The sequence below is a fragment of the Yersinia enterocolitica genome, from assembly GCA_002082245.2.
Lineage (GTDB): Bacteria > Pseudomonadota > Gammaproteobacteria > Enterobacterales > Enterobacteriaceae > Yersinia > Yersinia enterocolitica_E.
The window spans coordinates 3,690,970-3,921,655 of sequence record NBTC02000002.1 but is presented as its reverse complement, the minus strand read 5'-3'; the positions used below and the strand labels follow the sequence as shown (position 1 = coordinate 3,921,655).

Here is a 230,686-nt window from a genome sequence, read left to right as displayed (position 1 = left end):
TCATTAGAAAGTGCTATTGATGAAGAAAGTGACCTGTTGGAGCCTCTGCGCTCACGGGCTGATCTGATCATTGATACCTCTGAAATGTCAGTGCATGAATTGGCTGAGATGCTGCGTACCCGCCTGTTGGGTAAACGTGAACGCGAATTGACGATGGTGTTTGAGTCTTTTGGCTTTAAACACGGTATCCCCATCGATGCCGATTATGTTTTCGATGTGCGTTTCTTGCCAAACCCGCACTGGGACCCTAAATTACGCCCAATGACAGGTTTGGATAAGCCAGTAATCTCTTTCCTGGATCGCCATACCGAAGTACATAACTTTGTGTATCAGACCCGCAGCTATCTGGAACAGTGGCTGCCGATGCTGGAAACCAATAACCGCAGTTATTTGACGGTTGCCATTGGTTGTACTGGTGGTAAACACCGCTCGGTTTATGTCGCTGAACAGTTGGCCGATTATTTCCGCGCTCGCGGCAAAAATGTCCAATCACGCCACCGTACTCTGGAAAAGCGTAAATAATGACAATCAAGCAGACCGTTGAGATCAAAAACAAGTTGGGGATGCACGCCAGACCCGCAATGAAATTGTTCGAACTGGTTCAGAGTTTTGATGCTGAAGTAATGTTACGCAACGATAGCGGTACCGAAGCTGAGGCCAGCAGTGTTATTGCACTGCTGATGCTGGATTCAGCCAAAGGCCGTCAGATTGAGGTTGAAGCGACCGGCCCTGATGAAATTCAGGCGCTGGCGGCAGTGATTGAGTTATTTAATTCCGGCTTTGATGAAGATTGATTTTCACCGCTCAGGTGAGCGGTGCCCAAACAATCACTAATGGCTGAAGCACACCACCTTTGCTATTCAACATTTTCACACCTATCCCCCTTAACCATCGTTCACGCTGACCGATTCACGTGATTATCGCCTTTTGGTGCTATCCCGGTCCTTTCAATTAAATACAGCGCCCACCCCTTTTCACTGCCAGAAAACCCATGATGCTAACTGATGGCCACCACCAACAGCATGACGCCCATACCAGCACAGATACTCCTCCCTTTCAGCGGCATCGATAAATCGTGGTGTTCTTGTCTGTTGGCCGATACAACCGAGTTTCCTGTTACATCAGTGCCGGTCACACCTGTTACCCTCTATTCCCTATTGTTCCTCCATTTATAACTCGCTCTAGCTGGATTGATGTTTATTTTTGTGAAAATTTGAATTTTAAATCCACTTTAAATCAAAGCATTACATTACCTCCTTTACCTATTGTTAACAATTGTGAGTTTAATCGCATTTACTTGCTGAAAAAACCCTTACTTTTAACTTTATTAAACATTAAATAACTAAAATTAACATCCTCTATTTCTGTACAACGCCAGCGCGATAACCAAACGGATTTTCGCTGAACCTTGTTCCCCTGCAAATAACTAAAATAAGAGGCTCCATCATGTCTGAATCACCCACTGAACAATTAGTGATACCTAACGTGGTCCCCGCAGAGAACCATGCCTATCGCAAGGCTGCGTGGCATATTTTACCCTTACTGATGCTGTGCTATGTCGTCGCTTATTTAGATCGGGTTAACGTTGGCTTCGCCAAATTGCAGATGGCGGATGACTTACAATTTTCAGAGGCGGTGTATGGATTCGGCGCCGGGATCTTTTTTATTGCCTACTTCTTTCTGGAAATCCCCAGTAACCTGATGCTGCACCGCGTAGGGGCACGGTTGTGGATTGCGCGTATTATGATCACCTGGGGCATCATCTCGGCAGGGATGGCTTTTGTCACCACACCGATGTCATTTTACGTAATGCGTTGCTTGCTGGGAATTGCAGAGGCTGGATTCTATCCCGGCGTCATTCTTTATCTTTCTTATTGGTTCCCAACTAACCGCCGTGGCCGCATGTACGCCTTATTCGCCACCGCCGTTCCATTATCCGGCGTGATAGGCGCACCGTTATCGGGTTGGATCATGGGCGCATTTAATGGATTCCATGGCTTTGCAGGTTGGCAATGGATGTTTATCCTGGAAGGTATCCCATCCGTTTTAATCGGTATTTTGGTGATTTTTAAACTGACTGACCGTATCAGTCATGCCAAATGGCTAACCGACGAAGAGAAAAAGATCTTACAGACCAACATTGATAACGACACACAACATCATGTCCACAGCAGCCTGAAAGAGATTTTCCTGCAACCCCGAGTCTGGTTGCTCACGCTTATCTATTTCTGCCTGATTGCAGGTTTCTACACTATCGGCTTCTGGTTACCGACACTGATCAAAGAGAGTGGGGTAAAAGACGTACTGAGCATTGGTTTGTTAAGTGCCATTCCTTACGGTGCCGCCGCTCTGACCATGATCGTAGTATCACGTAGTGCTGACCGTTTGCGCGAACGGCGCTGGCATCTGGCTTTAACCGCGACATTGGGCGGGATCGGGATGATTATTTCCGCCAGTTTCAGTGACAACATCGTTATTGCCATGATGGGCTTAACTCTGGGTGCCATGGGGGCATTGAGTACCTTGCCACTATTTTGGAGCCTGCCAACTGCGTTCCTCGGTGGAACCGCAGCCGCAGCCGGCATCGCTCTGATTAACTCCTGGGGCAACCTGGCAGGCTTTGTCGCACCTTATATGATGGGCTACCTGAAAGACCTGACCCAAAGCACCACTACCGGAATGCTGATTATTTCCACCATGCTATTTATTGGTGCGGCGCTCGTATTTTTAGTCCCGGCCAAGACAGTAAACCGCTAACAATGCAGATAAAGGATAAGACGATGAACATAATGGTAACAGGAGCTGCGGGCTTTCTTGGTCGTCGGTTGATTGAACATTTACTGACACAGGATTATCTAACCGACCAGCAAGGTCAGCAGCGTCGGATCAGTAAAATTATAGCCTGTGATGTGGTGCCTCTGGAGGCGATTACAGATGAACGGGTACAGGTTTTTTGCGGTGATATCGCTGATCCGCACTGGCTTGCCAGCGTTTTTAATCAACACGTTGACACCGTTTTCCACCTGGCAGCGATTGTCTCCAGTCAGGCAGAAGAAGATTTTGATTTGGGTATGCGGATCAATTTTGATGCTACCCGCAGTTTACTCGAGCGCGCTCGTCAGCTTGGACACTGCCCTAAAGTGATTATCACCAGTTCAGTAGCGGTATTTGGCGGTGAGTTACCGGCTGTCGTGCCGGATGAACAGGTATGGTCGCCTCAGAGTTCCTATGGTACGCAAAAAGCATTAAACGATTTATTGTTAGCAGACTATAGCCGCCGGGGATTTGTTGATGGTCGTAGCCTGCGTATGCCAACCATTGTGGTACGCCCAGGAAAACCAAACCGCGCGGCCTCCAGTTTTGCCAGCGGCATTATCCGTGAGCCGTTGCAAGGTATTGACGTGGTTTGCCCTGTTAGCCTGCAAACACCGTTATGGCTGCTATCGCCGAAGATGGCAATTAATAATCTTATCCATGGTCACCAATTGGATACCAGTCAACTTAAGGGTGGGCGGGTGATTAATTTGCCTGGGCTATCTATTACCGTACAGCAAATGATTGATGCATTGCGGCGTATTGCAGGTGACGCTGTCGCTGATCACATTAAGATTCAGCAAGATCCCTTAATTGAGAAAATCGTAAGCTCTTGGCCTGGGGATTTCGCAGCACATTATGCCAAAGCATTAGGCTTTAAGAGCGATAAGGATTTTGACAGTATCATCAATGATTTCATCCTCGGTAATTTACCTGGCAAGCTAGTCAAATCACTTGAATAGCGGGCGACAAAATCAGGTTGTATTCCCTCCGGTGATAATGCCATCCAGAGGGCGGCCATTGGCGTTAATCATCAGATAATTGAAACCAATCCTGATGAGTAATCGTTTGCTAATCGCAAAAATGCGGCTTTTACCCCTTGCAGAGAAACCACACGCGAGTATAATTCGCCACAATTTGCCGGGAGATATGATGGAAAGCCAAGTGCGTTTTGTTGAAAATGACCCTCTCGATGGTCGACAAAATTGCCTGCCAACAGGCAGCCAACTGCCGTTCTTTCTCCCGTTGCTAAACCGATCCCGTAAGGCCCCTCGTTGAGGGGCTTTTTTTTGTCTGCTGATCGGTGCCGAATTAAGCATTATCACCAATTAAAATATATACCCTAAATAATTCGAGTTGCAGGAAGGCGGCAATTGAGTAAATCCCCAGGAGCTTATTTATTTTAAGGTCAACGACAAGTAAGTCACCGGGGTGAGCGAAAGCAGCCAACACACATGCAGCTGGAAGTATAACGGGTCATAGAGGAGAGCGAAAAATGGCCAACACGTTGTATCACAAACATATCATCTCAATTAACGATTTATGTCGCGACGAACTGGAGTTGGTGCTGCGTACCGCCGCCAGCCTGAAAAGTAGTCCGCAACCTGAGTTGCTAAAACACAAAGTGATCGCCAGTTGCTTTTTCGAAGCCTCGACCCGCACTCGTTTGTCATTTGAAACCTCCATACACCGTTTAGGTGCCTCAGTGGTCGGTTTTTCTGATAGCAGTAATACCTCCCTTGGCAAAAAAGGCGAGACACTGGCAGATACTATGTCAGTCATCAGTACCTATGTGGATGCCATTGTCATGCGTCACCCACAAGAAGGGGCCGCCCGTCTGGCCGCTCAGTTCTCGGGGAATGTACCGGTAGTTAATGCCGGTGACGGTGCAAACCAGCACCCGACGCAAACGCTGCTCGATCTGTTCACCATCCAGGAAACCCAAGGCCGGCTGGATAACATCAATATCGCTATGGTCGGCGACCTGAAATATGGCCGTACCGTGCACTCACTCACGCAGGCGCTAGCCAAATTCACCGGCAACCGCTTCTTCTTTATCGCCCCGGATGCTCTGGCAATGCCTGCTTATATTCTGCAAATGCTGGCAGAAAAAGGTATCGAATACAGCCTGCACGAAAGCATTGAAGAAGTGGTGCCAGAACTGGATATTCTCTACATGACCCGGGTGCAAAAAGAGCGCCTTGACCCGTCAGAGTATGCCAATGTCAAAGCACAGTTTATCTTGCGGGCGGCTGATTTGAATGGCGCGAAAGAGAATCTCAAAGTGCTACACCCGCTGCCAAGAATTGATGAAATAACCACCGATGTCGATAAGACCCCTTATGCCTACTATTTCCAACAGGCAGGTAACGGGATTTTCGCACGTCAGGCACTGCTGGCACTGGTTTTAAACGCAGAATTGGCTCTTTAAGGGGGATTGAACATGACTCAGGATTACAAACTACAGGTTGAAGCGATTAAATGTGGCACTGTGATTGACCATATTCCGGCACAAATCGGCTTTAAATTGTTGTCGCTGTTCAAACTGACCGCCACTGATCAACGTATTACTATTGGATTGAATCTACCGTCTAAACGGTCAGGTCGTAAGGATTTGATTAAAATAGAAAATACCTTCCTGACAGAGCAACAAGCCAACCAACTGGCGATGTATGCACCGGATGCTACCGTTAACCGCATCGATAACTACGAAGTGGTGAAGAAACTGACCCTAAGCCTGCCAGAGCAGATCGATGGCGTTCTCACTTGCCCAAACAGTAACTGCATCAGCCACAATGAGCCAGTCGACTCCAGCTTTAAAGTAAAAGCACAACAAGGTGAAATCCACCTTAAATGTAAATATTGCGAGAAAGAGTTTGATCACCAGGTAGTGCTGCAAGCGGATTAAGTGCTGCAAGCGGATTAATGCTCGGCTTAAGCGAATATTGCTGCCCGTTAATATTTACAATAGTGGCAATATTCGCAGCAATGCAACATCGCAAATTTGATTCGCGTGGGTTGCCGTAACCCACCCCATCTTTATAATATAGAAATAATTAAACCCAATAGATTTCATGGTGCAGGAAAGCGGCAAACGCTGGCCCGTAGGATGAGGCTTATAGTCCCGATGAGCGCAGCCAATATACCAGCAACATGAAAGATGACGGGTTCCTTCCGCATTACGTAACCAGGAGTCAACATGTCACGCAATATCAGCACTGAGCTCGCCCCTGCCGCCATCGGCCCTTATGTTCAAGGTGTCGATCTGGGTAGTATGATCCTCACGTCAGGCCAGATCCCTGTTGATCCAAAAACAGGTTTGGTCGCCGATGATGTATCAGCACAGACGCGTCAGTCACTGGAGAATGTAAAAGCTATCGTTGAAGCAGCGGGTTTGAAAGTTGCCGATATCGTGAAAACCACTGTATTTGTGAAAGATCTGAATGACTTCACCACAGTTAATGCCACTTACGAAGCTTTCTTTACTGAACACAATGCGCCATTCCCTGCGCGTTCATGTGTTGAAGTTGCGCGTCTGCCAAAAGATGTGAAGATCGAAATCGAAGCTATCGCGGTACGTCGTTAATTCTGATGTCATTGCGTCTACGGCTGGTGATTACCAGCCGTTTTTTATTGTTATCCTGCTAATATTTTCTCTGTGCCTTTCACAATGCGCTATTGCAGATCATCATGATCATGATGTGGCAACTTTCTGCTCGGTAATAATGCACTACACTCACTAATTGCACCCTAATAGGGCTGAAATCGCTCTAATCCCCTTTATTTTGCCTGTTTTACGAGCTGGCACAGTTTATGCGTGATCACCAATACAGCCTGTTCTGTTAGCGAGGTGATAATGCTGAACATCGACCTTTCCGTATCACGATTTTTCGATGAAATGTTACTGGCTGAGGGCCAACACCGAGGCCATTACGATGCCTATTGGCAATGGTTACAACAGGCCGATCAGCTAACCATTGCGCGTAAGCGTGAAGAAGCTGCACTGCTATTTCACCGGGTAGGCATTACCTTTAATGTGTATGGTGACGATGATGGCGCAGAGCGATTAATACCGTTCGATAGCGTGCCACGCATTATTCCCGCCAGCGAATGGCAAATGCTGGATCGCGGCATTCGCCAGCGCGTACAAGCGTTGAATGCGTTCTTACATGATATTTACCATGAACAACATATCCTGAAAGCGGGCATTATTCCGGCCGAACAAGTGCTGGCGAATGACCAATATCAGCCCTGTATGCAAGGGGTTAACCTGCACCGTGATACTTATGCACATATCATCGGTGTGGATATGGTCCGCAACAACGATGGTCTCTATTACGTGCTGGAAGATAACCTGCGTACCCCGTCCGGCGTCTCGTATATGCTGGAAAACCGTAAAATGATGATGCGGCTCTACCCGGAGTTGTTTGCACAACAACGCATCGCACCTGTTGAGCGCTACCCTTCTCACCTGTTACAAACGCTGCGCGAAAGCACACCGGTCAACGACCCCACCGTCGTGGTGCTAACCCCGGGGCGCTTTAACAGTGCCTATTTTGAACACAGTTTTTTGGCTCAACAGATGGGGGTTGAACTGGTTGAAAGTGCTGACTTATTTGTCAAAAAAGGGGCAGTATTTATGCGAACTACCGCAGGCCCCTGCAAAGTCGATGTTGTCTACCGGCGGGTGGATGATGCCTTCCTCGATCCGCTGGCTTTCCGCCCTGACTCCATGCTCGGTGTCCCCGGACTACTGTCGGTATATCGCGCAGGTGGGGTGGTATTGGCTAATGCGATTGGTACTGGCGTCGCCGATGATAAATCCATCTATCCTTATGTCCCTGAAATGATTCGTTTTTATCTTTCCGAAGAACCTATTCTGGCGAATGTTCCCACCTGGCAATGCCGTCAACCCACTGATCTTTCATATGTATTAGCTAATCTGGATCAGATGGTAGTGAAAGAAGTTCATGGCGCCGGGGGATATGGCATGTTGATTGGCCCTGCGGCGACACAAGCTGAAATAGCCCAATTCCGCCAATTACTCTTGGCGCGACCACAAAATTACATCGCACAAGAAACCCTCGCCCTTTCTACCTGCCCGACCTTTGTGAATAGCGGACTTGCACCGCGCCATATTGATTTACGTCCTTTTGCCCTGTGTGGTGCAGAAATTCGTTTAGTGCCTGGGGGCTTAACCCGAGTCGCACTGGCAGAAGGGTCGTTGGTCGTTAACTCTTCGCAAGGTGGCGGAACCAAGGATACCTGGGTATTGGAGGACGATGCATGCTAAGCCGAACAGCCAGTGAGCTTTATTGGATGGCCCGCTATCTGGAGCGGGCAGAAAACATCACCAGGGTGCTGGATGTCACCAACCGGTTATCGATGATGCCAACCAGCAATCGGGTGAATTTTGATCTACTGGTGCCACTCAGCCTGAGCAACACCCAGACACTGTTTATCGAGCACTATCCGCAGGTCTCGATGACCCACCTGTTGAATTTCTTCGTGCTCGACAGCAACAACCCCAGCAGTATTTTTAGTTGTTTGCAGATGGCGTGGAACAATGCCCATGCAGTACGCGGCAGCTTATCGTCCGAGGTTTGGGAAAGTATCAATGCCACCTGGATTGAGATGAAACAGCTACGCCGCCAAGGTATCAGCGCTACCGGAATTGATGCCTTTTTTGATTGGGTTAAGGAGCGCTCACATCTATTTCGCGGTGCGGTATATGGCACCTTGCTGCGCAGTGATGCACTGTATTTTATTCGATTGGGTACCTTGATTGAACGGGCTGACAGCACCGCGCGCCTATTGGATGTGAAAAACCAATTACTGGATAGCGACGATGACCCGGTACGCGAATACTACCGGATGGACACCTTATTACGCGCCGTCAGTGCTCGGGAGGCATACCACAGTTTATATAAGCAGCAACTGAGTCGGGAGGCGATTGCTGAGTTACTGATTTTACGCAATGAGATCCCGCGTTCGCTGCTGGCTTGCATTAACGATATGGAACAGCAGTTGGCGTTGATTGGTGGCAATCGTAGCAACCAACCTCGGCGGCTGGTCAATATTTTGCTTGCTGAGCTGCGATTTAGCAGCATTACGGATGTGATGGCCGACGGATTACACAGCTATCTGATGGATTTTTTAGGCAAGATCAACGCTATCGCTGACAGCATCCGCCAAACCTATCTGGAGGTCCAATGAGACTGAATGTCGATCACAGTACCCATTACACCTATGCACAACAGGTGCAACACAGCACCCAGTATCTGCGCCTGACCCCACAGGATTCGGCCCACCAGCGCATTTTATCCTGGCAACTGACCTTACCGGAAGAGGCCATTTGTACCACGGATGCCTTTGGTAATGTGCTACATGTACTCACATTGGATAAACCTCATCAGGCCATCACCATTCAAGCTCAGGGCGTGGTAGAAATTGCGGACAATGTAGAAGATGACAGCGGCGACCACCTCTCTCCACTGGTCTTTCTTCGCCACAGCCCATTGACTCAGCCGGATGCCGCCATTCGCCAGTTTGCTTCAAGTTATTGTCAGGGGGTTACCCATGCCGATGCACAATTAGACTGCCTGACGCAAATGATGGGAGAATTGCTGGCAAAAATGCCCTATAGCCCCGGCACCACCACGGTGCAGGACAGTGCAGCACAAGCTTTTGCCGCCGAACAAGGGGTGTGTCAGGATCACACCCACGTCTTTCTCGCCTGTTGCCGGAGTTTAAATATTCCGGCACGCTATGTGAGCGGCTATCTTTATACAGAATCCTCCAGTCATGTCGCGACCCATGCATGGGCAGAAGTGTGGCTGAATGGGTATTGGCAGAGTTTTGATGTCACCAATAATACCTGCCAACCGAACCAGCATTTGAAACTGGCGGTAGGCATTGATTATCTGGATGCCTGCCCAGTGCGGGGTATTCGCCGTGGTGGTGGTTATGAAGATATGCAGACCATCGCAGCCGTGCATATGTTATCTAATCCGCACCGCGATATGTCGCAATAACCCGCGTTTCTGACAAATAAAATAGCCCTAATGAGATAAGGCTCTAAGGATACTGTGTTATGACCTACTGTGTGGCCATGCGGCTGTCATCCGGGTTAGTGTTTGCCTCTGACTCCCGTACCAATGCCGGGGTGGATCATATTTCCACTTTTCGCAAATTACACCTGTTTCAGCAAGAGGGTGAACGAACGCTGGTGGTGCAAAGTGCGGGGAATCTGGCAACCACACAGAGTATTGTCAGTTTGCTGCAACGCCGCTGTCTGGACCCGGAACAAACTAACCTGCTGAATGTGCGCTCGATGTATGAGGCCGCAACACTTCTGGGCGAGACGGTGCGCGAGGTGATTAACCGAGACAGCGGTGCGCAGCAAAACAGCGGCGGAACCGATTTTAACTGTAACCTGTTGTTAGGCGGGCAAATTAAAGGTGAAGGACTGCGGCTGTTTCATATTTATCCGCAGGGTAACTTTATTGAAGCCACGCAGGACACGCCCTATTTTCAAATTGGCGAAAGTAAGTACGGCAAACCGATTATTGATCGGGTGTTGAATTACCACACCACGTTGGATCAGGCCATGCAGTGCGCGTTGATCTCGATGGACTCAACCTTGCGCAGTAATTTATCCGTCGGTTTACCGCTAGATGTGATGATCTATTCACTCGATAGTTTCAGTACCGAACAGCAATATCGCATCACCGAAGATCACCCCTACTTTATGATGATCCGTAAGGGCTGGGGCGAGGGGCTAGTGAGTATTTTTGCGCAGTTACCCGCGCTAAAGCTGGGAGAGTGATTTAGTTTTGGTGATGGATAGGCTCTGGTTTCGGTTGATATGCATTCAGTGTTCACCTAACCATTGCGGCCTCCATCCTCGTCGGCAATATTCCTGATTACGCTCAACGTCAAAAGAGATTCAGAATCAAAACCATAGCGTTTTGTTTTGAATTGGCCTTTGAAGTTAAAAGCACATTTGAGCTGCCGAGCAAGGAGAGAAGCCACTGATCTGAACTAAATCATTCCCTCACCCAATAAATCCCCTCATATGCCCGCAACACCATCTCCTGCGGCTGGAAAGCACTTTCGCCGTAGCTGCTCATCAACAATTGCCAGTTACCGTCCAGCGCAATCTCCTCTGGCTGCCACTGTTGCGGTTCACCGCTCAGGTTAGCCACCACCAACAACTGTTTACCCTGCCAGTGGCGCAAGTAGCACCACAACTCTGGATGTTGCGGGCAGAGATCACGATAGTCACCAAAAGTGAACACATCATGTTGTTTACGCAGGGCTATCAAATATTGATAGGCATAAAACACCGAGTCAGCATCAGCCAGCGCGCTATCAACATTAATTTCAGCATAGTTACTGCAGGGTTCGATCCATGGGGTTCCCTGACTGAAACCGGCATTACGGCTGCGATCCCATTGCATCGGGGTACGACTATTATCACGAGATTTGGCTGCCAGAATCGCTAATAACTCGTCAGGATCGCGATCTTGTGCACTCAGCTCAGCAAACATATTCAGACTTTCGACATCACGGTATTGATTAATCGAGGTAAAATTAGGATTGGTCATGCCAATCTCTTCGCCTTGGTAGATATATGGCGTACCTTGCATACCATGCAGCACCATTGCCAGCATCTTGGCCGCTGGCACGCGCAGTGCACCTTCGTCACCAAAGCGCGATACAATGCGCGGCTGGTCGTGATTACACCAGAACAACGCGTTCCACGCACGGTTATGCATCCCCTGCTGCCACTGGTTAAATATCTGTTTGAGTTCCACCCGATCCGGCGGCATTAGCGACCATTTGGCCCCATTAAGATAATCCACTTTTAGATGATGGAAATTAAAGGTCATCGACAGCTCATCCCCGCCCAATGCGGCATAACGCTGGCAATGCTCAAGGCGGGTGGACGACATCTCGCCAACTGTCATCAGGCCGCGCGGTTGAAACACATCACGGCTCATTTCTTGTAAAAATTCGTGGATACGGGGGCCATCGGTATAGAAACGGCGGCCATCACCCGCAAAATCATCCGGGAAGTCTTGCTGTTTGGATACCAGATTAATTACATCCAGGCGCAAACCATCCACACCAATATCAGCCCAAAACTCGCACACTTTCTTCAGTTCATCACGTACCGGCTGGTGCTCCCAATTAAGATCCGCCTGCTCGGTAGCGAACAGGTGCAGATAATATTGGCCGCTTTCAGCATGCCATTGCCAGGCATTACCACCAAATTTCGAGCGCCAGTTATTCGGTAAATTATCACCCTCACCATCACGCCAAATATAGAACTGACGGTACGGGCTGTTGCGCTCCGCTGATGCTTTAAACCAGGCATGTTCAGTCGAGGTATGATTGAACACCATATCCATTACGATACGAATACCCCGCTGATGAGCAGCCGCAACCAAAGTTTTGAAATCATCTAAGCTGCCGTAAGCAGGGTCAATGGCACAGTAGTCGGCAACGTCATAGCCGTTATCCACTTGTGGCGAGACATAAACCGGTGTCAACCAGAGGGCATCAACGCCGAGTTTGTGCAGATAATCCAACCGTTGCGTCACGCCAGCCAGGTCACCATAGCCATTACCGGTGCTATCCTGAAAACTCTTCGGGTAAATCTGATAAATGACGCCGTTTTGCCACCAAGGGATAGGATTATTCATAGCAGACTCTTATTCGTAGTAAAAACAGAGAAAATTAAAGAAACAGCTCCGCCACAGGATAACCTTTGGCGGAGAAATACGATTTAGACCGGTAATTCGCCACGACTCTCTTTACGTTTGTAAACCAGTATAGTCAGCACCAATGGCACCACGATCGCCACTAACATTGCCACAGCATAAATCGCCCAGAACTGTGGTTTGATGGATAAAATACCAGGCAGGCCACCGACACCAATACCGTTCGCCATCACCCCAGTCAGACCACAAATGAGGCCCGCCAACGCAGAACCAATCATGGCGCACAACATCGGGAAGCGATATTTGAGGTTGATACCGTACATTGCCGGTTCTGTGACACCCAGATAGGCTGAAATTGCCGCAGGTACCGATATTTCGCGCTCATTGATCTTGCGGCTAATGATAATAATGCCCAATACCGCAGATGCCTGTGCGATGTTAGACAGCGCAATCAGCGGCCATACCGGTGTACCGCCCATGCTCTGAATCATCTGCATATCAATGGCTAACGTGGTCTGATGCACACCGGTAATGACTAGCGGCGCATACAAGAAGCCAAACAGTGCGGCACCAATCGGCGCGAAGCTGCCTGTCATAACAGCTTTCACTCCCCAGGCCACACCATCACCAATCATGCGACCAAATGGCCCGATAAGCGTATGGGCGAGGAATACCGCCAGCAACAGGGAAACTACCGGCACCACCACCAAATAAAGATAGGCTGGAATGATTTTCTTCAGATTAGTTTCAATCCAACCCAGCGCCAAACCCGCCAAAATTGATGGAATGACCTGTGCCTGATAACCTACTTTCTCAATGGTAAACCAGCCAAAGTTCCAAACTTCGGGGATCTGTTGCCCCAGCAGGTAGGAATTCATCAGTTGTGGTGATACCAAGGTGATACCCAACACAATCCCCAATACCGGGGTGCCCCCCATTTTCTTCACTGTCGACCAGCAGATAGCCACCGGTAGGTAGAAGAAGATGGCTTCGCCCAGCAACCAGAGAAAGTCGTAAATGGTTTTCCATGCCGGATACATCTGTGCCAGCGTTTTGCCATCAGACATCGGAATATCGCCAATCACATTACGGAAGCCAAGAATCAAGCCTCCGCTGATCAGCGCTGGCAGCAACGGGAAGAAAATCTCGGCAAAGTGAGAAATACCACGTTCAAACCAAGTCATGTTCTGCCGTGCAGCCAGTTTGGTCTGCTCTTTATCCACTTCATTCAGGCCAATTTTAGCAATCAGCGCTTGATAGTAATCGTCAACTTCAGGCCCGATAACCACTTGAAATTGCCCGGCATTAGTAAAGCAACCTTTAACCATCGACAGATTTTCAATTTCTTTAGGTGAAGCTTTAGAGGGGTCATTCAACACAAAGCGTAGCCGGGTAATGCAGTGGCTGACGGTGGCAATATTATCTCTGCCTCCCACCAGTACGATCAATTGATCGATATCTTGTTGTTTTACTTTGCTCATTTCAACGTACCTTTCGTAAAGGTGAGATAACGTGCGACTTATTCGTTTTTCTTAATAAAAGCAGTAGGGTCAGTCTTAAAGAAAAAATACATCGATAGCCTGTTAAATATACAGCTCATTAAAGATTAGCTATGTATTGATTTTTATGGAATGGGAACGTTCCCAACTTGCGTTAGAGATCACAATTTGACAACTTTTTATGATGTTATTGGCCGTAAACCATGGGTTCGCCCATCACGCACTCCCACCACACAGGGTGGGATTTCAGATAGCATCACGTCGAGAAAAGAAGAATCAGGCCAGTTGACCAGGAATGATAATTTGTTGAATTGATTGACTATGATTAAGTTGATCAAGTAATTGTTGGGCGGCTTTCACTCCTGCGGTGCCATAACCCAGCTCGACTGACAGGGTATTTGGGAACAAAAAGTGCAACAGCGGTGTATTACCAATGCCGCAGACCTGAATGTGTTGCAGGCTCTGCTGTTGTAAATACTTACTCACCCCCATAGCGATAGTGTCAGAGGCACACACCAGCGCCGAGGTATCGGGTTTTATCACCTGAGGTGCGAGCTGGAAGCCACTTTGATAACTCAGTTCACCCAGTGCAACTGTCGGTAGCAGGCCATGTTGTTGGCTGTAATCAAGATAAGATTGATGACGACGCATACCGGTAGTGGCATCCGACGGCTGCACGCCAATATAGCTAATATGCCGATGCCCCGCGTGACGTAATTTATCCATTAACAAGCGCACTGCCCCGTCGTCGTCGTAGCATACGGAAGAAAAACCCGCATACTCGCGCGCCAGCACCACCATTCGTTCCTGCCATGGCGAGAGCATTTCTGCGGTTAACCCAGTGAAACCAAACAAAATGACGCCATCTACATGGCGCTGTTGCAACACATGTAAATGTTCACTGACTAATTCAGGATCAAACTGGCTCTCCATCAGGATAGGGTCATAACCTTGCTGATAGAACAGTGGCAGCATCGTGCGCACCGCCTGATTTTCAGATGGCGAATCCAGACGCGAGACAATAATACCCACAACTTTATCACTCTGACCCCGCATGGCTCGGGCTGATTTGGACGGGGTAAATCCCTGCTGACGGATGACAGCTTCCACTCGTTCACGAGTTTGTGGACTGACGCTACCTTCGTTATTCAATACCCGTGAAACCGTGGATTTTCCAACTCCACTCATGCGGGCAATGTCCTTTATGGTCAAACGGTTTTGCATGGTTTACCTAATGTTTAGGTTTGGAAACATATAATAAACTGATTATTTATATTACCGAAGTTGTGGGAAGTCTAGCATGCGCAGAATCAGACTCAGCGCATGATATCCCAATGACTCGCAGCATATTACTGCCCTAACGGCATATCTTACCGTCGGGGTGGTCTTTGGCGTGGCGAGAACAGTGATGCGGTTTAATGTCTGTTTAGCTGTTAGACAGCCGCTAACAATCTTTAAATAAAACCGGAGGTTAATTACCCAGTGGACCCTGTTCCCTCGACCTACACCTTTTGGTGTGTCCGGTAAGGTAATTCCCCATTCAGGGTGGCTGCTTTATCGGATAACAATCTGATAAGCGGTCACTACGCACGTCCTTGCGTTAGTTTCTGCTGATGATGTTTTTGCTCTCTCTACGGCAGATTTGCCGTGGGCGCAACATAAAGACCGTCCGACAAACGGCTTTGTGACATGACAGTAAGGCTCAAACCATGCAAGTTAAAAATTTCACCCGGCAGTTGCTCAATGTGTTGAGCCGTAACCTGCCTCGCCGCCTAATTCGCCGGGAAACCATGTTAGATGGCTTGCCGCAGGGAAGTGCGACAAAAGATTTGCCCGCAGCGCTGACTCAACAACGTTTGCAGTGCGCGAATGAAACGCCACCACAACTTTATCTGCGTTTTCAGAGCCACCCCGAAGGGTTAACGGAACAAGAAGCAGCAGCCATTCGCCTGCAAAATGGCAGTAATCTCATTGAAAATCAGCAAGCTACCAGTTGGTGGGTCCACTTATGGCACTGCTATCGCAACCCGTTTAACTTGCTGCTCACCATTCTGGCTCTGATTTCCTACGCCACCGAAGACCTGACCGCCGCATTGGTGATTGGTGCCATGGTGTTAATTTCCACCCTGATGCATTTTATCCAGGAAGCACGTTCTAACCGCGCTGCGGATGCTTTAAAAGCCATGGTCAGCAATACCGCAACCGTGGTGCGCAGTGATGCCCATACGGGCAAGAGCGAGCATCGTGAGCTACCGATCTCTCAGTTAGTGCCTGGCGATATCATCAAACTATCTGCGGGCGATATGATCCCGGCGGATTTACGTATTCTGGTGGCCAAAGATCTGTTTATCAGTCAGGCCGCCTTAACCGGTGAGTCACTGCCGGTTGAGAAAGTGGCGCAATGCCGTGAGTGTGAGGAACAAAATCCACTCGAACGAGACACGCTGTGCTTTATGGGCACCAATGTCGTTAGCGGTTCGGCACTGGCTATCGTGGTGGGCACCGGTAACCAAACCTATTTCGGTCTGCTGGCAGAGCGTGTAACGCATCAGGATGAGCAACCTAATGCCTTCCAGAGTGGCATCAGTAAAGTCAGTTGGTTGCTGATTCGCTTTATGTTAGTCATGACACCTATCGTGTTGTTGATAAACGGCTTTACCAAAGGTGACTGGTGGGAAGCCGCGCTGTTCGCGCTCTCGGTTGCTGTGGGTTTAACCCCGGAAATGCTGCCGATGATCGTCACGTCGACGTTGGCAAAAGGGGCGGTGAAACTGTCCAGGCAGAAAGTGATCGTCAAGCGCTTAGATGCTATTCAGAACTTTGGCGCGATGGATATTCTGTGTACCGATAAGACCGGCACCCTGACGCAAGATAAAATTGTGTTGGAAAGCCACACCGATGTGTTTGGGGCCAATTGTGAGCGGGTGCTGCACTACGCCTGGCTCAACAGTTATTACCAAACGGGATTGAAAAATCTGCTGGATGTCGCGGTGTTATCTTCCATGGTTGAGTCAAAAGACTCAGAATCTCGGGCAGCCGATACGCTGGCGGGTTACCGCAAAATCGATGAAATCCCATTCGATTTTGAACGCCGTCGCATGTCAGTGGTGGTCAGCGATAAAGCAGATTATCACGAACTTATCTGTAAAGGCGCGCTGGAAGAGATGTTGTCCATTTGCCGTCATGTCCGCCAAGGGAGTGAAATTATCCCATTGACCGACGCGCTGTTGGCAAGCATCCGCCGCATTACCGATGAACAGAACCAGCAAGGACTGCGAGTGGTGGCGGTTGCCACCCGTATCATGCCAGCTTATCAGCAGGATTATGCTGTTATTGATGAATATGACCTGATCTTGGAAGGGTATATCGCCTTTCTCGATCCGCCGAAAGAGAGCACAGCGCCGGCGCTGCTGGCACTAAAACGCAATGGCGTTAACGTTAAAATTCTTACCGGTGACAACGAGTTAGTTGCGCGTAAGGTATGTAAAGATGTTGGATTATCTGTCGAGCATGTCTTGCGTGGCAGTGATATCGAACAGATGACGGAGACACAACTGACGGAGGCCACCCGCACCACCACGGTGTTCGCCAAGCTGACACCAATACACAAAGAACGTATCGTACAGAACCTGCGTAATGCCGGTCATGTGGTCGGTTTTATGGGGGATGGCATCAATGATGCACCGGCACTGCGTGCTGCTGATATTGGGATCTCGGTGGATTCAGCAGTAGATATTGCTAAAGAAGCCGCCGATATCATCTTGTTGGAAAAGAGCCTGATGGTGCTGGAGCAAGGGGTAATTGAAGGCCGCCGCACATTTGCCAACATGCTGAAATACATCAAGATGACTGCCAGCTCTAACTTTGGTAACGTCTTCAGCGTCCTGATTGCTAGCGCATTTTTGCCCTTCCTACCCATGCTGCCACTCCATCTGTTAATCCAGAATCTGCTGTACGATATTTCGCAGATTGCTATTCCATTCGATAACGTTGATGAAGAGCAACTGGCAAAGCCACAACGCTGGAACGCCGGCGATTTGGGGCGATTTATGGTGTTTTTTGGTCCGATAAGTTCTATTTTTGACGTACTGACTTTTTGCCTGATGTGGTGGGTATTTAAAGCCAATACGCCAGAAATGCAGACATTATTCCAATCCGGTTGGTTTGTTGAAGGACTGCTGTCCCAGACCTTAATTGTGCATATGATCCGTACCCGTAAAATTCCCTTCATCCAGAGCCGTGCCTCTTGGCCGCTGTGTCTAATGACACTGGCGGTGGTGGTTATTGGTATCGGGCTAACCTTCTCTCCACTGGCTGGGTTCCTGCAATTACAAGCGCTGCCACTTTCTTACTTCCCATGGCTGATAGTGATCCTAACCGGCTATATGGTGACAACGCAGTTGGTTAAAGGGTGGTTTGTGAGGAGATATGGCTGGCAGTGATTTGATTATTAACCGCGTGAGTGTTGCGCCATCCACGGTGCAGCGGCTTGTCTCCTGTCACTCCGCGCTTTCACCGGAAATGGCTGTGAAACTGACGGCAGTTCTGGGAAGCACTCCGGCAATGTGGCTCCGCCTCCAGGCGGCTTACGATCTAGGGAAAGCAGAAGAGAGCATCGATATTTCAAATCTGACTAAATTGTACAAACCAGAACCCGTATCACTACATAGCTGATACGCCCCAACGCCCCTCGGTTTTTCAACGGCTGTCTACCACTCACGGATAGCCTTTTCTATTCCATCGCTAGAAATTTGCTTTGGCATAACTCAAATTCGACTCAAACAATCAATCGCTATCGCCTTGAAGCTATCAAAATGCTGACTGCTCAATAAACGGCTCATTGAACGCTCTCGCACAAAAGTAACGAACAAGTCGTAAATCGCCATCGCTTCTTCATAGTCAGTTTTACTGATAGCTAACAGGAAAATGACATGGGCTACCTCACCATCACCCCAGGCAATGCCATTGGGAGCCAACAGGGTAACCACCACGGTCTTTTTGGCTAACAGGCCGAGTGAGTGTGGCAGTGCAATCCCCTCCCCCAGCATAGTGGAGACAATCGCCTCACGCTCCACCACCGATGGGTAAAAGTCCGCATCAACGAACCCTTCCTCTTCCAACTGACTGCACACTTTTTTAAATAACTGCTCTTGTGTCATCGGCTGGTCGATAATCATAAAATGATTACTGTCGAAAAACTTTTCCAACATATAAGGGCGAGTGCGATCCACTAGCACCAACTTACCCAGTTGTTCTAACTGATATTCAGTCGGAAACGGTGACATTACTACCACCGGCTTATTCTTTTCCGCCAGACGTGAATTAGAAATAATAAAATCTTCGTCGATATGGTCGAGATTTTCGTAATCACGCAGGGAAATGGTTTGTGTCATCACGATCTGCGGATACTTACGAACAATCTGTGCCTGAATCATTCGGGTAGTGGAGTTACCGGTATCACACACCAACATCACCTGTGGGTGACGTTGATAACCAATATTGTAATGGCGTTCCAACCCAACACCAATGTGCAGTACCAGATAGCCTATCTCATTCTCACTCAAGCTATAAGGCGTATATTTGCCCCAACTGGATACCGCCGCCAGTGTTACGTCATAAGCCATCGGATAGTGCTGTTTTATATTGGATAACAATGGATTAGGGATAGTTATCTGATACTTCACCCGCGTAATCATGGTCTTGATATGGGTGAGTAAATCAATTCGTAACTGCTTATCGCCCTGCAAATTGTAGTTATAGTGGGCGTTGATATAAGAGAGGATGTAATCCACCAATGTCTCTTCATCATCGGCGTTGATTTCACTGGGGCGACTGGTACCAGGCTGACTGACTTGCACTCGGCGGGCGGCAATATTGACCCGCAAATACGCTTCTTCTGCTGCCGAAATGTCTTTGCCCGATAATAGTTTCAACTCATTTGCCAAACGGCCGGAGGCGAGTTTGACCGCCTCATCCACATCTTCGGCATCAAAATCTGATAACGGATAACCGTCGGCGATGCGTTTTATCGCCACAGCACAGTAGAAAATAAGGTAGTGCTCACCCTCATCAGTTAGCCGTACCGCATATTGCGCCAATAGCTCATGCAGCAATCCCGTTAATTCGGGGATAGTCTGAATGTTAAGAAACTCATTTTTTAATAATGGGTTATCAGCATCTTGCAGATGTAGCTGAAACAAAAGGTCGGTCAAACACGTGCGGACAGCCAACTCGGCACCAAACAATTTCATGCCGTAGCGTGGCTTGGTTTCAATCGTCAGATGGTATCGGTTTAGCCTTTCTCTCACCTCAGCCATATCATTTTGCAATGTGCCACGGCTAACGAACCATTCATCAGCTAAATCTTCCAGCTTCAATGAAAAAGCAGAGGTCAGAAAACGGATTAACAGGTAATGCACTCGCTCATTGGCAGTTCGCGGGGTTAGGTGCATTTTGCGGTTTTGCTGCTGTAGAGCACGAAAGCGTTCAGCATCATCGATCATCAATCGGTAGCCAAAGCCACGGTTATGGATAAAGTGCGCACCATAATGTTCAAGGATCTCATTCAACGCCGTAATATCTGCCCGCACGGTACGTGTCGAAACCGCAAAACGTTTCGCCAGCTCATCCTGAGGCAGCGTTTCCGATTGCAATGCATCGAACATGTAGGCCAGACGTTGATAGGGAAATCTCACTGCTCCACTCCGTTATTCAGGGTGTATGGGCATCCCCCCGCCACCATGGCCAGAGGGGGAGCGTTATCTCACACGGCAACACAGGCCTTCACCGCTAGTGATTTTATATAAGGTAAATCAAATAATTACGGTACTATTTTTTTCACGATAGCTAATAAGGTTCGCACATCTTCTGGGCGAGTATTGCCCGTTTTGCTGTCGATTATCGAACTGTAGATATGCGGGATAATTTTCGTTACCCCAGCATCCAGTGCAATTTGTACGATTTGTTCAAAATTATCCAGACTGATGCCGCCGGTGGGTTCCAACCAGAAGCCGGTAGCAGCACAAGCCTCAGCCACAAAACGGTATTCATCGATAGAGTCCAGCCCGTTCATTGGGAAAAACTTTAGCGAACTGCCGCCCATATCTTTCAACATAGCAATGGCGGTGGTCACTGGAACAATCGCTTCCTTTTGCTGTGAACTGAGTGGCCCGGTGGAGATATTTACGTAACCCACTTTGCCGGTCGGTGAAATCAAGCCATTCACCACAGTATCATGCTGCCCCAATAAAGCACGACTTGGGCCAACACCAGTAAATACCTGATTCACATGTTGCGGTTGCACCTGCTGTGAAATCTGGCTGACCATTGTTGATTGCTTCGGATCCCCCGCGCCCAACCCTACCGACAGGGCATTATCGATAACAGCCGCGTATTCGCGCATATCTTTGACTGCGCTGTCGACATCAGAATAGTTCTTCGATAGCACCCCCACCAGGACATGGCCTTCAGCGGCTTGATAAATCTCGCGTGCATTCTCTTTTGAACCGGCTAACACATTCAGGCACACCCGGTCACGGTAATAATTCGGGGTCAGTTTCATTGGTCAGGCTCCCTTAGCCAGGCGGTTAATGCAGGTATAAATTATCTCGAGTTGTGATGGCGTGACACTGCGCACATCCACTTCAATTTTGCCTTCATTAGCTTTATAGGCGCGGAAGTAGATAGCAATATCGCCATTTTTCAGCGCATCCACCAGATCCGGTGTCGAGCGCCCCATTTTAGCTTCATCAAAACTGATTTCAGTACGGGCAATATCACGCCCGGCAGCATCCCAAACCACTTTCGCAGACACGCCGTCAATGGTATTTAACTGACTGATAAATGGTGTCATTTTTTCTACCATTTGCTGGCCGGTCTCTTTTTCCAGCGTCATATAGCTTTCAATAGCACGGGTCAGGCCGAGAATACCCTCTTTACCCACTTTCATCGCCCGGCCAATACCACTTGATTGCAACTTCACCCAATCAATATAGGTTTTCTTGCCTAACACCAGCCCGCTGGTTGGCCCTTCAATAGCTTTGGCACCGCTGTAAATCACCAAATCTGCACCCATCTGGTAATAACATTGCAAGTCTTCTTCTGCGGCCGCATCAACAATTAATGGCAATTGATGCTTGCGCGCAATCACTACCGCTTGCTCAACGGATAGAATGCTTTTTTGCACACAATGGTGGGATTTTATATACAAGATCGCCGCAGTATTTGGCGTGATCGCCGCTTCCAACTGTTCCGGTAAACATTCGTTGGCATAACCGGCTTCCACCACTTTGCCTCCCCCCAGCGTCACCATGGTATCGACCGGCGCACCGAAATTAACGTTATGGCCCTTCGGCAGAACAATTTCGTGTGGCACTGCGCGCGGGGCAGCATGTAGATTAACCAGTAAATTGGCATCATCTTTCACGATCACCGCAGCGACCGACTGAGCAATACCGGCAGAAGCACAGGAGACAACCACCGCGCTCTCAACATTCAGCAAATCAGCAATGTAAGCACCGGTCTTATTGACCAAATCTTTCATTTCGAAGTAATGGTTTAGGCCCAAATCTACCGCCTCAACCACATCCTGCCGTGGCGTTGAAACGCCCAACATCGTCATGCGACCAGAAGCATTAATTACATGTTTTAACTGGTATTTTTCATAGACTGAAGACATCTTTTGACTTCCCTTCGTCAGTTAATACTACGTCACCAGCAACGACCGCCGCCAGTGGCACCAGATATGTCTCACCGGTAAGCGATTTACCTTCTGAATCACTGAATAGCTGAGGTTGCTGTTTCAGCTCAAAAATCGTCAGGTCAGCGTCATAGCCCGTTGCCAGCATCCCTTTGTGAGTCAAATTCAGGGCTTGCGCGGCATTTTCTGTCACACAAGCAATAACCTGTTTAAGGCTCAAACCGAGGGTGAAAAATTTGGACATCACCGTCGCCAGGCTGTGCACTGGCCCATTAATACGGTTGCGACAATAGATGTCGGAGCTGATGGTGTGCGGGTAAATACCTTGCTTGATGGCCAGTTCGGCAACATCAAAGCTGAAACTGGCACTGCCATGCCCAACATCCAGTAATACACCGCGTTTCAATGCGCGTTGAATAGAATCACGCAAGGTCCCGGCAGGGGTCAGAATACGATTGGGCTTACCGTTATAGCAGTGAGTAATAATATCGCCTTGCGTTAACAAGTCGGCAATCTCATCCAAGTCCGGCGGGTTATTGCCAATATGTACCATCAAGGGTAGCTGATTATTTTCTTGTTGAATCTCTTTGGCTCGCACCAACGGTTTAATGCCGTTTTTACCGACCACGCTGCTGCTCATGCGGGCTTTAATACCGATAATAAAACCAGGATTACGGGCAATAGCCTGACTGACACTTTGCTTATCAATCTGCGCCATATCCGCTAATTCGTTTTGCGTCACGATGCCGGTTTTCGCAATATTCAGAAAAGCATAAACATGGGTTTTGGCGGTACGGGTTAGGCGGTAAAAATCATCCACATCATTGGCACCAGTGCTGCCGGCATCCACCACCGTCGTCACGCCACTGGCGACTCCGACCAAATCAGCTTCGTCATGATAAATAGGAGATGCGGGGTAACAATGCACATGGGAATCAATCCAGCCAGCACTGATGTAATATTTCCCGGCCAAATCCAACATTTTTTTAGCGCAAGAAACTGAAGGCTCGGCTTGATTATTATCTTCAGTGGTAATAGCCGCATCGACGGCCACAATTTTTCCATCATTAATTACGATATTAACCTGACGGCCGTCAACTAATAGTGCGCGTGTGATAATAAAGTCATACATTATCTTTATTCTCCATTATGTCCTTCTTACTTGACGTTGCAGCAGTGTTAGCAGGGTAAATATCCGGTAATTTGAATATTTACCCCTGACATCATGAAATAGCGACTGGGAAAATAGACCCTAAAATCATGGCACCCAAAATCGCCCCGCCGGTAATTGGTTTATTCCACAGATAAAACAGTAAAGCGCCACCTAAAGAACCAATCCCAATTGGAATTGATGCTGTTATGGCTGACAGGATAATCAATGGCCCGAGGAAACGGCCAGAGGAGTTACCGGCCCCCATCATAACGTCGGCACCATAAGTAGAATTACTTTGGTTAATCGTAAATTTACGCGCCAAAATAATCAGATAGCCGATAGCTAAACCAATAATCAGGCCGGTTACCAGTGAGGCGGCAAAATTAGCCACCGGGAAGACAAATCCGGCGCCCAGTAATAATGCTGGCACACCCAGACCAACACCGGTTTGAATCGCGCCACCAATATCTAAAATACCGACAAGCGAACCTTCAATAATACGGGCGAATAAGAAGCTGGCACCAAATGCCGCCACCGCACCATAAACACCGGTATCCATACCAGCACGTAGCATTGAAACAAATGCCACTTCGTTAAATGCACCGATACCATATAAATAATACATATGAGTACCCGCAAATACGCCGGAGGATAATAATCCTACAAAGATCGGAAATGACCAGTCGGCATACCAGAAATTATTCTTGGTTTGTTCATCCATCATCAAGCTCCTCTCGTTGTATTATTTTCCGCTCAATGCGTTATGAATGGTATCGAGCCAAACCGGCGCGCTCAGGCTAAATGACTCCAGGAATTTCAGATCGAATCCGCGGAAGAAACCACTGAGCACAAATAACAGAACAATCACTGTCATCATGATCTTAGTCACTTTATTCCAGCCGCTTTCCTCAACACCTTTACCAATTAAAATACCCAACACTAGACCAGGTACAGCGTTACCCATAATTAGCTGAGCCAACCCGCCAAAAATAGTGGCCCAGAAACCAGAGCGACGCCCGGCATCAATAGCCGCCAGCCAGAAAATAACCGGCATCACGGTGTTAACCAGAATATTTGCTGCTGGTACCAATACTTTAATGGCCGTAACCTGTAATGCTGCTGGTACCGCAGAAGCAGTGGTGTTTAGGAAACTGACAACAATAACCCCGATAATCCCGCAGGCAATTGCCATCTTTTTCGGGTTATGCATGGTTTCCGCTACATTACGATTTTTAATCATTAATGCGGCGGCACCCCAGTTAGGAATGATGCGGTGGTCGACGTCCTGAGTAAAGGCACCTGCTGCCACCGAAGAGGCCCAGGCGTTGAAGAAGAAACCTAATCCAAAGGAGAAGTGCGATGCAGGATCTCCCTCGCATGAGTTCAGTTCGCCCAGGGTACGAAATGCCCCCATCCCCTGTATTGTCGGTGCATGAAACATACGGGCGGCCCCAACACCTACCCCCACACCGACCAGTCCGCCGATAATAATCGACTTAAAAAGAATGATTAGAAACATCAGTATATCCTTTTCATTTAGATATGAAGACGACCTTATCCGTATTAATAATTGTCACGTTCACGGTAATATCTAATTCAACGCTATATGTCTTTCTTTCACGCGGCAGGAAAAAGAATAAAAACTTCTCATTTTTAACTGATAATTCTGCGTTTAATACTTTTACGTCTTGTGGCTCAATCCGTAACAGAATATTTTGTGTCGATTTCAACACCGTATTCTGGACATTACCGAGTGCATTAGCGAAAGCTTTTTCCTTAGTATCGCCTTTACCTTTCACTTGCACCTGAGTGGTATATTGCTCTTTCATTACGGTTGACCGTATTTCTTGATATAAGCGTCGACTAATCTCTGGCCTAATTCTTCTTTATCCATAAATCCGAAGCCCAGCACTTTGCAGCCTTCATTTATTGCCGTCACGCCTTCTTCAACAGAACGCATGCCGTATTTTGCTTTGTAACCATATTTATTTTGCGCCGTAATAGCGCCCGCACCGCCACTGCCGCAGAATGAAATGCCAAAGTCAGCTTTTTCACTGTTCATCACATCACCCAATTTCATGTCTGCGGCAACACCGGGAATAACCACTACGCGGCCACCAGCCAATTCAACACCCTGGCCCACTTTTTGGCCTTTACCTAAACGGTCGCCAATCACAACGGTAATTTGACTCATAGTCACTTCTCCAGATCACTGTTTTATGGGTTATTGTCTTTCGCTACTTCAAAATGCACCGACAACAAATAGGCTTCTTCAATGGGCAAATTGGCAAATTTATCGACCACTTGCTGGGCCATTTGCATCGAATGTGCTGAAATCTCATCAAATAATGATTTATCCACTTCAGGTAATGGCTCACCAGTTATGGAACGCAATACCATGGCACGGATATGTGATGTCAACATTTGTTGCTGAACTTTATTGGTAAAAATATTTTCACTATTTAACATTGCGGTAATTTCAGCTAATACCCGCTCAGTAATAATCATTACCTCTTCTTTTCCAGGTTCCTCGGCGGCATTTAATGCGGCTACATCATTCACGCTGGCAATCCCCTATTTTTGCTATATCCGTCATACTTCAGGTTGTAGGGCCGTTGGCTACGTTTTCTCGCCCTAGTGATTTACTTCAGGGACTCACTCCTTTGCCGCCTACCCACAACTCGAATTATTTAAGGTCTGTAACAACTTTCTGATGATAAAGATAAGTTCAGTTATCTTCTCTCTGCGCTGTAACATCACCCTACCTGCAAGCGGAATAGCTGTGTAGCGGCTTTTTTTCCAGTTCAAAGTGGAAATGTAATGTACCGGTGGGATCACTTTCGCAAAAAACGCCTGTTAGATAGTTAACTTAATCATTAACAACAAAATAACTTTTATATAAATACGTCAGTGCGGTTTGTAGTGGAAAAAAGTTCGTGATCCTGATCTCTTTCTTTTCTAGTCAGAAGCGCCTAATATCAGATCAATATTAAGCTATTTTCTAACACCCCCTCTCCTATGGCGTGGGGGTGTTGTTTTTATGTTTTGCTGAAATTGAATTGGAGAGTGGTATGACCAAGCCAACCATCACGATTAACGAGCTGGATGCTGAACGTTTGGATGCGTTACTGGCGCAACCGGCTTTTGCCGGTACAGTGGTCGCTCAAGCGCTCAATGAAGAACTGGATCGTGCAGAAATTCTGCCACCAAACGCCATTCCGGCAGATGTGGTGACCATGAATAGCCGTGTGCGTTTTCGCGATCTGAATAACCAGGAAGAGCATATCCGCACGCTGGTGTATCCGGCATCGCTACAAGACAGTAACGAACAACTTTCCGTGATGGCTCCGCTGGGCGCGGCATTGCTGGGGCTGCACGTCAATGATGAAATTAGTTGGAAGCTACCAGGTGGGGATGAAGCCCGCATTACTGTGTTAGAACTGCTGTACCAGCCAGAAGCAGCCGGTGAATATCACCGCTAACACTATTACCAAAGCCATTGGCGTTACCGCCAGGCGGTAAATGGACAAGCCCCGAATCACTGACTCAAGTCAGTGATTCGGGTGAAAGGGATTATTAACGATACTTTTTATGGTAGGTATCGCGGGTCGGTTTAAAGTCTTGCGCTGCTTTTTTAGCTTCATCGAGCTTGCCTTGATTCGCTAATGCCAGCGCACCATCAATCTGCCCGATAAATAAGTCCAAACCATGACGGAAATCCTTCACCTCCGCGCTACCCTCGCCTTTACTCTTCAACTTGGTAGGTATGCCCTTTTGTGCATCCTGCGCCGCTGCACGCATCGCCTGCAAGCCTTGCTTCATCACATCAGTAGAGTCAGCCTTCAACACTTTGCCGTAATTATCAGCAATGGTTTCCATGTTATCAGCCACGCTGGCAGCCATCGCTAAAGTGCTGGCGCTGAGTAACACCGCCGCCATTAACGCCATCATTTTCTTACCCATGCTCACATTCCTTCTATACCCTTCTAACGTGGTGTTGCAGCAGGGTTTCGCAGCAAGACCAAATTGGGGATGGGATTATTGTTATTGAAATACTGATCATTAGTACATTGCTCACACTTAACATAGGCAATAGACACTGAAACTGACAATGATTTCTTGTAATCAATTAAGAAATGAGATGAGGGCTGAATAAAAATCAAAAAAAAAGCCAGCAACCAATGCCAGCTTTAGGTGTGAAGCTACACGATGTTATTCGCCCGCAATCTTCATCGCAGGTAATAAAACAGAGCCACACTGAATGTTACTGCGGGTTTCGATATCACTGCCTACGCTGACAATATTACGCAGCATATCTTTCAGATTACCGGCAATCGTTATCTCACTGACTGGATACTGAATCTCACCGTTTTCAACCCAAAAACCTGCCGCGCCGCGGGAATAGTCACCGGTTACGGTACTGACTCCCTGGCCCATCAGTTCAGTTACCACCAAACCTTTGTCCAATTGCTTCAGCATCCCGGCGAAATCCTGCCCCTGACCGGCAATACGCCAGTTATGGATACCACCAGCATGACCGGTACTTTGCAGCCCCAGTTTACGGGCTGAATAGCTGGTCAACAGATAGGTTTGCAGTACCCCATCTTTAACGATTTCCCGTTGTAAAGTACGCACACCTTCACTATCGAACGGGGTCGAAGCCAGACCACGCAGTAAATGTGGGTGCTCTTCAATAGTTAACCACTCAGGTAAAATCTGTTTACCCAAATGATCGAGCAAGAAGGTCGATTTACGGTAGATATTGCCGCCGCTGATCGCCGAAACCAAGTGACCAAACAAGCCGGTCGCCACTTCAGCGGCAAACAGCACCGGTGATTGCATGGTCGGCAGTTTACGTGGCGATAAGCGGGATAAAGTACGACGAGCGCACTCCTCACCAACCCATTCCGGGCTGGCTAAATCTTCCATCCGTCGGCCAATGGTATAAGCGTAATCTCGCTCCATATCACCATTATGTTCAGCGATAACGCTGCTGGAAAGCGAATGGCGACTTGAGCAATAGCTCTGTAACATGCCGTGGCTGTTACCAAACACCTTGATGCCATAATGGCTGTTAAAACTGCCACCTTCGGTATTGGTAATCCGCTTATCGGCCTGCAATGCAGCCTGCTCCGCCCGGGCGGCCAGCAAGATACCTTGTTCTGCATCCAAATCGCTCGGATGGAACAGGTCCAAATCAGGCGCCTCAAAAGCCAGCAGCGATTTATCTGCCGCGCCAGCGTAGGGATCAGGTGAAGTGTAACGAGCAATATCCAGCGCAGCCTGCACCGTGCGGGCGACTGCATCTGGATTTAAATCGGTGGTAGACGCGCTACCTTTACGCTGCTGGTGATAAACAGTAATTCCCAGCGCACCATCGCTGTTGAACTCCACATTTTCCACTTCACCAAAGCGAGTGCTGACACTAATTCCGGTGGTTTTACTTACAGCGACTTCGGCCGCATCAGAACCCACACGGGCCAATTCCAAAGCCTGTGCAACCGCTTGTTCCAGCGTTTTACGCTGTTCTGCAACTTGAGTGACTACTTTCATCAGTCTGCCATAATTAATGAGATAATCGTTCAGGAAAGAGTCGTAACACGACGACTTACACGGATACAATATAGAACGCCATGGTTCTGAGTCTATCAGAGATCTTTGTACTATTTCGCAGAAAGCCAACAACCTGCTACGATTAGCCTCTTTTTAAGGAATTTGACCATGAACAAACAGCCCGAAGATTGGCTAGATGAAGTCCCAGAAGATAAAGACGAAGATGACGATGAAATTATCTGGGTCAGTAAAAGTGAAATTAAACGTGATGCCGAAGCGCTGAAAGAACTCGGCACCGAGCTGGTTGAGCTGGGTAAAAATGCGCTGGAGAAAATCCAACTGGATGAAGATCTGCTGGCAGCCGTTGAACTGGCACAGAAAATCAAGAAAGAAGGCCGCCGCCGCCAGATCCAGTTAATTGGTAAAATGCTACGTGCCCGTGATGTAGAACCTATCCAAACCGCATTGGATAAGCTGAAAAATCGCCATAACCAACAAATCTCGCTGTTCCACAAGCTGGAAATGCTGCGTGACCGTTTGGTTGAAGAAGGTGATGTCGCGATCCCTACGGTGTTGGATCTATATCCAGATGCGGATCGCCAACAACTGCGTAGCCTGATACGTAATGCCCAGAAAGAGAAAGCCACTAACAAGCCACCGAAATCATTCCGTCAGATCTTCCAATATCTGCGTGAACTGTCTGAAAAGCAGCAATAATCGGGCGGGGCCGGGTCTGACTCGGCTCCCGACTCAAGAAGGCTAATTCACACTATATTGAAACGCAGGCTGCCTGCTAACTCCTCTTCCGCTTCCTCAAGCAGCAGCACAATCGCACCGAAGCGGCGTTTGTGGCGGTGATTGAAATGAATAAATTCAATCTCTACCGGTAAGGCTATCTCACCTGTGACCACATCCCACAGAGCATCCAGATTGGCGCCAAAATCTTCGCTCAGCGCAAATTTTTGGCAAAATGCGCGGTAAAATGCAGGAAGATCGGATATATGGTCAAAATCAAATACCACTTTTACCATCTTCTCACTCCATCCGAATGAAACGCTTGTAGTGATCCTGAGTTAGATAAATCAGGCCATCATTGGAGTACAGCAAACGATCGCTACCGCGATGCCCACAACGATAATTAACATCGGCTTCACGCCAGTTACGGCCTTTCGCCTCAGGCAGTTGGCGTTCACGGTTAGAAAAACGATCGCCGCCAATCGCTCTGCCTGGCAATACTTTACACAGATTGCCGTCTTTGGGATCCCAGCCCTGCGCACGCGCCTGCTGCTTGGTAAGGTAAAAATCCGGCAGGCGATGATGCACTTGTAGGTATTTAGCCACCTGCTGGTGCTGGGTCAATTGTTCAATCGATGCAGATGCCGATAAAGGTGGGCGTTCCAGATCCGCCGATTGACCGATATCACGCGCCGTGACACCGCCAATCCCCTGCAATGCCGCCACTGCCAGCAACAGTATTGCGCCCAGAATGGCCATAAGTCGTTTATTCATGGTTCTCCTTAACCCTCAGGCTGCCAATAGCTGTTGTGCTGCTCATTGCGATAACCCATGCCCACGTTTTATTCACCAATCCAATTTATAAATTACCCAAATGCAGGGTTTTGACTTCCATAAACTCATCTAACCCCAGCACTGACCCTTCACGGCCAAGGCCAGACTCTTTAACACCACCGAAAGGTGCCAGCTCAGTAGAAACTGAACTTTCATTGACACCAATCATACCGCTTTCCAACGCATCTGAAACCCGGAATACACGTTGCAGATTCTGAGTATAGAAGTAAGCTGCCAGCCCGAACGGCGTGTCATTAGCTCGTTTGATAACTTCCTCTTCGGTTTTGAAGCGGAAGCAGGCAGCCAGTGGGCCAAATGTCTCTTCAGAGGCGACTTTCATCTGCTCATTAGCATCGGCAATAACTGTAGGCTGGAAGAAATTTCCCCCCAGTTGATGACGACTGCCCCCCGCCAGCAGGCGACCGCCCTTTTCAAGCGCATCTTTGACGTGATCCTCAACTTTCTCCAGCCCGGCGAGATTAATCAATGGCCCCATATTGACGTCTTTATCCATACCATTACCAACATTCAGTTTTTTAACCTCAGTGGCTAAACGGCTGACAAACTCGTCATACACACCATCCTGAATGTAAAAACGATTGACGCACACGCACACCTGCCCGGCATTGCGGAATTTACACGCCATCGCACCAGCAACTGCGGCATCCAAATCAGCATCATCAAACACGATATACGGCGCGTTACCGCCCAGTTCCATGGAAATTTTCTTCATGGTGGCTGCGGCATTACGCATTAAGGTTTTGCCAACTTCGGTTGAGCCGGTAAAGGAGATTTTACGCACTTCCGGGCTGGCCATGATGGCATCACTGATGGCATGCGTATCGCCCGCAACACCATTGAGCACGCCAGCAGGCACACCGGCTTGCTCTGCCAATGCCAGTAAAGCAAAAGCGGATAACGGCGTGTTATTGGCCGGTTTAATCAATCCGGTACAACCGGCAGCCAATGCTGGCCCCAGTTTGCGGGTTAACATTGCCAGCGGGAAATTCCACGGCGTGATGGCCGCCACCACACCAACCGGTTCGCGAGTAGCCAGAATGCGTGCCCCCTCTTTGGCTGGCGGAATAATCTCACCATTGGCACGTTTGGCCTGCTCACTAAACCATTGAATAAAGCTGGCGGCATAGGCGACCTCGCCTAAGGCTTCTTTCAATGGTTTACCTTGCTCAGAAACCATTATCTCAGCCAATGATTGCTGATGTTCCATAATCAACAAATACCAACGCTGAAGAATTTCCGCCCGCTGCTTGGCGGGTGTTTTTCGCCAAGCGGGGAAAGCCGCACTGGCGGCCTTAATCGCGGCTTCAGTTTCTTGGGTACCCGATTTAGCCACTTTCGCCACCAACTGGCCGGTAGCAGGGTTATGTACGTCGAAAGTGTCCTGCGCCTGATGCCATTTACCACCAACAAAATAGCCGATATGGTACACACCGTCGCTGTGTCGTTGGTTTTGTAATGGATTGTGCAATGGATCGCGTAATAGATTTTGTGCTGACATCTTGTCGACCTCCTGAGGGAAAGGATGCCCCCATCAATGGAGGGCGAGGAAGGTTGCTTCACTATGAAGTATATACCCAAAGAACTTGGAGTTGCAGGTAGGCTGCCAGTGAACGCATCCCGATGAGCTGACTCAGGTCAGTGATTCGGGTCAGTGAGCGCCGCTAACAACCCTGTGGTTTCACTCTAAAGGGGATACTCAAAGTCATTGGAATCACAGGTAGGCTGCCAGTGAATGCATCCCGATGAGCTGGCTCAAGTCAGTGATTCGGGTAAGTGAGCGCCGCTAACAACCCTGTGGTTTCACTCTAAAGGGGATACTCAAAGTCATTGGAATCACAGGTAGGCTGCCAGTGAATGCATCCCGATGAGCTGACTCAGGTCAGTGATTCGGGTAAGTGAGCGCCGCTAACAACCCTGTGGTTTCACTCTAAAGGGGATACTCAAAGTCATTGGAATCACAGGTAGGCTGCCAGTGAATGCATCCCGATGAGCTGACTCAGGTCAGTGATTCGGGTAAGTGAGCGCCGCTAACAACCCTGTGGTTTCACTCTAAAGGGGATACTCAAAGTCATTGGAATCACAGGTAGGCTGCCAGTGAATGCATCCCGATGAGCTGACTCAGGTCAGTGATTCGGGTAAGTGAGCGCCGCTAACAACCCTGTGGTTTCAAGGACGAAGAGTATCGCTAGATAAGCGCACTCTGATAACGATGCAACATATCCGCCAACCGCTTTACCGGGCGGATAACAGAATCAGGCGATTGATAATCGACTAATTTTTGCTGATATTGATCTAATTCCTGTAGTAAACGGGCGAAGTAATAGCGCCGCTTCTGGTCATTTTTGGCATTAATAACCCGATCGGCGGTATAGCGGATCTGTTTGTGAAAAGCACTCAATTCAGCATTAACTGGGATCTCGGTGTTATTGAGCCGCTGATGGGCGATGATCAGCGTCAATGCCAGTCGATACTTATCAATATCACCGGGGAACATCATCAATAATTGATTCAGTTGTTGATACAACGCCGGTAGATGGTTTTCGCTGCGGCGGACTTTATTGGTGGTCAATGCCGATACCGCACTGTAAACAAAGCGGTTTAGCAAGGTTCTGCCGGTTCGGTCCTTGGCATTATCGCGGATCAACAACAGCACAATCAGAGAAACGAAACAGCCGACAATCTGCCCCAACGCACTGTCGAGGAACATACTGACATTAAACTCCATCGGGTTGCTCAACACCATGATATTGATAGTACTGGCCAATGTTCCCAGCGAGCCAAGACGGCGCTTTTGCACTTCGATACCAATAATAAATGCCAGTAATCCCAGACTGATGCACAGCAACAGCATACTTTGCTGGGTCGCAGGGATAATAAACATGAAATAGAGCGCCCCAATAGGCAGCGCCATAATCACCCCTAGCAGGAAGTCGATCGCCACCATCCGTGGATTGGGGGTGCGCATTGCCAGTGAGGTCACCACCGCAATCATGACCATACAGCCCGCCCCAGATGTCCAGCCAGTCCACAGCCAGAATAGGCCGCCGATCGCCGTAGCAATACCGGTACGCAAGCCATTGATCATCGCATGATGACCTTCGGCTGAAACATGTTTGATTGGCTCATCGCCGTCCAGAATACCCTCTTCCACCCGGCTGATACTGCTGTTGGTATGAATCCCTTTTGATAGCAATAAATAACGTGTCGCCGCCCCCACCCAACTGCTGATGGTCGCAGGGATCGCCGCACTGTGACTGCCGCCAATATATTGACGCAATTTCTTCATCTGCTGATGAATTTCAGCCGGCGTCTCTGCCGGTTCACTCAGCATCGCCTTCAGCTCGGCACTGAGTAAGTCGGGATGATTGATCAATACCAGATAGGTTTCGCAGGCTTGAGTGATCAGGGCTAATGACGCCGTGTGCAATACCCGTAAGCGGCGGTTACAGCGCTGCCAGCGGGAAGATTCCATCATCAGATAACTACGCATCCCATTCAGTGCCGTGGTATTTTTAACCAGATCATTCCAGGCCCGATCGATATCGTTTTTTTCTGCCGGACGAATACATAACTGCAATAATTTATATTGATCTACCAGCACCTTATCGACCAGACGATCAATATCCTGCTTGATCGATCGTGGTGAAAACAGCAGATCCGCCATCACCGCGCAGACGATCCCCAGCACAATCTCGCTACAGCGCTCGACAGCAAACTGCGGTGTCAGTAATGGCGTTTCACCGGTGGTGACAATGATAATCAGCGCAGTGTAACCCGCCAGCCCGAATGCGTAAGAGTTCTCAACCCGAACCAGTGAGGAGATCCAAGTACAAACGCCAGCCCACAAACAGCAAAGCATCAGGGTTAATACTGGTGCTCTGATAGTCAGAACGATGATAACCAAACCACCAATACAGCCGATGAATGTCCCGATAATACGTAACCAGCCTCGATGACGAATCGCACCAGAGAATGGCTCACCGCCCGCAGCAAATGCCGGGCCAGCAGCAACAATGGCCGCCGTCAGCACCGACCAACGTGGTGTTTCCAATTGCAGATGAAAGCCCAGAAACAGCGCGGCCACAATGGCAAAACTGAGTTTGAACGCAAAGCGCAGGCGAATAAATGTCGGGCTGTTCATCTTAACCAAACTCACGCAGGCGATGCATCAACTTAACAATCGGTGAAGCCTGATTAGGATTGCGATCAGTCGCCCCGGTTATCACCACGGTAGCCGTCGTCCCTGCGGGATAGGGATGCTGTTGATCTTCACTGTCCAAACGGATCTTCACCGGTACTCGTTGCGCCAACCGCACCCATTCCAGATTATTGTCAATCGTCGCCAACCCTTTGCTATCGACACTGCTGCTGCTGTTGGTGACACCGGCGGAGACACTGTCGACAGTACCGTGCAAAATACGGTTGCTGCCCAGTGGGGTGATTTCCGCCCGATACCCGGCTTTAACCCCCTCCAGCTTGGTCTCTTCCAAATAGGCCAAAATATAGAAAGTATCTTTTTTCACCAGTGCAACAGCGGTAGCGCCACGGTTAATAAACTCCCCGGCATGAACATTCAGATTCGTCACCCAGCCTTGTGCAGGCGCGCGCACGGTGGTGCGTTCCAGATCAAGTTTGGCTAAATCTCGTACCGCGATAGCTTTTGCCAACTGATGCCTGGCGGTTTGTAATCCGTTGTTGGACTGGTCAATTTCTTCTTGTGACATCGCCTGAATCCCCAAACGTTGCCGCCGGCCGGATTCACGTTGTTTCTCCGCCGCCAGTGTTTGGTAATAGGCCACATCGGCCTCGGCTTCAGCCAACGCCTGCTGGTAGCGCGGTTGGTCAATAACAAACAAAATCTGCCCTTTCTGCACCAGTTGATTGTCTTTTACCGGCACATCGGTGATCAAGCCACTGACATCCGGTGCGATAGCCACCACATCGGCAGTAAATTTAGCATCACGGGTCCAGGGTGATTCAGTATAAAAAGCCCAAACTTTGAAAATAGCGATAACCGCCAGTAAAACCACCAATAAGGTGATGCCGATACGGATTATTTTTAATGAAAAAGTACTCACGGCGACCTCAGGAAAAAAGACGGGATATTAAATAGAAAAGGCAACAATACAGCGCGGTATTAAAGAGTGCCGGATGCCAGACAAACTCATAAATACCAGTAGGTTGCAGTACGCGGCGCAAAACAAAAAACAGCGCCAGCGAAAGGAGCAACTCAAAAAATATTGGCGGAAAAGAGAGGCCAAATATCACCATCACCGGAAGCAACGTCATTCTGTAGATCCTTTCTATTATAGGGTGCCGGTGAACCAGCCATAAGACTAACTTATAGGTTAAACTTAACTAAGCAACATGACTGTAACCTTAGCGAGGCGAGATAACACTTCAACTGCGTGGCTTGCAAACCTAAAACGATTCTCCCGACAGCAGTATATTAGCCTGCTTATTATCACCTTATCTACGATGTGTGATCTAAATCACTTTTAAGCTACAGTTAACAATCAAGCGTTAGCAATCAACTCAGGGTGAACCATGGAAAGACTAAAACGGATGTCAGTATTTGCCAAGGTGGTTGAGTGTGGGTCTTTTACTGGCGCCGCACGGCAGTTAGAAATGAGTGTGTCGTCGATTAGCCAAACAGTGTCAAAACTGGAAACCGAGCTGAATGTTAAGCTGCTTAACCGCAGTACTCGCCGCATTGGTTTAACTGAGGCAGGCCGAATTTACTATCAGGGTTGTCGGCGCATGTTGCAGGAAGTACAGGAAGTCCATGAACAACTCTATGCCTTTAACAACACCCCAACCGGAACCTTACGCATCGGCTGCTCATCGACGATGGCACAAAATGTACTGGCAACGATGACAGCAGAGATGTTGAAAGAGTATCCCGGCCTATCCGTTAATCTGGTCACCGGCATTCCGGCACCGGATTTAATTGCTGATGGTTTAGATGTGGTGGTCCGCGTTGGTGCATTACAGGATTCGGGGCTATTTTCACGCCGCCTTGGTTCCATGCCGATGGTGGTCTGCGCCGCCAAAAGTTATTTAGCACAACATGGTACACCAGAAAAACCCAGTGATATGACCAATTTCTCCTGGCTGGAATATAGCGTGCGACCAGACAGTAACTTTGAGCTAATCGCGCCAGAAGGTATTACCACGCAAATATCGCCACAGGGCCGCTTTGTCACCAATGACTCACAAACCATGATCCGTTGGCTTAAAGCGGGGGCGGGTATTGCTTACGCACCGTTAATGTGGGTAATAGAGGAAATTAAACGCGGCGAGGTGGAAATACTGTTTAAAAAATACCATTCAGATCCGCGCCCAGTATATGCGCTCTATACCGAGAAAGATAAAATGCCACTTAAAGTTCAGGTCTGTATCGACTATTTGACCGAGTACTTTAAACGAGTGGCTGAGGTATATCAGGGATATCGCTGAATATACTATAGCTATTGGATGCCCAGTTGAGAACTAAACTGAGCATCCAACTATCAACCCCTACGCCGTGCCACCCACCGTCAGATTGTCTAACTTCAAAGTAGGTTGGCCGACGCCAACTGGCAGGCTTTGCCCCTCTTTGCCGCAAACGCCGACACCTTTATCCAGCGCCAGATCGTTGCCGACCATCGAAATCTGCTGCATGGCTTCGATGCCAGAACCAATCAAAGTGGCCCCTTTCACCGCACGGGTGATTTTACCTTTTTCGATTAAGTAAGCTTCGGAGGTTGAGAACACAAACTTGCCGGATGTAATATCCACCTGACCGCCGCCAAAGTTAGGCGCGTACAGGCCATATTCCACACTGGCGATAATCTCTTCCGGTGTCGATTTACCGGCCAGCATATAGGTATTGGTCATCCGTGGCATTGGCAAGTGCGCGTAGGATTCACGGCGGCCATTACCGGTCGGTGCAACGCCCATCAGGCGCGCGTTCAACTTATCCTGCATGTAACCTTTCAAAATACCGTTCTCAATCAGCACGTTGTATTGGCCCGGCACCCCTTCATCGTCGATGGCCAAAGAGCCACGGCGACCTTGCATGGTGCCATCGTCCACCACGGTACACAGTTCTGAAGCCACCAACTTACCCATTTGGCCGCTGAAGACTGAGCTGCCACGGCGGTTGAAATCACCTTCCAAACCATGACCGACCGCTTCGTGCAACAATACACCCGGCCAACCTGCACCTAAGACTACTGGCATAGCGCCAGCAGGGGCGGCAACAGCCGACAGATTTACCAGTGCCATTCTGACCGCTTCATTGGCAAAGTTATCAGCTCGCACTTCGCCATCCACAGTTTCGAGGAAGTAGTCATAACCAAAACGACCACCACCACCACTGGCACCGCGTTCGCGTTTGCCGTTGTCTTCCACCAATACGCTGACCGACAGCCGCACTAATGGGCGCACATCTGCCGCCAGCGTGCCGTCGGTGGCCGCGACCAGGATTTGCTCATAGACACCGGTCAAACTGGCACTGACTTCCTGCACCCGCTTATCAGCAGCACGGGCCACTTTATCGACCCGATGGAGCAGCGCAATTTTATCTTCGCGCGACAAGCTTTGTAGCGGGTCTAGCAAGGGATAAAGCGCCTGATAGTGAATCTCACCCAAGGTATGCACTTTACCGTTACCGTTATCACGCACAATACTGCGTGCGGCATGAGCACTTTGTTGTAAAGCATTCAGGGTGATTTGGTCGGCATAAGCAAAACCAGTCTTTTCACCGCTGACCGCGCGCACCCCCACACCCTGATCAATATTGTACGAGCCATCTTTGATGATGCTGTCTTCCAACACCCAGGCCTCGTGGTAGCTGGACTGGAAATACAGGTCAGCATAATCGAGGCGGCGTTCAGACAACTGCCCCAACACTGAGAACAAGTCCTGATGGTTCAGCTTGTTAGCAGCGAGTAACTGCTCACTGACAAACGAGAGGCTCATAGTTTTCACTCTTTAATTAGATGATGGTTTATGCGATGACGGCAACGGAGACGGCAGGAAGCGATTGTGCTGCAATACCGGCATCTGATTACGGATAATGTTCAAACCTGTGGTTTCAATTTTTACTTTTAAGGCAGCCACCGCATCTGGGTTCTGCCCTAATATTTTACCCCAGGCATCAACCGCCATAGTGTGGCCCCAGGTGCGGCGGGTGGCGCCATGACGCCCTACCTGTGCTGCGGCCAGTATCACGCACTGGTTTTCAATCGCCCGTGCGCGCAATAAAATCTCCCAGTGAGCTTCACCGGTCATTTTGGTAAAGGCCGCCGGCACCGAAATAATCTCAGCCCCCTGCGCCCGCAAAGCTTGGAATAAGCCTGGAAAACGTAAATCATAACAAACCGTCATGCCCAAGCGGCCTACCGGTGTATCAACCACCGTCAGTTGTTCACCCGGCTGATAAGTATCAGATTCACGATAGCGGCCATGAATATCGTTAATATCCACATCAAACATGTGAATTTTGTCGTAACGAGCTTTAAGTTCGCCCTGGTCATCAAACAGCAAGCTACTGGTAGTGATAAGCTCCGGTGACTCGCGGCTTATCATCGGCATGGAGCCCACTTGAATCCACACTCCGTAATGGCGTGCCATCTCGCGAATTTGCTGTTGCAGCGGCCCGTCATTATGTTGCTCGGCATGGTGTCGATAAGAGGCAGCATTGGCAAATAACAGTGCATTTTCCGGCGTCATAACCAGTTTAATACCAGAGTTTAACTGTTTGATCTGCTGCTCAATTTGAGCCAGATTGTCACGGGTATTTTCACCGCTGCATAACTGCAATAATGCAACATTGGCATTTTTCATGGCGCCTTACTCTCCTTTAGCTGGCGTAATACTTCATGGATGGTTGGTTGATCCAAGCTACCGGTAATCTGGTAACGAATCAGCGAAACCTTGCTCCATAATGGCCCTAATATCTTCGAGGCAGCAAATACCGCAGCCCCAACCACTGGGTTGATCGCAAAGGCTGTTGCGACGCCGACAGTGGCAGAAATCTCTGGTGTAATAACCGCTTCCATGGCTATCTGGCGTTTAACCAAGTCCACATTACCACTCATGGCAATATCGGCCGCCAATCCATCCACCACTAAATCATTGGTGTGCATTACACCATTTTTAATATTGGCCGTGCCCCGAATAGAATCAAACGCAAAGTCACGACTAAACGTATCACTAAAATCAAGCTGGAGCTTACGTAATAGTGCGTCAAAGCTGACCAAACGCAGTAACTGACCGGCGCGCCCACCACCGAGATCGCTCAGTTGGCCTCTGCCCAATCTACTCTTTAATGTCCCATTCAGGGTATTAATCTGTGGCTGCCACGGAACTCCACGCCAGTTAACATCGGCATTGATATCAAAAGAGGCATCTTTTATCGGTGTTGTCAGGCCGAAGAATGAAATGGTTTCATCGATCTTCGGCCCGCTCAGCGCGATATTAAGCGCGGTTTTATCGCCATTGCTGTCTTGCTGCCATTGGCCGGAAACTTTAGCCCGCCCATTGCCAGCCTCAATCAAGCCGTTAGTTAACGTCAGCACCGAGCCTTTCGGCGTCAGATCTGCGTTAATACGCCCAACATTTTGCCCCAGAATCCAACAAGATTTGCAGCGTAATTGCAGCGCAGGCCAATCACGGAACGAAATTTTACTGGCAGTTTGTGGCTCCTGCAACGCAGCTTGCGCCAGGGGATCTTGTGCTTCGTGCGTGGTCCATTGCGGGTTGTAATAAAGATAATCGATATCAGCATGCCATGGCCCATGTTCGGCCATCAGCAGGCTACCATCCACTTCCTGACCTTTTGCCGTGACGTGAGTACCGGTTAATAATGGCTCAACCAGCACTGTCAGTTGGTGCCAAGCCTGCCCACCAACCAAAAGCTGTGGCGTCTGTAAAGTCAGCCGGGTAGGAAGTATCACATTGGATTTATTGCCTTTTATTTTTGCTGGTACTGATGCGCTAAAAGGTGTGCTGACACTGGTAAACTGCGGTGCCAGCAACGCCAACCAACTCTCACCATCCAGTGCCGGTAGTTTAAGGATCAAACCTTTATCCTCCGGCAGTGACGGGACTTTTTTGCTGTCGGATTGCCAGATAGCCCGCGCCAGCTCTACTTGTTCTTTTTGCAACAACCATTGGCTGTTGAATGTATTGTTGCTGCCAGCACTGCCGGAGAGGGTAAACGCCTCCAGCCCCCCCACCACCTGTACATGCATGGGTAATGCCTGACCAATTGTTTTATCTAGTGGAGCAGGTAAGTGACTGCTTACTTTCTTCAGGTCAGCCGTCAGATCAATTTTATAGTCTGGCTTGCCATTTTTCGGTAATTGTACGGCGACTTTGCCTTGCCAATTGGCGCTACCACTGAGCAATTTCGCGACATCAGCGGGAACGCCGGGCAACTTGGCCGGTAACCAGTCACCACGCAACCCAACATTCACCAAAAAGTTTTTTGGCTGCTCTTGCGTAGTGAAATCAACCGTCAATGGCTGCCCAAACCAGTTAGCGGATAAGGTATCGCTATCAAGATTGCCATCGTTGAAGCGGAACTTGCCACTGATGTTTTCCAGTTGGCTTTGCAATGGCTTCACCAACAAGCTGTTGTTATTGAGCGTCACTTCGCCGCTGGCGTGGGTAATACGGTCTTCTTCCAACGGAATATCCAAATGTAAGCGCCCACTAACTTTACCGCCGACTTGCAGCTCTTCCAGAGTTTCCGCCACAGAATCATGCAGTGGTGTCTCCGTAAAGTAGTCATGAATATCACGCCCTTCGCCAACCACTTCGGCGTCGACATACAGCTTTTCTTTCAGATAGTCAGGGATAATCGCGCTGATATTACTGCCAGTGACCTTACCCAACATCGCGTGAGGGGCATCCATCCACAAACCTTTGTTGAGGAAATTGAGGTCGATTGCCAAATTCTCTAACGCAGGCCAATCTGGTTGGAATTGGAAGGTGGCGTTACGCAGTGGCACATAAACCTGGAACTGGCCTTCTTTATGTTTATAAGGAAAATCATGAGGATTGCCGTTATAAATAAGTGTTGCGTTGTCTACCTGCCCACCCTGTAACGCCTCGGTCAGATAATCTGCCAACTTCTTACCCATCAGCGGTTCAGGGAAATAGCGCCATGCATCGGCCGCATCATACAGGCGGATGCCGGCCAGGATTTTCAGCCATGGCTGCCCAATATCGGGTTGCTGATAGTGGAAGCTGCCGTTGCCCCACAGCGATTTAGCTCGGACATCGAGCTGGTCACTCCACAGTTCCCAGCCTTTATCATCAATCTGCCAATTGACTGCACCACTGGCCTGACTAACTTCCAGCGGCGCGCGGAACATATCACCATAAGGTAATAGGCTGTCTTTGAGATTGATATCCAACCGCCCACGCGCTGCGGAACCACTCAGCGCACCGGCAAAATTATTAACCCCCGGCAACAAATCCCATTGTTGCCAACTGATATTGTGCCATTTAGCCTGAAAACGGGTTTTTTCTGGTTGGCTGATAGGAATGTCCAATGCCAGTGCATCAATATTCCCTTGTGGCCGCAAATCCGCCCAACGATTCATCAGCTCAGGGGTAAAAAGTGACAAGGTCGGTAACAGTGGCCCCACCCGCTCCAACTGAATATTGGCGGCGCGAATGCGTAACTCCTGGGATTGGTCTGGGCCAATAAACTGCGTGTTCTCCGGTAACCACAGGGCAGATAAATGCCCTTTAGGCCATGCCTGACCATCGGTTTTCAGTCTTAGCTCCGGCGCATCAACCTGCCAGCCATTACCCTGACGGCGACCTTCCAACACAAAATTATCTACCGCCAACTGATGTGATTTGCCCGCGACAGTCCAATTGGCCTGCCCCTCACTGAGTAACACATTGCCACTGTAAATAGTGCCACTCTTGATACTCAGCCAGGCCGCCAGACTAAATTCCGCATTGTCCAGCCCGGTATTGGTGTGCAGCCAGCGGCTGATCCACGGTTTCAGGTCGATCTTGTCGGCCTGCATATAGACCATGCCATTATTTAGGATGCCCTGATTATCGTGTAGATCCATCCGCACCTGCACCACACCGTGCTGACCATTAATGGTCGACAGGCTGATCTGCCCCTCGGCGCGATGCCGGTTCCGGGAGTTAAGCCAAGTGAGTTGTGGAATCTCTAATTCAGCGCGCGGGCCAGATGGGGTGAGGAATGAGACACGACTGTTACGCAGATCAAAGTGATCTAATTGACGCAGGAAGATATCAGTCAGATTACTCGCTTCAAGATTGCGGCTGCTGTTTTGCTGCATATCCAGTGTGGTGTTCAAATCTAACTGTAACTGATAGAAGGTCATATCGCGGAACTGCCAGCGCCAGTGCAACAGTGACTGCCACACATCAAGCGCAAGGGTCACCCGCTGCACCTGCCAATCGGCTTTCGGCAATTTAGCGCGAATATCGCGCAATTCCAACGTTGGGCCGAACGGTTCCCACGATCCCTGCATGAACCCCACTTCCAGTGGAATACCGCTGATGGACTGAACCTTGGCCACGATTTGCAGACGATAGTCGTTGATGAGAGGCAGCATCATGCGTAGCCCACTGACCAACAGTGCCACCACAACAATCATTGTGGCGCCTGTCGCAAATATTATCCTGGGCAGTCGCCTCACACATCTCTCCTTGCTATCCGCTGCAAGTGTGGCAGCGGGAAATCTTACATCATCACCACATCAAACTGTTCTTGGTTATACAGTGGTTCAATCTGCACTTTGACCTGCTTGCCGACGAAGATCTCCACTTCAGCCAGAGCATGCGACTCCTCACCTTTCAGTGCTTCTCCTACCGCTGGAGACGCATAGACCAGGAAGCGATCAGAATCGTAAGCGTGGTGCACTCGGACAATTTCACGCAATATCTCATAGCACACGGTTTCTACCGATTTAACGGTGCCACGGCCACGGCAGGTTGGACATTCGTTGCATAAAACATGCTCGATGCTCTCCCGCGTGCGTTTGCGGGTCATTTCGACTAAGCCTAGCTGAGAGAAACCATTAATACTGGTTTTTACCCGATCTTTACTCAATGCCTGTTCTAATGAATGCAATACACGACGACGATGCTCTTCATTACTCATATCAATGAAATCAATAATGATAATCCCCCCCAAATTACGCATGCGTAGCTGGCGGGCAATGGCCTGAGTGGCTTCAATATTGGTATTGAAAATAGTCTCGTCGAGATTACGATGCCCCACAAAAGCACCGGTGTTGATATCCACGGTGGTCATGGCTTCAGTTTGATCAATAATCAGGTAACCACCTGATTTTAGCTCAACTTTACGTTCCAATGAGCGCTGGATTTCATTTTCAACATCGTAAAGATCGAAAATTGGCTGTTTGCCCGAGTACAAATCCAGCTTTGCAGTCATTTCAGGAATGTATTCGCTGGTAAATTCCACCAGCAGGTCATAAGTCAGCTTGGAGTCGATTCGGATTTTATCCAGTGCCGCACCGGCAAAATCACGCAGTACACGTTGCGCCAGTGCCATCTCGCCATACAACTTATATTTGGTGATATTGCGTTTCTTCCGCTCCTGGACTTTAGTCCACAGGCGCTTGAGGAAGGCAGCATCGGCTGATAGCTCTTCTTCGCCAATTCCTTCAGCGGCAGTACGGATAATAAAACCGCCCTGTTCATCGCAGTAAGCCGCCACGGTTTTTTTCAGACGTTCGCGTTCGACTTCACTTTCAATTCGCTGCGACACCCCAACATGGGCCGCTCCTGGCATGAGTACCAGATAACGAGAGGGTAGAGTGATATCCGTGGTCAAACGTGCGCCTTTGGTGCCGAGGGGGTCTTTCACCACCTGCACCATTAAATCCTGTCCCTGGCGCACCAGTTCAGCGATATCGCGCACATTGAAATTTTTCTGTTCATCCCCGGCCACGCATTCGGTGTGGGGCATGATATCGGAGGCATGGAGGAAGGCGGCCTTATCCAGACCAATATCGACAAACGCCGCTTGCATGCCCGGTAAAACCCGGCTGACACGACCTTTGTAGATATTACCGACGATCCCTCTTTTCGCTTCTCGCTCAATGTGTATTTCTTGCAAGATGCCACCATCAATGTAGGCAACTCGCGTTTCAGACGGTGTGATATTGACCAGTAATTCAGCTGTCATGTATTCCTCTCACATTACGTAGCGCAATGAAATTACTTAGTAATTCATGGGTTTCTACCAACGGCAGCCCCACTACGGCATGGTAACTGCCGGTAATGGTTCTGACGAAACAACCACCTTTCCCCTGAATACCGTAAGCGCCCGCTTTGTCCATGGGTTCACCGGTAGCAATATAGTCACTGATTTCCAACTGGGATAACACACGAAATGTCACATCTGTCACCACCATGGCAGATAATACATCTTGCCGATCAGCCAGAGACACCGCAGTAATCACCTGATGTTGCTGACCGGACAGCGCATTCAATATTCGCTGCGCATCGGTTTTATCCCGTGGTTTTTCTAAAACTTGCCCATTTAACACCACGATGGTATCGGCCCCTAATACCGGCAGATCCTGTGGTGCGACCTTCACCCCAGCCTGAGCTTTCTCCAACGCTAAGCGCCGGACATACTCTTGCGCACTCTCCTCTGGATGGCGTTGCTCTTCGACCTCGGTTTTCAGTACCTCAAAAGGGACATCAAGCAGGGCCAGTAATTCACGGCGACGCGGAGAGCCAGAGGCAAGATACAGGGCAGTCATGGGTCTTAAGTCCTTATTGCACCGCAAATTGGCGGCGAATTTTACGCATTAACAAGAATAGCCAAGGCCACAAAATACCGTTAATTACACTACTCCAGAATACTTCTGGGCGGAATGAGACATTAATCACTAAAAACTCAGACCAGAACACCACGACATCCATGGTGAGTGAAAGCAGCATCACGATGAGTGCCTGCTGCCACAGTGCCATATTGCGGAATAGTTGAAACTTAAAAGCGACCAGATAAGCAATAATACTGAGTGCCAGCGCTCGAACCCCAAGTGTTGAACCCAAAATAAGATCCATAATCAGCCCGAGAACAAAGCCGGTGCCAACATTCACACGGTGGGGTAATGCCATCACCCAATAAATTAATACCAATGCCAGCCATGACGGTCGGAACATATAAATCTGTTCCGGCCACGGCATAATTTGCAGCACCATGGCAATCAGGAAGGATAACCAGATAACCCAACGGCCATTGCTGCTGTAACGGTTCATGGCGATACTCCCGGCGCAGTCACTGCTGTTGGTGTGGCGGTTGTAGCGGCCGATGGTGCCGGTGGCCCCATAGCATCTGCGGCAGGCAGCACTTGTGACATCATCGGAGCCAGTCGTTCATTGGCTACGCGGCGAACTTCAGTTGGCGGCAATGGCATCTCGCCATTACGGTCGGCCCCCCACAATAACAACAAGTAGCGTAGGCGCTGTAAATCAGCGGTTGGTCGAGCCTGAATCACGGTATAAGCCCGCTGATTATCAACTTTGACAGAAGAGACCACCGCGACCGGATAACCTTCAGGGAAACGTCCACCTAACCCGGATGTCACTAATACATCACCAACGCGAATATCTGTATTACTGGGTAAGTGCTCTAGTAATAAATCATCGGTACAGCCACTCCCTGCGGCAATCACACGAATATCATTACGCAGCACCTGAATCGGTAGCGCATGGGAGGCATCACAAATTAATAATACACGGCTGGTTAGTTTACTCACCGCGACAACCTGGCCGACGACACCACGGTCACTGATAACCGGCTGGCCTTCGTATACCCCGTTGTTAGAACCTTTATCGATAACCACCTGATCACTGTAAGGATCTGTCCCGCTGGACATCACCTGCGTGACCATTTTTTGTTCATCCTGACGCAAAGGAGAACCCAGCAATTCACGTAAGCGGTTATTTTCCTGCTTAAATTGCCCGAGCAACTGAAGATCAGTATTTTTAAGCAACAACTCTTGGCGTAATGCACGGTTTTCCAACTCTAGCTGTTCACGGGTAGCCAGAGTTTCAGAAACGTTGTCGAGAACTTTGCGTGGCCCATTGGCCAGAAAATAGAAAGGGCTAACGGCAGTGTCCATATAGGTACGTATTTTGACAAACGTGCCCAATCGGCTATCAGCGATAACCAAAACAATGGCTGCAAGAACGGCAAAGAACAGTCGCAATTGCAGGGATGGACCCCGGCTAAAAATCGGCTTCATAAATTATGCGTATTCCTCGACGACAAAAGGAGGCGCTAAATCGGACGAATTTATCCTTCTTACGTTGAGTAAGCTGGATATCGATTCATCTGATCTAGTTCTCCTCCTTTTTGGCTGACTATTATTCTTCGCTGAACAAATCGCCGCCATGCATGTCGATCATTTCCAACGCTTTGCCACCGCCGCGAGCGACGCAGGTCAATGGATCTTCTGCCACCACTACCGGAATACCGGTCTCTTCCATCAGCAGGCGGTCCAGGTTACGCAGCAATGCACCACCACCGGTCAGCACCATACCGCGTTCAGAGATGTCAGAGGCCAATTCTGGCGGACACTGTTCCAGCGCAACCATTACCGCGCTAACGATACCCGTTAGCGGCTCTTGCAGCGCTTCAAGGATCTCATTGGAGTTCAGTGTAAAGCCACGAGGTACACCTTCAGCAAGGTTACGACCGCGCACTTCAATTTCCAGAACTTCATCACCCGGGTAAGCAGAACCGATGCTGTGCTTGATACGTTCGGCAGTCGCTTCACCAATCAATGAACCGTAGTTACGGCGCACATAATTAATGATCGCTTCATCAAAGCGGTCGCCACCGATACGGACAGAAGAAGAGTAAACTACGCCGTTCAGAGAGATAACGGCCACTTCTGTGGTACCGCCACCAATATCCACAACCATCGAACCGGTTGCTTCAGAAACCGGCAGCCCGGCACCAATAGCCGCAGCCATAGGCTCTTCAATCAAAAACACTTCACGAGCGCCAGCGCCCTGAGCGGATTCACGGATCGCACGGCGCTCAACCTGAGTAGCCCCGACCGGTACGCACACCAATACACGCGGACTTGGGCGCATAAAGCTGTTGCTGTGAACCTGCTTGATAAAGTGTTGCAGCATTTTCTCGGTAACAAAGAAATCGGCAATAACGCCGTCTTTCATTGGGCGAATAGCTGCGATATTGCCGGGGGTACGCCCAAGCATCTGTTTGGCATCATGGCCCACAGCCGCAACGCTCTTCGGTGAACCGGCACGATCCTGGCGAATAGCAACCACTGAAGGTTCATTCAGTACAATGCCTTGTCCTTTAACATAAATAAGGGTATTGGCGGTACCCAAGTCGATGGACAAGTCGTTGGAAAACATGCCACGAAATTTCTTAAACATAACGAAAGGATAATCCTGCAAGCTGGGGGCGGAAAATAAAATCCGCCTACTTTACCAACCACACGAAGCAGCGACAAGGCGCAAAAACGTCCTGATTCGGTGAAAAAGTAGCTGCGTTGTTGACATCTCGTTCCATCACGAACCCATATCGCTTGAAAAGGTTGAATAAACCCTCGGCACAACACAGATTCTGCGTAACGACCGGCGTAACACAGCACATAAAATCTAACATTTAACCTGATTCTCGTCGGAAGTAAGCGCCCACCAACGATTTACGGAAATGACTGGCACATTCTACGTTAATTTTTGCTCAACGATCAGGCTAAACATAGCCCTAATACGAATATTTTTTCTTTCCGGGGTTCAAAAGTGTTGGCGGAGCAAAAAAATTGCCCTGTCCACCATAAATCCCCTTATCCTTCAGCGTTTGCCATTCTTCACGGGTAAGCACTCCTGCGGCAAAAACTTTTGTATCCGTCCCCGCACAGGCACCGGTCAGACTTTCCACAAACAACTGATTTTCATAACGTAAATTAATGCTTCTTACTAACCCAGGATGAAGTTTAATCATTTCAACCCGCAGTGATTTGATGTAAGAGGTGCTAACAACCGTTAATCCGGCCTGCGACACCATCACCTTGCAGCCCACGCCAAGCAATAAACGCATCATCGGACGGATTTGGTCGATATGTTGACACACATCTGCCTCTGCAAGTTCAAAGATAATTCGCTTTCTATCAGACTTTCTGCATTGTAAGAGCGTATCACGCAGCCAACGCTGGAAAGAACGCTGCAATAATGAATCAACGCAGATAGAAAATGCCAGAGTTTCGTCCGGCCATAAAGCTAATAAAGGAATTATCCGATCAATTTTTTGACGGTCATAACGCTCAGCCAGACCGAGCAACTGCACTAATGGTGTAAATTCAGCAGCCAACAACTCTTGCTCACCATCATATATACGGCTGATTATTTCACGGTGATGAATTTTACCGTCAACAGTAATCACCGGCTTCTGATAAAGCCTTGGCCCGCCGTTAGCCAGCGTCTGCTCCAGTAAAGTGCGCCATTTGACACTACCACGCCCTTTTTCTGACACTTGAGTATCGAATACATACCAGCCATTCCCCCCATACATCGCCGCATTTTTAGTCGCTTGTCCAGCATTATCCATAATCTGTTCAACGGACTCACCACTGCGATACGCCACAATCCCCATATGCAGCAATGATTCGCGGTCAATAACATGGGGTTCAGGTAACGCCCCGACCGCATGAACCAATTGGGCAGCCATAACATCGGCATCTTTCAGCGTCTTATGGGGCAGCAAAATCGCGATATCACTCTGATGGTAACGCGCTAATAGTGCAGAGGGATGACGAGCAACAAAAGAAGAAAGCAAGTTAATCAACGAATGCATCAGTTCTTGTACCTGCTGATGGTCATCCGTATCATTTAAACTATCAAAATCAGGCAACTGCACCATGATTACTACCCCATGGGCGCCCTCTTCCTCCAATTGGGTAGTCAGTTGATTATCAAAAAACTGGCGATTACTGAGACCGGTTTTGGCATCTCGGGCGGCAAAAGCGCGAATCAGTGTATCAACACGGTTACGCTCCTCCCTCACCTCTATCAATTCGGCCAATAGCCGATCAATGGCACGACTGGCGCAAGGCGGCCATTCATGTCCGTCGCTACTGATAGCATATTCACGTTCGCCGTTAAGAATACGCCTCGCTCGGCGCTCCAGTTTTTCCTGGCCTGCGGTCTGATCACGCAACCAACGAAAACTTAGCAGTAGCATCATGGCAATCACCACAACCACCAGCGATAAAACAGCCGCAGCGTACAGAGAGCGGGCGTAGCTGCTCAAAGGGTCAATATAGGTGAAATGCATCGAAGCCCCGGGTTGATGCAGCATCGGTACCACCAGGTTGCGGTGCCTGCTTTCGCTATTCCAGGGTGTATAAATTGCAGGGAGCTTGAGATGATATAGCGTGTTGGCTTGATCCTGAATGCTAAGCTCCACCACACCAACTGTTCGCATCATAATAGGCAGCCACTCTCGCGCTTTATCCGCCGGTTGCAGCAGAAGCGACTGATCATAAGCTGTCACGATACTTTGGAGACGATGCTCCATTTTTTTCTGGCACAAATAGAAGAAACTTACCGTGCTACCCAGTAGCACTAAGCACATAGCCGAGACGACCAGTAGCGTCATAAACGCAGAAAGTTTGGTTGTAAATCGCATCCCTTAGCCTTGCGAAGCGCAATTAAGTGAAGAAAAGTCCTCATTTCCCTTGAGGAGCACACTATATGACAAAAATAGGCTATAAAACTGACTTTTTACTTCATAATGCGACAATAACACAATATTTTCGCCCCTTTCCCTGATGTTCGATTAATCCCTCTTCAAAGGATAGCCATGATAAAAATCAATGAATTGATTTTTGTTCTTGATCAGGCTCGAAGGTTGCTGTTACCGCTATATTAGCTCACTCTTAACCCATCCCTTTTTTGAATTATCCACACTATTTATAACCAACGTTATTGGCGTTGCAGAAAAATATATCGGGAGAGTGATACATGCGAGCACTTGTACTTGAGCAAATTGAAGGCCGTACTGTCGCCGAAGTGCGTGAAATATCGCCCTCGCAATTGCCAGCCGGTAATGTCACGGTTGATGTCAATTGGTCCAGTCTGAATTATAAAGACGCGCTAGCCATCACCGGTAAAGGGAAGATTATCCGCGAATTCCCTATGGTTCCAGGCATTGATTTTGCTGGCACTGTTCACAGCAGTGAAGACCCACGTTTTCATATCGGTCAGTCAGTGTTACTGACCGGCTGGGGGGTGGGCGAAAATCATTGGGGCGGTTTAGCCGAGCAAGCGCGTGTTAATGGCGACTGGCTGGTCCCCATGCCTGAAGGATTGGAACCCCGAAAAGCCATGATTATCGGTACCGCAGGGTTCACCGCCATGTTGTGCGTCATGGCTTTGGAAGACGGTGGTGTCATCCCTGAAAGTGGCGAAGTGGTGGTCACTGGGGCCAGTGGTGGCGTAGGTAGCACTGCAATTGCCTTACTGTCGGCGCTCGGTTACCAGATTGCGGCGATCTCGGGTCGTGACAGCAACAGTGACTACCTGAAAAGTCTCGGTGCGCATCGGGTGCTCTCCCGCAATGATTATCTTGATGCGTCGCGCCCACTGGAAAAACAGTTGTGGGCTGGTGCAATCGATACTGTCGGCGACAAATTGCTGGCCAAAGTGCTGGCACAGATGAATTACAACAGCACCGTTGCCGCCTGTGGCTTGGCGGGTGGCTATACTCTGCCCACCACCGTGATGCCATTTATTCTGCGCAACGTGCGCTTGCAGGGCGTGGATTCGGTGATGACACCTCAACCGCGCCGCCAGCAAGCCTGGCAGCGGCTGCTGAAAATCTTACCTGACAGCTTCTATCAGCAGGCATCACAGTCCATCACGCTGGCAGATGCGCCAACTATCGCCGCACGCCTGCTGGCGAATGAAGTCACTGGCCGGACGTTGGTTAAAGTTCGCTAATTATTGATTTTACAAAAGTCACCGGGTGGATATTGCTACCACCCGGCCCTATCACTCCGCTCTCAGAAATTTCATATTTTTCCCAGCAGCCTCGCACTTGTGTCCATAAGCCGCCATGATTAATACCATAATGGTCAGTATGACTCCCCTGCCCGATGGAGTAGGTCTATGCACAACTTGTTCTCTCATTCAAAAAATAGTCTCCGTGGTAGCAGTACCAAACCACGCAAGCTGACCGAAGCTGACGTCACGCCGGAAAGTATTTTCTATCAGCGCCGCAAGGTGTTGCAGGCGTTGGGGATCACGGCGGCGTCACTGGCCTTGCCCACCGCGGCACAGGCCGACTTGTTGGCATGGTTTAAAGGCAATGATCGCCCTAAAGCGCCCTCAGGTAAGCCACTGGAGTTTACCAAATCAACGGTGTACCACCCGGATCTGGCGATGACGCCGGAAGAGAAAGTGACTGGTTACAATAACTTCTACGAATTTGGTCTGGATAAAGCTGATCCCGCCGCCAATGCTGGCACGCTAAAAACTGAGGGTTGGCAGATACGTATCGACGGTGATGTGGCTAAACCAATGACACTGGATATCGATGACCTGATAAAACGCTTCCCGCTGGAAGAACGCATTTATCGTATGCGCTGCGTCGAGGCCTGGTCCATGGTGGTGCCATGGATTGGTTTTGAGTTAGGGAAACTGCTCAAGCTGGTTGAACCGACCAGTAATGCCCGCTATGTCGCATTTCAAACGCTGTATGCACCGGATCAGATGCCGGGACAGGAAGACCGTTTTATTGGTGGCGGGCTAAAATATCCGTATGTCGAAGGCTTACGACTGGATGAAGCTATGCATCCACTCGCCTTTATGACTCTGGGGGTGTATGGCAAAGCCCTGCCACCGCAAAATGGTGCCCCGCTGCGGCTTATCACACCGTGGAAATATGGTTTTAAAGGGATAAAATCTATCGTTCATATTCGCCTGACCCATGATCAGCCGCCCACCACTTGGAACCTCAGTGCGCCTAACGAATATGGTTTTTATGCCAATGTGAATCCCCATGTCGATCATCCGCGTTGGTCGCAAGCTACTGAGCGTTTTATCGGCGCCGGCGGTATCCTTGATGTGCAGCGCCAACCTACTCTGCTGTTCAACGGTTATGCGGACCAAGTTGCATCCCTCTACCGTGGCTTGGATCTGCGGGAGAATTTCTGATGCGCCTGAGTCTACGGCAGATTAAAGGGTTAAAAGTGGCTATCTGGCTGGCAGCAGCGCTGCCTTTGCTGTGGCTTATTTTATCGGTTAATCAGGGTTGGCTCAGTGCCGACCCCGCCAAAGATATTCAGCATTTTACCGGCCGCATGACACTGAAACTATTGCTAGCTACTTTAGTGGTCACGCCGCTGGCGCGTTATGGTAAACAGCCCCTGTTGATCCGCTGCCGCCGGTTATTAGGCTTATGGTGTTTTGCCTGGGGAACCCTGCATTTAGTCAGCTACTCTTTGCTGGAACTGGGCCTGAGTAATATTGGCCTGCTGGGGCGCGAGCTGGTCACCCGCCCCTATCTGACATTGGGAATTATCAGTTGGTTATTGTTACTGTCACTGGCAGTCACCTCCACCTTGTGGGCGCAACGAAAAATGGGACCCAACTGGCAAAAACTGCATAATTTGGTGTATGTTGTCGCCATCCTTGCGCCAATTCATTATCTTTGGTCGGTGAAAACGCTTTCGCCACTGCCGATTATCTACGCCGTGGCGGCGGTTATATTGCTGGCACTACGCTATAAAAAATTTCGGCAATGGTGCCGTTAGTGGCCGGAACTTATCATGATTCTCCCCGTCATAAATAATGCTGAACGCACAGTTCGCACTCTTTTCTATTGAATATCTTCGCTGATAAGACCAGTATTTAGCTGCTAATTGCTACGATATCATTATAATGCCCGACCTTAGTGCCGATCGCAGTGTCAAATTCGTCGTAAAAAGGTGACAAATCGGTGACATCAGGTTATTTTTTACGATGATGGACTAATTGCCGGAGATACCAGCACAATGTCGGATAAGTTGCACATTTTGCTTCTGAATGGCCCTAACCTGAATCTGCTTGGAACGCGTGAACCGGAAAAGTACGGTTACACTACATTGGCTGAGATTGTCAGTCAGTTAGAGGCTCAAGCTCAGGGATTGGATGTGGCGCTGTCTCATTTGCAGTCAAATGCAGAACACGCGCTGATCGATAGAATTCATCAGGCACGGGGTAATACCGATTTTATCCTGATCAACCCAGCAGCGTTTACGCATACCAGCGTGGCACTGCGTGATGCATTGTTAGGTGTACAGATCCCGTTTATCGAGATCCATTTATCTAACGTGCATGCCCGGGAGCCTTTCCGTCATCATTCATATCTCTCTGATATTGCAGTTGGCGTAATCTGTGGACTTGGCGCAGATGGCTACAACTTTGCTTTACAGGCAGCGGTAAATCGCTTGTCAAAATCCAACTAATGCAACACACAAAGAGTACGGAATCACACTCATGGATATTCGTAAGATTAAGAAACTGATCGAACTGGTTGAAGAGTCCGGCATTTCAGAGCTGGAAATCTCAGAAGGCGAAGAGTCAGTACGTATCAGTCGTGCTCCCGCCGCACCAAACTACCCAATGATGCAACAGCCATATGCTTTTGCTGCACCACAGCAACAGCCCGCACTGGCTGCCGCCGTTGCACCAGCACCTGCTGAAGCGGCTGCACCAGCAGCAATCAGTGGCCATATCGTGCGCTCCCCAATGGTCGGTACTTTCTACCGCACCCCGAGCCCGGATGCTAAAGCCTTCATTGAAGTAGGTCAGAAAGTTTCTGCTGGTGACACTCTTTGCATCGTTGAAGCGATGAAAATGATGAACCAAATCGAAGCAGATAAATCCGGTACTGTAAAAGCCATTCTGGTTGAAAACGGTCAGCCGGTTGAATTCGACGAGCCTCTTGTCGTCATCGAGTAACGAGGCGTTCCATGCTTGATAAAATCGTAATCGCTAACCGTGGTGAGATTGCGCTGCGTATCCTGCGAGCTTGTAAAGAGCTGGGGATCAAAACTGTGGCAGTTCACTCTACTGCGGATCGTGATCTTAAACATGTGTTATTGGCTGACGAGACTGTTTGTATTGGTCCCGCGCCTTCTGTTAAAAGCTATCTGAACATCCCGGCAATCATTTCTGCGGCTGAGATCACCGGCGCGGTGGCTATTCACCCCGGCTATGGCTTCCTGTCTGAAAATGCTGATTTTGCCGAACAGGTAGAACGTTCAGGTTTCATCTTTATCGGCCCACGTGCCGAAACTATTCGCCTGATGGGTGATAAAGTTTCAGCAATAAGCGCGATGAAGAAAGCTGGTGTACCTTGCGTACCTGGCTCTGACGGCCCATTGACTGACGACACTACCAAGAATAAAGCCTTTGCCAAACGTATCGGTTACCCGGTCATTATCAAGGCATCAGGTGGTGGTGGTGGTCGTGGCATGCGTGTGGTTCGTCATGATAAAGATCTCGAGCAGTCCATCAACATGACCCGTGCGGAAGCCAAAGCGGCTTTCAATAACGACATGGTTTATATGGAAAAATACCTTGAGAACCCACGCCATATCGAAGTTCAGATTTTGGCTGACGGTCAGGGTAATGCTATCTATCTGGCTGAGCGTGACTGTTCTATGCAGCGCCGCCACCAGAAAGTGGTTGAAGAGGCACCAGCACCGGGCATCACCAGCGAATTGCGCCGTTATATCGGTGAGCGCTGCGCGAAAGCCTGTGTAGAGATCGGCTATCGTGGTGCGGGGACTTTCGAGTTCCTGTATGAAAACGGCGAGTTCTATTTCATTGAAATGAACACCCGTATTCAGGTTGAACATCCGGTTACCGAAATGATCACCGGTGTGGATTTGATCAAAGAACAACTGCGTATCGCTGCGGGCCAACCTCTCTCCATCAAACAAGATGAAGTGAAGGTACACGGCCACGCCGTGGAATGCCGTATCAACGCCGAAGACCCGAATACCTTCCTGCCAAGTCCGGGTAAAATTACCCGTTTCCATGCGCCGGGCGGTTTTGGTGTGCGTTGGGAGTCTCATATTTACGCCGGTTATACTGTGCCACCATATTATGACTCCATGATCGGCAAGCTGATCACTTACGGTGAAAACCGTGACGTGGCGATTGCTCGCATGAAAAATGCGCTGGCGGAACTCATTATCGACGGTATCAAAACCAACGTTGAGTTACAGCTGCGCATCATGAACGACGAAAACTTCCAGCACGGTGGCACCAATATCCACTATCTGGAGAAGAAACTCGGGTTACAAGAAACCTGATATTTCGCCCTCCATGCTGTTAGTCTTTTATATCAAGGCCGGTTAATCACCGGTCTTTTTTCTTTTGAGACTTTATTTCGACTTATCTATCTGAAGTTATTGGTGTTGTAGTCAAGCGGCAATCTAATGAAATCCGATAAGTAAATTCGGGTGGGTGAGAGCGGCTAACAATGCTGTCGCGCCAAGTACAAAGATATTATTACCCACAGTAATGGGCGTGGCAGCCAGGCAGCAAACGAACACATCCCGATGAGCTGACTCACGTCAGTGATTCGGGTGGGTGAGAGCGGCTAACAACGCTGTCGCGCCAAGTACAAAGATATTATTACCCACAGTAATTGGTGTGACAGCCAGGCAGCAAACGAACACATCCCGATGAGCTGACTCACGTCAGTGATTCGGGTGGGTGAGAGCGGCTAACAACGCTGTCGCGCCAAGTACAAAGGGTATGGGGAGAACAATGGAAACAAGATTCATACAAGCCCACAAAGAAGCGCGCTGGGCCTTTGGTTTAACATTGGCTTATCTGGCTGGCTGGATATTGACTGCGTATTTACCCGGTAATATCCCCGGCATGACTGGCCTCCCGGCTTGGTTTGAAGCCGCCTGTATTGCGCTGCCACTGGTGTTTATTGTGTTGTGCGCTCTGATGGTGCGTTTCGTCTTCCGCGATATTCCGTTGGAGGATGAGAATGCAAACTGATGTTGTCCTGCCATTAGTGGGCTATCTGGCAATGGTATTTGGCTTATCAATTTATGCCTATACCCGCCAAAAAACCGGAAGTTTTCTAAACGAATACTTTATCGGCAATCGCTCGATGGGAGGATTCGTACTGGCAATGACCCTGACCGCCACTTATATCAGTGCCAGTTCATTTATTGGCGGGCCGGGTGCTGCCTATAAGTATGGCCTTGGCTGGGTGTTATTGGCGATGATCCAGTTACCTGCGGTCTGGCTGTCGCTGGGTGTTCTGGGCAAGAAGTTTGCCATTCTGGCGCGCCGCTATAACGCTGTAACCCTCAACGATATGCTGTATGCCCGCTATCAGAGCCGATTGCTGGTGTGGCTGGCCAGTATCAGTTTGTTGGTGGCGTTTGTCGGTGCCATGACCGTGCAATTTATTGGTGGTGCACGTTTACTGGAAACTGCGGCAGGCATTCCTTACGATACCGGCTTATTAATATTTGGTATCAGTATCGCGTTATATACCTCTTTTGGTGGTTTCCGCGCCAGTGTATTGAACGATGCCTTGCAAGGGCTGGTGATGTTGATCGGCACTATTTTGCTATTGGTTGCAGTGATCCATGCCGCAGGCGGGTTGCATAAAGCCGTCGATACACTACAACATATTGATCCAGCGCTAGTTTCACCGCAAGGTGGTGACAAGATCCTTGATTTGCCGTTTATGGTCTCGTTCTGGATCCTGGTGTGCTTTGGCGTGATTGGCCTGCCACATACTGCCGTGCGCTGTATTTCGTATCGTGATAGCAAAGCGGTACATCGTGGCATTATCATCGGCACCATTGTGGTCGCCATCCTGATGTTCGGCATGCATTTGGCTGGCGCATTGGGCCGGGCTATCCTGCCGGACCTGAAGATCCCCGATCAGGTGATCCCGACACTGATGATCACCGTGTTGCCGCCCTTTGCTGCCGGGATCTTTCTGGCGGCACCCATGGCGGCGATTATGTCGACCATCAATGCCCAGTTGCTGCAATCTTCTGCAACCATCGTGAAAGATTTATATCTCAATCTGTGGCCAGAAGAGTTGAAGAATGAACGCAAGTTGGCGCGTATTTCCAGCTTATCGACGCTTATTCTGGGACTGTTACTGTTACTTGCTGCCTGGCGGCCGCCAGAAATGATTATCTGGCTGAATCTGTTGGCCTTTGGTGGTCTGGAAGCGGTATTCCTCTGGCCATTGGTGCTGGGGCTGTACTGGGAGCGCGCCAATGCTCACGGAGCCCTTAGCTCTATGATTGTCGGTGCGGTATGCTATACGGTATTGGCCAGTTTCAATATTAAGATAGCCGGCCTACACCCGATAGTGCCGTCACTGGTGCTTAATCTGCTGGCGTTTTATATCGGTAATCAGTTTGGCGACAGGGCTAGAGCGCGGCAGCCCGTGGTAGTTAGCGCTGATTAGAAACGATTAATTTATATCAGCTCAATTATATACCCAATAGATTTCAAGATGCAGGAAGGCGGCAAGCGAGGGCATCCCGATGAGCTTACACAGTCAAGTGATTCGGGTGGCGTGAGCACAGCCAACACCCCTGCGACTTGAAAGATGAAGGGGATTGAGCTTTTGAGAGAAAAGTCATGCCTTGGATTCAACTAAAATTAAACACCACCGGCAATCAGGCCGAATCCCTTGGGGACGCATTGATTGAAAGTGGCGCGGTGTCAGTTACGTTTCAGGATACCCACGATAATCCGGTGTTTGAGCCGCTACCAGGCGAAACTCGACTGTGGGGCGATACTGATGTGATTGGCCTGTATGATGCTGAAACGGAGATGGCCGCAGTGATCGCCATGCTGGAATACAACCCGCAACTCGGTAAAGGCTTTATCCATAAGATTGAGCAGTTGGAAGATAAGGATTGGGAACGTGAATGGATGGATAATTTCCATCCGATGCGTTTCGGTGAGCGCCTGTGGATCTGCCCGAGCTGGCGTGATGTGCCGGACCCAACCGCGGTCAACGTGATGCTGGACCCCGGTTTGGCATTTGGTACCGGTACCCATCCAACCACCGCATTGTGTCTGCAATGGCTCGATGGCCTCAGCCTGGACGGTAAAACTGTTATCGACTTCGGTTGTGGCTCTGGCATCCTGGCAATTGCAGCGCTAAAACTCGGTGCAACGCGCGCTATTGGCATCGATATCGATCCGCAGGCCATTCAGGCCAGTCGTGATAACGCACAGCGTAACGGCGTTTCAGAGCGTCTGGAGCTGTATCTCGCCAAAGACCAGCCAGCAGACTTATCTGCTGATGTGGTGGTCGCCAATATTCTGGCAGGCCCCTTGCGCGAACTGGCGCCACTGATTAGTGTACTACCGGTAACCGGCGGTCATTTGGGTCTGTCTGGGGTACTGGCGACCCAGGCTGTGGGCGTCGCACAGGCTTACGAGGATAAGTTCACCCTCGACCCAGTGGCAGAGAAAGAAGAGTGGTGCCGTATTACCGGTATCAAGCAGTAAACGCGCAAAAACCGACTCCCCTGCCAGGGCTGTTAAACCTTAGCAGGGGCCATCACATCCCTTGCTGAGTTAGCATTTCTGGCAATCCACCACACTCTCTTTTTAATCAAAATGGGAGGTCTGACTCATTTCCATCTGTGCTTTATCATTGATTTGATGAATAAATCAGCACTTTCGACCAGACAGATGTAGCATAACTAGTCGATAATTGTGATGTTTAGGAGAAAATCCTGAAGCGCACAAATTAATCAATTTTAGTTAACACCATGTTATATATGAATAAATAATTAATTAGCACAGCTTGGCGGGTATTTTATCGCTCTTTTTTCATCAATTGGTCAAAGTTTGGCCTTTCATCTGGGCGCAAAAATGCGTAATATACGCGCCCTTACGGACACAGTGTGGTCATTCTTTGTCTATGCGTATTGGACACTTCCAGCTTACAAATTGCCTGATTGCCGCCCCGATGGCTGGTATAACAGACCGCCCCTTCAGAGCGCTATGTCATGGCATGGGGGCTGGGATGACGGTATCTGAAATGCTCTCCTCGAATCCCGAGGTCTGGCGGACGGATAAGTCACGTTTGCGTATGGTTCATAGCGATGAGCCTGGGATTCGTACCGTGCAAATTGCCGGTAACGACCCGGATGAGATGGCAGCAGCAGCCAGAATCAATGTGGCTAATGGTGCACAAATCATCGATATCAATATGGGATGTCCGGCCAAGAAAGTGAATCGCAAGCTGGCAGGTTCTGCATTATTGCAACATCCTGATTTGGTTAAACAAATCCTCTCCGCGGTGGTTAATGCGGTAGATGCGCCAGTAACGCTGAAGATCAGGACGGGTTGGTCGACCGAACACCGTAATTGTATAGAAATTGCCCAACTGGCCGAAAATTGTGGTATACAAGCCCTGACGATTCATGGCCGAACCCGTTCTTGCCTGTTTAATGGTGAGGCGGAATACGACAGCATTCGGGCAGTTAAGCAGATTGTTTCCATTCCCGTTATCGCGAATGGCGACATCACTGACCCGCATAAAGCCAGAGCGGTGCTCGACTACACTGGGGCTGATGCTCTGATGATAGGACGTGCCGCTCAGGGAAGACCTTGGATCTTCCGGGAAATCCAGCATTATCTGGACACTGGGGAGCTGCTGCCACCGATGCCACTTGGCGAAGTGCAGCGCTTGTTAAACGGGCATATACGGGAATTGCACGACTTTTATGGTCCAGGCAAGGGATTTCGTATTGCACGTAAGCACGTCTCTTGGTATCTCCAGGAGCACGCCCCTAACGACCAGTTTCGGCGCACATTCAACGCCATTGAGGATGCCAGCGAACAGCTGGAGGCGTTGGAGGCATATTTCGAAAATCTTGCGTAAACAGAAAAAAGAGCTGACAGAACTATGTTCGAACAACGCGTAAATTCTGACGTACTGACCGTTGCAACCGTAAATTCACAAGATCAGGTGACTCAAAAGCCTTTGCGTGACTCGGTTAAACAAGCACTGAAGAACTATTTTGCTCAACTGAATGGTCAGGATGTGAGTGACCTGTATGAGTTGGTACTGGCTGAAGTTGAACAGCCATTGTTGGACATGGTGATGCAATACACCCGTGGCAACCAAACCCGCGCTGCCCTGATGATGGGCATCAACCGTGGCACGCTACGTAAGAAATTGAAAAAATACGGCATGAACTGATACTAGTCAGTTAAGTTGTTGTTTAAAAAGGCGTACTCCACACGGAGCGCGCCTTTTTTATTACGCAATCTCTACCCGATTGCGCCCTTGCTGTTTCGCTCGATATAGGGCTTCATCCGCCAGTTTGAGCGAATCTTCCAGCATACCCTCGCCATTCCAGTACGCCACGCCTAGCGAAATCGTAATAGGATGAATGTCCGATATCACCATCCTTTCTACATTTTGACGCAGCCGGTTGGCGACCTGTGTGGCCACATCCAACGTAGTACCCGGCAGCAACATCAGGAACTCCTCCCCTCCGCTACGACACAAGATATCCGTGTCACGGGAGCTATCGCGGATTTGGACTGCCAATTGCTTAATAACCTCATCACCAACGTCGTGGCCGTAAGCGTCATTAATCGACTTAAAGTGGTCAATATCCAGTGCAATAACCGAAAAATGCTGCCCAAGCTGTGAGATAGGCTCGAGGGTGATGGCCAATCCACGCCGGTTAAACAGGCCAGTCATGGGATCAGTTTGTGCCTCAAACTTCAATTTACCGATTTTCTTTTGCAACAAACTGATGCCAATCAATAGCGCCCGTTTGAGTTGGGTCGATTCGAAATACCAGGAAGGAATTTCCTTGATGCTGCTGGCAATATCGGGCTTATCCATATGGTTGGCACTGCCGGCGAGCAACCACAGCGGGCGGGCAATTAACCGGGATAACAGCCAAACACCCAGCAAAGTGAGTAGCGCCAATGGCGTGATATGACCAAGCCCTTTTAGCATTAAACCTTCCAGTGGCTTCAACGTTGACGCTTCGGGCCGCAAGGTAATGATTTCCCAACCGGAGGGTTCGACAATGGCATAGCCCGCTAGCATTGATTCGCCGCTAGTACTGGTAACCATCAAGCTGCCGTTAGTGGAGGTTTTTATCGCTTCCGTGATGGGTTTAGGTTCAAGTATTTCCCCGATACGGCTGGTATCTTGGTGATAAAGGATGCGCCGATCGCTGTCGAGCACCACGATATAGGAGCCATCACGATAATAATGCTCACCCAATAGCTCATTTAAAATACTTTGCTTGCGCAGGTAAATAGTACCGCCGATATAACCGCGATAACGTCCATCCGGCGTAAAGATGGGGGTCGAGATATTGATAACCAGATTATTTGCTGCCGATACATAAGGCTTACTAATTACCGGGCGACGTAGTTTTAACGCCTCCACTGACCCTGGTGATGTCAATACGTGACCTAATAACTGGAGATTGTCCGGGGATGTTGCGCGGATAACACCATGCGCATCCGTTATTACCACCGAGTTAAAACTATCGGTTTGGTATTTTAGCCGTGCGGTTTCCGCTTGCAGCGCCTCATGATCATCAAAATTCTTGGCGACAATCATACTGCTGTAATGCAGTTGCTTTTGCGCGCTTCTCAGGAAAATATCCGTACTGGATGCCAGTTTAGTCGCATAGACACGATTGGCTTCGAGTGTGTTATCAATCAGTAGCTGCCGCTGTACCCGATAACTGGCATAGAAACTGTTCGCTAGCGTCACAAAAGCGCTCATTACAGCTAGAATAAGGATTAGTCGACCTAAGTCGAGGCGGAAAATTTTGGCGGCAAGAATAGAGCGTAGCAAGACAGCCTTCCTGAGTCGATAAATGACTATGTTTAGCATGACGGTAACATGAAAATAAGGCGAGAATCCGCCTATATGTACACTGCTATCATATTTATCTCCTCAGATTAAGAGTTCTCACGCTATAGTCATTGTTAACAATTATCTATACTCAAAGTAATTGCCGTTACAGTAAGGTAACAAGCGAATCTCGTTGAGCTGACCAAGGTTCAGAGTGAAAACAGCTAACACTGCTGCAACGTCAAGTAGGAAGGGTATTGCTGACGAAGTCTGATTTGTACCGATAATAGGGGTTTGATTATGAATAAGCTGGTCATTGCCGTAGCACTTACAGCGACAGTATTAAGTGGATGTGCCAACAACAGAACTGCGTCTGGTGATACTTTCACCGCCTCTCAGGCACGACAAGTACAGACCGTAACCTACGGCACCGTTATCTCTGCACGGCCAGTCACCATTCAGGGCGGCAGTGAAAATAATGTGGCCGGTGCCATTGGCGGTGCTGTAGTCGGGGGCTTCTTGGGTAACACTATAGGTGGTGGCCGTGGTAATAGCCTGGCAACGGCAGGTGGTGCGGTAGCCGGTGGTATGGCAGGTCAAGGCGTGCAAAGCGCCATGAACCGTAGTGAAGGTGTACAACTGGAAATTCGCCGAGATGATGGCAGCAGTATCGTCGTCGTACAGGCACAAGGGCCAACGCGTTTCAGTGCAGGTCAACGCGTCATGATTGCCAGTGACCGTAGCGGCACAGTAACAGTTTCTCCCCGCTAAATTAACCAGCCGGGGGGATCCCCCTCCGGCTATGAGCGCATTAACACAAAATATTACCCCACAATTTAGCAACAACTTTTATCGGTGTAATAGGCTGTTTAGTAACATAAAAGGCATTACGTCGCACCCCATTCCAGATGAAAAAACCATTGATACTGATTATGATAGTCAAATATTGTGTTGCCACGAGGAATGTGTTGTGGTTAAATAGCCTCATCGGTTTGGAACACAGACCTTATGAAAGCAGTTTTAGTAAAGCAGTCCTCAGTTCAAGCGTTATCCATAGATATCCCTTCTCCGTGAGTCTCCTCCTAAGTGCCCAAATAAGTAATCCGCTGAAAAACAGACCACGTTCGCCGCACTATTGTGGCAAAAAATAATTGAAGGAAGTATCCCTATGTCTAATAAAATGACTGGTTTAGTAAAATGGTTTGACGCTGGTAAAGGTTTTGGTTTCATCACCCCTGCTGATGGTAGCAAAGATGTGTTCGTACACTTCTCTGCCATCCAGAGCAATGATTTCAAAACGTTAGATGAAGGTCAAAAAGTTGAGTTCTCTATTGAGAACGGCGCTAAAGGCCCATCAGCGGTAAACGTAGTCGCTCTGTAATACAGCGTGATTAGGGGAGCAGGTTGCCGATAGCGATGACGGCCAGACCCGAGCAGTGTAACCCGCTCTCCAAATAAAGTAATAAGCAGTACCCGGTTGACAGTAACATTTATGCAAGCAGTTTTAGTAAAGCAGTTCTCCGTATTAGCGTTATCAGACAGATACCTCTTCTTCGCGAAATTCCTTCTAAGTGCCCCATAAGTTGTACCCAAGCCTATCCGTTCGCCTATGGCGGCAATCAAAAATAATTGAAGGAAGTATCTCTATGTCTAATAAAATGACTGGTTTAGTAAAATGGTTTAACGCTGATAAAGGTTTTGGTTTTATCTCTCCTGCTGATGGTAGCAAAGATGTGTTCGTTCACTTCTCTGCCATCCAGAGTAATGATTTTAAAACCTTAGATGAAGGCCAAAACGTGGAGTTCTCTATTGAGAACGGCGCTAAAGGCCCAGCAGCGGTAAATGTTATTGCGCTGTAACAGCCAATAATAGATACCAAAACTATTGGAATAACGTACGATAGATGAAGGTGATAGCTCTGAGCAGTTACGTTATTCTGAATAAAAAGAACCCGCCTTGGTGCGGGTTTTTTTGTTGCCAAAAATAGAGCTACACTCAGAATAATATTCAATTGTCAGTAGGCAAAAAGTAATAAATCCAATAAGCAACGTTTATGTATTAATCTTTACCAATAGATTTAATCTGTCCGACGTTCCTCTACTCAGATTTACCCTGGCTTTACCTTCTCGTCTATTAATGCAAAATCACGTTGTTTTAACAGATAAAATCCCGCATAGAATAATTAATAAAGTAGAGTAACCGCTAAATTTCGTCTGAATTGTTCTCGCCAGGATAATATATATCTCCCGCTACGCATCCCCACCACTAACAATATAAGAATGACTTTGATCAAAATGACTACGTTATTTTGTCTATACAGTTATTTCATATAACCATCACCTTAATCATCTCATTATTACCGTTTTTTTCACTGGCGATGATTAACACTGCACATAAAATAGCATCAGGGTAAATAATCATGTCGATATTCAAAACACGTATAGGAAGGATGTTACTTATCCTATTTATTGGGATAGGTATCTGGTTTAGCCCCGTCCCGGAATCGGTAGACCCGCGCGCCTGGCACCTCATGGCGGTTTTTGCAGCGACGGTTATCGGCCTGATCTTGTCGCCATATCCGTTAGGCGCAATGGCGATATTCAGCCTGACAGTCGTTGCGGCTACAGGCTTGCTGAGTATCAAAGAAGTGTTAGCCGGTTTTGCTGACCCGACAATCTGGATGATCGCTTGCGCCTTCTTTATCTCACGCGGCTTTATTAAAACAGGTTTTGGCCGCCGGGTCGGTTATCTGTTTATCAGTAAGTTGGGCCACAGCTCGCTAGGTCTGGCTTATGGTTTGGTGCTGACCGATTTGCTATTCGCACCGGCGATGCCGTCTACCTCCGCCCGATGTGGTGGCATCATTACGCCGCTGTTTCGCTCAATTTCTGAAGCCTATGAATCGACACCAGAACGCGGTACCGAACGCAAAATCGGGGCATTTCTGGTGCAATGTATCTTCCAGTGTAATGCCATTACCTGTGCGATGTTCCTGACCTCAATGGCCGGCAACCCAATGATTGGCAAACTGGCCGGTGAAATGGGGATTACCATTACCTGGACCAGTTGGGCATTGGCCGCCATCGTCCCTGGTTTAATCTCTTTGGCAGTAATCCCGTTGTTGCTGTATCGCTTCTACCCGCCAGAAATAAAGAAAACCCCGGAAATGCGCGCCTTGGCAATGGTGAAATTGAAAGAAATGGGGCCAATGAGCCGCAACGAATGGATTGTATTATCTGTCTTCGTCGGGCTGGTGACGCTGTGGGTATGTGGCGCAGCACTGAATATTGATGCCACCATGACCGCCTTTATTGGACTGGCAATTCTATTACTGAGTGGCGCGCTGACCTGGGATGATGTGATTGCCGAGAAAGAAGCCTGGCATACGGTGATTTGGTTTGCGGTACTGCTAACACTCGCCAGCCAACTGAATAAGCTGGGTTTTATTACCTGGTTTGGCTCATCAATTGCCGGTTCAGTGCAGGGGATGAACTGGGTGCCAATGATGGGAATCCTGCTGCTGGCGTACTATTACAGCCACTATATGATGGCCAGTGCCATCGCCCATATCAGTGCCATGTATGCCATTTTTGTCTCCATTGCTATTGCAGCAGGTGCTCCGCCAATGCTGACAGTATTGGTATTTGGTATGTTCAGTAACCTGTATATGGCAACTACCCACTACTCTGGCGGCCCGGCCCCTATCCTGTTTGGTTGTAACTTTATCCCACTGGCGACCTGGTGGAAGATTGGTTTCCTGATCAGTCTGGTGGTTATCCCTATCTGGCTGATCATCGGTAGCGCCTGGTGGAAAGTGCTGGGTTTCTGGTAATACATTGAAATATTGAGAATAAAAAACACCGCGCGATGACACTGGCGCAGTGTTTTTTATCGGTTAATTACTGCTGTTTACGTAATTCGATACCCACATCTCCACCAGGGTGCACCGCCAGTAGGGCCTGTTTAGTAAAACCTCTGCGTGCCATCAGGCAGGCACAGATAGCATCGAACAGGGCTAATACCAGAACAATAGATGTGGTTGCTAACATATTCAGCGGGTCTATCTCTTGCTTCACATGTGTTTTCAGCACCAAGGCAGATACCTGCGCGATAGCCGACTGCTCGTTTTCCGTTACACTGATAATCTGCACTTGCTTGCGTTGCAGCGTTGGCAGCAACCGGGTCAGCTCATCGGAATTCCCGCCACGAGAGATCAAAATGATGATGTCCTGTGACCCGAGGAAACCCAAATCGCCGTGCGCTGCATCAGTGGCATTCAGGTAAATCGCCGGTTGCTCTACGCAAGCCAGCATATGAGCAACCTTTCGTGCGGCAATACCTGATGTGCCCACCCCAGTTACCGCGATTTTGCCACGGCACCCAGCCAACATCTCCAGCACCTGCAACCACACCTGCGGATCGACATTATCCTTTAACGCCGCCAACTCGCGGCTATAAGTCATCCATGCGTCACTGGCTATTTGCCATTCATCACTCTGGCTCATCCTTCCTCCTGCATCAGTTCCTGATAACGCATATGGTCGTGATACATCTGGTGGAACACGCGGTATTTACGGTCGTAATAGGCTTTGATTTTGTTAGTTTGCGGTGTGACCGTTTTACCAATGCGGCTCATGGCAGCCATCGCCTCCGGCAGCGACTCAAACACACCTGCTGCGACCGTGCCCATCATGGCGCTGCCGAGCAACATGGCTTCACTCTCTTCCGGCAGTAGCATGGCACAACCCGTCGCATTAGCGTGTTCTTGTACAAAGATCGGGTTTTTAGTTCCGCCGCCGCTGGCCATCATAGTGTCAATGCAATAGCCGTTCTTATTCATGGTTTCGATGATATGCCGCGTTCCCAGCGCCAGCGCCTGAATGGTCGCCAAATAGCGTAACGCCATATCTTCAAAGGTGGTAGACAGCTTCAAGCCGGTAATAATGCCCGTCAGATTCGGATTCGCGCGCGGTGAACGATTACCGTGGAAGTACGGCAAAATGTGAATATCTTTGGTGAGGAAGGCGATATTCTCCGGTTCACCGGCAAGCTGGCGCAGAATATGATTTAGCGCCTCGTAAATAGTCTCACCTTTGCTTTTGGCCTGTGCCAACAGCTCTGGGTAACACGGATGTGTTTGAATAATATGGTCAATTAATGCTCCCGTCGCCGACTGTCCGCCCTCATTTAGCCAGTACTCCGGTAGAATAGCCGAATAATAGGGTCCCCAGATGCCGCCAATAAAATGCGCGGAACGTGACATCGCCATATGTGCCGTTGAGGTACCACCAATCAGCGCAATGCGCCGATCAAAATTGGCATTTTCGCCAGTCACACCACTGGCACCGAGGATGCCAATAGTGCCAGCATGGGCATCAATAATAGAAACACTGACCGCAGTACCAGGGATCAATCCCATTTCTGATGCCGCCCGTTGGCTAAGTCCACGGCCCAACGGCTCGCCCATCGGTTTAACGCTAGCACCGATTTTCGCCGCATTGTTGTCCAGCAAATCAGCCAGCCCGACCAATTTAAAATAGGACGGATCCCAGCGATCCTCATGGCCCAGATAAGTCCATTTACACACCGTAGAACAAAGCGAACGGGTTTCGTCTTTGGTCGCTCGCCAGGTGAGAAAATCCGGTAAATCAAACAGATGACCGACATTGCTCCACGTGGTTGGCATATGCTGTTTCAACCACAGCAGTTTTGGAGTTTGCATTTCAGGTGAAATCACGCCGCCAACAAACTCCAATACCGGATGTTTGGTGGCATTAATTCTTTCAGCCTGGGTAATGGCACGATGATCCATCCAGACAATTACATTCTGTTCGCTGCGCCCCGACGGGCTAACGGTCAACGGGTTGCCTTCTTTATCCAGCACCACCAGCGAACAGGTGGCATCGAACCCCAGCCCTTTCACTTGGATCGGGTTGATATCAGCCTGATTCACCGCATCTCGTACCGCATTACACACCGCCTGCCAGATATTATCGGAAGACTGCTCAACAAAATCCGCCTTGGGCTTAAACATGGTAATTTCACGGCTGGCCTGCCCGACCATGCGGCCCTGCAAATCGAATACTCCGGCCCTTGCGCTGCCGGTCCCTACATCTACGCCGATAAAGTAACTTGCCATTGTTGTATCCCTCAATTCTTAAGCCTTACGATTCTGTAATGCGATAAAGAGGATCAGCACCCCACCCCATAACGCCATGGTCAGGTAGCTACTCACCCCCAGCAAATTCAGGCCACTTTCCAATAGTTGCAGTACCACCAGCGCCAGGATCAAGCCGATGATGCGACCAAAGCCGCCATCCGGGTTAATGCCACCCAATACCGATGCCAGAATGGTGACTAATAGATAGGATTCGCCGTAACCGGCTTTGGCCGAGTTAAATTTCGCCATCATCAGGATAGCCGCCCCCCATCCTAATATGGCTGACAGGATATAGACCGCGACCTGTACCCGATGGGTATTCACGCCACTAAAACGGGTGGCCTGCTCATTGGAGCCGACCAGATAGATGCTACGCCCCAAGGTCGTGTGTTCCAAAAGCACCCACAGCCCAGTGGAGACCAGTAAAAACAAGATCATCGCGACTGGAATACCGGCGATATCACCACTGCCAATGTATTGAATCACCGGTGGGAAATCAGAGATCACGTCACCGTTGGACAATAAAATATTCAGGCCGGTAATCAATGTCATGGTGCCCAACGTCGCCAGAATTGGCGACACCCCGACCACTGAAATCAGTAAGCCATTCAACGCACCAATCACCACCGCCACCAGCAAGCCAGCAACTAATGCCAGTAACAGGAACAGCGGCTGATCAGGGTGGCTGACAATGATGGCAGCCATGACTAATGAGCAAGCGTTCGCTCCGGCAATAATGGATAAGTTAATACCGCCGGTCAGCATGGTCAGCCCCATCCCCAGCGCCAGCATGCCTAAAATCGGCAACTGCGAGGAAATAGACTGGAAGTTACCCAAGCTGAAGAAGCGTTGGCCCAAGGTCAATGAGAAGGCCAACATCACTGCCACCAGAATCAATAATTGCAGGCGGATAATGCGGTCGTTAGGAATAATTCGGTTTAGCCAGGTCATATCAGTGCTCCCTCAGCAATTTGCGTTTTTCATTCCATGCGGTGGTACTGATACTCACCAAAATGATTGCGCCGCTGAAAACCGTATGCCAGTAAGAGGAGACACTCAGCAGCGTCAGACCGTTTTGCAAAAATGCCAGCAACATCACGCCGAGCACGGTGCCACTGAGGGATCCACGGCCCCCCGTCATACTGGTGCCACCCAAGACCACGGCGGCCAGCACGGTCAGCTCAAACCCCATCAATGAGTTAGGTGCCACTGACTGGGAAATCTGCGCCTGTACCACCGCCGCCACCCCTGCCAGCATGCCCATGTAGCCATAGACGTAGAGATGCAAACGCAGAATATTAATGCCCAGGCGGGAAGCCGCATCCTTATTGCTGCCCATGGCAAAGATCTGCCGCCCAAGACGGGTGTAGTTCATCAATACACCTGTGAAAATGATGGTCGCCGCCAGGCAGAACAGCGGTAGTGTCAAGCCATAGTCATAGCCGTCACTGCCGGTAAACGAGAACCAGTTAATCCCGGTCATAAACCAGTCAGGGAAACCGTACAACCAGGTACCGTTGGTGAAATAAACCAGCAGGCCATAGAACAGATTCAGTGTGGCAATGGTGATAATTATCGCTGGGACTTTCAACCAATACACCAGCAACCCATTGATCAGCCCCAGCACTAAACCAACTGACATGGCCAGAACAAACGCTAGCGCGAAGCTGCCGCCATGGGTAATCACCCACGACGCCATGACATATTGCGCAATAGCCGTTACCGCCGGAAAGGAGATATCAATACCACCGGCAATCAGCACCACAAACAGGCCACAGGCCAGAATACCCAAAATGGCATAACTGGTGGCGACATCGGTCAGATTCCCTAAGGTCAGGAACTCCGGGCTTTTTACACTCAGTCCGATGACTAACAGTAATACCAATAGCCCAAGATAAAACTCATGTCGCCCCGTCAGTTGCCGCAGTTTTAGCTTATCCATTGACCACCTCGGCTACCTGTTGTTCGGTGCACTGATGCGGGTAAAACTCGGCCACCAGTTCACCTTTGCGCATCACTAATATCCGGTGACTGTTGTAGTAAGCCTCCGGGATCTCGTCACAAATCATCAATACCGCCATCCCCTGCTCTGCCAAGGCTTTGGCAATATGGTAAATCCCTTCTTTGTTGGCGATATCTACGCCGACGGTCGGAGAATCGAGGATCAAAATACGCGGTTGCGTCGCTACCCATTTAGCAATAGCGATGCGCTGTGCATTACCGCCCGATAACGTTTTGACCGGCAGGGCGGTATCGGACACTTTGATGTTCAGATCTTGCACCAGTTTTTTCACCAGCGCTGCGGCTTTGGCATGATCCAACAACCCACTGCGGGTATGTAATTTGTCAAAAACGGACACGATGGTGTTGTCATAGATCGATTGCTCCATGATCAATCCCTGTGTCAGGCGATCTTCAGAGACATAACCGATCCCGTGGCGGATCGCATCACGGTTGTTACGGAAATGCACTTGTTCACCGGCGACCCACACCTCGCCACTATCGGGTTGGGTCATGCCAAACAGGCTCAGACACAGTTCAGTACGCCCCGCCCCCAGTAACCCGGTGATCGACACAATTTCGCCCTGATGTAGGGTCAAATCGATGTTACGAAACTGCTCGCCACGACTCAGTTTTTTGATTTCCAGCAACGGCGTGGCTTCTGCCGCCAGTGGCGGTAACTGGCTGTAGGTAAAGCGCTGGCCGGTCATTAGGAACGCCAGCTCATGGCTGTCCAGTTCGCTGGCCGGCCAGGTACCAATTAGTTGGCCATCGCGCATGACACTGATTCTGTCGGCCACTTCCATCACTTCATCCAGCCGGTGGCTAACAAACACCACGCAGATACCTTGTGATTTGAGATCACGTACCACGTCCAGCAAGCCTTTCACTTCCTGACTGGTTAGCGAGGCAGTAGGTTCATCCATAATCACCAAGCGGGCATCGGCAGCGATAGCGCGGCAAATCGCCACTAACTGGCGGTCAGCAATAGAGAGCTGTTCAACTTTTTTATCAGGATCAAGGGTGACACCCACTCGCTGCATGGCGGCTAACGCACGCTCACGCATACTTTTACGCTTCACCCAAAAATCACCACCTGGTAGATAACGGTGGACGGCAATATTTTCCGAAACGGTGAGATTAGGAAATAGCGACAAGTCTTGATATATCACCTGCACGCCATAGAAGAATGAGAGTTGCGGCGTAAACTGATGGAACAGCTTGCCGTCTATCAGGATACTTGCGCCTTTCTCTGGCTGATAAACTCCTGAAATCACTTTGATAATGGTGCTCTTGCCGCAGCCGTTCTGGCCTGCCAGACAGTGCACTTCTCCTTTATTCAGTGTGAGATTCACCTGATCCAGCGCCAGCACGCCGGGGAATCGCTTACTGATATTTTCAAGAGTGATAAATGCGTTGGCCTGAGTCATGACAATACCTTCCCTAACGCCATAAGCATGGCGCTATTTTTACAGCAATTCGGTGATGATGGTGAGGGCAACGGGGATGCTCTCCCGCTGCCTGATTTACTGCCAAGCACGGCTCGTTAGCCGGTAATTCCCTGGTGTGGCGTCTGAAAATCAGAAACCTAATGTTTTCGCATTATCTTTAGTGACTTCAAGGATCTTGTTGAAACGGATCACGCCTTTCTCGCTATCCACATCGGCTTTACCCAAGCCTTCGATGGTCAAGTCTGGCGTGATTTTTTGGCCTTTCAGTAATTGATCTGCAATCTGCACCACAGCAAAACCGGCGTCTTTTGGATCCCACAACAGGGCTTTTTTGATATCACCACGCATCAGGTATGGCGCTGCCTGTGCAGGCATAGCGATACCCACTACCGCGATTTGATCTTTCGCGCGTTTCTTAGCCACTGCTTGACCGGCACCAATTGGCCCCAGTGAACCAAAACCAATGATCCCTTTCATTTTCGGATAGGTTTTCATCAGATCCAGAGTGGTGGAGTAAGATTTATCAATGTTCTCAGCCACTGGCAGGCGTGGAGTGACTTCGAACATATCGGGGTATTTTTCTTTCTGGTATTTGATAGCATAATCCGCCCAAGCGTTATGCAATGGCACAGTCAGGGAACCCACATAAATCGCATAACCCCCTTTGCCCCCCATGGCTTTCGCCAGTTCGTCCATGTTGGCCTGAGCATATTTTTCACTATCGATGGTCTCAACATCCCACTGCCCGATACGTTGATCAGGAGATTCGTGAGTTAACACCACAATGCCTTTCTCTTGCGCTTTTTTCAGTACTGGTTCCAGCACTTTGGCATCGTTCGGCACCACAATGATGGCATCTACATTTTTGGCAATAAGGTCTTCAATGACTTTAACTTGTTGCGCCGGGTCTGGCGTGGCAGGCCCAACCTGATAAGCATTAACATCCAGTTTTTTTGCTGCTTCATTTACGCCAACTTCCATACGGGTAAACCAAGGAATACCGGTAACCTTCGCGACAACAGCAATTTCATATTTTTTCTCTGCCATCGTTTGCGTAGTGAACAGCATGCATGCGGAAACGACACATGCATTCAGTAATGCGAGATTAAGTTTCATAGCAATACCTTCTTGTTTTCTTTCAGATAACGGGTTGGTTGCGAGGTGAGAAGCCCGTAGTGTGACACCGTGACTGTTTTATTTTCATGTGACTGCTTTTCACACACATGAGATTAACAAAGGAACACAATAGGCTGCGCGACGAGTCAGAGTGAATTGTGATGAAAGCCCAAAAAAGTAAAATTTAATGATTTATTATGTTAATAATTGGTTAATTAAATATAAGAAAGAATAAATGTGATCAAATACAAAGATAATAAACACAAATAAACATCAAATTAATAACATTAAAAACACAAATTGAATTTATAACTCCCTCTGTGGCACGTCAATAACCCAAAAATAGAACAACGGTAACAATAATTAATCGAAATTGAGATGAGTCTCCCATTTTCCAGCCAGTTGACTTATTTTTCCTCGATTCTAAGGCACCATTTTCTGCGATATGCCGAACAGTAACGCAGTTTATATCGCGATAATTCCGCCAGCACATCTAGCGTTGATCTTTTTCTTTCATTTATCGCGAATATGGTATAATCCTCTGAAAGCCCCCATCGCTTATAGATAGCCTGCCTTCATGACCATCCCCTACGCGACCCCGCTTTTAATGTAAAAATTATGTCAATTGTCGTATTCACCAAAACGATAGTTGACCACCGGTGTCTGAAGAAATGTATCGCTATCGAGTTACATCCATATGCGTTACAAACCCGCACTTAACGCATAACGATAGAGTTCATATGATAAAGCCGCAGAAATTCCATATCTCACTGCTCCACCCGCGCTACTGGCTGACCTGGTTTGGCCTGGGGGTATTATTTCTGTTAGTCCAACTCCCCTACCCGCTGTTAAACAAGTTAGGAATTTGGTTGGGGCGTACCTCAATGCGCTTCCTGAAACGGCGGGTATCTATCGCCCGGCGCAATCTGGAACTTTGTTTCCCTGATATGGATAAGCAGACTCTTGAACGGACTATCGTCGGTAATTTTGAATCCTTAGGCATGGGGTTGCTGGAAACCGGCATGGCCTGGTTTTGGCCCGATGCGCGCATTAAGCGCTGGTTTACCGTGACGGGTCTGGATAACCTGAAAAAAGCGCAGCAAGGACAGCGCGGCGTACTGGTGATTGGCGTCCATTTTATGTCGCTGGAACTTGGCGGCCGCGTAATGGGGCAATGTCAGCCAATGATGGCGATGTACCGCCCGCATAACAATAAAGTGATGGAATTGGTGCAGACCTGGGGCCGTATGCGCTCGAATAAGGCCATGCTGGACCGTAAAGATCTTCGTGGCATGGTGCAGGCATTGAAAAAAGGTGAGGCTGTGTGGTTTGCACCGGATCAGGATTACGGCCCACGTGGCAGTGTGTTTGCACCACTGTTCGCCGTCAATCAGGCCGCGACCACCAGTGGCACTTTTATGTTGGCCCGGCTAGCCAAACCGGCACTGTTGCCATTGGTTTTACTGCGTAAAACAGATGGTAGCGGCTATGACTTGCTGATCCAGCCAGCATTAGAAGACTATCCGCTTGATGATGAGATAGCGGCCGCCAGCTATATGAACAAAGTTATCGAAAAAGAGATCATGCGCGCACCTGAGCAATATCTGTGGCTACACCGCCGCTTTAAAACCCGCCCAGCCGGTGCGCCATCGCTGTATTAAGCATCAACAAGATCTGTCATAAAAACCCGGCCTATGTCGGGTTTTTTATTAGCTAAAATCCACTCAATATCGCGGAGCTATAACTGCGCTTCAGCTTCATCGGGATCATCTATCGCATCGTCTGGTGTGATAAGCGCACGCCCTGGCAACGTTTTGCATGCAGGCCCACCGGTAGGAGGGGCTGTAGTGGGATAACTCTCCTGCGGCGAGACATAAACTGGCGTGGTTGCCACGAAGCCATCATTGAATGTGGCCTCGATAAAGGTCGCCTGCCAACCGGTAGCTGGCGTGCTAAGTGCAACTTCAAGGGTATTACCCGGGGCCACAGCCAACGGAAATGCGCTATATCTTACATCGCACGCATAGCGGAAATCGCGAGCATCGGTGTGGCTTGCCGTAAACGGTTAACAAAGGTGATCAACGACTGTTCGCTAAATGCTTTAATACCGGAGTGACTAGAGTTAGGTGCCACCCGCAACGTTTTATCACCGGGTAATTTGTCATAATAAAAATGCGTATTATCAGGCACGTAGAAATCATCACCACTGGCATTAATAATGTATTTCGCAATACTGAGCCGGGGTTGATACTCGCTCGTCAGGTACTGTAGGGGATCCATAATCTGCATCAGTTTGGCGAAGCCGGGGGTACTCAGTTTCTTATCAATCTCTTCCTGATAGTAGGGGGTGAAGGCTATAGGCCAGTTGCCACCATAAGATTGATACATATGTTCCAATGCGGCGCGGGTATCCAGCAGATCAATCACAAAAGGCACAATAGCCTCCACACGTGAATCCGCAATTGCCGTCAGCCAACTAGTCCAGCCACGCTTGGATAAACCAGTGACAATAAAACTGTCTAAGGCTTTTTCCGGCAAGGCTTGTTGCGCCATGGTCATCGCCTGAGAAATCGCCGCCACCATCGGGACATGTAGCGGTAATATTGAACGGGCTTCTGGGGCATCTATAAATAAAGTCCAACTACGTGCAACACTATAATCTTCCTTACGCGGATTCCCATCTTGTTGATATTCAAGGTACTGATTGGGAATGGTGCTAATGGCAATCACCACCGTGTCAGTCGAGCGGGCAATATTTTGCAAGGTCTCGATAGCAAAATCGCTAGGACCGGAGGGAGGAATGGTTTCAGTACCATAGTTGGTACCATTATTGATGACCACCAGCGCCTTGGTGGACGTGCTATTTTCGGGAATAAAGATCTCCACTTCATGCTGCCATGCAGCAGGGGAGACCAAGCTCTCCGGCGACCAATTCTGCGAGGTCAGTTGGTAACGGCGCCACTCCAACCCCGGCAGGTTTTCCTGACTGAGCAAGTTATAGATAAGTGGCTCTGCGGCCAGCTTTTCTCTGTAACAAGACAGAACCTGAGTAAAATCGGTATCACTGCATTTTGCAGTTTCAATATTCACCTGTGCCAGACAACTGGCGGTAAACAGCAATGGCAGCCCGCACATCAGGGCGGTTAAATAACGAGGCATAATCCTTATCCTTCTCTCTAATGTGTTTACGTTAAAACACTCCCAAGAGGATTAGATAACGGATCAGAGATTTAAAAAATCCGAATTTCACCTGTCTATGCCGCTTTTTATGTTATTACATTGACGAAATGTATACCTCAGTCTGGTTCAATTACTCTTACCTCTCGTTCATCGCTGTATATAAGAATTTTCTGCACTAAAAAGTATCAATCCGCCGTTAAATGCGCCATTTAAGTGCATCCTACCCGGTCAGAAATTACCTACAAAGAGTTAACGCTAAGTAATTACTCATATCATCAATGAAATGCAACTCTGGCATCCCATTTGCTAATACCAAACTGGCTACACGCCAACAGACAGCGACGGTGCATCACTGGTGCGCTACAAAATTAAAATAGGCTCGACTTTGCCTCACAGGACGCTTTCATGAAGAAAATAATGATTTCAACACTGGTTGCCGCCGCCTCATTAGTGGCATTAGCAGGTCAGGCCCACGCGGGCACTACTTTGGATGCGGTGAAGAAAAAAGGTTTTGTACAATGTGGTATCAGTGATGGATTGCCCGGCTTCTCCTATGCAGATGCCAGCGGCAAGTTCTCTGGTCTGGATGTCGATGTCTGCCGTGGCGTAGCTGCTGCCATCTTTGGTGATGCAGAAAAAGTAAAATACACCCCGCTGACCGCAAAAGAGCGTTTTACCGCCCTGCAATCGGGTGAAGTTGATATTTTGTCACGTAACACCACCTGGACTTCATCCCGTGATGCTGGCATGGGGATGTTATTTACCGGAGTGAACTATTACGACGGTATCGGCTTTCTGACCCACAATAAAGCGGGGCTGAAAAGCGCCAAAGAGCTGGACGGGGCGACGGTGTGTATTCAAGCCGGTACAGATACTGAGTTGAACGTCGCTGATTACTTTAAAGCCAATAAAATGCAATACACTCCAGTTACCTTCGACCGTTCTGACGAAAGTGCCAAGGCATTGGATTCCGGCCGCTGTGACACATTGGCCTCTGACCAATCACAACTGTACGCACTGCGTATCAAGTTAGGTAAACCAGACGAATTTATCGTATTACCGGAAGTTATCTCTAAAGAACCACTGGGGCCGGTTGTGCGCCGGGGTGATGAGGACTGGTTCGCCATCGTGCGCTGGACACTGTTTGCCATGTTAAATGCTGAAGAGATGGGTGTGACGTCGAAAAACGTCGAAGCACTGGCAGCAAAACCAACCACACCGGATATGGCACATCTGTTAGGTCAGGAAGGCAACTATGGTAAAGATCTGAAAGTGCCTAACGATTGGGTGGTTAAAATCGTGAAACAAGTGGGTAACTACGGCGAAAGCTTCGACCGTAACGTCGGTTTGGGCAGTGAGCTGAAAATAAAACGCGGCCAGAATGCGCTGTGGAACAATGGCGGTCTCCAGTACGCGCCTCCGGTTCGCTGATTACTGATTACCTCTCCGGCAGGCCCGCCCTGCCGGATGTATTATCCAGACCGAGGCCCACACTATGTCACAACGCCCAACCGTCAAAGGTGTCTTTTCGCTGACCAATCCAGCGGTACGCGCCTGGTTGTATCAAATTATCGCGCTATTGATACTGATCGGATGCGGTGCGTATCTTTTCCATAACACCATTACCAACCTGTCGACCCGGGGCATCACCTCCGGCTTTGCTTTCCTGAATAACAGCGCCGGTTTTGGTATTGTTCAGCATCTTATCGATTATGAGCAAGGTGATACCTACGGCCGGGTGTTTTTGGTCGGGTTATTCAATACCTTGCTGGTATCAGTATTATGTATTTTCTTTGCGTCGATCCTCGGGTTCTTCCTTGGGCTGGCGCGTTTATCTGATAACTGGCTGTTACGCAAACTGTCCACTATCTATATCGAGACATTCCGTAATATCCCGCCCTTGCTGCAAATCTTCTTCTGGTATTTCGCGGTATTACGCAATCTACCAGGGCCACGACAGAGTCTGGATGCCTTCGGTGTGGCTTTTCTCAGCAACCGTGGCTTGTATCTACCATCACCGGAGTTTGCTGCCGGTTTTATACCCGCCATACTCGCTGTGCTGCTGGCCGTTGTTATCACCGTGGCGCTGTATCGCTATAACCATTTCCGTCAGTTACATACCGGTCAGTTTCACCGCACCTGGCCGATTGCCTTACTACTGTTGATAGCCCTACCAGCAGCGGCCCATTTTCTGTATGGCTCGGCACTGCATTGGGATCTACCGCAGTTACGCGGCTTTAACTTTAAAGGTGGCCTGGTTCTTATCCCTGAATTGGCGGCCTTGACCTTGGCACTGTCGGTTTATACCTCGACCTTTATTGCTGAGGTGATTCGTTCAGGCATTCAGTCCGTGCCCTATGGTCAGCATGAAGCAGCCCGTTCACTGGCGCTGCCCAACACCGTCACCTTGCGCCAAGTTATTCTGCCACAGGCGTTACGAGTCATCATTCCGCCACTCACCAGTCAATACCTGAACATCGTCAAAAACTCCTCACTGGCAGCCGCTATCGGCTATCCAGATATGGTGTCGTTGTTTGCCGGCACAGTGCTGAACCAGACTGGTCAGGCGATAGAAACTATCGCCATTACCATGTCAGTCTATTTGGTTATCAGCCTATCCATTTCATTTTTAATGAATCTCTACAACCGGCGGATCGCGCTGGTAGAGCGCTAAGGGAAGCGAATGACGATGACACTAACCCGTGAACCACCCAGCACAGTACGGCCGGGCAACCCGTTAAGCCGGATGGTGTTTTGGGCGAGAAAGAATTTGTTTTCCAGTTGGACTAATAGTCTGCTGACGCTGCTGTGCCTGTGGCTGATGTGGCAATTGATCCCGCCATTACTGAATTGGACTATTTTTAACGCCAACTGGCTAGGTACATCGCGCACTGATTGTACCCGTGAGGGTGCCTGCTGGGTGTTTATTCATGCGCGCTTTGGCCAATTTATGTATGGCCTTTATCCTATTGAGCAGCGTTGGCGCATCAACACCACCTTGATCATCGGATTGCTGACGCTCATTCCATTGTTCTGGCGCGCTATGCCACATCGAGGCCGCTATTTGGCGGTGTGGATGGTAGCGTACCCACTGCTGGTATGGTTGATGTTATATGGCGGTTTCCTCGGGTTAACCCGGGTTGAAACCCGCCAGTGGGGCGGCCTGACACTGACGCTGATCATCGCCGCAGTAGGTATTGCCGGTGCGCTACCGCTGGGGATTTTATTGGCCTTGGCCCGCCGTTCGAGTATGCCAGTGGTGCGTATTCTGTCAGTGGTATTTATTGAGTTCTGGCGCGGGGTGCCGCTAATCACCGTGCTGTTTATGTCCTCGGTGATGTTGCCACTGTTTATGACCGAAGGCACCAGCATCGACAAACTGATCCGTGCCTTGGTCGGGGTGGTGTTGTTCCAATCAGCCTATGTGGCAGAAGTGGTGCGTGGCGGGTTACAGGCCTTGCCCAGAGGACAGACCGAAGCCGCCGAGTCACTGGGGCTGGGCTATTGGAAAACCCAAGGGCTGGTTATTTTGCCACAAGCCCTGAAGATGGTGATCCCCGGGTTGGTAAACACCATTATCGCCCTGTTTAAAGATACCAGTCTGGTTATCATCATTGGTCTGTTTGATTTGTTCAGCAGCGTGCAGCAAGCCACCGTCGACCCTGCCTGGTTGGGGATGTCGACCGAAGGCTATGTCTTTGCCGCCGCTGTCTATTGGGTTTTCTGTTTCAGCATGTCGCGCTACAGCCAGCATCTGGAAAAGCGCTTTCACACCGGACGTTCCACACATTGAGGCATAACATGAGCGACAATCAGCCAACTCCAGGCGATAAAATGATGATTACGCTGGAAAACGTCAATAAGTGGTACGGGCAGTTCCACGTATTGAAAGATATCAATTTACATGTGCGCCCTGGCGAACGCATCGTACTTTGCGGTCCTTCTGGCTCAGGTAAATCTACCACTATCCGCTGCATCAACCATCTGGAAGAGCATCAGCAGGGGAAAATCATGGTGGATGGCATCGAACTTAACGATGACCTGCGCAATATTGAACGGGTACGTACCGAGGTCGGCATGGTGTTCCAACACTTCAATCTGTTCCCGCACTTAACGGTGATGCAAAACTGCACGCTGGCACCAAGCTGGGTACGTAAGATGCCCAAGAAAGAGGCCGACGAATTGGCAATGCATTATTTAGAACGGGTGCGGATTGCAGAGCACGCCCATAAGTTCCCCGGCCAACTTTCCGGTGGCCAGCAGCAGCGGGTGGCAATCGCCCGTTCGCTGTGTATGAAACCCAAAATCATGCTATTTGATGAACCAACCTCGGCGCTGGACCCTGAGATGGTGAAAGAAGTGCTGGATACCATGATCAGTCTGGCAAATGAAGGCATGACCATGTTGTGTGTAACCCACGAGATGGGTTTTGCCCGTACCGTTGCCGATCGGGTTATTTTTATGGACCGTGGGGAGATAGTGGAACAAGCACCACCCGCCGAATTTTTCTCTAACCCGAAATCAGAGCGCACCCAGGCGTTTCTGGCGCAGGTTATTCATTAACTAATTCATTACGTTGGGTTTTCCATTGAGTACTTGCGGGTGAGGGTATCCTCACCCTTTTTTTGCCTTACTCTGCCACAATATCGTCAAACAGGATTCGGTCACGAGTGATATGCGATTGCGGACACAAGAATATGAACTCGACGTCGGTTTTCGCTGCCAGTTGATGCGCGGTATTAGGGTAGATGCAAAATACAGAACCTTTAGCAAAAACATCTACACGCTTATTTTTTAATTCTCCATCAATGACATCCGCAGTCCAGATAGCACCTTCACCCGAGAGAATAATATACCACTCCTCATCTTGAGCATGACTATGGCAACTCACGCGCTTGCCTTGCTCAACGCGAGTTCCATAAGCCTGCAAACCTTCTTTCTTAAACATTTCTGCAATTGAGATCCCAACGACGGGATCTTCTATAGCATTATCATAATTAAAACCGGATATATTGATCATGTAACACTTCCTTGTGGAAAATAGAGTAAATAATAAACTAGACTGCAAAGGGTAATCGTTATTTAATAACTTAACAACCCCCATTAATACTAAAACATTACCAATCATTAAATAGTAAATTAATTAAATGGTGAAATAATGAAAACTAACTTATTAGAGTCACTTAACGTTTTAATTCGCTTTTGGGCACAGAGTTCAGAGCCTTGGGGAGCGAAAGATAATAATTCAATATTTATTTATGCAAATAAAAAATACCATGAATTATTATCCTTACCGGATAAATTCAACGTAGAAGGACGACTCGATGGCGAACTCCCGGCATCAACATCGGAGTTTCAAAATGAATTTCAACAACATGACCGTAAGGTAGAGTTATCGCAAGATCGTATAACGTCAGTTGAAATACATGCATTTGAGGGGCACCCCTATTTTCAACCTTGGTTTTTTGATAAATATCCATTAATTGATGAAAATGGCGTATCTGTAGGAACTATTTTTCATGGTCGAGCGGTAGATAATATGATATTAACTCATTTAAATAAAATAAAAACACCCACATCTCTTGTATTCACACCACCATCTGACTTATTTTCCAGAAGAGAGTGGGAAGTGTTATTTTATCTTCTACATTCATTTTCCCATGTGGATATCGCCAGAAAAATTCATCTATCACCCAGAACCATCAGTAATACCATCCAAAGTCTCTATAGAAAAACAGGGGTTTCCAGCAAACGACAAATCATAGAATACTGCCATGAGAAAAATATCAATAATTATATTCCTCAGAGTTTCTTTGAATACACAGGTTCCTTCCCATTAACATAAAACCAATATCGAGTGACTCGTCCTTAAGGGTTGCTATTACCATAATAGAATATTCTATTGATTAGTGCGGGCCGCAAAGTTGATTCCGTTAGATAAACCGGCCACCGAACGGCAGCCGGATTTAAGAAGCATTAACCCTCTTTTTCGATCAGTAACGCTTCCAGCAAATCCAAATCGTGCAGCAGTTTTTGCAGCGTTTCATTGCTGATTTTCTGCGTCGCACGCAGGTGATACAGTTCCCCACGCTCGGCTCGTAATGCGGTTAAACGAAAACGCCGCTCCAGATTCTCAACCAGCAAGGTGTTCTCAATTTCATCCTTACTGCCGGTACGCCGTCGCAATGTTCCGATAACTCGTGAACTGATCTCTTTTAGCAACTCCGGGTCAATATTCTCCTCGCTGCTGGCTGCCAGCCGCTCTTCCATTTTATTCAGGCTAACAATTGCCACCTCGGCAGTCGCCGCCCGAGCGAAACGCACTTCTTCACGGCTGGCACTTTTATCTGCTACCACCACACCACGCAGCAATGGCGGCAAAGCAATCACCCCGATAATAACCGACAGCAGAATCACGCCGGTGGCGATAAATACCAACTGGTAACGGGATGGGAAGGCTGAACCATCGCTGAGGAATAACGGAATAGAGAGGACACCGGCAAGAGTAATCGCTCCCCGTACCCCTGCAAACGATGCCACCCACAGTTCACGTGTGGTGTAATTGCCAAACTCCAGTGGCCGTTTGGTCAGGATGCGTTTACTGATTTTCTTCATCGACCATAGCCAGCTAAAGCGCAGTACCAACAACGCACCATAAATAATGGCAACATCCGCGAAGAGGTTCCAGGTTTGAATGGTTGGGTCCAGTTCAGCCTGTATGATTGATGTTTCCAAAATCCCCGGTAATTGCAGCCCCAACAGGATGAACACCATGCCGTTAAACACAAACTCCAGCATCGACCACACGCTGTCGGCACGTAACCGCATCGTCAATGGTGCGTTTCGGATAACCCCGGACTGACTGATGGTCATCCCTGCCGCCACTGCGGCCAGAATGCCGGAGACGCCAATATGCTCAGCAATCAGATAAGAAGCGAATGGCAACAGCAGCAGTAAGACAATTTGTGTTGCCGGATCATCACCACTCCAGCGGCTCATCAGGCGCAGTGACTTACTGTATAGCCAGGTTACCGCCACACCAGCCAGCAGGCCACCAATCGCCACTTTTAGGAACTCAAGTGTGGCACCAGACACGGTAAAGACCATCGTCCCCATTGCCACCGCAATGGCAAACTTTAGCGCAACCAGACCAGAGGCATCATTCATCAACGCCTCCCCTTCTAATACGCCCATAATCGATTTAGGTATGCGCCCTTTCCCCACAATGCCGGATAATGCCACAGCATCGGTTGGCGACAATACCGCCGCCAGTGCAAACGCGGCTACCAGCGGAATACCCGGCACCATCCAGTAAATCAGATAGCCGATACCCACCACGGTGACCAGCACCAATGCCAGCGCCAGACCAAATATCTCCCGCCCATGGTGAATAAACTCTCGTGTCGGTGTTTTCCAGCCGTCGGCAAAGAGCAGCGGTGGAATAAACAGCACCAGGAATAATTCCGGGTCAAAATCGACATGCAAACCAAAGTGGGGAAAGGCCAACAAGGCACCACAGACAATCTGCATCAGAGGAAGGGGGATTTGAAACGGCAACATCCGAGTGACAACGCCGGAAAGCGACACCACCAGAATCAGGATGAGGATTGTAAAAAAAATTTCCATGCTTTCCTTAGACTCAACTCAACACAACTCAATATAAGATTTAACCTCACCCGCCCGTAGACAGGGCCGGAGTTTAGCTTTTGATAGTAGATCACTTTTTTGTTAAACGGGGAAAAAACCTGTAACTGATGGCAGGAAAAAACAAAGAAAATAGGGTTATTAAAAACCGCTGTGGCATCGGGACAGCGTCACCCCGATGCCAGCAAAAACTCATCGCTTAGATTGCCCAGCCACCCGCATAGAATGCCACTAACGCGATAGCGATAATCACGGTACCGATATTCAGTTTACGCCATTCACCGGAACAGATACGGCCAATAACCAGCGAGCTGAAGCCCAACATAATACCGGTGACGATATTACAAGTCAGCACGATAAACACGGCACAAAGCAGGCCAGACATCGCATCAACAAAGTCTTCGAAATCCAGTTTGGAGACGTTGCTCAACATCAGCAACCCTACATACATCAGAGCCGGTGCCGTCGCATAAGCCGGAACCAAATAGGATAGTGGCGACAGGAACAGCATCAGCAGGAACAAAATACCTACCACGGTGGCGGTCAAACCGGTTTTACCACCAGCGGCAGTACCGGCGGCAGATTCGATATAAACCGCAGCAGGCGCAGCGCCCACCAAACCAGCAAAAATGCTGCTAACGGAGTCAGATGTCAGAGCTTTACCGCCGCTAATGATCTGGCCGTCTTTATCCAACAAATTAGCCTGACCCGCTACCGCGCGGATAGTCCCGGTGGCATCAAATACAGCAGTCATCACTAATGCCAATACACTTGGCAGCACCACAGGTTTCAATGCACCCATGATATCAAGGCTGAAAATCAATGAATTACCGTTAGCATCCGCCAGGCTAGGCATCGCAAACAGCCCTTGATAGGTCACACTCGGATCAAAAATCAGGCCGATAACCGAGATGGCGATGATCACCAGCAGAATGCCACCCGGCACTCGCAGTTTTTCCAGACCGAAAATCACCGCCAGCCCTAGCAAAGTCATTATGACCGGGAAAGAGGTAAATGCACCCAGTGCAACCGGTAAACCTTCAATCGGGTTTTTGATAACCAGGCCGACACCGTTTGCTGCAATCAGCAACAGGAACAAGCCGATACCGATACCGGTACCATGTGCCACGCCCATCGGCAAATTACGCAATATCCATGAACGGATACCGGTCACAGAGATAATAGTGAACAGCACCCCCATCAGGAATACTGCCCCCAATGCCACAGGAATACTGATGTGTTGCCCCAGCACCAAGCTGAATGCCGTAAACGCTGTCAGTGATATGGCGCAACCAATCGCCATCGGCAAGTTGGCCCACAACCCCATCAACAAAGAACCAAGACCGGCAACCAGACAGGTTGCCACAAACACCGCTGTTGGTGGGAAACCCGCTTTGCCAAGCATACTTGGTACAACAATGACCGAGTAGACCATGGCGAGAAAGGTTGTCAGGCCAGCCAGCACTTCCTGGCGTACATTACTGCCGCGTTCACTAAGCTTGAAAAATGCATCAAGCGAACCTTTTGGCGTTACTGCCCGGTTCACTTGAGGGTTGGTGCTAGACATGGTTATGTCCCCTGTGTGTCATTTTAAAGTAGTCAGCAAGTCAGGCGCCCTTCCCTACGTAATCGTTTCCGTTTTTGCCGATTAACTCGACAACGCCTCCAACATCTTCATGGTGGAGAAAATAGCAAACGATTAGCTGGAAGCACGCATGACTGAAAAAAATCGAAGAAAAACTACAATAAGCGTCATTGTTGCAGGCAGTTTGGACGCGGCCAGCGCGCAAAAACCGGAGCGTACACTCGGTACGTGAGGATTTTTAGCACTGCCCAAGTTCAAAATGGCAAATAAAATAGCCTTATTGTAAGGCAAACGATTATCTAGCTATTCGTAGCGACTAATCAACACCAGATAGCGACATTTATTGCATTTTTTTACATTAATTTGTCGGGGGAGCATTAATTTGACGGGAAACAAAAGTGTGAGTAGCCTCACACTCATTTACTTTGCGTGGCAATGATGCCGAATCATCGGTTATCAGCCTTCCAGTTTGTAGGCTCCGCCCTTCTCAATCGCCTGTTGGTAGGCTGGGCGCTGATGAATGCGCACTAAGAAATCTTGCAGTTTCGGGAACCCCTCAAGACCACCACGGGTGTTGATTGCCTCGATAGGAAAACTCATCTGAATATCCGCCGCGCTGAAATCACTGCCAGCAAACCACTGATTATTCGTCAAATGCTGTTCCAGATAATCGCGGTGAGTAGCAATTTGCTTATTCAGATAACTTTTCTGTACGCCATCACCCAGAGCCTTGGCAACCGGGCGAATAATCCACGGCACAGGCGGCCCACCCAATCGGCTAAAGATAAGTTTCATCACCAGCAATGGCATCAATGAACCTTCGGCATAATGCATCCAGTAACGGAACTGTTGACGATCATAGTGACCGGTGGGTTTAAATAGCCCCTGTGCATCATAGGTTTCCTGTAAATACTCAATAATGGCACCAGACTCCGCCAAGGTGAGATCACCGTCAGTAATCACTGGTGATTTTCCCAATGGATGGATTTTTTTCAATTCTGGTGGTGCCAGTAAGCTGCCGGGGTCGCGCTGATAGCGCTTCAACTCATAAGGAACTTGCAGTTCCTCCAGCATCCACAAGATACGTTGTGAACGTGAATTATTCAGATGGTGAACCGTGACCATGACCAAGCTCCATATGATGAACATAAGAGTATTGATTATAGTGATAAAAGAATTTTTTGGTTTGCAAAGCTGCCAATACCAATTTTAAGAAAGCAAAACAGATATATCGAGGTATAAAAATCTCATCCCTCAGGCGCGGCTTAAAACCAACAAAAAGCCCCGCCAAGGCAGGGCTTTATTTTCCTAATCAGCACTGTTGTGCTTAAAAAACAGCGCAATCAGAACGGGATATCATCATCGAAATCCATTGGTGGCTCATTGCCGCCTTGTGGTTGTGCTGCTGGTGCAGACTGGGCCGGACGTGAAGTCTGACCGCCGCTGAACTGGTTACCACCTTGTGGCTGCTGAGGTTGACCCCAACCACCTTGCGCCCCGCCGTCTTGTGGTGCACCACCACCTGCCGGAGCAGCGCCGCCCTGACGGCCACCCAGCATTTGCATGGTGCCGCCCACATTAACCACAACTTCTGTGGTGTATTTCTCAACACCAGCCTGATCTGTCCATTTACGAGTTTGCAGTGCGCCTTCAATATAAACCTGAGAGCCTTTACGCAGATATTCACCCGCCACTTCTGCCAGTTTGCCGAACAACACCACACGGTGCCATTCAGTTTTTTCTTTCTGCTCGCCGGTGGCTTTATCACGCCAGCTTTCGGAAGTGGCCAGGGTGATATTGGCAACAGCTCCGCCGTTTGGCATGTAGCGGACTTCCGGGTCTTGGCCCAAATTCCCGACCAAAATCACTTTGTTTACGCCTCTGCTGGCCATGTGAACTCTCCTGATGAAGTAAATTTTGTACAGTATAAACGAGTAAGTTTAACACGCTAACTGCTAAACGGCACAGTAGATCATAACTGCGAAATGTGTTGCAGTTTTATCATGACATCTGCCTTAATTGCACTCGAATACTGGATATCCATTCAGGTTTTTTTGTGTCATAATTATCCGTTTCGTACTGGCTGTGTCCTTTTTTGACGTTGCAAAATGCGTCTATACATTACTCAAAGTAATTGGAGTTGCAGGTAGGCGGCAAGCGAGCGAGTCCCTATGAGCTTACAGCCAGTAAGTGATTAGGGTGAGTGAACGCAGCCAACAACCCTACGGCTTCAAGTACGAAGAGTAAAAAAGGGCGCGGGAGAGGCTCAGTTTACATCCGGGAAGTGTTTGAATGGATAATATAGAAGTTCGGGGCGCTCGCACCCATAATCTTAAGAATATCAACCTGATTATCCCGCGCGACAAACTGATCGTGGTCACCGGTCTATCGGGTTCAGGCAAATCCTCACTGGCTTTTGATACCTTGTATGCCGAGGGGCAACGCCGTTATGTTGAGTCTCTTTCCGCCTATGCGCGCCAATTTCTATCGCTGATGGAAAAACCGGATGTCGACCATATTGAAGGTCTGTCACCGGCAATCTCCATTGAGCAAAAATCAACTTCGCATAACCCACGCTCGACTGTGGGTACCATCACTGAAATCCATGATTATCTGCGTTTGCTGTTCGCCCGTGTCGGTGAACCACGCTGCCCAGATCACGATGTTACGCTAGCCGCGCAAACCGTCAGTCAGATGGTGGATAACGTCATCAGTCAGCCGGAAGGCCGCCGCTTGATGTTACTGGCTCCGGTGGTAAAAGATCGCAAAGGCGAACATACCAAAACGCTGGAAGGTCTGGCTATGCAGGGCTATATCCGGGCGCGGATCGATGGCGAGGTGTGTGATCTGTCTGATCCACCGAAATTAGAACTGCAAAAAAAACATACCATTGAAGTGGTGGTCGATCGCTTCAAAGTGCGTGAAGATCTGGCTCAGCGTCTGGCTGAATCATTTGAAACGGCACTGGAGCTTTCTGGTGGTACTGCCGTCGTTGCCGATATGGACGACCCTCACGCCGAAGAGTTGCTGTTCTCCGCCAACTTTGCCTGCCCGATTTGCGGCTACAGTATGAGTGAGTTGGAACCACGCCTGTTCTCCTTTAACAACCCGGCGGGGGCCTGCCCAACTTGTGACGGCTTAGGGGTACAGCAGTTCTTTGATCCAGACCGTGTATTACAGAATCCAGAGCTGTCGCTGGCGGGTGGTGCCATCCGTGGTTGGGATCGCCGCAACTTCTATTACTTCCAGATGCTGCGTTCACTGGCAGATCATTATAAGTTTGATATCGAAACGCCATTTAACTCGCTCGATAGCGCGATACAGCACGCCGTTTTATACGGTTCTGGCAAAGATACCATTGAATTCAAATACATTAACGATCGGGGTGATACCACCGTTCGCCGCCACCCATTTGAAGGGGTGTTGCACAATATGGAACGTCGCTATAAAGAGACGGAGTCCAGTGCAGTACGTGAGGAACTGGCCAAATATATTAGCAATCGCTCCTGTGCTTCATGCCACGGTACTCGCTTGCGCCGCGAAGCGCGTTATGTGTTTGTCGAAAACACCACTCTGCCCGAGATTTCTGAACTGAGCATCGGCCACGCACTGACCTTCTTCCAAAACATGAAACTAAGTGGTCAGCGGGCGCAAATTGCTGAGAAAGTGCTGAAAGAGATTGGCGATCGGCTGAAGTTCTTGGTTAACGTCGGGCTGAATTATCTGTCGTTGTCCCGTTCGGCGGAAACACTGTCTGGTGGTGAAGCGCAACGTATCCGTTTGGCCAGTCAAATTGGCGCCGGCTTGGTGGGTGTCATGTATGTACTGGATGAACCGTCCATCGGTTTGCACCAACGTGATAATGAACGGTTGCTGGAAACATTGATTCATCTGCGCAATCTGGGTAACACCGTGATTGTAGTGGAACATGATGAAGACGCTATCCGCGCAGCCGACCATGTGATTGATATTGGCCCGGGTGCGGGTGTGCATGGTGGTGAGGTGGTGGCCGAAGGGACCGTTGAGGCCATCATGGCTGAACCTAAGTCACTGACCGGTCAGTTCCTTAGCGGCAAACGAGAAATCGCCATACCTGCGCAACGCGTGCCGGGGGACCCAACCAAAGTGTTAAAACTGATTGGCGCCAGCGGCAATAACCTGAAAGATGTCACGCTGACACTGCCGGTCGGGCTGTTTAGTTGTATTACCGGGGTTTCTGGCTCAGGTAAGTCAACGCTGATCAACGACACCTTATATTGTATCGCCCAGCGCCAGTTGAACGGCGCGACCAGCAACGAACCGGCGCCATTCCGTGAAATTCAAGGCTTGGAGCATTTCGATAAAGTCATCGATATTGACCAAAGCCCGATTGGCCGGACGCCGCGCTCTAACCCGGCGACTTATACCGGTATCTTTACCCCCATTCGTGAGCTGTTTGCCGGTGTTCCTGAATCACGTACCCGTGGTTATACGCCAGGCCGCTTCAGCTTTAACGTCAAAGGGGGCCGTTGTGAGGCCTGCCAGGGCGACGGGGTGATTAAAGTCGAAATGCACTTCCTGCCCGATATCTATGTGCCATGCGACCAGTGTAAAGGTAAGCGTTATAACCGTGAAACGCTGGAAGTAAAATACAAAGGTAAAAGTATCCACGAAGTGCTGGCGATGACTATCGAAGAGGCTCGCGAGTTCTTTGATGCGGTTCCGGCACTGGCGCGTAAGCTGCAAACACTGATGGATGTGGGCCTGTCCTATATCTGTCTGGGGCAATCTGCGACTACGCTGTCGGGTGGTGAAGCGCAACGGGTGAAACTGTCGCGTGAATTATCAAAACGCGGCACCGGTCAGACGCTCTATATTCTGGACGAGCCGACTACCGGCCTGCATTTTGCTGATATTCAGCAACTGCTGGCGGTGTTGCATCAGCTGCGCGATCAGGGCAATACCATTGTGGTCATTGAGCACAATCTGGATGTGATTAAGACTGCTGATTGGATTGTCGATCTGGGGCCAGAAGGCGGTAGTGGCGGTGGCGAGATTCTGGTCGCCGGTACACCAGAGACTGTTGCAGAATGCGCCGCGTCACATACTGCACGCTTCCTCAAGCCAATGCTGCAACGTAAGTAGAGCATCAATTAATCTATCAGCATCCAAAATCATTGGAGCTGCAGGTTGGCAACCCGTGAACAACAAATCAGCCAGGCCCAAGGATGGGCCAAATAATGAACCAGGCTAACAACCCTGCAACTCCAAGTACCAAGGGGGTATCAAACAGCCAGCTCCTGTCGCCTATGTTCCGGTAACCCCTGCAATACCAATTGATAAGAGCGGTCAATTAACGAGTAAAATTGTGAGTTCGGTAATTGTCCATCCAGAAACACCGTGTTCCAGTGCGCTTTATTCAAGTGTTCACTCGGCACGATCTCCGGATGTTGCTCTCGCAAACTCTCCGCCAACTCAGGGCTGGTTTTTACCGAAATAGAGGGCCGCCCACCAATTTCACCCACCATCGCAAACATCACATCGGCTACTTTAATCTGATTGGTCTGCCATTCCTCATGATCACTCTGCTCTGCCCCCGGTTTAGACATGCAGTATTCCAATAATGCTGAATTATTCATTGGGTTATCTCCTGTAATGGGCCAGTGCCGTCTAGCGAAAGGGCCTCATAGCGTATTCATTCCATCGGATACAGCAACATGCTGAAGTATTAGCTTGCACTTATAACAGAAGATTTACTGTGAGCGATGAATGATCATTGGGCATGGGTCTGCCACCTTATTTAGTATATTCTTTAATCGATTTACAGCCATTGGCGAAGAGCTAACCAGACAGGTTATGTAGATAAGTGACGGAAAGATGGTGGAAAAAATAAAGCAAAAAGGCGATATTTCTATCGCCTTAAACAGTTCGTCGTGTTAGATAACGCGATAACTAATTACTGTACTGCCGCAAACGCAGCCGCTACTCGCTGAACATTACTGTGGTTGACACCTGCCATACACATCCTGCCGCTGGCAATCAGATACACGCCAAACTCGTCACGCAGACGATCCACTTGCGCAGCACTAAAACCGGTATAGCTGAACATGCCACGCTGTTGCATTAAGTAATCAAAATTGCGATTGGGTAGTGCCGCCTTCAAGGCTTCCACCAACGTGCTGCGCATTTCAATAATACGCCGACGCATCTGCTCCACTTCAGCCTGCCATTGCGCCCGTAACTCGCTGTCATGCAGTACTTTTGAAACAACCTGTGCACCAAAGTTTGGCGGGCTGGAATAGTTACGCCGCACCGTGGCTTTCAGTTGCCCCAATACCCGACCAGCAGCTTCTTCACTTTCACATACCACGGAAAGGCCACCGACCCGTTCGTTATACAGAGAGAAGATTTTAGAGAAGGAGTTACTGACCAGACAGGGTAATTCCGCTGCCGCCATGGCTCGAATCGCATAAGCATCTTCATTCAGCCCAGCACCAAAACCCTGATAGGCAATATCCAGGAACGGGATCAGATCCCGGTCTTTAGCCACGCCAATAACCTGATCCCACTGTGCATTCGTCAGATCAGATCCAGTTGGGTTATGGCAGCAAGGATGGAGCAAAACAATGCTTCTGGCCGGTAACTGCTGCAACGTTGCCAGCATTTGATCGAATTTTACGCCCAGCTTGTCATTATCAAAGTACGGGTAGGTATTCACCTTAAACCCTGCGCCACTGAAAATAGCGACATGGTTTTCCCACGTAGGGTCACTGACCCACACCTGAGAATCTGGGAAATAGGAATGAAGGAAATCAGCACCCACTTTCAATGCACCGGAGCCACCAACAGTTTGGATAGTCGCTACTCGTTGCTGAGCCAGCATAGGGTGATCGCTGCCGAATAGTAGCTGCTGAATAGCAGTACGATAAGATTGCAGACCTTCCATCGGCAAGTAAACCGGTGTCCCATGTGGCTGAGCATTCAATTGGGTTTCAGCGGTATCCACTGCCTGCATTTGCGGGATCTCACCCTGCTCATTGTAATAAAGCCCGATACTCAGATTCACTTTATGTGCTCGGCTATCGGCTTTAAAACTCTCCATCAATGACAGGATCGGGTCACCTGCATAGGCATCAACATTTTGGAACACGGCGCTGCTCTCCTAGATTGATAATAATTGTCTATACCTTGATTAGTCAGCTTACCTTATTCCCCTAAATATTCCATCGCTACACGGGAGGTCAGCTTGGTGATCAATTCATAGGCACTGATACCGGTGTAAGCTGCGATCTTCTCAACCGGTAAATCCGCCCCCCACAACAGCACTTCATCACCGACTTTGTCGCTGCTATCTGGCCCAAGATCAACTGAAATCATGTCCATCGATACCCGCCCCACAATGTGCACTTCGCGGCCATTGACCCACATCGGCGTACCCGATGGTGCGCTGCGCGGATAACCGTCACCGTAGCCAATCGCCACCACACCCAGGCGCGTATCACGTTCACTGACCCAAGTTCCGCCGTAGCCCACGGGCTCACCGGCTTTATGTTCACGTACAGCAATCAGGCTGGATTTTAATGCCATCGCTGGCAGTAGACCAAAATGGCTGGCATAAGGTTCATCCAGCGGCGAAACGCCATACAGTATGATACCGGGACGAACCCAATCACGATGCGCTTGCGGCCACAGCAAAATACCGCCAGATGCAGCAATAGACTGTTTACCCGGTTTGCCAATAGCAAAGGCGTCAAAACACGCCAGTTGCTGGCGGGTAGTATCCACTTCAGGTTCGTCGGCACGACTGAAGTGGCTCATAATATTAACTGGCTGACTAACGTTGCCACAAGCACATAGCCGCTGGTAGAAGGCTTCGGCCTGCTCAGGACGGACGCCTAAACGATGCATACCGGTATCGAGCTTCATCCAGACATTGATCGGAGCAGGGAGATTGGCCGCTTCCAGCGCTTCTAATTGTTCAATACTGTGTACTGCGGTTTCAATCCGGTTAGCCACCAGAATAGGCAAGTCCTCTGCGGTAAAAAACCCTTCCAGCAGTAGAATAGGTTTTACAATTCCGCCAGAACGTAGCATCAGAGCTTCGCCGATGCGCGCGACGCCATAGCAATCGGCATCCTGCAAAGTATGTGCTGTTTCTAATAACCCGTGGCCATAAGCGTTTGCTTTCACAACAGCAATCAGGCGGCTTTGTGGCGCCATGCGCCGTACCTGATGCAAGTTATGTCGCAGAGCGCGGCGGTCGATTACTGCTGTTGCCGCTTTCATTTCTTATCCTTAATAATTGATGTTATACCCAAAGAACCTGGTGTTGCAGGTCGCCGGCCAGCGAGGGTTCCGCGTGAGTCATCGCCGCTAACAACCCTGCAGCGTCAAGGACTAAGGGGAAACTATTCGTCGTCGTACTGTGGACCGGCATAGTTATCAAAGCGCGACCATTGACCGTTAAATTTCAGCCGGACAGATCCGATCGGACCGTTACGCTGTTTACCCAAAATAATCTGCGCGATCCCTTTCTCATCACTGTTCTCGTGATACACCTCGTCACGATAGATAAACATGATTAAGTCCGCATCTTGTTCGATAGAGCCGGATTCACGTAAGTCGGAGTTAACGGGCCGTTTATCAGCACGTTGCTCCAAACTACGGTTAAGCTGTGATAACGCCACTACCGGGACTTGCAACTCTTTCGCCAGAGCTTTGAGTGAGCGCGAAATCTCGGCGATTTCCAACGTTCGGTTATCAGAAAGAGACGGCACCCGCATCAATTGCAGGTAGTCGATCATAATCAGACTCAAACCACCATGTTCGCGGAAAATACGCCGCGCGCGGGAGCGCACTTCTGTCGGTGTCAGACCGGATGAGTCATCGATGTACATATTGCGTTTTTCCATCAATATGCCCATGGTGCTGGAAATACGCGCCCAATCCTCATCATCGAGTTGGCCGGTTCGGATACGGGTCTGGTCAACATGTGACAGCGACGCCAGCATACGCATCATGATCTGATCGCCGGGCATCTCCAAACTGAAGATCAATACCGGTTTTTCCTGCATCATCGCGGCGTTTTCACACAAGTTCATCGCAAACGTGGTTTTACCCATTGATGGACGCGCGGCGACAATGATCAAATCTGATTTCTGTAAACCGGCGGTTTTTTTATCAAGGTCGGTAAAGCCGGTTGAAACACCGGTCACCCCATCATGGGGCCGCTGATAAAGTTGCTCAATTCGCGCGACCGTGGCTTCGAGGATTTGATCGACACTTTTCGGCCCTTCATCTTTACTGGCGCGGCTTTCAGCTATCTGAAACACTTTGGATTCAGCCAAATCCAGCAGATCTTCACTGCTACGCCCTTGGGGATCATAACCGGCGTCAGCTATCTCATTGGCGACCGAGATCATTTCACGAACTACCGCACGTTCGCGCACAATATCAGCATAGGCACCAATATTCGCTGCACTTGGGGTGTTTTTCGATAACTCTGCCAGATAGGCAAATCCCCCCACCGAATCCAGATCGCCTTTTTGCTCTAGCGACTCAGACAAGGTGATCAAATCGATAGGTTTGCTGTTTTCCAGCAAACGCTGCATTTCAGTAAAGATTCGGCGATGCGGGCGGCTGAAGAAGTCATTGCTGGCAACGCGTTCTGACACATTATCCCAGCGTTCATTATCCAGCATCAAACCGCCCAACACGGACTGCTCTGCCTCCAGCGAATGAGGCGGGAGTTTCAGCCCTTCCATCTGGCGGTCTCGTGGCTCTGTCATATTGTTGGTTGGTTTTTTTGCGGCCATGAAGAGTGTTCTTTACCTTTGTTGCGATAGGAAAATATCGAATAGAAAATATAACGGCCTAGTATATACACAAAGTAATTGGAGTTGCAGGTAGACCGCAAATGAATGGAGCTGATGAGTTCAGAAAGTTCGCTGATGAGGAAAAAAAAAACCGCCCACATTGCCGCACCGTCTTATTCGCAGAGGTAATAATATTCCCTATTACATATCGGTATTAGCCAGATCTTGGCACTCCGTGCAGAACCCTGTAGGGTGAAAATACACCTATCTATAGGAGCTACCATGGCAAAGCATATCCAATTCAGTACCACTGGCGGGCCGGAAGTGTTGCAATACCTTGACTTTACCCCTTCTGACCCTGCAGCACATGAAGTTCAGGTAGAAAACAAAGCGATCGGTATTAACTATATCGATACTTATGTTCGCAGTGGGCTTTATTCACCATCACAGTTTCCCAGTGGGTTGGGAACAGAGGCGGCGGGAATTGTCACTAAAGTTGGTTCGTCGGTTAACACAATCAATGTCGGTGACCGGGTGGTATATGCCCAATCAGCTCTCGGGGCTTACAGCGAAGTGCATAATGTTGCGGCAGAGAAGATTGCCATACTTCCTGACAACATCTCTTTCGAGCAGGCCGCAGCATCATTCCTCAAAGGGCTGACCGTCCACTATCTGTTGCGCCAAACCCACGAGATAAAACCGGGTGAGGTATTCCTATTCCATGCGGCGGCGGGTGGTGTCGGACTAATTGCTTGCCAGTGGGCGAAAGCGCTTGGTGCTAAGCTTATCGGCAGTGTTGGCTCTGATGAAAAGGCCGAATTGGCAAAAGCCTCTGGCGCCTGGGCCACGATTAACTATCGTACAGAAAATATCGCCGAGCGGGTGGCAGAGCTGACTAATGGCGAGAAAGTGGGTGTGGTGTATGACTCGGTTGGGAAAAGTACCTGGCTGGATTCGCTTAATAGCCTTAAGCGCAGAGGCTTGATGGTGAGTTTCGGTAATGCCTCCGGCCCAGTGACAGGAGTAGATCTTGCCATCCTGAACCAAAAAGGCGGGCTATATGTTACTCGCCCCTCCCTCAACACTTATGTCACCAATCGGCAAGAGTTAGCAAGTGCCAGCCACGAACTGTTTTCACTGATTGCTGGCGGAGCCATTAATGTCGATGTGGCAAAAGCACAGCAATTCCCGTTGCGTGATGCTCACCGTGCCCATCAAATCCTAGAAAGCCGCCAGACCACAGGATCCAGCTTGCTGATACCCTGAGTTGTTTGGCCATTCCTAAGGTAATATTGTTGAAAAAACAAAGGGCTCCGATTAGGGAGCCCTTCTTTACAACGCTTTCTTTGATGCACATGTAGGGGTACAGCAGCGTATTCTGTCAGAGCTAACTGCCGTTTATACGGCTATTTTTACCTCTGGCAGGGATGAAAATGCGATACCAAATCGTATCGGTTAGCATCCTAGCAAGCACGCCCGAGAAAAAATACGTTTTCCCTCTGATTCGCCCCACTAATCTTTCAGGCTGTGATCGCTACCGCAAGAAAGGGAAATTTTAGTAACGCCGGACTATCGGTTTCTGCATCGAACGCCATATCCAGACGGCCACAACCGCCAGAATCAACCAAGGTAGCAGCTTAATCATCATGACGAATAAGCCCCCTACCATCATAAAAGCAGCAGCCACCAGTAATGCAGCGAAGATCCCTAACAGGGAAATACCGGTTACCATCAGCATGATAAAAAAGCCGATAACAAAGAGAATTTCAAACATGGCTGGCTCCTTAATAATTGTGTATGTCCCACAACCACATCATTAAATATAACGAACAAATCGGGGATTTTATAAGAAGTATTACAAGAAGCATGCCAACTTTAACATATCAGCTAATTCATTGAATTTAATGATTAAGTAATATTAATACCTACCAGAAAAATGGATAGGCATGGTCAATTTGACTAACTTATAGCTAATTTACTATTCTATTATACTCAAAGTAATTGGCGTCGCAGGTAGGCAGCAAGTGAACGCATCCCGATGAGCTTACACAGTCAAGTGATTTGGGTGACAAATCTGCCGGGAGCAGATTTGAACGCTGCAAGCAGCGGCCTCGCCTTGCGAGGCCCACCGGATGGGCCGAGTAACTAGCGTAGCTAACAACCCTGCGACTTCAAGGACGAAGGGTATAAGGCCGAGTGACCAGCGCTAAGGCTTGCTCTACTACAACAACGCCAGCACCAGGCTTATGGGCATTTTCGCTTAGATGGCGACGCCATTGACGCGCACCAGGAATTCCCTGAAAAATCCCAAGAATATGCCGGGTGATGTGGCCCAAATAAGCGCCGCGAGACAACTCCTGTTCGATATAAGGATAAAGCGCTTCAATCGCCTTAATGCTATCGACCACTGGGGCATTTACATCAAATAGTTCGCGATCCACTTGGGTCAAAATGCTTGGATTTTGGTAGGCTTCACGGCCCATCATTACCCCATCAAGATGTTTAAGATGCTCTTTGGCTTCAGCCAGCGTTTTCACACCACCATTAATGGCAATAGTCAGTGTTGGGAAATCACGCTTGAGCTGATAAACCCGCTCATAATCCAGCGGTGGCACTTCACGGTTCTCTTTCGGGCTAAGCCCTGAGAGCCAGGCTTTGCGAGCATGAATGGTAAAGATATCGCATTCGCCACGGTCCGCCACCGTTTGCACAAACTCGCATAAGAACTCATAGCTATCCAGTTGGTCAATGCCGATACGAGTTTTAACGGTGACAGGAATAGAAACCACATCGCGCATAGCTTTAATGCAGTCAGCGACCAGTTCAGCCTCATCCATCAGGCAAGCGCCAAAACGACCATTTTGTACCCGATCAGACGGGCAACCCACATTTAGGTTTATTTCATTGTAGCCGCGTTGTTCAGCCAATTTGGCACAATGGGCCAGCGCCTGCGGGTCACTGCCTCCAAGTTGCAGTGCCACCGGATGATCCTGTTCGCTATAAGCCAGATAGTCAGCTTTACCATGAATAATGGCACCGGTGGTGACCATTTCGGTATATAACAAGGTCTGCTTGGTTAACAAACGATGAAAATAACGGCAATGACGATCGGTCCAATCGAGCATCGGCGCGACGGAAAAACGTTGTAGAGGGTAGTGTGGCTTATTGGCCGGGGTGCTGGAAAAAGTCTGGGCTGCGTGCATTTACGGTGATTTCATCGGTTATTATTTCATCAAATACCCTTTAAAGTTGCCCGCCGAGCGAACCCTACAAAGGGATGGAATGAGTAATTATACCATAGAAGCTGACCATAGCTGCCTGTGTGATAATTGAACTCTACGACTGATCGTTCTGTCATCGAATCCTGTGAATTAACAAAAGTGTGATACCCACCTTCCCCTCGTTTTTTCACCTATCGGCGATTAACGCTAAATATGGTAAAATCATTTCAATTCAAATGCTGCGGGATGGATATCATGAAACCTATCGATGAGGAAAAGCTGCTGGCTCAGGCTGAAAGTCTGTGTCAACAACGTAACGTCCGGCTGACACCGCAACGTCTTGAAGTACTACGCTTAATGGCACAACAACCTGGCGCAATCAGTGCCTATGACCTGTTGGATTTGTTGCGTGTGTCTGAGCCACAAGCCAAGCCTCCAACTGTTTATCGCGCATTGGATTTTTTGCTGGAGCAAGGGTTTATTCACCGCGTCGAGTCAGCTAATAGTTATGTGCTATGTCATCATTTTGAAGAGCCAACCCATACTTCAGCGCTATTTATCTGTGATCGGTGCAAAATAGTCACTGAACGCACCACCGTGGGCATTGAAGAGGCATTGTCACAGTTAGCAAAACAATCAGGTTTTGTGCTGCGTCACAGTGTGGTTGAAGCGCACGGTTTATGTGCTGAATGCGGGGAAGTTGAAGCATGCGAAAGCCATGAGCATTGTGACCATGACCACTCTATTGTTACTAAAAAGAAATAGCTGCGTACCTAATTGAAGTTGTAGCAATGTTAGCTGCTCTCCAATTACTTTTGCCTTATACCCGTCATACTTCAAGCTGCATGTGTGTTGGCTGCTCTCAATAACCCGAATCACTTACTCATGTAAGCTCATCGGGATTAATGAGCCTCATCCTTGAGGCTCACCCAGCGGGCTAGCATAAATGCTGTACAAATCGGTTACCGCCTTCCTGCAACTCGAATTATTTAGGGTATAGATAGAGATCCCTGGTGGGTATATATCGGTTAGCAAAAAGTAGACTGCCGCGAGCAATGCGACAGGGTAATAATTAATAATAAGGCACGTCCTTGTGCAGATGTAGATATAAATACAGGTGAGCTAGAATAGCTTTTATTAAAATAACCTCACCGCTTCAATATAATTGGAGTTGATACACCAATAACTAGACGGGGTTGATTAACAATGCATATTCTATGAAACGAGAGACCCGATTAATTTATATCAATATCAGTTTAATTCCATTTAATGCTGTTACCAGCGATATTTGCTGTGGTCTTCCCAGGCTTTGACTTCTTTCTCGGCTTGCTCTTTCTGATAGCCGTATTTCTCCTGGATTTTACCCACTAGCTGGTCACGCTTACCTTCGATTACCGTTAAGTCATCGTCAGTCAGCTTGCCCCATTTTTCTTTCACTTTACCTTTAAACTGCTTCCAGTTACCGTCGGCTTGATCTTTATTCATAATATCTCCGTTACCTTGGGATTAGTCAGTTTATTTAATTCAATACGATAAACGTTCTCTATTGATAAAAACAACCACATTTAAATTAGTCACTCACAGTCATAATTTAAAATTAAACTTCGTTGTTTCGCTTACCGTACGAATAATTATAGCAGAGGATACTAGCAATTAAAGTCAGGATAATATTAATCACTGAGATTATAGCTATAAAGTAAAAATAAGCACTGATATTATTCAGTTAAAACAGTAGGTAATAACTTATTGTCGGAATCGTCTCAATCTAAATAACTTTTCCATACTTGGAGCTGTAGCAGGCTAGCTGTACTTGTTACTTGGCCCCTTCCCAGACATCACCTCTGAGAGGCCGCAGCAAGCAGCATTCAAATTTTCTCCCCGCAGATTTGTCATCCAAATCATCAACTTGTCGTTAGCATTGATCGGAATTAGCGAGCTTCTTTGCGGCTGCCTGCCTGCAACGTCAATTAATTTGGGCGTCTGAATCGTTTAATGGGGTCATTAATAATAAAAAGCCGCTCCTGAGCAGGAACGGCTTATCAGTTCAATATAAAACGCTAATGTTAGATCCAGTCACCATTACGGATAACACCGACGGCCAATCCTTCAATGGTGAAGCTTTGTTCGCGCAGATCGACAATAATCGGTTGGAACTCACTATTTTCTGGCAAAAGCTGTACGATATTACCTTGTTTTTTCAAGCGTTTTACCGTCACTTCATCATCAATTCGTGCCACTACAACTTGCCCGTTACGCACATCTTGCGTTTTATGCACCGCTAATAGGTCGCCATCCAGAATACCGATATCTCTCATCGACATCCCATTAACCCGCAACAGAAAATCTGCACTCGGTTTAAACATTGATGGGTCTACTTTGTAGTGCCCTTCGATATGCTGCTGTGCCAGCAAAGGTTCACCTGCGGCAACCCGACCAATCAGTGGCAGGCCATCTTCTTCTTCCATCAGCAAACGAATGCCACGGGAAGCGCCAGAAACAATCTCAATGACGCCTTTACGGGCCAGTGCTTTTAAATGCTCTTCAGCGGCGTTAGGAGAGCGAAACCCCAGACGCTGCGCAATTTCGGCACGGGTCGGTGGCATGCCGGTTTGCGCTAAGTGATCGCGAACCAGGTCATAAACCTCTTGCTGTCTGGTAGTAAGTGCTTTCATTCCGCCCCCTGTTTGTTTATACAGTCTTGCTGTGAGTATATACAGGTAAGCGGGTGTTGGGAACCAAAGAGTGAATAAAAACAGGGATTAATCACAGCTTATTTCTGCGGCATTGTTCGTCATAACATTAACCGGCATGCTGCCAAAGTACGGTTATCCAAACAAATAACGCTAACAAGATAGCGAGGAATACCGCCGCGGACCCCATATCTTTGGCGCGGCCCGATAGCTCATGGAACTCACTGCCAATCCTGTCCACTACCGCCTCAATCGCACTGTTAATGACTTCGATAATTATCACTAAAACCACGCTACCAATTAATAAAAGGCGTGCGATAGCATCTACATCCAGCCAGAAGGCCAGTATGATAGCGATTATGGCAGCAACAGCTTCCTGACGAAATGCCGCTTCGTTTTTCCAGGCAGCCGTTAAGCCTTTCACAGAATAACCGGCCGCTTTATAGACTCGGGCCAGCCCTGTTGATTGATTCGCCATGTTTTATTGCCTTTATCTTAAGTTAATGATGATTTTTGCCGCTTTCTGTTGTCTTATCACCACAGATCTCAAAACCAGTTTCTGGTATCCTTGCGACGAATTGCTAACAAGAGGCTTCATGTAGTTATGTCAGGTTGGCGTAAAATATATTATAAGTTATTGAATTTACCACTTAAAATGTTGGTAAAAAGCAAGGTTATTCCGGCAGACCCTGTGACTGAGTTAGGGCTAGACCCCTCTCGTCCTATTCTGTACGTTTTGCCTTACAATTCTAAGGCTGATTTGCTGACTTTGCGAGCGCAGTGTCAAGCACAAGACCTGCCCGACCCATTGATTCCATTGGAAATCGATGGAGTGCAACTGCCCAGCCATGTGTTTATCGATAATGGCCCGCGGGTCTTTCGCTACTACGCGCCTAAACAGGAATCGGTAAAGCTGTTCCACGACTATCTGGATTTGCACCGCAATAATCCCGAGTTAGATATCCAGATGTTACCGGTTTCCGTGATGTTTGGTCGTTCGCCGGGGCGTGAAGGCCACGGAACACCCCATCTGCGCGTGCTTAACGGAGTGCAAAAATTCTTCGCGGTATTGTGGCTGGGTCGCGATAGTTTTGTGCGTTTCTCTACCACAGTTTCACTGCGCAGGATGGCCAGCGAGCACGGTACCGATAAAACTATCGCCCACAAACTGGCTCGCGTAGCGCGGATGCACTTCTCCCGTCAACGCCTGGCAGCGGTTGGCCCTAGTCTGCCTGCCCGGCAGGATCTGTTCAAAAAGTTGCTGACATCAAAGGCGATTGAAAAGGCCGTCGTCGATGAAGCGCGGACCAAGAAAATCTCCCATGAGAAAGCACAGCAAAATGCCATTACGCTGATGGAAGAGATCGCAGCCGACTTCTCATATGAAGCCGTGCGCCTGTCTGACAGAGTATTGAGCTGGACGTGGAACCGTTTGTATCAAGGTATTAACGTCCATAATGCAGAACGGGTGCGGCAGTTGGCGCAAGATGGCCATGAAATCGTCTATGTGCCTTGTCATCGCAGCCATATGGATTATCTGCTGCTCTCCTACGTGCTTTATCATCAAGGGCTGGTGCCGCCGCATATTGCCGCTGGGATTAACCTTAACTTCTGGCCTGCCGGGCCTATCTTCCGCCGTTTGGGCGCGTTCTTTATTCGTCGCACCTTTAAAGGCAACAAACTCTATTCAACGGTTTTCCGCGAGTATTTAGGTGAACTGTTCACCCGTGGTTATTCAGTTGAATACTTTGTTGAAGGAGGCCGCTCACGTACCGGCCGCCTGCTGGAGCCAAAAACTGGCACACTGTCGATGACCATTCAGGCGATGTTGCGTGGTGGCTCACGTCCAATCACTTTGGTGCCGATTTATATCGGTTACGAACATGTGATGGAAGTGGGTACCTATGCCAAAGAGCTGCGTGGTGCGACCAAAGAGAAAGAGAGCCTGTTGCAGATGCTGCGGGGCTTGCGTAAGTTGCGTAACCTCGGTCAGGGCTATGTCAACTTTGGTGAACCGATCCCGTTGACCACCTATCTGAACACCAATGTACCGCAATGGCGTGATGCCATTGATCCGATTGAAGCTCAGCGCCCAAGCTGGCTGACACCGGCGGTAAATGATTTGGCCGGTAAGATCATGGTGAGAATAAATAATGCGGCAGCAGCGAATGCCATGAACTTGTGTTCTACCGCATTGTTAGCCTCACGTCAGCGTTCACTCACCCGCGAGCAGTTGCTTGAGCAACTTGATTGCTATCTGCAACTGATGCGTAATGTGCCTTATGCGAAAGATGTCACTGTGCCGGATAAAACACCGGAAGAGTTACTTAATCACGCCTTGAATATGAATAAGTTTGAGGTGGAGAAAGACAACATTGGTGACATTATCATCCTGCCACGGGAACAAGCCGTGCTGATGACCTATTATCGCAATAATATCCAGCACTTACTGATGCTACCGTCACTGATAGCCAGCATGGTGATGTACCACCGCCGCATTACCCGTGACGAATTGTTGCGCCAAATCAGTATGATTTATCCGATGTTGAAAGCTGAACTGTTCCTGCATTACAGCAAAGAGCAGTTACCACAGACGCTGGACACGCTGATAGATGAACTGGCCCGCCAGCAGTTGATTTGTGACAAAGGGACCGAACTAGTGCTTAATCCGGCCCGAATTCGCCCACTGCAATTACTGGCCGCCGGTGTGCGGGAAACCCTGCAACGATACGCGATTACCCTGTCGCTGCTCAGTGCCAATCCGAGTATTAACCGTGGAGCGCTGGAGAAAGAGAGCCGTATCATGGCGCAGCGATTGTCTGTTCTGCACGGGATTAACGCACCAGAATTCTTCGATAAAGCGGTATTTTCAACACTGGTCGGTACCTTGCGTGAAGAGGGATATATCAGTGACAGTGGTGACGCGGTTCAGGAACATACGTTGGAAGTTTACAATATGCTGAGTGCGTTGATGACGCCGGAAGTGAAACTGACTATCGAGAGTGTCAGTATGCCAGCCGAAACCAGCAATCAACGGCCAGAATCCGAGGCAGAGGATAAATCGGAAGATTGATTCCTCAAGCCGCTAAACAAAAATGGCCGGATTCATCATCTGGCCATTTTTTTGACTGTTTTCCAGAAACGTATTTACTGCCAATAACTAATCAGAATCCCTAAAAACAACACCAGCCCTACGTAATTATTATTCAAAAACGCACGGAAGCAGGCGTCGCGGTCACGCTGCACAATCATCTTTTGTTGGTGGATAAACAAGGCACCCGCCAGCAGGATTGACCAATAGAATGCGCCGCCCAACCCCATCAGCCAGCCGATAGCAACCATCAACACCAGTGTAGCCAGTTGCAGTAAACCTATAATCAGCTTGTCATGTTGACCAAATAAAATCGCCGTGGACTTAACTCCAATTTTCAGGTCATCGTCGCGATCAACCATTGCGTATTGCGTGTCATAAGCGACGGTCCAGCAGATGTTCGCCAGCAATAACAGCCAACAAACCAAGGGTAAGCTCTCACTCACCGCAGCGAATCCCATCGGAATTGACCAACCAAAAGCTGCGCCTAATACCACTTGGGGTAGATGAGTGACCCGCTTCATAAACGGATAAATCCAGGCTAACGCCAGTGCTGCCAATGATAACCAAATGGTCATGCTATTAAGGGTTAACACCAGACCAAACGAGAGCAGTACCAAAACGACAAACAGGATTTTGCTCTCTCGTTCACTGATAATGCCACTGGGTAACGGGCGGGATGCGGTGCGTTTTACAAAGCCATCAATATTTCGGTCAGCATAATCATTGACGACACAACCAGCCGCACGCATAAAAAACACACCCAACACAAACACAATCAGTATTTTGGTTTCTGGGATACCCTGCCCTGCCAGCCATAATGCCCACAGCGTCGGCCACAATAGCAATAACGAGCCAATAGGCTTATCAATCCGCATTAAACGGCAATAAGCCTGCCATTTGGTCTGAACAGTACTTCCCTTCAATTTATCCATCTCCAAAATCTTACTACGGCTTAAACCGAATACAGTGGCGAGGCCGGTAAAAAAACTTCCGTCAGTAACAGGGGTTTGCCTGACAGACGCAGCAACGAGCGGCGCGCCCAAAGTTCATTCTGCCGCCCTACTTGAATATAATCACGGCTTAAATTGTCCCCACCAAATAAATAGCGCCCGAGTGGGAGGGTGCCCAAATCCACCAGCGCCCTATCCGGCCCAGACAGTGTCTGCTCGGGGATAACCGTGCGACCAAGCAGCCAAGGCTCATTATCACCACACAAAATGATTTCCCGCAGCCAATAGCGTTCGCTTACAGGTAAGTGCTCCGCATCTTCCCCTAACTCATTACGCGTAATAAAGCATTCTCGCTGGGGTTCGACATGAACCCGTTGGCAATGCTGCTCAAAACGCCGGGTCATCGACCCCAACTCCATCAACCAATCAGCGATAGCAGTTGGTAAATTCGGCTGCTCAATGGCACACCATTGGATAGGTTTTATAATTGATGCATCGCCGGTAGACATGCAGTTTGCTCCCTGCTGGGAAGAAAATATCGCCCCCCGCTAATTCGTAGATAAGGGGGCATTGTAGCGCAGATTAGCTCCCCAGCGACATCAGGTTGCTTTTTTTAATACGGCTAACAAACTAAACTCTTCAATATGTTCAAAGATAAATCCAGCCCGCATTTTTATACCCCGATCTGGCTTGCCACTGTTCGGTTCACTTAGTGAATAATACCCATCCTCAGCATCACCGAAATCGATAGGGTAGAAAGTGTTGGTTTTTTCATCATATAAAACATTATTAAAATTCAAGTCATTATGGATGATATTGCAATAGCCTAAATTGTCCAGCATACGTAAAAAGCTTTCCTTCGCACCTGGCGGGAAAACTTTAGTATTAATCTCTGCCAACGTTTTGCCTGGCACTCGGTACATTCTTATATAATGTATATCACCCTTGCTAATTAACTCCGCAGCGCCTTCGCCGTAGTATCGATTAAAAAACTCAACTTCTTTCTTGAATACCTTATCTATAAGGTATGGATCTTTCGTACCTATTTTCTTGAGAAGAAAACCGGGGTTATTGGCATCAAGATAGATTTCAGCTGTCAATCCGCTGCCAATTTTCTTGCCTAATTTAATGGCAGGATTAAATTCAGGATTAGTCGCTTTTGATAGCGTTGGCCCGCCCCCTGGTAACCTGCCCTGCCGGCTAAATTCAGGGCCTTGTTTCAAGACAACACCCACGTCCTTACCGGTGGTTAAGTCGACTTCCCAATAGGTCGCGCCGCCCCCCTGTCTGACCCAAGCTTCACGCATTCCACCAGAGACGAGTGGATCTTTTAGCTCAACCCATTGCACTTCAACTGGCTTTCCAGGCGGGCTTGGTATCGTCTGACGCGTTGGTATCACTTCGCCTTCCGCAACCGGCAAACGGGAAGGTATAACAGGCCGTGACGGAGGAGCCAAAGGACCCGATGGCTTTACGCCCAGTGGCGAATTTTCAATCAATTTCACCCCGCGTTCCATTCCCCTGAGCTGACCCGCCTCCATCACCATAGCCACCATACCCGCTGCCATATTTTCATTTTCGTTACGGGAACGCGGACCTTCGACTCTGGCGATAGTACACATCGGGTTAGGTAGTGGGAGTTTACACACCCAACTCTCTTCTAACGATGTCCAGGCCGTGCGCCAAAAACGCGAATTTTCAGTTTCTGGCCGATAGTCCTTGGCAAGGGCATTGATTTTATCTTGTAGCGCACCACTCTCTGGCCGCTGACCTTTCTCAATTAATGTTTTGATTGCCTGAGAGCGAACTGCCGGATGCGATTTTATCCACTCATGATATTCAGTTTTTTTCGCATCTAGCGTCTTATAAACATCAATCGACCTACCGTTCTTACCAGGCATCGACATATTGGCGACAAAGCGATTGCTTGCATCCCGACGCCGTTTAAATTCATTAACAGGTGAATCATTTTGCTTATGCGGGTCGCTATAACGGTAATAATAAGCTCTGGAATCATCGACTTTTTCCACCCCAGCCTCTGTCAGGATCTCTCTTATCGCCTGATCGTCATCAAAAGCGGCGGGAAGATGGCGATAGGCTAGACGCATATCGAGATAAGCGAGTTGTCGCTCTATTTTTTCTTGCGCTGTTTTATAAAGTCGATAATGCGCCAAAATATATAAGGGGTGGCTTTGCTCAGTAAGTTGAGCCAGCGATTTAAGGTCCGATACAAATCTTTCATGTTCCACGTCAATGGCTGTACCGGCAACGACGTTGTCTACCATTAGATTTATTCTATTAAAGGTGACTTGAGCTGACTCAGACAAATGGGACACATCGATTGATCCGGCTATTCTTTTGATGACACCAGCCGTTTGCTCTACGGTCAGAGGCTCGACTTCATTAGATTGGCTGAAGTGAGATAAGAAGATTGCCGTCGGACTGTAGCGCGCTCCACCGCTCTTATGTAATTGCTCTTCTTCCTGAAGTAATAATGTATACAGTTGCTCGGTATTCTTATCTACCAACTCATCAAAAGCCCTACCTTGCAATTGATAATGTAACTTAAGTGTAGTTTTGAGCGAAAACGCCAAACTGCCTACTGCGTGTTCGAAATCGATAAATTGAGTGAAATCCTGTTGGCTACAGGCATCAAATCCAATCTGTCCGCATCCGGTTAAAATCATTTCCCCCAATTCCAGCGACTCCTTTTTCAGATAGCTGCCCTGGGCATTTTTCGGTGCAAATCCATTAGCAAGATAGGCCTCTGGTGCTTGCAATATCGTAGGCTGAGCATCCATCCCTTCATGGATAACCCTTAACACCCTGGCCGCTCTGGAAACCGCTAGTTCCGGCGAATCTAGATGCTCCAGCCCCCAATCGTTTAAATCCGCAGTGGAAATTCCTGCTGTTTCACCATAGCGATTGCCATAATGGGAATGGTTATAAAGTATCGCCGCCTGAAGCTTGGTCTCTTTATTTTCAGGCCGATAAACTGCCATGGATAATTCAGCCAGCGTGGGCTGATACTCTTGATTCAACCACCAGGCAAGACTCAGGGCGGCGAGTGGCGTCAGTTTTTCTGCTGTGGATAGTGTCAGGCTCTTTTGGCATAACTTAAACAGGATATCCCGCTCCAGGCTGATAACACGAGCTTTTTCATACCCTTGAGCCGCGGTTAACCCAGGCCTTAAATGTGATAAATCATCTAAACTATTTGCAGACTCCAATCCCTCTACAGCATGGAGTTGTAGATAAAAATCCACAATTCGCCCGACTCGGGCGTCACTGATTGCTGGAAATTGTTGCGTCCACGTTTTCTGATCCAGGACTCTGGTACTATCAATTAACTGCATCGCCTGACTGAAAACAGGATCCGACGTCGAACTTACATTGGGCAGCTCTTGTGCCATCTTTTCTAATAACTCATGGTCTCTTGCCGTCACCTTTAATGGCAATATCTTCTCTTCCTGAAGGGATGTAAACTGAGCCATGATAGAACTCATAGTTAACAATGAAAGATTATCTTCTGTGATCGGCGGGGCCCACGGTTGCGCCATAAATGGAATCGGCCACGACTGTAGCGTGGCCGATAGGCAGAGTTGGTTTTCCTTCGGCATCAATAGCACCTTAATTTGAATGGATAAACAATAAACCGTCATTCAATTTATGATATCGGCGCAAGCTCAATCGCATGCCTTTTAAATTCTCATTTAATCTTTTTCTTTCTAGCAAAAAACTAAATAAGTGAGTTTGAGATTTAAAGCAGAATTAACCAAAACAAGGTGTCGCGAAGATAACCAATAGCAAAACGAGGCGTTGCGAGCGGCAGTAGCTGTATATAAGACCCAACGAAAAAAGGTGCGCCAAAGCGCACCAACCATCTAGCCATATTCGGCAGTGCCGGGATTTAACCCTTGCCTTTTACACTACCAATAAAGGTTTTTCGGGCTGAAGTTGAGCCCAAATGTTCCGCCTCGTTCAACAATTTCAGCGCCTTATCGACATCACCGGCTTTCACCGCATCTTTAATCGCCTGGTTGAAGTAGTTTTCAGTGTCGCTCAGCATTGGCTCCGCAGGTTTTATCGGTGCGGGTACTGCGGCTGGCGTAGGTTGAACCGCACTGCCGACCACGACTGGAGCCGAAGCCGGTGCTGACTGTATTAAGCCAATCATAACGTTGCCCATCCCCTGCTCAGCAGTTGCCTTGATTTTCAGGTTGCCTGTCGGGGTGTGTTTCGCAATAGGATCTGGGATATCCGGTACCGCATTGCCGACACCCATGGCATAAGCTTTAGCCGGATCAAGTAACTTGGTGGTTTTTGCTAAATCGTCACGGGTGGTATAAACCAGCAGATAAATTTGTTTCTGGCCCAGTGCCGGGGTCAGTTTCATCACCCCTTGCAGACGATCACTGGTCATAATGCCCGCTTTTTCATAAGTGAAATAGCTGGATGGATAGTAAGCCGCTGGGCGCATTTGCTCGTCCAGCACTAAAACGCTAGGGGAAAAGAGCTGATTATCAGTCACTAAACTGCTAAGTGTAATCTCCATCGATCCACGATCGGCGGGTAAAGCAAAAGCGGCAACAGCCCCTTCAATATTCCCTTGAGAGATTTGTGGACTCGCCGCAGTCAGTTTGATGTCCTGCGTAGTCGGTGGCACTAATGGCTGCCATGGTAACTGCTGTAAGGTGGCGGTACTGATCGTCGGCGCGATAGAAACATTCGCCGGAGAAATAGTTGACTCTGCTTGCACCGCCAGAGGTGCTGTAACCCCTAAAGCCAATGCCAGACAAAGTGACAGTAGATTCTTTTTCATTGTTATTACCCTCATACATTGAGCGTCAGCGCTAACTGTGCACAGGCAAGGTCGGCAGAGTTAACCAAATCCCCGTCATACTTCAAGCTGCATGGGCGTTGGCTGCAACTCGAATTATTTAGGGCATCTCACTTTTCTTGTTTAAACAATCAAACAGCCGCCCCAAAGGGCGGCTGCATCATGCTGTTACCACCAAGCTTCGAATTGCGCACCAAAGGTGACTTCGTTGCTCTTACCGCGGCTATCAGTACCGATAGTCCCGTTTTGTGCCAGACCGTTGTCCGCGCTACCGCTGACATCGTTATAGCCCCACTTCTCATCCCAGTTGGCATAAGTTGCGAAGACACGAATTGCCGGGCGTGACCAGATGCTATCGCCTGCCTGCCACTGTTGTGCCAGAGTCAGTTTGTACTGGCCGTTACGGTCACCGGTACGTTGTGACTTAACATTGTCGTAGCCCGCTTCCAGCAAGGTACTCATGATTGGGGTCCATTTGTACATCGGACGCACCCCCACGCTGTACCAAGTGGTGCCGTTTTGGTTGTCCCAGTCAGTGTCCTGATACAACGCGACGTACATCATGTCCCACTTCTCAGCCAGGTTGATGGCACCGTGGTCGATAACACGTAATCTGTTACCGTTGTTATTAACGTTTGCACCTTCAGAGTGACCTGATTGTGATGATGTCATTGAATCTGTTGCGTATTGCACCACGAACTTGTTAAAGCCACCCATCATGCTTTGGGTATGTTCAACCGTCAGCATGACACCATCTTTAGAGGCATCAGGAGCTAACGCGTAGTCGTCCTGAGTATTGGCGCGGCCATAATCCACACCAAACTCCAAAGTGCCGCCTGGGTTAGTTTCTAAACCGGCTAAACGCACATCGAACACATCATTAGCAGTGTGGTCAGCATCTTTACGGGCATTATCGATCCAGGCACTTGAACCACCCGCTTCTGAGTTACGGGTTGCTGCCAGAGATAACTTACCGAAGCCCAGATCAATAGCTTCTACACCTGCACCTGGACCTGAGATATCCCAGTAGTAGAAGTCAATCATATGGACGTCATGACGTTGATAGAAGCGTTTACCGGCCCACATGGTGGAACCCGGTAACCATTCGATCAGGTTTTTACCCTGCACGTTAGCCTCACGGAATGCAGGAGATGTTGACTCCCAGTCATTCTGTTGTGAAACGGAATACGCCACGTTGGTATCGAAGTAGAAGCTCTTGTCGCCTTCTTTCCACAATTCCTGGCCTAATTTAATTTCCGCATACGTTTCACACTCGTTACCCAGACGGTATTTACTTTGGGCGCCAGTGGCTTTGAAACATTGCTGTTCGCCACCGCTTCCTGTCCAACCGATACCGGAACGTGCATACCCGTGGAAATCAACAGCCATAGCTTGAGTAGAAAGAACACCAGCGGCAACAGCCAGTGCTATCGGTAACTTGCGCAGAGTAGTCATCAGTAATCTCCTGTTATATTTGCCTGTCGGCATGCGTGCTTTACATTCTGCTTTGGCTAGACGCCCAGTTCCTGGTACAACCGCTTACACGCAGTGCCGTCCTCACGGAACAGATGACAGCGTTGCGGCGGCAGGCCAATAGCGAATGTTGCACCTTCTTCTACCAGCACCACGTCGTTCTGGCGGTAGACCAGGTTCTGACGTATTGCCGGGATTTGGATGTGAATTTGAGTTTCATTACCCAGTTGCTCTACCACCTGAATCTCACCTTCCAGCGTGACTTCAGAGGCACTGCTTGGCAGCAGATGTTCCGGGCGAATACCCAAAGACATATTTGCACCGACCTGAACCTGAGTACCTTCCACCGGCAGCCACACTAACTGGCCATTTGGATTTGGCAGTTCAATCTGTACCTGACGAGGTTCAACGGCGGTCACTTTAACCGGTAAAAAATTCATTTTTGGCGAGCCAATAAAGCCCGCGACAAAGCGATTAGCTGGGTAGTGATACAGCTCCAGCGGCTTGCCGACCTGCGCAACATTGCCGGCATCCAGCACCACAATCTTGTCTGCCAGCGTCATCGCTTCCACTTGGTCATGGGTGACGTAAATCATGGTGCGTTGCAGGCGCTTGTGGAGGCGCGAGATCTCAATGCGCATCTGCACCCGCAGTGCCGCATCTAGGTTGGACAGGGGTTCATCGAGCAGGAATACATCCGGCTCAGCGACCAGTGTCCGGCCAATTGCCACACGCTGGCGTTGACCACCGGATAGCGCTTTTGGCCGCCGGTCCAGCAGGTGAGCCAGTTGCAGCACTTCGGCTACCTGATTCACCCGTTGGTTAATTTCGGCTTTCTTCGCACCCGCCAATTTCAGACCGAACGACATGTTCTCTGCTACCGACAGATGGGGATAAAGTGCATATGACTGAAACACCATGCCAATACCGCGTTCAGATGGCGGCACTTCGTTCATCCGTTTGCCACCAATCAGCAGCTCACCCGAGGTTATGTCCTCAAGACCGGCAATCATCCGCAGCAGCGTTGACTTTCCACACCCTGATGGGCCAACAAACACCACAAACTCACCGTCATCGATTTCCAGATTGATATCTCTGGAGATCACCGCCTCACCAAAGGCCTTATAAACGCCGCTCAGCGTTACATTAGCCATCTGTTACTCCTTTGCTTACGCAAACAACTTTTCATATGAACCTGAATGAAGAAAAATGGCGGAAGCAAACCCCGGCATAACCCATCGATTACTCCCAGCCCCTGATGACTCTCGCACTACGCGTCGTACCGCCATGCTTAGAGCAGGTTGCCTCGGACGACGTCGCGGCCTGAGTATAGGGCTGCACATTGCTTAACGCTTCAAGGTGCTGATCTGTCTGGGTGATAATTAACCGAACAACCACATTTTGTTGGCGACGGTGTTTCAATGCTGCCGATAGTGCGCGAGTGGCACTATTTGGTAATCATCCGTAACAAAGTTTTTCATGGGGGAGGAGATGGGAGGATGAGGGAACGACCCGCGTGGGCAGAAGTTCCACTGGAAAGACAAATACGTGATCTGGCTTGCAAATTTCGACCTGCATTAATGTGTCTGACACCACAGAATAGGCAGCAGTGTTAACTGGGTCACAATAACCTGCTGGGGGGCGTAGAGGGGGGGAGGATGATGGTATATCCGGTTGTGACTCAATATGTCGGCGTAGTGTTTTGGTCAGTGTAATAAATAATTTGCAGCCCAACATTTTTTGCAGCGCTGCCACACCCTCCTCACTTAGTGATTCACGGCTACACCAGCCTGAAAATGGGCTACAGAATTCGCAGCTAATGATTCACAAGAAAGTCGATACCCACAAAATTGGATAAAAGGATTGGATTATGACTCGCAGCTTCACAAAATCCGGCATTGGTAAGACCGCACGTGTTTTGGCTCTTTCAGCATTAGCCACGCTGGTGCTCTCTTCCTCTGCTTTTGCCAAGATTGAAGAAGGTAAACTGGTTATCTGGATCAATGGCGATAAAGGTTATAACGGGTTGGCGGAAGTCGGTAAGAAGTTCGAGAAAGATACCGGCATCAAAGTCACTATCGAGCATCCAGATAAATTGGAAGAAAAATACCCGCAAGTGGCTGCCACTGGCGATGGCCCGGACATTATCTTCTGGGCTCATGACCGCTTTGGCGGTTACGCACAATCCGGTTTACTGGCTGAGCTACACCCTTCTAAAGCCTTCCAAGATAAACTGTTCCCATTCACTTGGGACGCCGTTCGCTTTAATGGCAAACTGATTGGTTACCCGGTCGCGGTTGAAGCACTGTCTCTGATTTACAATAAAGACTTAGTGAAAGAAGCACCAAAAACGTGGGAAGAAATCCCAGCGCTGGATAAAACCCTGCGTGCCAATGGCAAGAGCGCCATCATGTGGAACCTACAAGAACCGTACTTCACCTGGCCGGTTATCGCCGCTGACGGTGGCTATGCCTTCAAACTCGAAAACGGTGTATATGATGTGAAAAACGTTGGCGTGAACAATGCTGGCGCGAAAGCGGGTCTACAATTTATTGTCGATCTGGTGAAGAACAAGCACATCAATGCCGATACAGATTACTCCATTGCAGAAGCGGCCTTCAACAAAGGCGAAACAGCAATGACCATCAATGGCCCATGGGCATGGTCCAACATTGATAAGAGCAAAATCAATTACGGTGTGACCTTGCTGCCAACCTTCCACGGCCAGCCATCCAAACCGTTCGTCGGCGTGTTGACTGCCGGTATTAACGCCGCCAGCCCGAATAAAGAACTGGCAACTGAATTCCTGGAGAACTACCTGTTAACTGATCAGGGTCTGGCTGAAGTGAATAAAGACAAACCTCTGGGCGCAGTGGCACTGAAATCATTCCAGGAACAACTGGCAAAAGATCCACGCATTGCTGCAACCATGGATAACGCCACCAAGGGTGAAATCATGCCAAATATTCCACAAATGGCGGCTTTCTGGTATGCCACCCGCAGTGCGGTACTGAACGCCATCAGCGGGCGTCAGACAGTTGAAGCGGCATTGAACGACGCAGCAACGCGTATTACCAAATAACAGTTTCACCTGCAAAAGGGCACGATTCGTCGTGCCCAGCACCACTTGCTGTAACACTATAACAATACTCAAAGTACGAAGGGAATATTATGCAGTTATCCCACACCGAGTTCGAAAGTCGTAAAAAGAAAACCGCCTGGTGGCAGAGTGATGTGCTTAAATGGCTGATTATCGGCACATTAAGTCTATTCACCTGCTACTTGATCGTCTTGATGTATGCTCAGGGTGAATATCTTTTTGCCATCGTGACGCTAATTTTGGTGAGTCTGGGGCTGTATGTCTTTGCCAATCGTCGCGCCTATGCCTGGCGCTATGTTTATCCCGGCGTGGCAGGTATGGGGCTGTTTGTGCTGTTCCCACTGATTTGCACTATCGCTATCGCTTTTACCAACTACAGCAGTACCAACCAATTAACCTTTGAGCGTGCCCAATCAGTATTAATGGATCGGCAGTTTCAGACCGGTAAAACCTTTACCTTTGGCCTTTATCCCAGTGATAACCAATGGCGTTTGCAGCTTACCAACCCTGATGACAGCTCTGTTCTGATTTCCGCACCTTTCAGCCTTGATACGACGGGTGAGAAAAAAATCACAGTCGCCCCCACCAGCACTGAACAGACCGGCGAACGCGCGTCACTGCGTATCATTACTCAGAATCGCCAGGCACTCGCTGAGTTGGTGGCACTGCTGCCCAGTGGTGGCGAACTGCGCATGAGTTCACTGCGCCAGTTTTCAGCGACCAGCCCGCTCTATAAACTGGGCGCTGACGGTAAAGAGCTGCTCAATCAGCAAACCGGGGTTATCTATCGGCCAAACCCTGATGTCGGTTTTTACCAAGCCATTAACGCCGACGGCCAGTGGCAAAACGAAAAACTCAGTCCCGGCTTTACTGTCACTATCGGCTGGAAAAACTTCCTGCGGGTGCTGCATGATGAAGGGATACAGAAGCCTTTTATCTCCATCTTTATCTGGACCATTATTTTCTCGCTACTGACCGTGGTACTGACCGTTGCCGTCGGTATGGTTTTAGCCTGCGTGGTGCAATGGGACTCGTTGAAAGGCAAAGCGGTTTATCGCGTGCTGTTAATACTGCCCTATGCGGTACCGTCGTTTATTTCAATCTTGATTTTCAAAGGGTTATTTAACCAAAGCTTTGGTGAAATCAACCTGATGCTAAGTAGCCTGTTTGGCATCAAGCCCGCCTGGTTCAGTGACCCTATTACCGCGAAAAGCATGATTTTGATCGTCAACACCTGGCTCGGCTATCCCTACATGATGATTCTGTGCATGGGGCTACTCAAAGCGATTCCCGAGGACTTATATGAAGCCTCGGCAATGGATGGCGCAGGCCCGTTCCAGAACTTCTTCCGTATCACGTTGCCACTGCTGATTAAGCCGCTGACACCGCTGATGATTGCCAGCTTCGCCTTTAACTTTAACAACTTTGTGTTGATTCAGTTATTGACCAATGGCGGCCCGGATATGATTGGCACCACCACGCCAGCAGGCTATACCGACTTGCTGGTCAGCTACACCTACCGTATTGCCTTTGAAGGGGGCGGCGGCCAGGACTTTGGCTTGGCGGCAGCGATTGCCACCCTGATTTTCATTCTGGTCGGCGCGCTCGCGATACTGAATCTGAAAGCCAGCAAAATGAACTTTGACTAAGGAGGAGATGCAAATGGCAATGGTTCAACCTAAATCCCAGCGTTTGCGTCTATGGGGCACTCATTTTCTGATGTTGTGCTTTATCGCGCTGATTATGTTCCCGTTACTGATGGTAATTACCATCTCGCTGCGGCCCGGCAACTTTGCGACCGGTAGCCTGATCCCAGATCAGATTTCATGGGAACACTGGAAACTGGCGCTGGGTATGAGTGTGACTCACGCTGATGGTAGCGTAACCCCACCGCCGTTCCCGGTGATGTTGTGGTTATGGAACTCCATCAAGATTGCGGTCATTACCGCCATTGGGATTGTCACGCTCTCCACTACCTGCGCTTACGCCTTTGCCCGCATGCGTTTTCGCGGTAAAAGCACCCTGCTGAAAGGCATGTTGATCTTCCAGATGTTCCCAGCAGTGCTGTCACTGGTGGCGTTATATGCTTTATTCGACCGTATCGGACAGTATCTGCCATTTATCGGGCTGAATACCCACGGCGGGGTGATTTTTGCTTATATGGGCGGCATCGCCCTGCACGTCTGGACCATCAAAGGCTATTTCGAAACCATTGATAACTCACTGGAAGAAGCCGCGGCACTGGATGGCGCAACCCCATGGCAAGCTTTCCGACTGGTGCTGTTACCCCTGTCGGTACCGATTTTAGCCGTGGTGTTTATTCTGTCGTTTATCGCTGCTATCACCGAAGTCCCGGTGGCATCACTGCTATTGCGTGATGTGAACAGCTACACGCTGGCGGTGGGTATGCAGCAATATCTGAATCCGCAAAACTATCTGTGGGGCGATTTCGCCGCTGCTGCGGTACTGTCTGCCATTCCCATCACCGCAGTCTTCCTGCTGGCACAACGCTGGCTGGTAGGTGGCTTAACGGCCGGTGGGGTGAAGGGTTAACGATATCATCATTCTAAATTTCATCACCCAATACCCAAAGTAATTGGAATTGTAGCAAGGCAACAAACGAGTGAAGCCCGATGAGCTGACTTAGGTCAGTGATTCGGGTGAGAGAGTGCAGTAAACAAAGCTACAATTTCAAGTAAGAAGGGTATTTTTTCCCTCTGGTACTGTGTCTTTAGGGCGGCCGTAATGGCCGCCATTTTTATTCTCTTTTTAATCTTTCGGTATTCGCCAAATACAACGTCACCACCAGCAACAATATCGAACCAGAATAAATTAATGTATCGATTGGGTTTTCATGATCAACGATGATCAAGCGGATAATCGCGGTGATGCCGATATAGATAAAATAGCGCAACGGGAAGTGATAACCCGACTCAAAATACTTAACAATCAAAGCAATAAACTCAAAGTACAGGAAATAAATTACAATCCCTTCAATCAGCATGTAAGAAGATGCATCCTGATTATTGACGAATAAGACCTTACCAAGATGGAAGGTTTCTTTTATCAAAAAGACCACCAAAATAGCGGCCAATGCAATCAACCCCACATTCAGTAAACGCTGTAGATTTTTGGCTATCCATTGAGAACGCGAATTTTTGGCCATAAATACTCCCATTGAAAGTAGGTGAAATAATCCGGGCCGAAAAAAAGCCCCTTACTGGGTAAGGGGCTAATAAGCACGGATCAAAGAGCTTAAGCCCGCAAGCTTAACGCCAGTTCTTGAAACGGTTAATCAACGCATTGGTAGAACTGTCATGACTGGTTACGTTTTTATCATCTGTCAGTTCTGGCAAGATGCGATTAGCCAGTTGTTTACCCAGCTCAACACCCCATTGGTCGAAGGTATAGATATTCAGGATAATCCCTTGGGTGAAGATTTTGTGTTCATACAGCGCAATCAATGCACCCAGGCTGAACGGCGTAATTTCACGCAGCAGGATGGAGTTGGTTGGGCGATTGCCTTCAAACACTTTAAATGGCGCGACATGAGCCACTTGCTCAGGGGTTTTGCCTGCCGCAGCAAATTCAGCTTCAACTTCAACTAGTGATTTGCCAAATGCCAGTGCTTCGGTCTGGGCAAAGAAGTTCGACAGCAGCTTCGCGTGATGATCACTCAGTGGGTTATGACTGATAGCCGGTGCAATAAAGTCACAAGGAACCAATTTGGTGCCCTGATGGATCAACTGATAGAACGCATGTTGGCCGTTAGTACCTGGTTCACCCCAGATAATAGGGCCGGTCTGGTAATCCACTGGGGTACCGTTACGATCCACATACTTACCATTAGATTCCATATTGCCCTGCTGGAAGTAAGCTGGGAAACGGTGCATGTACTGATCGTAAGGCAGGATAGCTTCGGTTTCTGCACCGAAGAAATTGTTATACCAGATGCCGATCAATGCCAGCAGGATAGGCAGGTTGTGCTCCGCAGACGTTTCGGCGAAGTGTTTATCCATGGCATGCGCACCACTCAGCAGTTGTTCGAAGTGTTCGAAACCAACCGACAGCGCGATAGACAAACCAATGGCGGACCACAGCGAGTAACGGCCACCAACCCAATCCCAGAATTCAAACATATTGTTGGTATCAATGCCAAACTCACCCACAGCTTTGGCATTGGTCGACAATGCAGCAAAGTGTTTGGCGACATGTTCCACAGAAACCGCAGTAGACAGGAACCAGTCACGCGCACTGTGGGCGTTGGTCATGGTTTCTTGGGTAGTGAAGGTTTTTGATGCCACCAGGAACAGCGTGGTTTCTGGGTTCAACGGTTTCAACGTTTCAGCAATATGGGTGCCGTCAACGTTTGAAACGAAATGCATATTCAGATGATTTTTGTACGGGCGCAGTGCTTCAGTCACCATGTAAGGGCCGAGATCTGAGCCGCCGATACCGATGTTCACCACATCAGTAATCGCCTTGCCGGTATAACCTTTCCAGTCACCGCCAATCACGCGGTCACAGAACTGTTTCATTTTAGCCAGCACCGCATTCACTTCTGGCATCACATCCTTGCCATCCACCACAATCGGGGTGTTAGTGCGGTTACGCAAAGCAATATGCAGTACTGCGCGGTCTTCAGTGCGGTTTATTTTTTCACCGGAAAACATGGAGTTAATCGCACCGGCCAGATCAGTTTCCTTCGCCAGAGCTTGCAGCTTTTCCATGGTTTCGCTGGTAATGCGGTTTTTGGAGAAATCCACCAGCATTTGATCATCAAAAGTGGCTGAAAACTTGCTAAAACGCTGGTCGTCCTCGGCAAACAGACTGCTGATGGTGACATCTTTCATCTGCTCAAAGTGTTGCTGTAACGCTTTCCAGGCAGCGGTTTGACTAGGATTAATATTTTTCATAGCGGCGCTCTTCTAGGCTTAAGGATAATGAAACGAATGGGTTAATTGTATCCTGTTCGGGTGTGATTGAGATCTCTTTTCTTGCGATAGGTGCTATCTCTCGAAACAACACTTGATCTCATCCCTGTTTTCGCAGTGTGTCATTGTCTAACAGTATCTATTGCCAAAGTAATGGTAGTGGCAGGTAGGCAGCAAGCAAACGCATCCCGATGAGCTTACTCGGGTAAGTGAACGTAGCTAACACTCCAGCAGCTTCAAGTACCAAGGGAATAGTCAATTTAGTGATATCACAGCGCATATTATTAAAGATGAAAATACCTCATAGCCATTTCATTGACAGAAAGTCGATAACCCGTTATTTCCTTGTACAGAGATAAATACTGATGCCCTCCAAGATGGCATCCCTGATACGAGGTTTTTTTAGATGATTCAAGCAGCACCCCAGCAGAGCCGCAGCGCCCCTTCTGCGACCGTGGTTGCCAAATTTGGTGGCACCAGCGTGGCAGATTTTGCTGCCATGAGTCGCAGCGCCGATGTGGTTTTATCGAACCCGGACGTTCGTTTGGTTATCTTGTCAGCTTCGGCTGGAATTACCAATCTGTTGGTCGCCCTTGCCGATGGCTGTGAGCCTGAAAAGCGTGAACTTCATTTAGCAGAAATTAGTCGAATTCAATCCGATATTCTAGCCAAACTCGGCAATCCGGTGGTTATCCGCGATGAAATTGAACGCATGCTGGAAAACATCGCCATGCTGTCTGAAGCGGCCAGTCTGGCAACGTCTGCGGCGTTAACCGATGAACTGGTGAGTCACGGCGAATTGATGTCTACACTGCTGTTTGTCGAGCTAATACGCCAGCGTCAGGTGGCAGTGGAATGGTTTGATGTACGTAAAATCATGCGAACCAATGACCGTTTTGGTCGTGCTGAACCGGATACCCAATTGCTGTCTGAATTAGCTCAAACGCAATTGGCCCCGCGTATCGCGCAGGCCATTGTTGTCACACAAGGCTTTATCGGCAGTGAAAGCAAAGGGCGCACCACTACCCTTGGCCGTGGCGGTAGCGATTACACCGCCGCGTTACTGGGTGAAGCACTGAATGTTGGCCGCATTGATATCTGGACAGATGTCCCTGGGATTTATACCACCGATCCACGGGTGGTTCCGGCAGCAAAACGCATCGATAAAATTGCTTTCGAAGAAGCGGCTGAAATGGCGACATTTGGTGCCAAAGTCTTGCATCCGGCCACCCTGCTGCCAGCCGTGCGCAGTGATATTCCAGTGTTTGTCGGCTCAAGCAAAGACCCAGCGGCTGGCGGCACCTTAGTCTGTAATGAAACCGAGAGTCCACCACTGTTCCGTGCCTTGGCATTGCGCCGCAAACAGACGCTGCTGACCTTACATAGCCTGAATATGTTGCATGCACGTGGTTTTCTGGCGGAAGTATTTAATATTCTGGCGCGCCACAATATTTCAGTTGATTTGATAACCACCTCTGAGGTGAGTGTCGCACTAACTCTCGATACTACAGGCTCGACATCAACGGCAGGCAGTCTGCTGACTACCTCACTGCTGACTGAACTCTCCTCACTATGTCGGGTTGAAGTGGAAGAGAATCTGGCGTTGGTAGCGATTATCGGCAATAACCTGTCACAAGCTTGTGGCGTCGGTAAGGAAGTATTCGGTGTCCTTGACCCATTCAATATCCGCATGATTTGCTATGGCGCCAGCAGCCATAACCTGTGCTTCCTAGTGCCAGGGAATGATGCTGAAAAAGTGGTGCAAACCCTGCATCACAATCTGTTTGAGTAACAATTTATTTGAATAATACGCTGTTTGAATAACACGGCTTGAGTCAGAGTAAAAACTAACTATACACTGCTAACAACAACAAGCTGATAACACTGACCGGGCGATTTCGTCCGGTTTTCTTATATCTGACACTGACGACTAAGGACTTTCGCTTCATGTTAGTAAAAATCACCCGGCTGTTCCCGCTGTGGGCGCTGCTGCTGTCAGTCGCGGCCTATTTCCGCCCGACCACCTTTATCGGTATCGGGCCTTATGTCGCCCCGTTACTAATGTTGATCATGTTTGCTATGGGGGTCACTCTGCGGCTGGATGATTTCAAGCGTGTACTCTCGCGCCCAGCACCGGTAGCCGCGGCAACTTTCCTGCATTATCTGATTATGCCGCTCACTGCCTGGATTCTGGCGATACTATTCCGTATGCCACCGGACTTGTCTGCCGGTATGGTACTGGTAGGCAGCGTTGCCAGTGGGACAGCATCTAATGTGATGATTTATCTGGCCAAAGGAGATGTCGCGTTATCAGTGACCATCTCTGCGGTTTCTACCCTGGTGGGGGTTTTTGCCACGCCATTACTGACCCGTTTATATGTCGACGCCACCATCAGTGTTGACGTCGTGGGAATGCTGAAAAGTATTCTGCAAATCGTGGTCATCCCTATTAGCGCAGGGCTGATTATCCATCACACCTTTACTAAAACGGTGAAACGCATTGAGCCTTATCTACCGGCGATGTCGATGGTCTGTATTGTCGCTATCATTAGTGGCGTGGTCGCCGGTAGCCAGAGTCATATCGCTTCAGTGGGTTTCGTGGTGATTATTGCGGTTATCCTGCATAACGGTATTGGCCTGTTAAGTGGTTACTGGGGCGGGAAACTGTTCGGCTTTGATGAATCTACCTGCCGCACACTGGCCATTGAAGTCGGTATGCAAAACTCAGGACTCGCGGCTACGTTGGGTAAAATTTACTTCTCGCCACTGGCTGCCCTACCCGGCGCATTGTTCTCGGTCTGGCATAACCTCTCCGGTTCACTACTGGCGGGCTACTGGTCAGGTAAACCAGTAGAGAAAGATAAAAAGTAATACCAAAGAGTATAAATGCCCGAACCATTCGGGCATTTTCAATTTTTCTGTTTCTTTTTATTCCCCGCTTTAGACAGAAAAACAACATCAATAACACCCAGCATTACCCTGATAATATTTAAAATAATTCTGAAAACAGTCACTCAATAACCGCTTAATATTAAAAAATTATTATCTTTCCCTTCTCTCTGAATATTCCTTAATTATTATCCTCAATCCGCCGTCTCTACTCTTTAGGGACGGTAATAGTGCTGCCCGTAAATTTGACTCAAGGACGGAAAGTACTGGGTCCACTCATCGCGTTATACCCAGGAAATTCCCCCCACAAACATCATGATAAAAAAACGTACCGCATTATGTTTTTTATTGAGCACGGGCGCTCACGCTAACATGACTCCGGGGGTAGATATTCCCTCTCCGATCAATGAATCACGCCAGAACTTACAGAACAGCAGCACTGAAATTAATCACTTAATAGAAGAGCGTCGTCTGCCTCATGTTAAACAGCCTGAGGCAGAGATAGAAACGCCCGAAAATAGTGCACCTGAATTAGATGATAACGCGCAATGTCTTCCCATTAGCGGCGTCTATATTCAGGGTATTACCTTATTGACTGAGGCGGATTTAGAGACTTTAAGCCCAATACCGGAGCAATGTATTGGTAGCGAAAACATTAATCTGTTGGCGCGTGAACTCACTCAACTTTATCTTAACAAAGGTTATATTACCGCCCGCGTCCAGTTTATTCCTCCCGATAACGAGGGCGAATTGGGTTTCGATGTAACTGAAGGTTTTATTGAGAGCATCGAAAGTGTTGACCCAGAATTAAACGGTGAAAATGTTTTCCCCAATATGATCGGGGAACCATTAAATATTAAACAACTCGACCAAGGGCTCGATCAAGCTAACCGTTTACCCTCCAATAAAATAACTGTTGATATTTTACCAGGAAAAGAGGCGGGCGGCTCAATTCTCAGATTGAGTAATATCCGGTCAAAACCCTGGCATCTGACAACATCCCTGGATAATTATGGTAATAAAAGTACCGGTAAATGGTTAAGCCGCAATGCATTTTCTTTCGATAACCCCCTTGGGTTATCAGATTCTCTCAGCTTAAATATCAGCAGTACCACCGATAATCCACAGAAAAACCATAGCCGCGCCTATTCACTGTTTTATTCCGTTCCTTATGGCGCATTGACCTTTAGTGGGTTTGGCAGTTATTCCGAATACCTTTATCCGGTGCAGTTACAATTCAATACCATCGAACTACAAGGTAAAACCCAGCAGCATGGCTTACGCACCGATTATGTTTTCTATCGCGACCAAGACCAAATTAATGGCTTAAGCGCACAACTAACCTATAAACAGGCTGAAAACTACTTTAACGAACAGAAAATCGCCGTCAGCAGCCCGACACTGACGGTATTTGAATTAGGTATTAATCATCTGCACATCCTGCCCACCGGCATATTCAATGTGAATGTCAGCATTGAACAGGGATTATCCTTATTGGGTGCAGATCAAAACATATCAGCCAGCTATCAAGACAGCCAATTCACCAAAGCTAAAGCCGCTGTGACTTCCAATCAATATTTCAAACTGTTTGATGATTTCTATCTGTTTAGCAATCAGTTCTATGGCCAATACACCCGTGACCGATTACCGGGCGTTGAATGGTTGAGCGTCACCGACAGCAACGCTATTCGTGGCTTTAGTCGCAATACCTTATCGGCGGATCGAGGCTGGTATCTCCAGAATACCTTGTCGCGCAACTTTACACTCGGCAACACCACCCTAACCCCGCGGTTAGGGGCAGATGTGGGTCGTATACAACAATCATCGCCAGGCTGGAGCAGTGCTATGGGGTTAAGTGCCGGCATCAATCTCAGTTACCGCGATATCAAACTGGATATTGAAGCCAGCCGTGGCCACTTATTGTCCGGTAAAACAGAGAATAAAGACCCTACTCAGATTCTGGCGCGCTTCTCTTATTCCTTTTAATTAATCCGCTGCCAGCGAAAGCCAATTTTTATCAATACCAAACTATATGACAAAAATGGAGAAGTAAAAATGAAACAAAATAAGTTCAAGCTCTCCCCGGCAGGAAAGCTGGCGGCAGCCGTTGCTATTATTTCAGTATCAGTGGCCACCTGTTATGCTGCTGGGATTGTCGGTGCCGGTGATCCTGCCCACAATCCAGCAATTAATACGGTAAATGGCGTCCCAGTCATCGATATCGTAAAACCCTCAGCATCGGGGTTATCACATAACCAATATAATGAATTTAACGTTAACAAAGCGGGAGCCGTGCTTAATAACTCTCTCAGTACCGGTCAATCACAACTTGTCGGGCAATTATCTGCCAACCAGAACTTAAATGGTCAAGCAGCCAGTATTATTTTGAATGAGGTTATCAGCCGTAACCCTTCATTATTATTAGGTAAGCAGGAAGTCTTTGGCATGGCAGCTGACTATATTCTGGCTAACCCTAATGGAATTACCTGTAATAGCTGTGGTTTTATTAATACCAATCGAAACTCACTGGTAGTCGGTAATCCGCTAGTAGATCAAGGTAATTTACAAGGCTTTGATACTCGCAATAACACCAATTTATTAAATATAACAGGTTATATATCAACAGTTGGGCCAATAGACTTAATTGCGCCACGTATTAATATGCTGGGAGATGTAGACTCCAGAGAGAGCATTAACATCATCCTCGGGAAAAATAAAGTTAGCGTTGACGGGGAGATATTAGAATCACAAAAATATGTGGATTCAGCATACGACAGTAAAATATTTGGTGGTATGCAGGCCAATAGAATTCGTATTGTTAACACCGCAGAAGGTAATGGGGTAAATATGTCAAGTGGGTATTCTGCCCGTGACTCGATAGAAATTTTAACACCGGGAAGATTGAATCTTGATGTTGATTCCGATCCAAATTTGAATTATAACCCGACCCCCGCCAACTTAAGCGGTAAAGATATCACAGTCAGCGCCGGTGATATCTTTACTTCAGGCGATATTATTGAATCATCTTCTGGCGGTTCGACAACACAGACACTCAAACGCACCAAAATTAAAGGCGCAAATATTTCAATTATTGCCAAGAAAAAAAATCATCTTAGTGCCGCCATCATTGATGGTAAAAACATCACTATTCAAGGTGGGGATATTAAACTGGATACAGAGAAACTCACTAATACACAGGCCAATGGCTATTCAGAAAAGGGTGGGTGGGGGCTACATAACTGGAGCAAATCTGAAGATAATAAAAACCAACAACAAACAGTTATTGGAACCACTATTATTGCGGAGAATAACATCTTTCTTAAATCAACCAAAGGGGATATAAAATTATCAAGCTCTTCTGTAAGGGCAGGCGATAATCTTTCAGTCAAAGCGGAAAAAGATTTACAACTCAAAGGCCAGATTGAACAAAGCTCAAAGCATGAAAAAGGCCATAACTATGTGCAAATGAGAGAGGATAAATCTTGGGACAATAAAGAAAACACTCAAACACTCAATAAAACCATGCTACAAGCCGATGGGAATTTGGGTTTAACGGCAGAAGGAAAAATTACCGGCAATGGTGTTAAGGCATCAGCTGGCGGCGATTTATTAATCAATGCCAATGAAGTCAAGATTGATGTGGAAAAGACCAAAAATCAGAAAACAACAAATGGTAAAAATGAACAAAATTTAGGGCTAGGGGGTATCGATCATAATAACAACAATAAGAATGCAGAAACCAATCACCGTTCTGAAATAATCGCTGATGGAACAATTCTAGTTATAGGTAATAAAGGTGTTTCCATTACCGGCAGTCAAGTCAAAGGTACCAAAGATGGTTATATTCAGGCAGATCAAGGCGGCATTAAGATTGATAACGCCATTAGTACCACCACCACTAAAATTGATGAGCGTACCGGTGTCGCCTTTAATATTACTGGCAGTTCCCATAAAGCCAATAATAGCGATGAAAAAGTTATCGGCAGCGAATTAGCGTCAGATGCTAATCTCAAAATAATCAGTAAAGATAATGTTGATGTTATTGGCAGTATGGTAGCAAGTGCCGGTGAACTGGGTATTGAAACGCTAGGTGAAGTTAATGTTAAAGCCGCTCAAGCCCAACAGAAAATTGATGAGCAGAAAAGCAAACTTACTATCTCGGGCTTTACCAGCGATGATGGTAACAACCAATACCAGGCAGGTTTGAAACTGAATCACAGCAGTGAGAGCGAAAAAACTGACAGCATCAAAAATCACGCTGCGTCACTGCAAGGTGGCACAGTCAAACTGGACGCCCAAAAAGACATCACATTTATCGGCTCTAACATCACTGCCACCAAAGGCGATGCAGAAATTAAAGGCGAAAATGTTTCATTTGTCGCTACGCAAGACACTCTCTCCAGCAATAAAACCAAAGAAACCGTTGGGGTTGATTTCCACTACACCGGCGGCATGGATAAAGCCGGCAGTGGTGTAAACGTAGGCTACGAAGATACCCAAACCAGCACTGACAAATCAACCTCCGTGGTCTCGGGTTCACAGGTAGCGGGTAATCTGAATATCACCGCAACACAAGACGTCACCAATCAGGGAACGGACCATAACGTCGGTGGCGCTTATCAGGCTCAGGGCAATAATATCCATAATCTGGCCGCTGAGAATAGTGAAAAAACGCATACCAAAACCACCAAGGTTGATGTCGGTTATGAGGCCAATATTGCTTATGGCGAAGTGACCCGCCCGGTTGAAAAAGTGATAGCCGATGGGCAAAAACTGGATATTGGCGGCATGGTTGAAGCGGTAGGCGAAGTGGGCGCGCCTAACGCTGGGATAGATCTTGCGGCTAAAGGTGGAACCAAAGAGACCCACCTCAACAGTAACCAATCTGTCGTAACATCAATCAAAGGCGGTAACATCGCGCTCAATGCCAACGGCGAAGTCAAAGATCAAGGCACAAAATATCAAGCGGACAAAGGAGCCATTACGCTGGATGCATCGCGTCATACCTTTGAAGCTACCGTTAATCGTGTTGACCAACATGTTACAGAAACCTTCGGCGAAGCAGATATTCGAGTTTACACCTCTACAGGCAAAGACATTACCCTTGATGGTAAGGGCAAAGGGGGATCGACAGATCAGCATATAAAAGGTGAAATTGCGCAAGTTGGTAGCATGAACGCAGCAAATGGCGTCAATATCAATGTGAAACAGGATGCGAGCTATCAAGGCACAAATATCAATGCAGGTAGTGGCAAAACTACGGTTAGCGCAGGCGGTAATATTGTTTTTGATCAAGTCACTAACCACACCAGTGAAAACCATAATAACGTTGAGGCTAATGCCAAAGCGAACCTTGGTACTAACGTCGGCAGTAAAAACTTCGGTGCCGGTTTAGGTGGCGGTAACAGTAAGGGGCAAAGCAGTACCTCCGTTGCCCAAGTCAGTCATCTGCAAGGCCAGCAAGGTATTGAGCTGAATGCAGGGAAAGATTTGACACTCACCGGCACCTCGTTCGACAGTAAAGAACAAGCTACCGGTGATATTCTGCTGGCAGCCGGTGGCAAAGTCGATATTCTGGCCGCGCAATCACAGGGGTCGAAGCAGGATATGACCTGGTCAGCCAGTGCCAATGCGGGTATGAGTACAAGCAGTGGTACCGATAAAAATGGTAAAGGGATAAAGGCAGGCGCAGAAGTTAACGTTGCTAATAAAGACGAGTCAGCCACCAAACATCAAGGCAGTGTGATTAACAGCAATGGCGCAGTCAACATTAAAGCTGGCGGTCACGATAACCAAGCCATCCATATGCAAAATGCCAATATCACCAGCCAGCAAACCACACTGACGGCAGATAATGGCGGCATCATGCTGGAGTCAGCACAAGACCAGGAACACAAAAACAACTGGAACTTCACAGCCGGCGCCAATGGCAACCAAAATAGCTCTTTCAATAAAGATGATAAAGGGGTGGTCGACAAGCAAAGTAGCGAAAAACTCCATAATATCAGCGCTAAATTGGATGTCGGTGTTGAAAAACTGAATGCTGTAATGCAACAAAACACCCATATCAATAGCAACAATATCGCCCTGAATAGCGCCAAAGACACTGCTCTGGCGGGTGCTATGCTCAAAGCTAATGATATTACTGGCACTATCGGCGGTAACTTGAAAGTGCAAAGCCGTGAAGATGTCCGACAGGAAGTTAATGTCAACACTGGCTTGAGTTTCAATCACAGTAACGAGAAACAAGACAGTATGATTAATCAGGTAGCCGATGCGACCCCAATCGGCTCGGATAAAGTGAAAAAAACCCTGACCACTAAATCCAATAAGTTATTCGATAAAGTTAAAAAGCAATATGACCAAGTTTCAAGCTACTTTGGTTCTAAAGAAGAAGATAACGTACAACCCCTCAGCTATACCAAAAAGGGGAGCAATGAAACGCTAACCGAGTCTAAGGAAGAAGCAGAAACCGAAGATAAATGGTGGCAGAAAGGTGCCAAAGCAGCAGGCAAAAAAATCAAAAGTAATGTTCAGGATGAACAAGTCAAAGGTGGCAGCGGCAAAGCTAAAGTTGAAGTGGAAGTCGTTGAAAATAAAGCGGTTGAAGAACAATCAGCCATTAGCGGCACACAGTCAGTTAATTTGAACGTAGCCGGTAAAACTGAACTAATCGGTGGAAAAATAACCAATAGAGACAGCGATGTAAACTTACAAACCAATGGTCTGGAATTACAGGATATCAACGGCAAACACACCCAGGGCGGAGCGAGAGTAAATGCATCGTCTAAAGTTACCGAGATAATTGGTGGTGGCGTCAGTGAAATGATGGAAGGCAAAACACCGCTGCTAGGCGCTCATGGTGGCTCCGAACAGAAAAATGCCGTAGCCGGTGTGACGCGAGGCTAAAGCGCGCAAACCACTTGGTTAAAGAGCATTAAAAAAGGAGATAGTCATCACGGCTATCTCCTTTCATTTTACTTAACAACTAACTTAACTATCAGTCGGCATCATAACCCAAGTTCGGGGCTAACCAGCGCTCAACCTCCGCTACCGGCATCCCCTTACGGGCGGCATAATCTTCCACCTGATCACGCTGAATCTGTGCCACCGCAAAGTATTTACTGTCTGGATGGCTGAAATACCAGCCTGATACCGAGGCACCCGGCCACATGGCGTAGGATTCGGTCAACTTCATGCCAGTGTGAGTTTCTACATCCAGCAACTGCCAGATTTGGCCTTTTTCAGTATGTTCCGGGCAAGCCGGATACCCCGGTGCTGGGCGAATCCCTTGGTAGTTCTCGCGCACCAATTCCTCGTTGCTCAGGTTTTCATTCGGTGCAAAGCCCCAATACACCTTACGTACCCGCTCATGCAGATATTCTGCAAAAGCTTCTGCCAGACGGTCTGACAAGGCCTTAATCATGATTTTATTGTAATCATCATGCTGAGCATCATAAGCCTCGGCCAAGGCATCTTCTTCCAAGCCACCAGTGACAGCAAATGCTCCGTAGTAATCAATCTTGCCACTAGATTTAGGTGCAACATAATCTGCCAGGCAATAGTTCGGGAAGTCGGTCTTCTCGGTTTGTTGGCGCAGATGATGGCTGACCACCAGCACATCCTCACGCCGCTCATCGCGATAAACTTCGATATCATCGCCGACGCTGTTAGCTGGGAATATCCCCACCACGCCTTTCGGATGCAGCAAGTTTTCTGCCGACAATTTATCCAGCAGTTCATTGGCATCGGCAAATAGGCGTTTAGCCTCTTCGCCGACCACCTCATCTTCCAAAATACGTGGGTATTTACCCGCCAACGACCAGGTCATAAAGAATGGCGTCCAGTCGATATAATTGCGCAGAGTTTCGATACTGGCCTCGACAGGCTGCACACCTAATTTATGGGCGACTGGCGGCGTATAACTTTCCCAATCGATTACGGTTTGGTTATCCCGCGCGATTTGTAAACTGACCGGCGGAGTTCGCGGTTTTTTACGTGCATGCTGAATACGGACGGTTTCATATTCTTTGCGCGTTTTTGCTACGAAATCATCACGCTGCGTGTCAGATAACAACGCTGAAACCACGCCAACGCTGCGTGAGGCATTGGAGACGTAAGTGGTGGAACCACTGTAGTTCTGTTCGATTTTAACCGCGGTATGGGCTTTCGAGGTGGTCGCGCCGCCAATCAATAACGGCAAGGTAAAACCCTGTCGCTCCATCTCTTTGGCAACGTTAACCATTTCATCCAGCGACGGGGTTATCAGGCCGGACAAGCCGATGATATCGACCTTTTCCTCCCGCGCCGTGCGCAGGATTTTTTCGGTCGGCACCATCACACCCAGATCGATGATCTCATAGTTATTACACTGTAAAACCACACCCACAATGTTTTTGCCGATATCGTGCACATCACCTTTAACCGTTGCCAGCAGGATTTTGCCCGCGGTAGTGCCTTTCTGCTTACTGGCTTCAATATAAGGTTCGAGATAGGCTACTGCCTGTTTCATCACTCGGGCAGATTTTACCACTTGTGGCAGGAACATTTTCCCTTCACCGAACAGGTCACCAACCACATTCATCCCGGCCATCAATGGCCCTTCGATAACCTCGATTGGCCGCTCAGCCTGCTGACGGGCTTCTTCGGTATCCAGCTCGATAAACTCAGTGATGCCTTTAACCAGTGAATATTCCAGCCGTTTTTTTACATCCCAGCCACGCCACTCCGCTTGTTGAATTGCCACTTCACCACTTTTGCTGCTGCGATATTTTTCGGCCAGATCCAACAACCGCTCAGTGCTGTCGCTACGGTGATTAAGGATCACATCTTCCACCGCATCACGCAGCTCATCCGACAGATCATCATAGATCGCCAGTTGGCCAGCGTTGACGATCCCCATATCCATGCCATTACGGATAGCGTAATAGAGGAAAACAGCATGGATCGCCTCACGTACCGGATCATTACCGCGGAATGAGAAGGAGACGTTGGAGACACCACCTGAAATCATGGCATGAGGGAGCTCAGCTTTGATATCGGCGCATGCTTCAATAAAGTCGACCGCATAGTTGTTATGCTCTTCAATCCCCGTCGCCACGGCGAAAATATTGGGATCGAAGATGATGTCTTCCGGCGGGAAGCCGACAGTTTCGGTCAATATCTTATAAGCGCGGCGGCAGATTTCGATTTTACGCGCACGGGTATCCGCCTGCCCGGTTTCATCAAATGCCATCACAACCATGGCAGCACCATAACGGCGCACCAGCTTAGCGTGATGGATAAAGGCAGCTTCGCCCTCTTTCATCGAAATAGAGTTAACAATTCCTTTGCCTTGAATACATTTCAGGCCTTTTTCGATCACATCCCACTTAGAGGAGTCGATCATGATTGGCACCCGGGCGATATCTGGTTCACCGGCAATCAGATTGAGGAAGCGCATCATCGCGGCTTCTGCGTCCAACATCCCCTCATCCATATTGATATCGATGATCTGCGCGCCGCTTTCAACCTGTTGGCGGGCTACATCCAGCGCTTCATCATATTTATCTTCTTTTATCAGCCGCTTAAAACGAGCCGAACCGGTGACGTTGGTGCGCTCGCCGACGTTAACAAATAGCGAGTTGGCATCGATAGTCAGCGGTTCCAGACCAGCCAGACGGCAAGCCACTGCAATATCCGGCAACGGGCGCGGAGTGACGCCAGCGACGGCTTTAACCATCGCCGCAATATGTCGTGGTGTGGTACCACAACAACCACCGACAATATTCAAAAATCCAGCCCGTGCCCACTCACCAATCTGTTCGGCCATCTCTTTGGCTTCCAGATCGTATTCACCAAAAGCATTAGGCAAACCGGCATTCGGGTGCGCACTGACATAATATTCAGAGATACGGGATAACTCCGCCACATATTGACGTAATTCATCCGGCCCCAACGCGCAGTTCAGGCCAAAAGAGAGCGGTTTAACGTGGCGCAGCGAGTTATAAAAAGCTTCTGTGGTTTGGCCTGATAATGTCCGGCCCGAGGCATCGGTAATAGTGCCGGAAATCATCACCGGCAACAGCACACCCATGGCTTCAAATTCAGACTCAACAGCAAAGGTAGCCGCTTTTGCATTAAGGGTATCGAAGACCGTCTCGATCATAATCAGATCAACACCACCTTCAATCAAGGCGCGGGTAGACTCCCGATAAGCCTCAACCAACTGATCAAAACTGACATTACGGAACGCCGGATCATTAACTTTAGGCGAGATCGACGCGGTACGGTTGGTTGGGCCAAGAACCCCGGCAACATAGCGCGGCTTTTCTGGGGTACGGGCGGTCCATTCATCAGCGCAAATCCGAGCCAACCGAGCAGCTTCATAGTTAATTTCGGCTGACAGCGACTCCATCTGATAATCCGCCATCGCAATGGTGGTGGAGTTAAATGTATTGGTTTCGAGAATATCAGCGCCCGCTTCAAGGTAGGCATTGTGAATGGCGATAATGACTTCCGGTTTAGATAGCACCAATAAGTCGTTGTTGCCTTTCAGATCACTTGGCCAATCAGCAAAGCGCGCTCCACGATAATCAGCCTCTTCCAGCCGATAGCTCTGGATCATCGTGCCCATACCACCGTCCAGCACCAGGATCCGTTGTGCCAGTTGCTGATGCAATTGCTTAACCTTATTGTTTAATACTGTGTCCACCACTGTCTGTCGCCTCTTTACCCTGTTGCTTTGCCATTACCCGACGCATCTTGGTTGTTTATTTGTATCAGACATGCTGAAAAATTCATCCCTATATACCCAATAGATTTCGAGTTGCAGGTCGGCGGCAACGAAATGAACCCAAGGAGTTGAGATAACTCAATGACTTGGGTGAGTGACGGCAGCCAACAACCCTGCATCTTGAAAGATGACGGGTATAAACCCGTCTGTCATCCTAGCACAAGTTATCAATGTAATGAGTCCGCTAGCAGTTGAGACTTTTTCAGGTAGAGAAACCGACTCATCGGATGAGCGTTTTCTATCGTTTGCATGCATAATTGAAAAACGAAAATGAATTCCATAAAAATAGATGAGAGGTGGATTTATGGCGTTACCGATTCCGATTAAACGGGGGAAAAAACCCAAGGCAGCTGCACAAACCACCCCGACAGCAACCGGTCAGGTTCAGTCATTAACGCGCGGGCTTAAATTACTGGAATATATTTCCGAATCACAAGGCAGTGTCGCCCTGACGGATTTAGCACAACAGGCGGGGTTGCCGAATTCTACCACTCATCGCCTGCTGACAACCATGCAACAGCAAGGTTTTGTCCGTCAGGTGGGGGATTTAGGGCTTTGGACCATGGGGGCTCACGCCTTTATTGTCGGCAGTAGCTTCCTGCAAAGCCGCAATTTGCTGGCCATGGTGCATCCGATGCTACGCCGTTTGATGGATGAATCAGGCGAAACCGTCAACCTGGCGGTACTCGACCATAGCGACTACCAGGCCATTATTATCGATCAAGTACAATGTACTGCGCTAATGCGCATGTCAGCCCCCATTGGTGGCAAACTGCCAATGCATGCTTCCGGTGCGGGTAAAGCCTTTCTCTCTACCCTGACAGATGATCAATTAGTGCAGTTGTTACATAAGAAAGGGCTGCACGCATATACCCAACATACCCGTACCAATCCAGCCAGCCTGAAAGAGAATCTGGCACTGACTCGCAAGCAAGGTTATTCATTTGATGATGAAGAACATGCCCTCGGCTTGCGTTGTATCGCCGCTTGTCTGTTCGATGAACACCATGAAGCCTTTGCCGCAATCTCTATCTCCGGCCCGGTATCACGCATTACCGACGACCGCGTCACCGAACTTGGCGCACTGGTTATTCATGCTGCGAAAGAAATCACTCAATCCTATGGTGGCGGGAATCGTAATTAGTTAAAAAATCGAATGCATAAAAACTTTTTCGTTCGGTGAGAACAGGCAGATGGTAAAGACGCCGTAGATTAAGCGCAATGATCAACGGGTTTACCGCGCCTCGGGGCGCTCCGGTCGCTTACGCGCTTGTATTCAATCAAGGCGTAGCGAGCGAAAGGAGTTTGGGTACGCCCTGCGCGCAGAACCCGGAGCGTATATGTAATACGTGAGGAGTTCGAGCACAGCGCAAACCCAAAATCCGCACGCGCAGTAGCCGTTAATTTAACGTCCGCTGTGAGAAGCGCTGCTTACGGCGATAGGCAAAAACATCCTCCACATGCCCGTCCTTAATACGCTGCTGCAACCCACGCCAATAGCTGGCGTGAAACAGGTCGCTGTGCATCTCCTCAAAAAAATGCCGTATTTTCAGATCAGTGCATAAGAAATGACGAAACTCTTCAGGGAATACATCATTGGGCGATACGCTATACCACGGCTCGCTGGCCATCTCATCTTCCGGGTAGCGCGCTGGCGGAATATCGCGGAAATTCACCTCTGTCATATAGCAAATTTCATCGTAATCATAGAACACCACGCGACCATGGCGGGTCACACCAAAGTTCTTAAATAACATATCACCGGGGAAGATATTTGCCGCAGCCAACTGCTTAATGGCATTACCATACTCCTCGATAGCATCCTTTAGTTGCTGATCATTGGCCTGCTCCATATAAAGGTTCAATGGCGTCATCCGCCGCTCCATATAGAGATGCTTAATAATGATTTGGTCGCCTAAATCTTCTAACTTTTCCGGCACTTCCCGTTGTAGTTCGGCCAGTAACTCCGGGCTTATCCGCTGCTTATCAATAACAAAATTCTCATACTCTTGAGTATCCGCCATGCGCCCGACGCGGTCATGCTCTTTAACCAATTGATAGCACTCTAAAACTCGTGCCTGGCTGACCTCTTTTTGCGGCGCAAACTGATCCTTAATGACCTTAAATACCCGATCAAATGACGGTAGGGTAAACACCAGCATCACCATGCCTTTAACCCCTGGGGCGATAATAAACTGTTCACTGGATTGATGAACAAAGGTGAGGTATTCACGATAACTTTCAGTTTTGCCGTGTTTCTGGCAACCAATTGCCATATACAGCTCAGCTGTCGATTTACCCGGTAATATTTCCCGTAGCCATTCCACCATTGCCGCTGGCAGCGGGGCATAAACCATAAAGTAAGAGCGAGCAAAACCGAACACAATGCTGGCCTCCGCTTTACCGGTGAGGCAAGTATCAATAAATAGGGCTCCAGATTCATTGTGATGGATGGGGAGCAGGAAGGGATAAACCCCTTCAGCCAACCGCAACTTACCGACTAACCAAGCCGCTTTATTGCGATAAAACAGTTCATTAGCGATTTGAAACCGTGCGCCTATCAGTTGCTCATCAGGGAATGCTTGCCGAAGAGCCTCTGTGATATAGCCGATATCACGCGGCAGATCTTCCCACGGCAAACGTAGCGGCAAATCACTAAGAACCATCTGCAACATGCCACTCAGATCCCCTTTTGGGGAAAAATCGCGCGCTAACGGGCGGGGGATCTCACGAAAGCGCCGCTCCGGTTGCGAGCTGAAAACAAACAGCTTATCCGGCGTTAAATCACGGTGCTTAAACAAGCGGCAGTAAACAGAATTAAAAAAACTCTCCGCAATTTCAAAACGCGGGTAATCCGGCAACAACTCGGTGTAGATCTCTTTTACCCGTGCCAGAAATTCTGCATCAAAACAGCGCTGATCGGTGATGTGCTTTAGTTGCTCAACCACCAGACCGACATGGTGGTCATAGAGGTGAATACGCTTCTTCATCGCCTGCTGAACGGCATGCCAGTCCGCCTGCTCAAAACGGTGTTGAGCGCTGGCAGTAACCTCTAGAAAGCGACCATATTGTGCATCGAAGCCCTGCAAGATTGTCTGAGCGATTAATCGTTCCAGTTTTACCGCCATACTCACCCCCGCCATACGGAACAGAGCCTGCATATGCAGGCTCCTGAAAGACACGCGTTCAATCAAACCGCATTTAGAATTGCTGTTCTTCCGTCGAGCCAGTCAATGCCGTCACCGATGATTCGCCACCCTGAATGATATTGGTGACTTTATCAAAGTAGCCCGTACCCACTTCTTGCTGATGGGATGCAAAGGTATAACCGCGCTCAGCTGATGCAAATTCTGGCTGCTGCACTTTCTCAACATAGTGCTTCATGCCTTCGCCCTGCGCATAAGCATGGGCTAAATCAAACATGTTGAACCACATGCTGTGGATGCCTGCCAGGGTAATAAACTGGTATTTGTAACCCATCGCCGACAGATCATCCTGGAAGCTGGCAATCTGCTGGTCGGTCAGATTCTTTTTCCAGTTAAATGATGGCGAGCAGTTATAAGCCAATAATTTACCAGGGAATTTCGCATGAATCGCCTGCGCGAAGCGTTTAGCCAGTTCCAGGTCCGGCGTAGAGGTTTCACACCAGACCAAATCAGCATAAGGGGCATAGGCCAAACCACGGCTGATCGCTTGCTCAATACCGGCATGTGTGCGGAAGAAGCCTTCGGCTGTGCGCTCGCCGGTCACGAATTCACTGTCATATGGGTCGCAATCAGAAGTCAGTAAATCAGCCGCATCAGCATCAGTACGGGCAATCAACAAGGTTGGCACACCCAGAACATCGGCGGCTAAACGGGCAGCAACCAATTTTTGAATCGCTTCTTGAGTCGGCACCAACACCTTACCGCCCATATGACCACATTTCTTCACCGCAGCCAGTTGGTCTTCAAAATGCACCCCCGCCGCGCCAGCTTCAATCATAGCTTTCATCAATTCAAAAGCATTCAGCACACCACCAAAACCGGCTTCAGCATCAGCCACAATCGGCAGGAAATAGTCGGTATACCCTTTGCTACCCGGTTCAATATTATTCGACCACTGAATCTGATCCGCGCGGCGGAAGCTATTATTAATTCTTTTAACCACCGCAGGGACCGAGTCTACTGGATATAACGACTGATCGGGATACATGCTAGAGGCGGTATTCGCATCGGCGGCAACCTGCCAGCCCGACAGATAAATTGCCTCAACACCGGCTTTCGCTTGTTGCAGAGCCTGACCACCGGTTAACGCACCGAGACAGTTGATATACCCTTTGCGCGCACCACCATGCAGTAATTCCCACAGTTTATGTGCTCCGTGCTGCGCCAGCGTGCATTCAGGATTTACTGAACCGCGCAGTTTAATCACCTCTTCTGCGCTATATGGTCGGGTGATACCTTTCCAGCGCGGCGATGTCCATTCCTGTTCCAACTGCTGAATTTGTTGAGTACGAGAGGTAGTCATGGCGATATTCCTTATTATTCAATTTTGTAGGGTTAAATAGGGTGTGATACCCAAAGTCATTGGAGTTGCAGGTAGGCAGCAAGCGAACGAATCCCGATGAGCTGACACAAGTCAGTGATTCGGGTGAACGAACGTAGCTAACACCGCTGCGGCTTCAAGGACGAAGAGTGTTTTAGGCCAGTAATGCATAGCCTGGTAGCGTCAGGAAGTCGATAAGCTCGTCTTGTGTTGTAATTCGCTCCATCAGACGCGCGGCTTCTTCAAACCGCCCGCCATCAAAGCGCTCTGCGCCAAGCTCAAGCTTCACTACCTGCATTTCTTCACTCAACATGCTGCGGAACAGTTCTTTGGTCACCGTCTGGCCATTACTCAAGCTTTTCTGGTGATGGATCCATTGCCAAATAGAAGTACGCGAAATCTCTGCTGTTGCGGCATCTTCCATCAGGCCATAAATTGGTACGCACCCATTGCCAGAGATCCATGCCTCAATATATTGCACTGCCACCCGAATATTGGCTCGCATCCCTTCTTCAGTACGATCGCCAGTGCAAGGCTCCAATAACTCAGCAGCCGTGATCGGTTTATCCTGCTCACGCGTGACCTCTAACTGATTTGGCCGTGAACCTAATACCCGATTGAAGACCTCCATCACGGTATCTGCCAGCCCTGGGTGCGCAACCCAAGTACCGTCATGGCCATTGCTGGCTTCCAACTCTTTGTCAGCACGAACTTTATCCAGTACCAGAGCATTCTTTTCTGCATCTTTATTCGGGATAAAGGCCGCCATGCCGCCCATCGCCAACGCACCACGCTTATGACATGTCTTGATCAGCAGGCGAGAGTAGGCACTGAGGAAAGGTTTCGTCATCGTCACTGACTGGCGATCCGGTAATACACGATCACTGTGATTCTTCAGCGTTTTGATATAACTAAAGATATAGTCCCAACGGCCACAATTGAGAGCAACAATATGATGGCGCAGGTGGTAGAGGATCTCGTCCATCTGGAATACTGCGGGTAATGTTTCAATTAATACCGTGGCTTTGATGGTGCCTTGTGGTAAATCGAAACGTTGCTCAGTAAAGTTGAAAACATCACTCCACCAGGCGGCTTCCTGATAGGATTGCATTTTTGGTAAATAAAAATAAGGGCCGCTACCTTTGGCCAGTAATTGCTTATAGTTATGGTAGAAATACAATGCGAAATCGAATAAGCCTCCGGGGATTGCTTCCCCTTGCCATTTAACATGTTTCTCTGGCAAGTGCAGGCCGCGAACCCGGGCAATCAATACGGCAGGATTAGGTTTTAACTGATAAATTTTGCCAGATTCATTTGCATAAGAAATTGTGCCTTTTACCGCATCACGCAGGTTAATTTGACCCTCGATAACCTTATCCCAGCTCGGTGCTAATGAATCTTCAAAATCGGCCATAAAGACTTTCACATTGGCATTGAGGGCATTAATCACCATCTTGCGCTCAACCGGCCCGGTGATTTCCACTCTGCGGTCACGTAAGTCTGTAGGAATACCTTGAATCTTCCAGTCACCATCACGAATGGAATTGGTTTCCGAAATAAAATCAGGTAAAGCACCCTGATCAATGGTCTGTTGCCACGATGCCCGTGCAGCAAGGAGTTTGTTCCTCGGCTCAGCAAACTTCACCACCAATTCGGTCAAAAATTCGATGGTCTCATCTGGCAAAACTTGCCGCTCAGCAGCATTAAAATGCGGTGTGAAAACTAACTCCGTGCCAACTAACTGTTGTGTCATTACCCTTCCCCTTACCAATCTCACTTCATTCACATCAACGCTAACGTAGCGTCACTCTTGGATTCTTATCGGGTAATGCCTTCCGGCTGGAAATTTAAGGCTGGATTTCATGGTTATTTTTCACCCCGACAGGACTAAGAATAATCAATTAATCATTAAAATCAAAAACGATTTCCATTTTTATTTAAAATATTTTTTTAATCTTTATTTATCATATTGTTAACATAGGTATGTGTTATAGACAGATAGGAATAGGCTTCCATTACTAGCGTTTTTCGAAGATAACTCATTGTTTAGCAAAGAGATCAGACCAGTTTATCGAAGGGGAATAAGCTTTTTTACTGGGGAATAATAGACAGGCGGCATCGATTCAGCCGCCTTTATTAACATTTGAGGTGATAAAAAGTCAGTCGAGCGTAGGATTCATATGGCGCAAATCAAATGGGGTGATTTGGTACACGTAGTAGTTCAGCCAGTTCGCAAACAGCAGATGACCGTGGCTACGCCACGATGCTTTTGGTGGTAAAGAAGCATCGTCATCAGGGAAGTAATTGAGTGGAACTTGTGGGTTAAGACCGGCGGCCACATCACGCTGATATTCACCCGCTAGCGTGTCGACGTCGTATTCAGGATGACCGGTAACAAAAGCCACTCGCTTATCTTTACTGGCAAACAAATAAGCTCCAGCCTCTTCTGATGAGACCAGGATATCCAAATCTGTATATTGCTTAAGCACCTCAAGTGGGAAATCGGCATAGCGAGAATGAGGTGCCAGGAATGTTTCATCAAACCCTCGGGTGAGCAGTGCCAGTGGCTCTCGAGTTTGGTGCTGGTAAATACCAGAGAGTTTGGCCTCGCGAGTCATCTTAGGAATGCCATACAGGATATTTAAGGCCGCCTGTACCGCCCAGCATACGAACAAGGTTGAGGTCACGTGGTCCTTTGCCCAAGCAATAATACGCTCGATCTGTGGCCAGTATGCGACGTCACAAAAATCAACTAAACCGAGAGGTGCGCCAGTCACGATCAACCCATCAAAATTCTGATCCTGGATATCTTCAAAGTCACAGTAGAAGTTATTCAGATGCTCTGCGGGCGTATTTTTTGACTCACGGCTATCAATGCGCAGCAATTGGATATCAATCTGTAAGGGTGAGTTAGAGAGTAAACGTAGGAATTGATTCTCCGTCTCAATTTTTTTAGGCATTAGATTCAGAACCAACACCTTCAGGGGACGAATTTCCTGAGTTTTCGCGCGCGATGAGGTCATCACAAAGACATTCTCATTGCGTAAGAAACTCACTGCGGGTAATTCATCAGGAACCCTAATTGGCATGCCTATATCCTCAATATATCCGTTTATACGTTTAGACTTCTAGATGCCTGAAGATAGCGGGTTTTCAGTAAAAAGTCGAGTGATCTGCCACAACCTGAAAATGTTTCATTACCACCATCTCAATAGCACTTAGTGCAGTGAACAGTCGGCATATATTTTCGATACTGCCAAAATGCAAAAACCCTCTACAAATGCAGAGGGTTATCATTTTCTATGACTCTATTTTTGAGGGCTATCTGTGATTTAGCTACATTTTCAGCATACAACAAACTCGTCACTAACATCTATTTTCGGATAGCACAAAAGCAAAAACCCCACGCTTTTGGCATGGGGTCTTTACTTGATTTGATACCTGGCAGTGTCCTACTCTCGCATGGGGAGACCCCACACTACCATCGGCGCTACGGCGTTTCACTTCTGAGTTCGGCATGGGGTCAGGTGGGACCACCGCGCTATTGCCGCCAGGTAAATTCTTTTCTACTACTACCGAACTTTAACCCATGTAACTGGTGCTGATACCCAGAGTCGAACTGGGGACCTCACCCTTACCAAGGGTGCGCTCTACCAACTGAGCCATATCAGCACAACTAAATTTGATGCCTGGCAGTGTCCTACTCTCGCATGGGGAGACCCCACACTACCATCGGCGCTACGGCGTTTCACTTCTGAGTTCGGCATGGGATCAGGTGGGACCACCGCGCTATGGCCGCCAGGCAAATTCTGTCTAAACTAACCCGCTATGTAATCCTACACACAGCCAGCCAGCCCAATCTCGGAACTTCGCTGAAAATTTCTATCTCTCAAATCTAAAACACCTTTGGTGTTGTAAGGTTAAGCCTCACGGATCATTAGTACTGGTTAGCTCAATGCATCGCTGCACTTACACACCCAGCCTATCAACGTCATAGTCTTTAACGTTCCTTCAGGGGGCTTAAAGCCCCAGGGAAGACTCATCTCGAGGCAAGTTTCCCGCTTAGATGCTTTCAGCGGTTATCTCTTCCGAATTTAGCTACCGGGCAATGCCATTGGCATGACAACCCGAACACCAGTGATTCGTCCACTCCGGTCCTCTCGTACTAGGAGCAGCCCCTCTCAATCTTCCAACGCCCACGGCAGATAGGGACCGAACTGTCTCACGACGTTCTAAACCCAGCTCGCGTACCACTTTAAATGGCGAACAGCCATACCCTTGGGACCTACTTCAGCCCCAGGATGTGATGAGCCGACATCGAGGTGCCAAACACCGCCGTCGATATGAACTCTTGGGCGGTATCAGCCTGTTATCCCCGGAGTACCTTTTATCCGTTGAGCGATGGCCCTTCCATTCAGAACCACCGGATCACTAAGACCTACTTTCGTACCTGCTCGAGCCGTCACTCTCGCAGTCAAGCTAGCTTATGCCTTTGCACTAACCTCACGATGTCCGACCGTGATTAGCTAACCTTCGTGCTCCTCCGTTACTCTTTGGGAGGAGACCGCCCCAGTCAAACTACCCACCAGACACTGTCCTCACCCCGGATCACGGGGCCGAGTTAGAACATCAAACATTAAAGGGTGGTATTTCAAGGTTGGCTCCATGCAGACTGGCGTCCACACTTCAATGCCTCCCACCTATCCTACACATCAAGGCTCAATGTTCAGTGTCAAGCTATAGTAAAGGTTCACGGGGTCTTTCCGTCTTGCCGCGGGTACACTGCATCTTCACAGCGAGTTCAATTTCACTGAGTCTCGGGTGGAGACAGCCTGGCCATCATTACGCCATTCGTGCAGGTCGGAACTTACCCGACAAGGAATTTCGCTACCTTAGGACCGTTATAGTTACGGCCGCCGTTTACTGGGGCTTCGATCAAGAGCTTCGCCTTGCGGCTGACCCCATCAATTAACCTTCCAGCACCGGGCAGGCGTCACACCGTATACGTCCACTTTCGTGTTTGCACAGTGCTGTGTTTTTATTAAACAGTTGCAGCCAGCTGGTATCTGCGACTGGCTTCGGCGCCGGGAGCAAGTCCCATTACCTAATGCCAGCGTGCCTTCTCCCGAAGTTACGGCACCATTTTGCCTAGTTCCTTCACCCGAGTTCTCTCAAGCGCCTGAGTATTCTCTACCTGACCACCTGTGTCGGTTTGGGGTACGATTTAATGTTACCTGATGCTTAGAGGCTTTTCCTGGAAGCTTGGCATCAACTACTTCACCACCGTAGTGGCTCGTCATCACACCTCAGCGTTGATAAGCAACCGGATTTACCAAGTCACTCCGCCTACATGCTTAAACCGGGACAACCGTCGCCCGGCTAGCCTAGCCTTCTCCGTCCCCCCTTCGCAGTAACACCAAGTACAGGAATATTAACCTGTTTCCCATCGACTACGCTTTTCAGCCTCGCCTTAGGGGTCGACTCACCCTGCCCCGATTAACGTTGGACAGGAACCCTTGGTCTTCCGGCGTGCGGGTTTTTCACCCGCATTATCGTTACTTATGTCAGCATTCGCACTTCTGATACCTCCAGCAACCCTCACAGGTCACCTTCAACGGCTTACAGAACGCTCCCCTACCCAACAACACCTAAGTGTCGCTGCCGCAGCTTCGGTGCATGGTTTAGCCCCGTTACATCTTCCGCGCAGGCCGACTCGACCAGTGAGCTATTACGCTTTCTTTAAATGATGGCTGCTTCTAAGCCAACATCCTGGCTGTCTATGCCTTCCCACATCGTTTCCCACTTAACCATGACTTTGGGACCTTAGCTGGCGGTCTGGGTTGTTTCCCTCTTCACGACGGACGTTAGCACCCGCCGTGTGTCTCCCGTGATAACATTCTTCGGTATTCGGAGTTTGCATCGGTTTGGTAAGTCGGGATGACCCCCTAGCCGAAACAGTGCTCTACCCCCGAAGATGAGTTCACGAGGCGCTACCTAAATAGCTTTCGGGGAGAACCAGCTATCTCCCGGTTTGATTGGCCTTTCACCCCCAGCCACAAGTCATCCGCTAATTTTTCAACATTAGTCGGTTCGGTCCTCCAGTTAGTGTTACCCAACCTTCAACCTGCCCATGGCTAGATCACCGGGTTTCGGGTCTATACCTTGCAACTAGACGCCCAGTTAAGACTCGGTTTCCCTACGGCTCCCCTATTCGGTTAACCTTGCTACAAAATATAAGTCGCTGACCCATTATACAAAAGGTACGCAGTCACCCAACAAAGTAGGCTCCCACTGCTTGTACGTACACGGTTTCAGGTTCTATTTCACTCCCCTCGCCGGGGTTCTTTTCGCCTTTCCCTCACGGTACTGGTTCACTATCGGTCAGTCAGGAGTATTTAGCCTTGGAGGATGGTCCCCCCATATTCAGACAGGATGTCACGTGTCCCGCCCTACTCATCGAGTTCACAGCAAGTGTGTTTTGGTGTACGGGACTATCACCCTGTACCGTGCGACTTTCCAGACGCTTCCACTAACACACAAACTGATTCAGACTCTGGGCTCTTCCCCGTTCGCTCGCCGCTACTGGGGGAATCTCGGTTGATTTCTTTTCCTCGGGGTACTTAGATGTTTCAGTTCCCCCGGTTCGCCTTGCATGGCTATGTATTCACCATGCAATAGTGCAACGAATTGCACTGGGTTTCCCCATTCGGGTATCGTCGGTTATAACGCTTCATATCAGCTTACCGACGCTTTTCGCAGATTAGCACGCCCTTCATCGCCTCTGACTGCCTAGGCATCCACCGTGTACGCTTAGTCGCTTAACCTCACAACCCAAAGGTGTTTTTCGTTATTGGTGTGGCTGTGAACACACTCTGCTATGTTGTGCAGTGCGCGCAATCCTCATGAACGTTAAGTTCACTCCGGTTGCTGTGCGCTGTACGCCTTGCTGAGTGTCTTCTCGCTCACACTGCAACAATGATTACCCATTGGCATTGCGATTATTTGAGAGACTCTATTACAGGTTACTCTTTATCTCAGTACATCTACGGAGAGATAAATTTCGGCTGTAATGTTTCAATTTTCAGCTTGTTCCAGATTGTTAAAGAGCAATATCTTAAACACGACTCGTTAAAGTCATCTTTAAGATATTCAGTTGATAATGTCTTTCACACATTATCGGAGTGGCGTCCCCAAGGGGATTCGAACCCCTGTTACAGCCGTGAAAGGGCAGTGTCCTAGGCCTCTAGACGATGGGGACACAAAAATTTCTACTGAATCACTGATTCAGTATTTTTGTGTAAAGGTGAAAATGTGGTGACACATTCGAACGACTGATGCAGTAAAAACTCGATACCGAGGTCTTATTACACAATCATCACCCTCATCAACAGGTGCTCTTGCTCATTTACATTCATCAGACAATCTGTGTGGACACTACGCAATGCGTATCGTTAGGTAAGGAGGTGATCCAACCGCAGGTTCCCCTACGGTTACCTTGTTACGACTTCACCCCAGTCATGAATCACAAAGTGGTAAGCGCCCTCCCGAAGGTTAAGCTACCTACTTCTTTTGCAACCCACTCCCATGGTGTGACGGGCGGTGTGTACAAGGCCCGGGAACGTATTCACCGTAGCATTCTGATCTACGATTACTAGCGATTCCGACTTCATGGAGTCGAGTTGCAGACTCCAATCCGGACTACGACAGACTTTATGTGGTCCGCTTGCTCTCGCGAGTTCGCTTCACTTTGTATCTGCCATTGTAGCACGTGTGTAGCCCTACTCGTAAGGGCCATGATGACTTGACGTCATCCCCACCTTCCTCCGGTTTATCACCGGCAGTCTCCCTTGAGTTCCCACCATTACGTGCTGGCAACAAAGGATAAGGGTTGCGCTCGTTGCGGGACTTAACCCAACATTTCACAACACGAGCTGACGACAGCCATGCAGCACCTGTCTCACAGTTCCCGAAGGCACCGAAGCATCTCTGCTAAGTTCTGTGGATGTCAAGAGTAGGTAAGGTTCTTCGCGTTGCATCGAATTAAACCACATGCTCCACCGCTTGTGCGGGCCCCCGTCAATTCATTTGAGTTTTAACCTTGCGGCCGTACTCCCCAGGCGGTCGACTTAACGCGTTAGCTCCGGAAGCCACGCCTCAAGGGCACAACCTCCAAGTCGACATCGTTTACAGCGTGGACTACCAGGGTATCTAATCCTGTTTGCTCCCCACGCTTTCGCACCTGAGCGTCAGTCTTTGTCCAGGGGGCCGCCTTCGCCACCGGTATTCCTCCAGATCTCTACGCATTTCACCGCTACACCTGGAATTCTACCCCCCTCTACAAGACTCTAGCTTGCCAGTTTCAAATGCAGTTCCCACGTTAAGCGCGGGGATTTCACATCTGACTTAACAAACCGCCTGCGTGCGCTTTACGCCCAGTAATTCCGATTAACGCTTGCACCCTCCGTATTACCGCGGCTGCTGGCACGGAGTTAGCCGGTGCTTCTTCTGCGAGTAACGTCAATCAACCGTGCTATTAACACGACTGCCTTCCTCCTCGCTGAAAGTGCTTTACAACCCGAAGGCCTTCTTCACACACGCGGCATGGCTGCATCAGGCTTGCGCCCATTGTGCAATATTCCCCACTGCTGCCTCCCGTAGGAGTCTGGACCGTGTCTCAGTTCCAGTGTGGCTGGTCATCCTCTCAGACCAGCTAGGGATCGTCGCCTAGGTGAGCCATTACCCCACCTACTAGCTAATCCCATCTGGGCACATCCGATGGCGTGAGGCCCTAAGGTCCCCCACTTTGCTCTTGCGAGGTCATGCGGTATTAGCTACCGTTTCCAGTAGTTATCCCCCTCCATCAGGCAGTTTCCCAGACATTACTCACCCGTCCGCCGCTCGCCGGCAAAGTAGTAAACTACTTCCCGCTGCCGCTCGACTTGCATGTGTTAGGCCTGCCGCCAGCGTTCAATCTGAGCCATGATCAAACTCTTCAATTTAAGATTTGTTTGATTTGCTGCTAATAAAAGCAGCGATGCTCAAAGATTACTTTCTGCAAATAAGCATTCGAACCGAAGTTCAAATGTGTACTGCTTTGGTCACTCTTCAAGACTTTGATATTTCTTCTGCCTGTCGAAACAGGCTTCGATATCGTCTTGCGAGTGCCCACACAGATTGTCTGATAAATTGTTAAAGAGCAGTGCGTTAGCAACCGGTGGTTGGTAACGCGAGGTGCGCATATTACGCTTTCCTCATTCAGAGTCAACTACTAATTTTGTTGAATTTCTCTGTTCTCTTTGCCGGTCACTTAACTACTTGATTCGTTGTGTGCCGTCTCGATGGATGCGCATTATAGGGAGTTCCGCGCCGCCCGCAACCGCTAATTTCAATAAAAATGACTGTTTGCTGCATTCCACAGCAAAACCCCGCTTTATACCCAGTTGTGCACAAACTTATCCACAGATTGAATCTGCACTCAAAATTGACGAGCATCACGCAATCGTTTTCGCTACAATTCCCCGCGGCGAAAAAGAGTGACCTTGTCGGCAAAATATCGATGACATGATGTGATTTTTTATAAAACTGGGGAATACCACTCAGGATAAAGCGTATTTTATTGTGGTAGAGGATGAATCGCCCTGCTGAAAGCAGCAAAGAGTGGCATTGCTCCCTATTTGGGACGTTATCTGAGTTTGTTCCTCTCTATATAGTTATCTATATAAGAAGGTAGGATTCAGATAACGCTCTATTGAATGATTGCGAAGAATAACTGCGACTCCAAAGCCAAGGGATAAAACCATGCAACAACGCCGCCCAATCCGCCGTGCTCTACTCAGTGTGTCTGACAAAGCCGGTATCATCGAATTCGCCGCCGCACTTTCTCAGCGTGGCATCGAGTTACTTTCCACCGGTGGAACTGCCCGCCTGCTGGCCGATGCGGGTCTGCCCGTCACTGAGGTTTCTGACTATACCGGTTTCCCGGAAATGATGGACGGACGCGTTAAAACGTTGCATCCAAAAGTGCATGGCGGCATCTTGGGGCGCCGTGGTCAGGATGATGGCATCATGGCTCAACATGGCATTCAGCCGATTGATATTGTTGTCGTGAATCTATATCCGTTCGCTCAGACAGTTGCTCGCCCGGATTGCTCACTGGAAGATGCAGTTGAGAATATCGATATCGGTGGTCCTACCATGGTGCGCTCCGCTGCCAAGAACCATAAAGATGTCGCTATCGTGGTCAAGAGTAGTGACTACCCCGCCATTATTACTGAGCTAGATAATAATGAGGGTTCGTTGACGTATCCAACCCGCTTTGATCTGGCTATCAAGGCGTTTGAACATACCGCCGCCTACGACAGCATGATCGCCAACTACTTCGGCGCGCTGGTGCCAGCTTATCATGGTGACACAGAGCAACCATCAGGCCACTTCCCACGCACCCTGAATCTTAACTATATAAAGAAACAAGATATGCGCTATGGTGAAAACAGCCACCAGCAAGCGGCCTTCTATATAGAAGAAGAGGTTAAAGAGGCATCTGTGGCTACCGCACAGCAATTACAGGGTAAAGCGCTCTCCTATAACAACATCGCAGATACCGATGCGGCGTTAGAATGTGTGAAAGAGTTCAGTGAGCCTGCCTGTGTGATCGTCAAACATGCCAACCCATGCGGCGTGGCGATTGCTGATTCTCTGCTCGCCGCTTATGAAAAAGCCTATAAAACTGACCCAACCTCTGCTTTCGGCGGCATTATTGCCTTTAACCGTGAATTGGATGCCGAAACCGCCAGCGCCATTATCAGCCGCCAGTTTGTTGAAGTCATTATTGCACCCGCGGTCAGCGCTGAAGCACTGGCATTGCTCGCCGCCAAACAAAATGTCCGTGTTCTGACCTGTGGCCAGTGGCAGGAGCGTGCTACCGGTCTGGACTTCAAACGCGTCAATGGTGGTTTGCTGGTCCAAGACCGCGATTTAGGTATGGTGACTGCAGCCGATCTGCGTGTGGTGTCCAAGCGCCAGCCGACGGAGCAAGAACTGCGTGATGCACTGTTCTGCTGGAAAGTAGCCAAGTTCGTAAAATCCAATGCCATTGTCTATGCGCGCGACAATATGACTATCGGTATAGGCGCAGGCCAAATGAGCCGTGTCTATTCTGCCAAAATCGCTGGTATCAAAGCAGCGGATGAAGGATTAGAAGTGGCCGGTTCTGCCATGGCCTCCGATGCTTTCTTCCCGTTCCGTGACGGTATCGATGCTGCTGCATCTGTCGGGATCAGTTGTGTTATCCAACCGGGCGGTTCAATCCGTGACGATGAAGTCATTGCTGCGGCTGATGAGCATGGCATCGCTATGATCTTTACCGACATGCGCCATTTCCGCCATTAATTAACCCGCTTAACGGAGTCATCTGATGAATATTTTGATTATTGGTAATGGCGGGCGTGAACATGCGCTGGGCTGGAAAGCAGCACAGTCGCCTTTAGCGGGCAAAATTTATGTCGCACCGGGCAATGCCGGCACAGCGCTAGAATCTGGTTTAGAAAATGTCGATATCGCGGCAACGGATATTGCGGGTCTGTTGGCCTTTGCCCAGAACCATGATATTGGCCTGACCATTGTCGGCCCGGAAGCACCGTTAGTTATTGGTGTGGTTGATGCTTTCCGCGCAGCCGGTTTGACCATTTTTGGGCCAACGCAAGCCGCGGCTCAGTTGGAAGGATCTAAAGCTTTCACGAAAGACTTCCTGGCGCGCCACAATATCCCAACTGCGTTTTACCAGAACTTCACCGAGGTGGAGCCTGCTTTAGCCTATGTTCGTGAAATCGGTGCACCGATCGTGATTAAGGCAGATGGGCTGGCCGCCGGTAAAGGCGTGATTGTTGCGATGACGTTGGAAGAAGCAGAAACCGCCGTTCATGACATGCTGGCAGGCAATGCCTTTGGTGATGCAGGCCACCGTATCGTGGTGGAAGAGTTTCTCGACGGCGAAGAAGCCAGCTTTATCGTGATGGTTGATGGTGAAAATGTATTACCAATGGCCACCAGCCAGGACCATAAGCGGGTTGGCGATGGTGATACCGGCCCGAATACCGGTGGTATGGGGGCATATTCCCCGGCACCGGTAGTCACTGATGAAGTTCATCAGCGAGTGATGGAAAGTGTTATCTGGCCGACAGTGCGCGGTATGGCGGCAGAAGGTAATGTCTATACCGGCTTCCTCTATGCCGGTCTGATGATTTCCGCTGACGGGCAACCAAAAGTGATTGAGTTCAACTGTCGCTTTGGTGACCCGGAAACTCAACCCATCATGCTACGCATGCGTTCAGACTTGGTTGAATTGTGCTTAGCCGGTGCGCAAGGCAAATTGAATGAGAAGACCTCTGACTGGGATGAGCGTCCATCGCTGGGTGTGGTGTTGGCCGCTGGCGGTTATCCGGCAGATTATCGCCACGGTGATGTCATTCATGGATTACCACAGCAGGAGGTAGCTGACGGTAAAGTGTTCCACGCCGGAACCAAACTGAATGGCAATAATGAAGTCGTCACTAGCGGCGGTCGCGTATTGTGTGTAACTGCGCTGGGTGCCACCGTCGCCCAGGCACAGCAAAACGCGTATCGGTTAGCTGAAAATATTCAGTGGGAAGGGGCTTTCTACCGTAAAGACATTGGTTATCGGGCGATTGCTCGCGGTAAATAAATCTACCCTTGTATTCTACGGGCGCAGCTTGCTGTGCCCTGCTTCTTATCAGGTCTCACAAACTACCGGCTGTCGGCTCCCAGCGGCAGAAGTCCTGATTGGCAACCAACAGCAATTGCTGACCCTCCGACGAATCCAACCACGCGACGCCCAGAGGTTGCGCACTGCCCTCTCCCCGTTTGCTCAGCCATGCCTGTGAGTTATCGTCAACTTTCAATCGCAACGTCTTCTTATCACAGGTGGTAACCACACCATCTCGCCACTGTCCCTGAATTAACCTGACATTTCCGGCGCGCAGTGCACTGCTCTGTTCGAGAATTCGTTTCGCTTCCAACTGATAGACCGCGATATTATCCGCAGAGAGCTGCTCACGCCGTTCGGCCAACTGGCGCTGCATAAAACTCACCTGTCCTTGTTCATCAAAACGCAGCTCGACGCTCTGCGGGTTATGACCCAAATCGTTGCGCCGAATTTCCCGCAAAATGCCATTTTGATATTCGTAGAAGGTTACGCGAGTGTTGTCCCCGGAATAGGGGCTGTAGACGCTCATCAGCACTTGTGGCTGCTGCTGCGCATTATCCTGACGCCATAAACGAACGACACCGCTATCGGCGATATATCCGCTGGCACTAAATTGAGGGGAACCTGACTGACTGCTACAGGCGCTGAGACCAAAGGCTAAACCGAGGGTCATCAGCACCCGCTGCATAAACAAAAGGGGCTTTGCCACCCCCCTGCTTATTATTTTCACTGACACACTATTAAGATTTAACAGAATCTTTCAGTGCTTTACCAGAAACAAACGCTGGCACATTAGCTGCAGCAATTTTGATTTCTTTACCAGTCTGTGGGTTGCGGCCAGTGCGCTCATTACGATGGTTTACCTTGAAAGTACCAAAACCAACCAATTGTACTGGATCACCGTCTTTCAGAGATTCGGTAATTGCAGCCAGTGTGGATTCCAAAGCAGCTTTAGCTTGTGCTTTAGAAAGGTCCGCTTTGTCCGCGATTACGTCAATCAGTTGAGTCTTATTCATAAGTTATCCTTACAGTGTGTTTATCGTTTGCAAAGCATCGAGTGCGACGGATATGCCGATGGACAGCACTCTCCTGCATACACGCACCGATAGCCACTTTTTTTCGCCCCCCAAATGTAGAACAGACAGGGGGCAGATGTGAAGCCTTAAGACGTGACAAATCAGGCGTTAAATCACGTTTTCTTGCCTTATTGCGTTAAATTTATGCCAATGTTGCTAACAGCCGCTTCCCGCAGGTCAGATCGTAGCCCTTTTATCAGATCTAAGTCGCGCTCTTCACAGTCAGCTAACAGACGGAAAATCTCCCATTGGATATCCCATTCTTCTTCAATCGCAGGCAAAATTTTCAGTTCTTCATCGGTCATTTCTTTACCGGCCAACGTCATTTCCAACATTGCAACGGTACGAATTGATGCTTCGCTGATAGCGACAGCATGTTCCAGTGTTTCACCACTCAAACGCGAATGGATGGCCTCGCCCAATGCAATACAGGCATCGATGGCAGGATAAACACCGTAGATAGCATAGTCATCGGCTGAAGGAATTGCCTCTTCCAGCTTCTCTAACTGGCTATCAAAGTTAACTTTTGCGTCTTTTACGACCAAAGTTTCCCAGATCAGGTCCAGAATGCGCCGGTAAACAGCCGGGTCGCCAAATTCAGTTTCCAGACAAAATTGCTGATAGTTGGGATACATCCGCTCGCATAAGCAAGCCATGAAAGTCAGGTGTTGCCAACTTTCTAGCTTCTCGAGACGTAGATGAATCGGATTACGTATCATTATAAGTTCTCATTATTCATTATCTGCGCGGCAGTGTACCCGAAATTAAATCATATCCCTATGGTTGCCAAGTAAATCAGGATTTTTCCGCACCCAACGCTGAAATTGCGGGCGGTTTGAGGCGATAGCATCAGCCCAACGGGTTGGCTCAGGCAAACGGTAGCCCGCCATGCAAGCCTGTACCCACGCCAAAGCACTGCTAACACTGACCCGATGACCGGGCGAGATAAACAGTGGATTGCAACGGACTTTGCTGCGCCACACCCAGCCAAGTTGCTCATCACCATCAATGAGTGGTTGTAATGCGCCGTTATCGCTCTCTAGCGGCAGAGAGTGCCCACACAGGCGACTTTTGGCGACACCAATGGTCGGGACATCAACCAACAGCCCAAAATGGCTGGCAACGCCTAAACGACGCGGATGTGCGATACCTTGCCCATCAACAAACACCAGTTGAGGCCGTTGCTGCAACTGCTCCCAGGCGGCTAATAATGCAGGATATTCACGGAAAGAGAGTAAACCGGGGATATACGGCAGTGAAGTTGCCACGCGGGCAACCTGATATTCCACCAGTTCTAGCGAGGGATAACGCAAAATCGCGATAGCAGCACGGGTAATCTCCCCCTGCTGCTCAAAACCAACATCCGCACCGGCAATAAAGTGCACTGACCCACTATCAAAATCATCGTGAAGAATAATTTCAGATGCTCGTTGTAACTGTTCTGCCCGTAACGCTTTGGTATCTATCATCGGCCAACCTCCCTCGAGCTTGAAGCTACAGTACGGTTACCTGCCGCCCCAATGACTTTGGGTATAAGCGATTAGTTTTGATGATAAGGCTTTGATAATGTATGCACTGCATCAACAAAAGCCCCTGCATGTTCTGGCGGGACATCCTGATGAATGCCGTGCCCCAGATTAAACACATGCCCTTCACCCTGGCCAAAACTTGCGAGAATAGTACTCACTTCCTGCTCAATACGGGCAGGTGGTGCGTATAGCACAGAGGGGTCCATATTGCCTTGCAGAGCGACCTTATCACCCACCCGACGGCGCGCATCGCCGATATCCGTGGTCCAATCCAACCCTAATGCATCACAACCGGTAGCAGCCATTGCTTCCAGCCATTGCCCGCCACCTTTGGTGAACAAGGTCACCGGCACCCGACGCCCGTCGTTTTCGCGGATCAGGCCATCGACGATTTTATGCATGTAGTTCAAGGAGAATTCAAGATAATCACGCCCTGTCAGTACCCCGCCCCAAGTATCAAACACCATCACAGATTGAGCGCCAGCTTTGATTTGCGCATTGAGATACAAGATGACGCTATCGGCCAGTTTATCCAGTAGCAGATGCAGGGTTTGCGGCTCGGCATACATCATTTTCTTCAGTTTGGTAAACGCTTTGCTACTACCACCTTCAACCATATAGGTTGCCAGCGTCCATGGGCTGCCGGAAAAACCAATTAATGGCACCGCACCTTTCAGCTCACGGCGAATGGTTCTTACCGCGTTCATCACATAACCCAATTCCTGTTCTGGGTCGGGGATGGGTAACTTTTCGACGTCGGCGCGACAAGTAATCGGGGATTGGAAGCGTGGGCCTTCACCGGTTTCAAAATAGAGCCCCAGCCCCATAGCATCGGGGATGGTCAGAATGTCTGAAAACAGAATCGCGGCGTCCAATGGATAGCGACGTAATGGCTGCATCGTCACTTCACAAGCCAGTTCCGCATTTTTGCACAGCGACATAAAATCCCCGGCAACCGCGCGGGTAGCTTTATATTCCGGCAAATAACGGCCCGCCTGACGCATCATCCATACCGGCGTTACATCTACCGGTTGACGCAATAAGGCTCGCAGATAGCGATCGTTTTTCAACTCATTCATGGTGGAGCTCCCTTAATTATCTGGCGGCCATCTTTTAGCGGACCATATTGTAGCATGTCAGATAATACTTTCCTGCTAACTGCCGCCGCTATTAAGGGCGTGATAATGACTCACTCTCGTGGGGTTTAAACTGCGTCGGCTATGAGGTTAGCGCTTCAGCACTCCCTTCTGATTAGATCAACTCACGGTGCTCGCGGCATAACACCACGGTATCTTCAATTAATCGTCGTGCTACGGTGCCTGGCGGCGGCAGTAATGGCAATTGGTCATAACGATACCAACCGGCATTTAGCAGCTCTTTAGGGTCATGTCGCAATTCACCACTGTCATACTCGGCCATAAACGCCATCATCAGTGAATGGGGGAACGGCCAAGGCTGTGATGTTACGTAGCGCAGATTTTTAATGTGAATATTACTTTCTTCTAAAACTTCACGGGAAACCGCCTGCTCCAGAGTCTCACCCACTTCGACAAAGCCTGCCAATACGGTATTAATGCCGCCACGATGCCGTACATGCTGCGCCAATAAAATTTCATCATCACGGCGAATGGCAACAATCACACAAGGGGCGACTTGTGGGTAATAGCGCTCACGGCAGTGATTACACAGACAAGCCCACTCGGAACGGCTGGCCTGCATTTGGTGACCGCAATAACCACAAAAACGGTGAGAACGATAAAACTCTGCCAGTTGCACACCACGCCCAGCCAATTGGAACAAGCCGCGATCCACATCCAGTAATTGCCGCACGGAACCCATATCAGTAGACATCATCTGACGGATCAACCATACCGCCTGCCCTTGCCATTCACCGATTTGCCTTGCCGCTGCGCCCTGCAATGACCAATTAGCGGCATTACCTTGTGGTAACTCCCCTTTCGGCAACCATAATTTGTTTTCATGACTGACAATCCACCAGCCACTTTCTTTACCTGTAAGTTGTAGTTCCATATCGTTGTTGCACAACCTCGACTTCACTGGCAATCTAGAATCCGGCTTGTTACATTTTTGTAACCCACTATTACTTTTCCTTACTCACGGAGTCGTTCATGCTCAACCGACTAGAAAGCCTGACTCAACGCGTTGGCGGCAGTAATGAATTAATTGATCAATGGCTTCATGCGCGTAAAGAACTGTTAGTTTCATATTGCACAGTGATCGGTATTAAGCCGCAAAAAGAAAAGCATACCCCGCTTAACGAAAAAGCGCTGGAGAACTTTTGCCATAATTTAGTGGATTATCTCTCTTCCGGGCATTTTCATATCTATGACAGAATTATCAAACAGGTGGAAGGCGCGTCTAGCCCAAAAATGGCGCTGACGACCAAAGTGTATCCTGCGTTAAAAAATAATACTCAAACGATCATGACATTCCATGATCGTTATACCAACATTGAGATCGATCAGGACAGTTGTATCGAGTTTCAACAAGCATTATCTGATATCGGCGAAGCCCTTGATGCCCGTTTCCGCTTGGAAGATCAATTGATTCAATGGGCAGCCGAGTCATGGCAAGCCGCCCAGCCAGTTATTCAAACAGGGCCGGTAAAATAGCCCGCTGAACAGCACGGGCTTGTAGTTTTAATTCAACCTCATATACTGGGGTTTCTTGTCGGAGTGCCTAGCACCTGTTTTCTTAGGAAAGCAAACGCAGGCTGAGACCGTTAATTCGGGATCCGCGGAACCTGATCGGGTTAATACCCGCGAAGGGAACAAGAGTAATTTATCGCTACAGGCCCGGTCTTTATCCTTACAGGTAGCTGCCGGTTACTGGCCAACATCGTTACTCCCGCCAAGCTCCAGACAAGCAATTTTCCCTATAAACCACACTGGTAGGAATTGCTATGTCTAATAATACAACCACTAAAAGTTCATCACGCCCACGTAAACCTATTCCACGTAAACAACAACGTGAACAAGCTCAACAGTTTATTGATACTTTGCAAGGTGTCACTTTCCCCAACTCCCAACGTATTTACCTACAAGGCTCACGGCCAGATATTCTGGTACCGATGCGCGAAATCCAGCTCAGTCCGACACTGATTGGCGGTGGCAAAGACGCACCACGCTATGAAGATAACGAAGCCATCCCGGTGTATGACACTTCCGGCCCATATGGTGACTCAAATGCCAAACTGGATGTTCACAGCGGGTTACCCAAATTACGCGATAGCTGGATAGCTGAACGCCAGGATAGCGCCGCACTGACCTCTGTCAGTTCTGGCTTCACCCAACAACGTTTGGCCGACGAAGGCTTGGATCATTTGCGTTTTGAGCATCTGCCACACCCGAAGAAAGCTATCACAGGCAAATGCGTCACCCAACTGCATTACGCCCGTCAGGGTATCATCACGCCAGAGATGGAGTTTATCGCGCTGCGAGAAAATATGGGCCGTGAACGTATTCGCGGTGAGGTACTACGCCAGCAGCATCCAGGACAGGCTTTTGGCGCTAACCTGCCAGAAAATATCACGGCTGAATTTGTACGTCAGGAAGTGGCGGCGGGCCGAGCTATCATCCCCGCCAATATTAACCACCCAGAATCTGAGCCAATGATTATTGGTCGTAACTTTTTAGTGAAAGTGAACGCCAATATCGGTAACTCTGCGGTGACCTCCTCCATCGAAGAGGAAGTAGAAAAACTGGTGTGGTCAACCCGCTGGGGTGCAGATACCGTAATGGATTTGTCCACGGGACGCTATATCCATGAAACCCGCGAATGGATCCTGCGTAACAGCCCGGTCCCTATTGGTACCGTTCCTATCTATCAGGCATTAGAAAAAGTAAATGGTGTGGCCGAGAACCTAACCTGGGAAATGTTCCGTGACACGCTGTTGGAGCAGGCCGAGCAAGGGGTGGATTACTTTACTATCCATGCCGGTGTGTTGCTGCGTTATGTGCCGATGACTGCCAAACGCTTGACCGGTATCGTCTCCCGTGGCGGTTCAATTATGGCGAAGTGGTGCCTTTCCCATCATCAGGAAAACTTCCTGTATCAGCATTTTCGCGAAATCTGCCAGATCTGTGCGGCCTATGATGTCTCACTGTCACTGGGTGATGGCCTACGCCCTGGTTCCATTCAGGATGCCAATGATGAAGCCCAGTTCGCTGAGCTGCATACCTTGGGTGAATTGACCAAAATCGCCTGGGAATATGATGTCCAGGTGATGATTGAAGGCCCCGGTCATGTGCCGATGCAGATGATTCGCCGCAATATGACGGAAGAGTTGGAACACTGCCATGAAGCGCCATTCTATACCTTAGGCCCGCTAACTACGGATATTGCGCCGGGTTATGATCATTTCACTTCAGGTATTGGGGCCGCCATGATTGGCTGGTTCGGTTGCGCCATGTTGTGTTACGTCACACCGAAAGAACATCTTGGCCTGCCTAATAAAGAGGATGTGAAACAAGGTCTTATTACTTATAAAATCGCCGCCCATGCCGCAGACTTGGCCAAAGGCCACCCCGGTGCGCAGATCCGCGATAACGCCATGTCGAAAGCGCGCTTTGAATTCCGCTGGGAAGATCAGTTCAATCTGGCGCTTGATCCAGAAACCGCACGAGCCTATCACGACGAAACCCTACCGCAGGAGTCCGGCAAAGTGGCCCACTTCTGCTCAATGTGCGGGCCGAAATTCTGCTCGATGAAAATCTCTCAGGAAGTCCGCGACTATGCCGCTACGCAAGAACAGGCTGTGACGCAAGAGCTAGCAGCGACACAAGAAACAGCAGCCCAACCGATCGAAATTTTACAATCAGGTATGGAACAGATGTCAGCGGAGTTCCGCTCTCGCGGCAGCGAGCTGTATCACAGCCCCGTTAACCTCAAGAGCGAGGCCAATAATGAACCTGTCTAATCATGCCTCATTTTCTGCAAAGAAAGGTTTCCCTGCGACGGTACAGCGTCTTGGTCTCTATCCCGTCGTCGATAGCCTACTTTGGATAGAGCGCCTGCTTGCCGCAGGTGTAACCACAATACAACTACGTATCAAAGAGTTAGATGATGCGCAGGTAGAACAAGACATTGCCGCTGCCATAGCGTTAGGCAAACGCTATCAGGCACGCTTATTTATCAATGATTATTGGCGGCTGGCGATTAAGCATGGTGCCTATGGTGTTCATCTGGGTCAGGAAGATTTGGAAACAGCCGACTTGGCCGCGATTCAGCAAGCTGGATTACGGCTGGGCGTATCAACCCATGATGAGCAGGAACTGGCGATAGCTAAAGCTGTCCGGCCCTCTTATATCGCCATGGGCCACATCTTCCCCACACAAACCAAGCAAATGCCGTCATCACCACAAGGGTTGACGGTACTCAAGCAGATGGTCGACAACACGCCAGGCTACCCGACCGTTGCCATCGGCGGTATCAGCATTGAGCGCGTACCGGCGGTCCTGGCCACGGGTGTCGGTAGTGTAGCGGTCGTCAGTGCCATTACCCTGAGTGACGATTGGCAGCAGGCAACAGCACAATTACTGCACCTGATTGAGGGCAAGGAGCTGGCTGATGACAAACAAGTATGAGTTGAGTGACAGCGAATTCTTGCGCTACAGCCGCCAGTTATTACTGGAGGATATCGGCCCTGAGGGCCAGTTGAAGCTGAAAAGTGCCTGTGTGCTGATTATCGGCCTTGGCGGCCTTGGTTCGCCTGCTGCGCTCTATTTGGCGGCAGCCGGTGTCGGTAAGCTATTACTGGCTGATGATGACCAACTGGAACTGACCAATTTACAGCGCCAAATCCTGTATCGCACCACAGATATCAGCCAAACATCCTCAGCTAATCAAAGTAAAGCACGGTTAGCCCAACGTCATTTGCAAAGCCTCAATCCGTTGATTGAAATTGTCCCATTTGATACGCGGCTGCTAGGTGCGGCATTGGCCGATGCGGTAGCTAACGCTGATTTGGTGCTGGATTGCAGCGACAACATGGAGACGCGCCATCAGGTAAATTCAGCCTGTATCACTGCACAAAAACCATTAATTAGCGGTAGTGCCGTGGGATTCAGCGGGCAATTGCTGGTGATTGAGCCGCCTTATTCTCAAGGCTGCTACACCTGTCTATATCCCGATAAAGAATTACCACAACGTAACTGCCGTACTGCTGGCGTATTGGGGCCGGTGGTCGGCGTCATTGGTACCTTGCAAGCACTGGAGGCCATCAAGATGTTGGCAGGACTGCCGTCGGCACTGAGCGGGAAATTACGCTTATTCGATGGCAAGCAGCAGAGCTGGAGCACCCTGCAACTGACTCGGGCCAAGCATTGCCCTGCCTGCGGAGGTGCACAGTGAAAACGGGTTATATACAGATTGTGCTCAATGATCAGCCATTAGAAGTGGTGAGCAATATCACTGCGGCAATGCTGCTCAATCAGCTCAAACGCCACCAGCCGGGTACGGCTCTGGCAATTAATCAGGTCATCGTCCCCCGCACTGACTGGGAAAAATGCCAGTTACACGCGGGTGATAACATTTTGCTATTCCAAGCGATTGCCGGGGGCTGACATGCTGAAGATCGCCGATACCACTTTTACCTCACGTTTATTTACCGGTACGGGAAAATTCTCCACCCCGGAACTAATGCTGGAAGCATTGCGCGCCTCGGGGTCACAACTGATTACTATGGCGATGAAACGGGTTGATTTACGGGCAGGGAACGATGCAATTCTTGCGCCCTTGCAACAATTAGGTGTGCGTTTGCTGCCTAATACCTCGGGGGCCAAAACTGCGCAAGAGGCTGTATTTGCCGCCCGTCTGGCGCGTGAAGCGCTGGGTACCCATTGGATAAAATTGGAAATTCATCCCGATGTGAAGTATTTACTGCCTGACCCAATAGAAACCCTGAAAGCCGCCGAAATACTGGTGAAAGAGGGATTTGTTGTTTTGCCTTACTGTGGTGCGGACCCGGTATTGTGCAAGCGGCTGGAAGAAGCAGGCTGCGCTGCCGTCATGCCATTGGGTGCACCGATTGGCTCAAATTTGGGCTTACGTACCCGCGACTTTCTGCAAATCATTATCCAGCAGGCCAAAGTGCCCGTGGTAGTCGATGCTGGAATTGGTGCGCCAAGCCATGCGCTTGAGGCAATGGAATTGGGAGCTGATGCCGTGCTGGTCAATACCGCAATTGCCGTGGCACGCTCACCCGTACACATGGCGCATGCTTTCCGTTTGGCGGTTGAATCCGGTGAATTGGCGCGTCAGGCGGGGCTTGGCAACCAACAGTTTGGCAAGGCCATTGCCACCAGCCCACTGACTGGCTTTCTCAGCCAGTTAGAGGAGGAGCATCATGTCTGAAGATTTCAGCCAACACTGGCAACAATTAGATTGGGATGATATTTCTCTGCGTATTAACAGTAAAACCGCCGCTGATGTTGAACGGGCCATTAATGCCGTCAAACCGAATCGCGACGACTTAATGGCGTTGATTTCGCCCGCAGCACTGGCTTATCTCGAACCGATGGCGCAGAAGGCTCAACAATTAACCCGCCAGCGTTTTGGTAACACGGTGAGTTTTTATGTGCCGCTCTACCTTTCTAATCTGTGTGCTAATGATTGCACTTATTGTGGTTTCTCGATGAGCAATCGCATCAAGCGCAAAACCTTAGATGAAGCAGAAATCATCCGTGAGTGTGATGCTATCAAAGCGCTAGGCTTTGAACATCTGCTACTGGTCACTGGTGAACATCAGGCAAAAGTAGGAATGGATTACTTTCGTCGTCACTTCCCAGTCATCCGTAGTCGATTCAGTTCACTGATGATGGAAGTTCAACCATTGGCGCAAGAAGAGTATGCGGAGCTAAAAACGTTGGGATTAGACGGTGTGATGGTTTATCAGGAAACCTATCACCCAGCGACTTACCAGCAACATCACTTGCGCGGGCACAAGCAAGATTTTCACTGGCGACTGGCAACCCCAGATCGTCTCGGTCGGGCTGGGATCGACAAGATCGGACTAGGTGCGTTGATCGGGCTGTCTAATAGTTGGCGCACGGACTGTTATATGCTGGCGGAGCATCTGTTTTATCTGCAACAGACCTATTGGCAAAGTCGCTACTCTATTTCGTTTCCACGACTACGACCTTGTGCGGGCGGTATCGAGCCTGCATCTCTGATGAGTGAGCCGCAACTGCTGCAATTGATCTGTGCTTTTAGATTGTTTGCCCCGGATGTGGAACTGTCGCTATCTACCCGTGAATCACCTTTCTTCCGCGACAATGTCATTCCGGTCGCGATTAATAATGTCAGTGCGGGTTCCAAAACTCAGCCTGGTGGGTATGCAGATAATCATCCAGAACTTGAGCAATTTGCTCCGCATGATAATCGCACACCGGAGCAGGTAGCACTGGCATTGACACAGGCGGGGTTACAGCCGGTGTGGAAGGATTGGGATCGCCATTTAGGGCGTTCTCTGCAATAAACCGGCCGTTTAAATCCTAAAAAAAGCAAAAAAAAAGTAAACGTCGCTGGTACCGCACCTTCCGCTTAACGCGATGAAACATCATGCTTGTCTTTGGAATTCACCGAAGATCAGAGGCAATATGGCAAAGACGAACCATCGCACTCCCGACGAATGGCGTGAACTGCTCGACGCACAACAACGCTCCGGTCTCAACCAAACTCAATTCTGTAAACGCCATCAAATCTCACGCAGCGCTTTTTTCAATGCCAAGGATCGCCTCGTTGCGCAAGCCAAGTCGCCGCCGCCCGCATTTATCGCTGTCTCTCCGCTCAAACAGGGTTCTTTGCCGATAACGCCGCCTGTCGAACCCACTCCCGCTGTTGCCGAACCTGAGCTACCTCCGGTTGAGTGCGATTCTATCAAACTGACGCTCGCACACTGCTCACTGCAATTTCCCCTCAGCCTTTCTCCATTTTGGCTGGCGACCTTACTGCGGGAACTCACGCCATGAAGATGTTTGTCGATGCCACGCAGATTTATCTTCACCGCCTTCCCGTGGACTTTCGCAAAAGCATCAACGGGCTCACGCTACTGGTTGAACAGCACATGGCGTTATCGCCTTTTAGTGGAGCCCTGTTTGTCTTCTGCAATCGACGGCACGACAAAATAAAGGCGCTGTACTGGGACACCACCGGTTTTTGTCTGTGGTATAAACGCCTTGAACAGGCGCACTTCAAATGGCCTTCCCGGTTGAGTGGCGATACGTTGACGTTGGATGAACAACAATGGCACTGGCTGTTAGAGGGGATAGACATCACAAAAATACAGCGGCATCCCCCTCTGCATTACACCTCGTTGAGTTAATAAAAAAGTACAACTACCGGTTAAATAACAATGTATTAAGGGGCAGTAAAGGGTATAATTCATACCATGAAAACACTGCCCGATACCCTGCCAAACTCGCCTAATGAACTCCAGCAAATACTGCAGGAGCGGGAAGCTTTTTGGCAGGCGCAGGTAGCCCAGTGGCAAGCACAAGCAGCCCAATGGCAGGAAAAATCGAGCCTGTGGCAAGCGCAATACCAAAGCATGGTCGAACAGTGGCTGCTGGCCCGTTACAAACTCTATGCGGCCAGTAGCGAAGACTACCCAGGTCAGGGAGCGTTGTTTAACGAAGCTGAGCAGACCGATGACCTTGCCACCCAGACGCCACCTCACGCCGAGGAAGAAGATAACGCTCAGGCTGACCCCGTCACACCCGAACGCAAAAGCCGTCGTCCACGGTTACCGCCTGGCCTTCCCCGGGAGGAGGTGCTTCACGACCTGCCAGACGAAGAAAAGACCTGTGCCTGCTGTGGTCATGCCCTGCATCGCATGGGCGAGGAATGCAGCGAGCAACTGGAGTTTATCCCGGCCAGCATCAAGGTCATGCGCCATGTTCGCCCTAAATACAGTTGCCGCCAATGTGAGCAGCAGGGGACCGAGGTCAACATCCTGATTGTGCCTGTACCTGCAACCTTATTACCCCGCAGCATCGCCACGCCCAGCCTGCTGGCCCAGATAATCAACAGCAAGTTCCAGTTCAGCCTGCCGCTCTATCGCCAGGAGCAATGGTTCGCCCAGTTGGGTATCGAGCTGAGCCGCCAGACCATGAGCAGTTGGATGTTGAAATGTGCAGAACGGCTGGCCCCGCTGGTTGAGTTGCTTCATCAACATTTACTTGAGCGTGAGGTAATCTGGAGCGATGACACCACGCTCAAGGTGGTGGAGGTGAAAAAGGATAAATGTTACATGTGGGTCTACGGCTGCGGCGGTGATAGCCCGGAGCCCGGTCTGCCGCCCGCTATCGTACTGTATGACTATCAGGATGGTCACGGCGCTGCCGGCCCTGTCGGGTTCCTCAACGGATATGAAGGTTACCTGCAGGCCGATGGTTATGCCGGTTACACGAATACCGACGCGACAGTTGTCGGTTGCATGGCGCATGCGCGCCGCAAGTTCATGGAGGCGAAAGTGGCCCAGCCGAAAGGAAAAGTTGGCCGTGCTGACTGGGCGCTGACGCATATCCAGAAACTTTACCGCCTTGAGCGAGAGCTGAAGGGGCAGCCGGCCGATGTCATTGCGGCCCGCCGCCAGCAGGAGGCCATCCCACTGCTGGACGAGTTCAAAGGCTGGCTGGATAAAACAAGGCCGCAGGTTCCGGAGAAACACTTGTTGGGCACGGCCGTGGTCTACAGTCTGAATCAATGGTCAAAGCTGGTGCGTTATGTGGAGCACGGGCAGTTGAGCATAGACAACAACAGGGCTGAGCGGGCCATCAAGCCGTTTGTCATTGGGAGAAAAAATTGGATGCTGTCGAATACGCGCAGCGGTGCGCGGTCGAGCGCCATCCTTTATAGCCTGGTTGAAACGGCGAAAGCCAATGGTCTTGTGCCCTTTGACTACCTGATGCAGGTGTTTACCAAACTGCCCACCCTCACCGCCGACGGTGATCTCGAGTCCCTCCTTCCCTGGAACATCACCCTACCTTAAACAACCACACAGGTCACTGTGTGGTTCTAGCGACGCTTACAAAAAAAACCGCCCCGTAAGGAGCGGTTTTTACGTTGGTGAACAACAAAGAGATTAGTCTTTGCTGTTACCAAAACCGGCGTTAAGCAATTCAGCCAGGTTAGCCGTTGCTTCATCCGCGCTAACTTGCGGTACAACGGGAACTTCACCCAGAGCTTTACGGCGTGCACGATCCTGATGATAAGCGTAACCGGTACCGGCTGGGATCAGACGGCCCACGATTACGTTTTCTTTCAGGCCACGCAGTTCATCACGTTTACCGGCAACTGCCGCTTCAGTAAGAACGCGCGTGGTTTCTTGGAACGAAGCCGCAGAGATGAAGGACTCGGTCGCCAAGGATGCCTTGGTGATACCCAGCAGGTCACGCGTGAACGTAGCCTCGATTTTGCCTTCGGCTGCCAGCTTACGGTTAGCGATTTTAACGCGAGACATTTCTGCCTGCTCGCCTTCCAGGAAGTCAGTGCTACCTGAATCAACGATGGTGCCTTTACGCAACATCTGACGAACGATAACTTCGATGTGTTTATCGTTAATCTTAACGCCTTGCAGACGGTAAACTTCCTGCACTTCGTTGGTGATGTAACGGGTAACTGCGTGAACGCCACGCAGACGCAGAATGTCATGTGGAGATTCTGGGCCATCGGAGACCACGTCACCGCGTTCTACAATTTCACCTTCGAACACGTTGAGCTGACGCCATTTCGGAATCATCTCTTCGTATGCATCGCTACCATCCAACGGTGAGATAACCAGACGACGTTTGCCTTTGGTCTCTTTACCGAACGAGATGATCCCGCTGATTTCAGCCAGGATTGCAGGCTCTTTCGGACGACGTGCTTCGAACAAGTCAGCAACACGTGGCAGACCACCGGTAATATCCTTGGTACCGCTTGATTCCTGAGGAATACGCGCCAGGGTATCACCCGCACCGATCTGAATGCCGTCTTCCAGCTGTACAATCGTTTTACCTGGCAGGAAGTATTGAGCAGGCATATCAGTACCTGGGATCAATACATCGTCGCCTTTGGCGTCAACGATTTTCAGTGCCGGACGCAGGTCTTTACCGCTACCGGTACGCTCTGCACTATCCAGTACTACCAGAGAAGACAAACCAGTCAGTTCGTCGGTCTGGCGGGTAATGGTCTGGCCGTCAACCATGTCCGCGAAGCGAATGAAACCGCTCACTTCGGTCACAACTGGCATGATGTGCGGATCCCAGTTAGCAACGGTTTCGCCGCCCTGGACTTCTGCGCCATCGCCTTTAGCCATTACAGCACCGTAAGGCACTTTGTAGCTTTCTTTAGTACGGCCGAATTCGTCGATCAGCTTCAGCTCGGTATTACGAGAAGTAATAACCAGCTTGCCCGCTGCATTGGTAACGAACTTGACGTTGCTCAGTTTCAAGCTGCCTTTGTTCTTAACCTGAATGCTGGACTCTGCTGCCGCACGAGATGCCGCACCACCGATGTGGAACGTACGCATCGTAAGCTGGGTACCCGGCTCACCGATTGACTGCGCTGCAATAACACCAACTGCTTCACCTTTGTTGATAATGTGACCACGTGCCAGGTCGCGACCATAGCAGTTTGCACACACACCAAAGTCAGTTTCACAGCTTACTACTGAACGAACTTTAACGCTGTCGACGGAGTTTTCTTCTAACAGATCACACCATTTTTCGTCCAATAGGGTGTTACGCGGAACCAGAATATCAGCCGTACCCGGCTTGATAACTTCTTCTGCGGTCACACGACCCAGAACGCGATCGCGCAGTGGCTCTTTAACATCACCACCTTCGATAACCGGGGTCATCACGATACCGTTATGGGTACCACAATCGTCTTCGGTTACCACCAGATCCTGTGCCACGTCAACCAAACGACGGGTCAGGTAACCGGAGTTCGCAGTTTTCAATGCGGTATCCGCCAAACCTTTACGCGCACCGTGGGTTGAGATGAAGTACTGAAGTACGTTCAAACCTTCACGGAAGTTCGCAGTGATTGGCGTTTCAATGATCGAACCATCTGGCTTGGCCATCAGACCACGCATCCCTGCCAGCTGACGAATCTGTGCAGCAGAACCACGCGCACCGGAGTCGGCCATCATAAAGATGCTGTTGAATGACACTTGCTGTTCGACAACGCCGTCACGGTTGACAACATCTTCTACAGACAAGTTATCCATCATCGCCTTGGCAACACGTTCGTTAGCCGCGGCCCAGATATCGATCACTTTGTTATAACGTTCGCCTGCGGTTACCAGACCAGATTGGAACTGCTCCTGGATCTCGGCAACTTCAGTTTCAGCTTCTTCGATGATCCCTGCTTTCGCTTCTGGGATAACCATGTCATCGATACCTACAGAGGCGCCTGAGCGTGCTGCGTAAGCAAAACCGGTGTACATGATCTGGTCAGCAAAGATAACCGTTGGCTTCAAGCCCAGGATGCGGTAACAGGTGTTCAGCATCTTGGAGATAGCTTTCTTGCCCAGCGGCTGGTTCACGATAGAGTAAGGCAGGCCTTTCGGGACGATCATCCACAAAATAGCACGGCCAACTGTCGTATCGATGATGCTGGTACGCGTAATGCTTTCGCCTTCGACATTACGAATTTCTTCAGTAATACGCACTTTTACGCGAGCATGTAGCGATGCCAGGCCACCACGATAAATACGTTCAGCTTCTTTCGGGCCAGTCAGAACCATGCCTTCGCCTTTGGCGTTAACACAGTCGCGGGTCATGTAATACAGACCCAATACAACGTCCTGAGAAGGAACGATGATTGGCTCGCCGTTCGCTGGTGACAGGATGTTGTTGGTAGACATCATCAACGCACGCGCTTCTAACTGAGCTTCCAGTGTTAGCGGTACGTGAACAGCCATTTGGTCACCATCGAAGTCGGCGTTATATGCCGCACAAACCAATGGGTGCAACTGGATTGCCTTACCTTCGATCAGAACCGGTTCAAACGCCTGGATACCCAAACGGTGAAGGGTTGGTGCACGGTTCAGCAGCACTGGGTGTTCGCGGATAACTTCATCCAAGATATCCCAAACCACAGCTTCTTCACGCTCAACCATCTTCTTGGCGGCTTTAATGGTGGTAGCAAGACCACGCAATTCCAGCTTGCCGTAGATGAACGGTTTGAACAGCTCAAGAGCCATTTTCTTAGGCAGACCGCACTGATGCAGACGCAGGTATGGACCAACGGTGATAACCGAACGACCTGAGTAGTCAACACGTTTACCCAGCAAGTTCTGACGGAAACGACCTTGCTTACCTTTGATCATGTCAGCCAGTGACTTCAACGGACGCTTGTTAGAGCCGGTAATCGCACGACCGCGACGGCCGTTATCCAGCAATGCATCTACTGCTTCTTGCAGCATACGCTTTTCGTTACGTACGATGATGTCAGGAGCCGCCAAGTCCAGCAGGCGCTTCAGACGGTTGTTACGGTTGATCACGCGACGATACAAATCGTTCAGATCAGAAGTCGCAAAACGACCACCATCCAACGGAACCAATGGACGCAAATCTGGCGGCAACACAGGCAGCACGGTCAGGATCATCCACTCTGGCTTATTGCCAGACTGTACGAACGCTTCCAGCAGCTTGATACGCTTAGTCAGCTTCTTACGCTTGGTTTCAGAATTTGTTTCGTTCAATTCTTCACGCAGGATCTCGCACTCAGCTTCCAGATCCATGTTTTTCAACAGGGCCTGAATCGCCTCGGCGCCCATTTTCGCGTCGAACTCATCACCAAACTCTTCCAACGCGTCCAGATACTGCTCTTCAGTCAGGATCTGACGACGTTCCAGGTTGGTCATACCGCCTTCAACAACCACATAGGATTCGAAGTACAGTACACGTTCGATGTCACGTAATGGCATATCCAGCAGTAAACCGATGCGGGATGGCAGCGATTTCAGAAACCAGATGTGCGCAGTTGGAGAAGCCAGTTCGATGTGACCCATACGCTCACGGCGCACTTTGGTTTGAGTCACTTCAACGCCGCATTTCTCACAAATAACACCACGGTGTTTCAAACGCTTGTACTTACCGCACAGGCATTCGTAATCTTTTACTGGGCCAAAGATACGGGCACAGAAAAGGCCGTCACGTTCTGGTTTGAACGTACGGTAGTTAATGGTTTCCGGCTTTTTAACTTCACCGAACGACCATGAACGGATCATGTCTGGCGATGCCAGAGCAATTTTGATCGCATCAAACTCTTCGGTCTTAGTTTGCGCTTTCAGAAACTTTAATAAGTCTTTCACGGATTGGCTCCTGTCGGAGTTAGACCTGATAGGCGCTCAAAACGAAATTTGAGCGCCCCTGTGACCAGTGCGAACCACCAGCAGACTCCCGGCTGTAAGAGTCTGCCGTCTGGCGAAGAGTTACTCTTCTTCCAGCTCGATATTGATGCCCAGCGAGCGGATTTCTTTCAACAATACGTTGAAGGACTCCGGCATGCCTGGTTCCATACGGTGATCGCCATCCACGATGTTTTTGTACATCTTGGTACGGCCGTTTACATCGTCGGACTTGACGGTAAGCATTTCCTGCAATGTGTACGCGGCGCCATAAGCTTCCAACGCCCACACTTCCATCTCACCGAAGCGCTGACCACCGAACTGAGCCTTACCACCCAGCGGCTGCTGAGTAACCAGGCTGTAAGAACCGGTAGAACGCGCATGCATCTTGTCATCAACCAAGTGGTTCAGTTTCAGCATGTACATGTAGCCGACAGTAACCTGACGTTCAAATTGCTCGCCGGTACGGCCGTCAAACAGAGTAATCTGACCAGAAGTTGGCAGACCACCTAGCTGTAACAGTTCCTTGATCTCTTTCTCTGTCGCGCCGTCGAAGACTGGTGTTGCAATTGGCATACCTTTTTTCAGGTTCTCAGCCAGACGCAATACTTCGTCATCGGTGAAGGTGCTCAGATCAACTTTCTGACAAACGTTGTCGCCCAGATCGTAGGCTTTCTGGATGAACTCACGCAGTTTGGCAACTTCTTCCTGCTTCTTCAGCATGGCGTTGATTTTCTCGCCAATGCCTTTCGCTGCCATCCCTAAGTGGGTTTCCAAAATCTGACCGATGTTCATACGCGATGGTACGCCCAGCGGGTTCAGAACGATGTCTACCGGCGTACCGTTTTCATCGTAAGGCATATCTTCGATCGGGTTAATTTTGGAGATAACACCTTTGTTACCGTGACGACCGGCCATCTTGTCACCCGGTTGAATCTGACGTTTAACCGCCAAATACACCTTGACGATCTTCAGCACGCCTGGTGCCAAATCATCACCTTGGGTGATCTTACGACGCTTGGCATCCATCTTCTTCTCGAATTCGGATTTCATTTCGTCGTACTGCTCTGCCAACTGTTCCAGTTGGTTTTGCTTGTCTTCGTCGGTCAGGCCCAGTTCGAGCCAACGATCACGTGGTAACTTGCTCAGCTTGTCAGCTTCGATGCCACCAGAAACCAGTACTGCATGGATACGTGCAAACAGGCCCGCTTCCAGGATCTGCAACTCTTCAGTCAGGTCTTTCTTAGCCTGCTTCAGTTGCATCTCTTCGATTTCTAACGCACGTTTATCTTTTTCTACACCGTCGCGAGTAAAGACTTGTACGTCAATAACCGTACCGGAAACACCGTTTGGTACACGCAGAGAAGAGTCTTTAACATCAGACGCTTTCTCACCGAAGATCGCACGTAACAGCTTCTCTTCTGGCGTCAGTTGGGTTTCACCTTTAGGTGTTACCTTACCAACCAGAATGTCGCCGCCAGTCACTTCAGCACCGATATACACGATACCGGACTCATCCAGTTTGGACAGTGCAGCTTCACCCACGTTCGGGATATCAGCCGTTATCTCTTCTGGCCCCAGCTTGGTGTCACGGGACACACATGCCAGTTCTTGAATGTGGATGGTGGTGAAGCGATCTTCTTGTACCACGCGCTCGGAGACCAAGATGGAGTCTTCGAAGTTGTAACCGTTCCAAGGCATGAACGCTACGCGCATGTTCTGACCCAATGCCAGTTCGCCCAGATCTGTTGATGGGCCATCTGCCAGCACGTCGCCGCGCTCGATTGGCTCACCCAGATTCACACACGGCATCTGGTTGATACAGGTGTTCTGGTTTGAACGGGTGTATTTGGTCAGGTTATAAATATCAATGCCTGCTTCGCCCGGATACATTTCGTCTTCGTTAACTTTAATAACGATACGGGATGCATCTACGTATTGAACCGTACCGCCACGTTTGGCTACAGAGGTTACCCCTGAGTCAACCGCTACTGCACGTTCCATACCAGTACCCACCAGCGGCTTATCAGCACGCAGAGTAGGAACCGCCTGACGTTGCATGTTCGCACCCATCAATGCACGGTTGGCGTCATCGTGTTCCAAGAATGGAATCAGAGAAGCACCAACAGACACCACCTGTTGAGTGGAAACGTCCATATAGTCTACTTGGTCGCGGCTAAACAGGCTTGATTCGCCTTTGCTACGACAAGTGACCAAGTCTTCAATGAAGCGGCCGTCTTCGTCCAGGTTGGAGTTCGCCTGAGCGATAACGAAATTGCCTTCTTCAATAGCAGACAGGTAGTTAATTTCATCGGTCACCACACCATCGCGTACGCGACGATAAGGTGTTTCCAGGAAACCATACTCGTTGGTCTGTGCGTAGACAGACAAGGAGTTGATCAGACCGATGTTTGGACCTTCTGGCGTTTCGATTGGACATACGCGACCGTAGTGAGTCGGGTGTACGTCTCGAACTTCAAAGCCAGCACGTTCACGGGTCAAACCGCCCGGGCCCAATGCAGAGATACGGCGTTTATGCGTAATCTCAGACAACGGGTTGTTCTGGTCCATAAATTGTGACAACTGGCTGGAACCGAAGAACTCTTTCACCGCCGCCGAAATCGGCTTGGCGTTGATCATGTCCTGAGGCATCAGAGTGTCGAGGTCACCCAGAGACAAACGCTCTTTAACTGCACGCTCAACACGAACCAGACCTACACGGAACTGGTTTTCAGCCATTTCACCAACGGAACGAATACGACGGTTGCCCAAGTGGTCGATATCATCCACTTCGCCGCGACCATTACGGATATCGATGAGCTTTTTCATCACTTCGGTGATGTCTTCTTTGCTCAGGATACCGGAACCTTCGATTTCGTCACGCAGCAGGGAACGGTTGAACTTCATCCGGCCAACCGCTGACAAATCATAGCGGTCTTCAGAGAAGAACAGGTTCTCAAACAGATTTTCAGCAGCTTCACGTGTTGGTGGCTCACCAGGACGCATCATGCGGTAGATCTCAACCAAGGCGCTCAAACGATCGCTGGTTGGGTCAACACGCAGGGTCTCGGAGATATAAGCACCGTGATCCAGGTCGTTGGTGAACAATGTTTCGATATGCTTGTGGCCAGACTGGCTCAGTTTAGCCAGTAAATCCAGTGACAGCTCCATGTTGGCTGCACAGATAAGCTCACCGGTGTTCGTATCGATATAGTCTTTTGCAACCACTTTACCGGCAATGTATTCAACCGGAACTTCGATGCGATCAATGCCGTCTTTTTCAAGCTGGCGAATATGACGCGCAGTAATACGACGCGCTTTCTCGACGTAAACTTTGCCATTCGCTTCAATATCAAAGGATGCCGTTTCACCGCGCAGGCGCTCTGGAACTAATTCCATCTGCAGCTTGTTGTCACGAATCTCAAAGACCACTTTCTCGAAGAACAGATCCAAGATCTGTGCAGTGGTGAAACTCAATGCGCGCAGAATGATGGTTGCAGGCAATTTACGACGACGGTCAATACGGACAAACAGGTTGTCTTTCGGGTCAAACTCGAAATCTAACCATGAACCGCGGTAAGGGATGATACGTGCGTTGTACAGCACTTTACCCGATGAATGGGTTTTACCCTTATCACTGTCAAAGAATACGCCAGGGCTACGGTGTAGCTGAGATACGATAACCCTCTCAGTACCGTTAATGACAAAGGTACCGTTTTCGGTCATGAGTGGAATTTCACCCATGTAGACTTCTTGTTCTTTGATGTCTTTGACCGTACCTTCAGGAGCTTCGCGCTCATAGATTACCAGACGCAGCTTAACGCGTAGCGGTGCGGAATAGGTCACACCACGGATCTGGCACTCTTTAACATCAAATACAGGTTCACCAAGACGGTAGCTAACGTATTGCAGCTCCGAATTGCCACTGTAGCTCTGAATTGGAAAAACAGAACGGAATGCTGCTTCCAGACCGTGCTGCCCTTCGGGATCTTGCTCGATGAATTTCTGGAACGAGTCAAGTTGGATAGAAAGGAGATAAGGTATGTCCAGAACTTGTGGACGTTTACCAAAATCCTTACGAATACGTTTTTTCTCGGTATAGGAGTAAACCATAGGGTTCCTCAGCTCGCTGAAAAGTCGACCCACTCTGTCTGCCCCGAACATAGGACAGTTCATGCAACACTATTATTTAGAATGAGAAGTTGAAACACTTCTCGAAATACTCTTTTCTATCACTCTTAAACCATTTCATCGCGTTACTTTGACTACCGAGCTACCCGAGTGGGTCGTAGCTGAGAACGCAGTATATTAAGTCGTAAATAGAAAGGAATATTGGGGGGTTAGTCAGCCGCTAAACAGTGTGAAATGCGACTAACGCCCTACAGCGCAAAAAGGCTGATGACTAAAAAGTCACCAGCCATCAGCCTATAAGTTAGGCTGCGAACTCAAAGCTAAACTTACTTGATCTCAACAGAAGCACCAGCTTCTTCCAGAGATTTTTTCAGAGACTCAGCTTCGTCTTTGTTCACGCCTTCTTTCAGAACTGCAGGTGCAGACTCAACCAGATCTTTAGCTTCTTTCAAGCCCAGGCCAGTTGCGCCGCGAACAGCTTTGATTACTGCAACTTTGTTGTCGCCGAATGAAGCCAGAACAACGTTGAATTCAGTTTGTTCTTCTACAGCTTCAGCAGCAGCAGCAGGACCTGCAGCAACAGCAGCAGCTGAAACGCCGAATTTCTCTTCCATAGCAGAGATCAGTTCAACGATTTCCATTACAGACAGAGCTGCAACGCCTTCCAGAATTTGGTCTTTAGTGATAGTTGACATAACAAGTGTTCCTAAAATACAGAAATAGTTTATACGTTAAAAAGCAGTGACTGACAAAAGTGAGGGCGATTAAGCCGCTTCAGCTTCTTTCTGATCACGCAGCGCAGCCAGAGTACGAACCAATTTGCCAGCAGCGGCTTCTTTCATGGTTCCCATCAGACGTGCGATTGCTTCTTCGTAGGTTGGCAGAGTTGCCAGGCGGTCGATCTGAGCCGCAGGGATTAACTCGCCTTCAAAGGCTGCTGCTTTAACCTCAAATTTTGCATTATCTTTAGCAAATGCTTTGAACAGACGAGCAGCTGCGCCCGGGTGTTCAGAAGAGAATGCGATCAAGGTTGGACCAACAAACGTGTCTTTCAGGCATTCGAATTGAGTGCCTTCAACAATGCGGCACAGCAAGGTGTTACGAACAACTTGCATGTGAACGCCAGCTTCACGACCTGCTTTACGCAGTTCAGTCATTTTGTCAACGGTAACGCCACGAGAATCCGCAACAACCGCAGACAGCGCACCTTTGGCTACTTCTTTAACTTCAGCAACAATCGCTTGTTTGCCTTGAAGATTTAGTGCCATTAGTTCTTGCTCCTGGATTAACCGGAGAGTAATTCCCCGGAACTCACGTCACCCAATCCACTACAAAATGCAATGAACGGGCGTTGAAACACGGTGAGCAGAATTCAGCAAGGACAATTCTTTATAGGAAAGAAAAAAATGCTTTAGGTTCTGTCACCGTCTACGCAGGAAATTAAGTGTCTTACGACACACCTGCGGTCTTGGACGGAGGCTTGGATAAGGCCAAGCTCCAACCGAAAATTCTGGTGTTCTGCTGATAAGTAACCCCATCAACAGAAGCATGGGCGTAAGATTCTAGACAAACCTTACGCCCACGTAAAGCGATAAAATCAATTCGTGATTAGATCACTACTGCTGACAGACCGCTTTGATCGATTGCAACGCCAGCACCCATGGTGGTGGAGAGGCTGATTTTCTTGATATAAACGCCTTTCGCTGTAGCAGGTTTAGCACGCTTCAGCGCAACAACCAGAGATTCTAAGTTTTCTCTCAACTTATCTGAGTCGAAATCAACTTTACCAATGGTAGTGTGGATAATACCGTTTTTGTCGTTGCGATAACGAACCTGACCTGCTTTAGCATTCTTAACTGCTTCAGCAACGTTAGGAGTAACAGTACCCACTTTAGGGTTAGGCATCAGGCCACGTGGACCCAAGATTTGGCCCAATTGACCTACAACGCGCATTGCATCTGGGGAAGCAATAACAACGTCGAAGTTCATTTCGCCTTTCTTGATCATATCAGCCAGATCTTCCATACCTACCAATTCAGCGCCTGCTTCTTTCGCAGCTTCAGCGTTTGCACCCTGAGCGAAAACAGCAACGCGTACTGAACGGCCAGTACCATGTGGCAACACAGTTGCACCACGAACGTTCTGGTCAGATTTACGTGCGTCGATACCGAGGTTAACGGCAACGTCTACACTTTCTACGAATTTAGCAGTAGCCAGCTCTTTCAGCAGGGCAACAGCTTCGTTGATATCGTATTGCTTAGTCACATCAACTTTGTCACGGATCACGCGCATGCGCTTGGTCAGCTTAGCCATTTATTAACCCTCCACTACCAGGCCCATGGAACGAGCAGTACCTTCGATTGAACGCATCATGTCGTCAATTGAAGCACCAGTCATATCCGCAGCTTTGGTTTCTGCGATTTCACGGACCTGAGCACCGGTCACAGTCCCTACTTTGTCTTTGTTCGGCTTGCCAGAACCAGACTTAATACCTGCCGCTTTTTTCAGCAGAACTGCTGCTGGCGGGGTTTTAGTAACGAAAGTGAAAGAGCGATCAGAATAAACAGTAATAACAACAGGGATCGGCAGGCCTTTTTCAATGCTTTCAGTCTTAGCATTGAACGCTTTACAGAATTCCATGATGTTAACACCCTGCTGACCCAAAGCTGGACCAACTGGTGGACTTGGGTTCGCCATACCAGCTGCTACTTGCAGCTTGACATAGGCTTGTACTTTCTTAGCCATTTACGATTTCCTCGATTTGGGTAGTATCGCCTCGCGTTCGAGGCTCCCCGTGTTTTGTCTCGCTATTATTTACGATGAAATAAGTTGCCACGGATGACAAAAAGCAAGACATCTAAAAACAAAAGGCGCGAAATTATATTTTAATTTCGCGCCTAAGACAAGACTCAAATTTCAATCACTGCTGAAAAATGAATCAGCCTTTTTCTACCTGACTGAAATCCAGCTCGACCGGTGTTGCACGGCCAAAGATAGAAACAGATACTTTCAGGCGGCTCTTCTCGTAGTCCACTTCTTCAACAACACCGTTAAAGTCGGCAAATGGACCATCGCTGACACGCACCAGTTCACCTGGTTCAAACAGTGTTTTAGGACGTGGTTTATCACCCACTTGTTGAAGACGATTCATAATCGCATCAACTTCTTTATCACTGATTGGTGCAGGGCGATCGGATGTACCACCGATAAAGCCCATTACACGTGGCACGCTACGCACTAAGTGCCAGCTGGCATCGTTCATCACCATCTGGACCAGTACATAGCCTGGGAAGAATTTGCGTTCACTTTTACGACGTTGACCACCACGAATTTCGACGACTTCTTCCGTTGGAACCATGACTTCGCCAAACAGCTCTTCCATGTCATGTAACTTGATATGCTCACGCAGCGATTGAGCTACGCGGCCTTCAAAACCGGAAAACGCCTGAACGACGTACCAACGCTTTTTTGGTGCTTCAGACATCTTAGAACCTCAGGCCAGTAATAAATGATACCAGGCGGACTAGGATACCATCTAGCCCCCATAGAATCAGTGACATTACAGCAGTTACCGCAGCAACGATTAACGTTGTATGCAGAGTTTCCTGACGGGTAGGCCAAATCACTTTACGCACTTCCGTGCGTGCTTCACGAGCAAACGCTACAGTGGCTTTACCTTTTGCCGTCATCAATGCAACAGCACCGGCAACAGCGATAATTACTACAACTGCCAACGCACGCAACGGCAGGCTGTAATCACGGAAATAATAGTTACCAACAATAGCTGTAACTAATAATACAGCAACGATTAGCCATTTAGCCGTTTCCAGGCCGCGTCCGCTCCCTGGAGCCTCGGTATTCGCACTCATAAACCAACCTGTCACTATGATTCAGAACAACAACTTTGCTTCGCATCGCAAAGCAAACCAAGCCGAAGGATGCTCTAGAGACTCTCTAATCGGCACCACTCGGCACTATTCGCCGTATTTCCAGAGCCCATCTCACCAGTAATTATGATGAAAAAACCACTGATGAGATAGGTTCTAGCATGACAACGTAGAAAAAGGGCATCAAATGATGCCCTTTTATCGCATGTCGCGTCAAATCTTATTCAATGACTTTAGCAACAACGCCGGCACCTACCGTACGGCCGCCTTCACGAATTGCGAAACGCAGACCATCATCCATTGCGATAGGCGCAATCAGGTTAACAATCATTTGAATGTTATCACCTGGCATCACCATCTCAACGCCGTCTGGCAATTCAATAGTACCGGTTACATCCGTTGTACGGAAGTAGAACTGAGGACGGTAACCTTTGAAGAACGGAGTATGACGGCCGCCTTCGTCTTTGCTCAGAATATAAACTTCTGATTCGAATTTAGTATGTGGCTTGATAGAACCTGGCTTAGCTAATACCTGACCACGCTGTACGTCATCACGTTTAGTACCACGCAGCAGAACACCAACGTTCTCACCCGCGCGGCCTTCGTCCAGCAGTTTGCGGAACATTTCAACGCCAGTACATGTTGTTCTAATGGTATCGATAATACCAACGATTTCAACTTCTTCACCAACTTTAACAATGCCACGCTCTACACGGCCAGTGACAACTGTACCACGGCCTGAGATAGAGAATACGTCTTCGATTGGCAGCAGGAATGGTCTATCGATTGCACGCTCAGGCTGTGGGATGTAGCTATCCAGTGCCTCAGCTAATTCAATAATTTTTGCTTCCCATTCTGGCTCGCCTTCTAACGCTTTCAGCGCTGAACCACGGATAACGGGAGTATCGTCGCCAGGGAAATCGTATTGAGACAGAAGTTCGCGGACTTCCATTTCTACCAATTCCAGCAATTCTTCATCGTCAACCATGTCACACTTGTTCAAGAAGACCAGGATATAAGGAACACCAACCTGACGACCTAACAAGATGTGCTCGCGAGTCTGTGGCATCGGGCCATCAGTTGCAGCAACAACCAAAATCGCGCCGTCCATCTGAGCAGCACCGGTTATCATGTTTTTAACGTAGTCGGCATGCCCTGGGCAGTCAACGTGCGCATAGTGGCGCGACGGGGTGTCATATTCAACATGTGACGTGTTGATGGTGATACCACGCGCTTTCTCTTCCGGAGCGTTGTCGATCTGGTCGAATGCACGAGCACTACCGCCGTAGGTTTTAGCCAGTACGGTGGTGATTGCAGCAGTTAGGGTAGTTTTACCATGGTCAACGTGGCCAATAGTACCCACATTAACGTGCGGTTTTGTACGTTCAAACTTTTCTTTAGACATCGATTGTCCCTCTAAGACACGGAATCGGTGGTTTCACCACATCAACCAAGCGCATGCTTGCTGAATCCATAACACAGAAAGAAAATCAGGGGACGAGAGAATGAGAAATGGTGCTGATAGGCAGATTCGAACTGCCGACCTCACCCTTACCAAGGGTGCGCTCTACCAACTGAGCTATATCAGCACATCTTGGAGCGGGCAGTGGGAATCGAACCCACATCATCAGCTTGGAAGGCTGAGGTAATAGCCATTATACGATGCCCGCATCTTAGAACTCGGCTACCTGACTTAATCTGCAGAAATTTGAAAGGAAGGGCTTGGCCACTTCACTCTTCATCGAGAGCGGTGCTCTCGCCTTGAGTGTGTATTAGGAGTTCGATCTTCTGAATCACCCTGAGACTCAAGGTTAAATATGGTGGTGGGGGAAGGATTATTCGTCACTTCGCTCCTCACCCTTCGGGCCGCCGCTGCGCGTCGTTGACTCGCTACGCTCGGCTCGAACCTTCGTCGAAGGTTTTCACCTTCCCCTTAAGTAACTCATTTAGATTCATGACACTGAATCGGCTTGAGACTCAAGAGTAAATATGGTGGTGGGGGAAGGATTCGAACCTTCGAAGTCGATGACGGCAGATTTACAGTCTGCTCCCTTTGGCCGCTCGGGAACCCCACCTAAATTTTAGTACTTGAATGGTGCCGGCACCAAGAGTCGAACTCGGGACCTACTGATTACAAGTCAGTTGCTCTACCAACTGAGCTATGCCGGCATCAAGTGCAGCGCATTCTAGGTAGAGCGAGCTTATGATGCAACAAAAAAATTGCATAAGTCGACCTTTCGCTCACAAAACAGCCACTTTTTAAAAGCCAGATGTATTATTAACCATAGTTAGCTCATTTCACATCCAGCACACCCGCTTTTGTAATCAACGCCATGAATGAAAAATTCCCCCTTAAATGAGTTCACCTCTCATTGTGCCACCAATTTTAGTACCACTGACTGAGTATAAATTTAGTTTTGCGCCTCAAAAAAGGGAGAGTGCCCCAATTGAGTGCATCTCGTCTAAAAAAATATTGCTCCAATGAGGGTAATCACACTACTCATATTTGGCTTGTTTATTGCTTAAACATAGACATAAGCATAGACCAGCAGCGGTTGAGGAGTTTTATCATGAAGATAGTTTTACTTAATGCGGCAACATTGCCTATATATCGCAGTGAGCTGGCAAGTTTACTGATTGATGCCGTAGCTCATGGGGCATCTGTAGGCTATGACTCCCGCTCTCTGTCGCAGAAAGAAGCTGAGAGCTATTACGATGGTCTGCGCCCGGCCATCGCCAAAGGAGCATTACTATTATGGATAGCACGCGATGAGATGGGGATTACTGGAACTATCCAATTAGACCTTTGCCAAAAGCCAAATGGTTTAAATCGAGCCGAAGTGCAGAAATTATTGGTGCATAGCCGTAGCCGTCGTACTGGTATTGGGCACAAATTGATTCTCGCGATGGAGAGTACCGCGGTTCAACTACGCCGTGGATTGCTATATCTCGATACTCAAGCAGGTTCTCCTGCTGAATCTTTTTACCGTGCACAAGGTTATCGTTGCATGGGAGAAATTCCGGATTATGCCTGCACACCCGATGGCAGCTATCATCCGACCGCAATCTATTTCAAACGTTTATTTTCAGTAAATCAATCACATACTGCCATAGCCAGTTGATGACCGTGATTGTTATCTATAAAAAGGGTAGAACCTACCATCTGTGTTCTTAATTGATTGGAATAGCAACGTACATCAAATAAATCACTCACTAAGCACAAAAATGTCTACGCCAAAAAGCAAGCTGCCTATAATATGCAGCTTGTTTCTTATCTGGAGTTGGCGTCCAGCGCCTTTCCCAACCTGCGTTAACAGGCAGAATTTGGCTTATGACAAAAAGAGATCAATCTTTAGCGACGCCTTATCTACAGTTCGATCGTACTCAGTGGGCAGCCTTGCGCGACTCAGTACCATTGACACTAACAGAAGAAGAAATCGTTAAACTCAAAGGGATTAACGAAGACCTTTCATTAGATGAAGTGGCACAGATATACCTGCCACTTTCGCGCCTGCTTAACTTTTATATTAGTTCTAATTTGCGGCGACAGGCGGTTCTGGAACAATTCCTTGGAACTGATGGCCAGCGTATTCCCTATGTCATTGGCATTGCAGGCAGTGTTGCTGTCGGTAAAAGCACCACCGCGCGCTTACTGCAAGCGTTACTGAGCCGCTGGCCGGAACATCGCAGTGTAGAACTGATTACAACAGATGGTTTTCTTTATCCCAATAAAGTCCTGAATGAGCGTGGGCTGATGAAGAAAAAAGGATTCCCACAATCCTATGATATGCATAATCTGGTGAAGTTTGTCTCAGAAGTAAAATCAGGGACAGGTTATGTTACGGCGCCGGTTTATTCTCATTTAATATATGATGTTGTCCCTGACGGTAATAAGATCATCAAGCAACCTGACATTCTCATATTAGAGGGCTTAAATGTTCTACAAAGTGGAATGGATTACCCTCATGATCCGCACCATGTATTTGTCTCTGATTTTGTAGACTTCTCTATATATGTCGATGCCCCTGAAGATTTACTTCAAAGTTGGTATATAAACAGGTTCCTTAAGTTTAGACAGGGTGCATTTTCCAATCCTGATTCTTATTTCCATAATTATGCTAAATTGCCTGAAGCAGAGGCAATCAAGATTGCCACTCAATTATGGAAAGAGATTAACGGATTGAATTTAAAGCAAAATATACTACCAACGCGTGAGCGTGCCAGTCTGATAATGACTAAAAGTGCCAACCATGCCGTTGAGAGTGTACGTTTGAGAAAATAGCCAAAGTGGGAGGTTCTAGCCTCCCATCTATTATAAGATTAAACGCCACGTAGAGATATTTCACCGCCAATATAAGGTTTTACATTGCCATTTTGCTCTAATAATAATGCACCTTGTTGGTCAATACCTCTAGCAATACCAAATATCTCTTGATTGCCAATAATCAATTTCACAGGGCGATCAAGGTAATTGTCCATTTCTCGCCAACGAGAAATAAAAGCAGATAAGCCTTCGTTTTCAAATTTAACGACTGCAAGTCGTAATTCAGATAACAGTTCAGCCGTCAGTTTATTACGATCAATATTAACACCCGCTTCCTGTAAGTTGATCCAATCCTGACTGATGACGTTAGTCGTTGATTCACGCATTGTTAAATTAATGCCGGCACCAATTACCAACTGAGCAGCATCTCCTGTTTTCCCTGTGAGTTCTACCAATATACCTGCCAGTTTTTTATCATTTAAATACAGGTCATTTGGCCATTTTACACGAACCTGCTCAGCTCCGAGTTTACGTAGAACCTCAGCCATAACAATCCCAACCACCAGGCTTAATCCCATTGCAGCAGCAGGGCCTTGCTCCAGCCGCCAGAACATAGATAAATAGAGATTCGCACCAAAGGGAGAGATCCACTGACGTCCCCGTCTTCCTCGCCCTGCATGTTGGTATTCAGCCACACAAGCATCGCCAGACTTCAATTCAGTAATGCGGTCTAATAAATATTGATTCGTCGAGTCGACGACAGGCAAGATAGCCACCTGGCCTGCGGGGAGATAATTTAATATTGTTTGTTCATTAAGCAGTTGAATAGGTGCAGGTAAACTATAGCCCTTACCAGGGACAGTAAAGACATCTAGTCCCCACTCTCTGATAGTTTGCATATGCTTGTTAATTGCGGCACGACTCATCCCAAAGGTTTCGCCTAATTGCTCTCCTGAATGGAAAGCACCATCAGCTAATATGCCAATCAACCGTAAAGGGATTTTAATATCTTTCACGACAAACACTCCACAGCATTAACCTCACCATTACTTGCGATAAATCGCACTTCTGGTTCCAACCAGATTGCAAATCTCTTAGCAACTTGCTGACGGATATAACTGGCAAGGCCTATCACATCCTGACCTGTCGCTTCTGCTAGGTTAATCAACACTAGCGCCTGCTGCTGATGCACCGCCGCACCGCCAATCTGATATCCCTTAAGCGCACATTGATCGATAAGCCAACCAGCAGCCAGCTTAACAGACCCATCGGGTTGCAGGTAATGGGGCGCATTGGGGTAGCGCTTTACAATCTCTTCAGCTACAGCGGCATCCACAACTGGATTCTTAAAAAAACTGCCTGCATTGCCGGTCACTGCGGGATCGGGTAGCTTACTACGCCGCATGGTACAAACTGAGTTGAATATCTCTTCTGCTGTAACTGTCGATGGATCCATTCGCGTTAGATCACCATAGCCCAATGTTGGGATCCATGATTTTACCAATTTAATGCCTACGGCTACGATGGCAAATCCATGACCATAGTGATGCTTAAAAATGCTGTCGCGATAGCCAAATTGACAATCTTTAGCGGAAAGGCGTAGCACTGTACCCTTATCCATATCAAGTAAATCAACGTATTCGCATACCTTTTGCAGCTCAACACCATAAGCACCAATATTCTGAATGGGTGCAGAACCGACACAACCTGGGATTAACGCCAGATTTTCTAGGCCTGGCATGTTATTTAGTAATGAATAACAAACCAATTGATGCCAATTTTCTCCAGCCCCAACATGCAGGTGCCAGGCAATATCATCCTCAGTAGAAGTGATACCCTTAATCCGATTAAGTAATACTGTTCCTGAATAGTTTTCAATAAACAGCACGTTGCTGCCTTCGCCAAGTAAAAGCACTGGCTGATGCTTAGAAACAGACTCATGCCAAGCATTAATCAATTCTTCAGGTGAGTTAACGCTAATTACTTTGCTCGCATAAGCTGCTAATGCAAAAGTATTGAGATGTTTTAGCGGGGAATGTTGATTCGACATGACATTGGATACTCATTCTAACTAGTTCTGGCGCTAGTCTAACCGATCATAATACTCATATTGTATTTTGTTTTAACTGAAGGTAAAAAAAGCCACCTATCAAGGTAGCCTTTTATTTTATTCATCGCTGTGACGGCCGGATTTGACTCACCTGCCCCTGCAATATTTGACTCGTCTGACTATGAGCCCTGCGACGCAACCACTCTAAGGTCACTATTTATACCTATTTCACTATTCTGCCCATAGCAAAAACCCCATGCTTTTGGCATGGGGTCTCGGCTTTATTTGATGCCTGGCAGTGTCCTACTCTCGCATGGGGAGACCCCACACTACCATCGGCGCTACGGCGTTTCACTTCTGAGTTCGGCATGGGATCAGGTGGGACCACCGCGCTATGGCCGCCAGGCAAATTCTGTCTAAACTAACCCGCTATGTAATCCTACACACAGCCAGCCAGCCCAATCTCGGAACTTCGCTGAAAATTTCTATCTCTCAAATCTAAAACACCTTTGGTGTTGTAAGGTTAAGCCTCACGGATCATTAGTACTGGTTAGCTCAATGCATCGCTGCACTTACACACCCAGCCTATCAACGTCATAGTCTTTAACGTTCCTTCAGGGGGCTTAAAGCCCCAGGGAAGACTCATCTCGAGGCAAGTTTCCCGCTTAGATGCTTTCAGCGGTTATCTCTTCCGAATTTAGCTACCGGGCAATGCCATTGGCATGACAACCCGAACACCAGTGATTCGTCCACTCCGGTCCTCTCGTACTAGGAGCAGCCCCTCTCAATCTTCCAACGCCCACGGCAGATAGGGACCGAACTGTCTCACGACGTTCTAAACCCAGCTCGCGTACCACTTTAAATGGCGAACAGCCATACCCTTGGGACCTACTTCAGCCCCAGGATGTGATGAGCCGACATCGAGGTGCCAAACACCGCCGTCGATATGAACTCTTGGGCGGTATCAGCCTGTTATCCCCGGAGTACCTTTTATCCGTTGAGCGATGGCCCTTCCATTCAGAACCACCGGATCACTAAGACCTACTTTCGTACCTGCTCGAGCCGTCACTCTCGCAGTCAAGCTAGCTTATGCCTTTGCACTAACCTCACGATGTCCGACCGTGATTAGCTAACCTTCGTGCTCCTCCGTTACTCTTTGGGAGGAGACCGCCCCAGTCAAACTACCCACCAGACACTGTCCTCACCCCGGATCACGGGGCCGAGTTAGAACATCAAACATTAAAGGGTGGTATTTCAAGGTTGGCTCCATGCAGACTGGCGTCCACACTTCGATGCCTCCCACCTATCCTACACATCAAGGCTCAATGTTCAGTGTCAAGCTATAGTAAAGGTTCACGGGGTCTTTCCGTCTTGCCGCGGGTACACTGCATCTTCACAGCGAGTTCAATTTCACTGAGTCTCGGGTGGAGACAGCCTGGCCATCATTACGCCATTCGTGCAGGTCGGAACTTACCCGACAAGGAATTTCGCTACCTTAGGACCGTTATAGTTACGGCCGCCGTTTACTGGGGCTTCGATCAAGAGCTTCGCCTTGCGGCTGACCCCATCAATTAACCTTCCAGCACCGGGCAGGCGTCACACCGTATACGTCCACTTTCGTGTTTGCACAGTGCTGTGTTTTTATTAAACAGTTGCAGCCAGCTGGTATCTGCGACTGGCTTCGGCGCCGGGAGCAAGTCCCATTACCTAATGCCAGCGTGCCTTCTCCCGAAGTTACGGCACCATTTTGCCTAGTTCCTTCACCCGAGTTCTCTCAAGCGCCTGAGTATTCTCTACCTGACCACCTGTGTCGGTTTGGGGTACGATTTAATGTTACCTGATGCTTAGAGGCTTTTCCTGGAAGCTTGGCATCAACTACTTCACCACCGTAGTGGCTCGTCATCACACCTCAGCGTTGATAAGCAACCGGATTTACCAAGTCGCTCCGCCTACATGCTTAAACCGGGACAACCGTCGCCCGGCTAGCCTAGCCTTCTCCGTCCCCCCTTCGCAGTAACACCAAGTACAGGAATATTAACCTGTTTCCCATCGACTACGCTTTTCAGCCTCGCCTTAGGGGTCGACTCACCCTGCCCCGATTAACGTTGGACAGGAACCCTTGGTCTTCCGGCGTGCGGGTTTTTCACCCGCATTATCGTTACTTATGTCAGCATTCGCACTTCTGATACCTCCAGCAACCCTCACAGGTCACCTTCAACGGCTTACAGAACGCTCCCCTACCCAACAACACCTAAGTGTCGCTGCCGCAGCTTCGGTGCATGGTTTAGCCCCGTTACATCTTCCGCGCAGGCCGACTCGACCAGTGAGCTATTACGCTTTCTTTAAATGATGGCTGCTTCTAAGCCAACATCCTGGCTGTCTATGCCTTCCCACATCGTTTCCCACTTAACCATGACTTTGGGACCTTAGCTGGCGGTCTGGGTTGTTTCCCTCTTCACGACGGACGTTAGCACCCGCCGTGTGTCTCCCGTGATAACATTCTTCGGTATTCGGAGTTTGCATCGGTTTGGTAAGTCGGGATGACCCCCTAGCCGAAACAGTGCTCTACCCCCGAAGATGAGTTCACGAGGCGCTACCTAAATAGCTTTCGGGGAGAACCAGCTATCTCCCGGTTTGATTGGCCTTTCACCCCCAGCCACAAGTCATCCGCTAATTTTTCAACATTAGTCGGTTCGGTCCTCCAGTTAGTGTTACCCAACCTTCAACCTGCCCATGGCTAGATCACCGGGTTTCGGGTCTATACCTTGCAACTAGACGCCCAGTTAAGACTCGGTTTCCCTACGGCTCCCCTATTCGGTTAACCTTGCTACAAAATATAAGTCGCTGACCCATTATACAAAAGGTACGCAGTCACCCAACAAAGTAGGCTCCCACTGCTTGTACGTACACGGTTTCAGGTTCTATTTCACTCCCCTCGCCGGGGTTCTTTTCGCCTTTCCCTCACGGTACTGGTTCACTATCGGTCAGTCAGGAGTATTTAGCCTTGGAGGATGGTCCCCCCATATTCAGACAGGATGTCACGTGTCCCGCCCTACTCATCGAGTTCACAGCAAGTGTGTTTTGGTGTACGGGACTATCACCCTGTACCGTGCGACTTTCCAGACGCTTCCACTAACACACAAACTGATTCAGACTCTGGGCTCTTCCCCGTTCGCTCGCCGCTACTGGGGGAATCTCGGTTGATTTCTTTTCCTCGGGGTACTTAGATGTTTCAGTTCCCCCGGTTCGCCTTGCATGGCTATGTATTCACCATGCAATAGTGCAACGAATTGCACTGGGTTTCCCCATTCGGGTATCGTCGGTTATAACGCTTCATATCAGCTTACCGACGCTTTTCGCAGATTAGCACGCCCTTCATCGCCTCTGACTGCCTAGGCATCCACCGTGTACGCTTAGTCGCTTAACCTCACAACCCAAAGGTGTTTTTCGTTATTGGTGTGGCTGTGAACACACTCTGCTATGTTGTGCAGTGCGCGCAATCCTCATGAACGTTAAGTTCACTCCGGTTGCTGTGCGCTGTACGCCTTGCTGAGTGTCTTCTCGCTCACACTGCAACAATGATTACCCATTGGCATTGCGATTATTTGAGAGACTCTATTACAGGTTACTCTTTATCTCAGTACATCTACGGAGAGATAAATTTCAGCTGTAATGTTTCAATTTTCAGCTTGTTCCAGATTGTTAAAGAGCAATATCTTAAACACGACTCGTTAAAGTCATCTTTAAGATATTCAGTTGATAATGTCTTTCACACATTATCGGAGTGGCGTCCCCAAGGGGATTCGAACCCCTGTTACAGCCGTGAAAGGGCAGTGTCCTAGGCCTCTAGACGATGGGGACACGAAGTTCCGATTAAACCGAGATCTAACCGTTTCGCATCAGCATGAGTCGAAACTCACGACATCAACAGGTGCTCTTGCTCATTTACATTCATCAGACAATCTGTGTGGACACTGCGCAATGCGTATCGTTAGGTAAGGAGGTGATCCAACCGCAGGTTCCCCTACGGTTACCTTGTTACGACTTCACCCCAGTCATGAATCACAAAGTGGTAAGCGCCCTCCCGAAGGTTAAGCTACCTACTTCTTTTGCAACCCACTCCCATGGTGTGACGGGCGGTGTGTACAAGGCCCGGGAACGTATTCACCGTAGCATTCTGATCTACGATTACTAGCGATTCCGACTTCATGGAGTCGAGTTGCAGACTCCAATCCGGACTACGACAGACTTTATGTGGTCCGCTTGCTCTCGCGAGTTCGCTTCACTTTGTATCTGCCATTGTAGCACGTGTGTAGCCCTACTCGTAAGGGCCATGATGACTTGACGTCATCCCCACCTTCCTCCGGTTTGTCACCGGCAGTCTCCCTTGAGTTCCCACCATTACGTGCTGGCAACAAAGGATAAGGGTTGCGCTCGTTGCGGGACTTAACCCAACATTTCACAACACGAGCTGACGACAGCCATGCAGCACCTGTCTCACAGTTCCCGAAGGCACCGAAGCATCTCTGCTAAGTTCTGTGGATGTCAAGAGTAGGTAAGGTTCTTCGCGTTGCATCGAATTAAACCACATGCTCCACCGCTTGTGCGGGCCCCCGTCAATTCATTTGAGTTTTAACCTTGCGGCCGTACTCCCCAGGCGGTCGACTTAACGCGTTAGCTCCGGAAGCCACGCCTCAAGGGCACAACCTCCAAGTCGACATCGTTTACAGCGTGGACTACCAGGGTATCTAATCCTGTTTGCTCCCCACGCTTTCGCACCTGAGCGTCAGTCTTTGTCCAGGGGGCCGCCTTCGCCACCGGTATTCCTCCAGATCTCTACGCATTTCACCGCTACACCTGGAATTCTACCCCCCTCTACAAGACTCTAGCTTGCCAGTTTCAAATGCAGTTCCCACGTTAAGCGCGGGGATTTCACATCTGACTTAACAAACCGCCTGCGTGCGCTTTACGCCCAGTAATTCCGATTAACGCTTGCACCCTCCGTATTACCGCGGCTGCTGGCACGGAGTTAGCCGGTGCTTCTTCTGCGAGTAACGTCAATCAATCGTGCTATTAACACGACTGCCTTCCTCCTCGCTGAAAGTGCTTTACAACCCGAAGGCCTTCTTCACACACGCGGCATGGCTGCATCAGGCTTGCGCCCATTGTGCAATATTCCCCACTGCTGCCTCCCGTAGGAGTCTGGACCGTGTCTCAGTTCCAGTGTGGCTGGTCATCCTCTCAGACCAGCTAGGGATCGTCGCCTAGGTGAGCCATTACCCCACCTACTAGCTAATCCCATCTGGGCACATCCGATGGCGTGAGGCCCTAAGGTCCCCCACTTTGCTCTTGCGAGGTCATGCGGTATTAGCTACCGTTTCCAGTAGTTATCCCCCTCCATCAGGCAGTTTCCCAGACATTACTCACCCGTCCGCCGCTCGCCGGCAAAGTAGTAAACTACTTCCCGCTGCCGCTCGACTTGCATGTGTTAGGCCTGCCGCCAGCGTTCAATCTGAGCCATGATCAAACTCTTCAATTTAAGATTTGTTTGATTTGCTGCTAATAAAAACAGCGATGCTCAAAGATTACTTTCTGCAAATAAGCATTCGAACCGAAGTTCAAATGTGTACTGCTTTGGTCACTCTTCAAGACTTTGATATTTCTTCTGCCTGCCGAAACAGGCTTCGATATCGTCTTGCGAGTGCCCACACAGATTGTCTGATAAATTGTTAAAGAGCGTTCGTTACCCGTTTGCCTTTCGGCGAATCTTACGGTAACGCGGGAGGCAGATAATACGCTTTCCCGCTGAAGAGTCAAGAGTTTCTTTGGTTTCTTTCGAAGTCAAAATCATTCTTTTCGCTTCCTGACCCGGCGAAGTCTGTTTCGTTGTTCCCGGTCAGTGGAGGCGCATTATAGGGAGTTCCTGACAGCCTGCAACCCCTAATTTGAAAAAACTTTTCAACCGCGTTTTATTTCAACGATTTGCCGTGATAAACGGCATTATTGCTATTTTTTGTACTGTAGCGCCAAGAAATCCTGAGAAAAACTGCTTACCTGTTGCCAATCCGTATATTCAACTTCTTTACTGGTATCCGTTTCGCCGCCCGTCATACGCATAATAAGTTGAATCATCACCCGGTCTATCCAGCGATAACGGGGATAACGCAAAGCGCCCGCAAATACCGTACATAGCGTTGGCTGCCACGGGGTACTGAGTAAGAACTTACGCACATAGGCATTGGTTTGCGGGGATCGCTTTTCCGGCTTGCGTGCTGTCAGATTCACTGCAAAGAACGCACTCGGCATCTGATTAAGTTGTTCAACGTGTTTGTTGACGAATTTACTCAATACTGGGCTGAAGTGCCCATAACGCACCGACGCACCAATCATGACTTGCTGGTATTGATTCAGATCGATTTGCCCTACCTGCGATAAGTCCTGTATTTCACAGGTAGCTGCCGCTGATAACTGTTTAGCTATATAAGAAGCAATAGTCTGTGTTTGGCCATCTCGGCTGGAGTAAAGAATCAGAACTTTCATTGCAATGTTCCTTATGCAGAATTACTCACGCCAGAATGTTGGAGTGAATAGAACCAGCAGGGTGAAAACTTCTAACCGACCAAATAGCATGGTGATCACCAATATCCACTTAGCGGCCGGGTTCATCGACGTGAAGTTATCAGCTACCACCCCCAGACCAGGGCCAAGGTTATTCAGCGTCGCAGTCACCGCTGCGAAAGCAGAGAACTCATCAACACCGGTCGCGATAATAGCCAGCATGCTAATAATAAATACCAGAGCATACGCGGAGAAGAATCCCCAGACCGCCTCCAGGATTCGTTCCGGCAGCGCCCGCCGCCCCAATTTGATGGTATAAACCGCATTCGGGTGGACCAGTCGCTTTAACTCACGCGAACCTTGCAGGTAGAGCAACAGAATACGGATAACTTTCAGGCCGCCACCGGTTGAGCCCGCACAACCACCAATAAACGCAGAACATAATAAGAGTATCGGCAGGAACAACGGCCATTTTGAAATACTGTCAGTGGTGAAACCCGCAGTAGTAGCCATTGATACTACTTGGAAAAATGCCTGATTTATCGTCTCCAGACCGGATTTATAGACATTATGATACCAAAGCACCAAGGTACACACGGCGACCAGTGTCAATTGGACAAAGATAAACATACGGAATTCAGGGTCACGCCAATAAACTTTTAAACTGCGCCCACTCAATACCGCGAAGTGCAAACCAAAGTTACAACCAGAAATCAGCAAGAAGATAGCGATAATGGTGTTAATAGTTGGGCTGTTGAAGTAACCGATACTGGCGTCATGGGTCGAGAAGCCGCCAATCGCAATTGTCGAGAAGCTGTGGGAGATTGCATCAAATACCGACATCCCTGCCCCCCATAAAGACAGCGCGCAAGCAATGGTCAGTAAGACATAGATAAGCCACAGGGTTTTAGCTGTCTCCGCAATGCGGGGCCGCATTTTATTATCTTTCAATGGGCCAGGCATTTCCGCCCGATAGAGCTGCATTCCCCCGACCCCCAAGATAGGCAGGATAGCCACCGCTAACACGATTATCCCCATACCGCCGAGCCATTGCAGCATTTGGCGATAAAATAGAATGGCTTTCGGCAGTGAATCTAACCCTACTAATGTGGTCGCGCCAGTAGTAGTCAGCCCGGAGAATGATTCAAAGAATGCATCCGTTAATGAAAGATTAGGCCGCTCTGAGAATAAGAAAGGTAATGCCCCTACACTGCCCAGCACCGTCCAGAACAGAACCACGATGAGAAAGCCCTCACGAGGCTTTAACTCATGCTTCTGTTTTCGGTTCGGCAACCAAAGAAAGAGGCCAATTGCCAGAGCAACAAAAAAGGTTTCGCTGAAGGCACGGCCGGCACCATCACGATAGATCAATGCCACCAGTCCGGGAATAAACATTGTTCCAGAGAATAAGATGACCAGCAGACCAACAATACGGGTTATGGCACGAAAATGCATTCCGGCACGTTCCTTAGCAATTCACTTGGATGGGGATTATTGCGAAATGGGCGTCAATTGCAACGTACCACGACTGAGATCACGCAATTTGTCCCCAACCTGACTGGCTTGAGTTGCTGGCAAAGAGAGATGAAGCGTTACGAATTGTGCGTACTCACTCCGTATAATCTGGCCTTCAACCTGCTGTAACAAGGTTTCTACTATGGCAAGCTGCCCATAGTCACACTGCAAAGTATATTCTACCTGTGGGACTTTATATTTTACTTCGATCTGTTTTAACGCTTGTTGAACACCGCTACCATAAGCCCTTACTAACCCACCGGTACCGAGTTTGATGCCACCATAATAGCGCACAACTACTGCGGTTATCTCACCAATGCCACTCCCCATCAGTTGAGCCAAGATAGGTTTACCCGCAGTACCTGAGGGCTCACCATCATCAGAAAAACCTAATTGCTGCGAATCCGTCGGCTTGCCGGCAACAAAAGCCCAGCAATGATGCCGGGCGGTGGGATGCTGCTGCTTAACCTGCTGAACAAAATCTTTCGCTTCACTCACCCCACTGGTATGGGCCAGCAAGGTGATAAAACGACTTTTTTTGATCTCTTCGCTGATAGTCACCGGACTTGCAGGGATTAGATAAGGCTGCATCAGGCCAGTTTCAGGTCACGTGTCATGTTCTCAACCCGGTTATCGTGAATAACGATATTATCTTCTATACGAATACCGCCATAAGGCTTCAGCGCATCAATACGTTCCCAATTGAAATACTTGCTGAACTCACCGTTACGCCAAGGTGCCAGCAGAGATTCGATGAAGTACAGACCCGGCTCAATAGTCAGTACCATACGCGGTTGTAAAATACGCGTACAACGCAAGTAAGGATATTTGGATGGTGCGCCAAGATGGGTGCCTTTATCATCTTGCATAAAACCAGCAGTATCATGCACTTGTAGCCCAAGAGGATGGCCTAACCCGTGCGGCAGGAATGGGCAGGTAATGCCTTGTTCGACCATGGCCTCTTCACTGATACCGGTAACCAGATGATGCGTACGCAATAACTTCGCAATGCGCTGGTGCATCTGGATATGGTAATCGGTATAGCGCTCACCACTTTTAATGGTTTTGATCAGTTCAAGCTGCTCGGTATTAAGGTCATTAACCAACGCGGCAAAATCGCTATCACTGTTTGCGGCGTAAGTGCGAGTCAGATCTGCGGCATAACCGTTATATTCCGCACCGGCATCCATCAAGAAACTACGCATTTCTGCCGGAGGCTGATGTTCGAACGTGGTGTAATGAAGTACCGCCGAGTGTTCATTCAGCGCAACAATATTATCGTAAGGGACATCAGTATCACGATGACCGGTAGCCATCAGATAGGCCAGATTGATATCGAACTCACTCATACCGGACTGGAATGCTTCATGTGCTGCACGATGGCCGACAACTGCCGTCTTCTGTGCTTCACGCATACAAGCCAGTTCATAATCCGTTTTATAAGAACGATAGAAATGCAGGTAATCCAATACTGGTTGCGGGTTAATGTTTTCAGCACTAAACCCCAGCGCCTGCGCACGTTGTTGGGCATAACCGATATAGGCCACACGCTCCCGTTGCACCGGTAATTGCTGGGCAATATCATCTGCATTGGCTAATGGCTGGATATCGATAGCCTTGGTCCAGAAGCTATCTGGTAATGGCTCAACACTGTGCCAATAATCAACTGGGGAATAAAACCATAATTTTGGTGTATTAACCCCATCGACCCATAACCAACAGTTTGGTACTTGAGTGACCGGCACCCAAGCTTTGAACTGCGCATTGGCTTTAAAAGGATAGTCACGGTCATCGAGAAAAATACGTTGTAACTCACCGGAATGAATCAGTAAAGCGTCTAACTGATGGCGTTCCAGCACATCGCGGGTGCGCTGTTGTAGAGTGGATAAATGTTCGTTATATAAAGAAGCCAGCGTTTCCATCACAGTACCCTTTGCTATTAGAACTTAATTTTTTTCATCTTATCATAGTCGCCAGAATCATGTTTTAGCGACCGCTTATCTGCCTATCAAATGCATTACCCGCCCCCCAAAACTGAATATTTCCCCCTCCAATCCACTGCGAATAAATATGATAGAAATCAATTACCCCATCTGAATGACTGTGATCTTCACTGCAAAAAATCAATCTCTTATTTGCAATTCGTTAACAAAATATCCACACTTCCTGAATATCTGGTCATACCAGATCACATGCGCTTATTCAGGAGATAGATATGCTCTACCAAAGCGAAACACTACAGCTTCACTGGTTGGAAAACGGCATTGCCGAGTTGGTGTTTGATGCACCGGGTTCAGTAAATAAGCTGGATACTAAAACTGTAGCCAATCTGGGTGAAGCCCTAACGGTGTTAGAGAAACAAAGCGAACTCAAAGGGTTGCTGTTGCGCTCCGCCAAAGCGGCCTTTATCGTCGGTGCCGATATCACCGAATTTTTATCCCTGTTTAATGCCCCACCAGAAAAGCTGCACCAGTGGTTGGTTTTTGCTAATGATATTTTCAACCGTCTGGAAGATTTACCGGTTCCGACCATTTCTGCGATCAATGGATATGCATTAGGTGGTGGCTGTGAATGTATTCTGGCCACAGATTTCCGTGTTGCCTCGCCAGAAACACGGATCGGTCTGCCGGAAACCAAGTTGGGCATCATGCCAGGCTTTGGCGGTTCTGTGCGGTTACCACGTTTGTTAGGTGCGGACAGTGCATTAGAAATTATTGCCGCAGGCAAAGATGTGAATGCCGCTGAAGCATTAAAAATTGGTTTGGTTGATGCCGTTGTCATCCCCGAAAAACTGGCCGATGCCGCCCTAATCATGCTGAAACAGGCGATTGACGGCAAGCTGAACTGGAAAGCCGCGCGTCAGCCGAAACTTGACCCACTGAAACTCAATTCAACTGAAGCGGCCATGTGCTTTACCATTGCTAAAGGCATGGTGATGCAAGTCGCCGGGAAGCACTACCCAGCACCACTGGTTGCAGTAAAAACCATCGAAGCTGCCGCTAAACTTGGCCGAGCTGAAGCATTGAAACTGGAAACCAACAGTTTTGTCCCGTTGGCAGGTTCCAATGAAGCACGCGCGTTAGTTGGGATATTCCTCAACGACCAATTTGTGAAAGGGCAGGCGAAAAAACTGTCGAAAGGTGTTAGTGCACCGAAACAAGCAGCAGTTTTGGGCGCCGGGATTATGGGGGGTGGGATTGCCTATCAGTCAGCACTGAAAGGTGTGCCAGTCATTATGAAAGATATTAATGACAAATCCCTGATTCTGGGGATGAACGAAGCGGCCAAATTACTGAATAAACAGTTGGAACGCGGCAAAGTGGATGGCCTGAAAATGGCAAACATTTTAGCGACTATCCAACCCACTCTGGATTACACCGGCATTGAGCGTGCTCAGGTCATTGTGGAAGCGGTAGTGGAAAATCCCAAAATCAAAGCTGCGGTGCTGGCAGAGGCTGAAGCACTGATCGGCGAAGATACGGTACTTGCTTCTAATACCTCTACAATCCCTATCGACCAACTCGCAAAATCACTTAAACGCCCTGAGAATTTCTGCGGTATGCACTTCTTCAACCCCGTGCACCGCATGCCGTTGGTTGAAATCATTCGTGGCAGCAAAACCTCAGATAAAACCATCGCTGCGGTGGTGGCATACGCCACACAAATGGGTAAAACACCAATAGTGGTTAATGATTGCCCAGGCTTCTTCGTTAACCGCGTGTTATTCCCTTATCTGGCTGGCTTTGGCATGTTGGTTAGAGACGGTGCTGACTTCCGCCAAATTGATAAAGTGATGGAAAAACAGTTTGGCTGGCCGATGGGACCAGCCTATCTGCTAGATGTCGTGGGTATTGATACCGCACACCATGCACAAGCCGTGATGGCCGTTGGCTTCCCTGATCGGATGAACAAAGATTATCGCGATGCGGTTGACGTGATGTTCGATAACCAACGATTTGGCCAAAAAAATGGCCAAGGCTTCTACCGCTATACCCAAGATGCAAAAGGTAAGCCGCGTAAAGAAAATGACGAAATTGTGGATAACTTGCTGGCAACAGTTAGCCAACCGATTCAGAAATTCAGTGACGACGATATTATTGCCCGCACCATGATACCGATGATCAATGAAGTGGTGCGATGCCTGGAAGAAGGCATTATTGCCAGCCCAGCCGAAGGTGATATGGCGTTGGTATATGGTCTTGGCTTCCCTCCTTTCCACGGGGGCGTGTTCCGTTATCTCGATACTATCGGCAGTACAAACTATGTCGAAATGGCCCAGCGCTATGCTCACCTTGGCGCGCTGTATCAAGTCCCCGCAGGGCTGAGAGCCAAAGCTGAACACAACGAAAGCTATTATCCTGTGGCAGCAGCGCTGCTTGATGTTTCTACCAGTCAACCGGCATGAGGTCTGAAAATATGGAAAATGTAGTCATTATTGATGCCGTCCGTACACCTATGGGCCGCTCCAAAGGGGGCGCATTCCGTCAGGTTCGGGCTGAAGATCTCTCCGCTCACTTAATGCGTGAGGTTCTGAGCCGTAATCCTGGGCTAAACGCGGCCGAAATTGACGATATCTATTGGGGTTGTGTGCAGCAGACATTGGAGCAGGGTTTTAACATCGCTCGCAATGCTTCTTTACTGGCAGAAATCCCCCATAGCGTACCAGCCGTTACTGTTAATCGCCTGTGTGGTTCATCAATGCAAGCTTTACATGATGGTGCCAGAGCCATCATGGTGGGTGATGCACAAATCAGTTTGATTGGTGGCGTAGAGCATATGGGTCATGTGCCAATGAATCACGGTGTGGACTTCCATCCTGGTATGGGCCGAACTGTGGCTAAAGCCGCCGGAATGATGGGATTAACTGCTGAAATGCTGGCAAAAATCTACAATATCAGCCGCCAATCTCAAGATGAATTTGCTGTTCGCTCTCACCAACGCGCTTATGCCGCGACTCAGACGGGGCATTTTGCCAGTGAGATTGTCGCCACCAATGGGCATGATGCTGATGGTATCCTGAAACGTTTTGATTTCGATGAAGTTATTCGCCCGGAAACTAATCTCGCAGGTTTGGCAGCATTGCGCCCAGCCTTTGATCCGGTCAATGGCACGGTGACTGCCGGAACATCATCTGCATTATCCGACGGCGCTTCTGCCATGCTTATCATGAGTGAATCCCGAGCTAAATCATTAGGTTTAAAACCGCGAGCCCGTATTCGCTCAATGGCCGTGGTGGGTTGCGATCCGTCAACCATGGGTTATGGCCCCGTGCCCGCTAGCCAATTGGCATTAAAACGTGCCGGGCTAACCTTGGAAGATATTGGTTTATTTGAATTAAACGAAGCGTTTGCAGCTCAGTCGCTGGCTTGCCTGAAAGGGTTGGGTCTGCTGGAAAGCATGGATGACAAAGTGAACCTGAATGGGGGCGCTATTGCATTAGGCCATCCACTGGGTTGTTCAGGTGCTCGTATCTCTACCACCTTACTTAATCTGATGGAACGCCGTGACGTGCAGTTCGGTTTGGCAACCATGTGTATCGGTTTAGGCCAAGGCATTGCGACCATTTTTGAACGCGTATAACCTCCAAACGAATTAATCTGAAAAATATTAAGGGCCTGAATACAGGCCCTTATAACCGCTGTACCTGGTGTTTAGTTGCCGTTTTCCCGCCTGTCAGGGGCGGGCTTTTTTTATCCGCGATACAAACAACAATATGGATAAAATTTTAATATACCCAAAATAATTGAAGTTGCACTAAGGCAGCTAACACCGATGCAGCTTCAAATATGACTGGTATATTAGATAAAGGCGAAAGCATCACCATAGATATGCGCTTCCTGAGCGCCGCGCTCAGCACAAAAACGCTCACGAGCAATTTTAGCCATTTCAAAACGGCCAGCGATATAGATATCTTGCTCAGCAAGAGAGCCATAGTCTTGTAATACAGCACTCAATACCGTTCCTGTGCGGCCACGCCACCCATCTTCCGGCTGCTCTACCACTGGGATAACTTTCAACTGTGGATACTTAATTGACAGCGCTTCCAGCTCGTTTAGATCATATAAATGCACGGCTTCGCGCCCACCCCAATAGATAGATACTTCACGGTCAGGTTGCTCGGCTAATGCCGCCAATAAAATTGAACGCACATAGGAAAAACCAGTGCCGCCAGCAATCAGGACCAATGGACGTTCACTACCCTCACGGAACCATGCTTCTCCGTGAGGAATATCCACATCCAGCGTTTTCTCTTTCAGAATACGGTCCATCACTGCCATGGCGTACAGATTCAGTTCCGACGCCCCGATATGCAGCTCGATAAAGTCTTGCTGCAACGGCGTGGATGCCATAGAGAATGGGCGCTTATCACGCTCGTCCATTACTACCATCAAATACTGCCCAGCACGGAAAGAAAACGCAGATGCAGGCACCAATTGCACCCGGTACACCGTATCGGTAATGGCCTCTACGGAGGTTACTTTACAGCTTAAAGTTGTCATGCCTTCCCTCTGTCGGGTCATCAAATGCAAAACCAAGGACAAAATCGACGCCGGTTAGCGTTTCGTCTCTTTGTCACTGAAAATGGCGAGCTCATCCCAAATAGCATCAATACGGGCGCGAACGTCTTCATCCATTTTAATTGGACGCCCCCATTCACGCGAAGTCTCAGCAGGCCACTTATTGGTGGCATCCAGCCCCATTTTCGATCCTAAACCGGAAACCGGTGAAGCGAAATCCAAATAATCTATTGGTGTATTTTCAATCAACACCGTATCGCGGGATGGGTCCATTCGGGTCGTAATTGCCCAAATGACATCATTCCAATCACGAGCATTAATATCATCATCACAAACAATAACAAATTTTGTATACATAAACTGACGTAAAAACGACCAAACCCCCATCATTACGCGTTTAGCATGCCCTGCATATTGTTTCTTGATGGTTACAACAGCCAGCCGGTATGAGCACCCCTCGGGCGGAAGATAGAAATCAACAATTTCCGGGAATTGCTTTTGTAAAATAGGAACAAACACTTCATTCAGCGCAACCCCCATCACCGCAGGTTCATCCGGTGGACGACCCGTATAAGTGGAATGGTAAATTGCATCTTTGCGCTGAGTAATATGTGTGACCGTAAAAACAGGGAAGCTATCTATCTCATTATAATAACCCGTATGATCACCATAAGGGCCTTCTGGCGCCATATCACCCTGCTCAATATATCCTTCCAATACAATTTCTGCACTCGCAGGAACTTCAAGTGAGTTGGAAAGGCACTTTACGACCTCTGTTTTATGCCCGCGCAACAAACCAGCAAAAGCATATTCAGACAGCGTATCGGGAACCGGGGTTACCGCAGCCAGAATAGTCGCAGGATCTGCGCCCAAGGCGACGGCGACGGGGAAACGTTCACCGGGGTGTGCTTCACACCACTCTTGATAGTCCAAAGCGCCGCCACGATGGGATAACCAGCGCATAATTAATCTGTTTTTACCCAACACTTGTTGGCGGTAGATACCCAGGTTTTGCCGTTCTTTATGCGGGCCACGCGTAATAGTCAGCCCCCACGATACTAACGGAGCTGCATCCTCAGGCCAGCAATGCATAACTGGAATGCGGCTAAGATCGACATCATCGCCCTGCCAAACTTGCTCCTGACAAGGAGCCGAACTCAAGCATTTCGTTGGCATATTCAACACTTGCTTAAATTTCGGCAGTTTATCGAATAAATCACGGAAACCTTTCGGCGGATCCGGCTCTTTCAGGAAAGCCAACAACTTGCCAACATCTCGCAGTGCGCTGACATCTTCTTGCCCCATGCCCATGGCAACCCGTTTGGCCGTACCAAACAAGTTACACAATACGGGCATTGTGTAACCCTTAGGGTTTTCAAACAGTAATGCAGGCCCACCGGCGCGTAAGGTACGGTCGGCAATTTCTGTCATTTCCAGATAGGGATCAATGGGCTGGCTAATACGTTTAAGTTCACCCCTCTGTTCCAGCAACGAGAGGAAGTCACGTAAGTCACGGTATTTCATGCTGATCATTTCGGCGGCTATGTGATGCGCCATTATAGGCTGTCTTTATAGCAGTTGCTGTCTTTTTGTTAAAAATGAATACAGGCTCACTCAAAAAAATATCATGCTGCAATTTATCGCTAATTATCATCAGTACAAATATGATTTTGTCGATATAAAATAGACTAAATCTTTGTATAACAAACTATATATCCTGACTGATGTATTCTTCCTCTCTATATATATCCTTCTACTTTTGTTATGCTGCCAAGTAGTACTTAAAGGCATGTGAAATTATGAAACACTGGCATTTATTATATTGTAAACGTGGTCAGCTTTTGCGCGCCAAAGAACATTTAGAGCGGCAAACTGTGGATTGCTGGACACCGATAGTGACTATCGAAAAGATAGTGCGAGGGAAACGCATTGAGGCGACTGAGCCCTTATTCCCTAACTATCTGTTTGTGGAGTTCGATCCTGAACATATTCACACCACAACAATCAGCGCAACACGTGGTGTAAGCCACTTCGTCCGTTTTGGCGCACAACCCGCGGTGATCCCAGCAATTGTTATTGCCGAGATGCAATCTCATACAACGGATAAAATCATTGCTCCAGAGGTGCCGGTTCCAGGCGATATCGTGACGATCACTGAGGGTGTTTTTGCTGGGTTACAGGCGATTTATACTGAACCAGACGGTGAAGCGCGCTCAATGTTGTTACTGAACATGCTTAATAGCCAAGTGATGCAAAGTTTGGATAATCGTCAATTCGAAAAGCAATAATATATCTGCCAAGGTAGGCACGCTCGGTACCTACCTTATCAACAACCATCCCCATGGCTTAACGTTGCATATGATCGTCATGTAACCATTGTGCGACTTGCTTGGCGAAATAAGTTAATACCCCATCAGCACCGGCACGCTTAAAGCACAACAGAGACTCCATAACGGTTGGTTTCTCTTGCAGCCAGCCATTCTGGAAGGCAGCCATATGCATAGCATATTCGCCTGACACCTGATAGGCGAAGGTCGGCACACCAAAGGTATCTTTCACCCTACGTACCACATCCAAATATGGCATCCCCGGCTTAACCATTACCATATCAGCACCTTCCTGCAAGTCCTGAGCAATCTCTTGTAAAGCCTCATCACTGTTGGCCGGGTCCATCTGATAGGTTTTCTTATTCCCACCTTTCAGATTACTGCTAGAGCCAATGGCATCACGGAATGGGCCATAGTAGCAAGACGCATATTTCGCTGAATAGGCCATAATTTGCGTATTCACCAACCCTTGTAGCTCTAGTTGATCGCGCACTGCACCGATGCGTCCATCCATCATGTCGCTTGGCGCGACAATCTCGGCACCAGCCTCGGCGTGTGATAACGCCTGACGGACTAAAATCTCTTTAGTTATGTCATTAATGACATAACCATCGGTATCAATTACCCCATCTTGCCCGTGGGTTGTATAAGGATCGAGAGCAACATCAGTAAGGATACCTAACTCTGGTACTGCGTCCTTTAACGCACGCACGGTTCTTTGTACTAAGCCATTCGGATTATAGGCTTCTTCGGCATGTAATGATTTCAAGCTAGATTCAATAACTGGAAACAGCGATATGACCGGCACACCTAGCTTAGCTATGGCCTCAGCTTCTTTCACTAGCAGATCGATCGTCATACGTGAAACACCCGGCATTGACGGGACGGCTTGCTGCTGGTTGGTCCCCTCCATAACAAACACCGGATAGATCAGATCATTGACTGTCAGCTGATTCTCTGCGACCAGACGACGACTGAAATCATGACGGCGCACACGGCGCATACGGCGACCAGGGAAGGTGCCCGGAAATGCATAGCTCATCTTGTTCTCCTAACTCAAACCAACCGGAAAATCCGGCGGGCGTTTTCATCAGTTTTCTGCCCCAGCCATTTAGGGTCTTCTTGTCGCCAGACAGCAACCTGCTGTACGATATGGGGTAGAAAGCAGGGTTCATTGCGGCGGGATGCCGGCTTAGGATGTAAATCCCTTGGCAATAAATAGGGGGCATCTGTTTCTAGCAACAATTGCTGAACAGGAATACGTGGCAGTAACGCCCGCAGCTCAAGACCACGACGCTCATCGCACACCCAACCGGTAATACCAATAGATAAGCCTAATGCCAGACAAGAGTCCAACTCATCAGCCGTGCCAGTAAAACAATGCACAACCGCAGCGGGGAGCTTATCTAGCCAAGGCGCAAGCAAGGCAATGAAACGTTCGTGGGCATCGCGGCAATGTAAAAATACCGGCAGTTCGAGTTCGGCAGCCAGCGCCAGCTGTGCTGTAAATGCGACTTCTTGTGCTACTGGAGTAGAAAAATTGCGGTTAAAATCCAGTCCGCATTCACCAATAGCGACTACTGCCGCATTCGCTGCTAATAATCTGATTTGCTGTTCAACATCTATTTGCCAACAACTCGCCTGATGGGGATGAACACCCGCAGTTGACCAGCAGTAGCCGGGATAGGCAAGGGTAAGCTCCAGTGCTGCCTGGCTTTCTTCAGCATCAGTACCAGTAATAAGCATACCGGTAACTGCAGCATTTTTGGCTCTGTTGACCACTTGATCGTAATCTTTGGCAAATTGCGCGCTGGTTAAATTCACACCAATATCAAACATGAACGTTCCAAAACAGAAGCCGCCTCAAAGGGCGGCTAAAATATCCAGGCATATACCCACAGATTTAAGGCACTTTCGGATGGCTATCCGCTTCTTCATCCTCTTCGTCAATATCTACCCGGCGTTGCTTACCCGTATAAAAACGAGCAAAGAACACCCCAACCTCAAATAGCAGATACATCGGGATCGCCAATAATGTCTGAGACAGCACATCTGGCGGGGTGAGAAGCATGCCGACAACAAAAGCGCCGACAAATACATAAGGGCGTTTTTTCTTCAATGCCTCGGGCGTTGTAACCCCTGCCCAGCACAGTAGAATTATCGCAATTGGGACTTCAAAAGAAATACCAAAAGCCATAAAGAGCGCCATAACAAAATCAAGGTATTTAGTGATATCCGTGGCAATCAGCACGCTTTCCGGTGCTGTTTTGGCAAAAAAACCAAAAGCTAACGGGAAAACCACAAAGTAAGCAAATGCCATACCCAGATAAAACAATAGGCTGCTGGAGATAAGCAGCGGCACCATCAGACGGCGTTCATGCTTATATAACGCTGGGGCAATGAAAGCCCACACCTGATAAAGGATCATCGGTGCGGAAACAAATACCGAGACCATCATGGTCAATTTAATCGGGGTAAAGAAAGGCGATGCAACATCTGTTGCGATCATACTGGCACCGGCGGGCAACTGTTTGATTAACGGTGCTGATACCAAGTGATAAATATCATTGGCAAAAAATACCAATACCAGAAAAACCACCAAAATAGTGATTATGCAATTCAATAGCCGCTTACGCAGTTCTATCAAATGAGTGATTAAGGGTTGGGTATCATCAACAGCCATGTTTACCGATCGCCGCCAGGTTGGTGAGTTCGAGATTGTTCAGTACTGAATGAATCAGTGCTATGGGAGTCAGTTGCGGTAGTTTGGACCTTGGTTACGGATGGATTCGTAACAGTCACAAGATCCCCGGCTACAGTAGGAATAGGCTTAACAGATTCCTCAACCTGAACTACGGGTTTCTCAACGCCAGCAGGCACAGTTTCAACAGTTGGTTTAATTGTCACCAACGCGCCCGCATTATCGACATCAGGAATTTGCGGTGATGCCGAAACTTGAGTTGCGGACTCCGCAGGCGTAACACCATCATGAATCGCTTCCGGCTCAGTCACCAGTGGATTATGGATAGTATGCGGTGCCTGGGAGCTAACGTCTGAGTGATAAGAACGTTTCAGCGCTTCTGCGGCTTCCTTAAGTTCATCCATCGAAGCTTTCAACTCCGGTGTCAGATTCTGCAAGCCAGCCTGTTCTGCTTTTTTCAGGCTGTCTTGCAACTCTTGAATCTTAAGTTCTTGTGCCAACTCGTTTTGTACGGTTGCCGCCAGTGAACGTAGTGTACGAATCCAACCGGCAACCGTTCTTACAGCAACCGGTAATCTTTCCGGCCCAAGCACGACTAGGCCGATCACAAGTACCAGCAGCAGTTCACTAAACCCGATGTCGAACACAGCTTATCCCTGCTCTTTGTCGTGACTCTTAGACTCTTCAGCTTTAACTACCGGCTGCTGTTTTTCAGTAATCGATTTTGCAAAATCAGCATCATTGCTGGTTTTATCAGTGTTAGTTGGAGGAGTCTGTGGATCATCACCAATTGCCTTTTTAAAGCCTTTGATGGATGCACCCAGGTCTGACCCCAAAGTCCGCAGTTTGTTCGTGCCAAACAGCAGAACGACAATCACGGCAATGATTAACAACTGCCAAATACTTATACCGCCCATCACATTCACCTCTATATTACAGGGGTTATTCCACAGAGGGCCGCATTATACGTCATACTGCCTCTTTGGATACTAATCTAACTTACCGCATTTTGAACTCGCGCATAGCGTTTTTAACTGATGAATGACTTCTTGAACAACTTTTACATAACACTCATACATAACGCCCAAGCTATGCTCTCGCCCATTAACCGGCACTCTTAGCAATAAACAAATTAACTGGTTCGTCGCCAACCGATAAACCAAGCCAATGCGCCTGCGATAATACATCCCGTAGAGATTTCTACCGCATCCGCCAAAAATAAAATGGTACCACTGACTAATAGTGTAGCGCCAACACCGAACAAATACCGTGACTGACCCTGACGTTGTTGCTGACCTTGCATCTGGGTGGTTAGTTTATCAACACTTTGCTGTAATAATTTATGTTGCTGCAAGCTGTCGTAAACCAATTCCGGCAACTCAGGAAATTTTTCTGCCCAAAAAGGTGCCTTTTCTTTCAATGCCCGGATAACAGCAGGCAGACCGACTTGATCCCGTAGCCAGCTTTCCAGGAACGGTTTCGCTGTTGTCCAGAGATCAAGCTGAGGATACAACTGACGACCCAAGCCTTCGACATACAATAAGGTTTTTTGTAGCAGAACCAACTGTGGCTGCACTTCCATATTAAAGCGGCGCGCAGTGTTAAAGAGATTCAACAACACATGTCCAAACGATATTTCGGCCAGTGGTTTTTCAAAAATGGGTTCACAAACAGTGCGAATAGCGAACTCAAAATCCTCAACATTGGTATCACGGGGAACCCAGCCTGAATCAACGTGCAGTTCCGCAACCCGCCGATAATCCCTATTAAAGAAAGCAATAAAGTTTTCAGCCAGATAGCGCTTATCTGCTTTGTTCAGTGAGCCTACAATACCGCAGTCAATACCGATGTAAAGTGGATCATGAGGATGCTCATAGCTGACAAAAATATTCCCCGGATGCATATCTGCATGGAAAAAACTGTCACGAAAAACTTGGGTGAAGAAGACTTGAACCCCACGTTCGGCCAGCAACTTCATATTGGTACCTTGGCTTTCTAAAGCCGTAATATCAGATACCGGAATGCCGTAAATACGCTCCATCACCAATACACTTTCCCGGCAATAATCGGAATAGACTTCGGGAATATAGAGCATTGGGCTGTTTTCAAAATTACGACGTAATTGGATAGCATTAGCTGCCTCACGCAGCAGGTTCAGCTCATCAAGCAGGGTTTTTTCGTATTCACGCACCACTTCGCGTGGCCGTAATCTACGTCCATCAGGCAACAACTTAGGTACCCAGCCAGCCAGCCGGTACATCAAGCGCACATCTGCTTTGATAATCGGCAAGATATCAGGGCGAATCACTTTCAGGACCACTTCCTGACCGTTCTCTTTTAAACGCGCCGTATGTACCTGAGCAATTGAGGCGGAGGCCAAAGCTTGCTGATCAAAATCGTCAAACCAGGTTTCTAATGGCCCACCCATTGCTATTTCAATATACTTTCGTGCGAGTGCGCCATCAAATGAAGCAACCCGGTCTTGTAATAGGGCAAGTTGATCGGCAATTTCCGGTGGGAAGAGATCACGGCGAGTAGACATCATCTGACCAAATTTGATCCAGACTGGTCCTAATTCTTGTAAGGCAAGGCGTAAACGCTCACCCAATGGCTTATCTTTATGTCGATTCGGCAACCAGAAAAACAGATGACGGCCAATACGTAGTGGTAACGTCAAACGGATATTCGGGATTAACTCATCTAACCCGTAGCTCAAGAAAACCCGAATAATTAGATACAGGCGCCGAAGTTCTCCTGGCGTCATTATTTTTTCTCCATGGTTGCCAATCTGGCATTCAATGCCTCAGTTGCACGGGCTGTGGCATCAACCTCTTCGTTAAACCACACCACTTCCAGCGGTGCTGGAGCCACTTTCCATTCTTCGGTTATTGCTTCAGCCAGATAGTGTTGTTGCTGCTGCAATTGCCCACTCAGAAAATAGCTACTTTTATGCACAACCTGCCCGATGGTTTCCGCGGCAATATCACCGATATAGGGCGCCAGCCACTCAGCCGGATCCCACTCAGCAAGATCCAAAAGCGCGACAACTTGCTGAACCACTTGTATATCGCCTTCAACAATCAGTTTACCGCTACGCATCAAAGGTGAAAGTTGCTGGCGATCCCGCAGTTTTGCCAACACAGCAACTTCCGTTTTAACTATGCAATCCGCATCACCATCCCATTGACTTAACACGTCAACCTGCCGTTCACTAAATACCAACAGCAAAGGAAAATTGATCTCACGTAACTCGATCCGCAGGACTTTCCCTACCAAGCGTAAACGTGCAGCCTTCATGCTTTTATCGCGAAACAGCACACTGTTTAATGATGTTTCTATCGCAGCAGTAATGAGTTGCGACAGCAACATAGGTTTCAGTGAGAAGGATTTAGATATCAGTGATTTTAGCGGCATAGCCATATTCCTGTTAAAACTTAAAGCCCCGATGTAACGCAACAATGCCACCGGTTAAATTGGAATAGGTTACGTTTTCAAACCCGGCATCTACCATCATGCCTTTCAGCGTTTCTTGATCGGGGTGCATCCGAATAGACTCCGCTAAATAACGGTAACTTTCAGAGTCCTGGGCCACAAGTTCGCCAATCTTGGGCAAAATATGGAAGGAATAAGCATCGTAGGCTTTGCTCAAAGGTTCCAGAAGTGGTTTGGAGAATTCGAGAACCAACAAACGACCACCGGGCTTTAATACCCGAAACATAGAGCGTAAGGCTTTTTCTTTTTCGGTTACATTTCGCAGGCCAAATGAAATGGTAATACAATCAAAGTAATTATCAGGGAAAGGTAAAGCCTCAGCATTAGCCTGCACATAACTGACATTACCTACAATACCTTTGTCACGTAGCTTTTCTCTACCCATACGCAACATCGATTCATTGATATCAGCCAGAACCACTTCACCCTGCTCACCCACAAGGCGAGAGAACTTGGCCGTTAAATCTCCGGTGCCACCCGCCAGATCTAATACCCGTTGACCGCGCCGAACACCACTACAGTCAATGGTAAAACGCTTCCAAATACGGTGAACACCGAACGACATCAGGTCATTCATCAGATCGTATTTGGCGGCTACGGAATGAAAAACTTCTGCCACCATGCCTTCTTTCTGTTCTTTGGCTACGGTGCGGAAACCAAAATGAGTGGTTTCCTTCTCCTGATCTACCATTTTCTGTGCCTGCTTTTCAGTCAATCTTTCGAGGAAGTGTACCAGAACTCCGATGAAAGCCCCACCTCACCTGGTATTAAGGTAACTGCTTATTCGCAGTATTCTCAACATCATACAGAAGAGGACCATGCAACTAACCCTGATACTTCAGCGGTGCCGAATCATTTATATCCTTCTTACACAAAACTACAGCGGCATTAGTAGCTCTCATCCGCGTCACTGATTATAAGCTAACTCAGCGGTGCCACTCATGTTGCCTTACTGCAATCCTGATTGCTTTGGATATGTCTCTGACTCAGCATCATCAGATAGCGCTAAATCGCCTTCTGGTTGATGCTCAGCGCTGGCTCTTTCTGCCAGTAATGGGCTAATAGGCCGTTTTACCTCGACCCCCAGAGTGCGAAAACTTTCTACTTGCCCAATCAGGTTACCACGGCCTTGCGACAGTTTGTTCATTGCCTGACGATAACTTAGGTGCGCTTTATCGAGGCTTTGCCCCAACGACTCCATATCATCAACAAATAAGCGTAACTTGTCATAGAGTTTGGCTGCCCTATCGGCAATACGCTGTGCATTCTGGCTTTGATGCTCGTAACGCCATAAATTAGTAATCGTCCGCAAAGCCACCAGCAATGTTGTCGGGCTAACCAACATAATATTGTGCTGTAGTGCCTCACTTATCAACTCTGGCTGGCGATCAATGGCCACCAGAAATGCAGGTTCCACCGGAATAAACATCAATACATAATCAAGCGACCGCAACCCCGGAAGTTGTTGGTAATCCTTACGGCCTAACATTCTAATATGGGCGCGCAACGATGATAAATGCTCATTGAGTGCTACTTCCCGCTCTGCGTCATCTTCGCTATTAAAATAGCGCTCATATGCAACCAACGACATTTTAGCGTCAATCACCACATCTTTACCCTGTGGTAAGCGCACAATGACATCTGGCTGCATACGACTGTTGCTATCAAGCTTTACACTTACCTGAGTTTGATACTCATAACCTTCACGCAGCCCAGAAGCTTCAAGCACTTTAGCCAGAACGACTTCCCCCCAGTTCCCCTGCGTTTTATTATCACCTTTCAGTGCTTTAGTCAGGTTTAGTGCTTCTCGCGCCATTTGAGCATTCAATTGTTGCAGACTGCGTATTTCATGGGTCAGCGTGTGGCGCTCTCTGGCTTCCTGTCCAAAGCTATCCTGAACCTGACGGCGGAAACCATCCAACTGTTCCCGTAAAGGCAGTAATAAGCGGTCCAGACTTTGTTTATTTTGTTCGTCCGCACGACGGCCAGTTTGTTCAAAGATGCGGTTCGCCAGATTTTCGAATTGTGTGGTCAGCCGCTGTTCACTGTTAATGAGAAGTCGCTGTTTTTCCTCGCCAGTCAGACGTGTTTCTTCCAAACGGATAGTGACTTCGCGCAGTTCCGCCTCTTGGGCGCTATTCACTTCTCTTTGAGCACGGAGTTCTTGATTGAGTTGATCACATTCATTACGCCAATGAGCTAACTGTTGCAGTTTTTCAGCATTTGCTGCCAATTGGCTGTGCAAACTACGTTGTTCCAATTCATCTTGCCGTAATTGCTGCTCATTGCGCTGTAAAGCAGTTTGTAGCTCGACAATATTCTGCTGCGCCTGCTGTAAGGACTGCTCTAGTAATCGCCGTTCTATATCCTGTTGCGCTTTATTCCGTTGCTGGTACAAGCTGGCAATTAGCCAACCAATAAGTCCACCGATAAGGCAGCCTGCCAGTCCATAAAATAAACTGATATCCACGGTTATCTCCCCATTAACCTATTGTCAGTCAAGGTAAGGGGATACTGTATGGATGTCCAGAGTGTTTTTCCGTTACATGCTATCTTGCGAAGCTGTGCGCATAAATAACACACAGTCCAAAAAACGCTCACCTTGCGACCCCAAATAGGTTAAAACAGCTATCCATTGACGAACGGCGTGCCACTTACGTACTTAATCTATCCAGTGAGATAGCCATTGAATGCCGAACGCGCCCGGAGCCAGAATACCGAAGGCCCAAATTAGAGCGGAAGTGATGTTGGCTAACTGAAAGTAGAACTTTGGCATAGCACAGATCCCGGCAACCAAAGGAACAACTGCGCGTAGTGGGCCAAAGAAGCGGCCAATAAACGCGCCAAAGAATCCCCAACGCTCAAAGAATGCATGGCCACGAACGAGTAACTGAGGATTGCGAGAAAGTGGCCACAAAGTGCCTACTCGGTCTTTGTAATGGACACCAACCCAATAGGAGAGCCAGTCGCCAAAGAAAGCACCTGCCGCAGCAGCGGCCCAAATGGGCCAGAAAGAGATACCACTTTCACCGATTAGCGCCCCCAATCCGAGCAAGATAACCGTTGCAGGTAGCAGTAAAGAAAGAAAGGCGAGCGACTCACCAAAAGCCAGAATAAAGACGATAGGAATCGCCCATGCTTCGTGTTCACGAACAAAATCGATAACGATAGTAATGACATCATTCAGGGTCACATGCATTTTCCTGTTAGCAACATAGTTGCTATTAGCATACCCAATGTGTCGTGATCTTTGTTTAACAAAAAATAAACGGCCGGAAGATTCCGACCGTTTATAGACTCAAGATCATTGCCGTTACAGCAAGGCTGCCAACGAACGAATCCTAATAATCTGACTCAAATCAGTGATTCGTTTAAGCCGGAGCCACTAGCCACACTGCAACTTCAAGTAAGAAAGAGTGCAGGTTAATACAATGAATCAAAGATATCAGGCGTTAGCCGTCACTACTTTATTGCCAGCCATTTCAGCAGAGCGGCGGATCCACAATTCACGCCATTTTTTCAGTGCTGATATCAGGATAATGACGCCCAGTGTCATCATAATAATCGAGATGATGCCATTGAACAGATTGTAGCCCTTAGCTGCTGAGTTGAAATACACGTGAGTGATCATCCAGTAACCAGCATAGTTTACGGTTACAAACAGATAGGCCAGTGGAATAACACAGGTCAGCATGTAAATACGTTTGGTTGCCAACCGCAGAATAATAGTGGCACCAATGATTAAACCAACAGAAGCCATTAATTGGTTTGATACGCCGAATAACGCCCAGACAGAGTTGATATCACCTGAGTTAAGCAGGTAACCCCACAGTGCGCAGGCAATAATACTGCATGCCAATGTACCTGGTAACCAATCAGTACGTTTCAGTGGTGCCCAAATATCACCTAAGAAGTCTTGCAGCAGATAACGAGCAACACGCGTGCCGGAGTCAACAGCGGTCAGAATAAATACCGCTTCAAACATAACAACAAATTGGAAGAAGTAAGCCGCCAGACTGCTGAACCATGGCACACGAATGAAGATATCCGTCATACCAACAGCTAAGGTTACCGCACCACCGGTACGACCATAGAGATCCAGGCCAATTTCCTGACTCAGTTTTGGCAAGTTCACCACTTCCATACCGAGCATGCTCCAGGCTTCAGCGGAAGAGTTAATCGCAAAGTAGTCAGCAGGATGCAAGGAGGTTGCCGCGATCAAGGCCATAACCCCAACCATACATTCGGCCAGCATCGCACCAAAGCCGACGGGTAAGATATCACTCCATTTGTCGATCTGTTTTGGTGTTGTCCCTGAGCCGATAAAGGCATGGAAACCAGAAATGGCACCACAGGCAATGGTAATAGAGATAAACGGCCAGACTGGGCCTGCCAACACCGGGCCTCCACCATGAATAAACTGGGTCAATGCCGGGAATTGAATTTCAGGGTTAATAAATACAACTCCAACAATCAACGCACCGAATACACCGATCTTCATAAAGCTGGAAAGATAACCACGAGGGGTTAATAGCATCCACACAGGGAGGGCGGTCGCAAAGAAAGCATACATTGGCAGGATGATACTGACGGTATCCGCTTTCAGCATTAACCAATCGCCCAGCCAGGTTCCTTCAATATAAGGGCCGACAAATACGCACACCATGATAGCAGCGATACCGACATAAGAAGCGCCCTTCATGCTGCCAGTCATGCGCTCCCATAAGCCAACGCAGATAGCGATAGGGATTGTCATGAACACGGCGAAAGTACCCCAAGGGTTACGTTCCAGTGCATGTACCACCACCATCGACAACCCGGCCATGGTAATAGTAATGATGAACAACATTGCCAGACCGGTACACCAGCCAGCAACCGGACCAAGCTCTGATTTTGCCACTTCCGACAGGGATTTCCCCTGATGTTTCATGGAAGCAAACAGCACAACCGTATCGTGAACCGCGCCGCCGATCACACAACCGATCAGCAACCACAGAAAACCAGGTAAATAACCATATTGGGCTGCCAGCACAGGGCCGACCAATGGACCAGCCGCAGCGATTGCCGCAAAGTGGCTACCAAAGTTCACCCATTTTTTAGTTGGAACGTAATCTTTACCATCTTCGAAGGTGTGGGAAGGTGTTACTTCACTGTCATCGACGCGCAAAACCTTACGAACAAAAAAGATACCGTATAAACGGTAGCAGATCATAAGGATACACGCTGAAGCGATAACAAAGGTAATCGCATGTTGCATGAGCATTCTCTCCAGGGAATTTGTCAGGCGTTAACATACGCCTGACCCCTAAGAGAAATATCAGCGATCTGGTTAAGCGGTAGTTTGTATCATTAAGCGGTTAAAAAGAGCCACCCAGTGGTGACTCAATATCATAAAGATCAGAAAGAGTGCGGGTAGATAAACCACTACTCTAAAAAATAGGACTGTAACTTTTTGCGCTCAGCGCTACCCAGGCCGAACTCCTGTTGCAACCACTGTTCACGACTACCATAACGCTGTTGAATACTACGCAGAGCAGTTTGAATAAACTCTTCTTTGGCCGATAAGACAAAAGCGAATTGCCCTAACGCTTGGTCATTCAGTTTGAGTGCCAACTCTGCCAGCATATGCTCACGGAAAGGGGCCAGAGTGGTTTCAGTCAACAGATAATCTTCCAATACCGTCGATTCATCGGCACCCAAGGCAAATAACACCAGTGCAGAACCAATACCAGTACGGTCTTTCCCGACAGCACAATGTTGTACCACACCCGCAGCAGCATGCTCCGAAGATGCGCAATTTTGCAACAATCCAACCAGTTGTTTATAGGCTTGATTATTAAAAGGCAGCCGGCGATAAAGCTCTAACATAAAACCACGGGCATCAAATGCCGCTAATGTCTCGTTAGTCAGTTTTTCCAAATTGGCATTGACTTCACTGCTCAGCGGGTTGGCCGGAATATTGTGATAACTGGCACCAGTCCACACCACATCTGGTTTAGCCTGAACTTCATCGGCATCGCGATAATCAAGAATTTGAGCGACGGAGCCACTACTGAGGAAATCACAATCTCTGGTACTTAAGCGGTCGAGTGAACCTGAGCGGAACAGCAATCCGCGCTTGATACGCCGCCCATCAGCAGCCTGATTACCGCCAAGGTCACGAAAATTAATACCGCCATCAAGTGCGATTAGGGAGGGATGGGATAGAGCAGTTTTCGTCATATTTTCCTCTTATTATTGTTCTTTATAAGAGTGATGACCTTAGCAGATAAACCGGAAAAATAAAAAACGGGCCAGAAGACTGACCCGATAACAGACCGTTTGTTGACTCGCCAATCGTCGCTATTAGCTCAGACGGCGGGCCTAGATCAAATGACGAGCTGCTTCTACCACAATTTTCACCGCGTCACTTTCAGTCGCTTTCATAGTTTCTTCGTTTGGGATCTCTTGCTGGGTGCGGTTTACAATTACCCCTGCGACCATGCCGGCGCGCAAGCCCTGGCTGGCACACATGGTGAGCAAGGTTGCAGATTCCATTTCATAATTCATCACGCCCATAGATTGCCATTCTTCCATGGAGCCTTTAAAACGGCTGACAACACGACCAGAGAAGGTGTCATAACGCTCCTGCCCCGGATAGAAGGTATCGGAAGAGGCGGTCACACCAATATGAGTAGTCGCCCCCACTGATTTGGCAGCATTAACTAATGCAGTGGTACAGGTAAAGTCAGCCACTGCTGGGAACTCCATCGGCGCAAAGTGCAGGCTGGCTCCGTCTAAACGCACAGCGGCGGTGGTAACCAACACATCACCAACATTAATATGTGGCTGAATAGCACCAGTGGTACCAATACGTAGGAAAGTCCGTACACCAAGCTGTGCCAGCTCTTCAACCGCAATAGAAGTCGATGGGCCACCGATACCCGTTGAGCAGACGATCACTGCTTTGCCATCCAATTCGGCGCGCCACGAAGTAAATTCACGATGAGAGGCCAAATGTACTGGGTTATCCATCAATTTAGCGATTTTCTCAACACGCTGTGGATCACCCGGAACGATAGCCAGAGTCGCCCCTTGCAGATCATTTTTAGTCAGGCCCAAGTGAAAAACGTCAGATTTAGCCATGTGTGAGAGTCCTCTTTCATGAGAGATGTTGTAGGGAGGTGCAAAGAAATACTTTACTCAAAATTATCACTTTATTTCGTGATGACAGTCACCTTGCCAAAAGAAATGAATTACACGATACATTTTAAATGTGACAAAAATCACATTTAATGGCAGTTAAGACTATTTTTTAGACAAAGCTGGCGAGAAATGACAATTATACCCAAGCTGATTACAGTTGCAGCTAACACCACTGCAACGCCAAGTACGAAAGGTATATTTCTCTATAAGCAGGAATGATAGACCAATATCCTGCTATCAATTGCTAACTGCTATCAATTGCTAACTTCTATCGATTGTTAAACTCTATCAACTATTAGTCTGAGTTATAAAATTCAAGATATGAATCACCAAAAATTATAATTACAAAAAACCTGATCTCATTAATCTCAAAGATTACCTATAGTTAAACTCGGCAATAGCAAAAATCGGGGAGTAATGGGTAATTCAACTCGGTAATTTTTTCTCATATCGCAAGGAGACTACAGTGAAAACTGATCAACTTATGACTCCCAGGCAGGCGGCAGACGGTTTCACCTCTGCGGTAGGCCCACTGGCCTCGACGACCCGCCATACCGATCAACAAGGCATTCACTGCACAGAAACCACCATTCCGTCTCAGGGCGATGAATTACCGGCCTATATTGCCAAACCGGCCCAGCAAAACGGGTCATATCCGGTAGTTATTGTCGTACAAGAAATCTTTGGCGTACATGAGCATATTCAGGATATCTGCCGCAGACTAGCGAAACAGGGGTATCTGGCCATTGCACCTGAGTTGTTCTTCCGCCAAGGCGATGCCAAAGAATATGATGACATCAATGCATTAGTGAAAAATCTGGTGGGTAAAGTGCCAGACCGTCAGGTTATGGTGGATCTTGATCATGCAGCGCATTGGGCATCACGCCATGGTGGGGATACCAGTAAACTGGCCATTACCGGATTTTGCTGGGGTGGACGGATTGCGTGGTTGTATGCGGCCCATAACCCACAGTTAAAAGCGGCAGTGGCTTGGTATGGCAAACTGGTCGGTGAAAAAACCTTACTGTTACCCAAATCTCCGGTTGATGTCGCGATTGATCTCAATGCTCCGGTGCTAGGGTTGTATGGCGGCAAAGATGGCAGTATTACGCAAGAACATATCGATACTATGCGTCAGGCATTACGTGCAGCAAATGCCGATGCAGAAATCATTGTTTATCCAGATGCTGGGCATGCTTTTAATGCTGACTACCGCCCAAGTTATCACGCCGAATCCGCACTGGATGGCTGGCAGCGGATGCTCGATTGGTTTGATCAACATGGTGTTGCCGCCAATCCCATATCTGAAGAAGTGAAATAACGGCAATAAAAAGGGCGCGAGATGCGCCCAGAATTTAACGATTAGACCGAGATAGCATCAGACTTGTTCTGCACGCAAACGTTGCGCAGCCAGTACCATGTTTGCCAATGCCTGGCGGGTTTCCGGCCAGCCACGCGTTTTCAAACCACAATCCGGGTTAACCCACAAACGTTCTGCCGGGATACGTTGAGCGGCTTTACGTAGTAATGCTTCAATCCACTCCACACTTGGCACATTCGGCGAGTGAATATCATAAACGCCGGGCCCAATTTCATTCGGGTAAGCAAAATCTTCGAATGATTCGAGCAATTCCATATCTGAACGAGAGGTTTCGATGGTAATCACATCAGCATCTAGCGCAGCAATGGAATCCATGATGTCATTAAACTCGCAATAACACATATGAGTATGAATCTGGGTGTCATTCTGCGCGACAGCCGCATTCAGTTTAAAGGCATCGACGGCCCATTGTAGATACGCTTGCCAATCGGCACGGCGCAGGGGTAAGCCTTCACGCAGCGCAGGCTCATCAATCTGGATGATACCAATACCGGCTTTCTCCAGATCTTCCACTTCATCACGCAGCGCCAGTGCAATTTGTTTGGCGATGGTTTCACGGCTAACATCTTCGCGCGGGAATGACCAACACAGGATAGTGACCGGGCCGGTCAACATGCCTTTTACTGGTTTGTCCGTCAGCGATTGAGCATATTTGGCCCATTCAACCGTGATAGCTTGCGGGCGGCTGATGTCACCAATAATCACTGGCGGCTTAACACAACGGGAACCGTAGCTCTGCACCCAACCATTTTGGGTAAAAACGAATCCATCCAGATGTTCGCCAAAATATTCAACCATATCATTACGTTCTGCTTCACCATGAACCAATACGTCCAGACCTAAACGCTCCTGTTCAGCAATGGCTTGCTTGATATGTTCGCTGATACCTGTGCGGTAGTTTTTCCCATCCAAACGGCCTTGCTTGAAGTCCAGACGCAGGCCACGGATCTCAGTAGTTTGCGGGAATGAACCGATAGTGGTGGTTGGCCAGGCCGGTAAGTTAAAGCGCTTACGCTGCGCTTCAGCGCGGCCTTCATAAGGCAGTTGGCGTTCAATATCCTGTGCAGTAATGGCCGCCAGACGTTGCTCCACCTGCGTATTATGAACACGATTGGAGGATTGACGGGCACGGATCGGCGCACTGTACGCAGCTAACTCGGCCAGTTTGGCTTCGCTCGGCGCGTTTAATGCTTGTGTTAATAATGCCAGTTCAGCGCATTTTTGCAGCGCAAAGGCAAACCAGCTTTTCACTTCTGCATCAAGACGTGTTTCTTCACTTAAATCAATCGGGCTGTGTAATAAGGAGCAAGAGCTACCCAACCATAATGGGCGACCATTAACCTGTGGTTGCAGGCGCTCGAACCAGTTGCTAAGGTCAGCACGCCACACGTTACGGCCATTAATCACCCCCAGCGAGAGCAGCCACCCTTTTGGCAATTTTGTATCCAGAACAGCAATATCATCTTTGCCTGCAACCACATCAACATGCAGACCTTGCACTGGCAACTCACGGATAACGTCAAGGTTATGGCCGATGCTGTCGAAATAGGTGGTCAGCAACAATTTAACCTTGCCTTCCAGCACCTGATAAGCCGGTTGATAAGCGCCCAGCCACTCTGGTGGTAACTCCAGTACCAGTGCAGGTTCGTCAATCTGTACCCACTCAATGCCACGTTTCGCTAATTCAGCCAGCACTTGTTGGTACACCGGGAGGATATCTTGCAGCAGAGAGAGACGGTCAAACTGCTCGCCTTTAACTTTACCCAGCCACAGATACGTTACCGGGCCCAGCAATACTGGTTTGATTTTGTGACCTAATGCCAGCGCTTCGTCCACCTCATCCAGCAGTTGAGTCCAGCCCAGTTTGAACTGCTGACCTAGTTGGAACTCTGGCACCATGTAGTGATAATTGGTGTTAAACCATTTAGTCATTTCCGCCGCTGCCGCAGGCTTACCGGTTGGTGCACGGCCACGGCCAATACGGAAGAGCGTATCCAAATCAATAGAACCATCCGTATTTTGATGGCGCTCTGGGACGTTGCCCAACAGCAGGCTGGTGGTCAATACATGGTCATACCACGCGAAGTCACCGACCGGCACCAAATCAATACCTGCTTGCTGCTGCTGTTGCCAATGGCGGGCGCGCAATTCACGACCCACATTGAGCAGTTCTTCTTGCGTGGAGTTGCCTGCCCAGTAACTTTCTTGTGCTTTTTTCAGTTCACGTTTCAGACCTACACGCGGAAAACCCAGTGTGTGATTTAAAATTGTCATCGTCATATTTCCCATTTAGCCATCCAGATGTTTACACATCCATAATCAGCAGGTACTGTATAATCCACAAGCGCATTTTGTTCACTGTCACTGTGAAGGACTCTCATGATCGAACTGAAACACTTACGCACCCTGCAAGCTTTGCGTAATACCGGCTCGCTGGCGGCGGCGGCAACGCAACTTCATCAGACACAATCGGCCTTGTCTCATCAATTCAGCGATCTGGAACAACGTCTGGGCTACCGTCTGTTTGTGCGTAAAAGCCAGCCGCTACGTTTCACTACGCAGGGAGAGATCTTGTTACAACTCGCAGAACAAGTGCTGCCACAAATTAAACAGGCACTGCAAACCTGCAATGAGCCGCACCAAACTGCGCTGCGCATCGCCATCGAATGCCATAGCTGTATTCAGTGGCTGGCACCTGCCTTGGATAACTTCCACAAAAACTGGCCGCAAGTGGCGATGGACTTCCAATCAGGCGTGACTTTCGATCCTCAACCCGCCTTGCAGCAAGGGGAGCTGGATCTGGTGCTGACATCAGATATCTTGCCGCGCAGTGGTCTGCACTATTCGCCAATGTTTGATTTTGAGGTGCGTCTGGTGCTGGCACCAGACCACCCATTAGCCAATAAGGCCCGCATCGAGCCGGAAGATTTAGCGCAAGAAGTGTTAATGATTTATCCGGTACAGCGGCAACGGTTAGATGTCTGGCGGCATTTCCTGCAACCCGCGGGGGTAAATCCGCCGCTGAAGAATGTGGATAATACTTTGCTACTGATTCAAATGGTGTCAGCACGCATGGGGATCGCCGCCCTACCACATTGGGTGGTAGAGAGTTTCGAACGTCAGGGATTGGTCGTCACTAAAACGCTGGGAAATGGTTTATGGAGCCGGTTATACGCGGCCGTCCGTGATGGAGAGCAGCGCCAACCGGTTACTGAAGCTTTTATTCGTTCGGCCCGGCAACACGCTTGCGAGAGTCTGCCGTTTGTAAAGAATGCGGAGCGACCCAACGCCGGTGTACCCATAGCGAAGCCATTATCACAATGGCCCCAATGATAAAACTGGGCCAATGGGGCTTTTCTTGCCAAATCGCCAGATTCACCAGCAGCCCAGCCGGAACATGCACGTTATTCATGATCCCCAAGGTGCCAGCATCGACTTGTGTCGCGCCATAGTTCCACATGAAATAACCTAGCGCAGAAGCCCCGACGCCCAGCCACACCAACACGCCCCACTGCAATTGCGTCGTGGGTAGTTTTTGTGGGTTACCAAAGGCAAACCAGGCAACAACCGCGACGGCGAAAGCACCAATATAGAACCATGAGAATGCCACATGCTGTGGGATCGGGTGGACTTCCATCAAGCGTTTGTAGCCCACTTGTCCGATGGCAAAACAGAGGTTTGCCGCCTGAACCAGCAGTAACCCCCACCAAAAATGCTCGCTCAAATGGTCGTAGCGAATGATAGCCGCCCCGACTACTGCCAGTAACGCACTCAGAGCATAGCCCCAGCGCAGACGCTGGCGGCGCAGTAAATCATAGATCAAAGTGACATACAGCGGGGTCATCACCGTGAACAGCAAGAATTCCGGTACCGTCAGGTAGAGATAGGCACGGAAGCTGAACAAGTACATGATACCTAACTGAATTGAGCCCACGGCCATGTACAGCAGAATCACCCGCCAGTGGATGTTTTTCCAGCGCAAGAACGGCAAAAAGACCAGCGCGGCTAGCCCAACCCGCATTAGCACAGAGAACCAACTATCCACCTGTCCTGCCAGATATTCGCCAATCAGGCTAAATGAAAATGCCCATAAAATGGTGGTAACGACCAGTAACAACACGATAGTTTGGCTCATTGAGAATGATAAAGTGCAATTGTAGCGGAAGCCACAACGCAACTTTGCACAAACTAGGTTTACATCTGCTCGTATTTAACCCAGTCGAACTATCTTCATCTCAGGTACTATTCCAATAATCACCTAAGAGTTACATTCCCACGCCGATAATGGTCAGGATTAACGGTGTTGTGACCGCGGCAAGCACTGTAGACATCACCAAACTGGCGGCGGCTGGGCCAGTCAGTACATTAAACTGGCGTGACATCAGATACACATTCACGCCGGTAGCCATTGACCCCAGTAATACCACCACCTGCGTTTCCAGCGCTGGCAGGCCCATCGCCCATGCCAATGCCCAGATCACCATCGGCTGAACAATCAATTTGAGAAAACAGATCGCACTGCTGATTTGCCAGCCTTCCGTGACGCGATATTCCGCCAGCCCCATTCCCAATACAATCAGCGACAACGGCGGTGCTACCTGCCCTAACATGGTTACAGGTTGATCAATAAACTGCGGTAATTGCAGGCCAGTCAGGCTGAATAAAGTGCCGGAAATAATTCCTATAATCAGAGGGTTAGTCAGCACGCTACGAGCAGTTTTCGCAAAGCCCTCCAGTGTTGGCGAGCCATTGCGCGCCCACTCCACCGAGATGGTGACTAATGTCCAGAGGATCAGGCCGTTAAACACCAAAACCAGCGCCACTGCTGGGATAGATTTCTCCCCCAACATAATGGTGGCAATAGGCAGGCCCAGCATCACGTTATTAGAGAAAATGCCGCCGAGGGCAAAAACGGAACCGGACACGCCATCCAGATGAAATATCCGGCTGGCAACAATCCGCCCGATAACAAACACCACTAGACAACTACCAAAAAAGGCAATCAGCAGGCGTGCATCCACCGCTGGGCGCTCAGAGAAATCGCACATCATACGAAACAGCATAGCGGGCAATGCGAGGGAGAAAACAAAGCGGGTCAGGCCATCAGTTATGGCAGAGGGCCACTTACCAAATCGTACCAAACAGTAACCCAGCGCAAGCAGCACAAATAACGGTGAAGACAACACAATCTGGTGCCAGAGCGAAATAACAAAGGCGGGCATGGTTCACTTCCTGTCAAGCCGGGCCAGGTCAGCCCGTAAATGTAAGAATGACTGACCTACTCTGTTTCCTGTTTTATTTATATCAAAGTCATTGGAGTTACAGGTAGGTATGCAGCAAGCTAACCCCCTGTAGCTTCAAGGACGAGGGCATATCAAATCTATACGGTCAGTACAGATACAGTCAACGCCCCACTTTAACAATTCCTGCGCGCGCGCTGGTTGGTTGACGGTATAGACCAAAATACGCAGCCCGGCGGCTTTGAGTAACGCTACTCGCTCCGCGGTCAACTGTTTGTAGTTAATGTGCAAAGAGACACAATCCAACTGACGGGTCATCGCCTGCCAGTTGTCATCCCATTTATCCAACAATAAACCACGTGGCAGCTCAGGTGCGGCCTGCTGGGCTGCAGCTAATGCATCAAACGAAAAAGAGGACAATAACGGCGGTATCGCCTGACCTTGCCACAACAAGCGGGCAGCCAGTGCAATAGCTCGGCCAGTGGCTATTTCAGTGCCAGTGGTGGGTTTAATCTCGATATTAGCAGCCATATCATGCTGTGCACAGCGAGCTGCCACTTCGGATAAAAGAGGCAGGCGCTCACCACGAAATGCTGTGCTATACCAGTCTCCGGCATCTAATTGAAAAAGTTTTTCCCATGACAAATCACCGGCAACTCCCCAGCCATTACTGGTGCGTTCCAGCGTATCGTCATGCAATAGAAATATCTGGCCGTCGTGCGATAATTTTACGTCAAACTCAATCATCTTGTGGCCATAACGAGCGCCAACATCAATGGCTGCTAAGGTGTTTTCCGGTGCCAGTGAACCACCACCGCGGTGAGCGACGATCGAAGGGTAAGGCCAGTTTTTACTCATGATTCCATCCGTAGTCCGCTATCTGAATCAAAAAAGTGCAGCGCCGTTGGTGGTAAATATAAATGTAATGTACTGCCCACCACAGGCATTTCCTCGTGGGATAGGCGGGCAATAACACTCTGTCCACCCCACTGACCATGTGCCAGATTATCTGCACCCAACAATTCCAGCGTCAATAGTGGCATCGGTATACCCTGCGCCGAAGTTACCTGCTGAATATGCTCCGGGCGAATGCCGAGGGTCAAGCGCCGATCCGCCCATTGTGGCCGAGGCTGTTCCAACGGCAGAGTTAGGCTATCAGATAAAATAAAGGCGTGCCCATCTGGGCTGACAGTGCCAGCTAACAGGTTCATCGCCGGTGAACCGATAAAACTGGCCACAAACAGTGTCGCTGGCCGTTGGTAAACCTCGCTTGGCGTACCAATTTGTTCGGCAACCCCTTTATTCATCACAATCACCCGCTGAGCCAATGTCATCGCCTCAACCTGATCATGGGTCACATATAGACTGGTGGTTTTTAGTCGGCGGTGCAACTGTTGCAGCTCAAGGCGCATCTGCACCCGCAGTTTGGCATCCAGATTGGAAAGTGGCTCATCAAACAAGAAAACCGCCGGTTCACGCACAATGGCCCGCCCCATTGCCACCCGCTGCCGCTGGCCGCCAGATAGTTCACGCGGTTTACGTTTTAGTAGCGGTTGCAGTTCCAGAATACGTGCGGCTTCATCCACTCGCTGGCGGATCTGCTCTTTGCCAAAACCACGAATTTTTAGGCCATAAGCCATGTTGTCAAACACACTCATGTGGGGATACAGCGCGTAGTTCTGAAACACCATCGCGATGCCACGATCTTTGGGTTCCATATGGGTAACCCGCTGATTATCAATATAGATATCACCACTGGTGGTGCGCTCCAATCCAGCAACCATACGCAGCAGCGTCGATTTACCACAGCCAGAAGGGCCAACCATTACGATGAATTCACCGTCGGCGACATCTAAATCAATTTGTTTAATCACTGGCGTGACGCCGTCATAAGATTTGGTTACTGCCTGAAGTTTTAAACATGCCATATCAGATTACTTCTCACTGTCTACCAGGCCGCGTACAAACCAACGCTGCATCAGAAGGACCACCGCGACCGGTGGAATTAAAGTCAGGATCATCGCTGCCATCACCTGATTCCATTGGGTTGGCGCACCTGAGCTAGAGATCATGCTCCTTATCCCAGCCACCGCGGTGCCCATAGAGGTATCGCTGGTAATCAAAATTGGCCAAAGATATTGGTTCCAACCATAGATAAAAGTGATCACAAACAGCGCGGCCAAATTAGTTTTAGATAGTGGCAATACGATATCCCAAAAAAAGCGCATCGCCCCGGCACCGTCAATGCGCGCCGCTTCCAATAGCTCATCGGGCAGGGTCATAAAGAACTGGCGGAATAAGAACGTTGCAGTGGCTGACGCCATCAGCGGCAGGGTCAACCCGGTATAACTGTCGAGCATATTCAGGTTCGCAATCACCTGAATTGTTGGGAAAATACGCACTTCCACCGGCAGCATCAGGGTCAGGAAAATCAACCAAAAAAACAGGTTACGTAGCGGGAAGCGAAAGTAAACGATGGCATAAGCAGACAACATCGACACGGTGATTTTGCCAACAGTAATCGCAAACGCCATCACGAAACTGTTAAACAGCATCAACCCGAAAGGCGCACTGTTATTCCCCACCCCGACATGCCAGATGTGGCTAATGTTCTGCCACAAATAGGGCCCGGGGATCAGGGTCATCGGTACCTGAAACACTTGAGTGTCATCCAGCGACGCGGCAACAAAAGCCACATACAGTGGGAACAGGATCAGTAACACGCCGATAATCAGCATGACGTGACAAAAAATGTCCAGCCCACGACGATTCTCAATCATTGGTAACGCACCTTACGTTCAACAAAACGGAACTGGATAACCGTCAGGCCAATCACCAGTAACATCAGCACCACCGACTGAGCGGCAGAGCTAGATAAGTCCAGGCCAGCAAAGCCTTCGCGATAAATTTTATAAATCAGGGTCGTCGTGGCTTGCATCGGCCCACCGCCCGTCGCCGCATCGATAACGGGGAAAGTATCGAAGAAGGCATAGACCAGATTCACCACCAGCAGGAAGAAACTGACCGGTGAAATCAGCGGCAGCACCAGATTAAAGAAGCGGCGTACTGGTCCGGCGCCGTCAATTGCAGCGGCTTCAACCAATGAGCGCGGAATGGATTGCAGCGCGGCAAGGAAAAACAGGAAGTTATAACTGATTTGCTTCCATACTGAAGCCAACACCACCAAGAACATGGCCTGCCCGCTGTTTTGCGCGTGGTTCCAGTTGTAACCCAATGTGGCAAGGAAATGTGTTATCAACCCCAGCCCCGGATTAAACAGGAAAATCCACAATACAGCAGCGATAGCAGGGGCCACCGCATACGGCAGAATCATTAAGGTTTGATAGATACGGCTGCCGCGCAGAACGTAATCCACCATGGCGGCCAGAAACAGCGAAACAATCAAACCAATACCAGCCACCAACGAGCTAAAAATCAGCGTGGTATAAAACGAAGCCAAATAGTATTCATCCTGAAAAAGCTGAATAAAGTTACTCAGCCCGACAAATTTATTGGAGAGGCCAAAAGGGTCCAACATTTGTACCGAGTACCACAGCGCCTCCCCGGCAGGCCACAGGAAGAAAACAGCGGTAATGGCCAGTTGGGGCAATACCAACAGGTAAGGCAACCAACTACAGGAGAAACCGGGACGGGAAGGTGACATAAAATTAACCGTTTCTCAGATGTGATATTGATTACACCAGCGTGCTAATTGAAAACGTGACGCCCTAATTTAATACCGCACAGTACTATTTGTTGGCGTTATTGGCGCAGGCAGTTTGGGTGCGAACAGTGCACCCAAACTGGCAAGTAGAGTAGCCAAATAACCTTATTGATTAGCTTGTTCAAAGCGGCGTAGTAACACATCACCACGTTTAACGGCGCTATCCAACGCTTCTTGAGCTGTCTTCTTACCGGTCCACACCCCTTCCAACTCTTCATCTACCACGGTACGGATCTGTGGCATGTTGCCCAGACGCAAGCCTTTGGTGTACGGCAATGGCGGTTTGTTCAACATCTGGCGAGTCGCCACGTCAGCACCTGGGTTCTTATCATAGAAACCTTGCTGTTTAGTCAGCTCATAGGCTGCCGTCGTAATCGGTAGGTAACCCGTCTTCTGATGCCATTCAGCAGCAATTTCCGGTTGAGCCAAGTATTGCAGGAATTCAGCGACACCTTTGTAAGTATCTTTATCTTTGCCATCCATCACCCACAGACTGGCACCGCCGATAATGGCGTTTTGTGGTACATTTTTCTCGTCAGAATCGTAAGGCATCATGCCAACGCCATAGTTAAATTTGGCGTAATGGCGAATATCCGCAAGGGAACCTGAAGAAGCAGTGGTAATGGCACAATCACCGTTATAGAACTTGGCAGTGGACTCATCTTTGCGGCCAAAATAGGTGAAATCGCCTTTTTTATTCATATCTGACAGCAACTGGATGTGCTTAATCTGTACTGGCTTATTGAATTCCAGTACCGCATCGGTGCCATCAAAGCCATTGTTACGGCTGGCAATAGGTTGGCCGTGCCAGGCACTGAAGTTTTCAATTTGAATCCAACCCTGCCAGCCGCTGGCGTACCCACAGCTTGAACCCGCAGCGCGCAGTTTTGCAGTATCGGCCGCCAATTCCTGCCATGTTTTTGGCGGTTGATCCGGGTTCAGCCCTGCTTTCTTAAAGGCATCTTTGTTGTAGTACAACACGGGAGTGGAACTGTTAAATGGTTGAGATAATAAGTGACCGGTTTTGGCATCGGTGTAATAACCGGCCACTGTTGGCACAAACACCGATTCATCAAATTTGATATTGGCATCTTTAAATACTTGGAATACCGGCTTAATCGCCTTGCTGGCCATCATGGTGGCAGTGCCCACTTCATACACCTGCAAGATTGCGGGGGCTTTACCCGAGCGAAACGCGGCTATCCCTGCCGCCAGGCTCTGTTCGTAGTTCCCTTTATATACAGGTACGATTTTATAGTCGCTATGGGACTGGTTAAATCGGTCAGCTAATGAATTAACCTCGACACCTAACTCCCCTTCCATCGAATGCCAAAAAGGAATTTCAGTCACTGCCATCGTATTGGCACTAAATGCCAATGTCAGCGCAATACCAAGCGATGTCTTACGAATGATTTTATTAAACATATTGGCCCCTGAATAAATCCGTATAGCTCACATCAATGAATTACTGTGGACAAGTGAGCGAAATAAATCAGTTTTTGTTCGCAAGCAAACATGACACCCTTTCATGACGGAAATATAACAATTACATGACATAAAAATGACATAAAAATAAACAAGACATGTCAAAATCATTAATTACCCCAATAACACAAACCATTATAAAAATAAAATTACCACCATTTAAAAAACAATATTAAATTAAAAAAACTTAAAAACCCACACGTAAACACTAAAAATTCCATCAAGAATAAATATTAATAATATTACACCAGCCATCCATAACAATATTAAATTCAATATAATCAGCACAATAAAATAGGACTAACTCTTACTTGAAAAAATACCATTTAAAATGTTAGTGTTCTTTCCGGCTTATGTGGAAGTGTATTAACATGACTTTTAACACCCTCATTATCATCACCATAAAAGCCACAAGCATCATTAATCCCTTTCCAGTTGGATAAGGATTTTATATATAACGGACTATCAGGTATTTAATAATGAAAAAGACGCTACTTTCTATTATTACTATGGCGATATTAACCACCAGTGTTAGCGCCAATGCGAATGTAATGACAAGTTTACAATCTGGTATAAATAACGCTCAAATTCAAGGTATTCAGAGTATGAATCAGTCTGATCAGAGTGTATATTTCAAACCTGCATTAACGAAAGAGATTACGGTTGAATTAGAAGTACCTCAAATAGTCAAATTTTCCAAATCAAATGGTGACGAACTGAGTTTAATTAAACTTAGCATGAACTCCACCATGAACTCATACAAGGCGACAGAGAACATCCGAGTAGAATCTAATGGCGACAGTAAAGTTCGTATTGGCCTTGGAAAACCATTTGATTTAGTGTCTAACAATGGTTCAAGAATACAATCTACCCCTACCGTAATGATAGGTAATACGATGCTGAGTAGAGCTGCTAATGTTGGGCTTGGTGGTCATATGGCAACATTCCCCTTAACTAACTCAGTACTCGATACCACTCTAGACATTAGCGTAAACGGCAACGGACTTAAGTCTGCCGAAGTATACACTGGCACACTTAATCTAGTTATTGAAACGGCTGCATAACTCAGTAAAACATTATAATTTCCTTATTATTAACACATACAGTCAGGGGGTAAACTCCTGGCTGCATGCTCCTTTGAACCAAAAACATAACGTAATGGTGTAACCAGAACCATTACCATAGAAATATATTATTCAAAGGGAGAAGGCATATCGCAATAGTAGTTAACAGTGGAATGGAATCCTATGACAAACAATCTAATAATTAATAAGGCCACTTTACTTTTTTTATTACTTGCTACAATTATTTCAGCACAGGCAGAAGAGATAACGATCGAACAATTAATACCTGTTGGTTTTTCCGCTGTGGAAGAAAATAATACACTACAATTACTGGGTATATTAGAGGGCAAAACATTACCCAGTCCATTTTTTTTCTCGAAAAAAAAACAGCAGTTAAGTTTTGATCAACAACAATATCGCAACAACCATATTGATGAACAATCAATTATTCTATTAGAAAATATTTTACCCCAAATACCTTATTTGCAATGCCAGAATGGCTGCGATTATATCTTATCTAATCATCGCGTCACCGTAGATAAGGTCAATAATGTAGTAACGGTAACCAATAACAGCAACCGTTATTTAATGCCTGTCACCACTTGGGGATTGGTCCATAATCAATCCTTTGACCTGCGTATGACTGCAGAAAATTACCGCGCTATTTCAGGCCGAGGGCAAGGATATATTGGTCTACCCTTGCAATCTTTTGGCTTCGCTAATTGGTTTTATAACACTAGCCGTTCAAAAAACAGTTATCACGCCACACACCAGCCCCAATATCAACAGCAAACTCAAATAGGTATCGATAGTTGGTATTTGCAAAAGAACTTCCAAGCACACTACCTACGGGCAGGTAAACAAAATAATCTGGATAACAGTGCTGGCAGCATTCATACCCTGATTAACCCTGCTTTAGACCAATTCGTGACGCTGGGTAGCCAAAGTTACTTAACTATTAATAAGCCCTCCGCGGGCAGCTTAGTGCTATATGCCACCAGCGATGGCGATTTCGAAATCTATCGCGATAACCAACTTATCCGCCGAATCCCTGCCCAACTGGGCCGTAATGAAATTGATTACAACCAACTTCCCGGCGGCTATTACAACGTTGAGGTCCGGTTAGTCGACCGTACAGGGAAAGTCGTCAGCCAGGAAAGCCAAACCATCAGTAATATTAACACTCAAACCAATAATGGCTGGTTCCTGACTATGGGTAAAGGAATGGCGCGTAGCCATAGCTCTCCCCACCTGATGCAGTTTGGCCGCAGTATGAACCTGCAAAGCGTGCAAGCTAATATCACGCTACTCAAAGATAGCGCCAGCCACTGGGCAGCAGAAGGGAATATTTCGCGCCCCTTTATTTTTTCTGATCTCGACCTTACCCCTGCTCTGGGCGTGATGTCTGGCGAAAAACGTGATGGCGGATATCTGCGCATAACCGGTGGAAGCACCGTACTAGGATATGCCTCTGTATCCCGTTATCAAACACCAGGTGTGTCTATATACGCACCAAATGCGGGTAGCACATCAGCTTCTTATAGTCGCCAATTGGGGCCAATCCAACTGAGCTATCAATTCAATCAATTTAGCACCAGCCAGCAGCACCGTATCCAAAGCCGCTGGGACTGGCGACGGCCGCAATATAACCTTGCGCTGTCCCTTGGTGTACAAAAAGGCGGGCAATGGAACAACCAGAATAATTACGGTGTATTTCTTAATACCACACTCTCCTTTCTCAAAAGCAGCGCCAGCATCAACAGTGCCTATGATCAGCAGCAGTTGGTTACCAGTGCCAGTTATCAAAAAGAATTTAACGATAACTATGGCAACAGCACCTTGGGTATTGATGGCAGTGCCAGTGGGAAAACATCCAGCATCGGCAGCTTTGCTCATCGCAGTGGCAGCCGTGGTGATGTATCGGCACGAATGGGAGTTGATAACAAGATAGCCAATGGCAGCATCAGTTATAGCGGCATGCTGGCTATCAGCCCGCAAGGCATGGCATTAGGCCGCAGCAGCTACAGCGGAACCGCATTACTGATAGAGACACCGGACTTAGCTGGCACGCCATATAGCTTCAATGCGGAAGGCCATCCGATAACCGGCGCGGGTACTTACGCTATACCGATTCCACGGTATCAGGACCGTTTCTTTGTGCAAACACATATCGAACGCAATGACCTGGATATGAATATTCAGTTACCCGTCAATATTGCTCGCGCCCATCCTGGGCAAGTTTTTTCCAGTAAGGCCGATATCACATTGAACCTGCTTTACAGCGGTTTTCTCAAGGATGAGCACGGGCAACCTGTTAGCGGGGTTATTCAGGAAACTGGAGATACCGTCCACCCCAATGGACTATTTTCTATTCACTCTCGTGCCAAGCTGAAAAATATTCAGGTTCAAAACCACTTAGCCCGTTACCGCTGCAATATGAGCCAGCAACGCGATCATATTTATCTTTGTCACTTAGATTAATACCAACAGGAATTGTTATGAAATATGCCTATTTACTCTCCACTATCGCCTTCTTGTTGGTACCGATTACCGCCACTTATGCGCAGTTAGTGGCTATCCCTACCCGTACCACAGTGGAATCACTGGACCAACACCGGACAATCCAAGTCTATAACAGCGGTGATAAGCCACTGTATCTGGATATCACACTACAACGAGTAGACAACCCCGGGGTGCATCCTGAACAGAAAACACTGATAAGTGATATCTCGCAGCCTGAAATGATTTTTAACCCCAACCGGATTACTTTAGGACCGAAACAGAAGCGTAATATTAGACTATTGCCCTTAAAATCTCCGACGCAGGAAACGCTGTATCGGCTGTATATCAACCCGGTAGTCGATATCAAAGCTGTCGGTCAGCATGAGGACAAAAGCAAAATCCATGCTCCCATGACCATCAGTATTGGTTATGGTGTGTTGATTCATCATGTACCCCCTTTAACTGCACAGACTCGTCACTGGCAGCATCAATGCTTGCCGGGCGGTCATCTCATGCTTACCTCCAGCGGCACGGTTCATAGCAAATTTGAGCAACTGAACTCCGGCGACAAGACAGATAGCCTGAATCTATATCCCGGAACCCCCATCACCCTGTCAACCAAACGACTCAGCGGTAAGGTAGATAATGAAACGTTTACTGTTCATTGCGGCTAGCCTCCTGCCGCCCTCGGTTTTCAGTGCCATAGATATTCAGCCACATGTGCTGGAAATAGAGCAGGAAAGTACGGTGGTGACAGTAACTAATTACGGTTTAGACCCTGAGTACGTGACAGTTCAACTGTACCAGCTTAATAACCCAGGTGAGTCGCCAGAACAAGAATCACTAACCTCGGTAGGCGAACAGCGACATCCCGCACTATTTGCATTCCCAGCAAAACTGACTCTGGGACCAAAGCAGAGTGGGAGAATATTTCTTAAAGCACTTAGCACGCCGGATAAAGAGCAGGTATATCGACTCGCAGTAGTACCGGTTAATAACTTGCAAGTTACCGGTGGCCATACTGCCGTGTTGGGGGTGCAGTTAAGTTATATGGGATTGGTCAGGCATCTGGCGGCATCACCGCAACCCCAGTGGGCACACCGCTGTCTTGACGGGGGGATGGTGTTGGAGAATACCGGTAACACCCGCCTACAGTGGCGTCAGTTGAAAACCCAGGAACAGGATATAGAGGACTTTAATCTCTATCCCGACCAACATCGGCAGCTGGCGGTCAGTGATGTACGAGGAATGATCGAGGATAAGCCCTTCAACTTGCGATGTATCGCAGGGTAAAGATAAGGAACATTATGAATATCATAAAAATCATCGCCCTATCCCTATTACTCCCCTCACAGGCAAGGGCAGATTCAATTCCTCTGGGGAATATCGATGTCAGGTTAGAAGTGACAGCACACCCCAGGATCGAGGTTGAAAAGCCACAAGGGGGTTGGTATAGCAGTATAAAACTGGAAAGTAGCCCCGAAAATCACTTGCTGTATCAAAAGGAACTCCCAGTAGTCGTCAAGCTACGCAGGCAAGAAGGATTTCGAATTTCGGTGAAAAATCCACTGATACTGACTCGTCACTCTACTGTATTGACGGGAG

The 230,686-nt window shown here is 48.7% G+C and carries 183 protein-coding genes, 7 tRNA genes, 7 rRNA genes, 1 other RNA gene, 4 pseudogenes and 1 riboswitch (2 of these 203 running past the window's edge); of the genes and pseudogenes, 75 read left to right on the top strand and 127 right to left on the bottom strand.

Features of this window, described 5'->3' with window-relative positions; genetic code table 11:
• From A6J66_019395 to A6J66_019345, 11 genes are all read left to right on the top strand, one after another.
• Positions 1-522 carry the 3' portion of an RNase adapter RapZ gene (locus A6J66_019395; protein PNM26135.1) on the top strand. Its footprint begins 330 nt before the window's first position, so 522 of the gene's 852 nt are visible here — the last part of the coding sequence; its start codon lies off the left edge, out of view; its stop codon occupies positions 520-522.
• Positions 522-794, top strand: a complete 273-nt coding sequence (locus A6J66_019390) for a phosphocarrier protein NPr (GenBank protein ID PNM26134.1) — start codon at positions 522-524, stop codon at positions 792-794. Before A6J66_019395 ends, A6J66_019390 begins: the two co-directional genes overlap by 1 nt.
• Positions 795-1,446: 652 nt before the next feature.
• A complete protein-coding gene (locus A6J66_019385; GenBank protein ID PNM26133.1) occupies positions 1,447-2,757 on the top strand; it encodes an MFS transporter in 1,311 nt (436 codons plus the stop codon).
• A gap of 23 nt (positions 2,758-2,780) precedes the next feature.
• Positions 2,781-3,776, top strand: a complete 996-nt coding sequence (locus A6J66_019380) for an NAD-dependent epimerase (GenBank protein ID PNM26132.1) — start codon at positions 2,781-2,783, stop codon at positions 3,774-3,776.
• Positions 3,777-4,309: 533 nt separating this feature from the next.
• Positions 4,310-5,245 carry an aspartate carbamoyltransferase gene (locus A6J66_019375; GenBank protein ID PNM26131.1) on the top strand — a complete coding sequence of 312 codons (936 nt, stop codon included), beginning with the start codon at positions 4,310-4,312 and terminating at the stop codon, positions 5,243-5,245.
• 12 nt (positions 5,246-5,257) lie between these two features.
• On the top strand, positions 5,258-5,722 hold the full coding sequence (locus tag A6J66_019370) for an aspartate carbamoyltransferase regulatory subunit (protein ID PNM26130.1): 465 nt from the start codon (positions 5,258-5,260) through the stop codon (positions 5,720-5,722).
• A gap of 291 nt (positions 5,723-6,013) precedes the next feature.
• Positions 6,014-6,400 (top strand): 2-iminobutanoate/2-iminopropanoate deaminase, encoded by a 387-nt coding sequence (locus tag A6J66_019365; GenBank protein PNM26129.1) that lies wholly within the window; start codon positions 6,014-6,016, stop codon positions 6,398-6,400.
• A 270-nt stretch (positions 6,401-6,670) separates the two neighbouring features.
• Complete coding sequence (locus tag A6J66_019360; GenBank protein ID PNM26128.1) at positions 6,671-8,107, top strand: circularly permuted type 2 ATP-grasp protein; 1,437 nt, start codon at positions 6,671-6,673, stop codon at positions 8,105-8,107.
• Positions 8,101-9,030, top strand: a complete 930-nt coding sequence (locus tag A6J66_019355) for an alpha-E domain-containing protein (GenBank protein PNM26127.1) — start codon at positions 8,101-8,103, stop codon at positions 9,028-9,030. The genes A6J66_019360 and A6J66_019355 overlap by 7 nt, the downstream gene beginning before the upstream one ends.
• Positions 9,027-9,848, top strand: coding sequence for a transglutaminase family protein (locus tag A6J66_019350; GenBank protein PNM26126.1), 822 nt, complete (start codon positions 9,027-9,029; stop codon positions 9,846-9,848). Before A6J66_019355 ends, A6J66_019350 begins: the two co-directional genes overlap by 4 nt.
• A 59-nt stretch (positions 9,849-9,907) precedes the next feature.
• Positions 9,908-10,642 (top strand): peptidase, encoded by a 735-nt coding sequence (locus A6J66_019345; protein PNM26125.1) that lies wholly within the window; start codon positions 9,908-9,910, stop codon positions 10,640-10,642.
• A 220-nt stretch (positions 10,643-10,862) separates the two neighbouring features.
• Here A6J66_019345 and treC read toward each other — a convergent pair whose 3' ends face one another.
• The 3 genes from treC to treR form a co-directional block, all read right to left on the bottom strand.
• Positions 10,863-12,524, bottom strand: coding sequence for an alpha,alpha-phosphotrehalase (gene treC / locus A6J66_019340; GenBank protein ID PNM26124.1), 1,662 nt, complete (start codon positions 12,522-12,524; stop codon positions 10,863-10,865).
• An 83-nt stretch (positions 12,525-12,607) separates the two neighbouring features.
• Positions 12,608-14,023 (bottom strand): PTS trehalose transporter subunit IIBC, encoded by a 1,416-nt coding sequence (locus tag A6J66_019335; protein PNM26123.1) that lies wholly within the window; start codon positions 14,021-14,023, stop codon positions 12,608-12,610.
• A gap of 294 nt (positions 14,024-14,317) precedes the next feature.
• Positions 14,318-15,265, bottom strand: a complete 948-nt coding sequence (gene treR / locus A6J66_019330) for an HTH-type transcriptional regulator TreR (GenBank protein ID PNM26122.1) — start codon at positions 15,263-15,265, stop codon at positions 14,318-14,320.
• A gap of 485 nt (positions 15,266-15,750) precedes the next feature.
• On the opposite strand from treR, the gene mgtA reads away from it, so the two are divergent.
• The gene (mgtA, locus tag A6J66_019325) at positions 15,751-18,483 is read left to right on the top strand and encodes a magnesium-translocating P-type ATPase (GenBank protein ID PNM26121.1); all 2,733 of its coding nucleotides are present in this window, start codon (positions 15,751-15,753) and stop codon (positions 18,481-18,483) included.
• Positions 18,470-18,715: an addiction module antidote protein, HigA family gene (gene higA, locus A6J66_019320; GenBank protein PNM26120.1), complete on the top strand. Its 246-nt coding sequence runs from the start codon at positions 18,470-18,472 to the stop codon at positions 18,713-18,715. The genes mgtA and higA overlap by 14 nt, the downstream gene beginning before the upstream one ends.
• 92 nt (positions 18,716-18,807) lie before the next feature.
• Here the strand turns inward: higA and A6J66_019315 are convergent, their stop codons facing one another.
• The 9 genes from A6J66_019315 to A6J66_019275 form a co-directional block, all read right to left on the bottom strand.
• On the bottom strand, positions 18,808-20,736 hold the full coding sequence (locus tag A6J66_019315; GenBank protein ID PNM26119.1) for a PRD domain-containing protein: 1,929 nt from the start codon (positions 20,734-20,736) through the stop codon (positions 18,808-18,810).
• A 125-nt stretch (positions 20,737-20,861) separates the two neighbouring features.
• Positions 20,862-21,602, bottom strand: a complete 741-nt coding sequence (locus A6J66_019310; protein ID PNM26118.1) for an oxo-acid lyase — start codon at positions 21,600-21,602, stop codon at positions 20,862-20,864.
• A gap of 3 nt (positions 21,603-21,605) precedes the next feature.
• On the bottom strand, positions 21,606-22,718 hold the full coding sequence (locus A6J66_019305; GenBank protein ID PNM26117.1) for a SelA-like pyridoxal phosphate-dependent enzyme: 1,113 nt from the start codon (positions 22,716-22,718) through the stop codon (positions 21,606-21,608).
• The gene (locus A6J66_019300; GenBank protein ID PNM26116.1) at positions 22,702-23,871 is read right to left on the bottom strand and encodes an amidohydrolase/deacetylase family metallohydrolase; all 1,170 of its coding nucleotides are present in this window, start codon (positions 23,869-23,871) and stop codon (positions 22,702-22,704) included. The genes A6J66_019305 and A6J66_019300 overlap by 17 nt, the downstream gene beginning before the upstream one ends.
• Positions 23,872-23,962: 91 nt before the next feature.
• Positions 23,963-24,616, bottom strand: a complete 654-nt coding sequence (locus tag A6J66_019295) for a hypothetical protein (protein PNM26115.1) — start codon at positions 24,614-24,616, stop codon at positions 23,963-23,965.
• An 18-nt stretch (positions 24,617-24,634) separates the two neighbouring features.
• Complete coding sequence (locus tag A6J66_019290) at positions 24,635-25,411, bottom strand: hypothetical protein (GenBank protein PNM26114.1); 777 nt, start codon at positions 25,409-25,411, stop codon at positions 24,635-24,637.
• Between the two features lie 13 nt (positions 25,412-25,424).
• Entirely contained in the window at positions 25,425-25,721 is a 297-nt protein-coding gene (locus tag A6J66_019285; protein ID PNM26113.1) for a cytoplasmic protein, read from the bottom strand.
• Positions 25,721-26,086, bottom strand: a complete 366-nt coding sequence (locus tag A6J66_019280; protein PNM26112.1) for a hypothetical protein — start codon at positions 26,084-26,086, stop codon at positions 25,721-25,723. The genes A6J66_019285 and A6J66_019280 overlap by 1 nt, the downstream gene beginning before the upstream one ends.
• A 23-nt stretch (positions 26,087-26,109) precedes the next feature.
• Positions 26,110-26,454 (bottom strand): PRD domain-containing protein, encoded by a 345-nt coding sequence (locus tag A6J66_019275; protein ID PNM26111.1) that lies wholly within the window; start codon positions 26,452-26,454, stop codon positions 26,110-26,112.
• 509 nt (positions 26,455-26,963) lie between these two features.
• On the opposite strand from A6J66_019275, the gene A6J66_019270 reads away from it, so the two are divergent.
• Entirely contained in the window at positions 26,964-27,374 is a 411-nt protein-coding gene (locus tag A6J66_019270) for a nucleoside diphosphate kinase regulator (protein ID PNM27081.1), read from the top strand.
• A 94-nt stretch (positions 27,375-27,468) separates the two neighbouring features.
• Here the strand turns inward: A6J66_019270 and A6J66_019265 are convergent, their stop codons facing one another.
• Both A6J66_019265 and A6J66_019260 read right to left on the bottom strand, forming a co-directional pair.
• The gene (locus A6J66_019265) at positions 27,469-27,855 is read right to left on the bottom strand and encodes a cytochrome B562 (protein PNM26110.1); all 387 of its coding nucleotides are present in this window, start codon (positions 27,853-27,855) and stop codon (positions 27,469-27,471) included.
• A gap of 249 nt (positions 27,856-28,104) precedes the next feature.
• Positions 28,105-29,445 carry a metalloprotease PmbA gene (locus tag A6J66_019260; GenBank protein PNM26109.1) on the bottom strand — a complete coding sequence of 447 codons (1,341 nt, stop codon included), beginning with the start codon at positions 29,443-29,445 and terminating at the stop codon, positions 28,105-28,107.
• Between the two features lie 168 nt (positions 29,446-29,613).
• On the opposite strand from A6J66_019260, the gene A6J66_019255 reads away from it, so the two are divergent.
• The gene (locus A6J66_019255) at positions 29,614-30,162 is read left to right on the top strand and encodes a DUF615 domain-containing protein (GenBank protein ID PNM26108.1); all 549 of its coding nucleotides are present in this window, start codon (positions 29,614-29,616) and stop codon (positions 30,160-30,162) included.
• Between the two features lie 47 nt (positions 30,163-30,209).
• On the opposite strand, the gene A6J66_019250 is transcribed toward A6J66_019255, so the two are convergent.
• The 6 genes from A6J66_019250 to A6J66_019225 form a co-directional block, all read right to left on the bottom strand.
• Complete coding sequence (locus tag A6J66_019250) at positions 30,210-30,476, bottom strand: hypothetical protein (GenBank protein ID PNM26107.1); 267 nt, start codon at positions 30,474-30,476, stop codon at positions 30,210-30,212.
• A 4-nt stretch (positions 30,477-30,480) separates the two neighbouring features.
• Positions 30,481-30,939 (bottom strand): ribonuclease, encoded by a 459-nt coding sequence (locus A6J66_019245; protein ID PNM27080.1) that lies wholly within the window; start codon positions 30,937-30,939, stop codon positions 30,481-30,483.
• A 100-nt stretch (positions 30,940-31,039) separates the two neighbouring features.
• Positions 31,040-32,533: an NAD-dependent succinate-semialdehyde dehydrogenase gene (gene gabD / locus A6J66_019240; GenBank protein PNM26106.1), complete on the bottom strand. Its 1,494-nt coding sequence runs from the start codon at positions 32,531-32,533 to the stop codon at positions 31,040-31,042.
• Positions 32,534-33,220: 687 nt separating this feature from the next.
• Positions 33,221-35,176 carry a p-hydroxybenzoic acid efflux pump subunit AaeB gene (locus A6J66_019235; GenBank protein PNM26105.1) on the bottom strand — a complete coding sequence of 652 codons (1,956 nt, stop codon included), beginning with the start codon at positions 35,174-35,176 and terminating at the stop codon, positions 33,221-33,223.
• A 1-nt stretch (position 35,177) separates the two neighbouring features.
• Positions 35,178-36,113 carry a p-hydroxybenzoic acid efflux pump subunit AaeA gene (locus tag A6J66_019230; GenBank protein PNM26104.1) on the bottom strand — a complete coding sequence of 312 codons (936 nt, stop codon included), beginning with the start codon at positions 36,111-36,113 and terminating at the stop codon, positions 35,178-35,180.
• A gap of 7 nt (positions 36,114-36,120) precedes the next feature.
• Positions 36,121-36,324, bottom strand: coding sequence for a DUF1656 domain-containing protein (locus tag A6J66_019225; GenBank protein ID PNM26103.1), 204 nt, complete (start codon positions 36,322-36,324; stop codon positions 36,121-36,123).
• Positions 36,325-36,582: 258 nt separating this feature from the next.
• On the opposite strand from A6J66_019225, the gene A6J66_019220 reads away from it, so the two are divergent.
• Positions 36,583-37,494, top strand: coding sequence for a transcriptional regulator (locus A6J66_019220; protein ID PNM26102.1), 912 nt, complete (start codon positions 36,583-36,585; stop codon positions 37,492-37,494).
• 60 nt (positions 37,495-37,554) lie between these two features.
• Here A6J66_019220 and A6J66_019215 read toward each other — a convergent pair whose 3' ends face one another.
• From A6J66_019215 to A6J66_019175, 9 genes are all read right to left on the bottom strand, one after another.
• Positions 37,555-39,000, bottom strand: a complete 1,446-nt coding sequence (locus tag A6J66_019215) for a metalloprotease TldD (GenBank protein PNM26101.1) — start codon at positions 38,998-39,000, stop codon at positions 37,555-37,557.
• Between the two features lie 12 nt (positions 39,001-39,012).
• On the bottom strand, positions 39,013-39,867 hold the full coding sequence (locus tag A6J66_019210) for a carbon-nitrogen hydrolase family protein (protein ID PNM26100.1): 855 nt from the start codon (positions 39,865-39,867) through the stop codon (positions 39,013-39,015).
• Positions 39,864-43,721 (bottom strand): AsmA2 domain-containing protein, encoded by a 3,858-nt coding sequence (locus A6J66_019205; protein ID PNM26099.1) that lies wholly within the window; start codon positions 43,719-43,721, stop codon positions 39,864-39,866. Before A6J66_019205 ends, A6J66_019210 begins: the two co-directional genes overlap by 4 nt.
• Positions 43,722-43,765: 44 nt before the next feature.
• Positions 43,766-45,235, bottom strand: coding sequence for a ribonuclease G (locus A6J66_019200; GenBank protein PNM26098.1), 1,470 nt, complete (start codon positions 45,233-45,235; stop codon positions 43,766-43,768).
• Positions 45,225-45,818 carry a septum formation inhibitor Maf gene (locus A6J66_019195; GenBank protein PNM26097.1) on the bottom strand — a complete coding sequence of 198 codons (594 nt, stop codon included), beginning with the start codon at positions 45,816-45,818 and terminating at the stop codon, positions 45,225-45,227. Before A6J66_019195 ends, A6J66_019200 begins: the two co-directional genes overlap by 11 nt.
• Before the next feature lie 13 nt (positions 45,819-45,831).
• Positions 45,832-46,320 (bottom strand): rod shape-determining protein MreD, encoded by a 489-nt coding sequence (mreD, locus tag A6J66_019190; protein PNM26096.1) that lies wholly within the window; start codon positions 46,318-46,320, stop codon positions 45,832-45,834.
• On the bottom strand, positions 46,317-47,309 hold the full coding sequence (locus A6J66_019185; protein ID PNM26095.1) for a rod shape-determining protein MreC: 993 nt from the start codon (positions 47,307-47,309) through the stop codon (positions 46,317-46,319). Before A6J66_019185 ends, mreD begins: the two co-directional genes overlap by 4 nt.
• A gap of 121 nt (positions 47,310-47,430) precedes the next feature.
• On the bottom strand, positions 47,431-48,474 hold the full coding sequence (locus A6J66_019180; protein ID PNM26094.1) for a rod shape-determining protein: 1,044 nt from the start codon (positions 48,472-48,474) through the stop codon (positions 47,431-47,433).
• Between the two features lie 334 nt (positions 48,475-48,808).
• On the bottom strand, positions 48,809-50,728 hold the full coding sequence (locus A6J66_019175; protein ID PNM26093.1) for an RNase E specificity factor CsrD: 1,920 nt from the start codon (positions 50,726-50,728) through the stop codon (positions 48,809-48,811).
• A 335-nt stretch (positions 50,729-51,063) separates the two neighbouring features.
• Here A6J66_019175 and A6J66_019170 point away from each other — a divergent pair, with 335 nt between their 5' ends.
• The 11 genes from A6J66_019170 to A6J66_019120 all read left to right on the top strand — a co-directional run bounded on the left by A6J66_019170 (position 51,064) and on the right by A6J66_019120 (position 61,315).
• Positions 51,064-52,041, top strand: a complete 978-nt coding sequence (locus A6J66_019170; GenBank protein ID PNM26092.1) for an oxidoreductase — start codon at positions 51,064-51,066, stop codon at positions 52,039-52,041.
• Between the two features lie 168 nt (positions 52,042-52,209).
• Positions 52,210-53,256, top strand: a complete 1,047-nt coding sequence (locus A6J66_019165; GenBank protein PNM26091.1) for a protein-methionine-sulfoxide reductase catalytic subunit MsrP — start codon at positions 52,210-52,212, stop codon at positions 53,254-53,256.
• Positions 53,256-53,855 carry a protein-methionine-sulfoxide reductase heme-binding subunit MsrQ gene (locus A6J66_019160; GenBank protein ID PNM26090.1) on the top strand — a complete coding sequence of 200 codons (600 nt, stop codon included), beginning with the start codon at positions 53,256-53,258 and terminating at the stop codon, positions 53,853-53,855. Before A6J66_019165 ends, A6J66_019160 begins: the two co-directional genes overlap by 1 nt.
• 240 nt (positions 53,856-54,095) lie before the next feature.
• Complete coding sequence (gene aroQ, locus A6J66_019155) at positions 54,096-54,548, top strand: type II 3-dehydroquinate dehydratase (protein ID PNM26089.1); 453 nt, start codon at positions 54,096-54,098, stop codon at positions 54,546-54,548.
• A 31-nt stretch (positions 54,549-54,579) separates the two neighbouring features.
• A complete protein-coding gene (locus A6J66_019150; GenBank protein ID PNM26088.1) occupies positions 54,580-55,044 on the top strand; it encodes an acetyl-CoA carboxylase biotin carboxyl carrier protein in 465 nt (154 codons plus the stop codon).
• Positions 55,045-55,055: 11 nt separating this feature from the next.
• Positions 55,056-56,405, top strand: coding sequence for an acetyl-CoA carboxylase biotin carboxylase subunit (gene accC, locus A6J66_019145; GenBank protein ID PNM26087.1), 1,350 nt, complete (start codon positions 55,056-55,058; stop codon positions 56,403-56,405).
• Positions 56,406-56,865: 460 nt separating this feature from the next.
• Complete coding sequence (locus A6J66_019140) at positions 56,866-57,108, top strand: hypothetical protein (GenBank protein ID PNM26086.1); 243 nt, start codon at positions 56,866-56,868, stop codon at positions 57,106-57,108.
• The gene (locus A6J66_019135) at positions 57,098-58,552 is read left to right on the top strand and encodes a sodium/panthothenate symporter (protein ID PNM26085.1); all 1,455 of its coding nucleotides are present in this window, start codon (positions 57,098-57,100) and stop codon (positions 58,550-58,552) included. Before A6J66_019140 ends, A6J66_019135 begins: the two co-directional genes overlap by 11 nt.
• Positions 58,553-58,728: 176 nt before the next feature.
• Positions 58,729-59,610 carry a 50S ribosomal protein L11 methyltransferase gene (locus A6J66_019130; protein PNM26084.1) on the top strand — a complete coding sequence of 294 codons (882 nt, stop codon included), beginning with the start codon at positions 58,729-58,731 and terminating at the stop codon, positions 59,608-59,610.
• 418 nt (positions 59,611-60,028) lie between these two features.
• Entirely contained in the window at positions 60,029-60,994 is a 966-nt protein-coding gene (locus A6J66_019125) for a tRNA dihydrouridine synthase DusB (GenBank protein PNM26083.1), read from the top strand.
• 24 nt (positions 60,995-61,018) lie between these two features.
• Positions 61,019-61,315 (top strand): Fis family transcriptional regulator, encoded by a 297-nt coding sequence (locus A6J66_019120; GenBank protein ID PNM26082.1) that lies wholly within the window; start codon positions 61,019-61,021, stop codon positions 61,313-61,315.
• A 60-nt stretch (positions 61,316-61,375) separates the two neighbouring features.
• On the opposite strand, the gene A6J66_019115 is transcribed toward A6J66_019120, so the two are convergent.
• Entirely contained in the window at positions 61,376-62,935 is a 1,560-nt protein-coding gene (locus tag A6J66_019115) for a GGDEF domain-containing protein (GenBank protein ID PNM27079.1), read from the bottom strand.
• Positions 62,936-63,247: 312 nt separating this feature from the next.
• On the opposite strand from A6J66_019115, the gene A6J66_019110 reads away from it, so the two are divergent.
• The 4 genes from A6J66_019110 to A6J66_019095 all read left to right on the top strand — a co-directional run bounded on the left by A6J66_019110 (position 63,248) and on the right by A6J66_019095 (position 66,779).
• Positions 63,248-63,718 (top strand): glycine zipper 2TM domain-containing protein, encoded by a 471-nt coding sequence (locus A6J66_019110; GenBank protein ID PNM26081.1) that lies wholly within the window; start codon positions 63,248-63,250, stop codon positions 63,716-63,718.
• A 397-nt stretch (positions 63,719-64,115) separates the two neighbouring features.
• Complete coding sequence (locus tag A6J66_019105) at positions 64,116-64,328, top strand: RNA chaperone/antiterminator CspA (GenBank protein ID PNM26080.1); 213 nt, start codon at positions 64,116-64,118, stop codon at positions 64,326-64,328.
• Between the two features lie 265 nt (positions 64,329-64,593).
• The gene (locus tag A6J66_019100) at positions 64,594-64,806 is read left to right on the top strand and encodes an RNA chaperone/antiterminator CspA (protein ID PNM26079.1); all 213 of its coding nucleotides are present in this window, start codon (positions 64,594-64,596) and stop codon (positions 64,804-64,806) included.
• A 560-nt stretch (positions 64,807-65,366) separates the two neighbouring features.
• Positions 65,367-66,779, top strand: coding sequence for an anion permease (locus A6J66_019095; protein ID PNM26078.1), 1,413 nt, complete (start codon positions 65,367-65,369; stop codon positions 66,777-66,779).
• Between the two features lie 67 nt (positions 66,780-66,846).
• Here A6J66_019095 and A6J66_019090 read toward each other — a convergent pair whose 3' ends face one another.
• From A6J66_019090 to A6J66_019065, 6 genes are all read right to left on the bottom strand, one after another.
• A complete protein-coding gene (locus tag A6J66_019090; protein ID PNM26077.1) occupies positions 66,847-67,452 on the bottom strand; it encodes an SIS domain-containing protein in 606 nt (201 codons plus the stop codon).
• A complete protein-coding gene (locus tag A6J66_019085; protein ID PNM26076.1) occupies positions 67,449-69,086 on the bottom strand; it encodes a ribulokinase in 1,638 nt (545 codons plus the stop codon). Before A6J66_019085 ends, A6J66_019090 begins: the two co-directional genes overlap by 4 nt.
• 18 nt (positions 69,087-69,104) lie before the next feature.
• Complete coding sequence (locus A6J66_019080; GenBank protein ID PNM26075.1) at positions 69,105-70,058, bottom strand: ABC transporter permease; 954 nt, start codon at positions 70,056-70,058, stop codon at positions 69,105-69,107.
• A gap of 1 nt (position 70,059) precedes the next feature.
• The gene (locus tag A6J66_019075) at positions 70,060-71,049 is read right to left on the bottom strand and encodes an ABC transporter permease (protein ID PNM26074.1); all 990 of its coding nucleotides are present in this window, start codon (positions 71,047-71,049) and stop codon (positions 70,060-70,062) included.
• Positions 71,042-72,538, bottom strand: coding sequence for a sugar ABC transporter ATP-binding protein (locus A6J66_019070; protein PNM26073.1), 1,497 nt, complete (start codon positions 72,536-72,538; stop codon positions 71,042-71,044). The genes A6J66_019075 and A6J66_019070 overlap by 8 nt, the downstream gene beginning before the upstream one ends.
• A gap of 150 nt (positions 72,539-72,688) precedes the next feature.
• Positions 72,689-73,675 (bottom strand): autoinducer 2 ABC transporter substrate-binding protein, encoded by a 987-nt coding sequence (locus A6J66_019065; protein ID PNM26072.1) that lies wholly within the window; start codon positions 73,673-73,675, stop codon positions 72,689-72,691.
• Between the two features lie 740 nt (positions 73,676-74,415).
• Here A6J66_019065 and A6J66_019060 point away from each other — a divergent pair.
• Positions 74,416-75,336, top strand: a complete 921-nt coding sequence (locus tag A6J66_019060) for a lipid A biosynthesis palmitoleoyl acyltransferase (protein ID PNM26071.1) — start codon at positions 74,416-74,418, stop codon at positions 75,334-75,336.
• Positions 75,337-75,413: 77 nt separating this feature from the next.
• Here the strand turns inward: A6J66_019060 and A6J66_019055 are convergent.
• Positions 75,414-76,834, bottom strand: a pseudogene (locus tag A6J66_019055) (PhoPQ-regulated protein).
• A 426-nt stretch (positions 76,835-77,260) separates the two neighbouring features.
• On the opposite strand from A6J66_019055, the gene A6J66_019050 reads away from it, so the two are divergent.
• From A6J66_019050 to A6J66_019035, 4 genes are all read left to right on the top strand, one after another.
• A complete protein-coding gene (locus A6J66_019050) occupies positions 77,261-78,286 on the top strand; it encodes an amino acid ABC transporter substrate-binding protein (protein ID PNM26070.1) in 1,026 nt (341 codons plus the stop codon).
• 64 nt (positions 78,287-78,350) lie between these two features.
• Positions 78,351-79,529, top strand: a complete 1,179-nt coding sequence (locus A6J66_019045; GenBank protein PNM26069.1) for an amino acid ABC transporter permease — start codon at positions 78,351-78,353, stop codon at positions 79,527-79,529.
• 9 nt (positions 79,530-79,538) lie between these two features.
• Positions 79,539-80,648: an amino acid ABC transporter permease gene (locus tag A6J66_019040; protein ID PNM26068.1), complete on the top strand. Its 1,110-nt coding sequence runs from the start codon at positions 79,539-79,541 to the stop codon at positions 80,646-80,648.
• On the top strand, positions 80,645-81,418 hold the full coding sequence (locus A6J66_019035) for an ABC transporter ATP-binding protein (protein PNM26067.1): 774 nt from the start codon (positions 80,645-80,647) through the stop codon (positions 81,416-81,418). Before A6J66_019040 ends, A6J66_019035 begins: the two co-directional genes overlap by 4 nt.
• Before the next feature lie 67 nt (positions 81,419-81,485).
• Here the strand turns inward: A6J66_019035 and A6J66_019030 are convergent, their stop codons facing one another.
• Complete coding sequence (locus tag A6J66_019030) at positions 81,486-81,875, bottom strand: cupin domain-containing protein (GenBank protein PNM26066.1); 390 nt, start codon at positions 81,873-81,875, stop codon at positions 81,486-81,488.
• 138 nt (positions 81,876-82,013) lie between these two features.
• Here A6J66_019030 and A6J66_019025 point away from each other — a divergent pair, with 138 nt between their 5' ends.
• The gene (locus A6J66_019025; GenBank protein PNM26065.1) at positions 82,014-82,700 is read left to right on the top strand and encodes a helix-turn-helix transcriptional regulator; all 687 of its coding nucleotides are present in this window, start codon (positions 82,014-82,016) and stop codon (positions 82,698-82,700) included.
• Positions 82,701-82,831: 131 nt separating this feature from the next.
• Here the strand turns inward: A6J66_019025 and A6J66_019020 are convergent, their stop codons facing one another.
• The 5 genes from A6J66_019020 to A6J66_019000 all read right to left on the bottom strand — a co-directional run bounded on the left by A6J66_019020 (position 82,832) and on the right by A6J66_019000 (position 87,976).
• The gene (locus A6J66_019020; protein PNM26064.1) at positions 82,832-84,481 is read right to left on the bottom strand and encodes a Na+/H+ antiporter; all 1,650 of its coding nucleotides are present in this window, start codon (positions 84,479-84,481) and stop codon (positions 82,832-82,834) included.
• A 217-nt stretch (positions 84,482-84,698) separates the two neighbouring features.
• Entirely contained in the window at positions 84,699-86,066 is a 1,368-nt protein-coding gene (locus tag A6J66_019015; protein PNM26063.1) for an NCS2 family permease, read from the bottom strand.
• 132 nt (positions 86,067-86,198) lie between these two features.
• Complete coding sequence (locus tag A6J66_019010) at positions 86,199-86,375, bottom strand: L-asparaginase (GenBank protein ID PNM26062.1); 177 nt, start codon at positions 86,373-86,375, stop codon at positions 86,199-86,201.
• 165 nt (positions 86,376-86,540) lie between these two features.
• On the bottom strand, positions 86,541-87,209 hold the full coding sequence (locus A6J66_019005) for a glutathione S-transferase (protein PNM26061.1): 669 nt from the start codon (positions 87,207-87,209) through the stop codon (positions 86,541-86,543).
• Positions 87,210-87,427: 218 nt separating this feature from the next.
• Positions 87,428-87,976 (bottom strand): single-stranded DNA-binding protein, encoded by a 549-nt coding sequence (locus A6J66_019000; GenBank protein PNM26060.1) that lies wholly within the window; start codon positions 87,974-87,976, stop codon positions 87,428-87,430.
• A gap of 400 nt (positions 87,977-88,376) precedes the next feature.
• Here A6J66_019000 and A6J66_018995 point away from each other — a divergent pair, with 400 nt between their 5' ends.
• The gene (locus A6J66_018995) at positions 88,377-91,208 is read left to right on the top strand and encodes an excinuclease ABC subunit UvrA (protein PNM26059.1); all 2,832 of its coding nucleotides are present in this window, start codon (positions 88,377-88,379) and stop codon (positions 91,206-91,208) included.
• A 140-nt stretch (positions 91,209-91,348) separates the two neighbouring features.
• On the opposite strand, the gene A6J66_018990 is transcribed toward A6J66_018995, so the two are convergent.
• The 4 genes from A6J66_018990 to A6J66_018975 form a co-directional block, all read right to left on the bottom strand.
• Entirely contained in the window at positions 91,349-91,702 is a 354-nt protein-coding gene (locus A6J66_018990; protein PNM26058.1) for a hypothetical protein, read from the bottom strand.
• Positions 91,703-92,019: 317 nt separating this feature from the next.
• The gene (locus tag A6J66_018985) at positions 92,020-93,213 is read right to left on the bottom strand and encodes an aspartate/tyrosine/aromatic aminotransferase (GenBank protein PNM26057.1); all 1,194 of its coding nucleotides are present in this window, start codon (positions 93,211-93,213) and stop codon (positions 92,020-92,022) included.
• Positions 93,214-93,269: 56 nt separating this feature from the next.
• Positions 93,270-94,349 carry an alanine racemase gene (gene alr / locus A6J66_018980; protein ID PNM26056.1) on the bottom strand — a complete coding sequence of 360 codons (1,080 nt, stop codon included), beginning with the start codon at positions 94,347-94,349 and terminating at the stop codon, positions 93,270-93,272.
• A gap of 122 nt (positions 94,350-94,471) precedes the next feature.
• Entirely contained in the window at positions 94,472-95,878 is a 1,407-nt protein-coding gene (locus A6J66_018975; GenBank protein ID PNM26055.1) for a replicative DNA helicase DnaB, read from the bottom strand.
• A gap of 282 nt (positions 95,879-96,160) precedes the next feature.
• On the opposite strand from A6J66_018975, the gene A6J66_018970 reads away from it, so the two are divergent.
• Positions 96,161-97,144: a quinone oxidoreductase gene (locus A6J66_018970; protein PNM26054.1), complete on the top strand. Its 984-nt coding sequence runs from the start codon at positions 96,161-96,163 to the stop codon at positions 97,142-97,144.
• Positions 97,145-97,433: 289 nt separating this feature from the next.
• Here the strand turns inward: A6J66_018970 and A6J66_018965 are convergent, their stop codons facing one another.
• Both A6J66_018965 and A6J66_018960 read right to left on the bottom strand, forming a co-directional pair.
• Positions 97,434-97,652, bottom strand: a complete 219-nt coding sequence (locus tag A6J66_018965) for an envelope stress response protein PspG (GenBank protein ID PNM26053.1) — start codon at positions 97,650-97,652, stop codon at positions 97,434-97,436.
• A 397-nt stretch (positions 97,653-98,049) separates the two neighbouring features.
• A complete protein-coding gene (locus tag A6J66_018960; protein PNM26052.1) occupies positions 98,050-99,081 on the bottom strand; it encodes a tRNA dihydrouridine(20/20a) synthase DusA in 1,032 nt (343 codons plus the stop codon).
• A gap of 273 nt (positions 99,082-99,354) precedes the next feature.
• Here A6J66_018960 and A6J66_018955 point away from each other — a divergent pair, with 273 nt between their 5' ends.
• A complete protein-coding gene (locus A6J66_018955; GenBank protein ID PNM27078.1) occupies positions 99,355-99,864 on the top strand; it encodes a transcriptional regulator Zur in 510 nt (169 codons plus the stop codon).
• A gap of 510 nt (positions 99,865-100,374) precedes the next feature.
• Here the strand turns inward: A6J66_018955 and A6J66_018950 are convergent.
• The 3 genes from A6J66_018950 to A6J66_018940 form a co-directional block, all read right to left on the bottom strand.
• Positions 100,375-100,584 (bottom strand): CsbD family protein, encoded by a 210-nt coding sequence (locus tag A6J66_018950; GenBank protein PNM26051.1) that lies wholly within the window; start codon positions 100,582-100,584, stop codon positions 100,375-100,377.
• A gap of 578 nt (positions 100,585-101,162) precedes the next feature.
• The gene (locus A6J66_018945) at positions 101,163-101,771 is read right to left on the bottom strand and encodes a LexA repressor (protein ID PNM26050.1); all 609 of its coding nucleotides are present in this window, start codon (positions 101,769-101,771) and stop codon (positions 101,163-101,165) included.
• Positions 101,772-101,898: 127 nt separating this feature from the next.
• Entirely contained in the window at positions 101,899-102,267 is a 369-nt protein-coding gene (locus A6J66_018940; protein PNM26049.1) for a diacylglycerol kinase, read from the bottom strand.
• Between the two features lie 126 nt (positions 102,268-102,393).
• Here A6J66_018940 and A6J66_018935 point away from each other — a divergent pair, with 126 nt between their 5' ends.
• Positions 102,394-104,862, top strand: a complete 2,469-nt coding sequence (locus tag A6J66_018935; protein PNM26048.1) for a glycerol-3-phosphate 1-O-acyltransferase PlsB — start codon at positions 102,394-102,396, stop codon at positions 104,860-104,862.
• 74 nt (positions 104,863-104,936) lie between these two features.
• On the opposite strand, the gene ubiA is transcribed toward A6J66_018935, so the two are convergent.
• The 7 genes and pseudogenes from ubiA to A6J66_018900 form a co-directional block, all read right to left on the bottom strand.
• Positions 104,937-105,806: a 4-hydroxybenzoate octaprenyltransferase gene (gene ubiA / locus A6J66_018930; protein ID PNM27077.1), complete on the bottom strand. Its 870-nt coding sequence runs from the start codon at positions 105,804-105,806 to the stop codon at positions 104,937-104,939.
• 29 nt (positions 105,807-105,835) lie between these two features.
• Positions 105,836-106,342: a chorismate lyase gene (locus tag A6J66_018925; GenBank protein ID PNM26047.1), complete on the bottom strand. Its 507-nt coding sequence runs from the start codon at positions 106,340-106,342 to the stop codon at positions 105,836-105,838.
• Positions 106,343-106,432: 90 nt separating this feature from the next.
• Positions 106,433-109,453, bottom strand: a complete 3,021-nt coding sequence (locus tag A6J66_018920; GenBank protein ID PNM26046.1) for a hypothetical protein — start codon at positions 109,451-109,453, stop codon at positions 106,433-106,435.
• A 290-nt stretch (positions 109,454-109,743) separates the two neighbouring features.
• Positions 109,744-110,655: a maltose operon protein MalM gene (locus A6J66_018915; protein ID PNM26045.1), complete on the bottom strand. Its 912-nt coding sequence runs from the start codon at positions 110,653-110,655 to the stop codon at positions 109,744-109,746.
• Between the two features lie 186 nt (positions 110,656-110,841).
• The gene (gene lamB / locus A6J66_018910; protein ID PNM26044.1) at positions 110,842-112,128 is read right to left on the bottom strand and encodes a maltoporin LamB; all 1,287 of its coding nucleotides are present in this window, start codon (positions 112,126-112,128) and stop codon (positions 110,842-110,844) included.
• A gap of 56 nt (positions 112,129-112,184) precedes the next feature.
• A complete protein-coding gene (locus A6J66_018905; GenBank protein ID PNM26043.1) occupies positions 112,185-113,300 on the bottom strand; it encodes a maltose/maltodextrin ABC transporter ATP-binding protein MalK in 1,116 nt (371 codons plus the stop codon).
• Positions 113,288-113,487, bottom strand: a pseudogene (locus A6J66_018900) (hypothetical protein). Before A6J66_018900 ends, A6J66_018905 begins: the two are co-directional and overlap by 13 nt.
• Positions 113,488-114,016: 529 nt before the next feature.
• On the opposite strand from A6J66_018900, the gene A6J66_018895 reads away from it, so the two are divergent.
• From A6J66_018895 to A6J66_018885, 3 genes are all read left to right on the top strand, one after another.
• On the top strand, positions 114,017-115,228 hold the full coding sequence (locus tag A6J66_018895; GenBank protein PNM26042.1) for a maltose/maltodextrin ABC transporter substrate-binding protein MalE: 1,212 nt from the start codon (positions 114,017-114,019) through the stop codon (positions 115,226-115,228).
• Between the two features lie 89 nt (positions 115,229-115,317).
• Positions 115,318-116,895, top strand: coding sequence for a maltose ABC transporter permease MalF (locus A6J66_018890; protein PNM26041.1), 1,578 nt, complete (start codon positions 115,318-115,320; stop codon positions 116,893-116,895).
• A gap of 13 nt (positions 116,896-116,908) precedes the next feature.
• Positions 116,909-117,799, top strand: a complete 891-nt coding sequence (locus A6J66_018885; GenBank protein PNM26040.1) for a maltose ABC transporter permease MalG — start codon at positions 116,909-116,911, stop codon at positions 117,797-117,799.
• A gap of 205 nt (positions 117,800-118,004) precedes the next feature.
• Here A6J66_018885 and A6J66_018880 read toward each other — a convergent pair whose 3' ends face one another.
• The 3 genes from A6J66_018880 to A6J66_018870 all read right to left on the bottom strand — a co-directional run bounded on the left by A6J66_018880 (position 118,005) and on the right by A6J66_018870 (position 120,460).
• A complete protein-coding gene (locus A6J66_018880; protein PNM26039.1) occupies positions 118,005-118,412 on the bottom strand; it encodes a phosphate-starvation-inducible protein PsiE in 408 nt (135 codons plus the stop codon).
• Between the two features lie 103 nt (positions 118,413-118,515).
• Positions 118,516-120,162, bottom strand: coding sequence for a glucose-6-phosphate isomerase (locus A6J66_018875; GenBank protein PNM26038.1), 1,647 nt, complete (start codon positions 120,160-120,162; stop codon positions 118,516-118,518).
• 157 nt (positions 120,163-120,319) lie between these two features.
• Positions 120,320-120,460, bottom strand: a complete 141-nt coding sequence (locus A6J66_018870; GenBank protein ID PNM26037.1) for an RNA polymerase subunit sigma-70 — start codon at positions 120,458-120,460, stop codon at positions 120,320-120,322.
• 126 nt (positions 120,461-120,586) lie between these two features.
• Between A6J66_018870 and A6J66_018865 the strand changes: the two genes are divergently transcribed.
• The 4 genes from A6J66_018865 to A6J66_018850 all read left to right on the top strand — a co-directional run bounded on the left by A6J66_018865 (position 120,587) and on the right by A6J66_018850 (position 129,978).
• On the top strand, positions 120,587-121,972 hold the full coding sequence (locus A6J66_018865) for a lysine-sensitive aspartokinase 3 (GenBank protein ID PNM26036.1): 1,386 nt from the start codon (positions 120,587-120,589) through the stop codon (positions 121,970-121,972).
• A 155-nt stretch (positions 121,973-122,127) separates the two neighbouring features.
• A complete protein-coding gene (gene panS / locus A6J66_018860; protein PNM26035.1) occupies positions 122,128-123,051 on the top strand; it encodes a ketopantoate/pantoate/pantothenate transporter PanS in 924 nt (307 codons plus the stop codon).
• A 333-nt stretch (positions 123,052-123,384) separates the two neighbouring features.
• Positions 123,385-125,055 (top strand): ShlB/FhaC/HecB family hemolysin secretion/activation protein, encoded by a 1,671-nt coding sequence (locus tag A6J66_018855; GenBank protein PNM26034.1) that lies wholly within the window; start codon positions 123,385-123,387, stop codon positions 125,053-125,055.
• A gap of 69 nt (positions 125,056-125,124) precedes the next feature.
• Positions 125,125-129,978: a filamentous hemagglutinin N-terminal domain-containing protein gene (locus tag A6J66_018850; protein PNM26033.1), complete on the top strand. Its 4,854-nt coding sequence runs from the start codon at positions 125,125-125,127 to the stop codon at positions 129,976-129,978.
• Positions 129,979-130,069: 91 nt separating this feature from the next.
• Here the strand turns inward: A6J66_018850 and A6J66_018845 are convergent, their stop codons facing one another.
• Positions 130,070-133,765, bottom strand: a complete 3,696-nt coding sequence (locus A6J66_018845) for a methionine synthase (protein ID PNM26032.1) — start codon at positions 133,763-133,765, stop codon at positions 130,070-130,072.
• A gap of 382 nt (positions 133,766-134,147) precedes the next feature.
• Here A6J66_018845 and A6J66_018840 point away from each other — a divergent pair, with 382 nt between their 5' ends.
• Positions 134,148-134,987: an acetate operon transcriptional repressor IclR gene (locus A6J66_018840; protein PNM26031.1), complete on the top strand. Its 840-nt coding sequence runs from the start codon at positions 134,148-134,150 to the stop codon at positions 134,985-134,987.
• Between the two features lie 256 nt (positions 134,988-135,243).
• On the opposite strand, the gene A6J66_018835 is transcribed toward A6J66_018840, so the two are convergent.
• The 10 genes from A6J66_018835 to A6J66_018790 form a co-directional block, all read right to left on the bottom strand.
• Positions 135,244-136,971 carry a bifunctional isocitrate dehydrogenase kinase/phosphatase gene (locus A6J66_018835; protein PNM27076.1) on the bottom strand — a complete coding sequence of 576 codons (1,728 nt, stop codon included), beginning with the start codon at positions 136,969-136,971 and terminating at the stop codon, positions 135,244-135,246.
• Positions 136,972-137,044: 73 nt separating this feature from the next.
• Entirely contained in the window at positions 137,045-138,352 is a 1,308-nt protein-coding gene (locus A6J66_018830; GenBank protein ID PNM26030.1) for an isocitrate lyase, read from the bottom strand.
• A 172-nt stretch (positions 138,353-138,524) separates the two neighbouring features.
• Positions 138,525-140,123 (bottom strand): malate synthase A, encoded by a 1,599-nt coding sequence (locus A6J66_018825; GenBank protein ID PNM26029.1) that lies wholly within the window; start codon positions 140,121-140,123, stop codon positions 138,525-138,527.
• A gap of 406 nt (positions 140,124-140,529) precedes the next feature.
• Positions 140,530-141,459, bottom strand: coding sequence for a homoserine O-succinyltransferase (locus tag A6J66_018820; protein PNM26028.1), 930 nt, complete (start codon positions 141,457-141,459; stop codon positions 140,530-140,532).
• 350 nt (positions 141,460-141,809) lie between these two features.
• Positions 141,810-141,925: ribosomal RNA gene (rrf, locus tag A6J66_018815) — 5S ribosomal RNA — on the bottom strand.
• Positions 141,926-141,966: 41 nt separating this feature from the next.
• Positions 141,967-142,042: transfer RNA gene (locus tag A6J66_018810), tRNA-Thr, on the bottom strand.
• Positions 142,043-142,057: 15 nt separating this feature from the next.
• Positions 142,058-142,173 (bottom strand): 5S ribosomal RNA (gene rrf / locus A6J66_018805).
• Between the two features lie 92 nt (positions 142,174-142,265).
• Positions 142,266-145,203 (bottom strand): 23S ribosomal RNA (locus tag A6J66_018800).
• Positions 145,204-145,552: 349 nt separating this feature from the next.
• Positions 145,553-145,628, bottom strand: a tRNA-Glu gene (locus A6J66_018795).
• Positions 145,629-145,823: 195 nt separating this feature from the next.
• Positions 145,824-147,369 (bottom strand): 16S ribosomal RNA (locus A6J66_018790).
• Together the 16S, 23S and 5S rRNA genes with 2 tRNA genes alongside form the textbook arrangement of a ribosomal RNA operon.
• Positions 147,370-147,374: 5 nt before the next feature.
• On the opposite strand from A6J66_018790, the pseudogene A6J66_018785 reads away from it, so the two are divergent.
• A pseudogene (locus A6J66_018785) lies at positions 147,375-147,552 on the top strand (hypothetical protein).
• A 121-nt stretch (positions 147,553-147,673) separates the two neighbouring features.
• On the opposite strand, the gene A6J66_018780 reads toward A6J66_018785, so the two are convergent.
• Positions 147,674-148,024 (bottom strand): hypothetical protein, encoded by a 351-nt coding sequence (locus A6J66_018780; GenBank protein PNM26027.1) that lies wholly within the window; start codon positions 148,022-148,024, stop codon positions 147,674-147,676.
• 144 nt (positions 148,025-148,168) lie between these two features.
• Between A6J66_018780 and purH the strand changes: the two genes are divergently transcribed.
• Positions 148,169-149,758: a bifunctional phosphoribosylaminoimidazolecarboxamide formyltransferase/IMP cyclohydrolase gene (gene purH, locus A6J66_018775; protein PNM26026.1), complete on the top strand. Its 1,590-nt coding sequence runs from the start codon at positions 148,169-148,171 to the stop codon at positions 149,756-149,758.
• A 25-nt stretch (positions 149,759-149,783) separates the two neighbouring features.
• Positions 149,784-151,070: a phosphoribosylamine--glycine ligase gene (locus tag A6J66_018770; protein PNM26025.1), complete on the top strand. Its 1,287-nt coding sequence runs from the start codon at positions 149,784-149,786 to the stop codon at positions 151,068-151,070.
• A gap of 55 nt (positions 151,071-151,125) precedes the next feature.
• Here A6J66_018770 and A6J66_018765 read toward each other — a convergent pair whose 3' ends face one another.
• The 6 genes from A6J66_018765 to A6J66_018740 all read right to left on the bottom strand — a co-directional run bounded on the left by A6J66_018765 (position 151,126) and on the right by A6J66_018740 (position 155,727).
• On the bottom strand, positions 151,126-151,779 hold the full coding sequence (locus A6J66_018765) for a DUF1481 domain-containing protein (protein ID PNM26024.1): 654 nt from the start codon (positions 151,777-151,779) through the stop codon (positions 151,126-151,128).
• A gap of 52 nt (positions 151,780-151,831) precedes the next feature.
• Positions 151,832-152,107, bottom strand: coding sequence for a DNA-binding protein HU-alpha (locus A6J66_018760; protein ID PNM26023.1), 276 nt, complete (start codon positions 152,105-152,107; stop codon positions 151,832-151,834).
• Positions 152,108-152,295: 188 nt separating this feature from the next.
• Positions 152,296-152,886, bottom strand: coding sequence for a DUF416 domain-containing protein (locus A6J66_018755; GenBank protein PNM26022.1), 591 nt, complete (start codon positions 152,884-152,886; stop codon positions 152,296-152,298).
• Positions 152,887-152,931: 45 nt separating this feature from the next.
• Positions 152,932-153,636, bottom strand: a complete 705-nt coding sequence (locus A6J66_018750) for a deoxyribonuclease V (protein PNM26021.1) — start codon at positions 153,634-153,636, stop codon at positions 152,932-152,934.
• 71 nt (positions 153,637-153,707) lie between these two features.
• Positions 153,708-154,775 (bottom strand): uroporphyrinogen decarboxylase, encoded by a 1,068-nt coding sequence (locus A6J66_018745; GenBank protein PNM26020.1) that lies wholly within the window; start codon positions 154,773-154,775, stop codon positions 153,708-153,710.
• Positions 154,776-154,947: 172 nt separating this feature from the next.
• Positions 154,948-155,727: an NAD(+) diphosphatase gene (locus A6J66_018740; GenBank protein ID PNM26019.1), complete on the bottom strand. Its 780-nt coding sequence runs from the start codon at positions 155,725-155,727 to the stop codon at positions 154,948-154,950.
• Positions 155,728-155,825: 98 nt separating this feature from the next.
• Between A6J66_018740 and A6J66_018735 the strand changes: the two genes are divergently transcribed.
• From A6J66_018735 to A6J66_018690, 10 genes are all read left to right on the top strand, one after another.
• The gene (locus A6J66_018735) at positions 155,826-156,329 is read left to right on the top strand and encodes an Rsd/AlgQ family anti-sigma factor (GenBank protein PNM26018.1); all 504 of its coding nucleotides are present in this window, start codon (positions 155,826-155,828) and stop codon (positions 156,327-156,329) included.
• A gap of 49 nt (positions 156,330-156,378) precedes the next feature.
• Positions 156,379-156,504: riboswitch (TPP riboswitch) on the top strand.
• 115 nt (positions 156,505-156,619) lie between these two features.
• Positions 156,620-158,635 (top strand): phosphomethylpyrimidine synthase ThiC, encoded by a 2,016-nt coding sequence (locus A6J66_018730; protein ID PNM26017.1) that lies wholly within the window; start codon positions 156,620-156,622, stop codon positions 158,633-158,635.
• A complete protein-coding gene (locus A6J66_018725) occupies positions 158,622-159,302 on the top strand; it encodes a thiamine phosphate synthase (GenBank protein PNM26016.1) in 681 nt (226 codons plus the stop codon). The genes A6J66_018730 and A6J66_018725 overlap by 14 nt, the downstream gene beginning before the upstream one ends.
• Positions 159,286-160,068 (top strand): HesA/MoeB/ThiF family protein, encoded by a 783-nt coding sequence (locus A6J66_018720; protein PNM26015.1) that lies wholly within the window; start codon positions 159,286-159,288, stop codon positions 160,066-160,068. Before A6J66_018725 ends, A6J66_018720 begins: the two co-directional genes overlap by 17 nt.
• Positions 160,065-160,280, top strand: coding sequence for a sulfur carrier protein ThiS (locus A6J66_018715; protein PNM26014.1), 216 nt, complete (start codon positions 160,065-160,067; stop codon positions 160,278-160,280). Before A6J66_018720 ends, A6J66_018715 begins: the two co-directional genes overlap by 4 nt.
• Position 160,281: 1 nt before the next feature.
• Positions 160,282-161,070, top strand: a complete 789-nt coding sequence (locus A6J66_018710) for a thiazole synthase (GenBank protein ID PNM26013.1) — start codon at positions 160,282-160,284, stop codon at positions 161,068-161,070.
• On the top strand, positions 161,063-162,193 hold the full coding sequence (locus tag A6J66_018705) for a 2-iminoacetate synthase ThiH (GenBank protein PNM26012.1): 1,131 nt from the start codon (positions 161,063-161,065) through the stop codon (positions 162,191-162,193). Before A6J66_018710 ends, A6J66_018705 begins: the two co-directional genes overlap by 8 nt.
• A 121-nt stretch (positions 162,194-162,314) precedes the next feature.
• On the top strand, positions 162,315-162,686 hold the full coding sequence (locus A6J66_018700) for a hypothetical protein (GenBank protein ID PNM26011.1): 372 nt from the start codon (positions 162,315-162,317) through the stop codon (positions 162,684-162,686).
• On the top strand, positions 162,683-163,039 hold the full coding sequence (locus A6J66_018695; GenBank protein ID PNM26010.1) for an IS66 family insertion sequence hypothetical protein: 357 nt from the start codon (positions 162,683-162,685) through the stop codon (positions 163,037-163,039). Before A6J66_018700 ends, A6J66_018695 begins: the two co-directional genes overlap by 4 nt.
• 66 nt (positions 163,040-163,105) lie before the next feature.
• Positions 163,106-164,707, top strand: coding sequence for an IS66 family transposase (locus A6J66_018690; protein ID PNM26009.1), 1,602 nt, complete (start codon positions 163,106-163,108; stop codon positions 164,705-164,707).
• A 93-nt stretch (positions 164,708-164,800) separates the two neighbouring features.
• Here A6J66_018690 and rpoC read toward each other — a convergent pair whose 3' ends face one another.
• The 14 genes from rpoC to A6J66_018620 all read right to left on the bottom strand — a co-directional run bounded on the left by rpoC (position 164,801) and on the right by A6J66_018620 (position 179,244).
• Positions 164,801-169,021, bottom strand: coding sequence for a DNA-directed RNA polymerase subunit beta' (rpoC, locus tag A6J66_018685; GenBank protein ID PNM26008.1), 4,221 nt, complete (start codon positions 169,019-169,021; stop codon positions 164,801-164,803).
• 120 nt (positions 169,022-169,141) lie between these two features.
• Complete coding sequence (gene rpoB / locus A6J66_018680; protein PNM26007.1) at positions 169,142-173,170, bottom strand: DNA-directed RNA polymerase subunit beta; 4,029 nt, start codon at positions 173,168-173,170, stop codon at positions 169,142-169,144.
• 344 nt (positions 173,171-173,514) lie between these two features.
• Entirely contained in the window at positions 173,515-173,883 is a 369-nt protein-coding gene (locus A6J66_018675) for a 50S ribosomal protein L7/L12 (protein ID PNM26006.1), read from the bottom strand.
• 69 nt (positions 173,884-173,952) lie between these two features.
• Positions 173,953-174,456, bottom strand: a complete 504-nt coding sequence (locus tag A6J66_018670; GenBank protein ID PNM26005.1) for a 50S ribosomal protein L10 — start codon at positions 174,454-174,456, stop codon at positions 173,953-173,955.
• Between the two features lie 340 nt (positions 174,457-174,796).
• Positions 174,797-175,501: a 50S ribosomal protein L1 gene (locus tag A6J66_018665; GenBank protein ID PNM26004.1), complete on the bottom strand. Its 705-nt coding sequence runs from the start codon at positions 175,499-175,501 to the stop codon at positions 174,797-174,799.
• A 3-nt stretch (positions 175,502-175,504) separates the two neighbouring features.
• On the bottom strand, positions 175,505-175,933 hold the full coding sequence (gene rplK / locus A6J66_018660) for a 50S ribosomal protein L11 (protein ID PNM26003.1): 429 nt from the start codon (positions 175,931-175,933) through the stop codon (positions 175,505-175,507).
• 193 nt (positions 175,934-176,126) lie between these two features.
• Positions 176,127-176,672 carry a transcription termination/antitermination protein NusG gene (gene nusG / locus A6J66_018655; protein PNM26002.1) on the bottom strand — a complete coding sequence of 182 codons (546 nt, stop codon included), beginning with the start codon at positions 176,670-176,672 and terminating at the stop codon, positions 176,127-176,129.
• A 1-nt stretch (position 176,673) separates the two neighbouring features.
• Positions 176,674-177,057 carry a preprotein translocase subunit SecE gene (locus A6J66_018650; protein PNM26001.1) on the bottom strand — a complete coding sequence of 128 codons (384 nt, stop codon included), beginning with the start codon at positions 177,055-177,057 and terminating at the stop codon, positions 176,674-176,676.
• A 238-nt stretch (positions 177,058-177,295) separates the two neighbouring features.
• Complete coding sequence (gene tuf / locus A6J66_018645; protein ID PNM26000.1) at positions 177,296-178,480, bottom strand: elongation factor Tu; 1,185 nt, start codon at positions 178,478-178,480, stop codon at positions 177,296-177,298.
• A 108-nt stretch (positions 178,481-178,588) separates the two neighbouring features.
• Positions 178,589-178,664, bottom strand: a tRNA-Thr gene (locus A6J66_018640).
• 6 nt (positions 178,665-178,670) lie between these two features.
• Positions 178,671-178,745, bottom strand: a tRNA-Gly gene (locus tag A6J66_018635).
• Between the two features lie 148 nt (positions 178,746-178,893).
• A non-coding RNA gene (locus A6J66_018630) (RtT sRNA) lies at positions 178,894-179,021 on the bottom strand.
• 44 nt (positions 179,022-179,065) lie between these two features.
• Positions 179,066-179,150, bottom strand: a tRNA-Tyr gene (locus tag A6J66_018625).
• 18 nt (positions 179,151-179,168) lie between these two features.
• Positions 179,169-179,244: transfer RNA gene (locus tag A6J66_018620), tRNA-Thr, on the bottom strand.
• Positions 179,245-179,645: 401 nt separating this feature from the next.
• Between A6J66_018620 and A6J66_018615 the strand changes: the two genes are divergently transcribed.
• Positions 179,646-180,197: a GNAT family N-acetyltransferase gene (locus tag A6J66_018615; GenBank protein ID PNM25999.1), complete on the top strand. Its 552-nt coding sequence runs from the start codon at positions 179,646-179,648 to the stop codon at positions 180,195-180,197.
• Between the two features lie 209 nt (positions 180,198-180,406).
• Positions 180,407-181,357 (top strand): type I pantothenate kinase, encoded by a 951-nt coding sequence (locus A6J66_018610; GenBank protein PNM25998.1) that lies wholly within the window; start codon positions 180,407-180,409, stop codon positions 181,355-181,357.
• A gap of 38 nt (positions 181,358-181,395) precedes the next feature.
• Here A6J66_018610 and A6J66_018605 read toward each other — a convergent pair whose 3' ends face one another.
• The 6 genes from A6J66_018605 to A6J66_018580 all read right to left on the bottom strand — a co-directional run bounded on the left by A6J66_018605 (position 181,396) and on the right by A6J66_018580 (position 188,928).
• A complete protein-coding gene (locus A6J66_018605; GenBank protein ID PNM25997.1) occupies positions 181,396-182,355 on the bottom strand; it encodes a bifunctional biotin--[acetyl-CoA-carboxylase] ligase/biotin operon repressor BirA in 960 nt (319 codons plus the stop codon).
• Positions 182,352-183,389, bottom strand: coding sequence for a UDP-N-acetylmuramate dehydrogenase (gene murB / locus A6J66_018600; protein PNM25996.1), 1,038 nt, complete (start codon positions 183,387-183,389; stop codon positions 182,352-182,354). The genes A6J66_018605 and murB overlap by 4 nt, the downstream gene beginning before the upstream one ends.
• A gap of 290 nt (positions 183,390-183,679) precedes the next feature.
• Positions 183,680-183,795 (bottom strand): 5S ribosomal RNA (gene rrf / locus A6J66_018595).
• Positions 183,796-183,887: 92 nt separating this feature from the next.
• Positions 183,888-186,825, bottom strand: a 23S ribosomal RNA gene (locus A6J66_018590).
• Between the two features lie 349 nt (positions 186,826-187,174).
• A tRNA-Glu gene (locus A6J66_018585) sits at positions 187,175-187,250 on the bottom strand.
• Positions 187,251-187,382: 132 nt separating this feature from the next.
• Positions 187,383-188,928, bottom strand: a 16S ribosomal RNA gene (locus A6J66_018580).
• Between the two features lie 5 nt (positions 188,929-188,933).
• Here A6J66_018580 and A6J66_018575 point away from each other — a divergent pair.
• Positions 188,934-189,111 (top strand): annotated as a pseudogene (locus A6J66_018575) (hypothetical protein).
• Positions 189,112-189,395: 284 nt separating this feature from the next.
• Here the strand turns inward: A6J66_018575 and A6J66_018570 are convergent.
• From A6J66_018570 to A6J66_018555, 4 genes are read right to left on the bottom strand one after another with little or no spacing between them, the layout of a single operon-like run.
• Complete coding sequence (locus A6J66_018570) at positions 189,396-189,929, bottom strand: menaquinone-dependent protoporphyrinogen IX dehydrogenase (GenBank protein PNM25995.1); 534 nt, start codon at positions 189,927-189,929, stop codon at positions 189,396-189,398.
• Between the two features lie 21 nt (positions 189,930-189,950).
• Positions 189,951-191,402: a Trk system potassium transporter TrkH gene (locus A6J66_018565; protein PNM25994.1), complete on the bottom strand. Its 1,452-nt coding sequence runs from the start codon at positions 191,400-191,402 to the stop codon at positions 189,951-189,953.
• A gap of 36 nt (positions 191,403-191,438) precedes the next feature.
• Complete coding sequence (locus tag A6J66_018560; protein PNM25993.1) at positions 191,439-192,053, bottom strand: YigZ family protein; 615 nt, start codon at positions 192,051-192,053, stop codon at positions 191,439-191,441.
• Positions 192,053-193,384 (bottom strand): Xaa-Pro dipeptidase, encoded by a 1,332-nt coding sequence (locus A6J66_018555; protein PNM25992.1) that lies wholly within the window; start codon positions 193,382-193,384, stop codon positions 192,053-192,055. Before A6J66_018555 ends, A6J66_018560 begins: the two co-directional genes overlap by 1 nt.
• A 293-nt stretch (positions 193,385-193,677) precedes the next feature.
• On the opposite strand from A6J66_018555, the gene A6J66_018550 reads away from it, so the two are divergent.
• Together A6J66_018550 and A6J66_018545 are read left to right on the top strand one after the other, a co-directional pair.
• Entirely contained in the window at positions 193,678-195,867 is a 2,190-nt protein-coding gene (locus A6J66_018550; GenBank protein ID PNM25991.1) for a fatty acid oxidation complex subunit alpha FadB, read from the top strand.
• Positions 195,868-195,878: 11 nt separating this feature from the next.
• A complete protein-coding gene (locus A6J66_018545; protein ID PNM25990.1) occupies positions 195,879-197,042 on the top strand; it encodes an acetyl-CoA C-acyltransferase FadA in 1,164 nt (387 codons plus the stop codon).
• A gap of 218 nt (positions 197,043-197,260) precedes the next feature.
• On the opposite strand, the gene A6J66_018540 is transcribed toward A6J66_018545, so the two are convergent.
• Both A6J66_018540 and A6J66_018535 read right to left on the bottom strand, forming a co-directional pair.
• The gene (locus A6J66_018540) at positions 197,261-197,962 is read right to left on the bottom strand and encodes an NAD(P)H-flavin reductase (GenBank protein PNM25989.1); all 702 of its coding nucleotides are present in this window, start codon (positions 197,960-197,962) and stop codon (positions 197,261-197,263) included.
• A gap of 54 nt (positions 197,963-198,016) precedes the next feature.
• The gene (locus A6J66_018535) at positions 198,017-199,513 is read right to left on the bottom strand and encodes a 4-hydroxy-3-polyprenylbenzoate decarboxylase (GenBank protein PNM27075.1); all 1,497 of its coding nucleotides are present in this window, start codon (positions 199,511-199,513) and stop codon (positions 198,017-198,019) included.
• A 266-nt stretch (positions 199,514-199,779) separates the two neighbouring features.
• Here A6J66_018535 and A6J66_018530 point away from each other — a divergent pair, with 266 nt between their 5' ends.
• Entirely contained in the window at positions 199,780-200,268 is a 489-nt protein-coding gene (locus A6J66_018530) for a transcription/translation regulatory transformer protein RfaH (GenBank protein ID PNM25988.1), read from the top strand.
• Positions 200,269-200,326: 58 nt separating this feature from the next.
• Here A6J66_018530 and A6J66_018525 read toward each other — a convergent pair whose 3' ends face one another.
• The 13 genes from A6J66_018525 to A6J66_018465 form a co-directional block, all read right to left on the bottom strand.
• Complete coding sequence (locus A6J66_018525) at positions 200,327-201,349, bottom strand: porphobilinogen synthase (protein PNM25987.1); 1,023 nt, start codon at positions 201,347-201,349, stop codon at positions 200,327-200,329.
• 14 nt (positions 201,350-201,363) lie between these two features.
• On the bottom strand, positions 201,364-202,146 hold the full coding sequence (locus A6J66_018520) for a 3'-5' ssDNA/RNA exonuclease TatD (protein PNM25986.1): 783 nt from the start codon (positions 202,144-202,146) through the stop codon (positions 201,364-201,366).
• A 64-nt stretch (positions 202,147-202,210) separates the two neighbouring features.
• Positions 202,211-202,990 (bottom strand): twin-arginine translocase subunit TatC, encoded by a 780-nt coding sequence (tatC, locus tag A6J66_018515; GenBank protein PNM25985.1) that lies wholly within the window; start codon positions 202,988-202,990, stop codon positions 202,211-202,213.
• Between the two features lie 2 nt (positions 202,991-202,992).
• Positions 202,993-203,655 carry a Sec-independent protein translocase protein TatB gene (locus A6J66_018510; GenBank protein PNM25984.1) on the bottom strand — a complete coding sequence of 221 codons (663 nt, stop codon included), beginning with the start codon at positions 203,653-203,655 and terminating at the stop codon, positions 202,993-202,995.
• Between the two features lie 3 nt (positions 203,656-203,658).
• The gene (locus A6J66_018505) at positions 203,659-203,925 is read right to left on the bottom strand and encodes a twin-arginine translocase TatA/TatE family subunit (protein ID PNM25983.1); all 267 of its coding nucleotides are present in this window, start codon (positions 203,923-203,925) and stop codon (positions 203,659-203,661) included.
• Positions 203,926-204,140: 215 nt separating this feature from the next.
• A complete protein-coding gene (ubiB, locus tag A6J66_018500) occupies positions 204,141-205,772 on the bottom strand; it encodes a ubiquinone biosynthesis regulatory protein kinase UbiB (protein PNM25982.1) in 1,632 nt (543 codons plus the stop codon).
• Positions 205,772-206,422, bottom strand: coding sequence for an SCP2 domain-containing protein (locus tag A6J66_018495; GenBank protein ID PNM25981.1), 651 nt, complete (start codon positions 206,420-206,422; stop codon positions 205,772-205,774). The genes ubiB and A6J66_018495 overlap by 1 nt, the downstream gene beginning before the upstream one ends.
• 13 nt (positions 206,423-206,435) lie before the next feature.
• Positions 206,436-207,191, bottom strand: coding sequence for a bifunctional demethylmenaquinone methyltransferase/2-methoxy-6-polyprenyl-1,4-benzoquinol methylase UbiE (locus A6J66_018490; protein PNM25980.1), 756 nt, complete (start codon positions 207,189-207,191; stop codon positions 206,436-206,438).
• Between the two features lie 258 nt (positions 207,192-207,449).
• Positions 207,450-208,898: a DNA recombination protein RmuC gene (locus tag A6J66_018485; protein PNM27074.1), complete on the bottom strand. Its 1,449-nt coding sequence runs from the start codon at positions 208,896-208,898 to the stop codon at positions 207,450-207,452.
• 264 nt (positions 208,899-209,162) lie between these two features.
• Complete coding sequence (locus A6J66_018480; GenBank protein ID PNM27073.1) at positions 209,163-209,693, bottom strand: DedA family protein; 531 nt, start codon at positions 209,691-209,693, stop codon at positions 209,163-209,165.
• A gap of 252 nt (positions 209,694-209,945) precedes the next feature.
• Positions 209,946-211,763, bottom strand: a complete 1,818-nt coding sequence (locus tag A6J66_018475) for a carbon starvation protein A (protein PNM25979.1) — start codon at positions 211,761-211,763, stop codon at positions 209,946-209,948.
• 161 nt (positions 211,764-211,924) lie between these two features.
• The gene (locus tag A6J66_018470) at positions 211,925-212,722 is read right to left on the bottom strand and encodes a protein-tyrosine-phosphatase (GenBank protein PNM25978.1); all 798 of its coding nucleotides are present in this window, start codon (positions 212,720-212,722) and stop codon (positions 211,925-211,927) included.
• Positions 212,723-212,863: 141 nt separating this feature from the next.
• Entirely contained in the window at positions 212,864-213,625 is a 762-nt protein-coding gene (locus tag A6J66_018465; protein PNM25977.1) for a uridine phosphorylase, read from the bottom strand.
• Between the two features lie 592 nt (positions 213,626-214,217).
• On the opposite strand from A6J66_018465, the gene A6J66_018460 reads away from it, so the two are divergent.
• A complete protein-coding gene (locus A6J66_018460; GenBank protein ID PNM27072.1) occupies positions 214,218-215,006 on the top strand; it encodes a carboxymethylenebutenolidase in 789 nt (262 codons plus the stop codon).
• Between the two features lie 57 nt (positions 215,007-215,063).
• Here A6J66_018460 and A6J66_018455 read toward each other — a convergent pair whose 3' ends face one another.
• Entirely contained in the window at positions 215,064-217,340 is a 2,277-nt protein-coding gene (locus A6J66_018455; protein PNM27071.1) for a 5-methyltetrahydropteroyltriglutamate--homocysteine S-methyltransferase, read from the bottom strand.
• Between the two features lie 105 nt (positions 217,341-217,445).
• On the opposite strand from A6J66_018455, the gene A6J66_018450 reads away from it, so the two are divergent.
• Positions 217,446-218,399, top strand: a complete 954-nt coding sequence (locus tag A6J66_018450; protein ID PNM25976.1) for an HTH-type transcriptional regulator MetR — start codon at positions 217,446-217,448, stop codon at positions 218,397-218,399.
• On the opposite strand, the gene A6J66_018445 is transcribed toward A6J66_018450, so the two are convergent.
• The 7 genes from A6J66_018445 to A6J66_018415 all read right to left on the bottom strand — a co-directional run bounded on the left by A6J66_018445 (position 218,287) and on the right by A6J66_018415 (position 225,455).
• Positions 218,287-219,186, bottom strand: coding sequence for an EamA family transporter (locus A6J66_018445; protein PNM25975.1), 900 nt, complete (start codon positions 219,184-219,186; stop codon positions 218,287-218,289). The genes A6J66_018450 and A6J66_018445 overlap by 113 nt on opposite strands.
• 145 nt (positions 219,187-219,331) lie before the next feature.
• Positions 219,332-220,288: an AEC family transporter gene (locus A6J66_018440; GenBank protein ID PNM25974.1), complete on the bottom strand. Its 957-nt coding sequence runs from the start codon at positions 220,286-220,288 to the stop codon at positions 219,332-219,334.
• Between the two features lie 135 nt (positions 220,289-220,423).
• Positions 220,424-221,164, bottom strand: a complete 741-nt coding sequence (locus A6J66_018435) for a glycerophosphodiester phosphodiesterase (protein ID PNM25973.1) — start codon at positions 221,162-221,164, stop codon at positions 220,424-220,426.
• Entirely contained in the window at positions 221,161-222,234 is a 1,074-nt protein-coding gene (ugpC, locus tag A6J66_018430) for a sn-glycerol-3-phosphate import ATP-binding protein UgpC (protein PNM25972.1), read from the bottom strand. Before ugpC ends, A6J66_018435 begins: the two co-directional genes overlap by 4 nt.
• A gap of 6 nt (positions 222,235-222,240) precedes the next feature.
• Positions 222,241-223,086: a sn-glycerol-3-phosphate ABC transporter permease UgpE gene (locus A6J66_018425; protein PNM25971.1), complete on the bottom strand. Its 846-nt coding sequence runs from the start codon at positions 223,084-223,086 to the stop codon at positions 222,241-222,243.
• Positions 223,083-223,970: a sn-glycerol-3-phosphate ABC transporter permease UgpA gene (locus tag A6J66_018420; protein ID PNM25970.1), complete on the bottom strand. Its 888-nt coding sequence runs from the start codon at positions 223,968-223,970 to the stop codon at positions 223,083-223,085. The genes A6J66_018425 and A6J66_018420 overlap by 4 nt, the downstream gene beginning before the upstream one ends.
• Before the next feature lie 165 nt (positions 223,971-224,135).
• Positions 224,136-225,455 (bottom strand): sn-glycerol-3-phosphate ABC transporter substrate-binding protein UgpB, encoded by a 1,320-nt coding sequence (locus A6J66_018415; protein ID PNM25969.1) that lies wholly within the window; start codon positions 225,453-225,455, stop codon positions 224,136-224,138.
• 539 nt (positions 225,456-225,994) lie between these two features.
• On the opposite strand from A6J66_018415, the gene A6J66_018410 reads away from it, so the two are divergent.
• The 5 genes from A6J66_018410 to A6J66_018390 form a co-directional block, all read left to right on the top strand.
• On the top strand, positions 225,995-226,579 hold the full coding sequence (locus tag A6J66_018410; protein ID PNM25968.1) for a hypothetical protein: 585 nt from the start codon (positions 225,995-225,997) through the stop codon (positions 226,577-226,579).
• A 168-nt stretch (positions 226,580-226,747) separates the two neighbouring features.
• Entirely contained in the window at positions 226,748-229,060 is a 2,313-nt protein-coding gene (locus tag A6J66_018405; GenBank protein PNM25967.1) for an alpha-related fimbriae usher protein, read from the top strand.
• Between the two features lie 17 nt (positions 229,061-229,077).
• The gene (locus A6J66_018400; GenBank protein ID PNM25966.1) at positions 229,078-229,755 is read left to right on the top strand and encodes a pilus assembly protein; all 678 of its coding nucleotides are present in this window, start codon (positions 229,078-229,080) and stop codon (positions 229,753-229,755) included.
• Positions 229,727-230,374, top strand: coding sequence for a hypothetical protein (locus A6J66_018395; protein PNM25965.1), 648 nt, complete (start codon positions 229,727-229,729; stop codon positions 230,372-230,374). Before A6J66_018400 ends, A6J66_018395 begins: the two co-directional genes overlap by 29 nt.
• A 14-nt stretch (positions 230,375-230,388) precedes the next feature.
• On the top strand, positions 230,389-230,686 hold the 5' portion of the coding sequence (locus A6J66_018390) for a fimbrial protein (protein PNM25964.1). It continues 221 nt past the right edge of the window; 298 of the gene's 519 nt are visible here — the first part of the coding sequence; the start codon lies at positions 230,389-230,391; its stop codon lies beyond the right edge, outside the window.

Excerpts from the sequence above, each read along its gene's own strand:
- A6J66_019135 (PNM26085.1), top strand. The coding sequence starts at position 57,098 with ATGCAAACTGATGTTGTCCTGCCATTAGTGGGCTATCTGGCAATGGTA.
- A6J66_018890 (PNM26041.1), top strand. The coding sequence starts at position 115,318 with ATGCAGTTATCCCACACCGAGTTCGAAAGTCGTAAAAAGAAAACCGCC.
- A6J66_018570 (PNM25995.1), bottom strand. The coding sequence starts at position 189,929 with ATGAAAGTTCTGATTCTTTACTCCAGCCGAGATGGCCAAACACAGACT.
- A6J66_019165 (PNM26091.1), top strand. The coding sequence starts at position 52,210 with ATGCACAACTTGTTCTCTCATTCAAAAAATAGTCTCCGTGGTAGCAGT.
- A6J66_019195 (PNM26097.1), bottom strand. The coding sequence starts at position 45,818 with ATGACTGCCCTGTATCTTGCCTCTGGCTCTCCGCGTCGCCGTGAATTA.
- A6J66_019150 (PNM26088.1), top strand. The coding sequence starts at position 54,580 with ATGGATATTCGTAAGATTAAGAAACTGATCGAACTGGTTGAAGAGTCC.
- A6J66_019280 (PNM26112.1), bottom strand. The coding sequence starts at position 26,086 with ATGAGTCAAATTACCGTTGTGATTGGCGACCGTTTAGGTAAAGGCCAA.
- A6J66_019175 (PNM26093.1), bottom strand. The coding sequence starts at position 50,728 with ATGCGATTTACAACCAAACTTTCTGCGTTTATGACGCTACTGGTCGTC.
- A6J66_018955 (PNM27078.1), top strand. The coding sequence starts at position 99,355 with ATGAAACCTATCGATGAGGAAAAGCTGCTGGCTCAGGCTGAAAGTCTG.
- A6J66_019045 (PNM26069.1), top strand. The coding sequence starts at position 78,351 with ATGTCACAACGCCCAACCGTCAAAGGTGTCTTTTCGCTGACCAATCCA.
- A6J66_019060 (PNM26071.1), top strand. The coding sequence starts at position 74,416 with ATGATAAAGCCGCAGAAATTCCATATCTCACTGCTCCACCCGCGCTAC.
- A6J66_018920 (PNM26046.1), bottom strand. The coding sequence starts at position 109,453 with ATGCCGAAGGAAAACCAACTCTGCCTATCGGCCACGCTACAGTCGTGG.
- A6J66_019000 (PNM26060.1), bottom strand. The coding sequence starts at position 87,976 with ATGGCCAGCAGAGGCGTAAACAAAGTGATTTTGGTCGGGAATTTGGGC.
- A6J66_018650 (PNM26001.1), bottom strand. The coding sequence starts at position 177,057 with ATGAGTGCGAATACCGAGGCTCCAGGGAGCGGACGCGGCCTGGAAACG.
- A6J66_019300 (PNM26116.1), bottom strand. The coding sequence starts at position 23,871 with ATGTATGACTTTATTATCACACGCGCACTATTAGTTGACGGCCGTCAG.
- A6J66_018550 (PNM25991.1), top strand. The coding sequence starts at position 193,678 with ATGCTCTACCAAAGCGAAACACTACAGCTTCACTGGTTGGAAAACGGC.
- A6J66_018610 (PNM25998.1), top strand. The coding sequence starts at position 180,407 with ATGACAAAAAGAGATCAATCTTTAGCGACGCCTTATCTACAGTTCGAT.
- A6J66_018915 (PNM26045.1), bottom strand. The coding sequence starts at position 110,655 with ATGAAAAAGAATCTACTGTCACTTTGTCTGGCATTGGCTTTAGGGGTT.
- A6J66_019075 (PNM26074.1), bottom strand. The coding sequence starts at position 71,049 with ATGGATAAGCTAAAACTGCGGCAACTGACGGGGCGACATGAGTTTTAT.
- A6J66_018830 (PNM26030.1), bottom strand. The coding sequence starts at position 138,352 with ATGACTACCTCTCGTACTCAACAAATTCAGCAGTTGGAACAGGAATGG.
- A6J66_018525 (PNM25987.1), bottom strand. The coding sequence starts at position 201,349 with ATGAGCTATGCATTTCCGGGCACCTTCCCTGGTCGCCGTATGCGCCGT.
- A6J66_019390 (PNM26134.1), top strand. The coding sequence starts at position 522 with ATGACAATCAAGCAGACCGTTGAGATCAAAAACAAGTTGGGGATGCAC.
- A6J66_018735 (PNM26018.1), top strand. The coding sequence starts at position 155,826 with ATGCTCAACCGACTAGAAAGCCTGACTCAACGCGTTGGCGGCAGTAAT.
- lamB (PNM26044.1), bottom strand. The coding sequence starts at position 112,128 with ATGACTACTCTGCGCAAGTTACCGATAGCACTGGCTGTTGCCGCTGGT.
- A6J66_018505 (PNM25983.1), bottom strand. The coding sequence starts at position 203,925 with ATGGGCGGTATAAGTATTTGGCAGTTGTTAATCATTGCCGTGATTGTC.
- purH (PNM26026.1), top strand. The coding sequence starts at position 148,169 with ATGCAACAACGCCGCCCAATCCGCCGTGCTCTACTCAGTGTGTCTGAC.
- A6J66_019005 (PNM26061.1), bottom strand. The coding sequence starts at position 87,209 with ATGGTCACGGTTCACCATCTGAATAATTCACGTTCACAACGTATCTTG.
- higA (PNM26120.1), top strand. The coding sequence starts at position 18,470 with ATGGCTGGCAGTGATTTGATTATTAACCGCGTGAGTGTTGCGCCATCC.
- A6J66_019200 (PNM26098.1), bottom strand. The coding sequence starts at position 45,235 with ATGACAGCTGAATTACTGGTCAATATCACACCGTCTGAAACGCGAGTT.
- A6J66_019210 (PNM26100.1), bottom strand. The coding sequence starts at position 39,867 with ATGAAAAATGCCAATGTTGCATTATTGCAGTTATGCAGCGGTGAAAAT.
- A6J66_019305 (PNM26117.1), bottom strand. The coding sequence starts at position 22,718 with ATGTCTTCAGTCTATGAAAAATACCAGTTAAAACATGTAATTAATGCT.
- A6J66_019085 (PNM26076.1), bottom strand. The coding sequence starts at position 69,086 with ATGGCAAGTTACTTTATCGGCGTAGATGTAGGGACCGGCAGCGCAAGG.
- A6J66_019065 (PNM26072.1), bottom strand. The coding sequence starts at position 73,675 with ATGAAACTTAATCTCGCATTACTGAATGCATGTGTCGTTTCCGCATGC.
- A6J66_018720 (PNM26015.1), top strand. The coding sequence starts at position 159,286 with ATGACAAACAAGTATGAGTTGAGTGACAGCGAATTCTTGCGCTACAGC.
- A6J66_018840 (PNM26031.1), top strand. The coding sequence starts at position 134,148 with ATGGCGTTACCGATTCCGATTAAACGGGGGAAAAAACCCAAGGCAGCT.
- A6J66_018420 (PNM25970.1), bottom strand. The coding sequence starts at position 223,970 with ATGTCACCTTCCCGTCCCGGTTTCTCCTGTAGTTGGTTGCCTTACCTG.
- A6J66_018820 (PNM26028.1), bottom strand. The coding sequence starts at position 141,459 with ATGCCAATTAGGGTTCCTGATGAATTACCCGCAGTGAGTTTCTTACGC.
- A6J66_018675 (PNM26006.1), bottom strand. The coding sequence starts at position 173,883 with ATGTCAACTATCACTAAAGACCAAATTCTGGAAGGCGTTGCAGCTCTG.
- A6J66_018765 (PNM26024.1), bottom strand. The coding sequence starts at position 151,779 with ATGCAGCGGGTGCTGATGACCCTCGGTTTAGCCTTTGGTCTCAGCGCC.
- A6J66_019235 (PNM26105.1), bottom strand. The coding sequence starts at position 35,176 with ATGAACAGCCCGACATTTATTCGCCTGCGCTTTGCGTTCAAACTCAGT.
- murB (PNM25996.1), bottom strand. The coding sequence starts at position 183,389 with ATGTCGAATCAACATTCCCCGCTAAAACATCTCAATACTTTTGCATTA.
- A6J66_019080 (PNM26075.1), bottom strand. The coding sequence starts at position 70,058 with ATGACCTGGCTAAACCGAATTATTCCTAACGACCGCATTATCCGCCTG.
- A6J66_019015 (PNM26063.1), bottom strand. The coding sequence starts at position 86,066 with ATGTCTAGCACCAACCCTCAAGTGAACCGGGCAGTAACGCCAAAAGGT.
- A6J66_019040 (PNM26068.1), top strand. The coding sequence starts at position 79,539 with ATGACGATGACACTAACCCGTGAACCACCCAGCACAGTACGGCCGGGC.
- A6J66_018530 (PNM25988.1), top strand. The coding sequence starts at position 199,780 with ATGAAACACTGGCATTTATTATATTGTAAACGTGGTCAGCTTTTGCGC.
- A6J66_019345 (PNM26125.1), top strand. The coding sequence starts at position 9,908 with ATGACCTACTGTGTGGCCATGCGGCTGTCATCCGGGTTAGTGTTTGCC.
- A6J66_019220 (PNM26102.1), top strand. The coding sequence starts at position 36,583 with ATGGAAAGACTAAAACGGATGTCAGTATTTGCCAAGGTGGTTGAGTGT.
- A6J66_019260 (PNM26109.1), bottom strand. The coding sequence starts at position 29,445 with ATGAAAGTAGTCACTCAAGTTGCAGAACAGCGTAAAACGCTGGAACAA.
- A6J66_019295 (PNM26115.1), bottom strand. The coding sequence starts at position 24,616 with ATGATGGATGAACAAACCAAGAATAATTTCTGGTATGCCGACTGGTCA.
- A6J66_019030 (PNM26066.1), bottom strand. The coding sequence starts at position 81,875 with ATGATCAATATATCCGGTTTTAATTATGATAATGCTATAGAAGATCCC.
- ugpC (PNM25972.1), bottom strand. The coding sequence starts at position 222,234 with ATGGCATGTTTAAAACTTCAGGCAGTAACCAAATCTTATGACGGCGTC.
- A6J66_019380 (PNM26132.1), top strand. The coding sequence starts at position 2,781 with ATGAACATAATGGTAACAGGAGCTGCGGGCTTTCTTGGTCGTCGGTTG.
- alr (PNM26056.1), bottom strand. The coding sequence starts at position 94,349 with ATGAAAGCGGCAACAGCAGTAATCGACCGCCGCGCTCTGCGACATAAC.
- A6J66_018415 (PNM25969.1), bottom strand. The coding sequence starts at position 225,455 with ATGTTTAATAAAATCATTCGTAAGACATCGCTTGGTATTGCGCTGACA.
- A6J66_018670 (PNM26005.1), bottom strand. The coding sequence starts at position 174,456 with ATGGCACTAAATCTTCAAGGCAAACAAGCGATTGTTGCTGAAGTTAAA.
- A6J66_018565 (PNM25994.1), bottom strand. The coding sequence starts at position 191,402 with ATGCATTTTCGTGCCATAACCCGTATTGTTGGTCTGCTGGTCATCTTA.
- A6J66_019215 (PNM26101.1), bottom strand. The coding sequence starts at position 39,000 with ATGAGCCTCTCGTTTGTCAGTGAGCAGTTACTCGCTGCTAACAAGCTG.
- A6J66_019360 (PNM26128.1), top strand. The coding sequence starts at position 6,671 with ATGCTGAACATCGACCTTTCCGTATCACGATTTTTCGATGAAATGTTA.
- A6J66_018940 (PNM26049.1), bottom strand. The coding sequence starts at position 102,267 with ATGGCGAATCAATCAACAGGGCTGGCCCGAGTCTATAAAGCGGCCGGT.
- A6J66_019180 (PNM26094.1), bottom strand. The coding sequence starts at position 48,474 with ATGTTTAAGAAATTTCGTGGCATGTTTTCCAACGACTTGTCCATCGAC.
- rplK (PNM26003.1), bottom strand. The coding sequence starts at position 175,933 with ATGGCTAAGAAAGTACAAGCCTATGTCAAGCTGCAAGTAGCAGCTGGT.
- A6J66_018975 (PNM26055.1), bottom strand. The coding sequence starts at position 95,878 with ATGGCCGCAAAAAAACCAACCAACAATATGACAGAGCCACGAGACCGC.
- A6J66_018710 (PNM26013.1), top strand. The coding sequence starts at position 160,282 with ATGCTGAAGATCGCCGATACCACTTTTACCTCACGTTTATTTACCGGT.
- A6J66_018705 (PNM26012.1), top strand. The coding sequence starts at position 161,063 with ATGTCTGAAGATTTCAGCCAACACTGGCAACAATTAGATTGGGATGAT.
- A6J66_018905 (PNM26043.1), bottom strand. The coding sequence starts at position 113,300 with ATGGCTAATGTAACGCTGAGCGGCGTTTATAAGGCCTTTGGTGAGGCG.
- A6J66_019245 (PNM27080.1), bottom strand. The coding sequence starts at position 30,939 with ATGGCCATTCTGGGCGCAATACTGTTGCTGGCAGTGGCGGCATTGCAG.
- A6J66_018435 (PNM25973.1), bottom strand. The coding sequence starts at position 221,164 with ATGAGTAAAAACTGGCCTTACCCTTCGATCGTCGCTCACCGCGGTGGT.
- A6J66_018945 (PNM26050.1), bottom strand. The coding sequence starts at position 101,771 with ATGAAAGCACTTACTACCAGACAGCAAGAGGTTTATGACCTGGTTCGC.
- A6J66_018835 (PNM27076.1), bottom strand. The coding sequence starts at position 136,971 with ATGGCGGTAAAACTGGAACGATTAATCGCTCAGACAATCTTGCAGGGC.
- A6J66_018870 (PNM26037.1), bottom strand. The coding sequence starts at position 120,460 with ATGCGCTGTGATATCACTAAATTGACTATTCCCTTGGTACTTGAAGCT.
- treR (PNM26122.1), bottom strand. The coding sequence starts at position 15,265 with ATGCAAAACCGTTTGACCATAAAGGACATTGCCCGCATGAGTGGAGTT.
- A6J66_018520 (PNM25986.1), bottom strand. The coding sequence starts at position 202,146 with ATGTTTGATATTGGTGTGAATTTAACCAGCGCGCAATTTGCCAAAGAT.
- A6J66_018400 (PNM25966.1), top strand. The coding sequence starts at position 229,078 with ATGAAATATGCCTATTTACTCTCCACTATCGCCTTCTTGTTGGTACCG.
- A6J66_019270 (PNM27081.1), top strand. The coding sequence starts at position 26,964 with ATGACCAAGCCAACCATCACGATTAACGAGCTGGATGCTGAACGTTTG.
- A6J66_018425 (PNM25971.1), bottom strand. The coding sequence starts at position 223,086 with ATGATTGAGAATCGTCGTGGGCTGGACATTTTTTGTCACGTCATGCTG.
- A6J66_019095 (PNM26078.1), top strand. The coding sequence starts at position 65,367 with ATGTCGATATTCAAAACACGTATAGGAAGGATGTTACTTATCCTATTT.
- A6J66_018725 (PNM26016.1), top strand. The coding sequence starts at position 158,622 with ATGAACCTGTCTAATCATGCCTCATTTTCTGCAAAGAAAGGTTTCCCT.
- A6J66_018690 (PNM26009.1), top strand. The coding sequence starts at position 163,106 with ATGAAAACACTGCCCGATACCCTGCCAAACTCGCCTAATGAACTCCAG.
- A6J66_019290 (PNM26114.1), bottom strand. The coding sequence starts at position 25,411 with ATGTTTCTAATCATTCTTTTTAAGTCGATTATTATCGGCGGACTGGTC.
- A6J66_018440 (PNM25974.1), bottom strand. The coding sequence starts at position 220,288 with ATGCCCGCCTTTGTTATTTCGCTCTGGCACCAGATTGTGTTGTCTTCA.
- A6J66_018960 (PNM26052.1), bottom strand. The coding sequence starts at position 99,081 with ATGCACGCAGCCCAGACTTTTTCCAGCACCCCGGCCAATAAGCCACAC.
- A6J66_018490 (PNM25980.1), bottom strand. The coding sequence starts at position 207,191 with ATGGTAGATCAGGAGAAGGAAACCACTCATTTTGGTTTCCGCACCGTA.
- A6J66_019365 (PNM26129.1), top strand. The coding sequence starts at position 6,014 with ATGTCACGCAATATCAGCACTGAGCTCGCCCCTGCCGCCATCGGCCCT.
- A6J66_018410 (PNM25968.1), top strand. The coding sequence starts at position 225,995 with ATGAAAAAGACGCTACTTTCTATTATTACTATGGCGATATTAACCACC.
- treC (PNM26124.1), bottom strand. The coding sequence starts at position 12,524 with ATGAATAATCCTATCCCTTGGTGGCAAAACGGCGTCATTTATCAGATT.
- A6J66_018770 (PNM26025.1), top strand. The coding sequence starts at position 149,784 with ATGAATATTTTGATTATTGGTAATGGCGGGCGTGAACATGCGCTGGGC.
- A6J66_018395 (PNM25965.1), top strand. The coding sequence starts at position 229,727 with ATGAAACGTTTACTGTTCATTGCGGCTAGCCTCCTGCCGCCCTCGGTT.
- A6J66_018450 (PNM25976.1), top strand. The coding sequence starts at position 217,446 with ATGATCGAACTGAAACACTTACGCACCCTGCAAGCTTTGCGTAATACC.
- accC (PNM26087.1), top strand. The coding sequence starts at position 55,056 with ATGCTTGATAAAATCGTAATCGCTAACCGTGGTGAGATTGCGCTGCGT.
- A6J66_018990 (PNM26058.1), bottom strand. The coding sequence starts at position 91,702 with ATGAATAATTCAGCATTATTGGAATACTGCATGTCTAAACCGGGGGCA.
- A6J66_018695 (PNM26010.1), top strand. The coding sequence starts at position 162,683 with ATGAAGATGTTTGTCGATGCCACGCAGATTTATCTTCACCGCCTTCCC.
- mreD (PNM26096.1), bottom strand. The coding sequence starts at position 46,320 with ATGAACCGTTACAGCAGCAATGGCCGTTGGGTTATCTGGTTATCCTTC.
- A6J66_018475 (PNM25979.1), bottom strand. The coding sequence starts at position 211,763 with ATGCTCATGCAACATGCGATTACCTTTGTTATCGCTTCAGCGTGTATC.
- A6J66_018495 (PNM25981.1), bottom strand. The coding sequence starts at position 206,422 with ATGCCGCTAAAATCACTGATATCTAAATCCTTCTCACTGAAACCTATG.
- A6J66_019120 (PNM26082.1), top strand. The coding sequence starts at position 61,019 with ATGTTCGAACAACGCGTAAATTCTGACGTACTGACCGTTGCAACCGTA.
- A6J66_018700 (PNM26011.1), top strand. The coding sequence starts at position 162,315 with ATGGCAAAGACGAACCATCGCACTCCCGACGAATGGCGTGAACTGCTC.
- A6J66_018540 (PNM25989.1), bottom strand. The coding sequence starts at position 197,962 with ATGACAACTTTAAGCTGTAAAGTAACCTCCGTAGAGGCCATTACCGAT.
- A6J66_019090 (PNM26077.1), bottom strand. The coding sequence starts at position 67,452 with ATGAGCCAGAGTGATGAATGGCAAATAGCCAGTGACGCATGGATGACT.
- A6J66_019310 (PNM26118.1), bottom strand. The coding sequence starts at position 21,602 with ATGAAACTGACCCCGAATTATTACCGTGACCGGGTGTGCCTGAATGTG.
- A6J66_018875 (PNM26038.1), bottom strand. The coding sequence starts at position 120,162 with ATGAAAAATATTAATCCTAGTCAAACCGCTGCCTGGAAAGCGTTACAG.
- A6J66_019100 (PNM26079.1), top strand. The coding sequence starts at position 64,594 with ATGTCTAATAAAATGACTGGTTTAGTAAAATGGTTTAACGCTGATAAA.
- A6J66_018555 (PNM25992.1), bottom strand. The coding sequence starts at position 193,384 with ATGGAAACGCTGGCTTCTTTATATAACGAACATTTATCCACTCTACAA.
- A6J66_019020 (PNM26064.1), bottom strand. The coding sequence starts at position 84,481 with ATGGAAATTTTTTTTACAATCCTCATCCTGATTCTGGTGGTGTCGCTT.
- A6J66_018665 (PNM26004.1), bottom strand. The coding sequence starts at position 175,501 with ATGGCTAAGCTGACCAAGCGCATGCGCGTGATCCGTGACAAAGTTGAT.
- A6J66_018880 (PNM26039.1), bottom strand. The coding sequence starts at position 118,412 with ATGGCCAAAAATTCGCGTTCTCAATGGATAGCCAAAAATCTACAGCGT.
- tuf (PNM26000.1), bottom strand. The coding sequence starts at position 178,480 with ATGTCTAAAGAAAAGTTTGAACGTACAAAACCGCACGTTAATGTGGGT.
- A6J66_019285 (PNM26113.1), bottom strand. The coding sequence starts at position 25,721 with ATGAAAGAGCAATATACCACTCAGGTGCAAGTGAAAGGTAAAGGCGAT.
- A6J66_019335 (PNM26123.1), bottom strand. The coding sequence starts at position 14,023 with ATGAGCAAAGTAAAACAACAAGATATCGATCAATTGATCGTACTGGTG.
- aroQ (PNM26089.1), top strand. The coding sequence starts at position 54,096 with ATGTCGGATAAGTTGCACATTTTGCTTCTGAATGGCCCTAACCTGAAT.
- A6J66_019185 (PNM26095.1), bottom strand. The coding sequence starts at position 47,309 with ATGAAGCCGATTTTTAGCCGGGGTCCATCCCTGCAATTGCGACTGTTC.
- A6J66_018885 (PNM26040.1), top strand. The coding sequence starts at position 116,909 with ATGGCAATGGTTCAACCTAAATCCCAGCGTTTGCGTCTATGGGGCACT.
- A6J66_018995 (PNM26059.1), top strand. The coding sequence starts at position 88,377 with ATGGATAATATAGAAGTTCGGGGCGCTCGCACCCATAATCTTAAGAAT.
- A6J66_019105 (PNM26080.1), top strand. The coding sequence starts at position 64,116 with ATGTCTAATAAAATGACTGGTTTAGTAAAATGGTTTGACGCTGGTAAA.
- A6J66_019250 (PNM26107.1), bottom strand. The coding sequence starts at position 30,476 with ATGGTAAAAGTGGTATTTGATTTTGACCATATATCCGATCTTCCTGCA.
- A6J66_018925 (PNM26047.1), bottom strand. The coding sequence starts at position 106,342 with ATGTCTACCGGCGATGCATCAATTATAAAACCTATCCAATGGTGTGCC.
- A6J66_018865 (PNM26036.1), top strand. The coding sequence starts at position 120,587 with ATGATTCAAGCAGCACCCCAGCAGAGCCGCAGCGCCCCTTCTGCGACC.
- gabD (PNM26106.1), bottom strand. The coding sequence starts at position 32,533 with ATGTCAGCACAAAATCTATTACGCGATCCATTGCACAATCCATTACAA.
- A6J66_019355 (PNM26127.1), top strand. The coding sequence starts at position 8,101 with ATGCTAAGCCGAACAGCCAGTGAGCTTTATTGGATGGCCCGCTATCTG.
- A6J66_018470 (PNM25978.1), bottom strand. The coding sequence starts at position 212,722 with ATGACGAAAACTGCTCTATCCCATCCCTCCCTAATCGCACTTGATGGC.
- A6J66_018615 (PNM25999.1), top strand. The coding sequence starts at position 179,646 with ATGAAGATAGTTTTACTTAATGCGGCAACATTGCCTATATATCGCAGT.
- A6J66_019140 (PNM26086.1), top strand. The coding sequence starts at position 56,866 with ATGGAAACAAGATTCATACAAGCCCACAAAGAAGCGCGCTGGGCCTTT.
- A6J66_018535 (PNM27075.1), bottom strand. The coding sequence starts at position 199,513 with ATGATCAGCATGAAATACCGTGACTTACGTGACTTCCTCTCGTTGCTG.
- A6J66_018825 (PNM26029.1), bottom strand. The coding sequence starts at position 140,123 with ATGACACAACAGTTAGTTGGCACGGAGTTAGTTTTCACACCGCATTTT.
- A6J66_018745 (PNM26020.1), bottom strand. The coding sequence starts at position 154,775 with ATGAATGAGTTGAAAAACGATCGCTATCTGCGAGCCTTATTGCGTCAA.
- A6J66_019170 (PNM26092.1), top strand. The coding sequence starts at position 51,064 with ATGCGAGCACTTGTACTTGAGCAAATTGAAGGCCGTACTGTCGCCGAA.
- A6J66_018750 (PNM26021.1), bottom strand. The coding sequence starts at position 153,636 with ATGATAGATACCAAAGCGTTACGGGCAGAACAGTTACAACGAGCATCT.
- A6J66_018935 (PNM26048.1), top strand. The coding sequence starts at position 102,394 with ATGTCAGGTTGGCGTAAAATATATTATAAGTTATTGAATTTACCACTT.
- A6J66_019125 (PNM26083.1), top strand. The coding sequence starts at position 60,029 with ATGCGTATTGGACACTTCCAGCTTACAAATTGCCTGATTGCCGCCCCG.
- A6J66_018560 (PNM25993.1), bottom strand. The coding sequence starts at position 192,053 with ATGCAGCCTTATCTAATCCCTGCAAGTCCGGTGACTATCAGCGAAGAG.
- A6J66_019225 (PNM26103.1), bottom strand. The coding sequence starts at position 36,324 with ATGACGTTGCTTCCGGTGATGGTGATATTTGGCCTCTCTTTTCCGCCA.
- A6J66_019265 (PNM26110.1), bottom strand. The coding sequence starts at position 27,855 with ATGGGTAAGAAAATGATGGCGTTAATGGCGGCGGTGTTACTCAGCGCC.
- A6J66_018545 (PNM25990.1), top strand. The coding sequence starts at position 195,879 with ATGGAAAATGTAGTCATTATTGATGCCGTCCGTACACCTATGGGCCGC.
- A6J66_019350 (PNM26126.1), top strand. The coding sequence starts at position 9,027 with ATGAGACTGAATGTCGATCACAGTACCCATTACACCTATGCACAACAG.
- A6J66_019255 (PNM26108.1), top strand. The coding sequence starts at position 29,614 with ATGAACAAACAGCCCGAAGATTGGCTAGATGAAGTCCCAGAAGATAAA.
- A6J66_019160 (PNM26090.1), top strand. The coding sequence starts at position 53,256 with ATGCGCCTGAGTCTACGGCAGATTAAAGGGTTAAAAGTGGCTATCTGG.
- A6J66_019385 (PNM26133.1), top strand. The coding sequence starts at position 1,447 with ATGTCTGAATCACCCACTGAACAATTAGTGATACCTAACGTGGTCCCC.
- A6J66_019070 (PNM26073.1), bottom strand. The coding sequence starts at position 72,538 with ATGACTCAGGCCAACGCATTTATCACTCTTGAAAATATCAGTAAGCGA.
- A6J66_018465 (PNM25977.1), bottom strand. The coding sequence starts at position 213,625 with ATGGCTAAATCTGACGTTTTTCACTTGGGCCTGACTAAAAATGATCTG.
- A6J66_018855 (PNM26034.1), top strand. The coding sequence starts at position 123,385 with ATGATAAAAAAACGTACCGCATTATGTTTTTTATTGAGCACGGGCGCT.
- A6J66_019375 (PNM26131.1), top strand. The coding sequence starts at position 4,310 with ATGGCCAACACGTTGTATCACAAACATATCATCTCAATTAACGATTTA.
- A6J66_019025 (PNM26065.1), top strand. The coding sequence starts at position 82,014 with ATGAAAACTAACTTATTAGAGTCACTTAACGTTTTAATTCGCTTTTGG.
- panS (PNM26035.1), top strand. The coding sequence starts at position 122,128 with ATGTTAGTAAAAATCACCCGGCTGTTCCCGCTGTGGGCGCTGCTGCTG.
- A6J66_019050 (PNM26070.1), top strand. The coding sequence starts at position 77,261 with ATGAAGAAAATAATGATTTCAACACTGGTTGCCGCCGCCTCATTAGTG.
- A6J66_018455 (PNM27071.1), bottom strand. The coding sequence starts at position 217,340 with ATGACAATTTTAAATCACACACTGGGTTTTCCGCGTGTAGGTCTGAAA.
- A6J66_018755 (PNM26022.1), bottom strand. The coding sequence starts at position 152,886 with ATGATACGTAATCCGATTCATCTACGTCTCGAGAAGCTAGAAAGTTGG.
- A6J66_019110 (PNM26081.1), top strand. The coding sequence starts at position 63,248 with ATGAATAAGCTGGTCATTGCCGTAGCACTTACAGCGACAGTATTAAGT.
- A6J66_018950 (PNM26051.1), bottom strand. The coding sequence starts at position 100,584 with ATGAATAAAGATCAAGCCGACGGTAACTGGAAGCAGTTTAAAGGTAAA.
- A6J66_018895 (PNM26042.1), top strand. The coding sequence starts at position 114,017 with ATGACTCGCAGCTTCACAAAATCCGGCATTGGTAAGACCGCACGTGTT.
- rpoB (PNM26007.1), bottom strand. The coding sequence starts at position 173,170 with ATGGTTTACTCCTATACCGAGAAAAAACGTATTCGTAAGGATTTTGGT.
- nusG (PNM26002.1), bottom strand. The coding sequence starts at position 176,672 with ATGTCTGAAGCACCAAAAAAGCGTTGGTACGTCGTTCAGGCGTTTTCC.
- A6J66_019130 (PNM26084.1), top strand. The coding sequence starts at position 58,729 with ATGCCTTGGATTCAACTAAAATTAAACACCACCGGCAATCAGGCCGAA.
- A6J66_019370 (PNM26130.1), top strand. The coding sequence starts at position 5,258 with ATGACTCAGGATTACAAACTACAGGTTGAAGCGATTAAATGTGGCACT.
- A6J66_018740 (PNM26019.1), bottom strand. The coding sequence starts at position 155,727 with ATGGAACTACAACTTACAGGTAAAGAAAGTGGCTGGTGGATTGTCAGT.
- tatC (PNM25985.1), bottom strand. The coding sequence starts at position 202,990 with ATGGCTGTTGATGATACCCAACCCTTAATCACTCATTTGATAGAACTG.
- A6J66_018730 (PNM26017.1), top strand. The coding sequence starts at position 156,620 with ATGTCTAATAATACAACCACTAAAAGTTCATCACGCCCACGTAAACCT.
- A6J66_018850 (PNM26033.1), top strand. The coding sequence starts at position 125,125 with ATGAAACAAAATAAGTTCAAGCTCTCCCCGGCAGGAAAGCTGGCGGCA.
- mgtA (PNM26121.1), top strand. The coding sequence starts at position 15,751 with ATGCAAGTTAAAAATTTCACCCGGCAGTTGCTCAATGTGTTGAGCCGT.
- A6J66_018965 (PNM26053.1), bottom strand. The coding sequence starts at position 97,652 with ATGTTTGAAATTCTCTTTGTTATCGGCTTTTTTATCATGCTGATGGTA.
- ubiB (PNM25982.1), bottom strand. The coding sequence starts at position 205,772 with ATGACGCCAGGAGAACTTCGGCGCCTGTATCTAATTATTCGGGTTTTC.
- A6J66_018760 (PNM26023.1), bottom strand. The coding sequence starts at position 152,107 with ATGAATAAGACTCAACTGATTGACGTAATCGCGGACAAAGCGGACCTT.
- A6J66_018970 (PNM26054.1), top strand. The coding sequence starts at position 96,161 with ATGGCAAAGCATATCCAATTCAGTACCACTGGCGGGCCGGAAGTGTTG.